This window comes from Hahella sp. HN01 (assembly GCF_018986435.1).
Taxonomy (GTDB): Bacteria; Pseudomonadota; Gammaproteobacteria; order Pseudomonadales; family Oleiphilaceae; genus Hahella.
Genome location: NZ_JAHMIN010000002.1, coordinates 57,672 through 288,357, shown reverse-complemented (window position 1 = coordinate 288,357; position 230,686 = coordinate 57,672). Strand labels below are relative to the sequence as shown.

The following is a 230,686-nucleotide window of genomic DNA, read 5'->3' as shown; positions in this document are numbered from 1 at the left end:
TAGCGGCGAAACGGTCTATAGGCATATATACGCATAGAGAGATAGACCGATCAGAGCAGTCCTTCCAACTCCTCATTAAGCTCCAGCCAGATTTCTTCCGCCTCAGTCAGACGTTGGCGGTTCACCCGCTGGGATTCCAGAAGCGCTTTCAGTTGTTCCTTGTTTTGATCCTCGTAAAGATCTCCTTCTCCTAATTGCGCTTCAATTTCCTGCAGTTTGCCCTGCAACTTTTCTATCTCAGCTTCCAGTGTAGCTATTTTTTTCCGCAACGGGCTTAAACGCTGTCTTTTTTCCGCTTCGTCACGCTTTCGACGCTTACGGTCTTCCGCGCTTTCCTGCATTTCGGCGTCGGCGGAGTCATCGCTTTTCGCCGCTTCCGGCTGATTCGCGCGCAACCGGCTCAACAACTCTTTTTCGTAGTCTTCCAGGGAGCCGTTATAGGGCTCCATACGGCCGCCATGCACCCAGACGAACTGGTCCGCCATCGCCCGCAGCAGGTGGCGATCGTGCGAAACGACGATGACCGCGCCAGGGTATTCCTGCAGCGCCATGTTCAGAGCGTGGCGCATATCCAGATCAAGGTGGTTGGTGGGTTCGTCGAGCAATAGCAGGTTGGGTTTGTTCCAGGCGATCAACGCCAGCGCCAGACGCGCCCGTTCACCGCCGGAAAAATTCTTGATGTCGCCCGCCGCTTGCTCTCCGGGGAAACCGAATCCGCCCAGGAAATTACGAATTTCCTGCTCCGACGCCTGCGGCCTGACTTTTTGCAGATGCTGCATCGGCGTTGCGCCTGGGTCCAACGCTTCCAATTGATGCTGCGCGAAGTAACCAATCCTTAAATGTTCACCGCCTGTTCTGCGGCCGGAAATCAACGGCAACTGTCCCGCCAGCGTTTTGATCAGGGTCGATTTACCTTCGCCGTTAGCGCCAAGGACGCCTAATCGAGCGCCGGGCAACAGCGTCAGATTTACATGCTGCAATACGGGCTCAGCGCCATATCCCAAGCCCCCGTCATCCACTACCAGCAACGGACTGGAAATCTTATCGCTGCAAGGTAGAGAAAAGCTGAACGGCGAATCCACGTGCGCCGCTGCAATCAGCTCCATACGCTCCAGTTCTTTCAATCGACTCTGCGCTTGTTTCGCCTTGGTGGCTTTAGCGCCAAAGCGCCGCACAAAAGACTGGATCTCCGCGATACGGGTCTGCTGCTTCACATACAACGCTTGCTGTTGCGCCAGTCGCATCGCGCGCGCTTCTTCGAACTGGCTATAGCCACCGGCGTAAAGCACCAATGAACGCTGATCATAATGCAGCACATGGGTCGCCAAGTGATCAATGAAGTCACGGTCGTGGGAGATAAACAACAACGTACCCTGGTAACGCAGCAACCAATTCTCCAGCCAGACCAGAGCGTCCAAATCCAAGTGGTTGGTGGGCTCGTCCAGCAGCAACAGTTCGGACGGACACATCAGCGCCTGCGCCAGGTTCAGTCGAATCCGCCAGCCTCCGGAAAACTCTCCAACCGTACGCGAGTGCCAGTGCGTGGGAAAGCCCAGGCCTTCCAGCAGGCGGCGCGCGCGCACTTCGGCGCTGTAACCGTCGATCAGGTCCAGCTCATGGTGCAAGCGCGCAGTGACGACGCCGTCGTCCGCCTGCTCCGCCAGCGCCAGTTCGGCCTGCAATTGACGCAGTCGCTTATCGCCGTCGAGAACAAAGTCCAGCGCGGAGCAATCCAGCGCGGGCGTCTCCTGAGCCATGTGGGAGATACGGGTTCCGCCAGGAAAGGAAATGTCTCCCGAATCGGAGCCGATCTCCCCCAGAATAAGGCTGAACAAAGTGGATTTACCGCAACCGTTAGGGCCGACAATAGCGACGCGGCTGCGCGCCGTAACGGTGACAGTGGCGTTTTCCAGCAGATACTGGCCGGAACGTTGGATCGATAACTGATTTAGACTTAACATGGCGGCGGATTTTAGCACGCTTGCCATCGATTCATTAAAGAGTTTTCTATGAGCAAAAGCGCCCCTGACAGGCCTCAGCCCGAGGCCTCCAATAACCCCGCCCAAGGCGGCCCGCCCCAGTTGGACAATCCGCTTTGGGACTATGCTCTGGCGCGCTACGCACACCCGCAAACACAGACAATCTGTCTGCAATGGCAAAACCAGTTTGGCGCCGATGTGAACCTGCTGCTCGCCTGCGGCTGGCTCGCCCTGCGTCAGCGTCGCTTTAACCCCGCCAGCGATTTCAGCGCCATCGATTCCTGGCGCGCAGAGATTGTTCTGCCGCTGCGAACCGCACGTAACGCGCTGAATAAACAAGACTGCCGCCAACACGCGCTCAGACAGCGCATTCTTCAGTTGGAACTGGCGGCTGAACGCTACGAAATATCGCTTATTTATGCTTTACTATCAGGTACGGGGAAAGAGGATTTATCAGCGCCGCAGGAAGCGGTGGAGACGGTTGCTCTTTGCCGTCGCAATCTGCTTGATTACTTCTCCCGTCTCAATGACGCGCAGGAAGTGAATCAGGCGCAATTGAACTTAGTGGCCGCCAATCTGGTCATGGAGATGTAAACCTTTGAAGTGGATTTTTCGATTTCTGACATTGGCCTCGCTTGGGGTCGCCCTCGCCCTGCCCTTTTTTATTAAAGATAAGACAGGTTCGCCCATGTGGCGGCTGCCCTTACCGGAAGGAACCGAGACGCCAACGCTGATGACCATGGACAAAAAGCTGCCGGAGCAGGAAGTAGTGCGCCAGGTCTATAAATGGCGCGACGCTGACGGCGTGCTGCAGTACAGCGACGCCCCGCCCCCCGAAGGCGTCAATGTTGACGTGATCAGCGTCAGCAACAAAACCAATATTATTCAGTCGGTTCCCACGGAGAAGAAGGAAGAGCGCCAGGTCGCCACCGGATCTCCTCGCGACGGTTTGCCTCCCGAGACGCGCAAGACTCTGGAGGAGGCGGAAAACAAAGACACCCTCAGTTTCGAACGCGCGCTGAACATCATGGATGAAGCCAAGGCGGTGCGCGACCTCATGAATGAACGCAACAAGCAGTTGCAACAAGTCAACGGCGGTTAGAACTGTGAACCAGGCCCGGGATACTGCCAGATCCCGGCGTTGACATCCCCTAGCGCAGGGCGCCAAAAAGCTGTACCTTAAAGCGCTTTATACTGCCAATCCATCTAATTTTTTTTGAGGAATAATTATGAAAAAAGCGTTAGCCAGCATGAGCGGTCTGCTATGCGCTGTGGCGTTATCGTTGCCTGTCGCAGTCCATGCGGAAACGGAAAAGCTCACTAACGACGCGCAAAAAACCGGCTACAGCTTCGGTCAAATGTTCGGTCGTCGTCTGGCGGACTCCATGCCTGAGCTGGATATCGAGAGCTTCACCAAAGGCGTCGCCGACGCATACGCCGGCAAGCCTTCCATGATGACCGACGAAGAGATCTCTGCGCAGGTTCAGCAATATCAGCAGGCCATGCAGAAGAAGCAAATGGAGCAGTTCGAGAAGATGGCTGAGGAAAACGCCAAGAAAGGCGACACCTTCCTGGCCGATAACGCTAAGAAAGAAGGCATTGTCACCACTGACAGCGGCCTGCAGTACAAAGTGCTGAAAGCTGGCGAAGGCGACAGCCCCAAAGCGCAAGACACCGTTGAAGTGCATTACACCGGCAGCCTGATCAACGGCGAAGTATTCGACAGCTCCGTACAACGCGGCGAGCCTGTATCCTTCCCGGTTAACGGCGTTATTCCCGGCTGGACTGAAGCGCTGCAGCTGATGAAGCCCGGCGCCAAGTGGCAGCTTTTCATCCCCGCCAAACTGGCTTACGGCCCTGGCGGCAACGGTCGCATCGGCCCGAACGAAACCTTGTTGTTCGAAGTTGAGCTGCTGTCAGTCAAAGCTGAAAAATCCGACGGCTAATCCGCCGCTATTGTTTGCCCGCAACAATGCTATGCTTTATAGCATTGTTCAGGCAGACCGTCAGAAGGGTCATACGCCCGCATCAGCCGCCGGAACTCGCATTCCGTTCGGCTGACACTATCGCATTGACGACTGCGAACAGGACTTTCGCTGCAGGATTCTCTCCTGTGTTTTGACGGAATAAACGCCGAGCGTCGGCTGAACGCTTATGCATTCAATGTGAGTCATCTTGAACACCTTTCACCGTCTGTTTACGTTGTTGCTTTCGGGAGCCCTGGCGTGGATCTCGTCGCCCGTTCTCGCTGATGTCGACATTCACGATCTGCTCGCGGAAGACAAAGAAGTCGTCGTCGGTTACATCGAATTCCCGCCTGTTTTCTTCACCAATGACGAGGGAAAGCCGGAAGGCTATCTGATTGATCTCGCGCGCATGCTGTTGGAGAAAAAAAAGTATTCCTGGCGCGCCGTCTCCCGCCCCACCCGCCGCATGGCGATTGAGCTGGCGGACGGCAAAATCGATCTCTGGATCGGGCTCGCCACCTTGCCGGAATTTACTGGCGCCACCCTGGTCGGCGACTCTATCGTCGCCCGGATCGAACTCAACGCCTATTGGCAAGGCGACAAGAAAATCATTAACCGCGTTGAAGATCTGGTGGGAGAAAGCGTGGTCCTGCTGCATGGATTCAGTTACGGCGGCGCCATCAGCTTTCTCCGCGATCCGGTCAACCGCATCCGTGACTGCTCCGCTTTCAACCATGCCCAGGCCATTGGCATGCTCAAAGTGAAACGTTGCGATTATCTACTAAACTATGATGGACCTATGCGGCTGGAGCTGAAGAAACAGCCGGTCCAGGACCTGCATCGCAAGCGTTTGTCCTCCCTGGACGCGCGTTTCGTCGTGAGCAAGAAGCGCGATCACGCCGCCATGTTGCTCAAAGATCTGGAAGACGCGCTGCATGAGCTGGTCGCAGAGGGAAAATGGTTTCTGCCGCCGTGATGTGATTTGCAGATCAGGCCGCAGGGCGGAAACCGACTGTATCGCTCAGTCAGAAAGGGAGCCCGTCATGCTGCTGAGTTATCGCTCTTCGCTTGGTCATACTGAAACCGCCGCAACCGCCGCCACGCCTTTCGTTCTCGCCACCCATCCTGAGTTCACCTTCAACTCGCCAGTCGGTCTGGCGGTGGACCGTCACCGGCGCGTCTGGATCGCGGACACCGGCAACAATCGTCTGGTGATCATGAATCCTTACCTCAGCGAGGTGTTGGCGGTATTCGGAGGTCCGGGCAAGGAACCCGGCCGTTTCAACATGCCCTTCCGTCTGTGCCCGCATCCTACGAAAGCGCTCATGTACGTGTCGGATCTGGCCAATCGTCGCATCCAGGTCATCGCGTATCGCAAGGATCTGCAGCTGGATGTGGTCAATGTATTTGGGGATAAACAGAAAGAACCCCTGGTGGGGCCGAATGGACTGACTTTTATTGACAGTCATCTCTGTGTAGCGGATGAATTTTACGCCAACAGTGAGGGCGACAGCCGTATCGCCATTTTCACTGAAAGCGGCGAATTCAGCCACGACATCCAGCATATCGACTGCGGCGGAGAACAGTTCACGCTGCTGTGGCCGCAAGGCCTCAGCTCTGATGACGAGGGTCGCCTGTACATCGCCAACACCGGCCACGCCAACGTGCTCCGTTGCGATCTGCAGGGCAAAGGCGTTCCGTTCGCCACCAGCGGGCGCAGCGAACTGACCGGTCTTGGCGTCGCCCGGGATGTGTCAGTGGCCCATGGCCGCCTGTATATTCCCGGCAGCGGCGAATATCAGGTTGGCGTCTTTGATCGCGAAGGGCAGCCGCTGGACACCATGCACGGCTTCTTCGCCCCTATCCAGGTCACTGCCGTCCCCGGCAAAACCAATCGGCTGCTGGTGTCCGACCCCATTCTGGCGACAGTCTACCTGCTTGATCCCAAGGATCTGATTCCCGGTCTGGATACCCCCACATTCATCGCCCAGGCTGGCAACCCGCGCAGTAATCCGGGCCAGTTTTACTATGTGACCTCCGTGGCGATGGTGGACAAGCCCCGGATAACCTCGCCACAAATTGACGCCTCTTCTCCGTTCTGGCCGGCGCAGATGTCCGCGCAATGGTGGTTCCATTACTGGGACGCCTGTCAGATGTGGTGGCGTTCCGCTCTCAATGTGCGGGAAGACCCGGATGTGGGCGTTTGGATGATGAACGCAGTGCCGCGCACGGTGCTGCATTCGGACCTCAATGAACAAGTGGAAATTCCCGAGCAGATCAGTTACGCCATGTTCGCCGGCATGCTGGGCGTAGATATTTACCAGCCGCCACAACCCCTGCCCGGGCAAATCGACGCAGACGCTCCCCTGCTGCTGCTCGGCAACTACTTGAGCGGCTTTATCTCCGTCCTGCAATACAACCCTTTCATCAACGACCTGACGCTTTATACCTTCTTCGGCGGACCCGGCGACGATCCCTGGGAATTGTCGAAGCCAATGGGCATGGCGGTATCGCCGCAGGGAGACATTTATATTGCGGATTCCGGCAATCATCGGATTTCACAATGGCGCATCGATAGTCACGGCATTGTCGGTCATGTTCGCACTTTCGGCCGCCTTGGCGCCGGACCAGGAGAGTTTCATTCCCCCAGCGACGTGACCCTGGATGAACAAGGACGCGTCTACGTCAGCGACCAATTCAACAACCGCATTCAGATTTTCGAGGCGGACGGAACTTACGTCGGCGCGTTTGGCCAGGCTGGATACGGCGAGACCGGCGATCACTTTCTGTTGCCTACGGGCGTGCATTACGTCAATGGCCATCTGGTGGTGAACGATCTGGTCAACCGCGCCCTCAAGGTGTTTACCCCGGACGGCCAGTTTATCTGCAGCTATGCGGGCCTGGGGGCCGAACCCGGCACTGGACAGTTATGGATGCCTTTTCTTCTCCATGGCGCCGGCAATTTCATCGCCGTACCCGATTGCGCGTTGAATGTGGTGCACCTGTATGAACTGGACGACCGCAAACCCGCGCCCGCCCTCAATGGTGAGCGCCAGGTGCGACTGCGCCGCGCGCCAGCGCCGCATCTGCATGCCATGCACCCGGAAACCAAGGCGACCGCGGAGGAAATTAAAGAGCATTTGTTGGTGCTGGCCAGTCAGTCTGATGAGCAACAGCAGCCGGAGCTGAGGGAGACGCATCTGGACCGTTTGCAGGAGGCCCACGCGCGCCTGCGCGCGAAGCATCCGCCGCCAACCATGTTCCTTTAGTGGCCTGAAATAACGAACTTTCGCGCAGGCTCTATACTTAAGTTTATGCAAATAAACTTGGTAGTCTGCCCTTGGCGTCATTTCGTACACAGATCAAAGACTTAACCTAGTCACTCTGTTAACGGACAATGCCAGGGGCGGCCGCCGCAAAAAGGCCATGCGAAGGGGTTACATATGATACGGGTCGGCATCAACGGTTTCGGTCGCATTGGACGCAATGTACTACGCGCTATCTATGAGTCCGGATATCGGGACATGATCCAGGTGGTGGCGATCAACGATCTGGCGGACCGGGAGACCTGCGCCCACCTGCTGCGCTACGACTCCATTCATGGCAAATTCAATCAGGAAGTGCGGCTCAGTGGCGAACTGTTGCGCGTCGCCGGCGACGACATCGCCATGCTGCAACACGGCGACCCTCTGGAATTACCCTGGGCGGTGGCCAATGTGGATCTGGTGCTGGAATGCACCGGCAAATTCACCAAACGGGAAAAGGCCGAGGCCCATATCATGGCCGGCGCCTCGAAAGTGCTGATCTCGGCCCCTTCCGAAGACGCCGACGCCACGGTGGTGTACGGCGTCAATGAACATGTGCTTGAAGCCCGTCACACCATCGTCTCCAACGCCTCCTGCACCACCAACTGCCTGGCGCCGGTGGCGATGGTGCTGCATGAGAATCTGGGCATCGAACAAGGCGTGCTGACCACCATTCACAGCTATACCAACGACCAGCATCTGCTGGACCTGGCGCATAAGAAAGATCTGTTCCGCGCCAGAGCCGCCGGGCTGTCCATGATCCCCACCCGCACCGGAGCCGCGCGCGCCATTGGCAAGGTGCTGCCGGGGCTGGAGGGGCGTTTGACCGGCATGGCGGTGCGGGTGCCCACCGCCAATGTGTCCCTGCTGGACTTGTCTTTAAAGGTGGCGCGCCATGTCAGCGCCGAGGAGATCAACGCCATGATGCTGGCGGCCAGCCGGGAGACGCCGATCCTGGAGTACAACGACCAGCCGCTGGTCTCCATCGACTTCACTCATTCCACCGCCTCCGCCATCTTCGACGCCAACCATACCCAGTCTCATGAAGGCATGGTCAAGGTGCTGGCCTGGTATGACAACGAATGGGGTTTTTCTCATCGTATGCTGGACACTGCGCTGACAATGATGAGCGCCTGAAACGGACGAACGCGCAGCGCTAGGCGTCTTCGCGGAAATACTGCGCCGGATCAAAGGCATGCATCCATTCGGTGAAGGCGTCGCGGGGAATGGGTTTGCAAAAATAATAGCCCTGCGCCTGCTCACAGCCCATCGCGGCCAGACGATGCAACGAGGCGGCGTCCTCCACGCCCTCCGCCACCACCTGCATGCCGAAGATGTGCGCCAGCCGGATCATCAGACCCACCATGTCGCCGTCCGCAGGATGGTCCAGCATGCGAAAGACGAACGCCTTATCGATCTTTAATTGGTTGGCGGGCAGATCTTTGAAATATTCCAGCGATGAGTAACCGGTGCCGAAGTCGTCAATCGCGACGGACACGCCGGTCACTCTCAGCGACTCCAGATTATCGATGCTGCGGTTGCGCTCCCATAACAGCACCGTTTCCGTCAGCTCCAGCACCAGGTTTTCCGGCTCAGCGTCCCATATGCCGAGCGCTCCGAGCACCAGATTGCTCAGTTCAGGATTGGAGACAAACTCCGGCGAGATATTCACCGCCAGGGCAAAGTCAGGATAGCGGTCCAGCCAGTCGCGTCCCAGGCGCAAGGCGGTATTGAGCACCCACTTCTGCAGTTCATAGGAAAGACCGGCGTTTTCGATATAGGGGATAAACAGTTCCGGCGACACATATCCTCGGGTCGGACTGCGCCACCGCAATAACGCTTCAGCGCCGGCGACGGTCTGCGAGGGAATATGGATTTTGGGCTGGAAATACAGCTCCAGGGAGTTCTGCTCAATCGCCTGAATGACTTCCTTTTCAATATTCCAGTCTCCCAGCCGATGGCTTTCCGGCATGTCGCTGTAATCCATATAACGCACGCGCAGATACTTGGCCCCGGACAGTGCCTGCTCCGCGCAATTCAGCAAGGTCTCAGGCTTGGAGGTATGAGCGGGATAACTGGCGCCGCCACAGGTGAGGTGCACGCTGAGACGGTGACTATCGATATCCAAGGGCTGTTCCAGCATCTTTAGCATTTGCTGCGCCGCCAACTGCAATATCGCCGCGCTGACCGCCTGCACCGTGATGGCGAAGCGTCCGTCACCCACGCAAAAGACGGGACCTTTTCCTTCCCTGAGTTTATGCAGGCGCTCGCCGACGGCCTGAAACAGGTGATCGCCGACCGCGTCGCCATAGACTTCGTTGGTCCTCAGCAAACGCCGCAGATCGAAGACAATGACGCCCAGCGCGCGCCCCTCCGGCAACACTGTCGCAGCGCGCCGCAGTTCCTGCAGAAACTCACTGCGCTGCGGCGTCGTCGTGTTGAGGGCGTCGCTCATGATGACTCCATCTAGATATAGAGCGTTTCAGGATCAATGTCATAAGAGCCCGGCTCCAGGCTGCGTTCGATATGCAGCGGCCGCCCTGCGCTGGTTTCCAGACAATCCAGCAAATCGAGCTCTTTGGGGACGTCGTAGAGGTTTTTCTCGCCATCCAGCAACATCAACAAACGGGGACGCAGACGTCTGGAGCGATATTCTCCGATGACGATGCCCACTTGTCCGTCGGTCAATTCGACCAGGGTGCCGGCAGGATAGATGCCCACCGCCTGGATAAACTCTTCTACAAGTTCCGCCTGAAATTCCACGTTGCGCCATTCATACAACTTGCGCACCGCTTCCGAGGGCGGCAGAGGATGAGCATAAGGACGCTGGCTGGTGATGGCGTCATAGCAATCCGCCAGAGACGCGATGCGCGCATAGATGGGAATCGCGTTCGCCGCCATGCCCCGAGGATAACCGGAGCCATTGTGGCGCTCATGATGATTCTCCACCATGGCCAATATCGTGCGGCTGACGCCTTCGATGTTCTGCACGGTCTCCATGCCGCGCGCCACATGGCTTTTCATCAGTTCGAACTCATGATCTTCAAGGCGGCGCGCCTGCATCAACAGCTCCGCTGGCAGTTGCAGCTTGCCCACATCCAATAACAGCCCGCCAACCGCCAGCTCCTCCAGATCTTTCTGCGACAGCCCCAACTGGCGCCCCATGATGACGCACCAGACGGAAACGCTCATGGAGTGTTTGTAGGCGTAGGAGTCCTGATTCTTCATGCGGGCCATCAAGGCGCAGGCGTCCGGATTGCGGATAACGCTCTCCACCATAGGCGCCACCAGGGCCTGAAATTTCTTGAGCTGGAAGGAAGCGCCGCGACTCATTTCATCCATCAGATAGGCGACGTTGGCGCTGAAATCTTTGTAGAGCGCTTTGGCCACCGGCATCTCTTCTTCCAGCGGCGCGACATCCACATAATTGTGCAGCTTGACGCCAGGCAACAATTTGCGACGACGCTGCAGGGAGTCCTTGATGTTTACAGACAAAGGCGAAACGCCGCCCTTGGGTTTGCGCCCTTTAACCGTATCGATATAAACGTAATCGCAAAACTGTTGCAGTAATTCGATATCACGCCGGGTGCGCAGCAAAAAGCCTTGTAACGGAAACGGCGTATCCAGCCAGGGACGATCCAGCTGGCTGACGAACATACCCACCTCAAGCTTGCCGCAGGGAAGTTCGATCGTCTTAATTTCGTGTTTCATGCGTACCCGATTCAGTTAAGCGCAGATGGAGATTTTCGTCATTTCCATCGACGCTGTTTCGGTTCGTGCGCCTTGGGCGCTTGCCGGCGGGATGTTTCGTGAGTTTCAGCTATGCGTTTACCGTTAACGATTTATGTAAGCTTTTCGTCGCGCGCGCCGCAGGCGCCTTTTCCGTATGGCTGATTTATTAATCCGTTTCTTATAGCTTAATTTATATATGGATGACATGCAGAAATTTGTAGCTGATTGTGTGTATTCCTCTCAGCGGCTGACTCACGCCAGCATCCGCCATCCTGTTGCGCCAACCCGCCCGGAAGCGTAAAAGAAAAAGAGAACAGATTTTCTTGCGTTACGCGCACCAAAATAAGGCGCCCTGGCGCTTGCGCCCCTTTGGCGCCCGCTTTTAGGGCGCATCCAACGCACTAATCGGGATTCTCCGCACCGTCATGCCATACCAGACCAGATCGAATAAGGAACGAAAGCGAGAAACATACATGCTGCCGGGAAGCTGGTATCGGATTTGCAGAAACACCGTCACAACGACATCAACCGGACGATAGTCCCAGTGGGAACGATATGAGCCAGCTAATTATCTACACCGACCTGGACGGCACCTTGCTCGATCACCACACCTACGCTGCGGATTCAGCATTACCCACGTTGGCCAAGTTAAAGCAATGGCGCATTCCCTGCGTCTGGAACACCAGTAAAACTTACGCCGAACTGCGCGCATTACGCCAAAGACTGCATCATCAAGACCCGTTCATCGTTGAGAACGGCGCCGCGGTGTATCTGCCCAAGTCCCAGTTCCAGGAGCCCTTCTGCGGCGCGCATGTCAGCGAAGAGTTTTACGCCAAGAGCTTCGGTCCCAGCCGTCAGCATATTCTGGATGTTCTGCAGGAGTTTAAAGGCTCCTACGGATTCAAGAGCTTTTACGAAATGGACGCCGAAACGGTGGCGTCGCTCACTGGTTTATCCAAAGCCGATGCGGCCCTCGCCAAGCAACGCGAGTTCACGGAGCCGCTGGTCTGGGAGGACAGTCCGACGGCGTTGAAACAGTTTACCGCTGAACTCAATGACACTGGTTTGCAAATTTTACGCGGCGGCCGCTTCCTGCATGTGATGGGGCAGTTCAATAAAGCCACCGCCATGCAGTGGCTGACGGAGCTTTACGCCGAACGTTGCGGCGAAACGCCGGTCAGCATGGCCCTGGGCGACAGCCATAATGACATCGCCATGCTCAACGCCGCGGATATTGCGGTGGTAGTGCGTTCTCCCTCGCATCTGCCGCCCTCCCTGGAGCGCAAGGAGCGCATCCTGACCAAGAAGTTCGGTCCCGAAGGCTGGGCCGAAGCCGTAGAACAGGTGCTTGCGTCGCAACAGTCGCTGAACGCGCCATCCATGCGTTCGTAACCTGCGCCGGAATGCTGCGGCGTTCCGGCTTCATTCAGGGGACGCACGCCGACAATAAAGAGGATCAAGCATGGGCGATTTTTATCAAAACGGCATAGTAACCACCCTGCATAACCTGTCCCGTCGTCCACTGGAGGATATCGAGCGGGAACTGGTCGCATTTTCTCAACACAGACCCCTGGCGCTGGTGCTTCCCTGCCTGTATTCAGAGCTGCAGGGCGAAGCCATGCCGCGCATCCTGGAACACTTATGCAAAGTGCCTTATCTGGAGGAAATTATCATTGGTCTGGACCGGGCGGATGAAGGGCAGTACCGGGAAGCTCTGCAGTTCTTCTCCGCATTGCCGCAGCGCCATCGGGTGCTGTGGAACGACGGTCCCCGACTGCGCGCCATCGACGCGGAACTGAAGCAGGAGTCGCTGTCGCCGCGGGAACCGGGCAAGGGGCGCAACGTCTGGTTCTGCCTCGGCTATGTGCTGGCCTCCGGGGCCTGCGAATCCGTCGCCCTGCATGACTGCGATATCGTCACTTATGACCGCGAGTTACTGGCGCGCCTGATTTATCCCGTGGCCAATCCCAACTTCAACTATGAATTCTGCAAAGGCTATTACGCCCGCGTGGCCAACGGCAAAATTAACGGCCGCGTGAGCCGTCTGCTGGTGACGCCGCTATTGCGGGCGCTGAAGAAAGTACTCGGCCACCTGGATTTCCTCGACTATCTGGACAGCTACCGCTATCCCCTGGCCGGCGAGTTCTCATTCCGCAAAGACGTGATCAACGACATTCGCATCCCCAGCGACTGGGGCCTGGAGATCGGCGTCCTCAGCGAAATGAAGCGCAACTACTCCACCAACCGTTTGTGTCAGGTGGACATCGCCGACGTTTACGACCACAAGCACCAGGACCTGTCCGCAGACAACGACGACACCGGGCTGTCGAAAATGTCCATCGACATCACCAAAGCCCTGTTCCGCAAGCTGGCCACCCAGGGCATCGTCTTCAATCAGGAAACCTTCCGCACCATCAAGGCCTGCTATTTCCGCATTGCGCTGGATTTTGTGGAGACCTATCGCAACGACGCCGAAATCAATGGTCTGGCCCTCGACGTGCACCATGAAGAACAAGCCGTAGAGCTGTTCGCCAAGAATATCATGAAGGCGGGCGAGTACTTTCTGGAGCATCCGATGGAAGCGCCGTTCATCCCGTCATGGAACCGGGTCATCAGCGCCTTCCCCAGCGTGCTGACGCGCCTTTATGACGCCGTTGACGCCGACATGCGGGAGTTCGCCGTCCAGTAAAGTCCACTGGGGTTTCGGCGTCGCCATGGAGACGCCCGAACCATCCAGTCACAGACTATGCTGTAGGTGACGCCTTGGGATAACCCTCTTTTCCGACCAGGAGAACTGCAAAATTATGGAGCACGCCTCGCTCACTCAATTGGAGCAGCGCCTGATGGAGCACATCAAAACGCTGTATCCGGACGTCAACGCGCTTAATTTCGTCAAAGAGTGTCTGGACACATTCGGACTGGAGCCCAACGCGCCGCCTCCCCAGCCTCACCGCAACCCCTGGTCTCAAGAAGACGCCGTACTGATCACTTACGGCGATACGCTACGCAGCGATAACGAGCCGCCACTACAGACCCTGCATGAGTTTTTACGCCGCCAGCTGAGGCACTGCATCAGCATCGTGCATATTCTGCCGTTTTTTCCTTATAGCTCCGACGACGGATTCAGCGTGATGGATTACACCACCGTGAATCCCGCCCTCGGCGATTGGGAGGATATCGCCGCCTTCACCCGTGAGTTCAAGGTGATGGGAGATCTGGTCATCAACCATTGCTCCAGCCGTTCGCTCTGGTTCGAGAACTACAAAGCGGGACAGACGCCCGGCGCCGATTACTTTGTAGAGGCAGCCCCCGACACGGATTTAACTCAGGTGGTGCGGCCGCGCACCTCACCGCTGCTGCGGGAAGTCGCCACGGCTGACGGCGTCCGTCATGTCTGGTGCACCTTCAGCCATGACCAGATCGACCTGAACTTCCGTAATCCACAGGTGTTACTGGAGTTTTTGCGCATACTGCGCCTGTATCTGGACAAAGGCGTGCGCTGGTTCCGGCTGGATGCGGTGGCGTTTCTCTGGAAAGTCCCCGGAACCTCCTGCATCAACCTGCTGGAGACGCATGAGATGATCCGGCTGTTGCGCCTGCTGATCGAGCATCGCGCCCATGACGCGGTCATCATTACCGAGACCAATATTCCCAACCACGAAAACCTGACCTATTTCGGCAACGCCAACGAAGCCCATCTGATCTACAACTTCTCCCTGCCGCCATTACTAATCAACAGTCTGGTCACCGGCAGTTGCGAGTACCTGAAGAAGTGGCTGATGAGCATGCCGCCGGCGCAACAGGGAACCACTTATCTGAACTTCATCGCCTCCCATGACGGCGTGGGATTGCGCCCGACCGAGGGTTTGCTGAGCGAGTGGGAGCTGGATGCGCTGGTGTCCACCATGCAGAAGTTCGGCGGCAAGGCCAGCGCCCGCACCGGTCCCGATGGCCAGCCCAAGTTCTATGAGATCAACATCAGTCTGTGGAACGCGCTCAGCGGCACCGTGCAGCATGGCCCCGACCATTTGGGCTTCGCCCGTTACCTATGCGCCCACGCCATCATGCTGGCGCTGGAGGGCGTCCCCGCGTTTTATATTCACAGTCTGGTCGGAACCGAAAATGATCATGAGCGGGTGGAGCACACCGGTCAGTTCCGCTCCATCAATCGTCATATCTGGCGTCAGCAGGATCTGGAGCAGGCGCTGCAAGGGGATGGACATCATCCGAAAGTATTCGCCGCCATGCAGAAGCTGATCGCCACCCGCAAGCGCCAAAAGGCCTTTCATCCCAACGCCACGCAATACACTCTGCACACCGGAGATGCGCTGTTCTCATTCTGGCGTCAAAGCCAGGATCGCATGCAAAGCATCTTCGCCATTCATAACGTTTCGGATCAGCCGCAGACGATTAATCTGGCGGAGCTGAACCTGATCTCCACCGATCAGTGGTTCGATTTGATTTCCGAGCAGGCGTTCGAGGATCGGGTAGGCCAGATTATCCTGCGTCCCTACCAGTACATCTGGCTGACCAACGTGAGGCTGTAGGGGAAAACAAAGCGCTATGCCGGTTTGCGGCGCGATAGGGTAAAATCGTGAGCGCATTAACCCATTACTTTGAGCAGCGCCCTCACCGTGTCAGACGCTTCCGCCACAGATCAGCTTGAGCAGGACATTGAACAAACGCTCCTGCGTCACTTCACTGAAGCCCATGCCCGCGTTCCCCAGGTGTACGCGGAGCATATGTCTTCCACCAAAGCCATTCTGCGGCGCCACTGGACCCATCGCCGTGATATCCCGGCGGACCTGATGAGCCTGCCGCGGGGGCTGGTCCGCGTCGCCGGCAAGCTGATACGCCGCAATAAGGCGGCAGCGCAGGCGGAGCTGTCAGGTAAGGAGCAGGCGATGTTGCGCATCATCACAGAAGAGCTGTTGCAACTGCCCGCTTTGCAAAACCAGATTCAACGTCTTATGGAGCGCCATATTCCAGAACTGCAGGAATGCGGCGAGCTGATGCGTCAGCCGCATATGCAGGGCCATCAGCAGGAGATTCAGTCGTTTTTGAGTCAGCGTATGCAGTCTCTGAGCGGCCCCCGGGAAGGCGGACGCGATCTACTGGTATTTCTGTTGATCGGCGCGCTGGGCAAGAGTCTCGGCGGACAAGCCACCTTCGGCAGCGCCGTCGCCACCGGCAGCGCCATGGCGAGCAGCCTGTATCTGGCGCAGCAGTCCTGGTGGGGGGCGCTCTGGGTGCAATGGGCCGGCGCGCCCGCCTGGGTGACCTGGAGCGGAGCCGCCGCCGGCGTAGTCGCCGCCATAGCCATCGCGCCTCTGTTGGCGCCGATATCGGAAATCGCAGTGAACCGTCTGCGCGGAGAACGCTATCTGCATCGACTGGTGGATCAGGTGCAGGAGAATGCCCTGGCCAGCAAAGCCGACGCCCTGGACGCCGCCGGCCTGTTGGCCAGCTACGCGCAACTGGCGCCCGACCTGCTGACGCTATTGCGCAGCATCAGACCCTAGGAATCCAGGGCCCGCTCACTGTTGCTCGGTGACCAGAAAAATATCCTTGTAGGCGGCGTAGATCGAGCCAATCAGCGTCGGTCCCAGCACCAGCATTCCCAGAAAAAGAGGAATCATCGCCGGAATCATGAGTATGAGAGAAATGATTCCATACAGCAGAAACGGAATGATATTCACCAAACAGCCTTTGAAACTCGTAGTGAACGCGTCCCAGGGGCCCAGATCGTGAAATACGATCAGCGCCGGCGCAAACCAGGCGCCCATCATCAGCGGTATTAATAATCCCAGATAGATCAGAACCGCCAGCAGGAACTTGGCGTCAGGCGCGCCGCCGAACTGCGCCGCGTCCATGGAGTCCGCCACCGAGGAAAAAAACAATACGCCGCAGATGATCATAATCAATGCGGAGAATCCCAAAACGATGAGGCCGAACAGAATCAACGGCGTCGACTTTCCCTGCACGGCGGCGAACATATCGGCAAACTCAATGCGTCCCGAGGTCGCGCCTCTGCGACTGGCGATCATAAAACCCGCCATCAGCAAAGGCGCCAGAATATTCACCAGAACAATGGAGATCAAAGGCAAAATCCCCACCACAAACATGATCAGAACGTACACGATCATCATGCCCATCCAAGGCCCTGGACCGGCGCGAAATATTGCAAAGCCTTCCGCAATCCAGCTCCAGCCACAGCCAGCGGGCATGCTTTGCGGCGGACCCAGTACGCCGGGCGAATTGGATTCATCCATCACTTCTGAGGACGGCGATTGGTAAGGATTGGGGTCGGACACGTGACAGGCTCCTATTATTAATCAGGCAGGCAAATAGCTTCCTTCTATTTGTCTGCAACGACAGGGTCTGCATATGTCAGGCCCAGCCTCCCGCGGCTGGCCGCCGCGCAGGCGCATCCTTGCGCCTCTTTATTAACACGCCATTAACATACGAATATCATTGCTACGCGAATAAATGCTTGGACAGATGCAAGCATAGCAGAGCCCACCCCGAAGCGCGTCAAGGGGGCTAGAGGTAGCCCGCCCGCTTGATGGAAAAGTAGCTGTTGATAACCTGAGCGGTGAGCTTGCTGGGGGCGCAATCTACGAAAAACAGACCTTGTGCGCGCAGTTTTTCCTGTAGCTTGTCCCGCTGACGCAGATAGTCCACCACACCGGCGTAAACCACCGCCTGATCGAAATTGCGCACGTCCTCCGCAAGCGTCCGATCCAGGGTTTCCTCACGCAGATTCGCCACCAGCACCAAGTGACGCTTTTGCAGCAGCCGACAGGCGTTGATGATGTCGTCGCTGTCCTCTTCCCTCAGGTTGGTGGTGAGCACCACCAGAGAACGCTTGCGATATCGCTGCATTAACTCGCGGGCCGCCTCCAGATAATCCGGCGCGGACTTATCCGGGTAAAAGTCGTAGAAGTGGTTGATCAGACGATTGATATTGGTGGCGCCCTTGATCGGCGACGCATGCTTTACGGAAGCGCCGAAACTCATCATGCCCACCGCGTCGCCTTGACGTAAGGCGACATAGGACAACATCAGCAAACAGTTGAGACAGTGGTCGAAGTGCGTACTCACGCCATCCTGCGTCAGCATACGGCGACCGCCATCCAGCAGCAGTATGACCTGCTGATCGCGCTCGTCCTGATACTCCCGGGAAATCAATTTCTGGCGACGGGAAGTGGCTTTCCAGTCGATCTGCCGCTGCGAATCTCCCTGCCGGTATTCCCGCAACTGATGGAAATCCATGCCTTCGCCGCGACGCGGCTTGCGGCGGATGCCCATCTGGCTGGTGTGATTGTCCGTGGCCAATAACTGATAGCCTTCAATGGAGGCGAAGTCTGGAAACACCTTGGCGGAGGTTTCCACCAAATGGGTCTGGCGCAGCAACCAGAATCCCGCCACCGAACGCACGCGGACTTCCGCCCGGGTTAATTCCAGGGGGCCGCGGCGACGGGGCCGCAGTCGATACTCCACAGTCGTGCGGTGACCCGGCTCCATTGGCACAACCAAGGGCAGTCCTTCGAACTCGCAATCCACCGGAATATGGTCATGCACTTCCAGCGTGGCCGCGTAAGGAAAGTCATGAGTTATAGTGAGCTTGACGGGAATCCACTGATCCAGCGCCAGATTGTGGCGCACTTCCCGGTGAATCTGCGCCGACGGCAGACGCCAGGACACGAATAGATCCGCCGCCAGCAGCAGGACCGCCACCGTCGCCAGCCCCATCAGCACATTGAAAAAGCCCTCGCCGACCTCGCTCCCTGGCGCCGGCAGCCAATCGCCGTCGCCTGTCCACAGCTCATAGCCCTGCCAGCACAGCAGAGCAAGCGTGACGGCGAGCCCGCAGTAAAGTAACTGCGGACTGGGTTGCACCCCTCTGCGTTTCATTTACGAGGGGCCTCAATCTCTTCCAGCATACCGGCGAGGAGTTTATCGACGCTGACGCCTTCGATCTCCATGTCTGCGGATAGCAGCAAACGATGTCGCAGCACCGCTGGGGCCAGTAATTTAACGTCATCGGGCAGGATATAGGGACGCCCTTCCATCAACGCACGCGCTTTCGCTGCGCGAATCAGGTTGATGCTGCCGCGTGGACCTGCGCCGCGGGCGACGCCCGGCCATTCACGAGTGGCGCGGGTAATGCGCACGGCGTAATCCACCACCGCGTCATCCGCCAGAATCTGCCAGGCCGCCGCCTGCCAGGCGCCGACTTCTTCCGGTGTGGTCAGGGCGCTGACCCGGGCCAGATAATCCACCTTGGCGCCGCGGCTGTCATTGACCTGACGTACGATAGAGGCTTCATTTTCCGCGCTGGGGAATTCGATCAACAGCTTCATGATGAAACGGTCCAGCTCCGCTTCCGGCAGCGGATAAGTGCCTTCCTGCTCAATCGGGTTCTGGGTCGCCAGCACCATAAACGGCGTGGGCACCGGGAAAGACGTGCCATCGATAGTGACCTGATATTCCTGCATCACTTCCAGCAGCGCCGCCTGGGTTTTGGCGGGAGCGCGGTTGATCTCATCGGCCAGCAGCAGGTTGGTGAACGCCGGCCCTTTGCGGATTTTGAAGCTTTGCGTTTCCATGTGGTACATGGAGTGGCCAGTCACGTCGCTGGGCATCAGGTCGGGAGTGAACTGAATGCGTCCGAATTTTCCCTGGAAGGTTTTCGCCAGCGCCCGCACCAGCAGCGTCTTGCCCAGACCGGGAACGCCTTCGATCAGCACGTGTCCGCCGGCCACCAGGGCGATCAGGGTATGTTCGATAATGTCGGACTGCCCCACTATCGCCTTTTCCAGCTCAGACTTCAGAGTCTGCAGTTGCTGGCTGATGGATTGCAGTTGAGATTCTTCGATGTGGGCTTCACTCATAACTTATCCTTTATTCGCTTCAACGCTCGAATAATATTGACAAAACTTACCGGATCATTGGGTATCGGGCCGAACAGGGCCGCTTCCACCGCTTGTTCATTCATTTGAAAATGCTTGGCCAGCTGGGCGATCTGAACCGATTGCTCCAGCCGCGTAATATGCTGCAGCCGCTTGGAAATCGCCTGCCAGGTTTCCGCTCTGACGCTTTCCACCAGAGCCTGACCTTTATCCATACGCCACAGGAAACGGGCGCTGGCGGCGATATGCTCAAGAATCTGGCGCTGGGTTCCCGGCTCTTCATCCCGCAACGGACCGAAGCGCATGCCCCGATACCACAGCCACAAAAACAGCGTCAGCGCTCCTACCGCAATCGCCGCATAGAAGTGACGCCAGAGCACGGACCCCAGACTGGGGAAATCCCGGTTGTAATAGAAATGCATGACCCCGCTGTCTCCCGGAGCCATTTGCCACAGCATGTAGGCGTGGTCCTGGCAGCCGATAGCGAAGTTCTTCCACATATCCAGGCTGACCATGTAGGTCACCATGCCGTCGCCATATTCGTACTGCAGCATGCGCGAGGCGCCGTCCGGGCCGACAGAGGCGTAAAGATAATCGTCCTGACCATAAAGCGTATCGTTGGACAGGAAATGCACGCCAATGGTGTTTTCATCGCCCTCGAACGAGAATTCCGCCTGGGGATACAGCATGGGGCACAGATCTGCTTGCGTGATGCCGACATACCCGCCAATAGTGCTAATGGCGCCCCACAGCTCCTCGTCGAAGTCGCCCTGACCATTGCGCTCCACTTCCACACCGAACTCTTCGAAAATCGGGTCCTGGATTTTTTCCATGCCCTTAAGATAGGGATTCTTCGCCGTCACCATCAGGTGACCGCCGCGCTCCACCCACTCCAACAGCGTTTGCGCCCGTTTTTGTGACAGCGAGCCGTAAGCGTCCACCAGCACAATGGCGTCGTCTGTAGACGTTTTCAGCGCAAAATCCGGGTTATCGAAGCCGCGGAAGCTGGGATTGCTCTCCAGCTTATAGCCGCGTTTTTCAATGAATATCTGCGCCGCCAGGAAAGGCTCCCGGCGGGCTTTCTCATTCGGCCCCAGGTCGCGCTCGTACTCGATCCACTCCAGTCCCTGATACCAATAGACGCCCAATGCCACCAGCACCAATACAGCGACGGCGATACCGATAGCGGCGAAGGAATTACTGCGCTGCATGGTCGCCTCCTTCCCGCTCTACATCAAACACGTTGGTCCAGCCCCGGCATAGCTCCTGAAAATGCTCGGCAGTGGGCAGTTCGTGAGCGTAGGCCAGATGCTGCCAGACCCGGGTCAAAACCGCGAAATAGTCGCTGAGCGCGCCGCCTTGACGCCGCTTCACCATCGCCACGCAATCTCCTTCGGTGGCGCCGCGATTCAAACGCAGACCATGGCGATGCACCAAACGAGACAGGCCGCCGCGGTATAACAGACCCAGGGCATCCCGATGTCGCCCTTGCTCCCACAGCGCCCAGGCCTCGTCGGCTAATTGCGGCGGCAGGGACTCTTCACGGATATCAAGATCAAACACGTGGGTCGGCTTGCTCTTCTCCTTACGCTCGATGCGGGGCATCCATGACAACGCCAGGATGGAGTCCCGATAGCGATACAGCAGATATAAAATCAGGCCGATCAGCGTCGCCCAGATCAGCAATTTGAAGATCTGGGCGAAGGATTCGCCAAAGGAAAAGTTGGAGCCTTTGAAGTCGTCCAACTGCTTTTCGCGCTTTTCTTCCTGGCGGTCTTCCCACTCTTTCCAGAACTTGGGCGCCTCTTTCTTGACGATATTACGGAAGTCCGGTCCTTTCAGAATCTTCTCGATATCTTCCTTCGCCTTGTCCGGGGTCAGCGCTGATCTTTCCTCGTCCCAGCTTTGGCTGTCCGCCGTTTCAGCCTGTTCCGTCGCCGTCTCTGCGCGAACGGAACCAGAGGGAGGAAGCGCCAGGGCGCCCAACGCCAGGACTAAACACATTGCCTGCGTCACCCGACGCGCAGCCCCGCCTTCGCCGGGCTGAACCGATCCCTTACCATCATCCAGTCGCTGTCCCAGCTGACGGAAAATCAGCTCAAGATCCCAGCCTTCCAGGGTAATGCGGCGATTCAGGTACAAAGAGAAACCACTGGCGGCGTATATAGGGCCGACTAAGGTCATGCCAATGAAGTAACAGGCCGTGTACAGCGGCGCAGCTTCTAAAACGGTCTCCCACTCCAGTTGCACGCCTTGTGGAATGAACATAACGACCAGCCCCACGGCGGCGAGCATCAAAAAGTTCTCCAGATGCACGCCGACAATGGTGACCCAGAAGCTGACCGACGCCGCATTATCGCGATGCAGCACCGTCATACGCTGCTGACGGTTTTTGCCTTTCAGGCCTTCCAACTGAATCACAGGCAAGTCGAACGAACGGGTCGGGCTGAAGCGCCGCCAGGTCAGCGTGGCGAAACATTGCAGAAACATCAGCTTCGACGTTTGCCGCAGGGTTTCCTTAATCGTCGGGGGCGCGCCGAACACCGCGCGGCTCAAGAAATAAAGCTGCCCACGCTCAAACAGCGGCTTCACCCACCACACGGCGATACTGACGTAGTTAATGTCGTCAATCAGTAACCAGCACAACGCCACCACCGGCGTCATCGTCAACAGCCATACTGCGTAGAGCTGCTTCCACCAGCGACGTACAAACTGACACCCCAGATCCACCGCTTCGTAGTGGTCCCGGGGGCGTAAACGGAAATTGATATTAGCGGGGTTCACGCACCCTCCCGCTGAACACAAAATAACAGGTCACCAACGCCCACATCACAGCGCCTACGCTATATTTCACCGCCACTGGCATGGTGTGATCCGACGACCAGAACGCTTCAATAAAAGCGGCGATCAATAGCATGCCCACCATGCCAAACAGAATGGGCGTGCACGCTTTGGCCGACCGCTTCAGTGACTCCAGGCGGGAGAGATTGCCGGGAGATAACAGAGAAAAGCCCAGCTTAATGCCCGCCGCCCCGGAAAACACTATCGCCGTGAGCTCAAAGGCGCCATGGGCGATAACGAAGGTCCAGAACGGCTCGGTGTAACCAATCTCCGTCAAGTGTCCGGCGACGGCGCCCATATGGATGCCGTTGTAAATCAAAAAGAACAGGCTGCCCAGGGTATACAGAATGCCGGTGGCGAAGGTGCGGAATGCGATACCGATGTTGTTATAGATGTAAAAACCGAACATCTGCACGTCGGTAGACGCTTCTCGCGGCCGCCCCAAGCGTTCTGAGGTGGGATCGTACATCGCTTCGTAGGAAGCGACATCATGCGGGTCCAGCACCAGATTCACCAGATCCGGCTGCAGTTTGATGGCGATGATCAGCACGATGAACGGCAGGTACAACAGAGCGCTGGCCAACCAGACATATTGCTGATTGGCGCGCACCGCCTGGGGAAAGTCATAGCGGATAAACCCCAGAAAACTCAGCCAGAAATGACTGGGGCGACGATACAACATCTGATGTCCGCGCAGCATCAGATCATTCAAATAGGAAATCAGGTGCGGCGAATAGCTGCGATGACGCGCGACGGACAAGTGCTGACACAGTCGCCGGTAGGAACTGGCGAAATTGCGATAGCCTGTTGTATCGCCTGTCTCCAGCCTTTGCAGTAATACTGCGTACTCGCTCCAAAAATGCTGCTGTTGGCGCTCAAATACGTCCTGCTTCACTGCCGCTCCTCAGGTGGTTGCGCGATGGATGATGACGGCTCCGGTGCGAAAGGCTCCCGCACAGGCTCGGGTCCCGGCGTTTTACCCAGCAGATAGTTCGCCATCTGATTGAGATTAACGACCGCCGCCTCGTCTTTTTCGTGATGTAACGGCTCCAGAATGTTGGCCAGCTCCTGGCGACGCGCCTGGGACAGCACGCCCGCCCGTTGCGCAAACTGCACGATGGCCTTCTGCTCTTCCGGTTTGAGGGGAACGCTCGGCGCCCGCACGCCCGGCTCCGCCAGCGCCGTCAGGGTCTCCGGGCGACGCGCCCTGACCACCACCGTGCCGGCGGCGATGTCGCCCAGACGCTTGAATTGTTTGTTGCACATCATGGACACCAGCCCCAACGCGTAAAACACGGGCAGAATGTCCGCCGTGCGCAGGAGATTGCGCAACAACGAGGAAGAAAAGGTAATGGGCGCGCCGTCATCGTGTACGACGATAAGGTTCATCCACTTTTTGCCCGGCGTCGCGGCCCGGTAGACCTCAAACAACACCGGGTAAAACCACTCCAGCACGAAGTAAATAATCAGCGAGATGCCGACGCCGGCTTCTCCAAAAATAGACAGGACAATCATACAGGCCAGGACAACACCCAGCCGAATGAGGAAGTCGGCCATGTACGCCAGCGCGCGGGAAAGCGGCCCGGCGGGAGTGAGATCGAAGTCCACGCCTTCCGGCGTTTCTATTGCGATGGAAGTATCCAGCATCCCGGCTTAATCACCTTACTAAGGAGTACATCAAAAAGGGCCCCGTATTTTACAGTAGTTGGCGGACTTGCATAGCCCAATGGGCGTTTCGCACAGCCCAAAGGGCGTCTCGCGCAGTCCAACAGGCGTTTCCAGGCGTTGTGCTCGGTGCGAATGGCCTGCTCAGGAGCCTGCCGCGCCTGAATCCAGCAACTCTCTCTCACGGTTGCGGCCACGGTTGAAATTCAGCTGCGAAACTATCATGCCGGCCAGCATAAGACCACATCCGTAAATGGCTTTTTCATCCAGGACTTCCTGCAGCATCAGCCACCCTCCAAGCACCGCGAAAACCGTCTCCAGACTGATGATGATGGCGACCCGCGTCGCTGGCGCATGCTGCTGGCCGATCACTTGCAAAGTATAGGCGATTCCCACGGACATGAAGCCCGCGTAGGCGATTGACCAGGACGCGCCCCACAGCCCGTTCCAGGTGGGCGTTTCAATGGCGAACGCTACGGCCCAGCTCACCAGGCCGCAGACCAGAAACTGCACGATGGAAATATGCAAAGGGTTAAAACGGGGAGACAGCCATCCGATCATCAATACATGTCCCGCCCAGAAACCGGCGCCGATCAGTTGCAAGGAGTCGCCATAGGAGACGGTAAAGTCTTCGCGCACGCTGAGGTAGAACAGGCCAATGACGCACAGCACGGCGCCAAACCATATTTTGGCCTCGGCGCGCTGTCCCCAGCATAACGCGATCAGTGGCACCAGAATGATATACAACCCGGTTATGAAACCCGCCTTACCGGCGGTGGTGTACTGCAGCCCCACCTGTTGCAGCGAGGCGCCGGCGAACAGAAAGAAGCCCGCCAGACAGCTTCCCAGCAACAGCCCTTTAGCCTTGGGTTTGGCCGGAGCCACCCGCTGCAAACGCGGCAAAATAATGAGCAGTGGAATCAGTGACAGACCGCCGAGCACAAAGCGGGCGGCGTTGAAAGTAAAGGGGCCTACGTGCTCCATGCCCGCCACCTGGGCGACAAAGGCGAATCCCCAAATCGCCGCCGCGACAATCAACATCGCTTCCGAACGATACGCGCCGACTCTCATCAACTACCTCCGTAATCCCCAGGGAAAATATAAAAGTCCAAAGGCCGCAAACAAACCGCCGATTGTATCACAACCGCCTTAAATGGCAGACTTGCCGTTAACAGGCTCAGGCCAAAAAACAAGGGACTTCCATGCAACTTTTTTCCAACGAAGCCAAAAAACCCAGAGTGCTGGTCACCGGCGCCAGCGGCTTTTTAGGCGCGCATATCTGCCGGGCGCTGAATCAGGATTACGAAGTGCTGGCGCAGAGCCACCATTTGACGCTGCCAGAGGATCTGGCGCCGTTTCGAGTGCGCCAGGATCTGTGCGACGCAGAGCTGACGCAGGCCATGTTCCGCAATCTGACGCCGGACGCCGTGATCCACGCCGCCGCCCTGTCCGATCCCAATACCTGCCAGCAGCAACCGGAACGCTCTCTGCAGGTGAATGTGGAGGCGACGCGCCTGCTCGCCACCTTGTGCGCGGAGAGAAATATACCGCTGCTGTTCACCTCCACCGATCTGGTGTTCGACGGCCGCCAGGGCGTATACCGGGAAAGCGATCCGGTGAGCCCCATCAATCGCTATGGCGAGCACAAGGTGTTGGCGGAAGAGTCGATCCGCGAACGCCATCCCCTCGCCACCATCGTGCGTCTGCCCTGGATGTTCGGGCTGGGTCTGCTCAAGCCAAGCGGCGTGACGCAATGGCTGGAGCGCCTGCGTCAGGGCGACGCGCTCACCGGCTTTGTCGACGAATATCGCTCCGCCGTGGATTACGCCACCGCCGCCCAGGGCATCGTGCGCTTTTTCCAGATGCAACAGGGCCTGACTCTGCATCTGGGCGGTATTGAAACTGTCTCCCGTCATCACTTTCTCAAGGCGCTGGCGCGCACGTTTGAACTTGATGAAGACCTGGTTCAAGAGCAAAAACAAAGGGATGTCATCATGCCGGCCAAGCGCCCCCGCGACGTCAGTCTGGACAGCCGCCGCGCCAGGGGACTTGGCTATAAGACCCCGTTCATGGATGAAATGCTGGCGGAATTGCGCAACATTTAGTCACTTTTAAACGCAAATCTGCACAGAGTTCTCACCTTCCGTACAAGTCCGGTTGCAAAACCGTTACGGAATTCCCCTGTTGCGCCGGTCATACTGAGCGACAGGGGGGACCTTTAATGATCGCGAAGAATTGCCAAGCCTGGGTCGACTTTCTGAGCCGAATCGAATTGCCCGTACTTTCTGAAACCATGCGGGAAATCAACGAGCTCACCGCTACCGGCGACTGTTCCGTACAGCAGCTGGCGGACGTCGTTTTGAAAGACGCCGACCTGACTTCGCAAGTCATTCGTCAGTCCAACACCGCCTTTTATAATCCATCCTGTCAGCCGGTGAGCACCATCAGTCGCTCCATTATGCTGCTGGGATTCGAAACCGTTCGCTCAATCGCCGTGTCATCCCTGGTGATTGACGCGCTGTTAAGCAAATCGCCGCGCATCCACTTACAGAAAAGTCTGGCCCGTGCGCTGCATGCGGCGGTGCAGGCCAAGCGTCTGCTGGGCAAATTTACGCCCTCGCGCAGTGAAGAGATTTTTATCGCCGCGTTGCTCAGCAATATCGGCGAACTGGCGTTCTGGTCCTGCCGCACGCCGCAGGCGGACGCCCTTGACGAACTGCTGGTGCGGGAAGAGCCGGTCACCGCCCAGAAACAGGTTCTCGGCGCCACCTTCCCCGCCATCACCCGCGGTCTGGTGGACTGCTGGAAACTGGGACCGCTGCTGCAGGCGGTGGTCAGTGGCAACAAAGCGGACAACCAGATGGTGACGCTGATCCGCAGTATCGTTGGACTGGTGGAAGAGGCCGAACAGGGCTGGAATTCCCCCACATTGCGGCAGTCCATCAACCATGTCGCCTCGCAGTTGAACGAGCAGCCGGACAACCTGGAGCAGCGCCTGAAAACCAATGCCCAGGAGGCGGCCAAAATCGCTGCGGCCATCGGCATGAAACAGATCGTCAATCACATCCCCGGTCATAACGCCCGCTACGCTGGCGAGCAAACGCCGCCGCAACCTGCGGACCCAACGTTACAGTTGCAGATTCTGCGCGACCTGTCGGTGATGCTGACGGAAAAACCCGACATCAACTTGATACTGATGACGGTGGTGGAAGGCCTGCATCGCGCCGTCGGCCTGACCCGCGTGGCGCTGCTGATGACCGACCGCAGCCAGAAGCAACTGGTTCCGAAGAAGGTGCTGGGACCGCATACCGATCACTGGAAGGAAAACTTCTGCGTCAACCTGGAATCCGACAGCCTGCTCGCCGCCATGGCGAAAGCGCTGCAAAGCGGTTGTTTCACCAATGCGGACGATCCCGCCTGGCGGATTCTGCGGGGGCCGGACTTTGACCGCCTGATCGGGCGCACGCCGAGCATGTTCACCCCGCTGCGCGTAGGTCCGCGCATTGTCGGACTGATATACGCCGATAACGCAGACTGTCGCACGCGTCCGTCCCCGGAGCAGTTTTTTTCCTTCTGCCACTTCACCCAGCAGGCCCAGCTTGGCTTGTTGCAGTTAACCGAGCAGACGCAAAACCCTAGTTCTTAAAACGGGTCACCAGTTCATACAAATTAGCGGCCACGCCCCGCAGTTGCTCAATACTGGCGGTGGACTCTCCCGCAGCGGTGGAGCTCGCCTCCGCCAGATCGGAGATGTTCACCACCTGGCGGTTGACCTCCTCCGCCGCCTGCGCCTGCTGCTCCGCCGTCGCCGCCATTTGGATCGCCATGCCGGCGATAGCGCTTACAGCGTCGGCGATGCCGCTCAACATGGTTTCCGCTTCGATCATCTTCTCCAGACCTGAGCCCGCGCTGGCCTTGCCCCTCTCCGCCACCGCGACGGAACGCTGCGCCAATGCCGTGAGCGTTTCAATAATCTGATGGATTTCTTTGGTCGATTCCTGCGTACGCTGGGCCAGATGCCGCACTTCGTCGGCCACCACAGAAAAGCCGCGTCCCTGCTCTCCCGCCCGCGCCGCTTCAATGGCCGCATTCAAGGCCAGCAGATTGGTCTGCTCCGCCACCTGATTGATCATCTGCGCCACCTGGGCGATCTGTTTCGACTGCGACGCCAGCTCCAGCACAGAACCGCCGATTTCCTCCACGACGCCGTGTAATTCTTCGATCGCCCGACGCGTTCCCACCGCCACTTCACGGCCATTTTTGGCCAGCTCGGAAGACTCTTCCGCTTTGTCCGCGGTTTCCTGCACATGCTCTGAAACGGAGCTGATCGCACTGGTCATTTGCTGCATGGCCGCCGCCACTTCCTGGGTTTCCCGTTGTTGGTCGCGCAGACGTTCTCTGGCCATTTCCGCCCTATGCAGCCCCTCTCCCGAGCGTTCGAACATCCGGGCGGACTCCGCCTCGATACGGGTCAATACCGCGTCCAGACGCGCTTTCAAACTCATGATGGCCACCGCCAACGCGCCCTCTTCCGGGTCGCCGTCGGTATAGGAAAGCACCGCCAGGGGATGACTGAATGAGCGCTCCAGCAGTTTTTGCAGCGTAGCGACCAGATGTTTGCGTCGATAGGCGGCCATGCCGGCGCAGAGCAACATCACCGCCAGCAACGCCGGTCCCGCCCAGCCGGACACGGCGCCCATTATCCAGGCGATCAGATACGCCAGGGTCGCGGCCACAGGCGCCACGTACTCCAACGGCGGCGGACGCCACCCCCGCGCTTTGCCTCCTTGATTGATCTTGCGATACAAGGCTTCCGCACGTTCAACATCTTTGCGGGCGGGGCACGTGCGCACCGACTCATAGCCGACCACCCGGTTATTCTCGGTCACCGGGGTGACGTAGGCGTTCACCCAGTAATAATCACCGCTCTTGGCCCGGTTTTTCACCAGCCCCATCCAGGGCTTTCCCGCTTGCAGACACTCCCACATGACCTTGAACGCCGCAGGCGGCATATCCGGGTGACGGATCAGATTATGGGGCTTGCCGATCAATTCTTCTCTGGTGTATCCGCTGATCGTCACAAACACATCGTTGCAATGGGTGATGACGCCTTTCAGGTCCGTGGCGGACACCAGCTTTTGCTCCGGTGTGAATTTGATTTCTTTCATTGTGACAGGAAGGTTCTTTCGCATAGTCGCACCTTCGGTTGCTTGTATTTCTCAAACGTTTTGCAAGGCAAAACTGTTTTTCAAAATACAACTATAGCAACTGACTTTAATCAGGCAGGTTGGAAGCGCGCGCGGTATTCCGTCATGGTCAGGCCGGTGGCGAGTTTGAAAAGCTTGCGAAAGGAGCTGGGGTCTTCATAGCCGACATCCCAGATGATGCGCTCCACGGGGGTGACGCTGGTCTCCAGCAGTTCTCTGGCGCGCTGGATGCGAAGTTGCTGCACGTACTGTAACGGAGACATCCCCAGGGCTTTGCGAAAACGTCGCTGCAGAGTGCGCTCGCCGACGCGGGCCACGGCGGCCATGTCTTCGAGGGCCACCTCCTCCGCCATGTGCTCCTGCAGCCACAATTGTAATTTGCGCACCGCGCCATCGCCGTGCGAGAAGTCCGGGGCGAACAATTGATAATACTGCTGGCGGCGAGGGCCGGTATCCACCAGGAAGAACTTGCCCAGATTCATGGTCAGAGAGGCGGACGTCACCCGTTGAATCATGCGCAGGCCCAAATCCATCCAGGCGCTGACGCCGCCTGCGGTGACAATGTCGCCCTGATCCACCAGCAGCTCATCCTCCACCAGCTCCACCAGGGGAAACATAGCCTGAAAATCCTTCGCCAGCCGCCAGTGGGTGGTGGCTTTGCGGCCATCCAGTAAACCGGCCCCCGCCAGCGCGAAGCTGCCTGCGCAGGCGGAGGTCATGATGGTTCCCTGCTCATGCAACGCCTGCAATCCGGTCGTCAGCGCCGGTTGGCGCCAGTCCACCGCCAGGGCGTCAAAACAGGGTGGTACGATCAGCACATCCGGCGCCGTCTGCAGCGCCTCATGTAAAGGACGGGAGGCCAATCCCGGCTGGCTGGCGTCTTCTCCCGTGCGCCAGAAACTGATCTGCAACTCGGGCCAATGCGGCGAGGCCGCCTGACGTCGATATTCTTCCGCCACGGATAACAAGTCTTTCAGTCCAAACACCGCCGACTGCATGGAAGTGGGATAAAGCAGCACGCCCACCTCGTAACGTTTGATGCCTGATTGGGTTTGCGCCATGTCGTAATCCACCCCGCATTTGTCGTTTACGACATCAGCATACCTCGCGCCCAGTCCCTAAGATAGTCCTCAACCTGATCAGCCAGCCGAATCCCCATCAACAATGCGGCGGCGCAGGCTACCTGAACCCTAATTGAAGATGAAAGGAGACGAATATGACTGCGACCAATCTGCCCGCGATCAACCTACCCAATACGGCATTACTGTTAATCGACATCCAGAACGACTACTTCCCCGGCGGCGCCATGGAGCTGCATCAATCCGAACAGGCTGCAGCGAAAGCCGCCAGCGTGTTGCGCGGATTCCGCCGCGCCGGCTTGCCGGTGATCCACGTCCAGCATGAAATGGTTGGCGACCGCGGCTTTTTTCTTCCCGGCACGGAAGGGCAAAAGATTCACGCCTCCGTCACGCCAGAAGCGGATGAAACCGTCGTCGTGAAAAACTACCCCAGCAGCTTCCTTCGCACTGAACTGGATCAACTCTTGGAGAAGCAGGGCGTCAAACATCTGGTGATCGTCGGCATGATGACTCACATGTGCGTCAACACCACGGTGCGCGCCGCGGCTGAGCATGGCTACGGCGTCACCCTGATCGGCGACGCCACCGCCACCCGCGACCTTATTCTCGACGGAGAAAGCGTTCCGGCGGAGCATGTGCAAAAAGCCATGCTCGCCAGCGTTATCGGTTTCTTCGCCGAGGTCACGACAGCGGATAGCTTTCTGCAACAACATAATCTGATCTAACTCCCTACCCTGTAAGAAAAAACAGAAAACCGGGCTGTCTGTCACATTCAGGCGGCCCGGCCGCATTTTCCGATTGCATTGCCGCCGCTTTTCATTACCTTTGCCGCCTGATGGAGAGAGTCGCCGCACATGACCGGCGTTTTACAGTATGGACAGTTCATGGACTGCCTGCAGATTACTTTCCCGAATGAAATTCCCCAAAAGCCGTAAGTCTTTTCCCCGTTTCCCCTTTAGCGTGGGGAGGTAGCCGCACAAAGCGCGCAAACCTGGCCGGACCGACTCTTTTCCTGTTGGAGCGTCGGCGGCGGGTACGGACGCCGGCCCGAATTGCACTTGCAGTTTGTCCGGAATGCAGGGAGGCAGGCGGGGAAAAGCGCCAGGGCTCGCCGCAGTGCGGGCGTTGCACGTTAAACGATTAAGAGGCCGGGCCGAAAGGCTGCGGCGTTGGGCGTCGTTTCGGAAATCAGCAGCGTGGCTCTATTGAACTGCAGTTTAAGTTCGCACGAGGAGAAAACCCATGAATAAGAAAACGATCCTTCTCTCATTGGCGCTATGCTGGCAAAGTCAGGCCGCAACGGCCGGCGAAGTCGAGGTGCTGCACTACTGGACCTCCGGAGGGGAAGCCGCCGCCATCGACGTGCTGAAGGATCTGGTGAAAAAACGCGGACATACCTGGCGCGACTTCGTGGTGCCGGGCGGCGGCGGCGAGAGCGCTAACGCCGAACTGAAAAAACGCGTGATCCAGGGCGAACCGCCCGCCTCCGCCATGGTCAAGGGCCCGGATATCGAACGCTGGGCCAGATTGGGTTTTCTGCAGAATCTGGATGAATTGGCGAAAAAGCAGCACTGGGATGAAAAGCTTCCCCCCGTGATTGCGGACGTCGCGAAGTTTCGCGGCCATTACGTCTCCACGCCCGTGAACGTGCACCGGGTCAACTGGATGTGGATCAACAAACGTATTCTCGATGACGTCGGCGTCGCCGTTCCCACCACCTGGGAAGAATTCGAAGCTGCGGCGAAAAAAATTCAGGCCAAAGGCTACCCGGTCATCGCCCATGGCGATCAATCCTGGCAGGACGCCACCGTGTTTGAGTCCGTCGCGCTGGCGGTGGGCGGCGAAGAGTTCTACCGTCTGGCCTTTGTAGAAAACGACTATGGCGTTATCAAAAGCGACACCATGACTAAAGTGCTGGCGCAGTTTCGTCGCTTGCAGCCCTATTTCAAGACCGACTTGAAGAGCCAGGATTGGAACGTCGCCACCCAGGCGGTCATCAATGGTCAGGCCGCGTTCCAGTTCATGGGCGACTGGGCCAAAGGCGAGTTTGAAAAAGCCGGCCAGAAAGCCGGTAAAGATTTCGTCTGCGCGCCCATGCCGGGCACGTCCAACCAGTTTCTCTACAACATCGACACGCTGGTGATGTTCCAGCTCAAATCCGCAGACGCTCAAGCCGCCCAGCAGGATCTGGCTGACGCGATCATGAGCGAGACTTTCCAGAATGTTTTCAATCTGAAAAAAGGCTCCATCCCTGCGCGCATGGACGTCAGCCTGGATCAGTTCGACGACTGCGCCCGCCTGAGCCGCGCGGATTTTCTGGCGGCGGAGAAAAGCGGCGGCCTACTGCCCAGCATCGCCCATGGCATGGCCACTACCGCGCGGGTGCAGGAAGAGTTCTACGCCGTGTTGCATGAATTCCTGCACGATCCCGGCATGAGCCCGGAAAAAGCCACTGTCACTCTGGCCAAGCGAATGCGCTACGGCTCCTACGCCATCAACTGACGCCCGCGACGGCGACACTGCCTACCAACGCCTCCGGGGGATGACCCCGGGGGCGTATTTTCATCTTTTTTACGCCGACCTGCGCCGCCAGCAAGGAGGATAAGCCTGCGCCATCTCCTCCAGGGGGGATTTTAGGGGGGAATTTCACTGTCTGGATTTAAACGCCTTCCGTAGAAACTACGTAACCCATTGATTAACAAATACAATATGACGCCAGCACGGCTTGGACGGCAGCTTGGTGGGTGTCGCGTATTGCCTATAGCATAGCTCCACCACACGCACTCAAAGCAACAACAAATATAATCGGAAAGGCGTACCTCTATGAAACGTTGTTTTACATGGAACTGCAGGCAAGGCGTCAGCGCTTTGCTGGCGTTAACACTTCTGGCCCTGATCGGTTGCTCCAACGGGGGCGGCGACAAGGGCGACGGCTCCTCGAACGGCGACGATGGCCTCTACACTCCCACCGCCTCCCAGGCCGTTATTTACTACAAACGCGAAGACAATAACTACGAAGGCTGGGGATTGCACCTGTGGAACGCCTCCGGCGCCGCTTTCGTCTCCAGCGACTATATCAGCGGCGGCGAAACCAGCTGGTCCAAGCCGTTGCCCGCCACGGGCGTGAGCACTAAATACGGAGCCTATTACGTGGTGGATTTCGACAGCGCCGCCTGGTCCTCATTCAATCTGATCATGCACAACGGCGACGACAAGGATCTTGGCGGACAGGACCACACCTACAGCAAAGCGACGCTGGGCGACGACGCCTTTTCTTTCAGCGGCGTGGCCGTGCTCTACCCTGACCCGCTGGAGAGCCCTCCCGTCGCATTGGAAGGCGCGAAAGCCCATTGGCTGGACGCCAACCTCATCGCCTATAACGGTTCCGGCAGCGTGCGTCTGTATCACTCCGCCAGCGCCGCAATCACTGTGAACGCCACTACTGGTGAGCTGAGTGGCGGCGACGCCATAGAACTGACCTCCGCCAGCCTGAGCGATCAGGTCAAAGCCCGCTTTCCACATCTGGCCTCCTACAGCGCCTGGGCTTTGCCCGACTCCGCCGACGCCAAAGCGTTGCTGAAAGAACAACTGATCGTGGCGCAATTCAGCGCCGGCGGCGAATTACGCGGCGCCACGCAAGTGCAGACCCGCGGCGCGTTGGACGCGCTGTATGCGGACGCCGCAGCGGACGCGCAACTGGGCGCAGTCACCGCCGGAAACACCACCTATAAAATCTGGGCGCCCACCGCGCAAAGCGTCAAAGTAAAACGCTACGACGCGGATAAGAACCTGCTTTCCGCCGACGCCATGGCCGCAGACCCAAGCAGCGGCGTCTGGACCTTCGCCAGCGATCAGAACGACAACGGCCGCTACTACCGCTATGAGGTGAAGGTCTACCACTACCAGACCGGCGCCGTGGAAACCTTCGATGTTACCGACCCCTACTCCCTCAGTCTCTCCACCAACAGCGAATACAGTCAGGTGGCGGATTTGAGCGACGTCGCCCTGCAACCGGGCGGCTGGAGCACAGACGCCGACACCTCCGCTTACGCCGTGTCAGCGCCGGAGGACATCATCATTTACGAAACCCATGTACGCGATTTCAGCGGTGCGGATAAGAACGGCACAGCCGCCTACAATGGCAAGTTCCTGGCCTACACCGAGCCTGGCCGTGAAAGCATGACGCACTTGCAGGCGCTGAAAGACGCCGGCTTGACCCATGTCCACCTGTTGCCGGTCTTCGACATCGCCACCGTTGATGAGCGCAGCGGCTCCCGCGCCGATCTGGACAGCACCAAAGCGGAGTTCTGCGCCCTCAACAGTGCGGCCGCTCTGTGCGGCGACGGAACCGTAGCGGACTCCGTCACGCTGCGCAGCGTACTGGAAGCCTGTGATCCCGCCACCGGTTGCGCCCAGGCCTTGATGAACGATCTGCGGGCGCTGGACAGTTTCAACTGGGGCTACGATCCATATCATTACACTGCGCCGGAAGGCGGCTACGCCAATGATCCGGAAGGAACGTCGCGCATTCTGGAGTTCCGTCGCATGGTGAAAGCGCTGCATGACATGGGACTGAATGTGGTGATGGATGTGGTGTACAACCACACCAACGCCGCCGGCGCGGCGGAAAAATCAGTGTTGGATAAAATCGTTCCCGGCTATTACCAGCGTCTGAATCCTGAATCCGGCGCGGTGGAGAACTCCACCTGCTGCTCCAATACCGCCACCGAAGCCGCCATGTTCCAGAAGCTGATGGAAGACTCGCTGGTGGTGTGGGCTCGTGACTATCACATTGACTCTTTCCGCTTCGACCTGATGGGTCACCATCCCAAGGCCGGCATCGAGTCCGCCCTCGCCAAAGTGCGCGCCGTGCGCAGCAACGTCTACTTCTATGGCGAAGGCTGGAACTTCGGCGAAGTGCAAAACGACGCCCGTTTCGTCCAGGCCACGCAGCTCAATCTCGGCGGCAGCCAGATCGGCACTTTCACCGACCGCCTGCGGGATGCGGTTCGCGGCGGCGGCCCCTTCGATTCCGCCGACAGCCTGCGCGCCAACCAGGGCTTCGCCAACGGGCTGTATAACCTGCCCAACGAACTTAACAGCGGTTCCGAGGCGGAGAAATCGTCCTTGCTGCACCTGAGCGATAACATCCGCGTCGGCATGGCCGGCAACCTCACCGACTTCGTACTGGTAGACGCGTCCGACGCCACCAATGTCGGCTCCAACCTGGATTACAACGGGCAGCCCACCGCCTATGCGAAAGATCCCGCCGACACCATCAACTATGTCTCCAAACATGACAACCAGACCCTGTGGGATAACAACCAATACAAGGCCGCTTCGGACGTCAGCGCCCAGGATCGCGTGCGCATGCAAATGCTCGCGCTCAGCATTCCATTGCTCAGTCAGGGCGTGCCGTTCCTGCACATGGGATCGGACATCCTGCGCTCCAAATCCATGCAGCGCGACAGTTACGACTCCGGCGACTGGTTCAATAAAGTGGACTTCAGCTACACCGACAATAACTGGAACGTCGGTCTGCCCAGGGAAGACAAAGACGGCGCCAACTGGCCGCTGATCCAGAATGTGATCGCCAACGTCAATGCACAGGCGTCCACCGCACAGATCACTGACGCCGCCGCCGTATTCCGCGACTTCCTGCGCGTCCGTAGCGGCAGCAAACTGTTCCGTCTGGAAAGCTCCGCCGATATCAAAGCACGGGTGGATTTCCATAATGTGGGTTCAAGCCAGATTCCCGGTCTGATCGCCATGTCCATCGACGATGGAACCGGCCTGACCGACCTGGACCCCAACCATGACGCCATCGTGGTCATCATCAACGCCAGCGGCGCGCAGCAAACCATCGCCGTCCCCGGCGCCAGCGGTTTCCAACTGATCGACGCGCAGGCGTCCGGCGCCGATCCTGTGGCGGCGAGCGCAACAAGCAGCGGCGACAGCTTCACCGCCCCAGCCCTCACCAGCGCGGTCTTCGTCAAACCCCAGGGCGCGTCGCAAGGCGCCGGCCTGCCGGTGAATTACGACAACAAAGATCCCTCTGCGATTCCACCGTATGGCCCGACCACCCTGTATCTGCGCGGCGACATGAACGGCTGGAGCACTGAAACGCCCCTGACCTTCAGCAGCAATGGCGACTATGTCGCCACTCTGACCCTTGCGGCGGGGAGCTACGGCTTGAAAAWCGCCGATGCGGACTGGGCCGCCATCAACTTCGGCGGAGGCCTGACGCTGACGCCGGGGGAAACCGCCGCACTTACCGCCGGCGGCGATAACCTCAGCCTGACCCTGACGGAAGAAAGCCAAGTCACCTTCCGCTTCAACGCATCCGACAAAGATGCGACCACACTGACCCTGACCACTGCCACTGTGGCTGAAATGAAGTAACCTCTTCAGACAAGCCATTCATTCCATCCGACGCTTGGCGCCAGCAATGGCTCAAGCGTCGGTTTGTTTTCCTCGCAGGCCAACCACTTCTTTTCTCAGTCTTTTATCCTCGCCCCTTCTTCGCCTACGTATGCGTTATGCCTTTTAGTCCATTGAAGGCGACGGCTTTCTCCGAAATACTGCACGTCACCCTGACTCGATACCCAAAGCCAATGAATAAATTGCCCATCTGCCTCTTGCTGACCGCCATGTCGCCTATTGCCGCCTGCGGAGAAAAAGCGGCGTCGCCAGAACCAGAAATCTATCTATTGCCTGATAATTTTGTGGGTAAGTTTTATATCCTGTTTAACACGCCTGCTGGAGAGCCTCTCAGACATGAGAAGGGAAGACGGGTTTATGAGATTCCTCCATCAGGCGTTTTGCTAACCCAAGGGGAACTTAACGAAGGTTGGATAGCCGCAGAAGACGTAAAATATTACTACGTCGGGGAAGACGGCCAGCGCGTAGAAATTAAAGGCAGATGGACAACGAGCCTGGATGATACGCCAGAAAACAGAAACGATCCTGAGCTAACAATTTTTGGCGGCGGCGCAGGAGTTTATTCAGATCCAAGCATTCCCTGCGATGTGACATATCAGTATTACTATGTCGGGATGAAAGCAGACGCGCTGGAAGGAAAAAATCAGTTCGGATTAGAAGAGTATTTGCATAAGCACTCATTCCAGTGCCCGATGAAATAACTTCATCAGGCAAGCCTTTCACGCTTGACGCCAACAACGGCCAAGCGGCGGCTTGCTTTTAGTCCATTGAAGACGACCACCTTCTCCAAAATACTGCATGTCACCCAGTATCGATACCCAAAGCTAATGAATAAATTACCTCTCTGTCTCTTGCTGACTGCCATGTCGCTTATTGCCGCCTGCGGAGAAAAAGCGGCTCCGCCAGAACCAGAAATCTATCTACTGCCTGATAAATTTGTGGGTAAGTTTTATATCCTGTTTAACACGCCTGCTGGAGAGCCTGTCAGGCATGAGAAAGAGAGTCGGGTTTATGAAATTCCCCCATCAGGCGTTTTGCTAAGCCAAGGGGAACTTAACGAAGGTTGGATAGCCGCAGAAGACATAAAATATTACTACGTCGAGGAAGACGGCCAGCGCGTAGAAATTAAAGGAAGATGGACAGCGAGCCTGCATGATACGCCCGAAAATAGAAACGATCCTGAGCTTACAATTTTTGGCGGCGGCGTTGGGGTTATTTCAGACGCAAGCATTCCCTGCAGCGTGACATACCAGTCTTACTATGTCGGGTTAAAAGTAGACGCGCTGGAAGGGAAAAATCAGTTCGGATTAGAAGAGTATTTGGATAAACACCCATTCCAGTGCCCATAGTATTTTCTTCTTTCAATGCGATCTGGGAAACCAGGGTCTTAGAGAAACGTAGGTTGGATAAGCAACGCGCCATCCAACGCCCCGTTTTTCACAACCGCCAACTTAATACTGACTTGGAAACGGATCAGTGGCTATTCAGCAGCGTTGGAAGGCGCTTCGCTTTTCCAACCTACATTTTTTCGAGCTACTCCTTTTTCCCGACCGACTTAAGAAAGCGCCGCGCCTCTAATCGGCCCCTTCAGAGGGTCGTTTCATCTTGCCTAATCCGTCTTAAAAAAGTAACAAGCTGTCTTGCAACCCATTGAATATTAGTAAAATTTAACAAAAGCTTTATATTTTTACTTTATTTAATCCAGGTCATTTTCTGGTACAGTAACCGCCTTTTGCAGTACCCATCCCCAGTTACGTTCCGAAACCAGGGATTAATTTATACATTCACAGCGAGGTGAAAACGTGAAAGCAAAATGGTTATTGGCGGGTTTGTGTTGCATCAGCAGCTCTGTATTCGCAAGCTGGCAGCTGAACAACGAAGAATCTAAGTTAAGCTTTGTCTCCATCAAGGCCACCGACGTGGCGGAAGTGCACCACTTCGGTCAGTTGAGCGGCAGCATCAGCGACGCGGGCGACGCCGTACTGGAAATCGACCTGAACAGCGTGGCCACCAGCATCGACATCCGTAATGAGCGGATGAAGAAAGAGCTTTTCCAGACCGGACAGTTCCCGAAAGCGACCTACAGCGTAAAACTCGATCCTGAGCTGCTGAAAAAAGTCACTCCCGGCGCGTCTATCATCACCAGCATTGACGGTTCTCTGGAACTGCACGATGTGAAGAAAGAAGTGAAAGCCGAAGTCGTGATCAATCGCGTCTCCGACAAGCAGGTCGTGGTTTCCACGCTGCAGCCGCTGGTTATCAACGCGGCGGATTTTGCTCTGAAAGACGGCGTCATGAAGCTGAAGGATCTCGCCAAGTTGCCTTCCATCAGCATTTCCGTTCCCGTCACCTTCAATTTGACGTTTGACGCCAAATAAGGCGGCCGCATCCCCCGCCCAGGCGGGGGATCACGCTTTCTGCGTTTATTCGGCCACGCCGTAACACCCCTTCCTAATTCAGATTCTTAAAGTCGATTTTGATTTTATCGTCATCGGAGCCTCCACAACCGTCGGAAAAGTACCAGACGTCGCCTTTGCGCCGGTTCATTTCCCCTGCCACCAGTTCAAAGCAACCGCCTCCCTGCACTTTAACGAAACGGCGCCCGGCGCTGTCCTGAAAGCTCTCCACGGCGTCAGGCGGGTATTCCCCCTCCTGGTTATAGATTTTGGCGTCCGTGAGCGCCTGATCCAGACGGCGGTTAAAACGTTTTGGCGTCGCCTCATCGTCATCAGCCGTCGCATTGTCGCGGACGTATCCCAGGGCGCTATCCAGCAGCCTTTTCTTTGGTGGTTCTTCGGCTGGGACGTCCTGCACTCTCAGGGTCGTCACGACAGGCTTCTTTTGCTGTGTGTCCGGTGTCGGCGGCGTCTCAGGTTCAGTGGTGGGCGTTGGCGCTTTAGCGACGCTCTGCTTAGGCTCGGCGGGCTTCGTTGGCGGCGGTTTAGGGCTTGGCGGAGGCGCGGTCGCTGGCGGCGCGGGCTCGGATTCCGCCAGCGGCGTATCGTTCGSGGGAGTCTCCGGCTCAGCCAAGGGCTCTACAGGGGCCTGCGGACGACTTGTGGAAAAATTCAGCTGGACGCTGATTGTGGAGGTTTGCGCTCGCGGAGCCGGTGATTTTTCCAGCGAAGGTAATAACAAAAACCCCAAATGCGCCAGTGCGGAACTCAGCGTCGCCGCCCAAAACAGCCTGCTGCGCCGGTTTTCTGATCGATTAGGGCATGCTTCCGCATCCGCGTTGTTGAAGTTTGCAATTTCCACTTAAGCGTCGCGATCTCACCTGATATCCTTCCGCCGCGCATTTAAGCACTTTTTCGGGGCGCGACTCAATTGCGCGCAACGCCCTTTTATTCCCGACCGAAGGATAAGTTGGAACCAACGCATTTTATGATCACGAATAATCCTAAAATCAAAGCCTTGCTGAATATCGGCCCTCCCAAAGATTTCGACTGGCCGGACTACGTGGCGCAGTACGGTTTTAACCAGGATGACATCCCCGAACTTATCCAGGTTTTGACGGATGAGAGCCTTAATCTCGAAGACGAAAACAGCAGCCTGTCATGGGCTCCGTTGCACGCCTGTCGTACGCTGGGGCAGTTACAGGCGGAACGCGCCGTTATGCCTTTGCTGCACAGTTTCGACTTTCTCTACATTCAGGACTGGGCCCTGTCGGAAATTCATCGCGCCTTCGCCATGATCGGTCCCGTGGCCATCGCGCCGCTGGCGAGGAAGCTGCAGGAGCCCGCCGAAGACGAGTTGATTCCCGCACTGGCGATCAAGGCGCTGGCGGCTATCGCCGTCGCGCAACCGGCGCACAAAGATCAGGTGGTGGAGATTTTCCGCGAATACATGGAGTTTCCGAACCGAGCCGCCAAAGTCCTCAACGGCATATTGGTAGCGCGCCTGCTGGAGCTGAACGCCACTCAAGCCATCGACGGCATCCGCCGGTTATATGCGCACAACTGCGTGGACCTGATCTGCGGCGGCGATCTGGAGGATGCGGAAATCAGCCTGGGCTTCCGCAAAGAGCGATCCACGCCCCGACTCAGCATCGAAGAGCTGCTGGACCTGGAAGAATATGGCGCGCAACGCCAACAGGAAGAGCCCGAACCGCCACCGCTTCCCATCAATCGCAAAATCGGCCGCAATGATCCCTGCGTATGCGGCAGCGGCCATAAATACAAAAAGTGTTGTGGGGTGAGTTAAGCAATTCTCTTGCTATCGGCCTGACTGATCATAGATGTCAGGCCGTCATACGCTCCGCCACGCACAGCTCCATAATGCGCCACTGCACTTTCTCGATGTGCTCGTAGAAGTCTTCGATCTCATCACCCGACAAGGTTTCTGAATGGAACAGGTCAACCGTTTTTTCCTGAGGAAAGCCGAGCAGGTTATACACTCCGCTTTCATGAATTGTCTCAGCCATAAATCGCGATAAACGCCTGCGGTCCCAGCCCTCAAAGTCTTCCTCCAGCTCCAGATCCTCCGTCGCCTCCTCGCATTCATAGAGAAAATCATCCCAAAACCTGACGCCTTCCTCGCTCATCACAGACTTCATCAACGCCAGCTTCTCCTGTAGCGCCGCTTTATTGCTGGAGACGGACGCCATATCACAGGCGTTCATAGCGCTTATTTCCGCTGCGGTTTTTAAAAAAACATCTTTATCGTTCATCACTTTATCTCTCTGCAATACATCCACGAGCATGAGCTGGCCAAAACCTAGAGGGTTATCTCAAGTGCTCCTTCGGCCATTGTTCCTCCAGACCTATCTCAATCACTTTGCTCGGCGTGCAAGCGTTAAAAGCCAGCAGGACATACAAGCTTGCGCTGCAGGAGGCGCAAGTGCTGTAACAGCATTCGAGATCCCGATGGTCATCCCCTATGGCGGTGCGGCCAGCATTCCATTCGCTAAACCTGGGGTCGGAGGCGGACCACCACGCCATTCTTTGCCCAACTTGATAGGTCCGATCGCAAAAGCGCCCTGACTCGTCCCCATCAAAGTCGGAGCACATGTGGGTTTGAGCATGAATTTTCGTTACCTGCTGGCAAGCGGGACAGCGCTCTTGCAGTTCTATCCAATTAAAAGCACCCATAGACACCCAAGTTAATTGATCACTATTAAATTTATTTAACGCTTATTTTTCATTCGCTTAGGAACTTCCTCAGAAACCCCAAGTCGAAGTTTTGCGCGCTGAGTGACGCCGTCAGGCTGACTCCACGCGCATCGTCTTTTTTTGAGTAGTAGAGGTAGTCATGATTATCAGAAGGATAGCGGAGTTTGACCAGACGGTGGCCATGTCGGGACTGACGGGACGATCTCAGGCCGCTTCGGAGGGCGCTTGCCATAACTTCACCATCAACTGGCTGAGCCTGATGTTTCAGGACAACGGCGACATTACGCGCGCCAAGCAGCGGATGGCGAAGTTAGGAGTGCGTTCCGGCGCCGGTAACCCGGTGCTGCAGAAGGCCTTTGGGGATCGCTGGGGAGAAGGCGGCAATTCCTACAAGATGGCGGACAAACTGATGATACAGATACGCGGCCTGAAAGAAGTCGCGCTTCTAAAAGACTACTCTCACTTCAGTCAGCGCTGGCTGGAAAGCGCGCTGATGACGCCGCAATACGCCGGTTACATCTATTCTTTCTGGTTTCCGATGAAGGTAGTCGGCGCCGACGGCGCGCACACGATTGGCTTCTTCCGCTCCGTTTCCGGTCGCCAGGGACAGCTCGTTCCCAATGACGCCACTATCGTCGTGTTCGATCCCAACTACGGTGAGTTTCACGTGCCGGAAGCGGAATTCCATAAGTGGTTCCGTAAATTCAGAACGTACTACGGCGGAACCGTCACCTCGCATATGGTGAAGTGCGTGGCGCCGATTTGATTTACTCGTCGACGGTCGGATCGTCGTCTTCCTGGCGGCGTCCATCCGGCCTCTTGCCGCCCCAGCGCCCGGCGACAAACCGGGTTCCCCCCTGCACCAGCTTCCCACCTAATTTCAGCGAACCGTATACAACGCCGGCGACGCCTTTGTGGGTCTCATCCACCACTCTCGCCACGGGCCGCACAATGGGTATTCTGGCCAGCACCTCATGAGGATCGCGAGCGATGGCCCGGTGCATGGATTCCACCGCGCCCACCGTTTGCAAATATCCATCCGCCAGTAAATCCACCACGCCCGCCGCCAGCCGCCCGTCTCGCCACACCGCCGCCTCAGGTGCCGCAACCGGCGTCAGTGAAATGGTTTGTCGCAACGGCTGCGCGCTTCCTTGGGACGCGTCTTCTTCACACCATTGCTGAATCTGGCGGTATACGCGATTGCAGTGCGCCAGGGGAATATGCGGCACGCCCTCGAAATGAGCGAAGCGGCTGTCCGCCGGCGCTGCGCGGGGATGGGCGCTGGTCTGGGTGACCAGACTGTCGCCGACCAGTTTGTTAATGAGACTGCCGTTTTTCGGGGACACCGAACCACTGATAAAGCAGTGTCTGGCGCCGGGATAAAAGCCGCGTCCCGGCGTCGCCGACGGCGCCGGGTCCAGCCCCTCGCGCAGGTCGCGGATGCCCTCGCTGCGGCCGTCGATCCAATCCGCCCACTGACTGATGTAATCCCGGGGAAACTCGCGCACCAATGCGCTGAAACGATGCCCCATCTGTTCAAAAGGCGAGCCCTCATGCGGAGATCCAATGTAGAAACAGCGCTTGAGTCTCGGCAACCAGGGTGCGTCGGACAGATCCGCCGATTTCTGCGCACTGCGCATCACCAGTCCGCCCATGCTGAAACCGATCAGAATGATTTCGTCAATCTCCAGCGGATAAACGGCGAACAAACGCGTCATCAACTGGGAAAAGCGCAGTCCGTTCTCCTGCACCGGCAGCCCGCTGTTGTAGCGCAAAAACAGGGGGGTGTATCCGAAGTCACGTTGCAGCCTCAAGCCATAATTATCCGGCTTGGGCTCCATAACCGCCTCGGCCTGCCGGGGTTTGATATCCCAGATGCTTTCCAGGTTGGTGAGCCCATGCAGTAGGACGACGATTTTGTTGGAAAGCACCAGCCCGGAGCGTAACGCCAGCGTCTCATCCAACGGCAATGGCCGTCGCTGATGATAGAAGTCCATCTCAATCGCCAACGGATTGCCCCGTCGCGCCAGATAATCGCCGAAGACGCCGTTCAGAGCCGCCTGCCCGAGGCCGCCCCAACGTCGCCAATCCAGAGGTTTTGTCTCTCTGTCCGCCATCGCTCTCTCCCGCCCTTCGGCATTGCGACCGCTACACGTCGGTCAAAGTCGCTCGTCCCTCGAAGTCGTCATCGTTGCCGACGCGTGCGCGAAATAATCGCACACCGCCGCCGCATCCCCACGAAAACAAATACGCTCCGCACGCTTGTTTAGTTGATAGGCGTACATAGGATCATAATAGTCTTCCAATAAACGTCTGATCCAATCCCGATGCGAAGCGGGGTCTCCCCGCCGATGCCGCGCCAGCGCCGCCTCCAGCATCTCGCTCAGTTGTTGATAGCGCAGCCCGCCCAAACGCGCGCGGATGTTGAACATTGATTGACGCAGATCGTCGGCGAAACGCTCAAAGCCTTCCTCCTCGCCCTGGCTGCGTCGCCACTCGTGCAATTTATGCAGAATATAGTTACGAAAACTGTGCTCCACTCGTTGTTCCAGCGCGACTTCAACCACCACCAGCGGCGCTTGCGCCATGGCCCGCCGCAGACACTGCGGCAATGCGCAGCGACCAATCAGATGACTTTCGTCCTCCAGCAAGAGCGGCGCGTCCGCAAAGCCGTGACGCTGGCGCAATACCGCCACCGCCAGGGCGTTTTCAAAGTCGATTTGTGAGGGCTGCCCTTCAGCACGACGGCCAAAGGCGCTACCGCGATGATGGGCCAGACGCTCCAGATCCACCGCTCCCTGAAGGCGCATAAGCAAGTCAGTCTTGCCGCCGCCGGTATGTCCCGCCAGCAGAACGAACCGGGCTTCCTGACAAATCCTTTCCAGTGACTCAATCAGAAAGCGTCGCATAGCCTTGTATCCACCCAGAATACGAGGGTACGCCACGCCGCTTTCGGCCAGCCACTGCTGACAAATACTGGAACGCAGACCACCGCGAAAACAATACAGATATCCCTGCGGATGTCGCTGCGCGAACTCCCGCCAGCCCTGCACCCGCGCCTCTTTCACCTCGCCATGCACCAGCCGGTGTCCCAACGTTATCGCCGCCTGCTGGCCATGACGCTTATAACAGCTTCCCACCTGCGCCCGCTCGTCATCGGTCATCAGCGGCAGATTAACGGCGTCGGGAAAAGCGCCTTTGTGAAACTCCACCGGAGCGCGGGTGTCGAGCAGCGGCGCGCCGGACAGGAACACATTGAGGTAGTCGTCCGTATCCTGTCTGTCACCTGATTCGGTCATTCACGCCACCTCGATGCGCGGCCCGTCGCGATAGGCCTGCAAAGTCCCTATCAGCGCAGGCGCGATGCCGGCGTCCTTCAATATGCGCTCCAGCGCGTCTCTGCCTTCAGGGGCGACAGCGATCAGCAGTCCTCCGCTGGTCTGGGGATCGCAGAGCAACAGACGTTGTTCCTCCGTCATCTCTCCCAGACGCGCGCCGTAACTATCGAAATTACGTCGCGCGCCGCCGGGAACGCAGCCTTGCTGAATGTAGTCCAACACTGGCGGCAAGCGGGGAATAGCGGCGTAATTCAATTGCGCTTTCAGTCCGGAACCTTCGCACATCTCCAGCAGGTGCCCCATCAGCCCGAACCCTGTCACGTCAGTCATCGCGCAGACTTCCGTCAAGCGCGCCGCCTCCGCGCCGACCCGGTTCAACGCGCACATTTGCTCAAGGGCCAAGTGAGCGTGTTGCGGCTGAAGTTTCTTTTGCTTTTGCGCGGTGGTCAGCACGCCGACGCCCAGTGGCTTGGTGAGATAGAGCAGACTGCCGGGGACAGCGGCGTCGTTGCGTTTGAGGTGTGCAGGTGTGGTGGAGCCGGTGACCGCCAGCCCGAAAATGGGCTCCGGCGCGTCGATGCTGTGCCCGCCCGCCAGCATGATTCCCGCTTCATGGCAGGTGTGGCGTCCGCCTTCCACCACGCGCTGGGCGATCTCCGCTGGCAGGGTATTCACCGGCCAACCGAGGATGGCCACCGCCATCAAAGGCTCGCCGCCCATGGCGTAGATATCGCTGATGGCGTTGGCGGCGGCGATGCGTCCAAAGTCGAACGGATCGTCGACGATGGGCATGAAAAAATCCGTGGTGCTGAGAATGATGCGCCCGTCGCCCAGATCATAGGCGGCGGCGTCATCTTTCGACGCATTGCCCACCAGCAGCCGGGGATCGTTGATGGGCGGCAATTGGGAAAGAAGAATACGGTCGAGAATTGCAGGAGAAATCTTACAGCCGCAGCCAGCGCCGTGACTGAATTCCGTGAGCTTGATCGATGCGTCTTGCATACGCCCCTCCGTTGACGATGGAAGGACGTATGATAGGTCTTCGCAGGCGCCTTGTCACAGCGCTGAGCGCTGCTATGCTGACTGCGTCGCGACTTCCCTGGAGACGGCGCGGGAAAGCAAAAACACACACCACCAGAAGGGCGCAATGACCAGAGCGGTGGAAAGGATATCGGCGACGCTATGATACTCCTGATACAGCATCAGCAATGCGTATCCCAGCAACCCGATCAAGGCGGCAACACGCAATCGCGGCGCGGCGGCGATCAGGCTGAGAGAGATGACGATCGCCACAGCAGAGTGCGTGCTGTAATCCATACCCAGCGCGGGCCATATATCCAGGGTGTGATCAACCCACCGCACCGTGTAGGCGATAGCCAGGCCGCCAAACAGCGTCAGCGACAATCGGCCTGCCGCCGCCCAGCGACGACGCCACAGGGTGTAACCCAACAGCATCAGCGTCACCAGACCAAGCAACGGGTTATAACTGTCGGCGATAGCGTCGAGAATTTCGTACACGAAAAAATCACTCCTTGAAGGCTGAAGGGTAAAAGGCGCATGGGTGCCTGCCCGGCGACTAGGCTATCACAGTCGCGCATCGGCAGAGTAAGTTCTGATACAGCCGGGACGTATTTACGTCAAATTTTTCCAGGTTAGTCAAAAGTCTGTATTGATCAAACAGTTACAACGAGCGATGCTGATCACAGTCGATCGCCGTCGCGGTTCTCCCCCAAGGCGGCGCCTATTCCGGTTCAAGGAGCTGAACAATGGATTACAGACATTTTGCCGTGCTGGCGGCTCTGCTGGCGCTGACAGGCTGCGACTCCGCCGCGAGCGAACACTGGCAGGGGTATGTCGAAGGCGATTCAATATTCATCGCAGCGCCCTCCGCTGGCGCGCTCACTGAGATTGCAGTGGAGGAAGGCGATCAAGTCAGCGCCGACGCCCACCTGTTCAGTATTGACGATGAGCCTCAGCGCGCAGCGGAGCAACAGGCCGAAGCGCAATTACAGCGCGCCCGCGCCGAACTGGCGGACTTGGAGAAGGGCAAACGGCCACAGGAACTGGCGGTGATCGAAGCCCAATACGAACAAGCCCAGGCCGCCGCCGAACTCTCCTCCAAACAGCTGCTGCGCACGCGCGATCTATACGCCAACAAACTGGCCAGCCGCTCCAGCCTGGACGAAGCGGAGACCGCCCACACACGTAATCTCCGCCAGATTCAGGAAATTGAAGCGCAACTGAATTCCGCCCGTCTCGCCGCCCGTTCCGACCAGTTGGAGGCGGCCAAGGCGCAAGTGGCGGCGGCGCAGGCCAGCCTGCGGGAAGCGCGCTGGAGTCTGCAGCAAAAACAACAGGCGGCGCCGACGCAGGCGCTGGTGCGGCAGGTGCTATATCGCCCGGGTGAATTTGTGCCCGCCGGACAGCCCGTGGTGGAGCTATTGCCGCCGGAGCGGATCAACGTGCGCTTTTTCGTCCCGGAAACGGCGCTGCATGCAATAAAAACCGGTGATCAGGTCAGCGTCCATTGTGACGGCTGCGGCGCGCCGTTTATGGCCACCGTGCGCTATATCAGCCCCAACGCGGAATTCACGCCACCCTATATCTACAGCAAAGACAGCCGGGACAAGTTTGTGTATCTGGTGAAAGCTTGGCCCGCCGCAGACCGGTCGCCGCAACTGCATCCGGGGCAACCCGTGGACGTAGCGCCGCCCGGGCTGAATGCGCATGAATAACCGCGAGGAGATTATCAAGGTCAAGGACATGTCGAAGTCCTTCGGCGGTAAGGTGGCGGTGGATAAGGTCAGCCTCAGTGTATACAAGGGCGATATTTTCGGCTTTCTGGGCCCCAACGGCAGCGGCAAAACCACCACCATTCGCCTGCTGTGCGGATTGCTCACGCCGGATGAGGGAGAAGGCCGCTGTCTCGGATACGACATTATCAAGGAAGCCCGTCATATCAAGCGCCAGGTCGGCTACATGACCCAGCGCTTCAGCTTTTATGAAGACCTCAGCGTGCGGGAGAATCTGGAGTTCGTCGCCCGCATGTACCATTTGCAGGAGCGCCGCAAAGCGGTGGACGAAGCGCTGGATAATCTGGGGATGAAAAGCCGCCAGACGCAACTGGCGGGGGAATTGTCCGGCGGCTGGAAACAACGACTGGCGCTGACCGCCTGTATGCTGCACAAGCCCAAGCTGTTGCTGCTGGACGAGCCTACGTCCGGGGTTGATCCGGAAGCGCGGCGGGATTTCTGGGAGGAGATCCATCGCCTGGCGGATGAAGGCGTCACCGTGCTGGTGTCCACGCACTACATGGACGAAGCCGAGCGCTGCAATCGCCTCGCTTATATTGCTTACGGCCACCTGGTGGGCGAAGGGTCGCCCCAGTCTCTGATCGCCGATTCCGGACTGGCCACCTGGCGCATTGAAAGCGCCGACATTCATCAGGTGGCGGAAAAGCTCAAGCGTATCAACGCGGTGGAACAGGTGGCGCCATTTGGAACCCGTTTGTTTGTGTCCGGCACGGACGCCCAGCAACTGGAGCAGGACCTGAGCGCGTTCGCAGAGCAGGAAGGCGTCAATCCTGAGCGCACCCAGCCACGGCTGGAAGATGTGTTTATTCAGCTGATGCGCAGCTCGGAGGAAAAGAGATGGTGACGCTCCTTTCTCCCATCCGTTTGTGGGCGGTGGTCGCCAAGGAGTTTATTCAGTTGCGCCGCGACCGGCTGACTTTCGCTATGATCATTGGCATTCCCCTGATTCAGCTCGCCCTGTTCGGTTTCGCCATCAACTCGGACCCCAAGGAGTTGCCCATGGCGGTGCGCAGTGCGGAAAGCAGCGCCTATACCCGCAGCATCATCCAGGCCATCGTCAACACCCGTTACTTCAATGTCACCGAGATTACCGACTCCGAGCAAACCGCCAACGAAATACTGGCCCGCGGCGCCGCCCAGTTCGTTATCAACATTCCCGCCGACTTTACCCGTCGCCTGTTGCGCGGAGAACGCCCAAGCCTGCTGCTGGAAGCGGACGCCACCGACCCCGCCGCTACCTCCAACGCCCTGGCGGCGATCAAACAGATTCCCAACACCGCCCTGGCTCATGACCTCAACGGTCCGCTGGCCTCCTTGCAGAGCGCAGGCGCGCCGTTTTCCATCGATATCCATCGCCGCTATAACCCTGAGGGCGTCACCCAGTACAACATCGTGCCCGGCCTGATGGGGGTGATTCTGACCATGACGATGATCATGATGACCTCCCTGGCCATCACCCGCGAGCACGAACGCGGCACCATGGAAAATCTGCTGGCCATGCCGGTGCAGCCGCTGGAGGTCATGGTCGGCAAGATCACGCCCTATATCCTGATCGGCTACATTCAGGTGCTCGTTATTCTCGCCGCAGCCCTGTGGGTGTTTCATGTGCCAATGCTGGGCTCGGCTTTACTGCTGATGCTCGGCGTGTTGCTGTTCATCCTCGCCAACCTCACCGTCGGCATCACCATTTCCAGCGTTGCGCGTAATCAGGCTCAGGCCATGCAGATGTCGTTCTTCTTTTTCATGCCGTCCATCCTGCTGTCCGGCTTTATGTTTCCGTTTCGCGGCATGCCGCAATGGGCCCAAGTTATTGGCGAAGCGCTGCCGCTGACGCATTTCCTGCGTTTTATTCGCGGCTTATTGTTGAAAGGCAATGAATGGATGGCCGCCTGGGAGCACTTATGGCCATTACTGGCCTTCACCGCAGTGATGATGGCGATTGGCTTACGCCGGTACCGGCGCACTCTGGATTAGAGATGGCGGATGCTTCCACATACCCCTTACCCGGAATTGCATTTTCGTCAGGGTGGATTATGATCGTCGGGCTCGCACCAGACCTTCAGCCCAACCAGCGCGTGGAATGCACATGTCCGAAGTAGTTTTAACCAACCTCAATCTATTCACCGTCCTGTTCGTGATCTTCTTCGCCAGCGCGAGTTTCATGTTCATGCAGATCTTTTTTCATGACGCCAAAATGGGGCTGGTTTTCCTCGCAGGACTGGTGATCGCCGGCACCGCCTCCGTCATGTTCAAGCCGTTGGCGATTCCCGCCCTGTCACTGGCCTTGATCGCCTTCGTCGCGCTGATTCTTATCAACCTGTACAAGCACTATAAAAAACCGCAGTTTTACGCTCCCGCCCTGGGCATGCTTATCAGCCTGGCGGTCGGCGGCGGAATGATTCTGGCCTTGCAACAATAAACCCGCAAAGTTGATCCGTCAGCGCGTTACGCCAAGGTGTAACGCACTTGTCGAGGTACTTTTTAACGCCCTCGCTGCGACATATTCCCACGCACAGTCTCCTTCCCAGGTCTAAGCTTGCTGTGTTCCGGCGCCACGCGCCGGAGCCCGCCCGGCGGCCGGACACGCCGCCCCTAAAAAACGGAGACAGCAAATATGGAACGAGTCAGCGGATCTCTCAGCCATTTAATTCAGTGGCTACGCCCATCACAGAAACTGACGACTTTGTTGCAAGCCAGCGCTTTCACATTCGCGACCGGTTTTGTTGGCGCGGCCTGGGCGGCTTCGCCGTGGACGGCGGTCGGCTCCACCGGGATTGTCGACGAGGCGGATGCGGCGGAGGTTAACTTTTCCAGCGGCGTCGCCCAGATCAATGGCGCTGCGCCGGCATCCAGCAGCGTTACTTTACGGTATAACGTCACCGCCATCGCCGATCTCGATAATGGCGGCGTCAACAAGCGCCTCAGCGCCCGTTTCCGCGATAACGGAAGCGACGCCAGAGTCGTGCTGTCTCTCCGCCAGTACAACTACAACACCGGCGTCACCACCACACTATTGACCCTGGACAGCAACACCCGTCCCGCCAACGCGGCCTACCAGACCCACAGCGTCAGCGACGGCTGTTGGACCACCAGCTTCGACTTCACGCAAAACGCTTACTACATCGAAGCCATCCTCAGCCGAACCAGCACCGCCGGCAGCCCCGGCCTGGCGATTCTAAGAGTGGAGGATGCGGATCTTTGTTGAGGTACAGGGAAAATTACGGGACTAAAAGCGATGAGTCTCGCCAAGGAGGGCGGGATTCAATATGACAAGAGTAAAGGATCTTATGCTTACTATTTCCTAACTTTCCCTTCAAATATCAGCGGTGGTGAAAGCAAGCGCCACCGGACTGACAATACATCTACTCCAGAGCAAAATTCAGAACATGCAGATATTTCTGACTTTCAAATACGATCACAGAATAGAAAATAAATATCAGTGACTTAACCACATATTCAACATTCTCATTTTTAAAAAATTCGCCTTTTAACAGCAACATGACAGTTACCGCCATTAAGGCATACACAAACATATCATGGCTAAGCGCGTACCCCACTATGGCAGTGATTAAGCTATATTGGCCCGCTACCCTATCAAGCTGATCAGGGGAGTATGCGGTTTCAAACCCGGGCTTTACGCCTGAGATAAAAAACGGAACAAATACACATAAAAAGTACAGAAGAACCCAGGCTATCCCTAACATGCCCGATAGCTTCTTATAATCTACATAAAATACCTTGTTCAAAATAAAAACTATCGAGAAGCTAATCAGTCCAACTATTGCAAAGCCTATTAAGAAGCAAGATACATCAGAGACAGTCACTGCAACTCCTTCCATACACCCATCAACCACATTGATTTTGAAGGCGAAGTATACCCTTTAAAGCATCGTCAAAAAGCAATCTTGCGCTATACAGATAACTCTCAGGACCGAGAGTGTTGAGGCTACACCTCTATCTGCGTTCCCAGTACTCGCAGGACTTCGTAGGTGGTGGTGAGGCCGTTGTGGACGCGGGATTTGGCGTCGTCGACGAGGGTGACGAGACCGTTGGCGACGGCGATATCGTGGAGTTCTTTACTGGAAGCGCCGCCAGCGATGTGGTGGCGCAGTTCTTCTGTCATGGTGAGGACTTCATACAGGCCAATGCGTCCTTTATAGCCGTGGTTGCATTTGTGGCAGCCGCGGCCGTGAAAGGTTTTCAGTTGCGGATCGTCGAAGAGCGGCCCCAGCAGGTAAATCTCCTCCTCATTGGGGGTGACTTCTTCCCGGCAGTGGTCGCAGATGCGCCGCACTAACCGCTGCGCAATGATGCATTCCAACGCCTGCGCCGCGACGAAAGGTTTGATGCCCAGGTCCAGCAAGCGGGCGATGGTGCCGATAGAGGAATTGGTGTGCAGGGTGGAAAACACCAGGTGTCCGGTCAGCGCCGCATGCAGCGCGACTTCCGCCGTCTCGAAGTCACGAATCTCTCCCAGCAGAATGATATCCGGGTCCTGACGTAAAATGGCGCGCAAAATAGAGGCGAAACTCAAGCCGATTTTCTCCCGCACCGACACCTGCCCGGCCATATCCAGATAAAACTCCACCGGGTCTTCAATGGTGACGTAATTCTTCTCCGTCGTGGCGTTATGCTGCAGCAGCGCATAGAGCGACGTGCTTTTGCCGCTGCCGGTGGGCCCCGTGGCGAGAATCATGCCCTGAGGTTTATTGATGGCGGCTTCCATGCGTTTGGCGTTGAGTTCCGACAGTCCCAGGTGTGTCAGGTTTTTCACGGAGGAGTTACGCTCCAGCACCCGCATTACCACTTTTTCCCCGTTCAACGTGGGCAGGGTGGAAATACGCAAATCCACCACCCGCATCGGCGTTTTCACTGTGATGCGCCCATCCTGGGGACGGCGACGTTCGGTGATGTCCAACTCAGACATCACCTTGATGCGGGAGACCAGGGACATATGCATGTTGTGCGGGATACGGATCTTGTCCTCCAGCACGCCGTCTATGCGATAACGCACAATGACCTGATTGGTGCGGGGATGGATATGGATATCGCTGGCGCCCAGACGCAACGCCTCAATGATAATCGCATTAACCAGACGCACCGCCGGCGGCTGTTCGGTCTGACTGAGCAGGTCTTCCAGCGAATCGTCATCATCGTCTTCGATGACCACTTCGATGCCTTCGAAAGGATCAACCCCCATCACCACGCTTTCCAGCTCTTTGATGGAGGTTTCCTCTTCCGCGAACAACTCGGAGAGCTTCATTTCCATTGCGCTCACCGTGGCGACTACGGGGTCAATCTGCATGCCCGTGGTAAAGCCCAGTTCATCAATCAGCTCCACGTTGAGGGGGTCCGCCATGGCCAATAACAGGCGCTTGCCGCTGACCCGGAGAGGGATGATAAGTTGCTTCTGACATAGTGACGTGGGGATCAGCGACAAAGTCGCCGGCTCAATCTGAAACTCCGCCAGCGACACCTCTTCAAAAAACATTTCCTTCTTCAGGAGCTGCACCAGCTTGCGTTCCTCAATCCATTGCTTTTCCAGCAGCAGTTTGATCACCGTCTCCTTACGGCTTTGCTGCAGCTTAAACACCTCCTGCACCTGCTGCTTGTTCAGCAGATTATGTTTATGCAGCATAATCGCCAGCTGGCTGCGATTTTGCTGCGCCAGCTTGCTGAACGCCTGCAGATCTTTTTGCTGTTTGGCGTTGGTTTTCTCAAGCTCTTTGTTCTTTTGAATGAGATCGTACTGTTCCAGCGCCAGGGCGACGGTGACGCGCAAATCATCGTCATTCCAGGGCTTGAGAATAAAGCGATAGACCGCGCCCTCGTTGATGGCGGCCATCACCGCAGTAGTGTCCGCCTGCCCGGTCAGCATGATGCGGATGGTGTCAGGAGATTGTTCCTTCACCTTGCGCAGAAGATCCGCTCCGGTCATTCCCGGCATCATATAGTCGGAAATCAATAAATGAATACGACGCTGGCTGATGATCTCCAGGGCTTCCATCGCATTTTTGGCGGTGAGAATGTCGTAGCTCTCCTTACGGAAAACCCGGCTCAACGCACTCAGTACGGCAGGCTCATCGTCCACCAGCAAAACGCTGTAGGACACTTTGGGCTTGCCTTTGTCCTCATCCTGATCGGAAGCAGAGTTATTGACGAATAGAGAAGCGAATTTCGACATAAATGAATTATCCGGGAGCCTCCTCCGTCACGGGCAGCTCAATGCAAAAGCGGCTGCCCTTGCCCGGTTCGCTGGCGACCTGAATCTCGCCCCCATGAGCGCGGATAATGTCCCGGCATAAGGTCATGCCCAGTCCGGTGCCGGAGCCCACCGGTTTGGTGGTGAAAAACGGTTCGAAAATACGATTCTGAGTCTCCGCGTCCATACCGCAGCCGGTGTCTTCAATCACAATGCGCACCCCGCTTGCGCCGGGACCGCACTGCACCAGCACCTCACCGCGTTCGCCAATGGCCTGCACCGCATTCAGCATGATCGCGTACACCGCCTGACAGAACGCCGAATAATCCAACCACACCGGCGGCGTCGGCTCATACTCCTTGCGCAGACGAATGTGGCCGCCCATCAATGGTTTGGCGAGGTTGCAGACGCTCTCCATCAGCTCCTCCATGGCCACTTTCTGCCTGGAGCCGCCATCCGTGCCGGCAAAGCCTTTCAGATCCTTGACGATTTTGGCGACCCGCGCCACGCCATCCAAAGTGTCGCCCATCAGGATATGCAGATCCTTGATAACAAAGTCCAATTCATAGCGACTGAAAATCGCCTTCACATCGTGGCCGCGCGACATTTCCGTCAGCGCATCGCTGATATCCTGCAGGTAGCCTTTACCTGAGTTCAGATTGGACTGGATAAATCCGAGGGGATTATTAATCTCATGGGCGACGCCGGCGCCGAGCTGCCCCAATGCGCTCAGTTTTTCCGCTTCATAGACCTGCTTGCGACGCAGCTCGATCTGCGCCACCTGCTCCTCCACCCTGCGTTCAAGCTGCTCCGCCAGTTCCCGATATCGGGCTTCCGATTCCTGCAGAGCCTGATGCTTTAGCTGCAGCTCCTCATAATCCTGCTCCACGACATGATGATGCAGAGAAGCCGCCAGCCGGTAGCGGGCGGCCTGATGCAGTATGGCCTCCACCAGCTTGCAGGCGGCTTCGGCTTTTTCTTTGGGAGCGGAGCCGACTAAGTAGGCGACCGTGCGAATCTGATAGCGGATAGGCCAGGCGTCAGCCTCCGGCTTATCCTGTACAGGGACGATGCTGACGGACGTCTCCAACAGCGGCGGCAATCGATTTTGCAGCGACTCAATGTCTTTCGGCGTCAGTAAATCGGCAAGCGTGAATTCCGGATCAATGTCCTTCACGACGATGCAGCCCCCCTGCTTCCGTTATTTCCCCAACAAGCCAGCGACGAACGCCTCCCGGCTCAACTGATGCGCGGAGCTCAGCTTGTATTCTTCATCCAGCTCTGGATATACCCGTTGCAGCAACAGTTCCAGCGTCTCCAGCACGCCCTGATTCTGCAAAGCGCTGGCGAACACCACCGGCCACCAGGGACTGGGCTCCCAGCGTTCGCGAATCTCTTGCTCGCTCAGGATATTTTTCAAATCGCGCTTATTGAATTGCACCACCAGCGGCAGGCGTTCGAAGTCTATGCCCACGCGGCCGGCGTTGGCGGCGAGATTCTCAAACGCCTCAAGGTTGGTATGGCTTTGGTTATGCTGGGAATCGGCGATAAAGGCGACGCCATCGGCGCGGGATAAAACCGCTTTGCGGGTGCTGTCATGCTGCACCTGCCCCGGAACGGTATAGAGTTTGAGTTGAATCAACAGACCGCTGGGCGCTTCAAAACCCAGCGGGAACAGATCAAAAAAAAGCGTGCGGTCTTTTTGCGTCTCCAGCACCATCATCTCGCCTTTCAACTCCGGCGAAGACAGTTCGTGCAGCGCGCCCAGATTCGTGGTTTTCCCACTCAGCGCCGGGCCATAATAGACCAGCTTTAAGGTCAGTCGATTCGTCTGTTCATCCAGCTCCGCCATAATGCTCCTTCCCGGCAAGACTTCTCCGGCTGGGATAGTCCTATCCCCTCAGTATAGAAGACTTCCTCGGAGGCGCCGCATTTAATGGCGGCGAGCCAAACAGACGCGTCAGTCCGTCTCCGTCAGGTACAGACGCATGCCGCGGGCCTGATAGTTGGCCAGCGCGCCAGGGTGATCCAACGTACAGGTGTGCACCCAAACCCGCTCCGCTCCCCAGCTCCACGCTTCGCGAATGCATTGGGTGAGCAGATAGCCGCCGAGCCCTTGGCCAATAAATTTGGGGGCCAGTCCGAAGTAGGAAATTTCTACTTGTCGTTCAGGCTGTTTCTGCAGTTCAAAGTAACCCGCTGGCGAGCCTTTGACGTAAGCGACCCAGGTGCGCAGGTTCTCGTTCTCCGCATAATCCCGCCACTGATCGTCGCTCCAGGACAACTTGTCCGTCCATCCCCAGGCGCCGCCTACCAACGTGTAGAGAAAGCGGCTGTATTCAAACTGCCGGATTGCGCATTCCATGATCTGCAACTCTCCCACCGGGCTTTTCGCCTGTAGATCAGAAGGAGAGGTCATTTCCAAATAGTAAGTGGAGACTGTCTGCATTGTTCCCTTTCCTGAAGTCATTTCCCTGCCTGAAAAAGGAGACGAATCCCAAGACGTCGGTGCGTCTTCAGGTCGTTCGGATTCGTCTCCGAAATTCAGCGCCGCGTCATTCGGCGCATAGACGGCGGCTAGATTTTGTAGGTCAGGTTGAAGTAATGGCCAACGCCAGTGGTGTCCTGCGGCCCATTAAACCCTTCTGCACCATCCTCGAACTGAGTCATGTTGCGGTATACCTTGGCGCCATATCCGACCGCCCATTGCTTGGAATGGTACCAGATGCCCAGGTAGGACTGGAATGAGTCGGAGGAACGGCCCGGTTCATCGCCCAGATCAGAGGCGAACTCGTAATCTGTATATCCCTGGAACGCAATGAAATCATCGCCGATGTGGTAAAAAGGCTTGAACCAGTTGATGTGGGCGACATAGCCGTCCCAACTGCCTTCATTCTTGGCGCCATAGTTCTCACCCACATAACGAGCGTAGACAGCAATGCCGGTTTTACCCAACCAGGGTAGCTCCGTATCTGTGCCGATACCCGACCACAATACCTGCAGGCCGCCAAATTCGCCTGCATCGGCCATCAATAGGTCAAAGGCGAAATACCATTCTTTAACCGGGCCGACAGACAGATCCGTTCCGGTCAGGTAGTCGATGGAAAGACGGGGCTCGATATCCGCGAAGAAGTTATCGCCGCGATTTTTATCGGAATTGCCTGAGTCGCCTAAAATATCCAGAAAATCCACGTAGCCGAAAAAGTCCAGGGCGCCGGAACGGCCGCCGAACTCGATTTCGAAATAGGTGTCGTCGAACTTGTAGGGTCCGCCACGTTGATCAATCCCTCGATACAGATGCCAGTTCATCCAATGATAGTCCGCGGCGTGAATATCTTCCGGAACTTCTACAGCACTCGCAGCTGAAGAAAAAAGCAGACCGGCGACCAACGCGCCGCTTGCTGCGGCCAGGGCCGACTGTTTCTTGAGAGTCATGAATACTCCTACTTCTGTGTTTGCTTTGTTTTGATTGTTTTCCTGCAAATACATCACCGCGCGGGGGAAGCGACCGCCCCCCTGCGACGCAGCCGGACTTTTCCGACCCATCGCCCCACATATGCAGTCGTCTCCCCGCGCTGTGTGTATTTATTGACAGGGAGCAGAAGAGCAATATGCGCGCCAACGACAATGATGACCGGCAAATATTGACCTTTTAGTCAACAATTTGCAATTTAAATGCACAATTTGAATGATTTACGCGCAGCCAAATATCACATTCATGCCTGAAAACAGGGCGCAAAAACTAACTTGACCCCAAATCGGCGCAGCGCATAAAAGGCGGCGAAGGATATAGACGAAAGTCGAGGTCTGCAAGAAAGTGAGGATAAAAAAGGGGCGCCGGCGAATGCAGGCGCCCCTCTCTAGGAGTGGAAAGGTCTGAAATTACAGACCGAAGTAACTCATTGAACGCTCAATCAGCTTAACGCGGTTTTCGTAACCATCGACGCCTTCCAGACCGAAGCCCATATAAATGGTGTCTTCGTCACGGATGACGGGACCGTCAACGAAGCCTGCGCCTTCGATGTTATCCCAATTATTGATGTTGAACGCGCCATCGGGAGCGCCTGGCTGCCACAGACCGAAGCCGTCTTCGAAATCTTCTGCGTCATTTTCTCCGACTTTCACATCGTCGACGAAAACGCCCAGTCCCTGAGTACCCCAGTCGGAGGCATAGGAAATGTAGATTTCAACGGTTTTGCCAGCGTAGGCGGACAGGTCAAACAACATGGTGCGGAAACCAGCGCTGCTGCCGCTCATGGCGTTCCACTGACCGGTGGTTCCAGTAGGATTACAGCTGGCGTCCATGTAATGGGCCAATGTCGGATGCAGGTCAACCCAGCCGGATTTACAGCTTTCGCCGGTATCCTGACTGGTCAAACCATTGGCTTCCGGCAGAGTGGTCCAGTTATCGCTGCCCTGTTCGGCGATTTCCACAAACACGAAGTCCCAATCCGCTTCAGTTTCATGGGCCATGTTGAAGGTGATGTATGGCGCATCCGCCGGCACTTCGATGGTTCCACCCAGACGTTTGAAGCTCTGATCCGCTTGCTGGCTGTACACATAGTGCGTGCCGGAAGTGGGGTTGAAGCCGCCGCCAGGGCGATCGTAGGTCGCCGCCAGAGTCTGGTGATACTCGTCCACAAAGCTGCTGGTGACCAGGAAGCTGTCAGGAGTGTGCTGGTTGTTGGCGCTGTCGCCGCCGTTCAGGGAGAAACGCAGACCCGCCATGATGGGATCGTCATCCTGCCCGACTACGTCCAGCGCGTTGCCATCTTTGCCCAGACCGGATGTCTCCAGATGCAAGAAGGCGCCCATGTAGTACTGGAAGAAGTCATCGTTGAACTGTGCGTAGACAGTAGACGCTTCAGACAGGCCCTGGCCGGTGGCCATGACTTTGCCGTCCCAGTAGTTGATGTATTCACGCGCCTGCAGCTTCATCTGTTCATGCGCCTGGAAGCCTTCCAGAACGGTCGACACAAAGTCGTCGCCGGTATACCAGATCACCGCGTCGTAATGGCTCATGACTTCACGAGCTGGCGGCACGGCGCCTCTGGCGTCAACATCCCACACGTCGTAGGAGTAACCGGCGCCGTCCAGGGCGTCAGTGTAGAAAGAGAGGTAGTTAGGAGCGGTGTTGTTCTCATACACAGGGTATTCGCCAGTGTAATCTTCCGCCGCAACCACCAGCACTTTGGCGCCGCTGGCTTTTTCTACGGTGTAGCTGTAGGGACCGAACTCCTCGCCTTTGACGGTTTTGATCCAATAGGTGACGGTGCTGCCGGCGGCCTGACCGCGAATCTTTGCCTCGTAGCGATTGAAGTACGTTCCCTGCTCCGTGTTGTAACGGTCGCCGAACTTTCTGCGGAAGCGAGTCAGCTTGGGCGAACCGCCGTCCACTTGATACACCAGGAAGCTGCGGTCGCCGATGCGACGCTTGGCCAGCATGTCCACAGACTGAGTCGCGCCCCAGGAAGTGGTCAGCGGCTCGTGATAGACGTCTTCTGTTTCGATGCCTACGGCGGAAACAGGATCATCCGGTCTTCTCGCGCTTTCCGCGATGGTCAGTGCGAACTCCAGGTTGTCGTTGAAAACCGCCTGCAGCATTTTTTCATCGTCCGGGAATTCAAAGCCGTAAGCGTTGCCGTCTTTGTCCTGACCGGAAGTCAGCTCCACCGTGTAGGAAGGAATGCCCAACGCGCCGTATGACCAATCGGTGAAATCACCATTGGTGGTGTACAGGTCTGCGCTCACGCCGGGATCATATCCCGCTTCGATAATGCTGTCGTAGATAGCAGGATTATCGTCAGTACCCGCCTGCGCCACGAAGATCGGATTATCGAAGCTGGGGGTCTGCACCTGCCATCCGAAAGGATACAGAATCAGGTTGCTGTAGGTGTGATAAGACAGCGTAAAACGGAAGTCATGGGCTTGGATAAAGCTAGTCAGCGCCACGGTTTCCGGCTCGCTTCCCGCTGAAGGTCCGCGATAGGTCTGATCGGACATCACCGGGCTGGAGCCCTCGTCGTCCAGGCCCCAATGCTCGCCGAAGTTACGGTTCAGGTCGACACCGTCCTGCAGCGTGATCTGGCCGTCGCCATCGTTATCGCGCAGGTTTTTCCGCCACAGACGCTCGTTGGTGAAGGTGTACTCGTAGCCGTCCGGGTTAGCCACCGGCATGATCCACAGCTCGTTATGATTCAGCAGCTTGGTGATGCGCTCAATCTTGCCGTAGTTCTCGGTGAGGTAGTCCATGTAACGCATGGCCATTTGCGTCGCCACCCATTCGCGGGCGTGATGCGTGGCCACGTAGAATACCTCAGGCTTTTTACGACCGGGAGGCTGATGACTGACGCCATAGCCGTCCTTCAGGTCGCCGCCGCGATCGAACCAGCGATCCCACCAGGTTTTACGAGACAGTTTGGCGACGATCAAAGGGCGTCCCTGATGGGATTCGCCGATCTTATACAGCGTCACCAGCGCGGGGTATTTTTCCGCCAGAGCGTACAGACGGTCTTCGATACCCAGTTCAGGTTCGTCAAAGCTGTGATAAGCAGTTTCGCCGCTGGCGGAGAAAGCCGAGCGGAACTGCGAAGGCATCTGCATAGGCTCCCACTTGATACCGGCTTTATTCAGCTTTTCCTTATCAATGGGAGACAGCACCGCTTCCACCGTAAAGGATTCCCCTTTTACGCCAGCGGTCAGATTTTTCAGTTTGTGGTAGTGGACGATGTCGAGGCCAAGCTTCTTGGCCGATTTCAATTCATCGCCGCTGTTGAGGGTGATTCGCGCCATGCTAAGTTGCCCGGCCAGCGCGACCCCCGGCAGTATCGTGCAAATCAAGGCTAGCCATCTAACTAATTTCATGATGTTTTCCTTATTCATGGTTATCGTTAACGGAAAGTTAGTTCGGACTACTGCTAGACTACGGCCAAGGGGGTGAGGGGGAGCCCTAAGCACTCGATCCATGTGCCGTTACAGGCCTTTTGCGGAGAGGTTTCCGGCTGGGTCAACGTCGCTATTCCAGTGATATGGGGTAACCGGCGGGAGCGGCGTTTTTTGGGAAAACCTAACAGCAGGCGCTAACGGACTGCACTTACCTCTATATGTGATAGGAACTCAGCTTGATATAGCGGTTTTCCACTATATCCTTATAACAAAATTAAATATAAGGACGGACATCTAACGACGACGCTGAGACGGCGTACGCCGCGGGTTTGACCGATTGACCAGGAAAATGATTTATCCATGCAGCCATCCTTGGATTTCCTTATACTCCTAGCGAAAATGATAAATAGCTCACACACAATTTCACTGTCACCGTTTACGCCTCCTTCATGCTGAAAATCTACTACAGCAACCGTCAGGAACAGCTGCTCGCACTGCTCGCCGACGCCTTGGCGCGTCCCAAGGCGAACCCGTTGCAAAGCGACATATTAATTGTGCAAAGCCAAGGCATGAGCCGCTGGCTGAGCCAGCAACTGGCGGAACTCAACGGCGTCGCCGCCAACCTGGAGTTTCAACTGCCGGCGCAATTGATCTGGCGGCTGGCGCGACTGTGCCGGGACGACTTGCCGGAGCTGCACCCCTTCGACAAATCCATTCTGACCTGGCGTTTGATGCAGCTCGCGCCTACGCTTCCAGACAGCGGCGAATTCGACGCCCTGCATCGTTATCTCCACACCGGCCCGGATCGCAAGTCGCCGGATCTGCTGCGTAATTATCAGCTGAGCCAACGCATCGCCGATGTCTTTGACCACTATCTGATGTATCGCCCGGACTGGTTATCCGAATGGGAGCAAGGCCTGCCCACTGAAGCCAGCGCCAGCGAACACGCCTGGCAGATTGAGCTGTGGCGCGGCCTGACCCGTGACAGCGAGGCGCCCCACCGCGCCCGCGTATTGCAGGAGCTGGCGGAGCAGCTGCCGCAGCATGTGGATAAGCTGCCGCCGCGCCTGTTTGTCTTTGGCGTTCCCTATATGGCCCCGGCGTATCTGGACGTGCTGCAGAACACCGCACGCCATATAGAAGTGCATATGTATCAATGGAACCCCACGGAGCATTACTGGGGCGACATCGCCTCCCGCAAGGACATCAGCCGCATTCGCACCCGCGATGGCGCGGAAGTCTCCGGGCTGTACGACGAAGGCCATCGACTGCTGGCCTCCTGGGGCAAACCGCTGCGGGATTATCTGGATGTGCTGCAGGACGTGTCCGTCACGGAAGCCGACTGCTACGTCCCCCCCGCGCCGCCGCAAACCTTGCTGCAACGCCTGCAGGCGGACGTTTTCGACCTGCGTCAGGAGCCATGGCCAGAAAGCGCCGCTGACGACCGCTCTCTGCAAGTGCATCTATGCCACAGCGCCTTACGCGAAGTGGAGGTGCTGTACGATCAACTGATGGATCTGCTGCAAACCGATCACAGCCTGTCCCCCCGGGATATCGTGGTGATGACGCCGGATATCGGACAGTACGCGCCGCTGGTTGAAGCCGTATTCGGCGCGCAGGAAGGTCCGCGCCGCATTCCCTGGTCGCTCGCCGACCTGAGCCGCTACAGCGACTTCAATCTGGTGCAGTCGGTACTGCAATTGTTCGACTTATTGCCGGGCCGTTTCACCGCCTCGGAAGTGCTCGGCCTGCTGGAAATTCCCGCCGTGGGACGCCGCTTCGGGCTGGATGAAGAATTATTATCGCGCCTGCGCCAATGGCTGCATGAGGCGTCCATTCGCTGGGGACTGGACGGCGAATCGCAGCAGGCCTACGGCGTCGACTGCGCCGATCAGTTCAGTTGGAAAGCCGGCATCAAACGCCTGCTGCTGGGCTTCGCCCTGCCCGACGCGATGCAGATGTATCAGGATGTCGCCCCCTATCCTCATATCCAGGGCGGCGATGCGGACAGCCTGGGCGCGCTGTCGCAACTGATCGATACCCTGGCGCGCTGGCGCGCGCAGATCTCCCGTGGCCAGACGCCGCAGCAATGGGCGGACCTCCTGCACAGTTGGATGAACGATCTGTTCGACCCTGATCGGGATGAAGAGCAGGCGCTGCAGGTCGCCCGCGAGGCGGTGCAGGAGTGGCTGCAGGAAACCCAGACCGCTGGCTTCGATCAACCCTTGCCGCTGGCGGTGGTGAAACAGGATCTGCGTCGGCGTCTGGACAGCCCGTTACGGCGTCAGAGTTTCCTCACCGGCGCAGTGACCTTCTGCGCCATGGTGCCTATGCGCAGTATTCCCTTTCGGGTGGTCGCCGTTCTGGGGTTGAACCATGATCAGTTCCCGCGCCGCCAGACGCAGCCGGGCTTCGATTTGATCGCCGCGTATCCTCGCAAAGGCGACCGCGCCCGTCGCGAAGAAGACCGCTTCCTGTTTCTGGAAGCCCTACTGGCCGCCCGCGACGTGTTTTATCTGAGTTATGTCGGGCGCAGCATCCGCGACAACAGCGAGTGCGCGCCCTCGGTCATTCTCAGCGAGCTGCTGGATACGATTCAGGAACAAGGCGGTGAGGCGGCCATGGAGCGCATTCTGACCGAACATCCACTGCAACCCTTCAGCCCGCATTACTTTACTGCCGACGGCGGCCACTTCAGCTATCAGTCAGAATGGCTGCCCGCCCTGCACGGTCGCCACAGCAAGCAGGAGTATCAGGCGTTCTGCCCGGAAGCGCTGCCGTCCCGGGAACGGGAGCCGTTTTCCGCAGAGCATCCGGTTGAGCTGGACAGTCTGCGACGTTTTCTACGCAACCCCACCCGCTACTTCGTACAGCAGCGGCTCAATATATTGCTGGACGCCAGTGATCTGACTCAGGACCGGGAACCTTTCGACCTGGGCGGTCTGCATGGCTTTCAGGTGAAAGAGCTTTGGCTGCAGGAACTGATGAACGCGGCGACGGACGAAGAGGCGGAAAGCTATCTGGAGGCCAAGGGGCTGCTGCCCGGCGGCGCTGTCGGCGCCATCAGCCGCAAGCAGACGCGGCAACAACTGGAAGCGCTGCGCGAGCAGGCCCGTGAACTCTATGGCAAGGACCGTATTGAAATTACCCCGGAAAAATCAGGACTGCCGTTGCGCGGTGCAGTGGCCGGTATTGGCCCGCGCGGCCTGCTGCATCTGACTACCGCCGGCTGCAACGCTTCCCGCATGCTGTTGTTATGGCTGGAGCATCTGGCGCTATGCAGCGTCACTGCCGACCCTCTGGCCCGACCCAGTTTTCTGGTGTGCCGCCAAGGCGTTGGCCATTATCGTCAGGTCGCGCAAGATCAGGCCAGAAAATTACTGGCGGAGCTTATGGATCTGCTGTCGCAGAGTGAGAATGAACCGGTGCGCTTCTTCCCGAAGACCTCTTTAAAGTATGTGGAAACCAAGAATAATCCGCGCAGTCGCAGCGAGCCCATCAACGCCGCGCAGCAATGCTGGCTGGGCAACGAATGGCAACCGGGCGAACTGGCGGACGCGCACCATTTTCTGGTGTGGCGCTTTGAAGCGGAAACCTTGAACGAGCGCTTCGTGGCGCTGGCGGAAAGCATCTGGGAGCCCGCGCTGGAGCATTGGGAGGCGCCCGCATGAGGCCGCTGGACCCGATCGCCATTCCCCTGCAGGGCGTGCAGCTCATCGAAGCCAGCGCCGGCACCGGGAAAACCTACACCATCACCACCTTGTATCTGCGTCTGCTGCTGGAGCGCCAGCTCGACGTCAGGCAGATTCTGGTGGTTACCTTTACTCGCGCCGCCACGGAAGAGCTGCGCACGCGGATTCGTCAGCGTATCCGCGAAGTCATGCAGACCTTGCAGGCGCCGCAGGAAGCGGAAGCACCAGAATGGCTGGCGCCCTGGCGCGATCCGGAACGCAACGAGGACGCTCTCGCCCTGTTGCAGCAGGCGCTGTTAAACATGGACGAGGCGTCCATTTTCACCATTCACGGTTTCTGCCAGCGCGCCCTGCAGGACAACGCATTCGAAAGCGGACTCCTGTTTGATCTGCGTCTGCAGGAAGACCTGGGCCCGTTGTTGCAACAAGCGGCGGAGGACACCTGGCGCAAGCTGTTCTATCCCGACCGGTTGCTGGCGGAGCTGGCGCAAGCCAAGTGGGGCGAGCCGGCGGAGATGCTGAATGGACTGCGCAGTTATCTGGCGCAAAGCGATCTGGAACTGATCCACCCGGATGTGGAGCCAGAAACCCTCAGCAATCTGGCCGTCGAACTCAAAGCCCAATGGCGCCAACAAGGCGACGAACTCATCACTGCTGTACGGGAAGCGGCGGAGAACAAAATTCTCGGTCGCGCGGAGAAAACTTACCGGGAAGACAAACTGAACGATGCGGCTCTCAGCCTCACTATCTGGAGTCGCACGGAAGAACAATTGACGCTGCCGCCCGCCGCAGCTCTGTTCAGCCAGAGCGTCCTTGACGCATCCGTGCTGAAAAAAGCGGCGGACAAAGGTCTTGGCGCGCCACAGCATGTCTTCTTCACCGCCCTGGACCAGTTTCTGAGCCAACAGGCGCAGTTGGACGCCTGGCTGGTGGGCGCTACGCTGACCACCTTCAGAGATGTTTTACGACGCCTGAAAACCCAGGCGGAAATACTGGGCTTCGATGACCTGATCGGCAGTCTCAAAGACGCCCTCGAAGCCGCCACCGGTCCCCAGTTGCGCCTGGCGCTGCAACGCCGCTATCCGGTCGCCCTGATTGACGAATTCCAGGATACCGACCCGTCCCAGTATCGTATCTTTTCCTCCTTATATGACGCCGCCGACAATAACGCCACCCTGTTTATGATCGGCGACCCCAAGCAGGCGATTTACAGCTTCCGGGGCGCGGATATTTACGCCTACCTGCAAGCCAAACAGCGCACGCCTCAGGATAACCGCTACACCATGGACACCAACTGGCGCTCCCGTAAAGAGCTGGTGGCGGCGGTCAATGGATTATTCGAACAGTGCGCCAATCCGTTTCTGTTCGCCGGCGATATCGAATTCATTCCCGTGCAGGCCGCCGGCGCCGCTGACGCCTCCGTCCTGACCCTGGACGGCGTCCCTGTGACACCATTGCAGGCCTGGCTGCTCGGCCGGGAAGACGGCGGCAAAGCCATCAGTAAAGATCAGGCGCGCCCTCAGCTGGCGCAAATTACCGCCAGTGAAATCGCCAACTGGCTCAACCTGGGAGAATGCGGACGCGCCCGTCTGGGCGAGCGCCCGCTCAGCGCCGGCGATATCGCAGTACTGGTGCGGGATAACAATCAGGCCCGCATCATGTCGGAAAAGCTGTCCGCCGTCGGCGTCAGCAGCGTGTTTCTGACTCGGGAAAGCGTCTATCAAAGCGAAGAGGCCACCGATCTGCTTCGCCTGTTGCGCGCCTTACTGGAGCCTAATGACGAACGCCGCCTGCGCGCAGCGCTGGTGACCCTGAGCTGGGGATGGACTGCGGCGGAGCTGGAGACGCTGGCGCGGGACGAACAGCGCTGGGAAAACATGCTGACCTCATTGCACCAGTTGCGAGAGGAGTGGCAGGACGCCGGCTTCATGCCCATGTTTCAGAAATGGCTGCAAACCTTTAGCGTCGCCGCCAGACTACTGGGCCTGCCGGAAGGCGAGCGCCGCCTCACCAACCTGTTGCAGCTGGCGGAGCTGTTGCAACAGGCCGGACGCGACTACCCCACGCCCGAACGCCTGCTGGCCTGGTATCAAGGACAATTGGAACAGGCGGACGGGCGCGGCGATGACCATCAGTTACGCCTGGAAAGCGACGAGGCGCTGGTGAAAATCGTCACCATCCACAGTTCCAAAGGCCTCGAATACCCATTGGTGTTTCTGCCTTTTCTGGGATTCGGCCGCAGCGGCAAAGACGATTATCTGATGTGTCATGACCCCGAGCGGGAGCACCGACTGGTGCTCGATCTCAGCGGCGGCGACCGCTTACAGGAGCAGGCGGAGCGGGAGCGTTTGGCGGAAGATCTGCGTCTGCTTTACGTCGCGCTGACCCGGGCCAAACAACTGTGCGTCTGGGCCTGGGGCGCCGTGAATGAGTTCCAGTACGCCGCTATGGCGTGGCTGCTTTATGGCGACGCGACGGACAATCTGACCGACTGGCTGACGTCCCTGAAAAACCTGGACGATACACAACTTGCCGAGCCTCTGACTCGCCTTGCCGCGCAGACGGACTTCTGCTGGAGCCCCGCTCCTGAGCCAGTGCATCAGCGCCATCATCCCGGCGAAGGCGCCGGTCAGTGGCGGGCGCGCTCCGCCCAGCGCACAATCGAACAAAACTGGCGTCTCTCCAGTTATTCGCAGCTGGCCGCCGGTGGCGGCGGCCGCCATCACGAAGAACCTTTGGACGAGGCTGCGCCTTTGCAGGAAGTACAACCCCGCCTGCAGCCGGACGTCAGCGATATTTTTCAGTTTCCCAAAGGCGCCTGGGCGGGTCAGTGTTTCCACCATATTCTGGAGAATATGCCGTTTCAGGCGGAAAACGCCGAGGTGTTGCATGAACTCACCAGCCACAGCCTGCAACAACACGGCTTTGGCGAAGAGTGGGTGGCCTGCGTGGCGGAACAGTTATGGCAGGTGGTGAACACCCCGCTCAGCATAACCGGCGCCGAGCCCTTTGCGCTGTCGCAACTGGACAAGGCCAATATGCAGGTGGAAATGGAGTTCTTGTTCCCCGTGACGCTGATTCAGCAAACGCGGCTTGCGCGCTTCCTCGCGGACTACTCCGCCTCAGAAACGCCGGTTAATCTGAACGTCGCCTCGAATGAGGGGCTGATGCACGGCTTTATCGACCTCACCTTCCAGCATGAAGGACGCTTCTATATCGTCGATTACAAAGGCAGTTGGCTGGGAGAAAAACGCGAGAGCTACGCCCCGGAAAATCTACACAACGAAATACTCGCGCACCGCTATGATCTGCAGTACCTGATCTATACGCTGGCGCTGCATCGCTACCTGCAACGCAGCTTGCCCAACTACGATTACGACACCCACTTTGGCGGCGTGTATTACTTGTTTTTGCGGGGCATGCACAGTCAGAACCAACCAGAATTAGGCGTATTTTTCGATCGTCCCTCCCAGGCGGCGGTGACAGCGTTTGCTGAGATTCTGCAGGGGGAACCGACATGAGCATCGCCCATCTGATTGACGCCGCCCGCCAAAGTAACCTGCTGCGGCCACTGGACTATTATCTTGGCCATCAGTTTGCCGATATGGCGATGTCGGCGACAGAAGAACAACGGGAGCTGCTGGCGCTGACCGTAGCGCTGACCTCCAACGCCCTGGCCAATGGCCACACCTGTCTGGACCTGTCGCAATACGCCGGCCGCTCGTTATGGCCGGACTCCGCGGAAGAGGACATACGCGCCTTTATCGCTCCATCCCTCACATTATGGCGCGAAGCGCTGCTTGCCAGCGGCCTGACCCAGGCGGACGCAGAAGTCGGCGAGGCGGGCCCGATCAGCCCGTGCGTGCTTGACGACCGTAACTGCTTCTATCTGGCCCGCTACTTCGAATATGAGCGCCAGCTCGCGGATCGGCTGCAACAACGCATCCTGAATCACGTCTCTTTTCCACCAGAAAAAGTACGCCAGGCGTTGCTGCGCTTTTTTCCTTCCGTTGAAGCAGAGGATCGCCAGGCTATCGCCGCAGCCGTGGCCTGCCGTCAGGGCTTTACCGCCATTGTCGGTGGTCCCGGCACCGGCAAAACCACCACCGTGGCCAAACTGCTGGGCATGTTGGGAGAACTCGCCGACCCGCCTCTGCGCATCGCCCTGGCGGCGCCGACGGGCAAAGCCGCCGCACGCCTGATGGAGTCTATCCGCAACGCCAAATTGCAGTTGGCGGAACGCCTGCCTCGTCCCGAGCGTATTCCAGATACCGCCTACACCTTGCATCGCTTGCTCAAAGTACGGGGCGACGGCAAAGGCTTCGTGCATCACGCCGGCCACCCGCTGCCTGTGGATTTACTATTGATAGATGAAGTGTCGATGGTGGATCTGGCGATGATGCTGCGCACCGTGGAGGCGCTGCCTCCCCATGCCCGCCTGATGTTGCTGGGCGACAGCGAACAGCTCGCCTCCGTGGAAGCCGGCAGCGTCATTGGCGACATCTGCTCGCAACGAAGCGCCGCCGGCGTCAGCCCGGATATGGCGGACTACCTGAGCCAGCTTGGCCTGACGCCGCCCTACCCGGCTGACAAGGAAGCCGCGCCAGTGGCGGACTGCGTCATCCGTCTGGAAGTGAGTCATCGTTTTCACGCCCGTAGCGGCATCGGCCGACTGGCGCAGGCGATCAACGCCGGCGATCCGGAAGCGGCTCTGCAGGTATTCAAACAGCCGGAATTCGAAGACGCGGACTGGGAAAACCTGCCGCCGTCGCAACTGCAGGCAATCATCCAGCAAACCGCCGCCAACGCCTACGAGCCTTGCTTCAAAGCCGATTCGGTGGAAACCGCCCTGGACGCCATGAATCGCTTCCGCATTCTCTGCGCCGTGAAGGAAGGCCATGGCGGCGTGCAGGAAATCAATCAGTGGGTGGAGTCCGCGCTGCAGCGCAAAGGCCTGGCTCCGCGTTACCAACTGCACTACCACGGCCGCCCCATCATGGTGACCCGCAACGATTATAGTCTGGGCTTGTTTAACGGCGATGTGGGCCTGATCTGGCGTGATCCGGCGTCGGGGCAACTGCGCGCCTGGTTCCCGGACGCTGACGGCCCCCTGCGCAGCATTCCTTTATACCGCCTGCCCGCGCATGAAACGGTCTACGCCATGACGATACACAAAAGTCAGGGATCTGAATTCGACCATTGCGTGGTGGCGCTGCCTGAAACCGATCAACCGGTGCTGACGCGGGAGTTGCTATACACGGGCGTCACTCGCGCCAGGAAAAGGATCAGCGTATGGGGGCCGCGTCACCTGTTGATCAAGTCCATCAAGCGCCCCACACAGAGGATGTCCGGACTCGCCCGCAGAATCTGGGGCGATTCGGCGCCGAACGAACCCAACGCGGATAATCCACCGGACGCAGCCTCCGGCGATGGCGTGCAACTGGATTTGTGGTAGGCCTCGCAGACGGCGATTAGAACGCTCCCGTCACGCCAACGCTGAAGGTATTGAAGCGCACTTCATTATGCTCGAAGTGCGTTACTTCCGTTTTCAGGTAAACACCTTTCTCAATACGAAAATCCACGCCACCGCCGTACGCAAAGCCGCTGTGCGTTTCATGGTTTTTCTCGCAGCCGCCGGCCAAAGCATAACAATTCTGCACACTGACGCTGGCGCCTTGCCAACCCAGCAGCGCATAGGGCCTTATTGCATTACTAAGCGGCAGAGTGAAACGGTTGTACCCCGCCACGTAGGCGTCCATGAAAGCGCCGGAGTCATCCAGAGGGTCGTCATCGAATATCAGAGAGAAGAAATCAACGCCCAGGCGTCCTTCTAATCCCCAAAAATCCGTAAGACTCCAACCTAATGTTCCGTTCAACATCAGATTGTCATGCAGATTTTCTGAAGAGGCGTGCATGTAATCCAGCCCCAGTGCGCCATAGCCTCCTGCTGATGCGTTACCTGCCATGGCCAAACTCAAGCAGACACCTAAACCCAGTCTTTTCATTACCACTTTCACCCTCTCATTACGGAATATTCTTTAAACAATATTCGGGCTATCTCCATAGCGCGCCGAAGCATACACTAGGGGTTGTCTGTGTAACAGCGTCAGCGCCGCAAAGCTCCATACGCCGAGGCTGGCTATACTTCCTGGAACAACGTTGAAATATCGCCAAGCCCTGGGTAGCGGCGGGTTTGACTCGCATCAAGCCATACCGACGCCGGTTCCATTACCTTAAAGCTTACGCAATTGGAGGTAAGCATGATCCTGATGAAAGATGTAATGAGCCACCCCGTGCATACGTTGAGCACTGAGAACAGCCTGGCCGATGCGCGCAAAATGATGCAGGAACAGGGCATCCGCCACATCCCGGTCGTCAACGCCAAAAACAAACTGGAAGGGCTCGTCACCCAGCGCGACGTCTTCGCCGCCATGGACTCCTCCGTGTATGACATGCCCCCGGAGTTGATGGAGGCCCATGAATCCGAAATTCCCGTCACCCAAGTGATGCGGACCAAAGTCGCCACCGCCAGCCTGGACACGCCGATCCGTAAAGCGGCGGAATTTCTGCAAACCAAGAAATACGGCTGTCTGCCCGTGGTGGAAAATGGTCATGTCGTGGGTATTCTGACGGGAGGCGACTTTATCAAGATCGCGATTAATCTGCTGGATCTGGTGGAAGTGGAGCCAGAAGAAGAGCCCAGCTGAGGGAGAAGCGCGACAGGCATGCGAAACCCATGAAGTAACGCAGCCTGTCGTCGGGCGCCAGTATCGGCGCCCGCTATGTCATTGCCTGCGTCAGGCGGGTTTGGCCAGATGCGCCAGCGCCGCTTCCAGAAATTTCCAGAAATTCGCTACGCTCGGCGCGTGCACCGCCTCATCCGGCGAGTGCGCGCCGCGAATGGTCGGCCCGAAAGAAATCATGTCCCAGTGGGGATAGTTAGCGCCCAGAATACCGCACTCCAGACCTGCATGAATCACCTGGATTTTGGGAACAACGCCCACGACTTCCTCATGCAGACGTGTCAGGTTATCCAGCAGTCGAGAGTTCTTGTCCGGCGCCCATCCGGGGTAAGAGTTACCCACCGAAGTTTCCGCCCCCGCCAGTTCAAAAACGCTCGCCAGAGATTGCGCCGCGTCATCCCGCAAAGAGTCCACCAGACTGCGCGCCAGGCAGTGCACTTCGATATGGCCGTTATCCATCACCACCCGCGCCAGATTGTTGGAGGTTTCCGTCACGCCGGGAAAATCCGCGCTCATGCGGAATACGCCGTGATGGCAGGCGAAAATCACCCGCTGTAAGCGGTCCACCATATCCTCCGGCAACAAATCGGCGGCTTCCGTTTCACTGATGGTCAGATGCAAATGCGGCTCGACCGATTTCAGCTCCTGCATGAACAATTGCTGCAGCTCGCTGATGCGGCGGGCGATCGCTTCGCCCTGCTCCGCCGGCGCCGCAACCACGGCGAAGGCTTCGCGCGGAATGGCGTTACGCAGGGTGCCGCCAGTCAGAGACGCCACGCGCAAGGCGGGAAACTGTTTGCGTAACTGATCCAGGGCGCGATTCACCAGCTTCAACGCGTTGCCGCGTCCAGAATGGATATCCAGCCCGGAGTGACCGCCGCGCAATCCTTTTAGGGCAATGCGCCAATACTGACGGCGGTCGTCCCGGGGCTCCGCCTGATAGGTGAAGCGTCCGCCGATATCCACACCGCCGGCGCACCCGATATACAGTTCGTTTTCTTCTTCCGTATCCAGGTTCAGCAGCAAAGAGCCCTGCAGTACGCCGCCCTGCAATCCTTTCGCGCCGGTCATCCCGGCCTCTTCGTCCACCGTCAACAAGCCTTCCAGCGGCCCATGGATCATGTCTTTGGACGTCAGAACGGACAGAATGGCCGCCACGCCGATGCCGTTATCCGCGCCCAATGTGGTGCCGCGGGCGCGCACCCAGTCGCCGTCGATATAGGGTTGAATCGGGTCTTTGCTGAAATCGTGGGTAGAACCTTCATTCTTCTGCGGCACCATATCCAGGTGGCTCTGCATCACTACGCCGGGCGCGTCTTCGTAGCCGGGCGTCGCAGGTTTGCGGATTATCAGATTACCGACCTGATCCTCGATGATTTCCAGCTCATATTCGGCCAGGGCTTCTCTGATGCGGGACTTGAGCAACTGCTCTTGTTTGGAGGGCCGCGGGGTGTCGCACAATAGCTGGAAAAAACGCCACAAGGGCTGCGGGTTCAGATCGCTTAAACTCATAATGTCGCCAAATTGTTGTTGATTGTTCTGGAGTTCCTCAAGGCGCTGCGCCAAGAGGCCTATTCAGGAAATCTGGTCCATTCGCGTCCCCGTCGCAATAGCTGATTTCCCAGATAAAGCGTGGCGGGACCTTGCCTGTCCATATCGCCGTAGACCAGATACAGCGGGACCTCTCTATCGCCGCCTTCCTGCAGCGGCAGCGCCTTCAGGGCGCCGCTTTGAATATCCGCATCCACCCAGGAAACCGGCAGCCAGGTGAAGCCCAGTCCGCGCTTCACCATGTTCACCGAGGTGCTCATGTGCGTCACCGTCCAGCGTTGCTCCGCGCCCAGCCAACCGGAATTACGACGCACGGCGCCGGAGTCGCGAATGACGATTTGCCGATGTCGGGCCAGGTCATCTTTATTCAGGGTGCGATTGAGCTGATGCAAAGGATGCTCCGGATTCGCCACCGGGGTAAACGGAATATTGGTAATCAGATCGCCGATGAATCCCTGCGGTACGAATGGAGTTATAACCAAGTCGCATACCCCCTGCTTGAGCAGGTCTTCAGCGCCGGACAACACGGTTTCGATAATTTCGATGCGAGTATTGGGATACTGCTCGGAAAACTCCGCCAGCGCGCAATACAGGGCTTCCTGGGGATAGATAATCTCCACCGCGATCTGGATGTGCGCTTCAATGCCCTGGGCCAGACCGGAGGCCACGGACTCCAGCTGCTCCGCCTGTTGCAGCAGGTTTTCCGAACGCCTCAACAGCAGTTTTCCCGCCTCGGTCAGCGTCGCTTTGCGCCCCTGCACCTGCAGAATCTGTACGCCCAGCATTTCCTCAAGCTTATGTACGGCATGATGCACCGTGGACTGGCTTTTGTGCACCATCTCCGCCGCCTGGGCGAAGCCGCCGTGGGCGACCACGGCGTGCAGCATACGCCATTGTTCCAACGTTGATTTAGGCATGAATTCTAATTTATCGAAATTTAGACACGAATAATTGCAATTTATTTTCGAATTTTACGATGCATAATGCAACAATGAGAAGACTGCTTGCAGGATATGCAAATCATGCAATGGAGTGGGAGGACACCACCATGGCTGTACGAGAACTCAAGCGCATCATTAACGCCAGCCCGGCGACCGACGGCGCGGGAGTCAGGATTTCCCGGATCGCAGGATTTTCCGCTACCGATCTGGAACCTTTCTTAATGATTGATGAAATCCGTTCCGACGAACGGGACGATTTTATCGCTGGCTTTCCCGAACATCCCCATCGCGGCCTGGAAACTCTGACCTATATGAAAGAAGGCGGCTTCGAACACCGCGACCATATGGGCAACCAGGGAGCTATCAAAAGCGGCGGCGCGCAGTGGATGTCCGCCGGCAAAGGCGTCATCCATTCGGAAATGCCGATACCGGAAGCCGCACGCATGCACGGCTTTCAAATCTGGATCAACCTTCCCCGTACGCAGAAAATGAAGCAGCCGGAGTGGCGCGACGCGCAGCCGGAAGAACTGCCCTCTATTATTCTGAGTTGCGGCGAGATTCGGGTCATCGCCGGCTCCTGGCGCATTCAGGATAATTTCAGCACTTCACCCTTGAATCGACTGGCGCAATCCGCCGGCCTGCTCGATATATCCCTGCTGCCCAACGGCAAGCTGGATCTGCCGCTGGAGCAAGACCGACAGGCGGCGATCTACGTCTATAACGGCCGCGTGCACATGGGCTCAGTGTTGCAGGCGGGCCAGCTCGGCATTCTTGGTCCAGGCGAACGCCTGCAACTGAGCGCAGATAAAGGCGGCGCGGACTTCCTGTTACTTGCGGGAGAAGCCTTACATGAGCCGGTGGCGCATTACGGTCCTTTCGTCATGAATACCCACGACGAAATTCTCACTGCGGTGAAGGATTATCAGGAAGGGAAGCTGACGGCATAGCAAAACGGCCTCCATAGAGGCCGTTTTCATGTGGGCGCCGCCGCTAAAACAACGTATAGATGAAGGGCGCCACCGCCGATCCCTGGGTGATCACAATCAGGCCGCCCAACGTCACCAGGGTTAATACCAGTGGAAACAGCCACACTTTTTTCCTTTGTCGCATAAACGCCCAAAGGTCTTTTAGAAATTCCCACATCAGAATGGTCGCTCCATGGACTCAGGGGTAATAGGTTCGTCGCGTACAGTTCGATAAGAAGTCGCCTGCGGATCGATGCGCTTTTGCAGTTGCAGCTTGTGCGCAAGCCGCAGCGCCCATCCCAGCGGCGCCACCAGAACAACGAATACGGCGCCGAGAATGATAGCGCTGTTTATCTTGCCCAGCCTTAAAGCGAAATGCATCCACAGGACATATACCTGACGCAACAGCCCCGGTTTCACCATCGCCAGGGCGGCGAACACCGCCGCAACCGGATAAGGCCATCGGGGCAGGCTCAAAGCAAACACCCAAGGCAAAAACAATCCAAACACCAGAATAAGAAAGGCGGCCATAACCAGGCCGAACTTTCTCAGTTCCCCTTCCGGGGCGGAGGCAAAGTTCTGTTGCACTGAGTTAGTCAAGTTCAAACTCCCGAGACCAATCTTTATTCACTAACGCCTCCGGCTGCATGGCCTTGCGCAGTACGCAGCGCCCCAAGACCAATACATCCATCTCCGTCGCCATAAAACACCGAAACGCATCGTCCGGCGAACAAACCGGCGGTTCGCCACGAACGTTAAAGGACGTGTTGATCAACACCGGATGGCCGCTATGTTTGGCGAACTCTTTTATTAGACGATGAAACTCAGGATTAGTTTCCTGATGCACCGTCTGCACCCGCGCCGAATAGTCGACATGAGTGATGGCGGGCAAATCCGAGCGAATCTGGCGCAGACGCTCCAGCCCCTCATGGCCCGGTTCGGCGGATTTGCGCCACAGTTGCTGAACATCCGCCACCAGCAGCATGTAGGGGCTGGGCTTGTCCAAATCGAAATAATCACGGCAATGCTCCGCCGCCACCGCAGGAGCGAAGGGACGAAAGGATTCACGGAATTTGATTTTGAGATTCATCTTGGTCTGCATGGCCGGGTCCATCGGATTGCCCAGAATGGACCTCGCCCCCAGAGCGCGGGGTCCAAATTCCATGCGCCCCTGAAACCAGCCTACTACCTGACCGTCGGCCAGATCACTGGCGATGTTCGCGTACAACGCATCATCTTCCAGCACCGCAAAGGTCGCACCGGCTTCCGTCAAATAGCGCTGAATTTCTTCGTCACTGTATTGCGGTCCCAGATAAGCGCCCTGCATGGCGTCCAGTTCTCCTGTCGCCAGGGGACGCGTTCTGGGTTCACCTTGATAATGATGCCAGGCCAGCAAGGCGGCGCCGAGAGAACCGCCCGCATCGCCGGAGGCCGGTTGAATCCAGATATCGTCAAACGGGCCTTCTTGCAGCAGGCGGCCATTGGCGACGCAATTCAGCGCCACGCCCCCGGCCAGGCATAAATGACGCTGCCCCGTCTCCTCGGCGATCGTCCGCCCGAGGCGCAACACAATCTCCTCCGTCACCGCCTGGACCGAACGCGCCAGATCCATATACGCCTGCGTCAACGGCGCTTCCGGCTCCCGCCGGGGCAGACCGAACAGTTCTGCGAAGCGCTGGTTGGTCATACGCAGACCGGTCATGAAATCGAAGTAACGCAAGTGCAAACGGAAAGTGCCGTCGGCTTTGACATCGATGAGATGCTGCATGATCAAGTCGACGTATTTCGGCTCCCCGTAGGGCGCCAGTCCCATCAACTTGTATTCGCCGGCATTGACCTTGAAGCCGCAAAAGTAGGTAAAAGCGGAGTACAGCAGACCCAGAGAATGGGGAAACTCGATTTCCCACAACGGGCGCAAAGCAGCGCCCTCGCCCACCCACACGGAACTGGTCGCCCATTCCCCCACCCCATCCAGACACAGAACCGCCGCGTTGGCGAACGGACTGGGGTAGAAGGCGGAGGCCGCATGAGACTGGTGATGCTCCGCGAACAACAGCTGCGGCAGCACGGCCTTGGGGTCCCGCAACAGGCCCCTCAACGCCTTCTTCAACTCACTTTTGAGGAATAGCTTATCCTTGAGCCACACCGGCATCGCCGTGGCGAAAGAACGGAAACCTCGCGGCGCGAACGCCAGATAGGTCTCCAGCAGCCGCTCAAACTTCAATAGCGGCTTATCGTAGAAAACCACCCTATCCACTTCGTCCAGGGCGACGCCGCCGGCGTCGAGAACGTATTCAATGGCGTGGCGGGGGAAATCCGCATCGTGTTTCTTGCGGGTAAATCGCTCTTCCTGGGCGGCGGCCAGAATCACGCCGTCCTTTACCAGCGTCGCCGCAGCGTCATGGTAATAAGCGGAAATGCCTAAAATCGTGGTCATTGAAAGGGAAGCCAATCCGTTATGCGTAGTATGAGGTATGACCTGCCGGGAAGGGGCCGTCTTTGCTATCGCTATAGTTTTCTTAAGACTACTGATGCCATAAAATGCGCGCAACCATTTTTTCCGGAGACACCCATATGCCGCGGGCCAGTGAGATTAAGAAAGGCGAAGTCGTTGATTTAAACGGGCAATTGCTGATTGTTAAAGACATCGAAGTGCACAGCCCCAGCGCCAGAGGCGCCGCCACCCTGTACAAAATGCGCTTCAGCAATGTGCGCACCGGTCTCAAATATGAAGAAAGTTTCAAAGGCGACGACATGCTGAGCACCACTCAGCTGGAGCGTCGTCAGGTCGCTTTCTCTTATATCGACGCCGACGATTACGTCTTCATGGACAACGAAGACTTCTCTCAATACATGCTGAAAAAGAACGACATCGAAGACCAGTTGCTGTTCCTGACCGAAGAAACCCAGGGACTGCAAGTGCTGATGGTGGATGGTCAGGTTATCTCACTGGAGCTGCCGCAAACAGTGGAAATGGAAGTCATCGAAACCACTCCCGCCATGAAAGCGGCTTCCGCCAGCGCCCGCACCAAACCCGCCAAATTCGTCACTGGTCTGACGATTCAGGTTCCCGAATATCTGGAGCAGGGCGAGCGCGTCAAAATTCATACCGCAGAGAAGCGTTTCATGGGTCGCGCGGACTAAATTGCGCCACCTTTGATCGCCGTTGCAGCGACGCGCCGTCGTCGCTGCGTTCTCCCCTGACGCCCCTCTCCGCGCTAAAAGCGCATCCCTGGATTTGCGGCTACACTGAGTGAATGAATTCTAACTTGGTCCGGCCGGAAACGATGCTCTATAAGTTGTCCTGCAAAGGCGCGCTTTGGCTGCTTTTTTGGCTGTTGGCGTCCCCGCTGGCGTATGCCGCCCCCGCCCCGTCCATGACGCCGGCGATGCATGTGGTGTTTTTCAATCCGCAAAGCAGTGACGACACCTTCTGGTCCGAGGTGATTCGCTTCGCACGCGCCGCCGCGGAAGATCTCAATATCCGTCTGGATGTATTCAGCGCCAATCACGACCGCCTGCTCATGCGCCAGCAGATCAAGCATATTCTCTCCAGCGACCCGCCAGACTTCATCATGTACAAGAATTTCAAAGGCAACGCCCCGGAGTTGCTGGCGCTGGCGGAGGAGGCCAAGGTGCGCTCCTTCATCTTTAACTCCGGTCTCAATGTGGAGCAGGAACGACGATACGGACACCCGCGGGAGCGCTTCAAACAATGGGTCGGGCAAATGCTGCCCAACGATGAAAACGCCGGCTACGCCCTCGCCAATATGCTGTTCGCCTCCGCCGCCTCTCGTGAGCTGCTGCGCGGCGGTCAGGTGCTGCCCATTCTCGCGATAGGCGGTACGCCCACGGACAACGCCGCCATCGAACGGGAAATGGGGTTGCATCGCTCCCTGTCGGAACGCCCGGAAGTGGAGCTGCAACAGTTGGTGTCCGCCCGCTGGGACGAGGAGCTGGCGTATAAGCAGGCGGTCGGCCTGTTGAAACGCTACCCTCGCACCCGGGTGATCTGGGCCGCCAACGACTCCATCGCCGTCGGCTCCCTGCGAGGCGCGCAGAGCCTCGGCTATAAACCCGGGGAAAACCTGCTTATCGCCGGCATCGACTGGAGCCCTTCCGCGTTGGAATATATTCGAGAGGGCAAGCTTACCGGTTCTTTCGGCGGCCATTTCATGCAGGGCGCCTGGAGCCTCGTGCTGATGTACGACTACCACCATGGTCGGGATTTCGCGGATGACGTCGGTGTGTCCATTCACTCCAACATGGGGCTGCTCACGCCGGAAAACGTCGACAGATATTTAAAGTTCATTGTCGGCGTCAATTGGAGTGAAATTGACTTCACCCGCTTTTCAAAAGCGTTGAATCCTCAACTCAAGCAGTATGACTTTTCATTAGAGCGGCTGCTTCAGCAGCAGTGAACTCATTTTTGGCGAGACGTGACGACATAATGCTTCCAGATCAGTCCATCAACGAAGAGCCCTCCAAGGATCGGAAACAAAAACGTCATCCACACAGCGCCTACCTGCGTCGCCGGTTGATGACGCTGACCTCCATCATCATCGTTTCCATGTTCGCGCTGGAGGCGGCGGTGACCGCCTGGTACGACTACCGGGCGCAACTCGCCAACCTGGAGAAGGAAGCCTATCTGCTGGCGGACGCGCAACGGTCGGTGCTGGCCGCCGCCGTCTGGAACTTTGATTTCGACATTATCAACAACGCCGTCAACAACCTGTTCTCCATGCCGGAAATCATGCAGGTCGCTATTCGCTATCCAGATGGCGAGGTTATCGCCTCCGCCGGCAAGCTGTCGGACGGCGCCGCGCAGATGCGCATCACCCGACCGCTGCTTTGGGATCAAGCCGGAGAAAAGGAGATCGGCACGCTCAACATTGTGATCGATATCAGCCAGGTGGAAAGCTCCATGCTGGTCAAGCTGACGGAACGCTCCGTCACCCTCAGCGCCACGCTGATTATCTGCCTGGTCGCCATTTACCTCGCCTGCCGCTGGATGACGCAGCCGCTGGAGGAGCTGACCGCCGCCATCACCCGGCTGGCGGACGGCGATCTGGAACAGCGCATTCCCCACACTCAGCGCAACGATGAAATCGGCAATGTGGCGCGGGCGCTGGTGAAATTCTCGGATAACAGTCGACTTCTATACGACCTGCAAAACTCCCTCACCTTCAATGTGGCGGAGAAGACCCGTCAGTTAAAACAAGTGCGGGAAGACAGCGCTCATGACAATACGGTGCGCGCCCGCCTGCTCGCCATGGTGTCGCAGGAAATTCGCTCCCCCATGACCGCGATTCAGGGTGCGGTCATGCTGTGCAAAAACGGTCTGACGGGAGAGATACAGGAGAAGACCTTGCACATGCTGCATGTTGCGGAGCGTAACTGCGAACGTATGCAAAAATTGATTGAGGTGCTGTTCGATATCTACCAGATTCAGAACCACTCTCTCTCGCTGAATTTAAGCCCGGTCAATCTGCTCAAGCTGACGCGGACGCAAACGGAAATCTGGCGTAACAAGGCCTATCAAACCAGCAAAAATCTGCACTTCGAAAGCGGGGTGGCGGAAGCCTGGGTGCGCGGTGACGAAAAGCGCCTGCAGCAGATTATCGATATTCTGCTCAGCAACGCCGTCAGGCATTCCGGTAAAGGCGGCGAGATCAGCGTTCATCTACGCCGGGAGGGCGCTTTGATCAGCTTGTCGGTCAGCGACAACGGCCCCGGCATTCCCAAGAAAATCCGCCCCTATCTGTTCGAAGGACTGGCGCGCAGTGACGAGGCCAGTAGCGACTCCCTGGGCTCCGGCTTCAGCCTGACGTTGGCGAAAGGGTTGGTGGAGTTGCAGGGCGGGCAGATTTACTTCGAATCCATCGCCAAGGAAATTTCCAGCAACTCCACTCTGCCGACCGGCGCCACCTTCTATCTGGAGCTGCCCTACATGCCTGCGCCGGACGCGGCGGATTAATGCATGGAGTGTCGCGGAAAGTAGCGCGCGCCGTCGTAACGGTCAAAATAAGCGCCCAAAAGCGGATGGTCGATCTGGGTCGTATCCAGACTGACTCGTAGATTGCGTTCCGCCACGTAGGTCATATGGTCGCTCTCATGCACCAGCACATGATACCAGGGCTGATCCTTCGGCGGACGCGACTTGGCGACGCTCTCATACCAGGCGTCGGTATGGTTAAACGTCGGATCGACGCCGATCACCACGCCGCGATAACCAAATAAATTATGTTCAACCAACTGGCCGACAAAAAAGTGTGCTTGCGCCATATCCCCTCCTGTCCCTAATTATAGTCGGGCTTGGCGGGACGCGCTGACGCAGTGTCGAGTCGCGGGAGAGTCGCTTACACCCGCCGCGACTTACGGTAATCGCAGGGGGACTGGCTAAAGCTGCGGGCAAATACTTCGTAAAAACGGGTGATGGAGGAAAATCCGCTTTCAAATGCGATCTGGCTGGCGCGTAGGGATGTCGTGGTCAACAAGCGGGCGGCGTGATTCACTCGCAGCTGGGTCAGGTATTCCAGAATGGTCATATCCAGCACCTGCTTGAACAATCCCATGGCGAAGTTTTTGTGCAGTCGCACATGCGCGGCGACATCCGCGACGGAGATGGACTCGCAATAGCGCTCGTTCATGTACTCCACCATCTTGTGCACATGACGACAGGAACCCGTGGGTTCAGCCGCAGGCCTGGCGACGCAGGCGTCCGGCCCCAAGGCGTCTTTGAACAGACGCCGCAGCAACAAGGCTATTTCGTCCCAGACCAGATCTTTCAAATAGTCATCCTGACAGGCCAGCTCTTCCGCCCAACGCGCAACGGTTTCCGATTCCAGCGCCTTAGCGGCGTCCGCCACGCAGATCTCACCGTGCAGCAGCTTCTGTTTCACCCGGTGCGGGATGCAGAGCTCCGCCAGAAAGGACAAGGGCAACCACAAACGTAATCCCCAGGCTTCCGCATCGCTGTGCAGTTGCTTGGCGCCGTGCAGCGAAGAAAAACACACCAGACTGAATGGTTGCAGCACCAGGCGCCGGCGGGCGTCCCACAGCACTGCGCCGCCGGCGCAACAAATGGCGACTTCAAAATGAGCGGCGTCCGTCAGACTGGGAGAGTCCGCCAGCGCGCCGAAATAATGGTGCGGAGAGCCGCCCCTGGGAGCGGCCGCCGCCGATGCATTTGCTGTTTTCATGAGATAACGTTTGTTGTTGTTTTAATCTCTGACTTAACGTCAGGCTGAGCGGCGCAACGAAGCGTCCAGCGGCTTGCCTTGAGCATCGAACAGATGAAGATGTTGCGAGGGCGCATGCAAGTACAGCTCACACCCCGGCTCCAGCTCCATTTCCCCCACGATGCGCGCCGTCATTTCGCCAACGCCTGCGACGTCGACATACACGTAGGTGTCGCTGCCCAGATGCTCCGCCATGCGCAACACGCCTTTCCAGTCGCCGGCTTCGCCCTGAATGCGCACCTGCAGATGTTCTGGACGAATGCCCAGGGTGGCGGCGCCGAAATCTTCCGCCGCCTTGCCCTTGAGCATATTCATGCGAGGCGAGCCGATAAAAGTGGCTACGAACTCAGACGCAGGCTGGTTGTACAGTTCCAGCGGCGTGCCTACCTGCTCTATGCGTCCCTGATTCATTACTACGATTTTGTCCGCCAGGGTCATGGCCTCAACCTGATCGTGGGTGACGTAAATCATGGTGGAACCGAGACGTTCATGCAGCTTGGCGATTTCCAACCGGGTCTGCACGCGCAGGGACGCGTCCAGGTTAGACAGCGGCTCGTCGAACAGAAACACCTTGGGCTCGCGCACGATAGCGCGTCCAATGGCCACCCGCTGACGCTGACCGCCGGATAACGCCGCCGGCTTACGCTTGAGCAACGCGCCCAACTGCAGGGTTTGCGCAACCGCTTCCACTTTGCTGCGAATTTCATCCGGTCCCGCGCCGTCGAGCTTCAATCCGAACGCCATGTTTTCATACACCGTCATGTGCGGGTAAAGCGCATAAGACTGGAACACCATGCCCACCCCGCGCTTGGCTGGCGCCACATCGTTGACCAGCGCGCCGCCGATATAAAGCTCGCCGGAAGTGATGTCCTCCAGACCCGCGATGGTGCGCAGCAATGTGGACTTGCCGCAGCCGGAGGGGCCGACAAACACGACAAATTCGCCGTCTGCGATTTGCAAGTTGACGTCGTGCAGCACATGGGTCTGCTGAAAAACTTTATTGACGTTGCGTAATCTAAGCTCAGCCATAACATCTCGTCTCTTGTATTTGTTGTGCCGAAAGGCGCGTCCACGCGCCTTGTATTTCAGCTATTTGTCTCAGCTATTTCAGCTCGCCGAAAAACGCCTGATACGGCGGCAATACGATATCTTCGCCTTCCAGCACGCCGCTGTATCCATGTCCGCTCATCGCCGTCACATTGGCCATGCGACAGGGAATGCGAATGGTTTCCGCGGTCATGTTCAGGGCGACGACGATACGCTGCTCTTCATCGCTGCGTTCAAACAGCAAGCCGCCTTCCGGCGCGTCCAGCATGCGAATCGCGCCAGCCTTCAGTGCGGACTGCTGCTTGCGCCAGTGAATAAAGCCGCGATAGAAGTTGAGCACGGAATCCGGATCTTTCTCCTGTACATCCGGCGCCAGCCCTAGATGCTCCTCGGACACCGGCAGCCAGGGATCGATGGAGGAGAAGCCGCCGTAGGGCTTGTCGCTTTCCCAGACCATCGGCGTACGGCAGCCGTCGCGGCCTTTGTATTCCGGCCAGAACGGCAGGGCGTAGGGGTCCTGCAGGCGCTCATAAGGAACATCCGCCTCCGGCAGTCCCAACTCTTCGCCTTGATAGATGCAGGCGCTACCGCGCAGAGACAGTAGCAGACCCAGCAACAGCTTGGCGAAAGGCGCGCGATCGCGGCCATTGGCCCAGCGTGTGGCGCAACGCACTACATCGTGGTTGGACAGCGCCCAACAGGCCCAGCCGTCGCCAATCTGATTCTCCAGACGCTCCACCACTTCACGAATATAGGTGGGCTCATGGAACACATTCAGCAGATCGAAGGTGTACGCCATGTGCAACTTGTCGCTGCCGGCGGTGTAGTCCGCCATGATTTTCAGCGGCTCATCGGCGCCGATCTCGCCGACCGTGGTGATGCCTTCGTACTGATCCAGCAACTCACGCAGACGCTTGAGGAAGCCAATGTTGTCCGGGCGGCTGATGTCGTAGACATGCAGCTGCAACGAATACGGGTTCTGTTCCGGCGCGCCAAGAGTCTTCTTGGCGTCTTTCGGCAGTGGCGGGTTGTCGCGCAGCTGCTTGTCGTGGAAGTAGTAGTTGACGGTGTCCAGACGGAAGCCGTCTACGCCCAGGTCCAGCCAGAAACGGACTTCCTCCAGCATCTGATCCTGTACTTCCGCATTGTGGTAGTTGAGGTCCGGCTGGCTGCTCAGGAAGTTGTGCATATAGTACTGACGGCGCTTGGCGCACCATGCCCAGGCGGAGCCGCCGAACATGGCCAGCCAGTTATTCGGCGGCGTGCCGTCCGGCTTGGGGTCGGCCCAGACGTACCAGTCCGCTTTGGGATTGGTGCGATCCTGCGAGCTTTCCTGGAACCAGAGGTGCTGATCCGAGGTGTGGCTCATCACCAGGTCGATCATGACCTTCATGCCCAGGGCATGAGACTTTTCCACCAAACGCTTGAAGTCGTCCAGGTCCCCGAAAATAGGGTCGACGCTGCGGTAGTCGGATACGTCATAGCCAAAGTCTTTCATCGGCGACGTAAAGAATGGGGACAACCAGATCGCGTCCACGCCCAGACCGGCGATGTAATCCAGTTTGCTGACGATGCCCGGCAAATCGCCGATGCCGTCCTGGTTGGAATCCAGATAGCTACGCGGATAAATCTGATAAATGGTGCAGCCGCGCCACCAATCCCGCTCAACCTTCGACATGAGAGAAACTCCTAAAACAATCTATAACTGCAGGCGTCGCCACGCGGCGCCCGTTTAACCTTTGACTGCGCCAGCGGTGAGGCCGGACACAATGCGACGTTGAAACACCAATACCAGCGCCACCAGCGGCACGGTCACGATGACCGATGCGGCCATGATCACGCCCCAGGGCAGCTCATGCTGGCTGCTGCCGCTGATCAGCGCGACGGCCACCGGCACAGTGCGCTGCGCGTCGGTGAGCGTGAACGTCAGGGCGAACAGAAACTCATTCCAGGCGGCGATGAACGCCAGCAGTCCGGTAGTAACCAGCGCGGGCCACATCATCGGCAGGAATACCCGGAAAATAATGGTCAGGTTGGACGCGCCATCCAGAATCGCCGCTTCTTCCACTTCCTTCGGCATCTGCTTCATGAAAGTAGTGAGCACCCACACCGTGAACGGCAGCGTGAAAATCAGGTACGCCAGCACCAGACCCAGCAGGTTGTTGTACAGACCCAGACCGCGAATCACTTCGAACAGGCCGGACAGCACCGCCACTTGTGGGAACATGGATACCGACAGAATCGCAATCAGCATCAGTCCGCGACCGCGGAAATCGATCCGCGCCAGGGCGAAAGCGGCGGTCAGACCCAGCATCAGCGACACCAGCACCACCGCGCTCGACACCATCACCGAGTTGAGGATGTTTTCCCCAAAAGCCGTGCCTTTGAATACGGAGATATAGTTCCCCCATTGCACCGAGGTCGGCCAGTAGTCCACCACGAACAATTCGCTGCCGGATTTGAATGACGTCAGAATTGCGTAATAAAAGGGGAACACGGAAAACACCACGATCACCGCCACCAGCAGGTAAAAAGCGGTTTTACGCAGCAACTGTTTTGCATCGACAGTCTGGCTCATGTCAGTCCCCCACGCGCATGTACTTGCGCCCCAGATACAGATAGGCCAACGTCAGCAATGCGATCACCAGGAACAACGCCGTCGAGGCGGCGGAGCCGTATCCCACATCCTGGAAGTCCACCAGTTGCTGGCGGGCGAAAACGGACATGGACATGGTGTCTTCACTGTTGGAAGTCAGCACATAAATCAAATCGAAGATCCGCAGCGCGTCCAAAGCCCTGAACACCACCGCCACCAGGACGGCCGGCATAATCAGCGGCAGCGTCACTCTGAAGAAAACCCTTACCGGGTGAATGCCATCCACTTTCGCCGCTTCATAACAATCCTTGGGCAGCATCTGCAGCGCGGCGAGCATCAATAGCGCCATGAAAGGCGTGGTCTTCCAGACATCGACCATGATCACCGCCACCATCGACAGGTCCGCATCCGCGGTCCAGGCCAGCGGCGCTGAGATCAGACCGATTCCCATCAGCATGTCGTTGAGAATCCCAAACTGGTCGTGCAGCATCCAGCTCCACATCTTGGCCGAGACAATGGTGGGAATCGCCCAGGGAATCAGCACCGCTGCGCGCACCAGACCGCGACCGGCAAAGTTCACGTTCAGGGCCAGCGCCACGATCATGCCCAGCACCAGTTCCACCGACACGGAAATCAGTGTGAACGTCAAGGTGTTCCATACTGACTTCCACCATACGGCGTCGGCCAGGAGGCCGTACCACTCGCCATCTTCCTTGTATAAATAGTTCCCCCAGCCGATGAACTCGGCTGCGTTGAGATCTGTCAGACTGGCGTCAGTAAAACTGAACCAGATCGTGCGTAATAGCGGCCAACCGGCGACCAACAGCAGCGTACAGATCATCGGGGCCAGGAACAGCCAGGCGCTGCGGGCGCGCTGGCGTTGTCGGGACGACTGGGACATCTTGTCGCTTACCTCAGGCCGGGGAGGCGCTGCAGATGCAGCGCCGGATTGAGAGAGTTTCATTTCCATTTTCCGTTACGGGCGAATCGACGCAGTTGGCCTTCCAACTGAGCCAGACTGGCTTCGGCTTTTTCCTTGCCGGATACAACGCTGTGCACGGCGTTGAAGAAAGCGGTGCTGACCTGGTTGTACTTACTCTTGGTCACACTGGAGGGACGCGGCACGCCGCTGACGAAAGTTTCATACAGACTGCCGAAGAAAGGCGTCGCCGCCAGCACGTCCTTGTCTTTGTACAGGGCGTTGATGGTGGGGTTATAGGACGCTTTGATAGCGCGGCGCTTCTGCTCTTCATAGCTGGTCAGATACATGACCAGATCCGCGGACAATTTCGGGTTTTTGGCGTACTTGGACACCGCCAGTTGCCAGCCGCCCAACGTAGCGCTGTGGCGACCATCTTCACCGCCTTTCGGCAGAGCCACTACGCCCACTTTGCCTTTGATGGCGCTGTCTTCCGCCTGCGCCAGCGACCAGGCGTAAGGCCAGTTACGCATAAACACGGCGTTGCCGGACTGAAACACGCCACGGGATTCTTCTTCCGCGTAGTTGGTCACACCCTGCGGACTGATGGTTCCAATCCAGCCGGCGGCGGTGTTCAGGGCCTTGGCGGCCTGCGGGTTGTTGATGGTGATCTTGCCTTTCTCGTCCACCACTGTGCCGCCGTTGAAGCTGGCCACCCACTCCGTCGCATTACAGGTCAGCCCTTCATAAGCCCGCCCCTGCCAGACGAAGCCCCACATTTTGTCATTGCCGGCCTTGCGCTCGCCGTCCTGCACCATTTTCGCGGAGGCTTCCAGTTGCGCCCAGGTTTCCGGGGGCTGCTGGTTGTATTTTTCCAGCAGGTCTTTGCGGTAATACAGCACGCCGGCGTCCGTGAACCAGGGCATGGCCACCAGTTTGCCGTCGACAGTGTTGTTGTTGACGATGGATTCGAAGTGATCTTTCTCAGCGCCATTGCTGAAAGGTTTGAGGTCGACGAAGTATTGGCCCAGCATACCCGGCCACACCACGTCGATCTGGAAAATGTCGATATCCTGACTGCCCGCGGCCAGCAATTGCTGGTACAGCGCCAGACGTTCGGATGAGGAGTTGGGAGTGGACACCACTTTCACCTCATTGCCGGTTTTCTCCGCCCAGGCCTTGACGCCCTCTTTACACAATTCCAGTTCCGCGCCGACAGCGCCGCAGGAAATGGTCAGCGTTTCCGCATGCGCTTGCAGGCTGAAAGCGGCGGACAGAAATACACCCGTACCAATAGCGTTAATTATGGTTTTTTTCATCATGGATTCCTCCGAGTTATTGTTATATGGAGCACATTACGTGGATTGCGAGAATGAAAATAAAGATACACCGTATGCGGAGCGACCGTGAGGACGCCGCCGGCATCAAACCCTCGTCAGATCAAAGACCAGGCGCTGGGAGATACGACTACGGAATGGATTGAACCCTCGCGACGCCCCTCATGGCCGGCGACGCCGGAGCCAATACTGCGTCGTGCGATGCGCCAACTGTATGGCACCGCATGAGCGAAAGATTCTGCGAACAGGGAAATGTGCTTTCCGAAAGGATTTACGACTACGCTGGCGCGATTCGTTGTTTGAGGTTTCTGCGGCTGCTGACGCGCTGAGGAGAGATCTTTGGCGCGGTTTAGAACATCAAACCAGGAACGGAATCCATGTTCCACAGCAACAAGATCCAACGCCTGGGCGTGGGAGATTCCTTGGCTGCGTTTGATTTTCTTGGCGTCACGCTTGAAATTCTTCAGCGTGGTTTCTGATACGTGTCTGCAGGTCGCATGATTCATAGCAATGTCTCGCTACAACGGCAATGACGCGGCCCACTCACATCTTGTCTCATGAGTCACTAAACCTATAACACTCATAGATTTGTAGATAATGTCGTACTCGACTTTGCCTGTGTGGGCGGCAGGCGTATATCAACACCTGTGAGGATCGAAGTTAACAAAAAGTTTTCTGCAACACAAGCGTCGACTTTTACATAGCCCAAATTTCCACGACTCCGGGTTACGTGGACAAGCCTCTGTCGCGCACGTACACTGGGCGCTACGGGCGTCAGACATATAATCCGAACAGCAAGATTCGGCGCCAGGAATCCGGCAACGCGAGCGCTTTATGAAATCATCCGATCCGCAACTCCAGGGAAAGTGGAACAATCAGCGGCCACAGACGCAACGACCTGCAGACACACAGGATGACTGGTGGAAATACGGCGTTATTTATCAGGTCAATGTGCGCAGCTTTTTCGACGCCAATAATGATGGCGTCGGCGATATCAAAGGCCTGACCGCAAAACTGGACTATTTCGTCGAACTGGGCGTCGCCGCCATCGCTCTGACGCCAGTGTTTACCTCGCCCATGAGCGACTTCGGCTTTGATGTCAGCGACTACTACAGCCTTGATCCCGCTTTCGGCGATCTGGACGATTTCGATGCGCTGATCTGCGAAGCGAATAAACGCGGCCTGCGCGTGTTGCTCGACATCGTCATCAGCCATACTTCCGTGCAGCATCCCTGGTTTCTGGAAAGCAAACAGGATCGCAATAATCCGAAAGCGGACTGGTATGTATGGGCGGACGCCCAAGCGGACGGCACGGTTCCCAACAACTGGCAGACGACCTTTGGCCACCCAGCCTGGTCATGGAGCTCCACCCGCGGACAGTACTACCTGCATAACGCCACCAGCCGACAGGCGGACCTCAACTTCCATAACAGCGAAGTCATCGCCGAAGTGCTCAATATTCTGCAATTCTGGCTGGAGCGCGGAGTCGCCGGCTTCCGCCTGGACTGCCCGAACCTGTATACCCATGATAAAAAGCTGCGCAATAACCCGGCGCGGCGCAATATGGCGGCGATTCCTGAAGAAGCGCTGATCAACCCGTTCGAATATCAGTTGCAGATCTATAACCAGAACCGCCCCGAAACCCTGCCGACGCTGGCCCGCATCCGCCGCCTGTGTGATCGTTATGAAGCCGCTTTGCTGGGCAGCGTCACCAGCAGCGCCACCTTTGAAATGCTAAACATTTACAGCGGCTCGCAGGAAGGCCTGCAGATGGCGAATATTTACGAGGCTCTGCCCAGCGTCTGCAACCTGCCCGGTCTGGTGGAGGTCGTGCGAACCTTCGAGGAGAACTGCGATCAGGTTTGGCCCTATTGGATGCTGAACAACCATGACGTCGCCCGGCTGGTGTCACGCTGGGAAGGCGATCATGACGCGCCCCGCCTGGCCGCTATTGTGCTGGCTCTGCATCTGTCGCTGAGGGGAACGCCGGTCCTGTTTCAAGGGGACGAACTGGGTCTGGAGGAAGCCTACATTCCTTTCGATAACCTGTGCGACCCTTACGGCAAGCTGTCCTGGCCACAGTACATGGGACGCGACGGTTGTCGTACGCCGTTGCCCTGGGACGACGACCTGCCCCAAGCGGGTTTCTCCACCCATAAGCCCTGGCTGCCTATCGATCCGCGGCACTTGTCCCACGCCATTAATGTGCAGCAAAAAGACCCTGAATCCGTCTTGCGTCGGGTTCAGCGATTCATTCAGTGGCGAGAAGAGCAGCCGGAGATTCTTTTGGGCTCCATGTCGATCATTCACGCAGACGCGTCGGTATTGCTGTTGCTGCGCAAACATAAAGGAGGGCGGTTGCTGGCCGCCTTCAATGTATCCTATGAACCGGCGGAGATTGAGCTTAACCTGCCGCAACCTCCAGAAGTTCTAAACGGTCATGGCTTCGCCGGCGAGCTACGGGACAATCGGATTTATCTACCGCCCTACGAAGCGTTCTTTGGCCGTTTGCCCTGAGCAAACGGCGCAGGCGGCTTAGAAGCCTGACCCAGGCTCCTTTAAAAACGCCAGCTCTTCCGGCGTGGATTCACGCCCCAAAATCCCGTTGCGATGGGGATAACGCCCAAAACGTTTGATAATCGCCAAGTGCTTGTACTCAAAATCCAGGTTGTTCTCCAGTCCGGGCTGACTGAACAAGCGCACAGCCTGTTCATGGACCACAGCGGACTCGCTATGCATGTAGGGCATGTACAGAAAACTCTTCTCTTCTTGCCGCAGTTCCCCGTCCGCTCCCGCCCGCACGGCTTCCTGAGCCAACGCCAGCGCCATATTGTCCGCCGCGAAGGATTCAGCCTGATCGCGATAGATATTGCGGGAAAACTGGTCCAGTACGATCACCTCCGCCAGACGACCGCGAGGCTCGTCGCGCCAGTGCGCCAGCTCACCTGATCTCGCTGCGGTAAGTAAAGCGCTGAAGCGTTCGGCGATGCGTCGATCCAGCGCGTCGCTTTTGCGAAACCAGTCCGCGGGGCTCAATTCTTCAAACCAGAATCGCAGCACCTCATCGGCGGTCAGCGACGGCGCATTTTGCAAACCTGACTCTTTCGTCATGTCCATCCCTCTGCACTTTGTCTAAAATTAATAACATAAGGCAGTTTACACGCTGACCGTCATCGCCACTAATCGGACGCCTGTGACGTAACTCGTCAGGGGTCCTGCAAGCAAAGGTGTCTCATGTCTTCCGACTCCCAGGATCTTAATAACTCCCGCGATCTTCAGCGCCGCCTCAAAAAGCTGAGCAAAAGCGAGCTGACTCAATTATTGCTGGAGTTGCACGGCAGACATGAAGAGGTGGACGCCTTTATTGATTTGTTCCTGCTCCGGCGTTCTCCCGCCGCCTTGTCCGCCAACCTGAGCGAGCGTATCCAGGCGATTGGGCAAAGTCGGCAGTTTATCCGCTATGGCGAAACCTTTGGTTATGCGGCGCAGTTACAGCAATTGTTGCAGGATATCGATGCGAGCCTGATGGAGGAATATCCGTTACAGGCCTGCGACATACTGGCGGAGTTCATCACCACTCACGAAAAAGTCTTCGTGCGCAGCGACGACTCCGCCGGAGCCATCAGCGATGTTTATCGAGAGGCGGTCGCCATGATGGCCAGAGCCATTGCGTCAGCGCGGCGGCGTCAGCGCTTTCCCGAAGGCTATTGGTTAAGCCGTTTCGCCGAATGGCGCAATAAGGACGCCTGTAATCTCCTGCTTGGCTTATTGGCCTCAGATAAAGCCTGTTTTACGGACAGCGAATTGAGTCAGTTGGCCTGGCGTTATGAACGTCAGCTACGTCAGGCGGTGAAAAAAGGACTGGCGCCCCAGGACGATTACTTTCGCGAAGCCTTGGCCGGATTACAGGGAACAGCCCAGGCGATGAACGACCCGGATCTGTACGCCCAGGCGGTAAAGCTGGCCTATCCCGAACTGAGCGATTTTTTGAAGATCGAACTGGCGGAAAATTATCTGAAAGCGTCCGAGCCGGACAAAGCGTTGGCCTGTCTGGATGCGCCCGAAGCAGAGAATCCAGATCTGCTGAAAATGCGCCTGCTGGCTTATGAACAGCTCGGCGATCGCGCCAGCAAACGCGAGGCTTTGCAACGCCTGTTCAATCTGGAGCCCACGCCGGAGCACCTGCAGGCGCTGCTGCAACTGGCTCCGCGCGAGGAGCGCGAAGACATCATCGACGACGCCATCCAAAGCGCGGAGCAAGCCGGCGACGGCGCCTTGGCGGCCAGCTTGCTGCTGGAGCTGCAACAGCCGCAAAGGGCGCTGGCGTTGTTGCAGCAACAAGGCGCAGCGCTACAGCAGTACTATCATGGCGACCTGCTGGCGTTGGCGGAGCGATTCAAAGAGCATCGCATTGGTTTAGGGGCCATTCTTTGTTATCGCGCCCTGCTGGAGGATATTCTCAATCGCAGTTACGCCAAGGCTTACGCTTACGCCGCCGATTACATGAAAGAGCTGGCGGAGCTGGACGTCGCGGCGCCTGACTATAAAACTGCGCCTGACCACGGCGCGTTTCTGGCGGAGCTGCGTCGCGCGCACCCGGATAAAGCCGGATTCTGGAGCCGGGTGGACGGCTCCGTATTGTTGCGCAGCGTCTGATTGCAGCTTGCACATATGCTTTTCAAAGTGCTTAGCGCAATGCGCGACGCGTCTGGCGCGACATCATAAGTATCTGTTTTAGAAGAGGCTTATTAGTGGCCTGAGTCTTGCCCATTATTGGTAAAGCTTTAATGGAGCAACCCTTTATGACTCATGCCCGACTTACAGCGCTTACTTTAACGCTGACGATCTCATCCTTGTTTATGCAGGGATGCGGCGGTGGCGGCGGCGCCAGCGGTTCGTCTACGACCGACAGCGCCCCTGCCCCGCAGACGACAGATTCCAGCGCAACCTCTACCCTCTCAGCCATTATCAACGACAGCGGGACTTCACTGGACGCCTACGTTAACAAACTGGCGGTCGTCACCATTCCCGACTCGCTGCTCGTCGAGTCCCGCCTGTTTCTGAAACTCTACGATAATCCCAACGCGCCGCTTTTTCTGGGAGAAATTATCCCGGTCCAGAACGGGCTGCTCTACGAATACCGCTTGGAAGTCAGTCTGCTACAAGGCCAAAGTCAGCTTCATTACGACCTCTTTGGCGTCAGCGGAGCCGTTGCCACTGTGACAGGAGATATTACGCTATGAGAGGTTACAACCGCCTTGTTTTATGCCTGTCGCTGTTGGCGATCCACGCGTCGGTCTCAGCAGCCACCGTCTCCAAACGCCTGAATGATGTGATTGAGTCACGAGGAATAGGCAATATTAATGTCATGGACATTGCTGGCAGCCAGCCAGATCTGACAGGCGCCGAGCTGGAGGCGTTCCGCCTGGACAATGGCGGCCGCCTGGTCTTCGCCATCGATGTCAATGAAGCCGCTAACGGCACGGAAAAAGCGTCCTCACAGGGCGTCGCCATCGAAAATCTGGAGTTGATCGTGGAGTCTGCGGGCGTCACCCATGTCTTCACTGACTTCTGGAGCCAAAGCCAAAGCATGCTGGCGCCCAAAGGCGAGCAACAGCGTCAGTTGCGCTACACCCTGATTGGCGACACCGGCTCCAGCCGCATTACCCCCAATACGGACAGCGATATCTATGGCTCGGACTTCGACGCCACCGTCTATGTCCCGGTCGATATTGATCTGACCGGAGCAGCCACGATCACACTCAATATCCAATTCATGGATACGCAAGTGCAACTGGGCGACCCGGAGGCATTCTACGACTACTCCAATGGCTATGAAGACATCGCCATCATCTCCGCCGAAGACGCTGCGTTTTTGGATCAATTGCAGGCCGGGTGGCTGGAGGCGCCATTGGTGATCAGGCCCGGCGATTCTGACCTGACGATGGCGAGCGCGCAGTATTTTCCCAGCGCCAATCAGTACTACATCGTCGCCTTTGAGGATTGTTATCCGGACCGGGGCGACTATGACTTCAATGATTTGGTGGTCGCTTATCGCGTCAATGTGGGTTTCAACAAATACGGTAAAGCGGTGCAGATATTTGGCGAAGGTTTTCTGATCGCCAAAGGCGCGGAGTATGACCTGGATTGGGGGCTGTCTTTCAATTTAGGGGCTATCAGCGGCGCCGCCACGACACAGGTGCTATCTCCTGAGACCGGTTTAGCCATAGAGGAAGAGAGCCTTGCAACGACGGTGTCCGGCCAGACTGACCTGCCGTTATTCACGGCAATAAAAAGTTTATGGAGCCCGATCGCTGGCGCGCAATTTATCAATACCGAACCGGCTCACCCCATCATTCAAGGGCCAGGCTTCACCTTTACGATTGCACTGGATACGCCCATGGAGGCATTCTCTCCCGACGCATTCCGCCCCTATCTTTATGTGCGCCCTAACTTCCAGACCGTCTACGCCGGCATGGATTTCGTGAACGATCAGGGTTACCCCTTCGGCCTGATCCTACCGGACACCTGGTCGCCCCCAACGGAGCGCACCGACATGGGACTGGCCTATACGGATCTGATTGACTATATCGAGTCCGATGGCGCCGCCGCTCTGAATTGGCACGCCAACAAGAATTCCGCTCAGGTAATGACGATTCCGCGCTCAAGCTGGCAATGGCGGTAGTTCCGCTATAGCGAGGCGGGGTTTTTGCCCGACCCATTGAGAAATCGCCTGGGGTTTCTCAGGGTCCACGCCCTCAAAATAATGCACTTCATCCCAGGCGCAGAACTCCCGTCGCAATTCGCCGGGCTGCAATAGAAAGTCAGGATTAGAGGGACGGCCGTACTGCGGCTGCTCCCATGTGAAAGTTTCATAGAAGAGATAGCCGCCAGGGGCCAGGGCGCGTCTCAACAGGGGAAATAGCGGACGATGCAGGTAGCGGAACACCAGAATCGCGGAAAAACTATCGTCGTCCAGGTCCGGCAGGCGCGTCTCCAGGTCGATGCACCAGATACGTCCCGGCAACCCTTCCTGCGACAACACCTCGGCGATGCCGTCCAGGGCTTCGGCGTCCCGGTCGGCGAAGACCACGTCCCGCCCCCGGCGCGCCAGCCACAACCCATTACGGCCATGTCCGCAGGCAAGATCAAGCACCGGCGCTACCGGCGCATCACGAAACGCATCTTGCCAACTGACCAGTAAAGGCGACGGTTCTTCATCATGACAATACATCTGTCATCCTTTCATATCCGAGAGTGAACGCATCACGCGCCGATGTAATAAAGAATAGTATCTAATTGAACCCGGGGCATGGGAAATTACCACGGAAGCCACGATGATCGCGGTCAGCAGCCAGCGATCCGCGGAGGGATATACGCCCAGCATAGAGAACAGGACGAACTTGGAGAGAATCACCGCGCCGCGAACCTGCACCAGCCATAGCCAGTTGGAGAGCAAATCGAGGAGCAGCATCGCCAGGCCGCTGGCCAGGGCGAACATCCAGAAGCCGCGCCATTCTTCCTGCCCATGGCCAAACCAGATGCCGCCGCACACGCCGGCGACGCTGAGAATATGCAGCGTACGCAGCGCTATCTTCAACCAGCGTTTGCCGGGAAAATCGCCGATTACGCCAGAGGAAGGGGCGTCACTCATTGGGATTGGGCTGATCTGTTCTGGAATGTTCCTGAAAGTATTCGTTATACAGCGAGGTTACACGATCCAGGTAATGATCTAAACATTTGTCTTTTTGGGTCTCGAAAGTCTCTTGCGCGGCCCTGAGCTCCAGCAGACGGTCCAGTCGAAACTCGCGATATTCCTTCCTGAGACGACACCAGGCGACCAGGGTCCAGGTGCGTCCCCAGAAAAACATGCCTAACGGCTCCAGCCAGCGTTCGCTTTCAACCCCATCGACCCGTTTGTAGCGCACCCAGATCAAGGTTTTTTGCCTGATTGCAGCGCGCAGCTCCTCGCCAAACTGGGCGGTTTTGGCGTCGACAAAAAATTGCGGAGAATATATCTGGGTCTGCTCGCCCATGCGTTTCAGGTGCGAGGGAAGCTCCGCCAGAATCTTCTGCAAGGCGTGAGTGGCGGCGCGGCCCATGGCGCGGTCGCTCCAGGCCTGCACCATACGCATGCCCAGCAACAGCGCTTCCAGTTCATCTTCTTGGAAGTTGAGCGGCGGCAAGGTGAAGCCCCTCATCAACCGATATCCCACGCCGGCTTCGCTCTCGATGGGCACGCCGGACACCATCAGCGCCTGGATATCGCGATAGACAGTGCGCTCCGACACTTCTAACTGCTCCGCGATAATCCTGGCGGTGGTGGCCCCACGCCGGCTGCGCAGAATGGTCACGATTTGGAAAAGACGATCAGCTCTGCGCATCCGGGAAAGGATTCCTCACGACATGGGAGATTTCGGTTCTCAGGCGGTCGCTGAACAACCGGAATCGTTCGCCACCTGCAGATGCCGCATTGTAACGGAAGTCGGATCAATATAGCTCATAAAGCCGCGGGTCAGCTCGGAGGTCATGAACATTTCCCCCGCTTGTTTAGCAGCGTCCATGTCCTGCCAGTACACAATGTCAGTCCAGCTGTTTTCCTGAGGGTTCTCGCACAGGCTGCGATACAGGAAGCCGTCACGGTCTCTGACGAATGCGTTGACGCCCTCGCTGGCTGCGGCGAATGCGCCTTTGTCCGCGTCAGGCAGTAGTTTAAACGTTACAAGTTCTACGATCTGGCTCATGCTTAGTCTCCTTGATGGAAGTGATATTAAGAACACGGAGACAGCATAAAAAAGAGCTCCTGACAGCATACTGTCAGGAGAAATGGGGGTTGAGGATAAAAACGTTGCGCGTCGCAGTGGCCGCGCTGAGTCAAACCGGAACGTCGCTGAGGTTGGCGGCGATCATCGGCATAATGGAGGCTACCAGGAGAAACGACATAGTCAGGTTAAACACGCGCTGTTGTTTGGGTTGAGTCAGCACTTTTTGCAGAATGGCGCCGCACAGCATCCACACTCCGACACAGGGAAAGCTGACAGAGAGAAACGCCAGGGCGATCACCGCCACCTGCGCGCTCATATCGCCACTGACCGTAGTGAAAGCCGCCACTGCGCCAATCGCCATAATCCAGGCTTTGGGGTTCACCCATTGAAACACCGCCGCCTGCCAGAACGTCATAGGCTTGACGTCTTTATCTGCGCGGATGGACGTATCCGTCGTGGCGATTTTCCAGGCCAGATACAACATATAAGTCACGCCCACTGCTTTAACGATGATATGCAGGGCCGGCGCCTGGGCGAATACGGTTCCCAGACCCAGCCCAACGGCGGCGACCATGGAGGGAAAGCCCAGACAAATACCGAGGAAGTGCGGCAGGGTGCGGCGCACGCCGAAGTTAACGCCGGAGGCCATCACCATGATGTTATTCGGTCCGGGGGTGACAGTGGTGGAAACAGCAAACAACAGTACGGCGAAAAATAATTCCATGATGACGACTCCCCGCCGAAGCGGAATAACTGCAACTACCGGGATGCGCGAGTTAATAGAAACCCGAAGCGCGTAGGGATTTGCAAAACTGTAAGGGTTAAAAAAGCCTCCGGACGTGGCGTCCGGAGGCGAAAAATACGAGGGTAAACTCGTATGGGAAGACAAAAATGCTTAACGATCTCGCCTCAGTGCGACCTTAGTCGCGCCAGAAGGGCTTCCTGGCTTCTGCTTCCGCCGCTTCGCGGGTCAGACCGATGTCATCCAGCATACTGTCTGACATCAATGACAGTTGGTGCCGGGTATCGATATTGCGGCGCCATTTGCCAATCAAATCTCTCAAACCATGTCTTGCGGCGTCATGTGCGCCATGACTGTCGGAAGGCGTCGCATTCCGACCGAATTTTCCAAAATGTGCTACGGCCATGCTTCATCTCCTCTGCTCGGACGCGATCCGGACAAATCTGTACTCCTGGTCGCGCCTTAATTTTCGCCACCAATCTAGGATGCATACTTTATCGCCCTTTTTTGAGCCGTTACAGATTCAAAAACCAAACATGTTGACCATAACAGATTTCCTAATTACCCTTCTGTTATGGTGTTAACCGGCTAAATCTGTACTGCTTATGGAAATGAATCTTTATGCGCGTCTGGCCGACCAGTTGGCGGATCAGATTCGCGAAGGCGTGTTCCGCGTCGGCGACAAACTCCCTTCCGTACGTCAAATGGCGAAGAAACAACAAGTCAGCATCTCCACCGTCAACACCGCGTACGGCGTTCTGGAGGATCGCGGCTGGATAGAGGCGCGTCCCAAGTCCGGCTACTACGTGCGCAAGCGCAAGGAGGACCGGCTCGCCACCCCGACCCAGACTCGCCACACGCCCAAACCCCGTCCGGCGAATACCTCACAGTTGGTCATGGAAGTGCAGCGCGACGCCGCCGCCCGCAAAGGGGTGAGCATGAGCGCGGCGATTCCCGCCCTGGACTTCCCTATTCTCAAGCAAGTACAGCGCACCTTCGCGCAGATGGCGCGCAGCAAGACGTTTCTGGGCATTGGCTACGACTCGCCGGAAGGCGTGCGTGAGTTTCGTCATCAGATCGCCCGTCGCGCCGTGGATGCAGGGGTTTTTATCTCCCCGGAATGCATCATCACCAGCGCCGGCTGCCAGAACGCCATGGCGTTATGCCTGCGCGTGCTGACCCAACCCGGCGATATCGTGGCGGTGGAATCCCCCTGCTACTACGGTCTGCTGCAGATGATCGAGACCTTCGGCCTCAAAGCGCTGGAGATTCCCGCTCACCCGCAAACCGGCCTGAGCCTGGAGGCGCTGCAACTGGCGCTGGAGAAATGGCCGATCAAAGTCGTGCTGACCGTCGCTACCTTCTCCAACCCCATTGGCTCGCTGATGCCCGATGAGCGCAAAGCGGAACTGGTGAAAATTCTAGGCCGCTACGATATTCCGCTGATTGAGGACGATGTCTATGGCGACCTCTATTTCGGCGATCACCGGCCCAAGGCGGTCAAAGCCTTTGACCCGGACGGACGGGTGCTGCTGTGTTCTTCGCTGTCGAAGACCATCGACCCGCAGTTGCGTCTCGGCTGGGTGATGCCGGGCCGCTATTTCGAAGCGGTCAGTCATCGCAAATTCATCAACAGCATCGCACTGCCGACCTTGCCGCAGATGGTGATGGCGGAGGTGCTCTCCCAGGGTATGTATGACCGCCACCTGAGACAGGCGCGGGAGTGCTATCGGCAACGCTTCGCGCGGCTGTTGGACCTGGTCAACGAACACTTTCCCGAGGGCACCCGCATCTCCCGTCCCCAGGGCGGACTGGTGGCCTGGTTCGAACTGCCGCGCAAGATCGACACCACGCAACTGTATCACCGCGCCCATGCGGAAGGCGTCATGCTGGCGCCCGGCGAACTGTTCTCTATTTCGGGCCAGTACCGCCACTGCTTCCGCCTGAATTACGCCCAGGGCTGGTCGCCGGAGCGGGAGCTGGCGGTGCGTAAGATCGGCCAGTGGGTGAAAGAGGAACTACAGTCGTCCTGACCCTACCCCTGCGCAAGTCTCAGAGACGGGAGCGTTCGCAGGATTTATACTGGACGCTCTCAAGACCACTCTGCAGCAGGGTATCGCCGCCATGAACGACGCCACAGACGACCGCCATAGTGAAGAAACCGCCGAATGGAAACCCCAGTTCGGCCTGCGCAACCGGCACGTTCAGTCGCTGTTCGCGTCGGTGAAACTGCGACGTCCCATGATGGCGAAACGCGCTCAGGAGGTATTGGATCGCGCCCAGCCTTACATCTTTGACTGCGCTGAAGGAGGCAAAATTCATGGCCTGCTCAGTTGTCGGGAAGACAAGCCGCGCAAGCTGGCCGTATTGATTCATGGCTGGGAAGGCTGCGCCGATTCGCTGTATATACTCTCCCTCGCAGCGCACCTGTATAACGCCGGTTACGATATCTTCCGTCTGCATCTGCGCGATCACGGTCCCACCCATCATTTGACTGAAGAGCTGTTCCACGCCAACCGCCTGGACGAAGTCTGTGAAGCTCTCAATAAAATGCAGACGCAATTGGAGCCGGAACAGTGGTATCTGGCCGGTTTTTCTCTGGGGGGCAATTTCGCTCTAAGAGTGGCGACGAAAGTTCAGGAGTTTGGGCTTAAACTGAGCAAAGTGGCGGCGATCTCCCCCGTTCTGGAGCCGATGCACACCTTATGGGCTCTGGAGCATGGTCTGCCGATCTATCGCAGTTATTTCCGCAAGAAATGGTTACGTTCGTTGCGCAAAAAAGCGGACAACCATCCTGGGTTGATTGACTACGACGCCTTCTATGATCGTAAAAGTCTGACGGAAATGAGCGACTACTTTGTCGGCGCCCATACGCCCTACGCCAACTCCGAAGTATACTTCAAAGGCTACGCCGTCACCGGCGAGCGTATGCGCGAGATTCAGGTGGAAACCCGTCTGGTGCTGGCCGAAGACGATCCAGTGATCCCCGCGCGGGACCTGGACCACCTCAACGGCAACCCGCTACTGAAAATAGTGCGCTCTCCCTACGGCGGCCACTGCGGATTTATCGAAAATTTCAAAATGGAAAGCTGGGCGGACCGTTATATCGCCGACTTCCTGAGGGAAGATGCGCAACGCTGATCCCTCTCGCTGAATACATGATTTTGAACAGGCACGAATTACCTATGTCGAAGAAAAGCGCAAAAAACTCCGGACTGGTTTACTCCACAGAGTTTGGTCGGATGTGTCCGGATTGCGGCAAACCCGTGGACGCCTGCGTTTGCGGTCAAACCGCCGTCCCCCAGGGTGATGGCGTGGTGCGGGTCAGCCGCGAAACCGCAGGTAGAAAAGGCAAAGGCGTCACCGTTGTGAAAGGCGTGCTGCTGGCGGGCGAAGAATTAAAGAATCTCGCCAAGCATCTGAAACAGAAATGCGGCGTTGGCGGCACGGTCAAAGACGGAGTAATTGAAATTCAAGGCGATCATCGCGACCTGATCGTGGAAGAGCTGAAAAAGAAAGGGTTTACCGCCAAAAAAGCAGGAGGCTGATGGGCGTCAAAGTATGGCGACGCGCTAATCACAGCTTGATCGCATTTTGCGATTACGTCTATAATTTGTTCATTATCGACACTCAAGTTGTTGGAGCCCGCCATGCCCCAGTCCGTCCGAATCGACGACCTTCTCATTGACAGCGCCAGGCGTGAAGCCAAAGGCGCGCACCGCTCCGTCCAGGGCCAGATTGAACATTGGGCCAAAATTGGCCAGATGGTGGAGCGTTCCGGCGTTTTATCTTACGAGCGCATCCGAAGCTTCCTGTCCGGCGAGATGCCGATAGACAACCTGAACAACGACGAGCGACTGATGGCGTCCCGCACGCTGTTCGACCAGTTTATCGACGACGACTTCAGCTCGGTGACGGACGAACTGAAAAACCGCGATGACAGTTATTACGGCAGCGAGGACGGCGAATCAATCAAGCGTTATGAGCCCTGACTGACCCGAAAGTCATTCATCATACGGAAACACAACAATAAGGACGGAGAGTGAGACGTAAACCGGTTTTATGGGTCCTCGTCGGCGGCAACGGCGCAGGCAAAAGCACTTTTTACAAGCACAAACTCGCACACCTGGACATCCCTTTCGTCAACGCCGACGAGATCGCCAAAGGTTACGCCCAGACCATTGATGACGAAGTCACCTTAAGGGCCGCGCAAGAAGCGCAAGCGCTACGCGAACAGCTCCTGCGCGAGCGACGCTCCTTCTGCATGGAAACCGTATTTTCCCACCCTTCCAAAGTGGATCTGTTGCTGTCTGCCAAGCGCCATGGCTATGAAATCACGCTGGTTTACATTCATTTGCAGCTGGAAGATCTGCACGTCAACAGAGTCTCCCAGCGCGTGCGCGCTGGCGGCCACGACGTGCCGGAAGAGCGTTTACGCCGCCGGCTGCCGAGGCTACGGGAAAACGTCAGCGCCGCCATCAATTTCGTCGACTTCGCATATTTCTTCGATAACACCAGCGCGGAAGCGCCCTATCAGTTTATCGTCAAACTGGAGCATGGCCGTCCAGTACAGTGGGGAGAGACCACGCCAGACTGGGCGCTGCGTATGATTGCGGACTAGCGTCAGCGCTAGAGCGTTACTCTAAGTCCTGCAAAGGCGCGTCCGGCTTGGCGTAACTCAACCGGGCCAGACGCTGGCTGCGGTGATAGCTGTCGAGACCCGACAGCGCCACAGTTTCGGCTTTTTCGATATCCACAAAACCATCCTGCATCAGACACTCTGACGGCAACTGCACCTGCAGAATTTCGCCAATCACCAGTTCGGTTCCATTAATGCTGAGATGGTGGTGCTCCCGCAACGCCATCCCCAACGAAATTTTGCTTTCTTTCACATAGGGCGCGACGAAGTCATCCCGCCATTCCTCAGTCAGTCCAACGGCGGTAAATTCCGAAACCTCTTTGGGGTAGCGGGCGGAAGTCTGGTGAGAGGGCCGGTAAATGCCCGCATGCACCTGATTCAGCGTGTAATGCCCTGTTGCAAGAATATTTTCCAGCGTATGCCGTTCAACCGAATGGGGTCGAATGATCATAGCCACCAATGGCGGATGCGCCCCGATATGCGTACAGGAACTGACAATAGAGAGGTTGGTGCGCCCCTCCCGATCCACACTGCCCACAAGATTAGCGCTCTTGAACCCGGACAGGGAGTTGATAAAGGCCACCCGATACAAGTGCGGCATCGCTTCGATATCTTCACGGTTGATCAGCATACGACTCCCATTCTGCAAATAATGACGGCGAACCCGACACTATACGCGCATTTTCCGCTTCAGGTTCACTTCAGCCCACTGCTACAGGGGCCCCTCTAGCTTACCCGCTCCCATAGACATCAGGGCATCTAAAGCCGCTATCTTCCGGTGTTATTGAATAATGAAATAATAGTAACTATTATCATTTACATTCTTAGTATTATTCACCAATAGGAACCGATCCCATGATGCGCCCTTGCAAACTCGCCGCAGCTCTCGCTGTTCCGCTGTTTATGTCCGCCTGCGCCGGGCAGCAGACTTCCAGCACCAGCCAAGTTGTTGAACCGAAACAAGTTGTCGATCACTTCGCTAACATGGCTCACGCCATGTATGAAGATTCTCTGCTGGCGGCGACGCAGTTGAACAAGTCCATCGACGTATTCCTGGCCAACCCCACCCAGGCCAATCTGGATGCAGCCAAAGCCGCCTACGCACAGGCTCGGGTTCCTTATCAGCAAAGTGAAGTTCTGCGTTTTGACGTAGAGAACGGCCATGTGACGGAAGGCCTGGACGCAGATGGCGGCCTCGCCAGCATCGACGCATGGGAAGGTCAGGTTAACGCATGGCCGCTGGACGAAGCCCTGATCGACTACGTTTCCGGCTCCTATGAAGGCGAATACAACTCACCCAAGAACATCATCAACAGCACTGGCGTCTTCACCGTAGGCGGCCAGAGCGTTGACATCTCGACCATCACTCCGGAACTGATCGCGGGCATGAATGAAATTGGCGGCGCGGAAGCCAACGTCACCAGCGGCGTGCATGCAATTGAATTCCTGCTGTGGGGCCAGGATCTTAACGGTACTGGACCTGGCGCCGGCGCACGTCCCGTCAGCGATTACTTCACCAAGTCCAGCCAGGGCGCCTGCACCAGCGGCGACAAAAAATCCGACTACAAGATCTGCCAGCGTCGCGCGCAGTACCTGAAAGCCGCAGCAGACCTGCTGGTTAACGATTTACAGGCCATGGAGGCGGAGTGGACGCCTGCCGCCGGCGCGCAAAAAGGCACCCTGCGTAACGACTTCCTGACCCGTGGCGACGGCCTGCAGCGCATTCTGGACTCCATGGGCGATCTGGCTATCGGAGAACTGGCCAGCGAGCGCATGAAAGTCGCCATCCTGTTCGGCAGCACTGAAGACGAACACGACTGCTTCAGCGATCTGACTCACATCGCTATCTACAACAACGCGATGGGCGTCGTGGACGCTTACCGCGGCAGCTATACCCGCCTTGACGGCAGCGTGGTCAGCGGACCCAGTCTGGCGGATCTGGTGGCGCATCAAAACCCTGTGCTCAAACAGCAAATGGATGAGCACATGAATCTGATCGAGAGCCGCATGCGCGCTATCGTAGACAAAGCGGAAGCGAAGTCCGGCGGGAAGAAGTTCGACCAGTTGGTCGGCGGCAGCGCAGAAGACAAAAAACTGGTGCTGGACGCCGCTGCGGCGCTGGTCAGCCTGGAAGAACCTTTGAGCGAAGGCGTTTCCAAAGTGCTGGCTCTGAGCCTGCAGGAATTCGACGCCGGCACCTGTCCAACTGAAAACGTGGGCGACTGCGAATCCTGATCCTGATATAAATCACGGCGGTCGGGCRAAAATCGGGTAAAATCCCTGGCCGACCGCCGTAATCTCTGAATAATTAGCTGTGATGAAATAATGAAAAAATCGGGACCAACACCCTTTTACCCACATCCATTATCTAAACTCCCCGGGAAGCGCCAAGGCGCTTTTTTTGCGTTTATACAGGGCGCTTTTTTGATCACTGTGTCCTCCTGCGCCTTAGCGGTGGATTACGATCTCGCCACCCAGAAACAGTCCGGCGGAGACACGACCGTTCCGGCGACGCACGCCGGAGCATTCAGTTTGAACTCCGCCAACATGAGCTCCCGCCGCAAAGGCGACTTCCTGATTGGCAACGACTTTTTTGAAGACCCCTGGGTCATCGCGCCGGCGACTACCGATTTGCGCGACGGTCTGGGACCGCTGTTTAACGTCAGCGCCTGCCAAAGCTGTCACTTCAATGACGGTCGCGGCCATGCTCCCGCCAACGCTGCGGATGACGCAGATAGCCTGTTGATCCGTTTGAGCCGACCGGCGCGTAACGCTGAAGAGCAGGCGTTATTGGACAAACCCGACGTGGCCAATCTGGGCGATCCGGTTTACGGCGGTCAGTTGCAGGACCGAGCCATTCCAGGAGTGTCGCCGGAAGCCCATATTGAAGTCAGCTACAACGAAGAGACCGTCAGCTTCGCTGACGGCTTCAAGGTCAGTCTGCGACGGCCAGAATGGCGTCTGCGCAACTGGGCCTATGGCGATCCTGCGGACGACCTGACTCTGTCTTTGCGAGTGGCGCCGCCGGTAATCGGTCTGGGCCTGCTGGAAGCTATTCCCCAGGCGGATATCGAAGCTCTGGCGGACCCACAGGACAGCAACCATGACGGCGTATCCGGGCGCACCAATCAGGTTTGGGACGTAGAGCAAAAAGCGCAAACGCTTGGCCGCTTCGGCTGGAAAGCCGGACAACCCACCGTCAAACAGCAGACGGCCGGCGCCTTCAATGGCGACATGGGCCTCACGTCCTCCCTGTTTACCACAGACCATTGCACAGACGCCCAAAGCGCGTGCAAAAAGGCGCCCAATGGCGCGGATGAAAACGGCATTGAAATTCGCGACGACATCCTCGATTTCGTCGCCTTTTACGGCCGCAATCTGGCGGTTCCCGCACGTCGTAACATTGAGGACAGCGTCGTACAAACAGGCCACCGTCTGTTTCGAGAGGCCGGCTGCAACGCCTGTCACAACGAGTCTTTCGTCACCGCGAAGCTGGGCAAAGATCATATCGAACAATCCGAGCAGACTATTTTCCCTTACACGGACATGCTGCTCCACGATATGGGCCCGGATCTGGCGGATCTGAAACTGAACGGTTCTCCCGCGCCTGCGGACGAAGTGGTGGAGCATGACGCCACCGCAACGGAATGGCGCACGCCGCCGCTTTGGGGCATAGGGTTGAGCCAGGTCGTCAATCCACAGGCGACATATCTACATGACGGGCGCGCGCGCAGCTTGCTGGAAGCCGTGCTTTGGCACGGCGGCGAGGCGCAGCAATCACGGGATAAAGTGCTGGCGTTTAAAGCGGATGATCGTGATGCGCTGGTGAAGTTTTTGGAATCTCTGTAGAGGAGTCCGCTTTTGAATTCTAAATCGACAAGTCTATTCAGACTGTTCCGCGCTGGCGTCCTGGCGGCGTCCGCGCTGTCGCTGTCCTCAGTGGCCGCGGGAGAAAGCTTTGAGAAGGAATACCTGCAGATTCTAAAGCAGGCCAGAAACAATATGATCGTTCCCGCCCACCAAGAGCTCAGCGCCAGAGTCCAGACGCTCAAAACCAAAGCGTCCGCTCTGTGCGAGGCGACGAACGCGCAGTCTCTTGAGCAAGCGCAACAGGCATGGCGCGACGTCATGCAAACCTGGATGAGCGTATCGCTCATCCAGTTCGGTCCACTCCAGGAGCAGGACCGCCGCCTGCGTATGCAAAGCTGGCCAATCCGGGAAAAACTGCTGGAGCGCGCTGTAGAAGGACTTGCGTCTGGATCAGACCCGCTGCAGGACGCCATCAACAACGGCAGTATCGCTATCCAGGGATTGCCTGCAGTTGAATACCTGCTGTTCGGCAAAGACGCCTTGAATAAACTGCAGTCCGCCGATCACGGCGCGCGCCGCTGTCAGGCCCTGACGGCGATCGCCGACCACAGCGTTACGCTGGCGACGGAGCTGGAAAAGGAATGGACCGATGGCTTCGGCGACAATTTCGAAAATCCCTTTGAAGCCGATGGCGATCTCAGCGTGCCTCAGGAGGGCGTCGATGAATACCTGAACGGGCTCATGACCGGCATCCAGCAAATCACCGCCAACAAAGTGGCGGCGCCGCTGGGTCTGGAAGGTCGCGCCGCCAAATTGAAAGCGCTGGAGTCCTTCCACAGTCGCAACTCCATCGCCAATATCCGCCACAATCTCAGTGCGCTGAGACGCTTTTATATGGGCTGCGAGGGTTATGGCTTTGACGACTTCCTGCTCTCCCGCGATAACGCAGCCATGCATAAAAAAGTCACCGGACTGCTGGATGAGGTTGATGCGCAACTGGCGCAGATCGACTTCGCTCTGGAAGACGCCGTGAATGACGCGGAAAAAACCGCCAAGGTTAAAAAGCTGCATGAAGCCCTCCGCCAATTGCAGGCGACCGTGGAAAAAGAACTGTTTCCTGCTATCGGCGTCACCCGGGATTTCAACAGCGAGGATGGGGACTGATATGCGCACCAAACCCAATCACCACTCCCAACTTACCTTGACCCGTCGGCAACTGGCTCGCGGACTGGCGCTCGGCGGACTGGCTATGGCTGTCCCTGGCTGGGCCTTCGCCGCCAAACAGTCGACCAGTGGCAGCGCCGCTGCAGGCGCGCTGTTTTCATCCGTGAATGGCGCTGGCGGCGACTCCCATCTGATATTGTGGAGTCTGCAAGGCGACGTCCTTATGGAGCACGCCCTACCCGGACGCGGGCACGGCGTGGCGCGCCATCCCTCCGGCGAGGAGTTCGTCCTGGTCGGCCGTCGTCCCGCCCGCTTTGCGGCGGTAGTCCGCCGTCAGGCGAATGGCGAACCCAGCTATGAAGAGTTCTCCAGCGCGGAAGGCAGACATTTCTTCGGTCACGCCTGCTACTCCCGCGATGGCCGCTATCTCTACACCACGGAAAACGATTACGCCAGCGGCCGCGGCGTCATTGGCGTTCGCGACGCCCAGGACGGCTACCGTCAGGTGGGTGAGTGGTCCAGCGGCGGCGTCGGACCGCACGAGCTGCGTTTATCCGCGGACGGCAAAGCGCTGGTGGTGGCCAATGGCGGCATCCTGACCCACCCGGATAATCCGCGGGAAAAAATGAATCCTGACGCCATGGAGCCTTCCCTGGCTTATATCGACATCGTCAGCGGAGCGTTATTGGAACGCTGGGAGCTGGAAGATAAAAAGCTCAGCATTCGCCATTTGGATGTGGCCGATGACGGCACAGTCTGTTTCGGCTGCCAGTACGAAGGCCCTCCCACGGATACGCCGCCGCTGGTCTACATGCACAAGTCCGGTTCGCCAATTCAGGCCGCGTCGGCTGAATACAGCCTGTGGCGCAGCCTGAAGAATTACACCGGCAGCGTGGTGATCAATTCACAGCTGCGCGTGGCGGGCATCACCTCTCCCAGAGGGGACTCCATCACCTTATGGAGCTTGGACGCACATAAGTGCGTTGGGAAGATCAACCTGCCGGATGTCTGCGGACTCTCGTTGACGCCTGACGGCAAAGAATTCCTGGCCAGCAGCGGCGAAGGGGAAGTCATCCGCGTCGACCCGACAACGATGAAAGTTGAACAGCACTGGTCTGTCGCCGGCACCCGCTGGGATAACCACATGACGCTGGCGGGCTAGCCCCGCAAGCCGTCAGCGCTTTTATTCCGCCAGGGTCAGCACGACCCTGGCGCGCTCAAGCAGGGCCCAATCTTCCTCCTCTCTCGACGTCACCCTGTGACAGGGCTATTATTTGGGTCCGCTGTCTCCCCGGAAGGATTGTTATGCCGCAGACCATCGCTTTGATCGACACTCTCAAACGCACCCTCAAAGCCCAAGGGAAAACCTACGCTGACGTCGCCGCCGCGTTGGAGTTATCGGAGGCCAGCGTCAAGCGCTTATTCTCCGAACGCAGCTTTTCGCTGCAGCGGCTGGACCGGGTTTGCGAGTTCCTCGGTATCGAAATATCCGATCTGGTGCGCAGTATGGAAAACAGTTCTGGAGAAATTACGGAACTGACGGAGGAGCAGGAAAAGGACCTGGCCGGAGATATCAATCTGTTGCTCACCGCGCAACTACTGCTGAATAAATGGACCTTCAGGGAAATCATCAGCACCTATCAAATCGAAGAACTGGAAGGCGTGCGTCTACTGGCCAAGCTGGACCGTATGAAGCTGATTGAATTATTGCCAGGCAACCGGGTGAAATTGAAAATCTCCCGACATTTCTCCTGGCGCCCTCATGGCCCCATCCAGCAATTCTTTGAGCAACAAGTGCAAAACGAATTTCTGCAATCGCGCTTCAACAAGAATGGAGAAAGCCGCCTTTTCCTGAGTGGAATGCTGTCGCGACGTTCGAACGCGGAAATTCAGCGTCGCATGCAACGTCTGGCGGCGGAGTTTCACGCCTTGGTGGCGGAGGATGAAGCCATCCCGCTGAACGATAAATTTGGCACCGCCTTCGTCATGGCGATTCGACCCTGGGAGCCGCAGTCTTTCACCAGGTTGCGTCGCGAGCCTTCTACGAAGAAGTTCTGATCAATAATGAAGAAGGGACTAACGACTCCTTGCCGCCAGTCCCTGTCTCTCACGAGCACATACTCGAATCCTTTGTCCACCTGAGAAGGAGATCATAGGGAACAAAGGCTATTTTCAGTCGTTTCCGACTTGTTCCCATTTGCGTTGGTGGGCATTAGGATATTCGCTGCTCCTTCTGTTTTCATAGCGCATGCTACGCATGTCTTGAGATTGAGGACCCGCGGCGGTTGCTTCACCTTTCTCGATATAATACTCCGCGATCATCTCGTCCATATTTTGAACTTCAAGATTTTCCGCTCTGGTGTTAGCGATGCTTCCATCACTGGCCAGAACAAAAGAGCTGGACACCGCTAGCGCTAAACCAGCGATAAAGCCTACTGATTGTTTAGTACTCATACGTCACCTCCTCAGTTTTTTGGGAGTATTGTTGTTCCTGCTGCGCCAAAAATTACGGTCTCTTTCTCAGTTTGGACCATAAATTCCGCTAGTTGGCGCCCGCAAACTGGTTAATTTTTGTTCACAAAAAAGCGGCGGCCTGCGTACGTATTTGTAACAATGTGTGGCATAGCGGATGCATAGTCATACACACCAAATACCGCTCAATTTGTGACCCGCCAAGCATTTCAAGCCCATTGCATTGGAAGAAAATAGAACACTTTGTAACCTTATCTTTGTATCCGCACAGTTAAGCCTGTACCCGAGTTGTAACCTGAGCTGGATATAAAAAGCCCCTGGCAAAATAACGATAAGATAGGGATACCTCTCATGAAAAAACTCGCATACGCCGCAGTGATTGCGGCGGTCGCGTCTTCGGTCTGCGCCAACGAGATTGAAGACTTCCGCAACAGCTGGACTTACCGCGCCCTAACGCATCAACGCACCCTGGACCTGGGAGAACCACTGGGCCGCGCTAACTTTCCTTATACGCATAACAGTTATAACTCCTCCGCCTACGCCAACCTGGGCAGCTACTGGGACCCCAACCACATTTACAGTCTGGTGGATCAGCTGGATATGGGCATCCGCGCTCTGGAGCTGGACGTTCATTACACCTACGGCGACCTGAAGCTATGTCACGGAACCAATGAACATACTGGCTGCTCCGCTTTTGACCGCCGTTTTGAGGACGGTCTGAAAGAGGTCGCCACCTGGTTGCGACAGGACGGGAATCGCGGTGAAGTGTTGATCATCTATCTCGAAGAACATGTGGACGGCCGCTACGATGACGCCGTGGCGGCGCTGAACCGGCAGATGGGGGATTTGCTATACAAGCCGGGCAATTGCGCCACGCTGCCCATGAACATCAGCAAAGCGGACATTCTCAACAGCGGCGGGCAGGTGCTGCTGATCGGCGGTAATTGCGGCTCGGACGCCTGGGCGCAAACGGTCTACAACTATGGCTTTCCCACCGATAATGACCATTTCCATCCCTACCCGGAGTGCCGCACAGACAAATACGATGTGAATTTCGTTCAGAATAATCTGGTTCGCATCTTTGAGGACAGCACCCGTCTATCCGACGTATTCGGCGATCCACCGCAGCCGATCACGCCTGAGTTGATGGCACAGGCCGCGCGCTGCAGCCTGGGCATCGTCGGTCTAGATCAGCTGAAAGCCTTTGACGAACGCATGACCGCCGCAGTATGGAGTTGGGACCAGAATGAGCCCAACAACGCCAATAACAACGAGCATTGCGCCGAGCAATGGGGCAACGGTCGCTTCAATGACGCCGCCTGCAGCAACGTGCGTCCTTTCGCCTGTTACAGCAAAACCAGCGACGCCTGGGCGGTTACGCAGAGCAATGCAATCTGGGAACAGGGCGAGTTCTTCTGCCAACAGGAGTTCGGCGGCGATTATCGCTTCGCCACACCGAAAAACGGCTACCAGAACCAAATGCTGCAGAACGCCAAGGCTGCAATGGGCTACGCCAATGTGTGGCTGAATTATTCTGACTTAGCGCAAGAAGGGACCTGGTCGCCGGGCGACCAGCCTGCGGTCACCCTGCCGGGAGACGATGGCGCCGTAGTGTGGCGCAAGCTGCGCAATGACAAAGGCAAATGCCTGGACCTCGAAGGCCGCGAAACCCATAACGGCGTGGAGATCCATCAATGGTCCTGTCACGGCGCCGATAGTCAGCTATGGTGGCGGGATCAATACGGCATGATCCACGCCAAATCGGCGCCGGACAAGTGCATCGACGTGTCCGGCGCCGGTACTGAGAAAGGAACCCGCATCGTGCTGTGGAGTTGCCACGGCGGGTCCAATCAGGTTTGGCTGCGAGGGCCCAGCAACAGCTTCCGCATCTCCAACGCCACAAACATGGCGCTGGACATCAAAGACCCGTTCTGGGGCGATGGCCAACGCGCGCATTTGTGGGAGTATCACGGCGGCAAGTCACAGCGCTGGAGCTGGGACTGACCTCAGGCCTCTTCCAGATCCCGTTCAGGGGCGTAGCGCCGGGCGTTGATCCCGGTGGCGTCCCTGACGTCGATATTAATCACTAACGCACCCACCTCCGCATAAGGTTGATAGGCCACACAAGCGCCGTCAGGCGCAATTAACGTGGTGGCGGAGCCCTGAAAGTCCATGGCGTAATTGACGCTGGCGAAAAAAACCGTGTTTTCGATAGCGCGACATTGCATCGCCCGCTCGTAGAACGGGTTTTCCAGCTTTCCCCATTGCGTCAGCTTCACTCCTTTGAAATGACTGCCCGTAAAATGGGGATGAAAGACGATCTTGGCGCCGCGACTGGCCGCCCATCGCACCGTTTCCGGACAACGCCACCCTTCATGGCTGATCACAATGCCGAACTTTACGCCATCCGCGTCAAACAGCTGGCGCCGGGACCCCGGGATGAAATAGGCCTCTTCCCCCTGCTCAAGGTGATTCTTCGTCTGCCGTCCCAACAGCACGCCGCGGCGATCCACGACAAAGGCGACATTGCGACGCCCTTCTGGGGTTGGCCATTCCATGGGAAGTATGATGTTTGTGGAGGTTTTACGCGCCAGATCGCAAATTCGGTCCAGCGCTGACTGCATTTTCCTTGGCGAGCAGTTTTCAACTTTGAAGTCCATGCCTCGAATTCCCGGCACATAAGCTTCTGGAAAACATATCAGGTCCACCTTCGACAGGGTCGCCTCCGTGACCAGACGGTCCACCCACTGCAGCGCATTATCGACAGACTTCGGGATCGGCGGAGATGCCAATGCAATTTTCATATATCAATCCTTTTGTATGCGTACGTCCTTTTTTATAAACCCGTCGACGCGCATCCACGCACGTCACGAGCTGTGTACAGCTTGGCGGTGTAAATCAACTGCGAAGGTTACTGCAACGGCTTTAAAACTACATTAAAGACGCCGACCTGAATGCCTTTCCGATCAAGCGAGAAGTCCAACCAGCGACAGCGATCCGGAGTACGATCAACTGAATCCGTTAACGCCTGGGCGCCGCCCTGATCCTCACGCCAATAGCTTTGCGTCGTCAGGGTGCGGTATCCCGGCGCACTGAACTTCCAATGGAGATGCCTGCGACGTCCCCCATAGGTTCCCGGGACGATACTGTGGAACGCATAGCGGCCCATGGCGTCGGTATAACCCACGCCACGCAGGTTCACTGCATCCAGAGAATACTCACTGACGTCGCCGTCGCCCGCAGGGTGATAACGACCATCGCCGTCAGCGTGCCAGATCTCGACACGCGCCTCCGGCAAAGGAAGATCGCCCAGTGGGCCTCCTAGCACTTCTCCCTCTACTCTCATCAAGCGACCAGGAAGGTTGCGGTAGTTGATATAAGCGGTTTCTCTCGCGTTGCGCACATAAAAGGGACCTTCCGGCGCCGCCTGCGTGACGCTGCAAGAATCGCTATCAAGATCATCTGCACGCGCTCCACGCAAGGGCCACAACGACGCTCCCAGCACAAGCTTGAGAAAGACGCGTCTGTACAGCGTAGTCCCGGCGTTCATGTGACGTCCTCCATGGCCGCAAGTGAAAGGCAAGTTGGATAAAGGTCGTCTTATCCGTTCAACCAGCAGTTAGTCCAAGTATAGTTCGCGACGACGCGCAAATGCGAAAGGAGAGTTTAAAACAAGCCCCCGTCAGGCGGCGGCTTCATGGTTCTTGGAGGCGGCGACGCGATTGCGCCCGCCTTTTATGGCCCGATACAGGGCGTGGGTGGCCCGTTTGATGGTGTCATGCAGGTCTTCATTGCGAATGAGTTGAGCGCAGCCGATGCTGACGCTATAGCGCACGTCGTAGCTGGTGGGTTTGCATTGCTCAAACAGTTGCCGGATGCGCTCCGCGACCACCACCGCGCCATTGAGGTCGGTAGAAGGCAACCCAATCACAAACTTTTCGCCGCCGTAGCGTCCCAGAATATCCACCTCACGAATTACGTTCTTGATGGTTTCCGCCAGGAATATCAACGCTTCATCCCCCGCTTCTGGCCCGAAGTTGTCGTTGATCCAGATAAAGTGGTCGCCATCCAGCACTAGAAAACTGAACTCCTCCTTGTAGCGACGACAGTGCTTCACCATCTGCGTGCAGCGCTCTTCCGCAAATCGCCAGTTCAATACTTTGGTGACGGGGTCGTACATAATCAGCTCTTTCACCCGTTCCGCGAAAATACGGGTTTTCCAGATGTAATATCCGAGCACCACAAGACTGGCCAGTAACAGCAATACCGGGATAGTGCGCAGAATCGCCGTCAAGACGAACGTGGACGCGGGATTGCGGCGAGCCAGCCAGAGTTGGCCGCCCGGCAAGGGCGTAACGTAGACGACATCGCCATCAAATGTGCGGTGTTGCGGCTCGGTAGTGAAGATATCCGGCGGCAGTCCCTGAGGTTGCGAAGGAGACACCAGCGTCTGCGCATCTGGATCGGGATTCAGTCCCAGCCATTCAACTTCCGCTGAGCGCCGATGATACCAATACGCCAGTATGGTCAGAATCGTCAACGCCAGGACGACGCCTCCCACAGCGAGCTTGTTGAGTTGCCTCTTGTTATTGCTATCTGTTTGCACCCACCGTTTCTCAACTGCTAAATGGCTCAGATTTAAAGAGAATTCTGATGAAAGTATAGCCGAAATGCGCGCTGCGCCAATGCTTCGCAGTCACAGAACAGTGTGTGGAGGGAAAGGCCGGAAAACTCCGGCCCTGATTGTAGAGGCTAAGCGGCGTTTAGCATCTGCATGAAAAATCGATCCATGGTTTCAAGATCGAGCTTGTCCGCAGGTTCAAAACGCACTGTCTCCAGCGCCTCAAACTGAGCATCCGCAAAGCAGTCTATCGCTAAGGCAGGTCTGATAACTTCCTTTTCATTCCCCATCGCCTTGCGCTCCAGCAATGCATCCACTTCCGTCACTATCGGACCGCCGCCCAGCATGCGCGCCTTCAATTCATAGAAGCGCACTGGTGGAGGCGTCCGATGTTCCGCCACCCACATCGCCGCCAGCAACGTGCGCAGCATATAGGCATAACGCTTGGCGTTGACCTCGCCCGCCGCCAGCCTCTCGCGCTCATTACGCGCCATGGAGAAGTAGTGATAAAACAAGGATGCTGGACGCGCGGACAGCGACGCCAGATACTTCATTTGCGCAAGGAACACTACATCCCGACTATACACAATTGGCGAGTTAAGCCATTCCTGCAGCGTCGCTGAACCGCTGCGTAACAGCGTCAAAGCCTTGCTGATATCCCAGCCGCTGACATCCAGTTCATCATCTATCGGGAGTTCAATCACATCCCGCCGCTTGCCTAACGATAAATAGTGGGACAGTGAGCGCTGATAGATAAATCTAACGTCATAATCACTATCCCGGGAAGCGAATCCCCAGGCCCGGCTGCCTGATTCGCAAGCGTAAAGCACCTTTACATCGTGCTCCCACTCGATCCGCTCCAGGGTTTCCTGTATCCGCTTTTCCATTGTCGCCACTCCTCTTGTTACTTCTAATATGGTGGACGCGGTGGGACTCGAACCCACAATAACCAATACTTCAGGCATTACTCCGAAGCGGTATTGACCTATAACGCGCACCAGTCGCGAACCCCACAACGAGCCCGGACCTGCATCCTCAAATTTCGTCAATACGCCAAATGGTCTCGGTATTACCCTTCACCGGCCGCCTTAATCGTTTGCCGGCGGCTCGCCTTTTCGCCTTCGCGCCCTTTCTTCTCGCCCTTCACGTAACAAAGTTCGCGCCAATATTTTTTAGAGCGACGAATATTTTTTTATGTTCATGTTTTAAAAGAACTTATCTGAATTTTATTGCACGCGAAGCATGTAAGAGATCAATCCCAAAGTGAGAATATGTTATCAAAGTAAATAGCTAGTTATCTTTTTTGATCAGGTTGTTTATTGCACAACTCGGCGACCTAAACGCCAAATTCTCCATGCACAACTATGGGAATTACTTATGCAGATTTATATACGGTTGTTATTTAATGGCGCAGCCTGCGCGACCAGCGAGCCGCGCAGCGAAGTCAAAGCGAGACAACAAGGACAATAAATGCGTGTAATTATCCTGGGCAGCGGCGTCATCGGCGTTTCCACCGCATATCATCTGGCTCAGCTGGGTCATGAAGTAACTGTTGTCGACCGTCAAACCGGTCCTGCATTGGAAACCAGTTACGGCAACGCAGGCGAGATTTCCCCCGGCTGCTCTGCGCCCTGGGCGGCGCCAGGGATTGCGTTAAAGGCGATCAAGTGGCTGTGTATGAAGCATCGTCCACTGGTAGTTCGCCCCAGTCTGAACCCCGACCTTTGGCGCTGGACAGCGCAATTCCTGGCTAACGCAAACTCTCACCGCTACCACCAGAATAAATCACGCATGTTGCGACTGGCCGAATACAGCCGCGACGTACTCAAACAGCTGCGCGCCGACACCGGCCTCAGTTACGACGAACGCAGCCGCGGCACCATTCAATTATTCCGCAAGCAACAGCAGGTCGACGCCGCTTTGGCGGACACCCAAATTCTGGAATCCTTTGGCGTTCCTTATGAGTTGCTGGACCGCGACGGCTGCATCAAGTACGAACCAGGACTCGCCTCTGTCAGAGACAAGATCAGCGGCGGACTGCGTCTGCCCGGCGACGAGACTGGGGACTGCTTCAAATTCACGCAAGCTTTAGCCGCATTAGCGGAAGAAAAAGGCGTCGTATTTAAACAAGGCGTGGTCATCCGTGGGCTGGAGAAAAACGGCGATGCAATCGTATCTGTGCAAACGGATCAAGGCCCGTTGCAGGCGGACGCTTATATCGTCGCGCTCGGCAGCTACACTCCCCTGTTGCTGAAGCCCCTGGGACTCAGAGCCCCCATCATTCCGGTGAAAGGCTATTCGATTACTCTGCCGGTGAAAAACCCAGAACGGGCGCCCGAGTCGACGCTGTTGGACGAAACCTACAAAGTAGCCGTCACCCGCCTGGGCGACCGTATCCGGGTCGGAGGAACGGCGGAGCTGGCGGGCTACGACCTGCGCCTGCATCAAGCCAGGAAGAACACATTGGAGTTTGTGGCGGACAATCTGTTCGGAACCGGCTACGCCAATGGCGAAGCCGAATTCTGGACCGGACTGCGCCCCATGACTCCGGACGGAACCCCTATCGTTGGGGCGACGCCCATCAACAAACTTTATGTCGCCAGCGGCCACGGCACCTTGGGCTGGACCATGGCGGCGGGAACGGGACGCGTCATGGCGGATATTGTATCTGGACGCAAACCCGAGATTGACACTGAGGGACTGGGAATAGACCGCTACTGATAACCACTGCTATTTGAGGGACCGTCGCTGGCGGATGGAGCTCCGCTTCGCCGCCGTTCTCAATGAGGACGGCGAACCATTGGACGCACGCTTGATCCATATCCTGTGTCTGGCGCACGTCGGGAGCTGTGACCCGACGCGACGCCGCGTCTTTCAAAAAAACGTATGGGAAGCAGCGCAGCGCCCTCCACAGCGCCGCCTGATAAATAAAGAGAGGAGAAAATCCCTTGGAAACTATTCATAAGCTGGTATCCGACCTGAATGATTTCGTATGGGGCCCCCCCATGCTTATTCTTATTCTGGGCGTAGGGCTGTTTTTACAATGCCGTTTGAAGTTCATGCCCTTATTTACGCTCAAGCTGGGCCTGCAACTGGTATGGAGAGGTCGTAAGCCGGATACTCGGGACCCTGGGGAAATCAGCCCTTTCGCCGCACTGATGACCGCCCTGGCTGCGACAGTGGGCACCGGAAACATTGCCGGCGTCGCCACGGCGCTGGCGCTCGGCGGGCCGGGCGCGCTGTTCTGGATGTGGGCCACCGCTCTGGTGGGCATGGCGACCAAATATGCGGAAGTCGTACTGGCGGTGCGCTTTCGTGAAAAAGACGAGAACGGTGAATATGTTGGCGGCCCCATGTACGCCATCAAAAACGGCCTGGGTCCCAAATGGGCCTGGCTGGGCGGCGCCTTCGCCTTGTTCGGCGGTCTGGCGGGATTCGGCGCCGGCAACATGGTGCAATCCAACAGCATCGCGGAAGTAATGCAAACCTCCTTCCGCATCCCCGCCGCCGCCTCTGGCGTCGTCATGACCGTGCTGATCGGCTTTGTATTGCTCGGCGGCATCAAACGCATTGGCGCCGTGGCGCAGGCGCTGGTTCCAACCATGTGCATCTCCTATATTCTCTGCGCCTTTTATATCCTGTTCACGTTCTCTGATCGTATCCCTCACGCTTTCGACCTGATCTTCACCCACGCTTTCTCTCCCACCGCCGCTACAGGCGGATTCGCCGGCGCTGCAGTGATGATGGCGATTCGCTACGGCGTCGCCCGAGGCATTTTCTCCAACGAAGCCGGCCTTGGCACCGCAGGTATCGCGCAGGCGGCGGGGAAAACCTCTGACCCGGTGACCTCGGGTCTTATCGGCATGATGGGTACTTTCATCGACACCATTATTGTCTGCACCCTGACCGGCCTGGCGCTGATCACCAGCGGCGTCTGGGAAAGCGGCGTGTCCGGCGCGGCGCTCACCGCCAGCGCGTTTGCGGCGGCGATGCCGGGGTTCGGCGAATATCTGCTGGCGATCCAGTTGATCGTTTTCGCCTTCACCACCATCCTCGGTTGGGCTTATTACGGCGAGAAATGCTGGGAGTACTTGATGGGCTCCGCCGCGATTATTCCTTACCGTCTGCTAAGCACCCTGTGCGTCATGATCGGCGCGCTGGCGCAGCTGGAATTCGTCTGGTTGGTCGGCGATGTCTTCAACGCTTTCATGGCCATCCCCAACCTGTTGTCGCTATTGCTGTTGTCGCCCATTCTGGTCAAGTTGACCAATGAGCACTTCGCCACCGTCAAAATGGCGGCGGTTAGAACTTAACGATCTCATAAACCCCTGTGGCCGCCTTTGCGCGGCCTTTTTTTCCTACCCTCTCATCAATTTCCCGCCTTTCCTCTCTTAACTCATTTAAACAAACGCCCCAGCTATCAAGTTGCCTTCCTCGCGGCCTTCGGAGAATATGATCGCTATCTGTATCCATTTATCGAAAAAGATCATATGAAAAACGTAGTCATCGGCCTGCTGGGCACTACCATGGATAAACGCGGCAAGGGGCCTGCGCGCTGGGAAACCTGGCGGCCGACCGTTGGCATATTCATGCAGCAGGACCTGCTGATCGATCGCATAGAGCTGCTGCATGACGCCAGAGACTCACGCCTGGCCAATAACGTGGGCGCGGATATCGAGACTGTATCGCCGGATACAGAAGTGAGCCTGCGCCAGGTCAGTTTCAGCGATCCCTGGGACTTCGAACAGGTTTACAGCACGCTGCTGGATTTCGCCGAAAACTATCCTTTCAAGCCAGATGAAGAGCGTTATCTACTGCATATCACCACCGGCACCCATGTTGCGCAGATTTGCTGGTTCCTGCTGTGTGAGGCGAATTACATTCCCGCGCAGATTTTGCAGACCTCTCCAGACCGGGGCGAACGCGTCGCCGCTGGGAAATATCATCTGATTGATCTCGACCTCTCCAAATACGACGCCATCAGTTCTCGCTTCAAGCGCCAGCAGTTGGAAGGGACAGAGTTTCTCAAGTCAGGCATAGCGACCCGCAACGCCCGCTTCAACGCCATGATCCAGCAGATCGAGCGAGTGGCGATTCGCTCCCAGGCGCCAATTCTGATCACCGGCCCCACTGGTGCGGGCAAATCCCAACTCGCCGGCAAAATTTTTGAGCTGAAGAAAATCCGCGGTTCCGTCAAAGGTGAATTTGTGTCAGTCAACTGCGCCACGCTACGTGGCGACAGCGCTATGTCGGCGCTGTTCGGCCATAACAAGGGCGCATTCACCGGCGCACAAACTGCTCGCAAGGGCCTGCTCGCCAAAGCCGATCAGGGATTGCTGTTCTTGGATGAAATCGGCGAACTGGGCCTGGATGAACAGGCGATGTTGTTACACGCCATCGAAGAGAAGCGCTTCTACCCCGTCGGTTCAGACAACCCTGCGCACAGCGACTTCCAGCTTATTGCCGGCACCAATCGCGATCTGCAGAAACAGGTCGACAACGGCAGCTTTCGGGAGGACCTGTTAGCCCGCATCAATTTGTGGAGTTATGAACTCCCCGGATTAAAAGACCGTCGCGAAGACATAGAGCCTAACCTGGAGTATGAGCTACAAAAAGCCGAGCAGCAGTTAGGTCATAAGGTCAGCTTCAATAAAGCCGCCCGGACGAGATTTCTGCATTTCGCCCAACAACCGGATTCCTTATGGCAGGGCAATTTCCGCGACCTGAACGCCTGTGTACAGCGCATGGCCACACTCTCTGAAGGCGGCCGCATCAACGAAACGCTGGTGGATGAAGAGTGCGACCGTCTACGGCGATTCTGGCGACGCAGCAGCGCTCAGGAGTCTCTGCCGCCATTGGAAGACTACCTGTCCCCTGAACAGGTGGCGGAAATTGACGCCTTCGACCAATATCAGTTACGCAGTGTGATTGCGCTCTGCCGTGATAGCCGCTCCTTGTCGGAGGCGGGGCGCCAGCTCTTCAACCGCTCAAGATTACGTAAAAGCTCCAGTAACGACTCTCATCGTCTACGGCAGTATCTGAGTAAGTTCGATCTGGAATTCGATAATCTAAAAACATAAATCTCTATCTAAATAGATATATCTCTTCAACGACATATTTCGACAATATTCTATATATTCTTATTTTTCATACAGTTAAGTATATGAGAAAAGTTGGCCCAGCTTTTGTAATAGTAATGGTATCGAGATGAACCTGCTGCAAGGCGATTCATCCAAATACAGTTGCTCCGGGACAAGCGAGTCCCACCAAAAAGGTTTGAGAATGATGCAAAACACAAAACCCCAAATGCCCTACGAAGTAACTAACGTAGAAAAAGGCGTTCCGATCAAAAGCTGGACCAACGGCGTTCCATTCGAGCCGGAAGCGCGCAAGCAATTAAGAAACATTGCGTCCCTGCCGTTCATTCATAAGTGGGTGGCGGCGATGCCGGACGTACACTTAGGTAAAGGCGCGACCATCGGCTCTGTTATTCCCACTTCCGGCGCCATTATTCCCGCTGCGGTGGGAGTGGATATCGGTTGCGGAATGATGGCGGTGAAAACCGACGTGCATGCAACGCAGTTGCCGGACTCTCTGGGAGCGCTGCGTAGCGCGATAGAAGCGGCGATACCCCATGGCCGTCAGCCAGGACGACGCGACCGGGGTTCCTGGCATGATATTCCAGAGGATGTAGGCGCTCGTTGGACTCATGAGTTGGCGGATCGTTTTAAAATCCTGTGCGAAAAGCACCCGGTTTTGAAAAACACCAACAACGTGAACCACCTGGGAACCCTGGGTACCGGTAACCACTTCATCGAAGTGTGTCTGGATGAGAACAACGACGTATGGATCATGCTGCACTCCGGTTCCCGCGGCGTTGGGAATCGTATCGGCGAGCATTTCATCAAGCTGGCGAAGAAGGAAATGGAGCGTTTCTTCGTAAACCTGCCGGATAAAGATCTGGCCTATCTGGCGGAAGGAACCGATTACTTCAACGACTATGTGCAAGCCGTTGGTTGGGCGCAGGATTTCGCGCGCATCAACCGTCAGGCGATGATGCAACGGGCGCTGAACGCCTTGGCGGTTACGTTGAACAAGCCGGTAATCGCCGAGCTGGAAGCGGTGAACTGTCACCATAACTATGTGCAGAAGGAAAACCACTACGGGAAAAACGTGTGGTTGACCCGAAAAGGCGCAGTAAGCGCACAGGAAGGCCAGCTGGGAATTATCCCAGGCAGCATGGGAGCCCGCTCCTACATCGTGCGCGGAAAAGGCAACGCGGAAAGCTTCTGTAGCTGTAGCCATGGCGCAGGAAGAGTGATGTCCCGCACCGAGGCGAAAAAGCGCGTATCTGTAGAAGAGCACGCCCGCGCCACAGCGCATGTGGAATGCCGAAAAGACGCGGCGGTAGTGGACGAAACGCCTTCCGCTTACAAAGACATCGACGCCGTGATGGCGGCGCAGTCCGACCTGGTTGAAGTCGTGCATACGTTGAGACAGGTGGTTTGCGTAAAAGGTTGAAGAGAGGCGGCGTCATGCCGCTGACGCAATAAGTTGTACGGTATTTAAGATGGATAAAATAGTAATAGACGGACGCATGGGCGAAGGCGGAGGACAGATTCTGAGATCCTCCCTGACCCTGGCCATGCTGTACGGCAAAGAAATAGAAATTAACCATATTCGCGGCAAGCGCCCCAAACCAGGCCTGATGCGTCAGCATCTGACCTGCGTTAAGGCCGCCCAGGCGATATGCGGCGCCAAAGTAGACGGGGCGGAACTGGGCTCCTCCCGGCTGACATTCAAACCCGGCCCGATAAAGGGCGGCGATTACAAATTCGATGTGGGTAGCGCAGGCAGCACGGCGCTGGTGTTCCAAACCGTATTACTGCCTCTGTTACAGGCGGAAGGAGCCTCTACCGTGGAATTCGGCGGCGGCACCCATAACCCGTTCGCACCGCCTCTTACGGAAATTGAACGCTCCTTCCTGCCACTGTTGCGGGATATGGGGGCTAAAATCGAGGTGGAAACAGAGCGTTGGGGCTTTATGCCCGCTGGCGGCGGTAAATGGCGCATTCGCATACAGCCGGAAGCTTTGCAGCCGATTGAGCGGCTAGAGCGCGGCGAGCTGAACCACAGCCGCCTGACCGCCTACTGCTATAACATTCCCGGCAAAGTGGGCGAGCGGGAAGTACAGGCGTACTTATCGTTGCGCGAACACCCGGTGCATGAGTCACAGCAACGCAAGCCGGAAGCAGGCTGCGCCGGCAACCTGCTGGCGGTGGACCTGCAATTCGACGGCCACCGTATCTGTCTTTCCGAACTGGGCCAGGTGCGAAGACGGGCGGAGCTAGTGTCCAAGTTGCTCAGCCAGAAGGTGAAAACCTACCTGGACAGCAACGCGGTATTGGATGAGCACCTCACGGATCAGATGATGCTGCCCATGCTGGTGGCGGGAGGCGGCAGGTTCTCCATTTCAGAATGGTCTCTGCACGCCCAGACCAATGCGGAAGTCATCGAACTGTTCACGTCACGCAAAATAGAATGTGACGGGGCCATCATGTGGATGGTGTGATGAAGGGACTATTCATGGAAATACTAAAGGAGAGGAGCCCCGCCTCTCCTTATTTTGATTGCAGCTTTCTATTGATAAGACCCTTCTTGATATTGCTCTCGGGAAGCCTGTTTCCATTCATCAATAAAGCCCGTTTTGGTTAGATAGCCATAGACCTGATTAAACAGCTTATACATCCAGAATTGCATATCGTCGATGCCGTCGACTGTGCGCTCCGCATTATCGTCTTCAACCGCCAGATCGGTCATTTCCCAAAAGCAGGCCGCCACCCGTAAGGCCTCCTCAGACGTGGTGATCCCCGCCTGCGAAGACATGACCGCCACCACGTAGTCGTCTCCCAACCTGCGCGCATAATGCAGCGCCAGAGCTTGTGCGTTCCGATTATGTTCGGAAAACTCAATCATTTAAGAGCGCCACTCACGTACGCAAAGTATTCCTGCGCAATGTCCTCATCCACCACTACTCCGTCATTGCCACCATACAAACGGTCACTACGGTCCTTTCTTGGACCAGAAATCCAATATTCGTCACCGCTTTCAATATCATAAAAATTTGATTTGTAGCCCCGCCCTTTAAGGCTTTGAAACGTTTTTCCACGATAATAGAGCGTCTTCCCACTCTTGGAAAAATAAACACGTCCAATGCGGGCTGAGCCTTCAAGACCAAGAGACTTGTCTTCGATATACATGATTCTGGATCGCGCCTCTCTCATCTCTTGCGGCGGCGTGTTGTTCTGATCCAATCTCAGCTTTTGGTATTCGATTCGTCTATCCAACTCAGATCTCATGATCAACCCGTAAATTCCTGCTTGGCCAGCTTGAGCCACTTTTTGTGGTATGAGTGGTAATGTCTGCCGGAGACCTTCGCTTTTTCCAGAATTTTCTTGAACTGCTCCTGCGATTCTCTTTCCCTGCCCTGGGCTTTCAGGAACATCCCAAACCAATAACTGGCTTCGGGGCCAGGAAAGTAGGATTCCAGCGCTTCAAACTCGTGCTTCGCTGCAGCAGTTTCGTTGAGTTCCATTAGCGCACGGGCGTATAAAAGATGCGCTTCCGCGTTTTTGAAATCAGGATTGTGGCGGATCAGATCGTCCATCACAGAACGGACTGCGCCATAGTTGTTCAGGCCAAATTCCGCCTTAGCGAGACCATACATGATGTGAGGGTCAGTCTGGTGAATACCCTTCAGGGACTTTTCATACATCGCCTTGGCTTCCCCGAACATCCCTTTCGCCAACCACTCCTCCGCCAGCCGCATGGAGGTCTCCACGCTGTCCGTAACGGAGTAGTTGAAGGCCGCCTGTTTGACCGCCTTGTCGGGATTAACGATAGACTGCATTTTGCGCTGCGCGTTTCTGCCGGTCCGGCTTCCCGCTAGCTCCGGCAGCATTTCCATCAGAAAATAAGCGACAGAACCTGCGAAGGGCAACATGACCACAATCCAGATCCAGGTTGTACTACGCCCCGTCTTCACTATGTGCATGACCAGAGCAACTTGAAAAATAATGGAAATTGCGAAAATAGGCATTTCTAACTTCTTACTCTATAACATCAGGTAAATAGAAGTGCTCAGTTTTGCGGCCCCGAATAAACGAGAGCTTAGACCGGCGCTTGCATCATCAAATGCAGGGGATACATGGCATACACCAGACCGCCTGCAAACAACAGGGAAACTCCAGCCGCCATACCCAGCAGACATTGCGCCCGCCGGTTAGTGATAGCCAGGATCAACAGCGCTACGCAGACCAATGGGGGCCACCAGGAGCTCTGCTTGAAGCCGAACGCCCATTCCGACCAAGCTGGCGCGTAACCGTAAAGGGATGTGAAAAAGTCCAAAAATTGCTGCGGCGCTTCCGTATTCATCCAATACCAGGAGACGAACGCCTGTATGAGAATGCCGGCAGCGGCCAAAAAGACGAACAGAAATGAGGTGAGTTTTTGCATAAGCCAACGCTTTGATATCTAAATCCTATAAACGCCGTTAGCAAGCAATGCGATTGACCGGCGCTCTCCCTGAATATGAGGGGCGAAAAAAAATTCTGCGCATTCTAACCGATATTTAATAAAAGAGTTCGTAATTACTTCAAAATTACGGTGAGCAGTCTGTGACGTCGTTCATTAAAAGTGAAAAAGCATAGGCATGCTTAGAGAGGCGTTGCGAACGAAGAGGAAAAGCGAAAGTCGGGATCTAAGTACTAAAGTGAAGGCGAGGACATATAGATTAGCGCCGCAACCATATCAGCTGCGGCGCGGTGGTCTATATCTTCGTCAATTCAGGTATCGGAAGAGGCGTCTCCGCCCTTTCACGGGCAGGACGCTTACGTTCGATAGTGGACTCTGGGTTCACCATTGGCTGCAGGCCTTTTCCGCTGATTCGCTCCATTCCAATATCTCTCAGCAAGTGGTCGCTCATACCATACAGGCCTTCGATACGTGGAGTTCCAACAAAAATACGACGTGCTGCAGTGTTAATGCGAACGAAAAACTTTTTCATCGTGTATTCCTCGGTTATCGCCGGGAACACATCGGGAAGGAAGGGTATCTATAGGGTACTTCAGGCGCATATCCAACCAGCCGCGATGAGTTCCGCGGCTGATAGATAGTATTTAGTGGTTCGTCAGCACACGGAAAGCTAAGGAGACAGAGCAACCTTGAGTAGATCGCAGATCCTTGGCTCTTTTTAGATGAGTTGATTGAGTCATCATGTGGCTCCTCCCTTGCATTTCTTGCGTGTACTGAGCGGCTATCAGACTCCATTTGGTTGCGCCATGTCAACCACTTATATGTGTAGTCTCGGTTTTCGCATACTGGATCTCACAAACTACCAATCCCACTCCGCATTACCGGGCCAAGGTTGAATCAAGACGCGCCATGGGGGACACTGCTGCCTCCCGGCAGGAAAAAGTGGACGCATCAAACGAATAAGATCCTCATGCCGCTTCCCTGATTGAATTACCGACCTGACCGACAGGAGACATATCGTGAACCGCAAGAGCAGACTTGGACGACTTGCCGCCGCCCTCGTACTGGGCCTGTCCATCGCCACTCACGTCGCGGCCAAAGACAAGATTGTCGTCGCTTCTAAAATCGACACGGAAGGCTCCGTGCTCGGCAACATGATCCTGCTTCGGCTGGAAAAAGCCGGCTATGAAGTAGAAGATCGCATCCAACTTGGCGCCACCAAAATCGTCCGCACCGCGCTGATCAACGGCCAGATAGACGTTTACCCGGAATACACGGGAAATGCGGCGTTTTTCTTCGACATGGCGGACAGCCCTGTCTGGAAGGACTCGGCCAAAGCCTACGCCACAGCAAAAGAAAAAGATCTCGCCGCCAATAATCTAGTCTGGCTGCATCCCGCTGACGCAAACAACACCTGGGCGATTAGCGTACGCGGCGATTTGGCGCGAGAGCAAAAACTGACGACCCTGGATGACCTTTCCCGTTTTCTCAAAGATGGTGGAGAAATAAAGCTCGCCGCCAGCGCCGAGTTTGTGGAGTCGGATTTCGCCCTGCCCGCCTTTCAGAAAGCCTATGAATTTGAACTGGCCGCCGATCAGCTGCTGGTGTTGTCGGGCGGCAACACCGCTGCGACCATTCGCGCCGCCGCCTTACGCACCAACGGCGTCAATGCGGCGATGGCGTATGGCACCGACGGCGGCCTGAGCGCACTGGATATGGTGGTGCTGCAGGACCCGCGCAACGTGCAGCCGGTCTATGAGCCGGCGGCGGTAATACGCGGCGAGATATTGAAAGCGAATCCGGATATAGGTCCGATGATCGACGCTATATTCGAAAAGCTCGACTTGACCACGCTGCAACGTCTCAACGCAGATGTCGCCGTTAACGGTCTTGACCCCAAAGAAGTGGCCCGGGAGTTCTTAAAATCCGCCGGACTGCTCTAACCCATATATTGCCGGCGGGAGACCGCAGCGCGCTGCAAGGCGCAAATCGCGTGACGCTTTCAATGTCCGTCCTGGCCATCGCGGCGCTGCTGTTTCTAGATTTTGCTTCCTTTCAACCGAACCGCATACTGCCTGGGGAGGGCGTTGCCTTACTGGACGCTCTTTCCCTTCGATGGACCCTGCCGGTTTTCGCCGGCGCGCTCGCTATCGCTTTGTTATCCTGGCGCCCGGACCGCCATGCCTATCTTGCCATATTGCTGACGGCGACCACCCTGGTCGCCTTCTTGCCTGTGCTGGCGGGCGTATTTGGACTAGAGCGCGCAATCGAAGGGCTGCAACATGGCCGTGCGGCGCTGGGTAGCGGCTTTTGGCTGGCGGGCTTCTTCATGGCGCTGATCATGATTGAAGCCTGCCACAAGCTACAGGCCGGAATCTGGCTGAAACTCGCCAGCGTCACCGTCGTCGTCGCGGGCATCGCAATCGCCTACTCCTATGGCGTACTGGAGAAGTTATCCCTGGCGCAAGAGTTTCATGTCAGGCAACGCCAGTTTGTGACGGAGATGGGCGCGCATTTCAACCTCGTTTTCTGGTCAATGCTGCCCAGCGCGGTGATGGGCATGGCGCTCGCTATCTGGGCGACGCGCTCGGAAAAGGCCCGACGGGGGCTGTTTGGGGTGCTTAGCGTGGTGCAGACGATTCCCAGCCTGGCGCTTTTTGGCCTACTGATCGCACCTCTGAGTTACCTCGCCAACGAGTTTGGGTGGCTGCGCGCTATCGGCGTTCAGGGGATCGGCTTCACCCCCGCGTTGATCGCCCTGATTGGCTACAGTTTACTGCCCATGACCCGTAACGCTTACGTCGCTCTCACCGGAACCCCTGAACCGGTTCTGGAGGCCGCTCGCGGCATGGGAATGAATGAAAGCCAGGTATTCCTGCAGGTGCGCCTGCCATTGGCGGCTCCCGTGATTCTGGAAGGACTGCGCATCATGACCGTGCAAACCATCGGCCTAACCGCCGTCGCCGCGCTAATCGGCGCCGGAGGTATGGGAACCTTCATCTTTCAGGGCCTGGGTCAGGCGGCGATGGATCTGGTGCTTTTGGGCGCCATTCCCACAATCCTGTTCGCCCTCGCCGCAGACGCCCTGTTCGCATTCTTGACCGCCACAACCCGAGGCGCCCCATGATCCGACTGGACAACGTTTCCATGAAATACGGCGAGCAATACGCCGTACGCAACCTCTCTTTGGACATCGCCAGCGGCGACTTTTGCGTGCTGGTAGGCACCTCCGGCTGCGGCAAATCCACCACGTTAAAAATGATCAACCGACTGGTGGAGCACAATGAAGGGCGCATTCTGATCAATAATCAGGAAATCGCCAGCTTTGAGATCAACGCGCTGCGTCGGCGTATTGGCTACGCCATTCAAAACATCGGTTTGTTTCCTCACTGGAGCGTGGCGAAAAATATCGCGGTGGTTCCTCGCCTGCTCAAGTGGGATGCGCAACGCATACACAATCGGGTCAATGAGTTACTGGAGCTGTTCGCGCTCGATCCCGCCATTTTTGCTGACAAAATGCCCCATGAATTATCTGGTGGACAGGCCCAACGCGTTGGTGTGGCGCGTGCGCTGGCGGCGGACCCGGATATTTTGCTCATGGACGAACCCTTTGGGGCTCTCGATCCCATCACCCGGGAAAGCCTGCAGGAAGAGATGCTGCGGATTCAGTCGCAGATCAAGAAAACCATCGTATTCGTTACTCACGACATTGAAGAAGCATTGAAGCTCGCCACTCGCATGGTGGTGATGGACGCCGGTCAGATCATCCAATACGACACGCCGGAAAACATTCTGCACCGCCCAGCGAATCACTTCGTCGAGAATATTATCGGCAGCCAGGACCGGGGTCTCAAAGCGGCGTCATGCAAGCAGGTGCGCGACATCATGCGCCCCGATCCACCGCGAGTACAGGGCGCCGCGCCTCCATGCAGGGGCTCGGGAAGACTGTGGGCGGTTGATGGCGCGAATGCGCCGGTGCGATTACTGCAGGCAACTGTGGATGGCGACGCCAGCTATCGTTGGCGGGAAATAGACGTCACGCCGGACATGGGCCTGCAGGCGGAAGACAGCGTCAAGCTGGCGATCTCCAAAATGCTGTGGCGCAAGGTCGCTGCGTTGCCAGTTTTATCTTCTGATGGAACCTTGCTGGCGGAAGTGCGCATGGCGGATTTGGTAGGAGGCTGCGCCTGATGTGGCGAGCCTCTATTCGTCGCGCGCCCTGGAGGGCATTGACGTCCGCGCTGCTGTTAATTCTATGCGCCAGCTTGTTTCCCCATATGGAAACGCTCTTTCGCTGGCTGCAGCCTGACGCCTCACAGGTAGTTTATGACCGCGACAGCTTTTGGCGCCTGTTACTGAGCCACGCGGGTCTGGTGCTGCTATCCGGATTTATCGCCACGGTAGTTGGCGTGGTTTCCGGCATATTGGTGACCCGGGAATCCGGACGGGATTTCCTTCCTCTGGTGAATAACATCGCTTCCATTGGTCAGACGTTTCCTCCCGTCGCCGTGCTCGCGCTGGCGGTTCCCATGACCGGCTTTGGCGGCGCGCCCACCGTGGTCGCACTGACGCTTTACGGTCTGCTGCCTGTGGTGCGTAACACAATTGCTGGTTTGGAAGGCGTCTCCGGCGCAGTGCTGGAGGCGGCGCGCGGCATGGGAATGTCGCCGTCGCAGGTGTTATGGAAGGTGGAGCTGCCTCTCGCCTTCAAAGTGATCATGGCGGGCGTGCGCACTTCTGTGACCATTAATATCGCCACCGCCGCCATCGGCTCCACCATCGGAGCCAAGACCCTCGGCGACCCTATCGTGGCGGGCTTGATCAACGGCAATACCGCCTATGTGCTACAGGGAGCCATCCTGGTGGCTTTGCTCGCGGTGGCGGCGGACGCTATTTTCGAACGCATAGAAAGCGCATCCGCCTGACAGGCTCAGGTGTTGCGGACAATTTCCATGAAGTCCTCGCCGTAGCGCTCCAGCTTGCTCTTGCCGACGCCGTTGAGAGCCAGAAACTCCATGTCGTTCTGAGGACGATGACGCAAGATTTCCATCAGTGTGGCGTCATGGAAAATCATGTAAGGCGCCACACCCTGTTCCTCCGCCAACTCCTTACGGCGGATACGCAACGCATCCCATAATGGCTGATCTTCTTCACGCAGGGATTCGCCACTGCGTCGCGGCGCTTTCGACACCACTTCTTTTACGTCGCGCCGTAACCGCACTTCCTGTTCGCCGCGCAAAATGGGTCGGCAGGATTCCGTCAACTTCAAAGCCCCGAAGCCATCCAGGTCCACATTCAACAGTCCCCGCGCGGTTAGCTGGCGCAATACCGAACGCCATTGCGCCGCATCCATATCCTCGCCAACGCCAAAAGTGGGCAGACGCTCATGACCAAATTGCTTCACCTTGTCGGTCAGCTCGCCTCGCACGACATCAATAAGATGATTGACGCCAAAGCGCTGCCCTGTGCGATAAATACAGGACAAAGCCTTCTGCGCCGCTACCGTCGCATCCCAGGTTTCCGCCGGGTTCAGACAGGCGTCGCAGTTACCGCATTGCTCTGGCGCCGTCTCTCCAAAATAGCGCAACAGCGCGCGACGGCGACAGCTGACAATTTCACACAGTCCCAGCATGGCGTCGAGTTTCTGTCTCTCCGCCCGTTTGAATTGTTCTGCGCCGGGAGAGCCTTCCATCATCTGCCGCAGTTTGATCACATCCTGCAGCCCGTATGCCATCCAGGCGGTGGAAGGCAGTCCGTCACGACCCGCGCGGCCGGTTTCCTGATAATAAGACTCAATGCTTTTGGGGAGATCCAGGTGAGCGACAAAACGCACATCCGGCTTATCAATCCCCATCCCGAAAGCGATGGTGGCCACTACGATAACGCCGTCTTCCCTTAAAAAACGCTGCTGATGCTCCTGCCTTACGTCCGCCGGCAATCCAGCGTGATACGGCAACGCATTGAAGCCTTCCTTACACAACCATTCCGCCACTTGCTCAACTTTATTGCGGGATAAACAGTAAACAATGCCTGCGTCACTGGCGTGTTCAGCACGTAAAAAGCGCAATAACTGCTGCCGCGCGTTTTGTTTCTGGGTAATGCGATATTGGATATTGGGACGATCGAAACCGCTGATGAAATGCTGCGCCTCCGTCAGTCCCAGGCGTTCGGCGATTTCCTTTCTGGTGCGCTCGTCGGCGGTGGCGGTCAGCGCCACCCTGGGCACGTGAGGGAATCGCTCCTGCAACAAGTTAAGCTGCAGATAGTCAGCGCGGAAATCGTGGCCCCATTGCGACACACAGTGGGCTTCATCGATGGCGAACAGGGAGATAGGCGTGCGTTGCAGCAGTTCCAGCGTACGCTCCTGAGTCAAACGCTCTGGCGCGATATAGAGCATATCCAGCTCCTGGTCCAGCAAGGCACGTTCCATATCCCGCAACTCCGCCAGACTGAGGCTGGAATTCAGGAAACCCGCATTAACGCCGACCTGTCGCAGAGCGTCCACCTGGTCCTGCATCAATGCGATCAAAGGAGAAATCACCACTCCTACGCCATTACGCAAGATAGCGGGAATTTGATAGCAAAGTGATTTACCGCCGCCGGTAGGCATCAAAACCAGGGCGTCCCGGCCAGCCATCAGTTCCCCGATGACGGCTTCCTGCGGGCCGCGAAATGCCTCGTACCCGAATAAGGTCTGCAAAGCCTGCAGTGGCGATTGAAGAGAAGATGATATGCGATTCATAGCCGCGCATTATACAGGTTGCAGCCAGGGCTCACAGTAGAGATAACCCTGGCGGATGACCGTCAGGGTCTACGCGACGAATTGTCTCCGAAACTCATCCATTGAGCGTGGTCATAAAGACGGAACGATAAAAGACAAAAGTTTGGAAAGGTGAGTCGACAAAGACTCACTCGCCCCACAGCCAAAGCTGATTGGCGCCGCCGTGAAACATCCACTGACCAACCATAGCGCCATCCTCCGAGCCATATGCGTCGACGACAATCGCCGCGTCCGACGTCGTTTTGATAGCGCCGTCAGCGAAATCAAATGTCTGATTCGCGGACGTAGAACAAGTCTCCACGAATAAGGTCGCGCCGTTGTAGTTCTCGCTATGGTGGCTTAGACAGTCTCCCGCCGCGTTGTACAACGTTCGAGCCACACTATCGTAGAACCAGAGCTGTTGCGAGGCGTCTCCACATGCCTGCAACTCAGGAGATGCACTCCCTGCTTGCACACCCAGACACAGTCCGCTGCGCGCACTTTTTAACGGACGGAAATGGGAAGCGGCGACGCCGTTGACGCGTTCTTCCTGCCCCCACTGAGCGAACTGTTTCTCCGTGTTTTCTTTCAGGCTTTTCAGCTGGGCGTAATCAAGCCAATTGAAGATATCTTTCTCATAGGTGACAAACAGGGAGTCACTGCGCTTGTTGCGCATACGGCCATCTTCAAAAATCCACTCCTGGTTGTCGCCTCCATGACATCCCCAAAGCGCCAGATTGACGCCTGGCGTAACGCCAAGGCCATCCATACATAACTTGGCGTTGGCTTTGGGATGCACTGCGCCATTAGTGTCCCACCACCATTTCTGCTTATCGCCGCCATTGCAGGCAACCGGACGAATCATCGCGAGATGACCGACATAATCAGGTTGCAAACAACGGCCGGCGATTTTCAATTCGCGCCAGCGGGGGCGTGCGTTGGCTTCCGCTACCGTGTAGCCGCCATCGGAATCATCTTCGTTAGCAGCGAGACCTTTCAGCAAGTCCACCAGCTCTCCAGAAAGGTTATCGCGCAGGATGTCGTCTCCGCTGACCAGCTTGCCTTGCATGGCGTCGCCAATGACGCCAATCACTCGGCCTGCGCTCGGCGGCGCCAGACCGTCATACTCCGAGGAAGCAATCAAGCCTTCATAGCCAATCAGGTTGGATTCGTGAATCTTGAACAACGTCTTATCGAACACTTCCACCCGGAAGGAAGCCCCGGCCTGAGCGCCCGCCCACAACTCATAGTTGGATTTGGCGGGATTGATGGCGTCTACATCAGCATTCATGCGGGAAAAGACGTAAATATTGGCACCAGGACCAGCGACGCCGTAGAACATGAACTCCATTTCTGGACCGGCGTACACGCGCGCATTGGCGGAGCCATCGCCCTGAGGCAAAGGCATATCGAATTTCTGTTGGCTCTCGTTGACGGTAGACCAGCGATTATCTGCGTACAGCAAGCCCACCTGAGCGCTTAACTCGTGGCTGGCGCTGATGTCCACGTTGACGTCGACTTTACCGTCCACACCCATGACCAGCACGATTTCCGGTACAATCACCACCGGTATTGGCCCAATCTGGAAATTGATCGGGTCCACATCAAAACGCGCCAATTCAGTCTTCTGATTAATGCTGGCCAGCTCGACATCAGATTTCAACGCCAAAGCGCTACCGATTTTGCTGTCTACGACGAACTCCGCACGCGTCGCCTGGAAGTGCTCAATTTCCAGATCAAAAATGAAGTTGCTACTGAAACCCACACACCCTGTGACGGTGACATAAGGCGCCGCCTCGGTGGCCTCGAAAGCGATGCGGAAATCTTTGTCCGCACAGGCGTCAGGCAGGTCCGCCGATTCTCCAGGAGCATATACGGTGATGCCCCGCGCGGATAAATCCAGTCCCTTGGCGGCCAAACGCGGCCTTGGAGACGCGCTGGGATTCAAGGCGCCGCTCAGTGAAACGTCAGCCTCTTCCACGACATCAGTCAGCTGCGCGTCTTCCACCGACAAGACCGTGGAGCCATCGACTTCAGACTTGCTCTTGACCCGCTTTAAGAAACCATAAGGCGCATTGTCCGAAGCGCCGGACACAATCACCGAACCGGGCTTCACGTCCGCAACAGCCTTCTCCGACTCAAACACCATCTCAGAGGAGCCCACCGTTTCTGGTCGCAACGCGCCAGCGTCTTCGATCACCTTGGCGTCCTGCGACACCTTAGGTCCATCGCTACAGGCGGCGAGCAGGGTTGTAAGCAGAGTTAGCGTAAGCGTCCTTCTGAGCGTGGTCATCGCGGTCATCCCGGAATTAAGTATTTGGCAAGTATGAAAAAACCTTAATTTTAGGTGAAGAAACAACCTCGCGAAACGACAATAGGGCCTAGTCTCTTAAGCCTCGGGCTAACAAATACGGCCTGTTTCCGGGGGCCAACGCTGTCCCCCGCGTCATCATTCCTTAACATAACTCCGTCTTAATGCTCCCCGGTTGGCCTGTCGTGACGAGTTATCCATAACGTACCATTTTCAGACTGAATCGCTGAAAAATTGATCTGGATAAAAAAGATGCTATTTATATGTTGCGACAATGGCCGCCCTTGAATTTCCTGCAAGCGACGCTAATTAATCCGCCGCTTGCGTTTTGCGGAAGCAACGAATGCTAAAACTCCAGTTGGAGTTATTTTCCGGGTCGCTCCAAGCGGCCCTTTTTTTGTTTAAAAGGCTGTTTTTAGGGTTGAAAATCGGGCTCTAATTTTTAGTTTTTTTGTTTAAAATCATATAATTAATTGACACATCAAACTTTTTTAATAAAAACCTGAATAAAATGCATACAACCTTAAAGATTACTGCTAGACTGCTTTCTGTTGGCTTAATCAGCTAATGGCGACTCCGCGAATTTGTGCGTTTGCTTGCGGTGTCACTTTATTTGTGGAAAACGCATAAATCACACGAGATCGATATGAATATTTACGTTGGAAATCTGGCCTACGGCGTCACTGAAGAAGAATTGAGAGAAGCTTTTTCCTCTTTTGGAGAAGTTACCAGCGCTAACCTGATCATTGACCGTAATACCGGCCAGTCCAAAGGTTTCGCGTTTGTCGAGATGTCGAACAACTCTGAAGCGGACGCCGCTATCAAGGGTCTGAACGACACAGCGTTGAAAGGCCGCAATATCAAAGTAAACCAAGCTAAGCCACGTGAAGAGCGTCCAGCTCGCAGACCACGTTACTAAGCAGTTTACTGCGGTCTGCGCAGTTTCGGCAGACTGACAAGGCGGGCGCTTCGGCGCCCGTTTTGTTTTTTAGGCTTTTGAATTCCCCTCCCCCACTTTTCTCTCTTTCTAATCTCCTCGTCGCTTAGCTTAACCCTCTCAACTCTGCTCTCTCTTAAAGCCCGTTAGCGCCTATCTATCAATGCGCCCCTTTCGATAGCAATTAGTAATTGAATTGATATTTTTTTATAAATTTATTCAATCGCCCATCTCTGCGACACTGCTCCTCGTCTTAAAGATTAAGCACTTAGCTACCAGCTCAAGTGAATGAAAAACGAAATATAGAGGATCAATAAATGTTACAGAGTAGAGAAGGACAAACCGTACCCAGCGTTACTTTCAATCTGCGTGAAGGAGAAAAATGGGTTCAGGTGACCACCGACGATCTGTTCAAAGGCAAAAACGTTATCGTATTCGCACTGCCGGGCGCCTTCACCCCCACTTGCTCAAGCACGCATTTGCCGCGCTACAACGAGCTGGCGCCCGTGTTCAAACAAAACGGCATCGACGCGATTATCTGTTTGTCCGTTAACGATACTTTCGTCATGAACTCCTGGAAGGCGGACCAGAAAGCAGAAAATATTTTCTTCCTCGCGGACGGCAACGGTGAGTTTTCCGAAGGCATGGGCATGTTGGTGGAAAAAAGCGAGTTGGGCTTCGGCAAACGTTCCTGGCGTTACAGCATGCTGGTGCGGGACGGCGTGATTGAGAAAATGTTCATCGAGCCTGAACTGCCGGGCGACCCTTTCAAGGTAAGCGACGGCGACACCATGCTCAACTACATTAATAAAGAAGCGGTGCTACCCAGCCGGGTCACCGTATTCAGCAAGCCAGGGTGCCCACACTGCGCCCGCGCCCACCAGCTGTTGAACGATCGCGGCATCAGCTTTGAGAACATCGTTCTGGGCGCAAACGGTCTTAGCTACAGCACACTGCAGGCTGTGACGGGCCAAGGCACCACGCCGCAGATTTACATTGACGGACAGCGCATCGGCGGCGCTGATGATCTGGAAGCCCACTTCGGCGTGTAACGCACGCAAGCCAACGTCGGTCCGGCGTATAACCAGACCGGACCGACTAACCAGGAATACAGCAAGCAGGGGAGATAACCCAGTGCAAACACGCAAAGTGGACGTAGCAATTATTGGAGCCGGCACTGCAGGCTTGGGCGCATACCGCGCCGCGCGCGAGCACACGCAAAATGTGCTATTGATTGAAAGCGGACCCTACGGCACCACTTGCGCCCGCGTCGGATGCATGCCCAGCAAGCTGTTAATCGCCGCAGCGGAAGCCGCCCATCACCATCGTCATTCTGATCTGTTCGGCGTTGCTTCCAACAACCCTCATATCGACGGCCGCAAAGTCATGGAGCGAGTGCGCAATGAGCGAGACCGTTTCGCCGGATTCGTCGTCGATTCCGTGGAAGGATTTCCCGCCGAACATAAGGTTCGCGGTAAAGCTAAATTTATTTCACCACATCGATTACAGGTGGATGACGACCTTATCGTTGAGGCGCAGCGCATCGTCATCGCCACCGGGTCACGCCCCAATGTGCCGCCCTTTTTGAAAAACGCAGGCGACCGTCTGATTATCAATGACGATCTGTTTGAATGGCGCGATCTGCCCTCCAGCGTCGCGGTGTTCGGCCCCGGCGTCATTGGCCTCGAATTGGGTCAGGCTTTAAGTCGCCTTGGTGTACGAGTGCGCATGTTTGGCGTCGGCGGGGCCATTGGACCGATTCAGGACCCGGAGATTCGCGACTACGCGGAGAAAGTATTTAACCATGAGTTTCCTCTGGACCCCGACGCCAAAGTCAGCAGCGTGAAGCGCACCGACCAGGGCGTGGCGATCACCTTCCTGGATAAGGAACAGGGAGAGATCACGGAAACGTTCGAATATGTGCTCGCCGCGACCGGACGCCGTCCCAACGTCGACAATGTGGACATTGAAAAGGCGGAGTTGCAAATGGACGCCAGAGGCATGCCGGTGTTTGATCGTTACACCATGCAGTGCGGCGACAGCGCCATCTTCATCGCCGGCGACGCCAACAATGATCTGCCTCTATTGCATGAGGCCGCTGATGAAGGCCGCATCGCTGGTGACAACGCCGGCCGCTATCCTGATATTCGCGCCGGCAAACGACGGACGCCCATTGGCGTGGTGTTCAGCGATCCACAGATCGCGTCTTTGGGGCTGAATATCAATCAGGTGAAAGAACGCTGTCGCAGTTGCTATGCTGAAGGTGTAGTGTCTTTCGAAGATCAAGGACGCAGTCGGGTGATGGGTAAAAACCTCGGCCTGCTGAAAGTGTACGGCGAACAAGGCACGGGCCTGTTTCTGGGGGCGGAAATGTTTGGCCCCGCAGCGGAGCATATCGCCCACCTGCTCAGCTGGTGCGTGCAGCAGCGCCTGACGGTCAGTCAGATTCTGGAGATGCCCTTTTACCACCCGGTGATAGAAGAAGGCGTGCGCACGGCGCTACGCGATCTGAACAGCAAACTCCATTTGGGGCCTGACGTCATCGAGCGTTGTCTTGATTGCGGACCCGGCGCCTAAGCAAATCACTAACAGGAGGAAAGCTATGAACGCAGATATCAAAATCAGCGACTTTATGGACACGCAGCCCGCGTTCGTCGCCGCCGACGCCTCCATTATTGAGGCGGTGGACATCCTTCTGAAAAAAGGGATATCCGGCGCGCCGGTGGTGAATGAACACAAACATGTGATCGGCTTCATATCCGAGAAGGACTGCATCAAGAAACTACTGCTAAGCAGCTACCATTGCGACGCCCCCGCCACTGTGGGCGAGGTCATGCACAAGGCCACCGTGACGGTGGACCCCGAGGCGAGCATCGTCGACCTGGCTAACTACATGGACGACCATCGTCCCAAAGTCTATCCGGTGGTGGACGATGGCAAGCTGGTCGGGGTCATCAGCCGCACTCACGTACTGATGGCGCTCAAGCAAAAGCAGTTACAGTGCAGTCAACACTCCTGACGCATCCCTGCGTCATCGCTCAACCCGACGCTGGCGCAAGGCCATGGGCTTCCATGGCTTTGCGGTGCGCTTCGACGAATTCTTTCGGCATTCGCGTCGGCTTGCCACTCTTCATATCTATGCAGGCGTAATAGCTGTTGGCGCGGACAATGGTTTTGCCGTCCGCAGGGCGAAATATCTGAAAGTGACGGCTGGACTGTATGCGTCCGTCGCACGCCGTAATCCAGGTGCCGATATACAACTCATCGTCGGCATGGGAAGCGGCAAGGTAATCCACTTCCGTACGGGTGATCGCCATGGCTTTACCCAATTTCTCATGGGCGGCCCAACTCATTCCGAGCGGGTCGATATGGCGCCAGCTGACTTCCTCCATCCAATTGAGGTAAGTCGTGTTGTTGGTGTGTCCCAGCCGGTCTGTGTGCGGCTCAAGGACTTTGATGGGCATGATGAAGGGGTTAAGCATGTCCCAACTGATTGCATCGACATAGGTCATTTCACGTTTTTTCCGTTTCTTGTTGGTTTACAGGCTGTCGCCGCCGGCTATGGGGAACCGGTAGCAGCCCTTTTAGATTAACGCAAACCGGATTTATGTGAACTCATCCAACAAGATTACGTTTTTCAGATTTTTGAAGCAAAAACACAACGGAAATAGGGACTTGCCGCTGTCTACACTGCATAGTGACTCAGGATCTTTTGCAATCCTGGGATGACATCAACCCGAGTTTATTTGCAGGAACGCTCCCGGCGGCTAAGGGAGTCCGGGACAGTAAAGAACTCAACTGCGGGCGCTGAGCCGCCCGATACAAGGAGCGGGCAATGTTATACACCAACGAAATGTTTAATATTCTGAAGACCCTGCGTCGCCGTTTCAAAGAAGAGAACCTGGGAACCTTGCGTCTCACTGATCCCGATGTTCTGCAGAACGTCGTCGAATTCGCCAAACTCTCCGATGTCAGCACGACCAAGGATATGGCGCACACTTTGTTGAAAATGACGGGTACCTCTGTCAGCCGGGTGGAGCTGGAAGGGCGCGACAATCACCCCGCCGCGCACCTGCCTGCGAATTTTCACGGTGAATCCATTCGCGGCCGCATAGAGGCCAGTCAGGAAGCTCATTTGAAAGTCTTGCCGGGGCGCGCCACCGCGTGAGCCTTATCTCCGTCCGCCGGGTGACAATAGGAATTGTCCCTTCAGCGCATGCTTGCAGCTGGCCCGGCAGAGCGAAATCCCATCCGTTCCCTCACCTCGTCGCTTCCAACCGCCTGATCCTGATATCAGCCCTTGTCGCCCAAGGTCGCGATAAAAGACTCCGCTTCGGCGATGGATTTCTCCATATCCGCAACCAGCCTGGACACATTGCTCTCGACTGAGCGCAGCTCCCCTTTCAAGCCATCGATCGCAGACGCGTTAAGATTGTGCTTGAGATACAACACCTGATCACGCAGTGCGTTAAGCACCGGCTGCATGCGGTTTTCCGCCGCCCGCATGGCGGTGATGAGGCGCTGATATTTCTTCTTGGTGGCGGCCAGTTTGGCGGCGCTGTCCTGTTTCAGCTTGGGACTGGTGTAAAGCTCCAGCTCCTCTTCCCATTCCTCGAACAAGGCTTCGGATACGTCCTCCACGGCATCGATGCGTTTGCTCACCTCTTCCGCCGCGTCTTCGCTGTCTTCAAACGCCGCGCTGAGCTGATCATATTGCTTCTGCAACGTGGAATCCTTTTTGCCGAACATGCTTTGGAAACGATCCAGCGCCGACTTGAACTCCTCTTTGGCCTCCTCCTGAGCGTCACGGGCCGCGCCGACGCGATCCACCATAATGTCGCGCTTATGCACGCCCACTTTTTCCATGGCGCTGTAATAGGCGCTCTGACACGCGGACAGTCCCAGCAACAGACAGATCAGCAGTGGTAGACGGACTAACAGAGAAGACATGGCAAGTTCCTTATCCTGATTTCATAACAGTGCGCCCGGGGATTGTAGGCCCTGACCTCTGGCGCTGCAAATCAGCCGCCTACCGCGGAAGCCCGCGCTCTGCGGCCTAAACTATTTATACCCACCCTGACGGGGAAAACGATATTATGTCGCTTCGGAGTAAAGCCCGCGCGTTAACGCGCGACACAAAGAAGATCGGCCACGCATTTATAACCATAACCAGGCCGGCGACAGTTTCTGCAACAACCTCAACCATACATAATGGAGATAATCCGTGAAAATTCGTCATTTACTTTCCGTATCCTTGCTTGGCCTCAGCAGCGTTGCAATGGCCGCAGGCCTTCCCAAAACCGCCAACCCTGAAAACGCCAAAGCCTATATTATCTCGCCAACCGACGGCGAAACCGTATCCAGCAAATTCGTGGTGCGCTTCGGTCTGGAAGGCATGGGCGTGGCGCCGGCTGGCGTTGAGCGCGAAAACACCGGACATCATCACCTGCTCATCGACGGCGAAAAGATGCCGGACATGAATATGCCCCTGGGCGCGGACGTCAAACACTTTGGCGGCGGCCAGACTGAAACCACACTGGAACTGCCGCCTGGACAGCACACCCTGCAATTGATCCTGGGCGATCATTTGCACCAGCCCCACGCGCATCCTGTGGTGTCTGACAAAGTCACCATCACCGTAAAGTAAGGGCGTAACCGTTATTTAGAAAATGAAGCGGTAGCCCTGCGGCTATCATCTTTTCTTAATAATGCGTCTCTATAACTGGAGACGACGCCCCTTAGAAACGAACGCCGGCCTGCCATTCGAGCTGTAAGCAGGCCCGGCGGCTCTTTGACATTGGTTGTCTTCCCGCAACGGCTCGATTCCAACCCCGCTCTCATCTGGCAAGACCAGAGTGCGACGCGCCGTTCACATTTCGTACATGTCAAATATTGCTGCATAAAGAGGATTATCATGAATGCGTCCAAACTGCTTGGGACAGCAGCCCGCTTTTTATTGGGCGGCGCACTGGCGGCTCATCCCTTCCTGGCTTCCGCTGAATCTCATTGGCGTGACCGTCACGCCACGGAAACAGTGAGATTCGCCACGTTCAATGCTTCGTTGAACCGTTCCGCGCCGGGAGAGCTCATCGCAGATCTGAACAGCGGCGACAACGCCCAGATACAGGCGGTGGCGGAGATTATTCAGCGCACTCAGCCGGACGTGCTGCTGATCAATGAATTTGACTACGACGCCGCGGGAGAAGCCGCTCGTCTGTTCCAGCAGAATTACCTGTCGATCAGCCAGAATGGCGCTGCGCCGGCAATCTACCCTTACGTTTACTCTGCGCCATCCAACACCGGCGTGGCGTCCGGTTTTGACCTCAATAACGACGGCGTCGTCGGCGAGTCTGGATTCGAGCTGGCCAACGACGCTTTCGGCTTTGGCGTCTTCGAAGGCCAGTACGGGATGTTGCTGTTATCCAAATACCCCATTCAGGAGCAACGGGCACGCACGTTTCAGCATTTTCTCTGGCGGGACATGCCCAACGCCTTGCTGCCGGACAATCCCGACACAGACGCGCCTGCGGACTGGTTCAGTCCCGAGGAGCTGGAAGTGGTGCGCTTGTCTTCCAAGAGTCATTGGGACGCGCCGATCAATATTCGTGGACGTCGTATTCACGCGCTGGTCAGCCACCCCACGCCTCCTGTTTTCGATGGTCCGGAAGACCGCAACGGAACCCGCAATCATGATGAAATCCGTTTTTGGGCGGACTACATTTCCGGTCGTCGCATCAGCCGTTACATTGTGGATGACGAAGGTCGACGCGGCGGGCTGAGCGATAGGGAAAGCTTTGTGATCATGGGCGACGAAAACGCAGACCCGTTTGACGGCGACGCCACCCAGAATCCCATGGCGCAATTGCTGGAGCACCCACGGGTGAATGTTAAACATACGCCTCTAAGCGCGGGCTCGGCGGACGCCGCGTTCAGGCAGGGAGAGGCCAACGCCCTGCAGATCGGCAACCGCGCGCAGGACACCGGAGACTTTACCGACGCCAATCCGGGCAACCTGCGCACGGACTATGTATTGCCCTCCACCGACCTGACGATCGTCAACTCCGGCGTATTCTGGCCCAGTACTGACGATGAGCTGTATCGTCTGGTTGGCGAAGGCGGCGCCGTCAGCTCCGATCACCGCCTGGTCTGGGTGGATATCCGTCTGCGCTGAGCAGGCGCCCTCTCCTGATTTCTCTCTGATTTTCTTCTTAAAAGCGCAGTTACACTCAGTAACTGCGTTTGACATTGTTTAACCTACATTTAAATAACTAACGCGTACAATTGCCGCCAGTTTTATAACGTGACTTTCTAACTGCTTTTGTAAAGGTAACGCATGTCAAAGTTGTACGCCGCAATCTGTTCGCTTCTGCTGACCGCTTTCCTGAGCAGCGCCGCTCAGGCGACGCCTGTTGTTTTAAACGCTTATGACTCCGGCTGGTATAAGTCCAACGGTTATCATTCGCCAAGCAACACCAACTATTACACGGACAAGAAGCACAACAACTTCTTCGCCTTTGACATGAGCGAAGTGGAAGGCTCCATCGTGTCCGCCACTTTGAGCATTTTCAACCCATGCAACGGTTACGAATCCAACGATTATTCCGAGTGGTTCGCCCTGTTTGACGTGAACACCGATATCAGCACCTTGCTGTCCGGCTTTGGCGGCGTTAACGCATACAATGACCTGGGTTCCGGTGAGTTGTTCGGCGCTACCCGCGTATCCTGGAGCAGCAACTACAGCTACATCGACATCGTACTGAACGGCGCTGCGCTGACTGCATTGAACGCAGCCAACGACCTGTTCGCTCTGGGCGGTAGCCTGATCACCGCCAATGACGGCATTGACTTCCTGTTCGGCTACTCCAACAAGGGCTATAACGGCGGCAACATCAAACTGAAGCTGGAAACTGAGTCCGTACCGGTCAGCGAACCCGGCGTACCAGCGCTGCTGGCGATTGCTTTCTGCGCCTTCTTACTGAACCGCAAAAGCGCAACCAACAAAGCCTGATCCCTACCGCGGCGTACGAAAACCGGAGCATGGTCTCCGGTTTTTTTTCGTCCTGAATATGCCCTCCGGCGTTAAGCGCCATCTTCTTGTCTTCATTAGAATAATTACCACTTGCATTTACGCCGGCACAGGATAGGCTGATGAGTCTGTCGCGCCGCGCGCGGCGCGTCCCTTCCAGTCTGTACACAAGGAATCCTATGGCCTCGCAATCCCAGTCCAGCTTTCAGGCGCTGCTGAGCCTGCTGCGCTACGCTCGTGGCTACCGGCGACGCATCATCGCCGCCGGTTCGTGTTCAATCATCAACAAGCTCTTCGACATCGCTCCAGAAATCCTCATCGGTATCGCCATCGACGTCGTGGTGAACAAAGAGCAGAGTTTCGTCGCCGCGATGGGATTCAACACCCCACAGCAGCAAATTCTTGCGTTAGGGGTTTTGACGTTTTTCATTTGGGCCGGCGAGTCCATTTTCGAATACCTCCACTTGATCATGTGGCGTAACCTGGGTCAGGTATTGCAGGCGGATCTCAGACAGGACGCCTATGACCATGTCCAGCGTCTGGATATGGCGTTCTTCGAGTCGCGCAGCTCCGGGCAGCTCGTCTCCATCATCAATGACGACGTCAACCAGTTGGAGCGCTTCCTCGATGGCGGCGCCAATAACCTGATTCAGGTTTTCGTCACGGTAGTGGCCGTCGGCGGCGTCTTCCTGGCGATATCTCCCTTTATCGCCATGCTGGCCTTTACCCCGATTCCTATCATTATCTGGGGCGCCTTCTTCTTCCTGAAACGGGCCAATCCTCTGTACGCGGACGTGCGTGAAAAAGTGGGCGGGCTGGCGTCCCGTCTGGCTAATAACATTGGCGGCATCGCCACGATCAAGAGTTTTACCGCGGAAGCGCAGGAATCCGAACGCCTGCGCGAAGCCAGCGACGCCTATGTTCAGGCCAACCGCAAGGCGATCGCAGTCAGCTCCGCTTTCATTCCGGTTATTCGGATGGCGATTCTGGCGGGCTTTCTCGCCACCTTCACCGTGGGCGGTATGCAGGCCCTTTCCGGTGAACTCAACGCCGGTGCTTATGGCGTGCTGGTGTTTCTGACCCAGCGTCTGCTGTGGCCGTTGACCAATCTGGCGCAAACCGTGGATCTGTTTGAACGCGCCATGGCCAGCACCCGACGCATCCTGGGCGTGATTGAAACCCCCATCGACGTACGCGATGAAGGTTCGCGCTCCTTGCCGCAGCCTGTGCGCGGCGAAGTGGACTTCCAGAATGTCAGCTTCGAATACTCCGCTGGCGCGGGCGGCGTGGAAAACGTCAACTTGCAGGTCAAAGCCGGGGCCACCCTGGCGTTGGTCGGCGCCACCGGGTCCGGCAAGTCAACGCTGATCAAATTGTTGCTGCGCTTTTACAGACCCAAGCAGGGCTCGATTCTGGTGGACGGCGTGCCTATCGAACAGCTGCCTCTCAAGGAGCTTCGCGGCGCCATTGGCCTGGTCAGTCAGGATGTGTTCCTGTTCGAAGGCAGCATTCGCGACAACATCGCCTATGGCCGTCCTACCGCCAGCGAAGAGGAGATCATCTCCGCAGCCAAAACGGCGGAAGCCTGGGAGTTCATCGCGCGTCTGCCTGAAGGTCTGGATACGCCTGTCGGCGAACGCGGCGTCAAACTGTCCGGCGGCCAACGCCAGCGCTTGTCTTTGGCGCGCGCGCTGTTGAAAGATCCACCGATTCTGGTGCTTGATGAGGCCACCAGCGCCGTTGATAACGAGACCGAAGCGGCGATTCAGCGCTCGCTGAAACACATCGCCCATGGCCGCACGGTGGTGATGATCGCTCACCGTCTTTCAACGATTGTCCACGCGGACAATATCGTAGTGGTCGATCACGGCAAGGTGGTGGAGCAAGGCGGCCATCGCCAGTTGCTGGAGCGCAAGGGTATGTACTGGTCGCAATGGCAAGTGCAGACCGGCGGCGAAGCAGAAGTGGAGACGGTGTTTTCCTGAGGGAAGCCGCAAAAAGCTAAGGCGTCCATGCTGAGACGCCTTAGCTTCCCTCCAGATAGCGATTAACGATAGCGTCGAATTCGCCGCTCTGTTGCAAGCTCTGCAATGCCTGATTCAGGTTTTCCATGGTTTTCGGCGATACCGAAGCCTTACTCCCCATGATGTAAAACGTGTCGGAAACCAGACCCAGAGGGTGCACCGCAATCTCGTCTTTCCTGCCGATATCTCTGGCCAGACTGTAGATCACGATGGGGTCGGCGAAGATGCCGTCCACCCGCCTGGCCAGCAGCTTCATCAAGTTCAGTTCGTCAGACACCACGTCTTCGACATGTAGCGGTCCATCGTCTTTCTCGATGTACTTGTTGACGTCATCGCCGTAGAAATAACCCCGCGTCACGCCCAGCCTGAAACGGCTCTGAGTCATTTCCTTGAAGGATTTGAAGTGGTAACGGTCGGCGTCTTCGCGGCGGATAATCAGATTGGAGGCGGAGGTGCGATAGGTCTTTGAGAACCATGCATATTCTTCACGCGCCGCCGTCTTCTGCACCGAGGTGGCGAGATCAATTTTACCCTGACGTAATTGCAGCAGATGCCGCTTGAAGGGGATTTCGGAAAACTCCAGCTGACACCCCATTCGATCCGCCACCGCCTGAATCAGCTCAATGTCCAGACCGCTCAGGCGCCCTTCCTCGTTCTTGTACATGTAGGGACGCCAGGACTCCCAGCCAACGGATAGTGGACGATCACAATCAGCGAGCGCCGCACTGGTGAGCGCCAAGCATAGCAGTATACCCAGAACGCCAGTTCTCCGACTGTATTCGCCGCTAGAAAGGGTCATTGCATTGATCCCGAATACTGTGATTTTCCATTTCAGGCGTTTTTAGTATTGACCCTGAACACAAATTGTTCAATTTATCTCCCGACGACCTCCGCATTTTCATTGTGGATCATGCTCCGTGGTGGCGATCAGACGGGAGTCAGCCAACGCGGCGGTGCGGTGAATGACGCAGGCTTGATAGTCAGGCATGGACAACATGCGGCGAAATGCCTGGATGGAGGGATAACGCACCAACAGAACCTCATCCCATGTCTCTCCCGCTGGCGCGATCACAGACGCCTGGGCCCGTCCCATCCACAGCAACTCGCCGCCGACTTCGCGCACTTTCTGCAGCGCGGTTTGTGAGTAGGTGGCGTAGGCTTCTCTACCACTGCAATGGACGGAGGCGTCCGCATAGGCGGCGACCTCATGAAACTTCAGCAGGTTCAGCATTACAACGGGCTGATCCGCTGGCATCCGGGCTATCAATTCGGCAAGTTCTTCCCAGTCAGGATTAATCGAGGCCATCGTTTTTTCTCCATTAAATCATAGGCTTCCATCGACCTGTGTCGCACTGGGTCAGCATAATGCCGCGTTATTCCGCTCCTTTCAAAAGTTTGCGGTTCAGGTTCGCCACGGCTTCACGAAAATCCTGCGCCTGGGTAATCGCGGACACTACCGCTACAGAGCTGACGCCGGTGCTCAGGACCGCTTCGATATTACCAAGATTTATGCCGCCGATGGCGGTGAGTGGATAGTGATGGTTGAGTAACCTAACCCAGCGGGACAGCTTCTCCAGACCGACAATGCGCACTTCCTTGGTTTGCGTCGGAAAGATCGCTCCTATGGCGATGTAGCTGGGCTTTATCGACGCCGCGCGGGCCCACTCGAAGTCGCCATGCGTACTCACGCCCAGGCGCAAACCGGCACCGCGGATAGCGTCCAGATCAGCGTCAGCAATATCCTCCTGGCCCAAGTGTACGCCATATGCGCCATGTTTGATCGCAAGACGCCAGTGGTCGTTGATAAACAGGCGACAGCTATATTGCCGACCTAGTTCCGCCGCGTCCTTGATAGCCGTATCCAACAACCTCAGGTCATCGCTTTTAATGCGCAACTGACAGGTATCAATCCCTAGCGGCAATAACTTACGCAGCCACTCCACCGAGTCCACCACCGGATACAATCCCAAAGGCGATTCGCCGCAATCGGGAAAAGCGGAATAGTCCAGCCAATCCAGGCGATCGACAATTCTGGGAAAGTCCGTCATCTGTGTCGGCCAGCCCAGGCGCGCAATGGGGCCAGGTCCAGGGCCGATAGCGTATCCCTGACGCAGCCCCTGTCTCACATAAGCGCTGGCCAGCGCCGCCGCATCCAGCAGGCTTTCTCCTCTGGCGACAAAAGCCGCCAGCGCGCTGGCGAGCGTGCAGCCCGTACCGCGGCTATGACGCACAGACAGGCGCGGTTGCGCAAACCAGCAGGGTTGCTCCGACAGCCACACCAAATCCAGACAGGGTCCGTCTTGCGCCGAATGACCGCCTTTGAGCCAGACGCCTTTAGCGCCCAGCTCACGCAGCCGACCAGCGGCGGACAGCATATCCGGCGGCCCGCTGATGCGCATATCCACTAACTGCTCCGCCTCGGGAATATTCGGCGTCACCACATCGACATGAGGAAGCAGCGTTTTCAAGGCCGCCACCGCAAGGCCGAAATGGGAGCCTGTCGTGCTGCTTAACACCGGGTCAAGCACCACCAACCCGGAGAAGTCGCACAAAAACTCCTGTAGAACCTCTACCTGCTCCGCATCGGCCAGCAGCCCCACCTTAATCGCCGCCGCATCTCCGTCCGCACGCAGGGCCTGCAACTGGTCCCGTAACGCTGACGCGGAAATCGGATTAATGCTGACAACCTCCTGCGAATTTTGTGCGGTAACGGCGGTGATTGCAGCGCCGCCATGGACATCCAGTCCGTGTAAGGTGGCGAGATCCGCCTGCACTCCGGAGGCGCCCGCACTGTCTGAAGCGGCGATGATCCATACTTTCGACTTCGGGTCAGTCATAGTGGCGGTTATCTCTCAAAGCGATCAAGCAAAAGTGGCGTAAGGGAAGGCTCATTGCGACTGCCGCCGCCAAAAAGGCATGCCTATGGTGGGCGTGCTGGGGCTGGCGGTCTGCCGCGCCAGCATCAGGCCGGCGTTGTAGCCGGCGCGGCCAGCTTCCACCGCCATTTTGAATGCGCCGCCCATAGCAACTGGGTCATGGGCTTTAGCGACCGCCGTGTTCAGCAGCACGGCGTCAAAGCCCATCTCCATCGCTTCCGCCGCATGGGAGGGCGCACCCAGACCCGCATCGATAATCATCGGGGTATCCGGCAAACGTTCCCGCAACATGCGCAGGTTGTATTTGTTCAGCAATCCCTGACCGGTGCCTATCGGCGCGCCCCAGGGCATCAGCGCCTCACAGCCTGCATCCAGCAAGCGGCGACACAACACCAGATCTTCCGTGCAGTAGGGCAGCACTTTGAAGCCCCGTTTGCTCAATTCTTTCGCGGCGTCCACCAGTCCATAAGGGTCCGGCTGCAGGCTGTAATCGTCGCCAATAACCTCCAGTTTCAGCCAGTCCGTCTGAAAGATTTCCCGGGACATTTCCGCCAGCGTCACCGCCTCTTTCGCCGACTTACAGCCTGCGGTATTGGGCAGCAGTTTACAGCCGCTGGAGCGGATGTAGTCCCAAATGACTTTGCCGTCCTGGTGCGCCGGATTCTGTCGCCGCAGGGACAATGTAATGATCTCGGCGCCGCTGGCGCGCACCGCCTCCAGCATGATGGCCGGCGACGGGTACAACGCCGAACCGATCAGCAGACGACTCGCAAAAGTTTCTCCATACAGAGACAGCTTATCCACGATTTACCTCCGGTGGCGATGGCCACCTGTACTTGTTTCAAGGCGCGTCAGCCACCCGCCACCGGGGCCACCACATCCACCAGATCCCCTGCGCTCACTTTGGTTTGCGCGTAAGCGGAGCGCGGCACGAACTCGCCATTGATGGCGACGGCGAAACCTACGCCCGCGTAGCCGCATGCCTGTAGCACTTCAGATAGGGCGTCGTCGCGCACCTGGGTAGGTTCGCCATTCAACGTAATTTCGATTTCAGGCGGCATATTGTTTCTCGCTGTGAAATTGGTCCAGCACCTGCCCGACCACCACCGGCCCCAACAGATAGCCATGGCGATACAAACCGTTGGCGCAGATCAGTCCCGGCTCTCGCTTCACCCTGGGCAGGTTATCCGGCAACGCCGGACGACAGTTGACGCTGGTCTCCACTACCCTCGCCTCCGCGAATGCCGGATTCAGCGCATACAGAGCGCTGCTCAGCTCCAGTGTGGATTGCAAACTGATCGGCGACATATCCGCGCTTTCAATTTCCGTGGCGCCGATAATGATCTGACCGTTCAAGCGTGGGACCGCATATAACTTGTAGCGGGGATGCATCAGACGAACAGGGCGATTCAGTCTAACTTCGGAGGTTTCAATGATCATGACCTCACCGCGCACGCCGCGCAGTCCCGTCATATTGCGACTGGCGCCTAGGCCGCGTACGTCGATGACCCAGTCAAAACGCTCGCTGCCGCTGCTCCAATGCATACGGTGGGCGGAGCACTCCACCAGCGTGTTAGAAATCAGGCGAACGCCGCCTTGTCGCAGCGCGGCGAGCAGCGCGTTGAGCAACAGGCGACTGTTTACGTCGGCTTCCGAAGGCAGGTAAAGGCCCTGCTCAAAATGATCCGCCAGCCCCGGCTCCAACCTGGCGACGCCCTCTCGATCCAGCCATTGCAAGGCTTCGTCGGCGGGAAGTTTGGCGTTGAGGTCACGCTGAAACTGCGCTAGCTCCGCCTTATCCAGCGGGTGCGCCACCACCACCGAGCCCGCCTGACGATAGCTGGCCGACATACCGGTCTGACGCTCCAGCTCGGCGATCCATCGGGGCCAGATATCCAGGCTGCGCATGCCCATGTGGTACACCTCTGGCTCTGCGGACACCAGCTCGCTCAGAGGAGAAATCATGCCCGCCGCGGTCCAGCAGGCGCCGCCGGGCCGCTCGAAGTCTCCAGCGTCAAACAGAGTGACCTCATGGTTCATCAGCGCCAGCCGCCAGGCGCACAAGCGCCCGAGCAGACCGCCGCCAGCGATGCCGATACGCAGCTTAGATTTCATGATACAGACGCCGCCCCGCGTCTTTGTACTTCTGCGACATCTCCTGCATGCCCTGCTCCGCTTCCTGCTGCGACGCGCCCTCAGCCTGCGCCTTCTCCGCCTCCAGTTTGGCGGAATAATCGCGTACATCCTGAGTGATTTTCATGGAGCAGAATTTGGGTCCGCACATGGAGCAGAAGTGCGCCAGTTTATGACCTTCTTTGGGTAGGGTTTCGTCGTGATACGCACGGGCGGTGTCCGGGTCCAGAGCGATATTGAACTGATCTTCCCAGCGAAATTCGAAACGCGCCTTGGACATGGCGTTATCCCGCAGCTGCGACCCCGGGTGGCCTTTCGCCAGGTCCGCCGCATGGGCGGCGATCTTGTAGGCGATCAGCCCTTGTTTGACGTCGTCCTTGTTGGGCAGCCCCAGATGCTCTTTGGGAGTCACGTAACACAGCATGGCGCAACCGTACCAGCCGATCATGGCGGCACCGATGCCGGAGCTGAAGTGGTCGTAACCCGGAGAAATATCCGTGATCAGCGGCCCCAGTGTGTAGAAGGGCGCTTCTTTGCAGTGCTTGAGCTGCTCTTCCATGTTTTCCTTGATCATGTGCATGGGCACATGGCCGGGGCCTTCAATGATGGTCTGCACGTCGTGCTTCCAGGCGATCTCGGTGAGTTCGCCCAATGTGCGCAGCTCACTGAATTGCGCCTCGTCATTGGCGTCGGCGATACAGCCGGGACGCAGTCCGTCTCCCAGCGAAAAGCTGACGTCATAGGCTTTCATGATCTCGCAGATTTCCTCGAAATGGGTGTAGAGGAAATTTTCCTTGTGATGCGCCAGACACCACTTCGCCATGATGGAGCCGCCGCGCGAGACGATGCCGGTCAGACGCTTGGCGGTCATGGGCACATAACGCAACAGCACGCCGGCGTGAATGGTGAAGTAATCCACCCCCTGCTCCGCCTGCTCAATCAGGGTGTCGCGGAACACTTCCCAATTGAGGTCTTCAGCGACGCCGTCGACTTTCTCCAGCGCCTGATAAATCGGCACTGTGCCGATAGGAACCGGGCTGTTGCGGATGATCCACTCACGAGTTTCGTGAATATTTTTACCCGTGGATAAATCCATCACCGTATCCGCGCCCCAACGGGTCGCCCACACCAGCTTCTCCACCTCTTCTTCGATAGACGAGGTCACAGCAGAATTGCCGATATTGGCGTTTACTTTCACATGAAAATTGCGGCCGATGATCATCGGCTCCGCTTCCGGGTGATTGATGTTACAGGGAATCACCGCCCGTCCCGCCGCCACTTCCTGACGTACGAACTCCGGGGTGATGTAACGGGGCGTGTTGGCGCCAAAGTTCATGCCGGGATGCTGGCTGCGCATGGCGTTCTCGATTTCCGCCTGCTCCAGAGCCAGATTTTCACGGATGGCGATGTATTCCATCTCCGGCGTAATAATGCCTTTACGGGCGTAATGCAGCTGGCTGACGTTGCCTCCGGCGCGCGCCTTACGGGGAGCGTGACGATGTTCGAAACGCAGATTGTCCAGGGACAGATTTTGCTCCCGGCTTTTGGCGTAAAACGAAGACGAGCCATGAAGATGTTCCGTGTCGCCGCGCTCATTGATCCAAGCTTCGCGCATGCGTGGCAAACCGCGTCGCACGTCGATCTCGACAGCGGGGTCCGTGTAGGGACCGGAAGTATCATATACCCGCAGCGGTGGGTTCTGTTCCGTAGCGCCATCCTGCAAAGGCGTCGGCGTCAGCGTGATTTCGCGCATCGCCACCCGGATGTCGGGACGACTGCCTTCAGCATAGATTTTTTGGGAAGCGGGAAACGGTTGCGTGGACAGCGCATCCACCTGCGCCGACTCACTGAGTTTGCTGATTTTATTGATATCGATTGTGCCGCCCACAGTACTCTCCTAGTTGGTTGTATGGGGTAGCACCAGGGAGGAGAGAGGGCATCAACGTCTTGGTCTGCAATCGGGCCCGCGTCACAATGATGGAGCGCCGCTAAGAACTTTTGATGAACTACTTGTTTCCTACGCTGGTACTAACCAGATCAGGTTCTACGGGCCCCACTGTTGTGGTCTCAGCCTGTTACTCCAGGCACCCCGACAAGATGTGCCGATTAGTTTAGGCTTGGTGGCGGGTGGATGGCAAGTGGACGTGACCCAACACGCGTTAGGGAGAGAAGTCGTTCCATCGACTAAAAATAATATTTAAATACGGCTTCTACGCCATCACTGGAATAAGAACTGCTCCAACGCCGCTCATAGTCAAGAATGATTGCATAGTCATCGCCAATGAACTTTGACTGCTTCAGATTGAAAGAGTGGTAGGCCTCGCCTGAGTCAAGCTGATTCCATACTGTCTGATAAGAGATGATGGATTTCATGTCGTATACTTCATTGATGATCATTCCTGCTTCTGGATTGAGGTACAAATAAGAAGTTCCATCTCCAAACCCGTACCCGCCCATCGCAAGGAAGTAAACGCTCATATCTCTGTCTAAGGCAAAGGTCATTCCGAGACCTCCGCTGATATTGGCTGCGCTATGTCGACGTATATGTTCGTCATAATGCTGCTCCAGCCCAACTTCCAGGCGGCCAGACAGGCCTCCCGTGAAGCTATCCCAAGGGATCAGAGATGAGACTGAATATAACTGAAACCTATCCAGTTTAACTTTCCCATCTTCAGGCGAGACCAGGAAAGAAAGATCCCCGAGCTTCAGTTCATTTTCACTGAAAAACTGCCGATTATCGTCTTCGATGCCATGAGATGCAGGCAAAAAGCCTACTCTAATGAATGCCTCATCATCGATTAACGCTAAACCGCTATACAACTGGCTGTCCTTTGGCGTTTTTACAGGGTTCTTATATTCCGAAATATCTATTTCGTAGACTTCCTCTTGCCTCGCTTTTCTCTGCTCCACTTTATCCGTTAGATTACGCCAAGAGCGCGCATCAATTAGGTCTGTTTCATGCAGGTAATCAGTGTAATAACCAGCAAGCTGAAGCATAAGAAAATCTTGCTCTGGGTTATCCGAATCAGGAAGGTCATTAATTTCATTATGCTCAACTGACTTCTTGACGCTATCGGCCACGCTACGAGGAAGACTCTCCTCCAGCATGCGAATTTTCCATCGGTTTGACGGCAATACTGAAACGTGGTCAATAATTCCCGCCTGATGCGCCTGCTTCACTACATCAAGCGGCGTCATCCATAGACCATCCATGTTCAATACGCTGGGATCAATAAAAGAAACCATAAAACTGGTTAGCGTTGCGCAGTTATAGTCGTGAAAAAAGTAATCCAGTTTTGTCTGCTTTAATTCCCATATGTGGTACTGAATTAATTTCCTTTGGAACTCAGTTGAATCCAGGCGATACTCCCAGACATTTCTCTGTTCACGCCTGAGATACTGATCCAGCTTGTCAGAGTATGGCGTCAGCGCAAAATAACCAGGTTTACCCACCACCAGGCTATCAAACATTATTTTAGGAACGTTAACGCCTTTCACTTCAGTAAAAAAGGAAACGCCATGCTCGACTATGCGCCCTTCTTCATTCTTTCCGGAAATCTTTAGCAATATATGTCCCATCATACTTGATGGCTGCGACAGATTTTCAGATGAATAGACCAGATCTATATCATCAATTGGAGCGCGACTAATATATTCTTTCAGGTCAAAACAATTTTCTAAATTAGCAGTATCTATCGACAGTTTCTCGCCAAGCCAATAGTAGCGAGCAGGAAAGCGGCATATTGCCTGACTATCTCCTGAACTATTCAATAAATAGTTTATTGTAAGTACAAGCTCGTTCTTAGGATTAAAGTCTGATCCAGACAAGATGAAAGATTGATCATGAACTTTCGTATTATCATCTTGAAAGTGGATTAGCGACTTCCAGGCAGGGTCCTGATAAAGCTCTTTTTCTAAGGCGAGGTCAACCACCTCTTTAACAGACGCGGCGAATACAGATGATGCTAAAAAAAGGGAAGCGATTAAGCCTCCCTTAAAAGTATTTTTCATCGCGAAAAATAATTATTTACAGCTAACAGTGATTGAGTCTTGGTATTTCCACATTTTCTCAGTTGAGTAGTCAGTGGTGGAACCAAAAGCGCCGCCAGACAGAACATTCACGAAAAATACCGGATCTACACTTTTAGTCATCACGGTTTCTTTGGCGCAATCAGATGAGTCCACAACGATGACTTTGTCTCTGTTCGCACGCTTTACTTCAACAACGCCAGGACCTTCAAAAGGAACGCCGTCGATAGTACCGGAGAACTTCTCTCCGCTCGTGGACAATACATTAACTTTCTGAGTGTCTTCGTTCAGGATAGATGCGCAACCTGCTGAGAAAACCATTGAGGTAAGAGCGATTGCCTTTACTGCCTTAACTAACATTTTAATTCCTCTAAAACTTTTCTTTTTCCTAACCCCATTTAAAAGGGGCGGGCAGTATACATAACTTGCTTTTTGGGGAATAGGTTAAGTTCTCACCTTTAAGCATCAGCTTTGTATATGTTTAGTTAATTCATTGATTTAAAGATGCATTTTATCGGCCAATCAGGCTTACCAAGCCCGCTTTTCGGCATTTCCGGTTAGTCGCTTTTCCTTAAACCAAAACACCGATTCTCTTGTGCTTTTTCCTGCTTTATTTTCTTAAAAGCAATGTTTATTGCCAATAAAAATTGAATTTAACAGGCTTTTGAGGAAACATGAGATGAATCCGACGCGGGCTGAGTTGAAAATTTCTGTCGCCAAATTGATTGAAACGGCTTATTCGACGGACAAGGGACTGACGGCGAAGATTGTGCGCAGTCAGGGGCCGTTCAAGCTGGCGGTGGATCAGGATGGCAAGGCGACGCTGTCTGGTTCGGCGGGAGTGTTAACCTTCAGCGGAGACCCAGCATTGAAGGCGATTGGCGCCAAGGTGAAATGGGTGAGCATTGCGTTCGCCAATGGCGAAGGGAATCTGATCAAGTACAACGCCACATTCTCGATAGGACTTATCAGTATCACCGTAGGCGGCAGTTTTGACCTTGAGGCGTTAATTACTTCCTGCTCAGGTCTGTTGTGCCGCGCCGCCAAAGCCATGCAGCAACGTAATCACGCCTACGACGAACAACTACGGAACATCATGGGGAACTGAGCATGAAAATCTGGGGACTGATTCTATGTCTGCTGGCAACAGGATGCGCATCCGTTGGTGAGCTCGATCCCTTGTATCCGAATTATCGCCTGTACGCGGAGGCCGTCGACGCCAACGCGCTGAGCGCAGACTATCCGCTGTACTTTTCCCGGCGGGTCGTGGACCAGGTGGCGGGCGATCAGGCGGCGTTCGCACAGTTAGGATTCAAAGCCTACATGCTGCGGGAGCACTCCCATTCCGCCGCGGTTGGAGAGGATAGCGGCTGCCTGACGGTCAATGGCTACGGCATCGGCGGAGAGCCGTTAACGTTTTATCTGGCTTATGTGCAGGAAGGCGCCGAGTGGCTGATTGATGACGTGAATGTGGTGTTTCTTGAGCCGGAACAGGCATTCGGCGCTACCGCCAAATGCCCTGAGGAAACCCGCGTTAATGTGAAGAAATAGTCTGTTTTTATCGCCTGACTAACGGCCTCTCTCGTTTTTAAAACGGAGAGGCCAGTCGCAGCTCCGTATTCTATTCAGAGCGCATTGGCGAAAAAGACATTACCGTACCGCCAAAATGAATTGACATATAACGCGGCAACTCCAGGCGGTACTGGCCTCTCTTGAGTACGCCAAGTAAATCTTCGTTGTAATAATACGAGGAGCTGGGCATGATCAACCGACCCACTTTATTCCATGCGCCCGCTTCATCCAAATCATAAACTTTAAGATCGTAAATATACTCGGGACTATCGGCGATCAATACTTCCTCTTCACCATCGTCGTCCAGGTCCACAGTTAAGGCGAAACACAATTGTTCCCGGCACAACTCTGGCTCTATGCTACGCTCAAACGCCGCCTTATCGGCTACGCCTTCGTTAAGCCATTCCACACCAGCCTGCTTCGAGTAAAGTTCCGCCAGGCGCTGTTTTTGCTCCCAGTCATAGTAATACTGGGCGCTCTCAAGCACGTCCAACCGTTGCGCCAAGACTGTCGCTTCCGCCTCTGACAACGCCCCTTCCTTTTCCGTCAACGCCCTGATTTGCGCCAGCTTCTCTTCGCCTGATCGGCCCAGATGATAGCGAAACAATCCAAGATCGATGTCTTCCACAGAGATTTCACCGGCTTTCAGTCTGGCGAACTGATTGCTGGCGCTCACTTCCTGAGGGTTCAGCCAGGGCGTCAGCGTAAGCAGCGCCACCCACACTGCGGAGAGAATGATCGGGGTATTCACCGAGTTCAGCATCGCCCGCCAGGAGGTGCGTTTCGCCAAAAAGATAACGCTATAACTTAGCGTCAGGGCCAAAGCGAACACCACAAACAACGCGGAATAGTAACGGTCTGGAGTCAGACCATATTGTTCGATACGCTGATAGAGCGAGTACCCGGCCAACAGCGCGAATATAGGCAACAAGCCCACCAATACATAAATCCCCGCCCGTAGCCATTGTGGATACGGATTACGTTCACCGCCGCAGAGCGCCGCTCCATTCAATGACACCACCGCCACCAGAATCATCGCCAGCAGCATGGGTGTGGAACGGCCAGTACTCCAGATCAACTCCAGACCCACAATCGGCAGGGTGACAGCGAAGGCGATCATGAACGCCGCCACTGGCGGCAGAATCGCGCGACATACGGTGGCGATCAGCCCGCTCAGCATGCTCAATAAATTTGGGTAGCGACACCCCAGACTGATGCCCAAGGCGAAAATGATCGCCGAGGCGGTCCATCCCACTGGAGGAGACTCAACAAAGCGGCCCGGCCCCCTAATTCCCAGGATATCGAACAAAGAAGCGCCCAGCATTGCAACCAACCAGTAGATGCCCACCAATAGCCCAGCAAACGCCAGAATAAACAGGTTTTCCCAATACTTGCGATACAGCTCCACACTGAGAATATCGCTCATAAAGCTCTGATTCTTCTGAAAATCACATTGAACAAAGGGCAGCAGCGCAAATAGCAGCGGCACGATTGTCACCCACCATGAGGTCACCAAACCTGAGGAGCCCTCGTAGCTACCGCCCTCTGGTTTGAAGGTGTTGGCGATTAACCAGATTGCGGACAACCCGATAGCGACAGCAATGCCCGCCGCCAGCGCCCAATTCGGGGCGCTCCTGCGTGTTCTGGCGGTAAACAAAAATGCGCCGGCGAAGACAAAAACGAAGGTTATCGCGACAGCCACGGCCTTCTGGGCCATAAGACCGTCCGGCCAATGCTCGGCGCCCAGCCAGGCGGCCACGCCCGTCGCTATACCAGCGAACAAAGTGGAGTAAAAGGGAAAACGAGTTTCTTGAGGGGTCATAATGTCCACGGCCAAATAAAATCTGAATCAGGATAAAGCGCCAGCATACACAGCAATACTGACTTTCGAGAGGTGGGATTATGGCGAATTATGGCGCCGCTACTTCATCCTCGGGGAGACGAATCGGAATTCGACGCCCTGTTAAAGTTTAAGGCATAAAGGCGCGTAGCAAAGCGGGCTTCATTTCTTCCTTAAAGCGCTTATTAAGCTTCAAATCTGATGTGATAATCCGCATGAAACGCCCATATTTTTCTTCCACTTTCGCACCGTAATAAAACACGACCAAAGGCGCGTCATCCTCGTCATTGTATGCATTGTAGTAGGAATAGACCGTGTCTCTATCGTTACCCCACTCTCCTTCCATAACAGGCTTGCCCAAATAGGTGAAATTCTGACTGACCGCCTCTTTGAACCAATCTTCTATCGCGGCGCCTTCTAGCTCCACCATGGGCGAGAAGACCACTCTGAAGATTTCACCCTCTTTTAGTTCCTTCGGAACATAGTAACGCTCTTCGTTGAGACTGATCTGCATACGCCATTCATAGGGTAACTTCTCCGCCGGGCCTGATTTACGCATCGGAAACAGCGTTCCCCCCAAGAAAGGCTGCGTGCGGTCGTCATAACAAAAGCCGAAAAGGCTTCTGTTCGTTTCGCCATTATCGTAGGTCAGTTCCATGGCGTACCCATTCAAGCTGTATCGACCACGGTTATTGGAACCATCATTGCGTTTTTTCTGAGATGTGACGCCAACGCCAGGAGAGTTGCCACTGACAATTGAACTATCTCCGGTGTCGTCACTGTATGATGCGGCGTAAACACTGGTTCCTGTCGTCATGGAAGACATCATCCCGCTTGAGAACAGACTGGAGTAACCTTTCGAGAAGCCGCCGGCGCCGAGAAAAGTCCAACTGTTGGTATAGGAGCTACCTCCCCCAATCATGCCCATATTCACCATCGTGGTTTTCGAAATATAGCGATTCAGACGTTCGCCCATTCGCGCCGGCGCCAAATGTCGCCCCTTAGATAATGAACTCCACTCCTTCTTGCTGGCGGGAATTTTCACTTTATAGCTCTCTCCGCCGTCATCCTTCCAAATCCCCCAGCTATTGGAGTATTCCTCGCGAGACTTGGCGACGTCCAGATCTTCCGGCGGCACGGTCAGCCCTTTATAGGCAGTGCCATCTTTGAGTAACAGAATCACGTAGTCGTCGTAGGTGTCATCAATTCTGTTTTCAGTGAAGTCGCATACCAACGCCTCATATTTGTCAGGCAGCGAATACTCTGGCGCGGCGGCGTTATCGATGCGTTTTATTTCCGGTGGGGCGGCTTGGGTAGCGGGTTTGGCTGGAGGAGCCATGGGGGTTACACCAGATGTTGTTGTTTCAACCGGCGCGTTAGGCGCCGCCTGCGAGATCGCAACGCCCTTCAGGCGCTGCGGCAGCGTCTCTTTGATTACCTGCTGCATACCACTGGCGTAACGGGACACCAGCGTCGTCACGTCTGAAGATAAGATGCGCAGATACACTGCTTTGCCTTGTCCAAAGAACCCCATGTAATGCGCATAACGGAGTACGCCATCCTGCCTTTGCAGCGCATAGGTCGCCGTCAATACGCCGCCATTATTCCGCCTGGGTTCCGGCGCCGCCAATACTTCGCCCCACTTGCTGGCGTCCAGATCGATGCGCTTTTTGAACCACTGCGGATATTCGCTTTGTGGGAGCGTTTCCGCCAGGGCGACAAACATCCGGTAGTCTTCCTCAGCAGTTAAATCACCGGGTATAAATATCTCTTCCCCGTCTTCGACCAGGACAGACCAACCGTCTGGAGCGGCATGGCCGATAGATGCGAGAGGCATGAACGACAGCGCAAAGACAAACACCAGCAACCTACGTACAGTTTCGACGAAGCATGATGATTGCAATTTTCTAACCTCTGGCGACTATTGGCGAAAAGCTTCCTTGAGAGCTGGCTGCAGTTCCTTGGCATAACGTTCCGCCATGGCGGCGTCAGAGACTACGAGGCGGACGAAACGCCCGAATCGACTGCGAGTCTTCATGCCGTAATACAACACATAAAGATCTCCGCCATTTTCCTTAAACGCGTTGTAGTACTGGTGAAGTCCCTGTTGGCTTTTCCAATTAGACGCGAGTAGCGGATCACCGAGATACGAGAGGTTTTCCGTCACGGTCTCTTTGAACCAGTCCTCCATCGAGCGCCCGTTTAATTCCACTTTCGGAGAGATCACCAGACGGAAAACTTCTCCTTCCTTGAGATCGCCGGGGACATAAAACTGGTCCTCATTTTCAGTGATCACCATTTTCCAGTCGACTGGCAAATCACGCTCGGCTTCAGACTCCTTCATCCAATACATCGTCCCCCCCAGGAACGGATCGGTACGGTCGCCGTGGCAAAATCCAAACAGCATGCGTTGTTTTTCGCCGTTATCGAAACTCAGATTCATGGCGTAGCCGTTCAGTTGATAGGCGCCCCGGTTTTTAGCGCCGTCTTTGTTGCCTCTGGTTGTAGAAGTCACCATCCCCAGCGCGATCCCGCCGGCCACAGAGCTATCGCCATGCTCGTCGCTTTTGCTGGAGGCGTATACACTCGTGCCGGTCAAGGCTGACGCCGCTCCCCCCCGAGCCATGCAGGCTGGATGAACCTTTGGTGAAGCGCCCTGAGCCGTGAAAGGTCCAACTGTTGGTGTACACGCTGCTGGTGGGGGAGATACCCGCCATACCATGCGCGTTCATGATGTAGATGTAACGGTTCAGTCGTTCCCCAATCCGCGCCGGCTCCAGAAGAGCGCTGCGCTTAAGCTCGCGCCAGTCGCCGCCGACCTTAACCTTGTAACCATCGCCGCTCTTCTTCCATACGCCCCAGTTTTTCGGATCTTCTTTGCGCGCTTTGGCGACGCCGAAATCTTCCGGTGGAACCGTCAAACGCTTGTAAGCGCTACCATCCTTAAATAACAGATAAACAAAGTTATCCACTTTGTAGTTGGAGTTGGAGATGCCCGTTGTGTAATCACACACCAGCGCCTCGTAGGTATTGGGCAAAGAGTAGCGAGGCAACGCGCCGTTATCGACTTTTTGAATATTCGTTTTTGGGGTTACATCCGTACTTTTAGTTGATGCAGGAAGGCTCTGGGCAGACTTCTGCGTGGTCACAGGCTGAGCCGGAGTCGCAGCGCCTGACTGACTGGCGACGCCCTTGAGCCGTAGCGGCAGATTTTCCTTCATTACCTGCTGCATGCCTGCGCTGTAGCGGGAAACTAATTTAGCGCCGTCTGAAGCGAAAATGCGCATGTATACCGCCTTCCCCTTACCGTAAAACGCCATATAGTGGACGAATCGCGCCTTACCCTCAGTCTGCATCATCACGGTAGAGCTAAGTACGCCGCCTTTACTTTCTTTGACCGCCAACGTGTCGATAACCTCGCCCAGCTTGCCGCCGTCTTCTTTCAGCACACGTTCGAACCAACCCCGATATTTACTTTGCGGCACATCTTCCGCCACGGAAATAAACAGGCGGTATTCTTCGTCCGCTTTCAGATCGCCAGGAATGAACAGCTCTTCGCCGTTTTCCACTAGCACGTTCCATCCATCCGGCGCCGCCAGAGCGGAAAGGGAGAGCAGGAATGCGAGCATTACGGCGCTGCGTCTGGCGATGCGCAATATCCATCGCGGGAGGAGTCGAGGTTTCATTAGATGGGCGTCCTCAGTAGCGGTTATTGGGTGCTTTATTGAAGCATAATAAGTACTTACAAACTTCTGGGGGAAACCCTTGGTGGCGGGGCGTAAAGGGCGTCGCAGTGGGTTTGTCCGCGGCGGGGTGCTATGATCCAGCAACATCGCGTGACAGTTTTATAAGGACCCAGCAGATATGAAGACCGTTCTGAGCGTAAACCTCAACAAGATCGCCCTGATCCGCAATTCCAGAGGGCGCGATTATCCCAGCGTGAAGGCGTTCGGACGCCGCGCGTTGCAGGCGGGCGCCGGTGGGGTCACCATTCATCCACGACCGGATCAACGTCACGCCCGCTACAGCGATATCGCTGAACTGAGCGAGCTGGTGAAGGAGTTCGGAGAAGCAGAACTGAACATTGAAGGTTACCCGGAAGAAGAGCTGATTGAGTATGTGCTGCGCTACAAGCCGCACCAATTTACCTTAGTCCCGGACAAGCCTGATCAAATCACTTCCGATCACGGCTGGGATCTGCGCCAGGACAATGCGTTTGTCACGGATATCGTTAACAGAGTGCAGGCGGCCGGCGTACGCGTCAGCCTCTTCATGGACCCTGACGAAGAGCAGATCAAACTGGCCCACGCCACCGGCGCCAAGCGCATTGAGCTATACACCGAAGAATACGCCCACGCTTATGGCGCGCCGCAATTCGAAGCCGTCGCCGCCAAGTATCTGGCCTGCGCTCAGTACGCCGTGTCACTGGGGCTGACGGTGAACGCCGGACATGACCTTAATCTGGAAAATCTGGCGCCGCTGGTGGCGCAAGGCACGATTGCGGAGGTGTCCATCGGCCATGCGTTAACGGTGGAAGCGCTGGAAATGGGCTTTGATCAGGTTATTCAGAAATACGTCGATATTCTTTCCTAACCCCACAGGTCTGGCGTCCATGGATAAAGCGTTGAAGTCGAAAAGCAAATTCCTCAGCTTGGTGTTGCGGCATCAGCCGGAACTGATCCAGCTTCCTCTGGACGCCAATGGCTGGGCGGATATAGCGGTTTTACTGGCGGGCGCCGCCCGTCAGGGCGTGCATATCAGTTTTCAGGACGTGCTGGAAATCGTCGTCACCAATGACAAACAGCGCTTCGCCCTGTCCGAGGACAAACGACGCATTCGCGCCAGTCAGGGGCATTCCATCGACGTGGATTTGCAGTTGACGCCCGTGGCGCCGCCGGATGTGTTGTATCACGGCTCCGCCACGCGATTCGCAGACGCTATCCTGGCGACGGGATTACAGCCCGGCCAGCGTCGTCATGTGCATTTGAGCGCAGACGTGGAGACAGCACATAAAGTGGGAAGCCGACACGGCAAACCCGTGATTTTTCGCATCGACGCCAGAGCGTTGTCTCAGGCGGGGCATGGGTTCTACCTCTCCGCCAACCAAGTCTGGCTCACCGACGCAGTGCCGCCACAGTTTCTGAGCCTGCTCAACGCTTCACCGCAAGGCTAATCCGGCTCTTTACCCGCCTGCTCCAACACTCTGTCGAACAGCTCCGACATATAGGGGTCGAACCACTCGCGGATGTCTTCCAGATTATCTTCGATGATGATGGGAATCACGGTGCTGAACAGATCCAGCAGAATTACGGCGTTCACGGAAGAATCCGCTTCCGACGCAGCACGCAGGCGTTTGGATATGCATAGATTCAATTGGTGCAGATTGCGGTAAATTGTCTTCAGTCCGCGCAGAGTCAAATCCACATCCCGACCTTCCGCAGACCGGAAATACTGCGCCAGCAGATACATGCCCGCGGCGCGAAACACGGTGTCCTGCTCCGTCGCCATCGGCAGATGCAGGCGCGCCATGGGTCGGAAGAAGTCCAGATGCGGACAGCCGCTGGTGGACATCAGCAGGCCAATCAGAGCGCTCAAGCCTTTCTGCGCCGAGGTATGCTGGCTGATTTTCTTGTCCCCTATCGCCACCTCAAGATCCACCTGCTCGTAAGACATAATATCCTGGCAGCGCTGCACCACCTCCACTAGGCTTAAAGCCGCCGGACAGTGAGGATGGTACATGGAGTCGAGTGGACAATGGGGGCATTTATGACAATCCAGTTGAGTCCACTCTGGAAAGTCTTTTATATTTCGATCAAGAACTTCTACATTGTTCTCATCGAGCGTGATTTCAAAATTTTCGCTGCGCGACTTATCGAGCTTGAACCGATATCCGATTTTGATGGGTTCCATTTCCGGCCGCCTTTAATTGCCGTCAGACCCTCTCAGTATAGTTGCCCTGCCTGGGGTGAGCGCGACAACAGGACGGAAAAAACGAAGCAACCACAGATAAACGCTGGCGCGCTATAGATAACAAGGAGAATAAAGCATGACGGAATACCTGATATTCCTGGCCATTGTCGCCACCGCTATCGCCAGCCCTGGGCCGGCGGTATTTCTGGCGGTGAAAAACGGCGCCAAATACGGCCTTAAAGGCGCCAGCGTCAGCATCACTGGCAACGTCACCGCCGTATTGTTGCTGGCGGCGGTCTCCGCCCTGGGGCTGGGGTCCGCGATACTGGCTTCCGCCACCCTGTTCACTATCATCAAGGTTCTCGGCGGACTCTATTTGATCTACCTTGGCGTAAAAGCCTGGCGCAGCACAGGCGCTTTGCCCATCGACGCGGACGGCGAAGTCTCAACCCTGACATACAGCCGCTGGGAGCTGTATCGAGAAGGCTTTTTGACAGGCATCAGCAATCCCAAGGCCATCGCATTTTTCACCGCGCTGTTTCCCCAATTCATTGATGTATCCAAGCCCTTTATTCAACAGTTCCCGCCCCTGGCGCTGACTTTCGCCGTGTGTTCATTCGGTTTCCTGTCTTTTTACGCCGCCTTATCCACCCGGCTCCGCGCCTATTTGCGCAAAGAAAAAATCATGAATCGCTTCAACAAAATCACCGGTGGCGTATTCATCAGTTTCGGCCTGGTGATGGCTGGCTCCAGCCGCTAAAGCCAGCCAATCCTTATCAATTAAAGAGGTAACCGACGATGGAATTTGGTTTGCAGGACAAGACCGTCATGGTGGCCGCCGCCAGCTCCGGCCTGGGCTTCGCGATCGCCATGGAATGCGCGCGTCAGGGCGCTCGCTTATCCATTATGAGTCGATCACAGGAAGGCATAGACGCGGCGGCGGAAAAAATCCGCGCCGCCACCGGCGCCAAGGTGCTGGCGATGTCCGTGAACGCCAAAGATGCCTCCGCCATCAGCGCCTGGGCGCAACGCACCGCCGATGAACTGGGAGCCCCACAGGGATTGGTGGTAAACGCCGGCGGCCCGCCGGCGGGGCAATTCGACGATTTTGACGACGTCGCCTGGAGCGACGCTTTTGAACTGACCCTGATGAGCAGCGTGCGTATGGTGCGCGCGGTTCTGCCCGCCATGCGCGGACAGGGCAAAGGCAGCATTCTCAGCATCACCTCATCTTCAGTGAAAGAGCCCATCGACATGCTGTTGTTGTCCAACGTCATGCGCTCCGGGGTGACCAGCCTGATGAAGAGTTTATCCCGTAGCCTCGCGAGCGAAGGCATTCGCGTCAATAATCTGATTCCCGGCCGCATCGATACGCCTCGGGTGCAATCCCTGGACGCCACCGCCGCGGCGAAAAAAGGCGTATCGGTGGAACAACAGCGCGACGCTTCCGCCTCCAGCATCCCCCTGGGCCGTTACGGCAGCCCGGAGGAATTCGCCAATGCAGCGGTATTTCTGCTGTCCGACGCCGCCAGCTACATCACCGGGGCGTCATTGGTCGTGGACGGTGGAACCATGAAGACGCTGTTCTAGCGTCTCTCATGAAGCGGCGGCTAGAACTGCACGTTCATCGCGCCGCATAAAAACTCCACCAAAGGTCCCGCCGCCGCAAAACCGGCGGCGACCTGTTTATGGAAGTCTTTCTCCATAGCCGCATCCACAGGGCATTGCGTCATGGCGAAAAAGCTCTTGCGCTTGATGTCCTCAATATGGGGAGCGTCGGCGTCAAAGCCTTTCGGCGGCCGCGTGAGCCCATCTCCGGTTACGCCGCCATGCACTTTCTTCAGTTTCTTGTCCGCCAACACCTTTTCCCAGGCGCTCGGCTTATCGCGAATACGCTCGCGAATCTTCAACAGCTCCTGCGACTCCGGCATCCAGATACCGCCGCCGAAGAAAATTTCGTCTGTCGCCAGATGCACATAAAAACCAGGCGTATGCACATTCTTGTATTGTTGATGCCGGAATTGCGCAGCGGCGTGGGTTTTGTAGGGCGTCTTGTCTTTGGAGAAACGGGTGTCCCGGTAGATACGAAAGATCGAGCCGCCGTTCAATCGCGGGTCCGCTACAAAATAGGGAGAGACTTTCATCAACTCCGGCGCCATGGCCTCAATAAAGCGCACTAGCGGCTGCTGCACCTCCTGTTTGAAGCGCGCTTTGTTCTCTTCAAACCATTCCTTGTTGTTATTTGCCTGCAACTGCTGAAAAAACTTAAAAAAGTCCGGTGAAAATCCAGAAAATTCCGCCATGGTAACGCCGCCTCCTTCTTTGCGAGTGCTCGCCTGAATTCGAAGTACAAAAGCATAAACCCATGTTTATAGCAGGAAAGTTCCCGCTTCGACTATGACGAATATAGCAAGTGGATAAATCGCCGCGATCCCCACGACCGCGGCGCGCCTTTACACTTTTGATAAGCGTTACTGGCAAGAAGCCGCGTAGATTTCCTGCGCCCATCCCGGGTTATCAATGAACGGGTTGCGGTTGCCCTGGCGTTCATAAATACGCTGGTTGCGGCGTTTCTCCCAGGCGTCCACCGGGTCCTGGTTGTGCCATTGCAACAGCTGACACAGCTTGCCCAGTTTGGGATCGTTGGTCCCCGTACCAGAATAATTGACGAGCTGCAGATTCGGCGTACCGCTCTCATCACCACCTTCATAACGCACGTCCATGTAGAAAATCATGCGCGCCACATCGCCTTTTACTGCATCTCTGGGCTCAAAGCTGTCGGCGTCGGTCTTGTTCTCCGGGGCTTCGCCAATCGCGCTGCCTCCCAGGTCAAAGTCTTTGTTGCCGCGTGCGCTGTTTATGGAAACATCCGCCGGCCGCAGATGATGGATGTCCGTATGCGCGTATTGGCTACTGCTGCTGAAACCATGACTCTTCGGCCATACGTGCTCCCGATTCCAGGCGTCGCCGGAATTGGACTGGCCGGCATTGTCGTCCTTGTCGATGGAGCGACCGGAATAGAGCAGCATGACATGGCTGCTGTCGTCAGGGTCTTCATCGGTGTACTTAAGAGCGTCCCAAACCTGGGAGTAACTCATCGCCGTATGGTTACGCAAAATCCCATTAAGCGCGGATTTCAGCGCCGCCCCGGTTTTCCCCATCGCGGAAGAGTAATAACCGTCGACATCGTCATTTCCATCATCGCCACCGCTGTCGGCGCTGTAGCTCATACGCAGGCTGAGCCCGCTGTAATCACTGTAACCGCTCACCATCACGTGATAATCCCCTGCGGCGGGGCCTTTGAATTCACAGGTTTCGTTGTTGCCGCCCGCATAGGGGCGACAGTCATAAACGGAGGAGGTCGGCGCCGCGCCGAAACGCACGAACAAATCCGCATCGCCTTTACCGCCGGACTGTTCGAATTTGAGGCTGACGGCGCCGGCGGGAACGCTGCCGACATAGAACGTCTTCGAGCCCGCCGCGCCCGCCAGTCCTGTTTTAGCCACGCCATTGACGAGCGTCCCAGTCGAGGAAGAGTCATCGCCGGGGCCTTGATCAGATCCATCGCATCCGGCGTCAAGATCGCCCACGCCCGGGGCGCCCACTGTGGCCGCGGCGACCCAGTCCTGCTGAGTGTCCGTGTCAGCGCTGGCGAAACGCATCAGAGACACATTCTGCGCATTCAAATACCACTGGGACACCGCCCCTTCCCAGGCCACCATGTCCACTTCCTGGGAGCCTTTCATCAGTTTGACGAAGTCCCCGGAATTGCCCAGGCTCAGAGACATCCCGGAAAGCGTCGGATTCATCCCGAACAGGCCCTGGAATCCAGTAGAGTTCTTCGCCACGCTGACGTAGGCGCCGGCGCCAATCACGCCACTCAACGGATAAGCGCCGCCGTTGTCCTGCAAGCTGTAGTCCGCCAGATTGACGTTCTGGCAGGACGGATTGAATATCTCCACCCACTCTTGCGACGCATCATTATCAGGCGCGTCGTACAACACTTCACTGATCAACAATTCCCCATGAGAAGACGGGCAAATCATTTGCCCCATCGCCCCCAGCAGGATCATCCATACGTTCTTATTCATTTAACTGGCTCCAGGTTAGTAATGCCGGGCGTACAACTGGAATACCCTACGTGGCCGCTATGACAGCTTATGGTTATTTTTGTGACGATATTGATAGCCGGTTTCTGGGCAGCAAAGAATAGGCCGTACAGGTGAAATGGTAGACGTTATATGGACTAAGACTGCTAAGACAGAGAGTTACGGACAGCTTACGCGCACGCAAAAAGCGCGCAGGGGTGCGCTAAACCAGAAAAAACAAAAAAGGCAGAAAAGTCGGATATGAAGGAAAGAGAGAGTTAGGCGGAAGCCGCTTTACGGATGATCTCAGGATAACCGACGACCAATGCTTCGGGCTTATCCTGATAGAAGCCGCGCTCACGCAGCATCTGATGCATGCGAGGCAGGTTATAACCAGGGACAGTGGGCAACGCGTGATGCTCGCAGTGATAATTCACATAATGCGGCGCAAACAAGAGACGCTCCCACCAACGCGCCAGCGTGGTGCGCGTGGTGTCGCGCACATCATCGGAGGACAACGCCGGCATGGCCCCATGCTCGGCGACCTGACGCACGCGAATGATAAAGGGGTACGTGAATATATAGGCGACCCACCACAGCAGATAGACTTCCCAATGGCCCAACGCCACACACAAGCCCAAGAAGCCGCCGTGAACCAATAGCAGATGACTGAAATTACGCAGCGTGGTGCGACGCACCTCCGCCTTATCCGCCTGACGTGTCTGCACGCCCATGGATACCGCATTGCCGGGTCTGCCGGTATTCACATACAACAACAGCGCCAATGCATTCTTCAGCCCGGACTGCCCAGTGAAGTCACGAAAAATCTTACGTCGCATACTGGTTTTTGTGACCGGATAGCTGCGGATATTGCCTACGTCCGGATCATCATCCGTTCCGGTCTTAACGTGATGGATAAAGTGATATTTACGATAGAAAGGCAATGGCACCAGCACCGGCGCGCCAGCCAGCCAATGGCCCAACTGATCATTCAGCCACTGACTGCGAAACCAGGATCGGTGCGAACAATCATGCAGCAGAATGCCCAGCGCCAATTGCCGGTTGGCGAGCACGACAAGCGCCAGAATCAGAGTGAAAACATTAGGATAGAGGGCAAAAAGCGCGCTCACACCGACGATCAGCCCCCAAGTAGTCACGAAGCCCATCATGCCCCGAAAATTGGAGCCCTGTCTTAATTCTTGTTGTTCTTGTTTGGTGAGATAGCTGTCGAGTTTCATAGCTGTCGTCTAAAGTGTGAACGCAGATTCATACTATTAAGATTACCGACGCCGGAGAATGGCGTAATCTTCCAAACCATTGGCGAAAACGCTCAATAAATACTCATCCATAAAAAAACCGGCGCTGTTTCCAGCGCCGGTTTTCTCATTACTTTCAGATGATGTGATCGATGCGTCAGCTACCGATGCGGCCGCCGCCGGACTTATTGATCGCCACCACGGAAGGACGCGGCGGAAGATCGTTGCGGAAGTCAGGCCAACGGGTGGTGGGCTGATCGTAAGTACCTTCTTCCCCGGGGTGTTGCACCGAACAGAAGAAAGACTGATTGTCTGGAGTGAAGAACGGCCCGCACAGCTCCGCCTGTAAGGGCGTACGCAGGAAGTGTTTGGTCAGCGCGCGCGCTTCGCCGGACACCGCACAGGCCCATACGCCGTCAGCGACGCCGTCTTTGTAGGCGCCGTCAGTGGCGATCCAAAGGTTGCCGTGATTGTCGAAAGCGCAGTTGTCCGGGTCGGCGAACCAGCCGTTGGCGGAAATATCCGGGTGATATTTAGCGCCTTCCGTCTGCGGATTGCCCGCGACAATGAACATATCCCACATAAAGCGATCAGCAGTATGGTCGCCGTCCGGCGGCGTCATTTCGATGATATGGCCGGACTGGTTCTTGGCGCGCGGATTGGCGGCGTTGGTGTCGCCTTCCTTACGCTTGCTATTGTTGGTCAGCATGACGAACACCGAGCCTGTCTGCGGATTCACTTCCACATCTTCAGGGCGGTCCATGCGCGTCGCGCCGAGTAAATCCGCCGCCTTACGCATATCGATCAACACGTCGCCCTGATTACGGAAACCGTTGGCTGCCGTCAGCGGGCCCTGGCCGAACACCAGCGGACGCCAGGTCACCAGACCGCCGTCGGTGAACTCCGCCACGTAAAGGGTTCCTTCCTCCAGCAGGCGCATATTGGCGGCGCGATTGCTGGGGTCGTATTTGTTCTTACTCACAAACTTGTAGACATACTCGAAGCGTTGATCGTCGCCGGTGTAGGCCACCACTCGATTGTCCTTGTTCACAAAGACATTGCAGCCTTCATGTTTGCAACGGCCCAAAGCGGTGCGCTTTTGCGGCTTGGAGTCAGGATCGAACGGATCGATCTCCACCACCCAGCCCACATGCAGCGGCTCGTTGGGGCTTTTGGCCAGATTCCAGCGATCATAAAAGTTAGCCCAGGCGTATTCATGTTCGCCGGACAGGCCGAATCGCTTGTAGTTTTCCGCTTCTTTGGTTTTGGTCGGATCGCCTTTGAAATAGTTCTGCACGTTTTCTTCGGCGGTCAATACCGTGCCCCATGGCGTCACGCCCCCAGCGCAGTTGCCGTAGGTGCCCAGGGTTCTCGCGCCATCCTGGGAAATCGCGGTGCGCAAACGGTCGCTGCCGGCGGCGGGACCTGTCATACGCATTTCCGTTACCGGAGTAATGCGACGGTTGTATTTTGAGCCTTGAACCACCGCCCACTTGCCGTCGGTTTTCTTGATTTCAATGATGCTGAGGCCATGCGCCATCATGTCGATATCCGCCTGCGCCTTGCTCATCTGGTCGATCTTCGGCGAGCCGGGGAACATTAGCTCAGAAATAGTATATTCGTGGTTCACAGCCAGCAGGCCGTGATCCGAATTGTCGGAACCCAACGGCAATGACAGGAAACCAACGAAGTCGTTGTTGTAACCAAACTGCTTGGATTGCGCTTGCGCGCTCTGGTTACGGGGATCAAACGCCGGCGCATCCGCTAACACTTTATCGCCCCAGCTGATCAGGACGTCGTGTTCATAACCGGGCGCCACATGGAATGTTTCGTCCTGTCCGTGAGGCAGCTCTGTGAAAGTCAGCTCACCCTTGTCCGAGCCGGCCATGATTGCGCTGCAACCAGTCAGAGAAACGCCTGAAGCCGCCGCGCCTGCAGCGAAACCGCGCAGTACGCTACGACGGGAAGTCCGAGCCTGCAGGATGTCAAAGAAGCTCCGACCCTGCTCAGGACTGGAGGGAATGTCATCAGAGTCTTTTATTTCCCAACCATATTGAGGATGTTGTACAGTCATTTTTTATACCTTAACAGCGTTGATCCGACAGCACTTTTACTGCAAGTAAATGACAGTTTCGTGAACCACGCCTGTTCCGGCTAAAGATTTTCGTTAGGAAAGCAGTACCCAAAAACACGCATGCGCCTGCGCGGCGACAAGTCGCGGATCAACAGCTGATCAACAAGAAAAGGAGCTTTCCATGGAACAAAAGTTCATCCAGCTTTACGACGAATACACGCACTCCACCATGAGCCGCAGAACCTTCATTGACCGTCTGACCAGACTGGCTGGCGGAACCACTGCGGCCATGGCGCTTCTGCCCCTGCTGGAAAACAACTACGCGCGAGCGGAAACTATCGCCAAAGACGACGCGCGCATCAGCAGCGAATATGTCGAATACCCAGGCGGCGCCAGCGCAATCCGCGCTTATCTCGCCAAGCCCAACACCTCATCCGGACCGCTGCCCGGCGTAGTCATCATCCATGAGAATAAAGGCCTGCATCCGCATATCGAAGATGTGGCCAGACGCGCGGCTCTGGCGGGTTTCGTCGCCCTGGCCCCAGACGCCTTAACCCCGTTGGGCGGCACGCCGGACGATCAGGAAAAGGCCCGAGGTATGATCGCGCAGCTGGATGGAGAAAAAACCCGTATGGATTTCGAGGCGGCAGTGGCTTACGTCAAAAAGCACAAGGATTGTAACGGTAAGGTCGGCTGCATCGGTTTCTGCTGGGGCGGCGCTTTGGCCAACCAGTTGGCGGCTCACTCTCAGGATCTCGGCGCCGCCGTCGCCTTTTACGGCAGGCAGGTGAGCGCCGCTGACGCCGCCAGGATCAAAATCCCGCTGCAACTGCATTATGCGGGTCTGGATGACCGTATTAACCAGGGCATTCCCGACTATCGTGAAGCCCTGGACGCCGCTGGCGCGCGCTATGAGCTGCACATGTACGAGGGCGTCAATCATGCCTTTCATAATGACGCCAACGCCGCCCGCTATGACGCAAAAGCCGCTCAGTTAGCCTGGGAGCGCACCATCGCTTTCCTTAAACAGGCATTAGCCTGACGCTTACTCCACGCCACTTTCCGCTTCCGACGCAGGCGCTTTCTCAGCGCCTTCCCGAGGCGGAACCGGAGCGAAATAGCCCACCAGCAACAACACTACGCCAACGCTGATAAAGGCGACGATACGGGCCACGGTGCCCGTGCCGGAAAGATCAAACAGGAACAGTTTGGCGACTACCGCCACCATCAAGCCGCCGCCGACCATCCACACCGAGCGATGCGCCCTGCGCGCGCCGACCAGCATGCACAGCATGCCCGCAATGCTCCACAGCAGACTCATGCCGCTCTGCACCACAATGGACGACACCATATCATCGAAGCGGTAAGGTATCGCCAGACTGAAATGGAAAGCGCGGAACAGGGCCGCATTGAGCCACAGGAAGCAAAACGCCGCCACCACGCCATAAGCAGCCACTCTCTGTTGCAACGCATTCAGCGCGCCATAGCGGCGCACTTCCGACCAGAGCACCCACAACGCCAGCAGGTTGACCAGATCAAGCGGATTCAACAACGCCAGGCCCTTGTTCGCCGGCGCAACCATATTGCTCCACAGCAGCCACAAACCAACACTCGCCAGCAAGGCGCGTGGCAGCCATTGCAACAGCTCACGCGGATAGCGCGCGAAGGGCCAGATAGCGGTCAATGCGCGCCGCAAAAGCAACAGCGCAAGGGCCGGAATCAATCCCCACACCGCCTGCCCGGCCATGGTTTCAGGGTCAAATGCGCCAGTGATTTCAAAATGAATCTGCCAGGTGACCGCAAACACCAGAGCGAATAGCATCACGCAGTGAAAGAGGCCAATTGGCGCGTGGACACGATCCTGCATCAAACGCAGATATCCGAAATGCGCCGCCCAGGCCACTGGGAACGCCAGCCAACCGACATTGGCGTACAGCGCCTGGTATTCCACCACGTAGACGAACAAAACATACAGTATCGCCGGCGCCAGCAGTAACGCCGGATACGCCGCCATCGCCCATTTAAAACGCATGAAAGAAAGCGCAAAAACGCCGATGAAAAGCGTATAGAACAGCAGAAACGCCGCAGGCTCCAGCGCTGACGGATATTGCTCAATGGCCTCGGTTCCGCCCGCCAGCGACCCTAACGCCACCGCCACGCCCAACACCAGCGCATTGACCATTTCCGCCGGCGCAAAATACCGGCTCTGCTCCCCGCGCCAGGCGAATATCCCCGCCCATAACGCATACGCCACCAACGCCATGGGCGCCAGGAAGTCCGCGTTCAGCCACGCGATAGCGCGTGCGTCTACTTGATAGTGAGTAAAGAGATAAACCACGCCAATGACAAAACTCGCCATCGCCAACCAGGGCAAATGCGGCGAACGCCATCTTCCCGCAAAAAACTGACAGGCCATCGCCGTCAACACCGTGAACAGACTGCCAGCTATCGGCAGGTGCGTATCAGCGATGTGGCGATGAATCTCAAATAAACCGCCCGCCATCCACCATGCATAAGCCCACAGAGACAGAATAATCGGCGCCCACTGCACTTCCTGACGCAACAGACGATCCTGATAACGCGTCGCGATGCGGGCGGCGAGACCGCCTGCGATGGTCACCAGCAGAGTACCAATAAAGTCAGCGTTCAACGCAAACCACTGTGGTTCCTGGGATGGCGGCTCAGTGAGATACATCGCGCCGCCAAACAGCATCAATCCCAGTCCGGAAAAGCGCGGCAACAGCCGCTGCTGGCGCGCCCCCACCCAAAACAGGGCCACACCCTCTACCGCCCACAGCGCAGACGTAACGCGCCCGTCAAAGGCGAGTGGAATCGCCAGAGTGAGAAACGCAATCGTCAACGCCAGGTAGCATTCATACAACAAGCGCATCTGAGGACGCACGCGCACCAGCAAACTCAAGGCCAGATAAAAAATACCCACGCCTGCGCTGCTCCAGGCCATGGCGTATTGCGTGTCTTTAACCATCAACGATTGCAGGGCGATAAATACCGTAGGCGTACCGAACACCAGGGTTCCATCCACCAGCCCCTTCAAATTGGGGGGCTGACGCGAGGCGAACAGCAGGGCGATCAAGCTATACATCACCGCAAAAGCGATCAGGAAAGGCTCGGTGGAATGGAAGAACATAGGGGTGTAATACTGCGCCCCCCACACCATGCCAATGCCGAAGGTGAAAACAAACCCCAGCCAGTTCAACGTGCGCCAGGACTTAAACCAGGCGATGGCGGTAACGCCCAGATTGAGAAGCAAATAGTAAGTAAACAGCTCCACATGCGAGCCCTGCCCGGTGGAAGCAAGAATAGGCGCCGCGAAACCGCCAATGACGCTGACCGCCGCCAGCGCCGGCGCGTTTTGCAAGACGGCGATCAATACGCCGCAACAAACTACCGCCACCATCAAAGAAAAGCTGGTCAGCGAAGACAGTAAGCCATGCAGGCGGAAAGCGGCGAAGATAGTGATGTACAAAAGGCCAATCGCGCCGCCTTGCATAATGAGGCCATAGCCCTGATTTTTGCGGCGCAAACGCCAGCCGATGGCGAACATGGCGGCGGCTCCCGCCGCCACGCCCAGATAACGCAGCTCCAGAGGAATAACCACTTTTTGCGACGCATACTTCAATAGAAAGGCCACGCCGAAAAACAGAATAATGACGCCCACCCGCACGACAATATTGCCGCCGGTGAAATAGTTAGTCACCCAGGCAACCAGCTTATCCGCCACATTGGGAGGCGCCGGCTCAGAAGGTGTGGGGCGTAGACGTTCAGGTTGAGCAACTGCAACGGGCGGCTCTGACGCGACGACAGGTTCTTCCGACGCCGATTCTGTCTCAGTCACTGGTGAAGAGGTAACGGACGCCTGCTCCATCGCGACTGCCGGGGTTGGAGACGGTTCTAAATCCAGTTGCAGGTCGCTGATATCAAGGGAAACATCTTCCTCTTTTTCTTTGGCCTCATCCAACGTCTTCACGTTTTGCGTCACAGTGGTCGAGGCCGTCGCCACAGGCTGCGATAAGACCGCTGTTTCCATGTTTGAGGCAAGAGGGACATCCACCGTTGGCGGCGGTGCGGCGATAGACTCTGAACGCGCCTTTTCAAATGCGCTGACTTTTTTCTCCAGCTTTTGCACTTTCATCTGCAGGCGATGAAAGCTGGCCGCCAAAGCGCCCAACGCAGCGCCCATCAACGCGCCGCCGAAGGATTGCAAAGCGGCTCCACCGACCACCGCGCCGACTATCAGAAGAATAAGAATGTCCATGCTGACCACGCACCTTGAATAGTTTTACGAGCAAAGCTGAAATCGCCTATTTGAACTCACCATCCGCGCGCCGCATCTACGCCGGCAAATAGCGCAAAGCAACGTTTTTTTCTTTTACATCAATTATTAACGGTAGAGCTGATTTCAGCCATCTCTCAACATGTAGGAGCGTTGAAAAAAGCGGAAGCTGAAACCGGAAAGTGTCGGAATCCGCCATGCGAGGTATCGGGTTTCAATACCTACATGGCGATACAATCTGACTGGATCGCGCTTTAGCGAACCTGATAGGAAGGGAGTCGTAGTGGCTCTTCGTTTAACGCCGCAAGTTGCTCACGCAGCTCCAGTATATGATCTCCCCAATAACGCGCGGAATTGAACCAGGGAAAGTTGCGCGGAAACGCGGGATCGCTCCAACGGCTGGCCAGCCAGGCGCAGTAGTTCAACATGCGCAGCGTCCGCAACGCTTCAACCAGTCTCAGTTCAGAAGGACGGAAATCATAGAATTCGTTATACCCTTCAATGATTTCCACCAGCTGCGCCGTCCGGTTGGCGCGATCGCCAGACAGCAACATCCATAGATCCTGTATGGCCGGCGCCATGCGGGTGTCGTCGAAATCCACGAAATGAGCGGCGTCATCGCGCCACAGCATGTTGCCTACGTGGCAGTCGCCATGAGTGCGGATATAAACATAGTCGCCGCCATCACCAATGATTTCTTCCAGCGCCTGCAATAAATCACGCGTCAATGAATCATAGGAAGCGCGTAATTCACTGGGAACGAATTGTTCCTGCACCAACGCCACCGCATCGCGGCCAAAACTTTGCGTATCGATGCGCGGACGGTGCTGGAAGGGCTTGACCGCCCCCACCGCGTGAATACGGGCCAACAGGCGGCCCAAGGTCAGCAGGCTGTCGAAATTATCCAATTCCGGCGCATGGCCGCCTTTGCGGGGAAACAGAGAGAAGTGAAACTCTCCCGCCTGCGGCAGCGTTCCGCCATCGTCCAGGCGTAGCGGCGCCACCACGGGCAGCTCCGCCTCCACCAGTTCATAACAGAACTCATGTTCTTCGAGGATTTGTTCCCGGCTCCAGCGATTCGGCCGGTAGAACTTAGCGATCAGGGGATCGGCGCCTTCTACGCCTACCTGATAAACGCGGTTTTCGTAGCTATTGAGGGCGAAGATACGTCCGTCGCATAAATAGCCCTGGCTCTCGACGGCGTCCATGATAAATTCGGGGGTTAAAGCATCGAAAGGATGTGTGTTCGGCGCAGTCATGTTGAGATCCTGTATCCAAGTGCGCCCAACATATCAGATCTGAACCGGTTCAGCGATAGTGAACCTTACCCACATGGAATCGCGTTAGCGCCTCTAGCGAACGGGTCCGGAGGTGAGCCGGAGGTGATGCGCCAAGCGCTTTTCCGCGATGTAGGGAAAGCCATTATTAAAGTCCACGGACCAGGCCAGCGTCCTCGCCTTTTCCACTTCCGTCGAGGTCCAGTAATTGCCGGAGATGGTGTTGGGAAAGAAGTCCGTATCGATATCCGGATAATAACGGGTGGGGTGCTCCAAGGTCCGCAGCTCCGCCGCCTCAGGCAGACGCCAGTTGGAAGCGCCGCACAGACTTATTTCCCGCACCTCCCTCACATAGGCGGCGGTATCGCATTCAGAATACAGGCACAGGCCGCGATTATAGACGCTGCCTCCCGGCGGCGGCGCGTCTGGCTCCGCATCCGCGTCCGGCAAGTCGCCTTCCCGCGCCCACGAGTAGGTGTGCTCAGCGTCCTGCAGACCACCGTCAGTCCGCTTAACTTCCCACAAAAGCCCGGTACTGCGATCAAATACACAGGACCACTCCCCCGCCTCTGGCGACAGCTCTGCGCCGCCGGCGTCTATTTTAACGAATCGAGGACCCTCATCCGCGCCAGCAGGAGTCTGCTCCTGTTCGCCCGAACCATTTACAGTATTGGGTAGTTCCGGATTTTTCTGATCAAGCGCCACCGCCGCATCCTGCAGAGAGGCTTCAGGGGTGTTGAAGATATACAACAACGCGGCGATCAGCGCCGCCAACAGCAGAATCGCGCACACCACTTCCAGGAACGTGGCCCAAGCAACAGATCGACGCATATCAGGCTCAACTCATATTCAGCAAGCAGGAGATTCGTCCCTGAGCATAACCTATACCCAAATTAGTATGGACTCTCAGAGAAAGTACGCTTGTTACCCAACATATTTTATTCATTTATTTGAACTATACTTCGTCATACATGCATGACGAAGCTGAAACAATGCGGCCTCCTAATCGGAACCTTTTGTTACAGTTCTGTCATATTTCTGTCATAAATACTTAATAGCATCAACGCTCCTTTCCAACCTGACACACTGTTCTTTTCAAATGAGAGATATAAAAATTGTGCGCGCACGTCGGTTCACCGCTTTCATAAGCCTGGCGCTAATCTTCGCCAGCCTGCGTGTCTATGCGTTAACCCCATTCAGTCAGGAAGACGTTCCCACAAAAGGATATTTATTCGAAGTTCATGGCTCCAACACCATTGGCGCCGCTCTGGCCCCAGCTCTGATAAAACGCTACTTAGAGGAGCGCGGGGCGCAGAATGTCACTGTGAAAAGCGCCGGCAAAGAAAATGAAGCCGTCGTAAGCGGAACCGTGCAAGGCAAATCCATCGCCGTCAGAGTCGCAGCTCATGGCTCCAGCACCGGTTATAAAGCATTAAAATCCGGAGAAGCAGACGTGTGGGCCTCATCCCGCCCTGTCAGAGACTCCGAAGCGAAAGAGCATCAGAAACGCGCTGACCTGAAGGCGCTGGATTCAGAGCACGTCATCGCCGTTGATGGTCTGGCCATACTGGTGCATCCGCGCAATCCGGTGAAGTCCCTAACCACCACTCAGGTAGCGGAGCTGTTTTCCGGCAAAATCAACAACTGGAAGCAGGTCGGCGGCCCGGATATGGCGGTGACCGTTTACGCCCGAGACGAAAGCTCAGGCACCTGGGATACCTTCTCCAGTTTAGTGCTCGGCGATGCCTATAAACTGGTGAAAACCGCCAAACGTTATGAATCCAACGATCAGTTGTCCGACGATGTAAGCAAAGACCGCGGCGCTATTGGTTTCAGCGGCTTCGCTTCTGTGCGCAGCAGCAAAGCATTGGCCATCGCCGAGGCGAACAGCCCCGCCATTGCGCCGGATCAACTCAGTCTGGCGACGGAAGACTATCCCCTGGCGCGTCGCTTGTTCTTCTACACCAGCGGGCGCCCGGATAAAGCCGCCATTGACGGGTTTATCCACTTCACACACTCCGCCATGGGCCAGGACATTGTCGCGGACAGCGGCTTTGTTTCTCAGAATATTGTGGAAGTCGATCCCAAACTGGATAACAGCGTCCCGGAATCTTTCCGCCAGCTAACCCGCAATTACAATCGCCTGACGGTGAACTTCCGCTTCGCCGCCGGACGCAGCAAGCTTGATAACAAAGCCCAACGCGATCTGGAGCGTTTGTTGGAGTACTTACGCGAAAGCGGTCGCTCGTCAACGGATCTGATGCTGATTGGTTTCGCAGACAAAAGCGGAGATGAGCTACGCTCGCAAATGGTGTCCGAGCTGCGCGCCAATGCAGTCAACCGTGCATTGAAAGAGCGCGGCGCAGAGGTCAAGGCGGTAACCGGCTATGGCCAGTACATGTCTGTCGGCGCCAGCGGCGGCGAGCATGGCGCAAGCCGTAACGGACGAGTGGAAGTCTGGGTGCGCAAAGACGCGAAGTAATAGCCAATCGCCGCTGGATTCCCTAGCGGCGATCCTGCCCTTTTAGATTCTTTTTAGATCGATTTACGCGCCTTGGAGATAAACTGGGTGCGTTCCGATTCATCTGGAATGCTGTTGGCCAAGTCCTTGAACAGCGTTTCCATATCCGATGAGCTTTTCACCGATTTACGCACCAGCCGCGAAGCCAGTGGGCCGACATGATGCGCCAATAACTGGGTTAGCTTCTGCAAAGTTTCTCCACTTAACGTCAACGGGCCAGACTGTCCTGGCCTGATGGACGAACGCGTACCAATGGTGGTGATGCGCGATGCGCCACTGCCAGTGGTTTCGCTGGGCATGGAGCGAATCCCTGTGCGATTCAACGTGTTGAGGAAATTACGCCGCTCGACTTCATTGGGAATATGACGGGAAAGTTTCTCGATCATCTCCTGCAGGGTCGTCGAGGAGGCGGCGGCATTGCGAATCATATGGTGCGCCACCGGCCCCAGGAACGGCGCCAGCGTCTGGCTCAATATCAGGGACACTTCCGGCGACAGCGCGATCTGGGAACTTGACGCGGAGCTGTAGGTGGAAGGTTGATCCGTCTGACGACCAGCGAAAGTAACCTTGCTTTGAATCACCGTCGCGGCGAGATCGTTGAGATCCGGCACATACACCTGATTAGGCGCCAGCAGCGTCTTCAAGGCGATGGCGAATTCCTGTCCGGTTTCATAACGGTCTTTCGGTTCTGCGGTCAATGCCTTCGCCAATAGACCAGAGAAGGCGCGATCCAATTGCACCGGCAGCGTGGGGCTGTCGGCGATGAATTGCAGAATTTCTTTCTCCGTCCAGGGCAAGCCGCCCTTTTGCGGACGTTTACCGGCGATCAACTCCAGCAATACGATGCCGGCGGAAAACAGGTCGCTACGTCCATCAACCCGGTCGCCGCGCAGCGCTTCCGGGGACATGTAACTGGGCGTGCCGATCACGTCGCCGACATTGGTCAGCTCGGAGGTATCCAGTTTTGCGACGCCGAAATCCGTCACTTTCACATGACCGGATTCCAGCAAAAGAATATTGGCGGGTTTAACGTCGCGGTGCACCACCCCTTTCAGGTGAGCGTAATCCAGAGCTTCCAGCACCTGAATGACCAAGTCGCCAATCTGACGTACGGAAAGCTGCATGTTTTCCCGCAGGAAAGAACGCAGATCGATGCCGTCGACGAACTCCATCACCATATAGGGCGAGTTCTTGAAGACGCCGAAATCAAAGACGGTAACGATATTAGTGTGCAGACAGCGGGCCGCCGCCTGGGCTTCCTGACGGAAACGGGCCAGCAGGCCTCCGTCAGTCTGGTCCACCATCAGGTGGGCGTGCAGCATCTTGATAGCGACCGGGCGATCGATGTCCGGGTCATGGCCTTTGTACACCACGCCCATTGCGCCCTGGCCGATGGTGGACTCAACGCTATATTTTCCGATTACGTCAAATGGTGGTTTCGTCGACATAGTTCTTACGTACTGAGCAAAGCAAACCGCCACGCCGCTAAGCGGGCGCCGACAGCCGTCTTCCGTGTAACATCCGATTTAACCCGCCTGCGCACAGAGCAGTGCGGCGTATCCCCAAAAGTCCTTCAGTATAGGTAAGCTTACTCTACGCTTACTTGAACCATACAAACCAATTCGTTGATTTTTGTAAGTTTGAGAAGAGGTCCCGGACTTGACTTACAATGCGGCCAATATAGCGCGAACCTTCACGTCATCGCCATAGCGGCCACTTAAAAGGTTGTAATGCAGACGCGCCCGACATGGTCGGCGGGCGCATCGACGTCTCGCGCAAACTGGCTAATTTATGCTCAAGGCTCGCCAGTTTCGTCCAACAATCTGACAGCGTTAGCCAAACTGCGGTGCATACGGTTAAAGGACTGAGTCAGAGAGGAAATCTCATCGTTGCCTTTCACCGGCATTTCCTCCGCTTCCAACGCGCCCAGGCTGACTTCATTAGCTTTATCGGACAATTTCTTGACCGGACGGATAACCACAAAGTCCAGCATGACGTTGAGCAGCACCGCAATCACCAGGAAAACGCCTACCAGCAAGCCGATAAACAGTTTGAAGGTTTCATCCGCCCGTTGCAGCGGCAGCGACATAGGCACCGATACGATCTGGGCGCCGACCACTTCATCCTGCTTCCAACCGAAACCGTTAGAGCTGCCGTACATGTCGATCATGGTCTGCGGCGCCGCGCTGGGGGTGCTGTGACAGGCCAGACATTTCGGGTCAGTGATCTTGATTGGGCGGCTCATATAGAGAGAGGGACCTGTCGGCGTTTCCCGGGTGCCGACCAGTTCCGGCGCGCCATCGTTGTTGCGGAAATGGTTGATAATGTCCGCTTCCCAATCTGAAGCGCGGTCCGCTGGATTGGTTGGATTCAGCGTGGCTTCCCGGTAGCTGTATTCAGGATATTCCTTCTGCAGCTTGCCAATATAGCGGTGCGCCGCATAAGCCGGCACGGTCTGCGGTAAAAACTGGCGCTTCTGCTGCAACGCCAGCAATGGACGCACTTCATCAACGGTGTAACCGCGTACGGCGAACGCGCTCTGCATCATGATCCGGGCGCTGTCGAGCACCTCTTCCCGCGCGTTTTTCTGCAACAGTTCATAAACCAGAAAGGCCGCCAGAGCGATGCCGGCGCAAGAAGCCAAACCCAATACAAGGTTAAATTTAAGTCTTAAGGTCATCCCCGAAACATCCTTCAGCTATGATTTACTTTTTTCGTTCGGCTGGGCGGTCGTAACAATTACCTTTGACGCCGCCGCCATTCGTTCCGTGTCTAATGCGTGATTACAGGTTTTTGCAGTTGAGAAAAACCGGTATCGCCTGCTTCAACACCGTCGCCGGTATCACCGCCTGCTGGGTCTGAGTTTGCGGCCAGCTGGGCCAGAAACCTAATTTAACCGTCAGTTTGTTGGCGTTTTGCAGCGCGCGGCTATGGTCTCCTTTTATCCGCGCGTTTGTCTCCTGAAACACTTCATTAAAGTCCAGAACGGTTTGTTCCGCTAATTGCAGGCCGACGCCGGGATAGGTCAGGTCAAGGTTCGATCTGGTGTATACGTTGATCTCCTTGGCCAACACCTCAATCCATACATTGGAATTTTCATAGCCGTCGAATATCGGATGACGCTCCGAACGCAGTCGACATACGCCGATGTGCGCGCTATCCCAATCCTTCTCCAGCATCCAGCCGCCGAAATCATAGGGCAGCATGCTACCGGTAATCTGTAGTCCTGATGTTTCTTTTGGTTGCGACAGCATAGCGGTCTCAACGACAGGTTTTGTCTCTGCGCTGGTATCCGCTGTCTCTTTTTTCGCAGTGTCTTTCTTTACGCTTTCTTTAGTCGCCGCCGGCTTGGTTTGCGACTTCTCCGCTTCTTTCTTTTTCGCAGAAGCGCCGTTTGAGGAGCTGGCGGTTTTCTTGGTCGCCGTTTTTTCCTTTACGGTCTTTTTAGCGGCGGGCGTATTGGCTTTCTGTTTTGCAGTCGATGTGGTCTTCTGCGTCGTCTTGCCAGCGTTTGTCTGATCAGCGCCATCGGCGCTTTCCATCGTCGCAGATCCCGCTTCCGAGGTTGCGTCCGTCATGCCTGGCGTGGTTGACGTCGCCGCTTCTTGCGAAGTCGTCGCATTTGTCGTTTCAGTAGTAGAGGGAGTGGCGTACTGCTTGTCTTCCGTCTTGGCGCCGGAGTCCGTCGAGGGTTTGATTGAAGACATGTTACAACCGCTGAGAGCAACCGCCCCCACCAGCAGCAGATTACGCGGTATAGAGAAGCACAAGTCCTTCGCAGACAACTTATTTTTCATTTCTAGCCCTAGCACATTCATCCAGATAGTTGTTCGAGATTCCATAATTGGCGCATCCGACCGCGATAAGCGGCGCAGGCCGAGCTGCTAATCATGGCAATTGCCCGCGTTGGCTTCAATGCCTATTTTGTATAGTCATGAGAGTTTGTTGCGAAACGCCCTCCTCATTTCACCCACTCCCAAAGAAAGGACTCTCCCTGATAGAACACGCGGCGCGCGTTCACCAGGTTACAGGGACGCGCGATAGGTTAAGGAGCGACAGTATAGCGCGGCGGGAATATGAATGCTTTCAAGTAATTATCAGCACAATCCGCATACTCAGGCAGCGTAGGCGGCGTTCAGATACTTGAGAATTTCCGCGGATTCAAACAGTCCTGCGCCTTCACCGCGATTCGGGTCGACCAGAAACGGCGCCTGTACGCGTCCATGCTCCTTGAGAAAAGCCTCTCTTTTACTTCCCGGCAAAGGTTTGTATTCGCCCAAATGCAGCCGTTGCGCCGCCGGCCCCAAGTCCGCCAACTGTTGTTTACTCAGGTTGACGAGAAGATAGGGTATTTCCAATTCGCATAAGCGTTCACGCACCAGCCGCGAGAAGGGACTGGATTCAAAACTGTACAGCGCCAACGGTTTCTTCGGCGCATTGGAGGGCGCCGCCTTCAGGCCTTTCCCTCCACGCACCAATGTCGCCAGCCTGGAGCCCATCAGATTGATGAAGGATTCCCTCAACGCCGCAGGCGGCTGTTTGGCGCGATACTGGCGAAACAGGTAAGTGATGATAGCCTGCGCGCCCGCGATTTTTTCATTCGTATTTGGATCGTACAGAAATGGGACCGCGTCGCCACCGGAAAGTTCCTGCAAACGCTGACCATGCCTCACGCCGCCTTGCGGAACCGGATAAATCATGGCGTCGAGGTTCAACTCCGTCAGCGCTTCCCGCACCAGACGGCAATGCGGACAGCCTTCGCGATCAAAAAGTTCTGGCGCTTTTTCGGGTTGCGCCGTTTTGCGGCTACCCATCGTGCCCCGCCAACGTCGCAGGGTGGACGCCAACGTGGAGCCAAGCACATCAAAATTGTGGGAGTTGAACATGGCTAACGCCTCATAATGACCAAAGGTCAATTATTCTAGGCCGGCTTTTTTCACCGGTTCAAGTGGCGCGAGCAAACAACTCGCAATCTATAGTAAGACCGGCTCCGTATTTATTGAGGACGGCTACCTGCGCGCACTCGGTCATCATAGACTTTCGCCAGCGCCCTGCCGCACAATCAGTCAGTACTGACTAACAAGGAAAACGGTCATGCCCAGATTCATCAAAACAGCCTTACTAAGCCTTTTACTGTGTCAAAGCGCGTCAGCGCTGGCGGCCTGTCCCGCCTTGCTGGACGGCGACGTCAAAAAGCTGCACTCCAGTCAATCCATCAATTTATGCGAACGCTTCGCCGGCAAGCCGCTGGTGATCGTTAATACGGCGAGCTACTGCGGTTTTACCCCTCAGTTCAAAGGGCTGGAGGCGATGTATAAGCGCTATCGGGAACAAGGCCTGGAAGTCATCGGCATGCCCTCGGACGATTTTAATCAGGAAGACAGCGATGCAGGAAAAACTGCGGCAGTGTGTTTCGTTAATTACGGCGTTACCTTCACCATGACAGAGGCCCACCCCGTCAAAGGACCCAACGCGCATCCCTTGTTCCGTAATCTGGCGGAGCAGACCGGGAAGCCTCCGCAATGGAACTTTCATAAATATGTGGTAGACAAAGAAGGCCGCGTTGTCGCCGCATTTCCCAGTCGCACTACGCCGGAAGACCCGGACTTCATCGCCGCCGTGGAGAGCGTTCTCTAAGCCCGATTCGTCCGAGCTTTACCCCGGCGCCGCGCCGGGCTATGTTTAGCCTTGTTGGGCCGCTTAACGTCAGCGGTCCTGTTCGGGCCGGCGTACATGCCGGCGAATGCACAGCTAATCATACTCTGAGGAAAGTTCGTGGCTCATATCGTCGTGCTCAGCGGCGCTGGCATAAGCGCCGAAAGCGGCCTGCCTACGTTCCGGGACGTGGGCGGACTATGGAAACAATACAGCGTACATGATCTGGCGTCCCCCGGCGGTTGGGAACGCGACCCGCAATTGGTGCTGGAGTTTTACAACACCCGTCGCCAACAGGCCCGGGAAGCCCAGCCCAATGCCGCGCACATGGCCCTCGCCGCGCTGGAACCGCAACATCGCGTCACCATCATTACGCAAAACATCGACGACTTGCACGAGCGCGCAGGGTCCAGCAACGTCGTCCACCTGCACGGTGAAATCATGAAAGCGCGCAGCAGTGTTGATGAACGTTATCTGGTTGATCTGGATGACCGGGATATTGCGCTGGGCGATCTATGTCCTCAAGGCAAACAAATGCGACCGCATGTGGTCTGGTTCGGAGAAATGGTCCCGATGCTGGAGGCCGCTGCGGATATCGTCGCCACGGCGGACGTTCTATTGGTGGTGGGCACCTCTCTGCAGGTCTATCCCGCCGCAGGATTGGCATACGCCGCGCCGCCCAGTTGTCCAATAACGGTGATCGATCCCGGCGAAGATGTGAAAGTCAAAGGCGCCACGATTATCCGTAAAACCGCCTGCGCCGGTGTGCCTGAATGGATCACATCTCTTAAGCTATAGATTTTTCAGGGAAAAACAGACGCACGTCAAAATACCTTCCCTGACTGACGATACTATGGAATACGCTGGGCGGTGATGTGACCTGCATTCGCCGCCCAGCGTCATCAACCCAATCGGGAAATCTCGCACGCGCCGACGGGACGAAGCATGGATAACGATAACGCAACTCTCATCAAGCAAGCCTGCGCCGACTATGACAACGATCCGCGCCGGATGATGGACATCCTGTGGCAGGTGCAGGATAAGCTGCGCTGCATCGATGGCGAGGCGATGTCGCTGATCGCCTCGCTTACCGGAACCTATCGGGTTGAAGTGGAAGGCGTCGTCAGTTTCTATGCCTTTTTTTCCGACAAACGCAAAGGCGATATCACGATTCGCTTGTGCGATGACATCATTGACCGTCATGCCGGCGCGCAGGCGGTGGCCGAGGCGTTTTCCGGCGCTCTCGGAATCCAGCCGGGCGAAACCAGCACCGATGGCGCATTTTCCCTGGAGTTCACGCCCTGCATCGGCATGTGCGATCAGGCCCCTGCAGCATTGATCAATGATGTGGTCGTCACCCGTCTGACGCCAGCCAAAGTCAAAAGCATCCTGCGAACTCTGCGCAAGACCAAAGACCCGCAAACGCTGATCGGTAAGACCGGCGATGGCGCTAACAGCGACCCTTTGGTCCAGGCCATGGTGCGCAATAATATTCGCCAGCCCGGGCCGGTCCTCTTGACCGACGTCGATCCAGAACAGGGTCTGCGCGCCGCTTTGCAGTTATCGCCGCAAGAGGTGATCTCCCACATCGAAGAGTCGCTGCTGCGCGGACGCGGCGGCGCCGGGTTTCCTACTGGCAGAAAATGGCGGCTGGCGGCGAACACTCCCGCCGAAGAGCGTTATGTCATCTGTAACGCGGATGAAGGCGAACCCGGCACGTTCAAGGATCGCGTGTTGCTGACCGAAAAACCTGATTTGCTGTTCTCCGGCATGACAATCGCCGCCTACGCGGTAGGCGCCCGCCACGGCATTCTCTATCTGCGCGGCGAATACCGCTATCTGCGCGCCTATCTGGAAGAAACACTGCAACGTCGCCGGGAACAGAATTTACTGGGCTCGGGCATTCTCGGACGAAAGGATTTTGCTTTCGATATTCGGATTCAGATGGGCGCCGGCGCGTATATTTGCGGGGAAGAAAGCTCGCTGATCAGCTCCTGCGAAGGCAAGCGCGGCGAACCCAAAAATCGCCCGCCGTTTCCCGTGCAATCTGGGTATCTGGGCTATCCCACCGTGGTCAATAATGTGGAAACCCTGAGCTGCGTTCCACGCATCATGGCGCAAGGCGCAACCTGGTTTCGCGGCATGGGAACCACAGGCAGTTCCGGAACCAAATTGCTCAGCGTCAGCGGAGACTGTGCGCGTCCCGGCATCTATGAAGTCGCCTTTGGCGTCACTCTCGCAGAGATTCTGGAGCAGGCCGGCGCCCAGGACGCCGCCGCTATCGTTGTGGGCGGCGCCAGCGGCCAGATAGTGGGGCGCACCGAATTTCACCGCCGCCTGTGTTTTGAAGATCTCGCCTCCGCCGGCGCCATTGTCTGCTTCAACAGCTCCCGCAACATTCTTGAAGCCGCCGCCTACTACATGGACTTTTTCATCGAGGAAAGCTGCGGCTACTGTACGCCTTGTCGCGTGGGCAACGTTTTCCTGAAAAAGGGTCTGGAAAAAATCATGCACGGAGAGGGCGAACCGGAGGATCTCGATTATCTGCGCAACCTGAGCGACACCATCATCGCCACCAGCAGATGTGGACTCGGGCACACCTCCCCTAACCCCATTCTCTCCACCATGGAATATTTCCCCCTGGTCTATTCCGCCATGGTGAAAGAGCGACCCGGAGGCATGCAGGCGGGTTTCAATATTCAAAAGGCGCTGGACGAGGCCAGAATCATCGCCAAGCGGCGCTCGCTCATCTATGACCCGGCTTATGGAGACAGGGAATGAGCACAGAGTTCGAATTCACCGTAGATGGAGAAACCGTCGTCGCCAAGCCCGGCCAGACCATCATGGACGCCTGCGACGACGCCGGCGTTTACATTCCCCGTCTGTGCGACGTGGAGGGACTGGTTCCGCAAGGCAGTTGTCGCGTCTGTACCGTGAAGGTCAACGGCCGCACTGCCGCCGCCTGCACACAGCCTGCGGAACCTGGCGTTGTGGTGGAAAACGATACGCCGCAAGTCCAGGGTTACCGCCGCGATCTGGTGCGCATGCTGTTTCACGAAGGCAATCATCTGTGTCCGATCTGCGAGGCCAGCGGTCGCTGCGAGCTACAGGCCATGGCTTATCGCCTGGGCATTTCCCAGGACAGCCTGTATCCCTATCTGCAACCGGTGCGCCCGGTGGACGCCTCCCACCCGGATATCGCCCTGGACACCAACCGCTGCATCTTATGCGGGCGCTGTATTCGCGCCTCCCGGGATGTGGACGGCAAGAATATCTTTGAATATGTGGGGCGCGGCATTCATAAGCGAATTGGCGTCAATGCGGAGAACCTGGCCGCCAGCGACGCCTCCATTGACGACTACGCCATGTCTCTGGAGGTCTGTCCGGTCGGCTGCATCATCCGTAAAAGAGAGGGTTTTTTCGCCCCGATAGGCCAACGCCAGTTCGACAACAAACCCATCGGCTGGGAAATTGAAGCCCGCCATAAAAACCGTATCGCCGTGCATCAGATAGATCCGTCCGAGGAACAGTCATGAAACGTAAAAAGCGCATCGCCACGGTTTCTCTGGCGGGCTGTTTCGGGTGCCATATGTCCTTATTGGACATGGACGAGCACATCCTGGAATTGATGGAGCTGGCGGAATTTGACCGTTCCCCGCTGACCGACTTCAAAACCTTTTCCCGCCGCTGCGATATCGGCGTAATCGAGGGCGGTTGCTGCAATGAAGAAAACGTCCACACCCTGCAGGAGTTCCGCAAGCACTGCGACGTGCTGGTGGCGGTGGGGCAATGCGCCATCATGGGCGGCCTGCCGGTGATGCGCAACGCCATCATGCATTCGGAAGACCCATTGCGGGAATGCCTGGAAGAAGCCTATTCCAGCAGCGCCAAGGTATATAACCCCAACAATCAGATTCCCAATGACGCAGCGCTGCCGTTGTTGCTGGACAAGGTATACACCTGCGCGGAAGTCGTCAAAATCGACTACCAGATTCCCGGCTGCCCGCCGACTGGAGAAGTGCTTTGGGCCACATTGGCGGCGCTAATCAAAGGCGAGCCGGCGCCGCAGGAATACCACATGATCAAATACGATTAGGACTGGCGCTGATGAATATTGATAAGCCCAAAACCCGCATTGTGGAAATAGAACCTGTCACCCGCGTGGAAGGTCACGGCAAGGTCACCATTCATCTGGATGACGATAACAATGTGGCGGAGGCCCGCCTACATATTGTGGAGTTTCGCGGTTTTGAGCGTTTCATTCGCGGACGCCTGTTATGGGAGGCGCCGGTGATTGTACAGCGTCTCTGCGGCATCTGCCCGGTCAGCCACCACATCGCCGCCGCCAAGGCGATGGATGTGATCGTCGGCGCCGACGTACTGCCGCCGACAGCGGAGAAAATGCGTCGTTTGATGCACTACGGTCAGGTGATGCAAAGCAACGTGCTGCATTTCTTTCACCTGAGTTCGCCGGATCTGTTATTTGGTTTCGACGCGCCTCGCGGCAAGCGTAATATCTTCAACGTCATCAAAGAGTTTCCCGATCTGGCCAAACAGGGCGTGCTGATGCGCAAATACGGCCAAGAGGTGATTCTGCATACCGCCGGCAAGAAAATTCACGGCACCGGCGCAATCCCCGGCGGCATCAATAAAAATCTGTCTCTGCAGGAAAGAGATCTGTTGTTGCAGGACATTGAGCAGATGAAAGTCTGGGCCAAAGGCGCGGTGGACGTCGCCAAACGGTACACGCTTGAACACCTATCTCAGGTGGAGCAGTTCGCCAACTTTAACTCCAGTCATTTGTCCCTGGTGCGCGAAGACGGCGCGCTGGACCTGTATCACGGCGGCCTGCGCGCCACTGACGCCGCTGGCAATATTATTTTCGATCACGTGAATTATCAGGACTTTAATGACTACATCATGGAGGAAGTGCGGCCCTGGTCGTACATGAAATTTCCCTTCATAAAAAGTCGCGGCGCGCTGGATGGCTGGTATCGCGTCGGCCCTTTGTCCCGCCTGAATAATGTCGCCTTTATCGATACGCCCATGGCGAACGCGGAGCATAAGGAATTCCGGGCGTTGACCCACAATAAGCCCAACCATATGAGCCTGGCCTATCACTGGGCGCGGATGATCGAAGTGCTGCACTGCGTGGAGAAGATTCACGAGCTGCTGCTGGACCCGGACCTGCAAGGCGCTGATCTCCGAGTCACTGGAGAACGCCGGGAAGAGGGCGTCGGCGTTATCGAAGCGCCGCGCGGCTCTTTATTCCACCACTACAAAGTCGACAAAAACGATCAGATCACTTACTGCAACCTGATTGTTTCCACTACTCACAACAACAACGGCATGAACCGGGCCGTTACGGATGTAGCGAAAAAATATCTGAGCGGTAAGAAACGCATCACGGAGGGCATGCTGAACCATGTGGAAGTCGCCGTACGCGCCTATGACCCCTGCCTGTCCTGCGCCACCCACGCTCTGGGGCAAATGCCCCTGACCGTGGAGCTGTTCGATGCTGACGGAACGCTCGTTCACAGCAACAGCCAGCATATGGGACAGGGCATTCCCCCGGACTGAGTTCAAAGGAGCCCAACAATGATGACCAAGGACATCAATCTATCCACCCTGGTGATTGGTTACGGCAATCCTGGCCGCCAGGATGACGGGCTCGGACCCGCCTGCGCGGACCGCATTGCGGAACTTAATCTTGCTGGCGTGACGGTGGAAACCAACTACCAGCTCACGGTGGAAGACGCTTTGGAACTAAGTCGTTATCAGCAGGTCGTCTTTATCGACGCCAGCCTGCGCGGCGGCAAACCTTTTTTTCTTCAGCAAATAGAAGCCGACGACGAGTGCCCCATGAGCAGCCATGTGTTGTCGCCGCAAGCAGTAGTGACCTTGTCCCGCACCTTGTTTAGCGCCGACACGGAAGCTTTCCTGATGGGCATTCGCGGGTATGCTTTCGATCGCTTCGAAGAAGCGCTGTCGCCAGAAGCGCAACACAACCTCAATCAGGCTTTCGACTATCTGGCGAGCTGGTTGCAGAGCAAAGAGAAACATCCCGGTCATGCATGAGTTGTCGATCATGGAGAACGTCGTGCAACTGATTGAGGACAGCGCGGCAAAGGAAGGCTTTCAGCGGGCCGTCAAAATCGTGCTGGAAATCGGCGAACTATCGCACGTCGAGACCAGCGCCATGGACTTCTGCTTCAGCGCCGTCGCCAAAGGCACGGTTGTTGAAAACGCCACACTGGAATACCTCTCTATACCCGGCGCAGGCCAATGCCCGCACTGCCGCCAAGCCACCCCACTCCACCAACTCTACGATCCCTGCGTTCATTGCGGGAAGTTTGGCGTACAAGTCACCGCCGGCATGGAAGTACGCGTGCGTGGCGTAGAGGTGGAATAAGCCTGAATCCGGCGTTGTACGGGCGCCGTCATGGCGCGTTATTGCGACGCTGGGCGTGCGTCTCCGGATTAAAGTTCGTCGACAGGTACTCCAGAATCAGACTGCGTAATTCCGCATTGAGTTCTGGCATTCCCTGTTCTTCCTGCATCCAGGTAAGCACTTCATCCCAGCTTTCTTTGCTGAGCCCCTGCTGTTTCACCAGCGCCAGGGAATGACAGGCGCCGCACAACGCGCCGGCTTCCTGCGATCCAGGGCCTTCCGGCCAGTCGGCGCCGAATGGGGACTCCGCGCCGCTTGTAAAAGTCGTCAGGCTCAATGCGCTGGCGAACACGAGAGGAGTCAGAGTTTTTATTGTCATGGTTTTTCCTCTTTTTAAGGGAGGATTAAAGACGTAAATATCTGGGTTAGCCAGGGTTACACAAGCACGCCGCTGGCTCTTCTTTCCAATGAGAGAAAAGCCAGGGCGCTTCCGTCAGCATCCCAACATGATTGGGCGCTAACCACTATCCCGGATCAAGCGTCCACGATCACCGCAATACGGTGCATGCTGTTGTTCAGGTACCCTTTTGGATTCCAGTTCACAGCGAAAGGCTGCATGTTGCCTTTGTCATCCGTGGCTCTGGCCCAGATTTCATAGTAGCCGCGAGTGGGGAAAGTCACTTCCGCATACCACTCCTGCCAGGAGTAAGGATTGGGTGGCGCTTTCAGATCCGCCTGCACCCAGGTGACGCCGAAGTCATAAGAGATATCCATGCGCTTGACCACGTTATCCCCCGCCCAGGCATGGCCGTGCACTTTCAGAGTGCGCGTCTTGATGGTCTGGTTTGTCTGTGGCGTGGTGATCAGGGACTTGACCGGCATGGACTCAATGATTTTGTAGTCCTCGTCCGCAACATGCGTTCCGGGCGCCACCGGGAATTTGGGCACGCGATAGGAAGATCCAGTCATTTTGGGGCCGTCATGCACCACATCCCGCAACTGAATTCGGCTCAGCCATTTTTGCGAGGTGGAGCCCGGCCAACCCGGACAGATGGTGCGCACTGGAAAGCCATGCAGCGCCGGCAGAGGCTCGCCGTTCATCGCATAGGCGATAATGGAGTGAGGGTCCATCGCCTTGGAAATAGGCACGCCTCTGGAGATCGGGGTTTTGCTGGGATCGCCGGACAAGTGTCCGTCCAGACTGTGATGCGCAGTATAAATCGCTGACGGTTTGACGCCCGCCGCCTTCAATAAATCCGCGTAACGCACCCCTGTCCACTCGGCGTTGCCGATAGCGCCCACTGTCCACTGATTGCCCTTCGCCGGAGGATTGAACGCCGCGCGTCCATTACCGCCACACTCCAACTGCAGCTTCAGCGTGACCGGTTTGAACTTGGACTTGAGTTCATCCAACGACAGCTCCAGCACTTTCTCAACTTCACCGTCGATGGTCAGCTTCCAGTCAGACGCATCCATGCGATGCGCGATCTCCGGCACAACGCCGTTATTACGGACGAAATGCCGGCTGGTGGGAGTGACAGCGTCATCAAGCAGGTGAGCGGGGGTTTCCGCGTTGATAGGACGGTCGTTCAGCAAGGTCAGTCCGTCTTTACCGCCAAATAAGGCGATTTCCGTGTCTTCCGCCATCGCAGCCGGTATCAGACCGGAGGGGAAATTGCGATGAAAAGGAATCGCCATTCCCAGCATCGCCCCCATGGCGCCCAGGCCGGCGCCTTTCAGAAAGCCGCGTCGATCAGAGTGGGCGCGGCGCCCAAACACCAGATAGTCCGCGCGCTCTGGATCATCCGCGTACAACTCATACAGCCCCCGTTCTTTCTTATCATCCGTCATGGTGGTTCCTCACTTTTTTATGTCCCTTGCCTAGGGTGGTTTTATAAATTGGAAACGACGCTCATTTACGCTCAGGCGGCGCGGAAAGCGCCTGACAGGCTTTTCCGCACGGCCGGTCTGGTCCGCCTAAAGCGTTTTATAGTATTCGTCGATTCCTCCGGCCATGAAGTAGTAGGAAGATACGTTCTGCTTCTCCAGATAGTACTGCAGCCATCGGATCTGCTTGCCCGCTTGATCGTAGATCAACAAAGGCACGTTGCGTTTCTTCGCCTGATTGATGTAACGGTCGATCAAATCCGGACGATCCAAAGGCGCGCGTTTTTCACGCATGAAAAAGATGGCGATGCCTTCTCTTTGCTGTTTGTCGCGCACATCCAGAACAATGCCATCGGTTTTGACGATTTTATCTTCAAACTCCGCCACCGTAATCGTGTGCGCCTTGAGTTTGTCCTTGCCGATGAGGCGAGCGGGATCGCCCAGGATTTCGCCAAACAGGTTGGTGTCTTGCGGGTACGCTTTGGCGTAATCAAACACTCCTGCGTCGTAGACGATGACGTTCTCAATGCCGTATTTACGGCATTTGCTGGCGGCTTTATAGGATTTGAGACAGGTTTTACCGTTGCAATACAACGCCAGCTTCTTGCCGGGATGCTGCTTCTGCAACGCCTGCATTTCCTCCGCGAAGTTATGGGATGTGTATGAGACGTTGAAAGCGCCCTTTATGTGCAGCGTGTTGTACTCATAGTCCGTCCTTACGTCGACGGCGACAATTTCGCCAGCAGCCAGCTGCTGATAAAACTCCTGGAGTTCAATGAAATCTACGGCCGGATATTGGCGACGACCGGGAAACTCGTCTTCTTCCGCATGGGCCGAGAGGGTGAAAAGAAGAAATACAATATATGCCAGATTGCGTGGCGAACATGTAAACATCTTATGACGTCCTTTGTTATAAAGCTGTTTATACCGAACTTATGTTTGCAAACATCAAGCGCGAACAGGCGAATCGTCAGGCTTGCTTTCCTCAAAGCGTTGGTGCGGCGCACATGCGTAGCAATACCCGCGCAGACTCTGCGTCTGCACAGCAAAAACGCCGAAAATTATCCGAACCGCAGTGAGTCCAAGACAGCCTTACGGACTAAATGGTCAATTTGGAGAAGCTTGAGTGAGCGAAACAGGTCAGGGGCAAGGTCGAGAGTATTCTGTCCATGGGCAAATCCATCTATATCCTCGTTTTCCATTAATAAAAAGCGCGCCGCTCACAGAGCTGCACGCGTCCGTTATGATTGCAGAGAAGCGAAGCCGCGTCATCTAACGTGATACTTCGTGGCGAACATTAATAAAACAATTGATGCGTGCAGATCAACTGAAATAACAGAATTTATTGAGATTAACGCTGTTAAGTAACATTTAAATCAATTCTGAAACATTTCTTTACATTACTGCCTGTTTTTCATCAATTTCCCACTTTATTCCCAACAATAAAAAAGCGCCTCTGACGCAGGCTAACCCCCAACATCAGAGGCGATTTTGTTTATGTATGGCTAACGCTGATTATCGCCGTCGATGATTAAAAATAAATGTCATTGAGATAATTACACCGCGTATTTGCGCATATTATTGACTAGAAGTTTCCTTTTCATATATCTCAGCTTCAACATCGCTCGAACAATCAAATTCGATAACTGTATTTGGAGTGATATTGTAAGGGAGTTCAATTGAATGATAATTATGGCCATTTACGCCCCAAATCGTTGTTATTTGGCCCAGGGTGGCGGGACATGCGAGCAAGAGTTCTAGTCTTGAGCTAGGCCAATACTTAAAAGATGCGGAGTTACTGGAGGCCAAGAAGCCATATAGACCAGAGAACAAGGAATCTGGCAGGAATATTGACCCTGTTCATGACAGTTCAGGAGCAACGCATTAAACTAGGCGGGTCTGACCACATTTGGATATTTCCTGCATGTCTCCCATTTTTATTGGCATCACCGGAGCCTCCGCATCCGGCAAGAGCCTTTTATCCGTCACAATCTATGACGAACTGAAAGAAGAAGTTGGCGCCCACCATATCGGCATTATCAAAGAAGACTCTTACTACAAGGACCAAACTCACCTTTCCATGGAGGAAAGGCTGAAGACCAATTACGATCATCCCTCCGCATTCGACCACGGTCTGTTGGTGCGTCACATGGACCAGCTCAAGGAAAAGCGCGCCATTGATGTACCGGTCTATGACTACAAAGAGCACAACAGAGCCAAAGACTCGATCTCCATGGAGCCGCGTCGGGTCATCATCATTGAAGGCATTCTGCTGCTGTCGGATAAAAATATCCGCAGTCGCCTGGACACCAGTATTTTCGTCGACACGCCCCTGGATATCTGTCTGCTGAGACGTTTACAGCGTGATATAGAAGAGCGTGGCAGAACCATGGAATCGGTCATCAAACAGTACAAATCCACTGTCCGCCCCATGTTTCTCGAGTTTGTAGAGCCCACCAAACAATACGCTGACATCATCGTCCCCAAAGGCGGCAAAAACCGCGTCGCCATCGAGATGCTGAAGGCCCGCATCAAGCAGCTACTCGCCTGATTTTCAAAGACCCGTTGTTGCATTGACGATGACAACGGGTCCTAACGCCAAACTTGTCTTCCTCTCGCAAGTCTCAAACGTGAGTATTTCACAATTCCTTTGCGCCACATTGCGCTGCTCAGTCATCTCTCTGGATTTAAGCTCTGTCTTCAGGGGTTGTTAAACGGGAATTTCCGTTTTTCGCCCGACCCCGCCAGACAACACAACCGCAAAGGAGAGACACGATGTCCGACACAACTAACGACGTATCCGCAAGCACTCGTCCACAAGCCAGCGAAAGCGATCGCCGCACCTTTCTTCGTAACGCCGCGTTGGTAACTGGCGCAGCCTCTATCACCAGTCTTTCCGGCGTCGCTTCCGCCGCGGACGACAGTGGCGTATCCCGCGACCGTAAAACTGTCAGCGCTTCATTCGATCCGCAGTACGAAGTCAGCATCTGGGACTTGCAGAATATTCTGGAACAGATTCTGAACCAGTCAGGCTGCCCTACCTGCGGGTTGGTCGGTCTCGATCTGCGCCTGGGACTGGACCCTGTTGTCAAAATCCAGTCCAAGATTCCTGTCAACGTCACTCTTTACGGCGGATAAGCGCCAATTAACTCAACCGGTCCGGTCTGCCGGACCGGCGGGACAGCAGCCGGAGCCTTTGCCATGAACGCTTTACCTTCCTTGCCCAAGTTGGGCGTCGGCATTAACTATCAGCCGGAGTTTATTCCTCTTCTACGCGGCTGTGAGGACGTGATCGACTTTATTGAAGTCAGTCCGGACATTCTGTGCCAGGAGTACTGGGACGGCGCGCAACGGCGCACTGGCTTCAGCCCTGATCGGCTCAGCGCAGCCATCGAGTGGTGTCGACTGTATCCTGTCGTCGTGCATGGCCTCGGTCTGTCGATAGGCTCCGCCAGCGGTTGGAACCAAGACTACATCCGTATTCTGGATGACTTTGCGGACGTGCAGCCATTTCACTGGCACAGCGAACACCTGGGATTTCTGCAAATACGCACCGCTGAAGGCGCAGGCTTACACGCTGGCGTGCAATTACCCGTGCCGTTCACGGAGGAAGCATTGAATATCATTTGTCCGCGAATAGAAGCGATACAGCAGCGTTATCAGGTCCCGTTTCTATTGGAGAACACGACTTATTACCTCCCGAATATGCCCCATGACGCCGGCATGGACGAGATTGAATTCCTTAATCGCATCACTGAACGAACCTCCTGCGGTCTCTTGCTGGATCTCTACAACCTTTACTGCAACGCGATCAATTTTGGGTTTGATGTCTATGAAGCATTAAGTCGCCTGGACATGAGCCGGGTGGTCGAGATTCACGTAGCGGGCGGCGCTGTCCATGAGGGCCTGCAACTGGACGTACACAGTGACAAAACGCCGCAGCCAGTGTGGGAGTTGCTGGACTGGACTCTGCCGCGTGCGCCTAACGCCAATGCAATCACTTACGAGTTGCTGGAGCAGGCGTTGGATATCGTCAGCGAACGAGGCGTTCAGCAACAACTGCAAACAGCCCGGGAAATCTGGTTGCGTCATCGCCAGCCTGTAAAAGAGGAGCGCCGCTATGCCGTTACATGATCTGCAAATTGCAATGGTGGAGATGATTCATTCCCACACTTCCGCATGCTCTGGCGAGGTCGATCTAAGTCATCTGAACTTAAATGAGGCGGAACGCGTCTGGCTGCATGAACTCAGTCTGTCCAAAGGGTTTCGGGTAACCTGCGATGTACAAAAATGGTGGCGTAAAGCCAGACTGCAAATCGCAGCGCCACTGACCTTACGTCTGCTGGAACGTTTACAGTTACAAGCGCTGGTGGAGGAATATATGCGGGCGACGCCCTGCCGTTCGCTCTATTTTGTACCGGAGGCGATGTCGTTCAAAACTTTCATCTGCGAGCATACGGCGGATCCCCTGCTCCAGGCCCTGGCCACGTTCGAGAGCGCACTGAAGGCGATTCACGAGTATCGACTTTCCCCCGTCAGCACGATGGAGCCGAACAGTAATCGCTGTCGTAATTTTTCCGTGGTCATTGCGCCTATGTCGCAATTAATCGAGTTTCCCGCAGCGCCGGAAAAACTACTCTGCGCCCTGATGTTGAACCAGCCTCTGCCCGCCGCAGAAGGAAGCCATCCAGTACTGGTGGCCCCCGGCGTCAGAAAGTACTGGCGAGCCGCTACCGCAACGGAAAGAGACGTTCTACAACAATGCGCAGCGCCACAGCCTCTTGATCGCCTGTTAGAGAATGGCCCACATAAAATTCGTGTGGTGGAAAGGCTGGTCTCCGAGCGGGCCTTGCGTCTGGTTTAAATGAAAACGCCGGCGCGAGGCCGGCGTTTCTTGAACATGACAATCCTTTGGATTACATGGGCGTGGGTTCGCCTTCTGACAGGTAGGAGAAAGCGCCTCGCACTACACGACGCCAATCCAATGCATCTACTGAGCGCCAAGTGCCGACACGAGAGGAAAAGCTAAGAGAATCAACAGTCCCACCGAATATCCATAAATGCCCTCCGAAAGGTAGTGACTGATGCCCATATCTTGCATCAAAGTCGGATGCCTTGGGGTCAGACACCCATGTCTTGCCGTCCGTAGATGTCCAGACGTCGTTAAAGATGACCCCAGACCCACTACCTCCAATCACCCAGAGTTTTCCATCATAGGCAAACAATGTGTGGGAAATTCGGCCTCCGAACGCCGTTTCACCTTCCGGCAAAACTTGCGTCCAATTAACGCCGTCGGGAGTCTCCCAAACATCGCTTTTGAGAACACTGCCCTCCGCAGCGTCCGCTACCATCCAGATCTTGTCATTCATCACGGCAAGCTTGTAATCTCCCCGTAATGACATGCCCTCCAAATCGGCCTGATTGAGCCAGTTTATGCCGTCAATACTTTTCCATATGGAAGGGAAATCATCTCCAGAAGCATGACCGACACTCCAAACCGCGCCCTGAAACACCACATATCCCTGATCTTTTCTAACTCCATACTCCGCATCAGTATCGCGCTTATTCCATGTCACGCCATCTGTGGAGAACCATATATTGGCGTTGTTGTAGACGATGATCTGGTCGTTAAAAACTACCACATCGTGCTCGCTTAGGCCTTCCGATCCAATCGTCGCCACTTTACTCCAGTAAACGCCATCAGAAGAGTTCCAAACATCATTTTGAGGCTCGCTGACCTCCCCTGCTGGTTGCATCCCACCAATCAGCCATAGTTTGTTTTTGAACTCGACAATTTGATGATTAAATCGTTGAGGAAGAACACTATTCACCGTTTCAAATTCACTCGCGGTTTCGCCTTCACCCTGAGCAATTTTTACGCTGGAGCTGGGGCTCGTTCCATTCATTAACCAGTAATACGCAGTCCTATCAAGTCTGGCGACCGGCTCTGTGATACTAACGCCAGCGATAGAAGTCGTTGTTGCGTTTTCACATAAACTAGGATTAGTAATATCGCATCCAGCTTCAGTCGAGCTAAAGAGGGAGAGTTCACCAATGGAAGCGTCAAGGACATCAGAGCTCACTCTTACTTCCGTTTCCACTTCGCCTAAAAATGCTACGAATTTCACCGTGCCGCTTATTGCGGAGACAGAGTACTTCAGCGAGACGGGATTATGATTAGCGTCACCAGCTTTGGTCGCGGTTACTACAGCCTCTCCCATTCCCACCACGTTATAGACGCCAGCGGTGGAGCCAGGTTCGAGTACGCTGGGCTTATCCACGCTGTATGTAATAACTCCCACGCCCCCCTCAACTGTGCCAGCGGGGTTATTTATCGCATCACCAACAATCGTGTAGATTGGCCCTGGGTTTTCAAACGTAATAACCTGGTCCTTCTTAGCCACGGTAATCGTATAGCTGGCGGTGGCGGCTTCATAGGTCGCGTCCGCTTCCTTCGTGGCGGTGATCGTCGCCGTACCAACACCTACCAATTGCACCACAGCCGTTTCGCTATTTACCGTCGCGACGCTGGTATTGTTGGAAGCGTAGAGAAGAGCGCCGGTTCCTGGCGCGCCTTCTGTAATGGCGTTGGTCAGCGTATCGCCATAAACGCCGTCCAGAGGGCCTGGCTGCGTGAAGACGATAGTTTGCGTTTTCTTGCTGACATTCAGCGAATATTTGGCGCTGGCGGCGTTGTGATTCGTATCTCCCGCCTGTGTCGCCATAATAGAGGTGCTTCCAACACCTAGCGCCGTCACAAGACCGCTTTCCGCATCGACTGACGCAATGGCGGAATCACCAACGCTATAGGTCACTGCACCAGTAGACGTACTGGTGGCTGCATTGGTCAGGGTCTCTCCGATAGTCAGGCTCAATGGACCTGCGCTGCCAAAAGTAAGGGCAGGCGTCTTCTTCGCCACATTGATGGTGTAGCTGGCCTCTGCGCTTTCATAATTCGCATCCGCCGCCTTGGTGGCGGTAATTACTACACTGCCGACGCCGACCATTGTCACTTCGCCGGTAGCGCTGTTTATTGTCGCAATGCCTTCATTGCTGGAAGCATAAGTCAAAGCGCCAGACCCTGGGGCCCCGCTGGTAATGACGTTAGTGTAGGTGTCGCCAAAGGTGGACGCGACAGGGCCTGGCGTCGTAAAGGCGATGGTCTGCACGCCTTTGCCAACGATGACCTTATAGCTAACGGAAGCCGCGTTATAGTTAGCGTCGCCGGCTTTGGTGACGGTGATCTGGGCTTCGCCTACGCTGACGGCGTGCACTTCACCGGTTTCCCTGTCCAGTTCAATAGCCGTTTCCGCATCAGCGCTATAGGACAAGGCGCCGGAGCCGCCCTCAACAACAGTCACGCCATTGGTCACGATGTTGCCAACATTGGTTTCGATAGGCCCTGGGTTTCTTAACGAAAGCGTCTGAGCCTTCTTGTTGACAGTCAGGGTGTACTTGGCGATTGCGCTGCTGTAGACGGAATCGCCCGCCTTTTCCGCCGTGATCACAGCGGAGCCTGCGCCAACGAGTCGTACGACGCCGCTTTCAACATTAACGGACGCCACAGAGGTATTGCTGGAGGAATAGGTTACGGAGCCGCTGCCGGGAGCGCCTTCCTCGATGGGGTTACTAACCGTTTCCCCATAAACGCCTTCCACTGGCCCGGGATTTACAAAGGCAATACTCTGGATTTTTCTACCTACAGAAACAGAGTAAGTAGCCGTGGACGCTTTGTAGAGGCCGTCGTCCGCTCTGATTACCGAAATATGCGTATTGCCCTCGCCAACGAAGGATACAAGGCCGGTCTCAGCGTTCACGGTCGCGACCTCGGTATTGTTGCTGAGATAGCTCAGCGCTCCAGAGCCTTTATTACCCAACAAAGTGTTGGTATAGGTTCCGCCAATGACGCCCGCTACAGGGCCAACATCTTTGAAAGACAGGCTCAGGTTTTTTCTGTCCGCTTCGATAGCGTAGGTGGCGGTCGCCTCCAGATAGACGTCATCCGCCAGCTGCGTGGAGGTAATGACGGCGCTGCCCACGCCCACAATCGTCACAACGCCGCCAGAGGTGACGCTGGCGACGGACGGATTGCTGGAAGCATAGCGTACTTCGCCAGAGCCAATACCTGTAGCGATATTGGTGAAGGTATCCTCATAGGCGACGGCGTATGGCCCAGATGTCGCGAAAGTGACCTCTCCAGGGCGCTTTTCCACGACAACGGTATAAGTCGCCTGCGCGGCTTTGTATTCAGAATCCGCCGCCTTGACGGCGGTAATCACGGTGGAGCCTGCGGACTTTAGTTGCACCACGCCAGAGGAAATATCCACGGTCGCGATACTTTCGTCAGCGGTCGCATAAGAAACGGCGCCCGAACCTGGCGCCGCCTCCTCGTCGATCACATTAGTGAGGCTGCCGCCAACCAAACCGTTCAAGGGGCCGGCGGTAACAAAGGCGATATTCTGCTCTTTCAGTTCCGGCGCGGTATCCATTCCATTACGAATGACCACTGTGCCCACGGCTGAGGCGACCACGCCGTTTTCCGTTGCGGTAATACGAACGGTAAAGGGCTCGTCCGCTTCTTCATCTTCGTCATCAATGATTTCAATGGCGATCGTCTTCTCGGTTTCGCCGGGCTCAAAGGTGACCGAGCCGGAAGCGGCGACATAGTCCTCGCCACTGGTGGCGGCGCCATCCTGGGTCATGTATTGCACCGTGACCGGCGCATTGGAGGCTCGGTTCAGGATCAGTTTCAAAGTCGCCTGACCCGCCGCCTCATCAACGCTGGAGCCAGTCACTCGCACGAAACTGGCGAGCGGCTCCACCACAATACTGGCGGTATCCGAACTTTCTTTGCCCTTGGTGTCTTTTGCTGTCAGCTTAAAGCTCAAGGTCTGGGTTTTAGTGACGTCAGGGGCCAGAATCATATTGCTCAGGCTGCCAGGCGTAGACAGATAAACCGTCGGCCCGGACACCTGAGTCCAGGTAGTGCTTACGATTTCAGCGCCTTCCAGCGCTTCCGCCGTTCCCGCGAGAGACAGCACGACATTGGGGTCGGCATACTGGTTGCCGCCGGCGCTGACTTTAGGCGCTGCGCCCGAATCGCCGCCCGGTGTGGGCGAGCCGGGATCAGTAGGGTCTGTCGGTTCTGTCGGCGTCGCGCCGCCATCCGTCGTCGCCGGCGCGTCGTCCGTCGAGCTGGAAGAGCCGCCGCAGGCGGACAGCGACAGCAGTAATATCAATAATGAGAAAAAGGATAGGCATTTCTTAAGCATGACTGACTCCCTGTTATAGCTCGTATCTCACGCCGGTCTGCACCTGATAGGCGGTGAGATGCTCGTATCCGAATATCTGCTGATATTCCAAAAACACTGACAGGCCATGAGGCAACACAGCAGTGGTTCCTACGCCGGCCTGATAAAACAGCGACTCCTCAGAGTCCGCTTGCAGATCAAAGCGATTGTTCGGATCTGGGTCGTAGGAAAAACGTCCCGTCACCGCATCGCGATCAGAATGAATTTCACTCAGAGCGCTAAGCTGGAAAGAAGGAATCAATACACCCCAGTCACGGCTGATGGCGTAGGTTCCCTGTACACCCGCCGCCAGCGTCAACTGATCAATGCGTTGCTCGCTGAGGGTCATATTGAGACCGCCTGCGCCATTCTCGCCGTAACCGTCGATATTGCTGTTCAGATAATCTAAACGCACATAGGGGCTCAGGGTCAGCGCATTGCGCGACCACTGCCATTCCGCGCGGGTATTGAAGAGGAACTGGTCGCCGCTGGTGTCGCCAACAGCAGTGACGTCTACATCGCCGGTAGGATCGGTGTAGGCGATGCGACGTTTGGAGTCAAAACGGGTCTCGCCGTACCCCATCTGCACGTCAAAACTGAAATCGCCTACAAAATAGCTGGCGTAGCCAAGGAAGGTATAGATGTCCGTGTCAAGTTCGCCGCCCTGGTTGGCGTAATCGACGCCAGTGTGAGTCCAACCGAAAGCGCCGCCGACAAACAGATCACGACGCAACGCGTAGTCGGCGCCCAGAGTCAGCACCACGCCGGAATAGTCGTAACCGCTTTCCAGGCCAGTTTTATCGTATTCACCGCCTTCTCTTTGGATGTTGGCGAAGACGCCCACTCGCGACCAGGGGCTGGATTCTTCACCCGCTGCGCCGCCGCTGGCGGCGCCATTCCAGGCAACCCCGTTTAAAGAGAAGCCTGTAGCGCCATTCTGCAGCAATTTTTGACGCTGGCTGACTGCGCTGCTTTGCGAACGGCTGGAGGATGCGGAGTTCCGCATTTGCGAAGAGGTCTCTTCCGGCGCGATCTTATTCAGCGCTTCCGCCACCAATTCAGGGTTATTGATGCCTAACTGGGAAAGCCCTTCACAACGGGCCAACAACAGGCTGCCGCCAGCGGAAATTTCATCATCCGTCTGGGAGTTCAAGCTGCCACAGGCGCTCTCAAAGGCTTGCGCGACCTTGCGATCGTTGTCTCCATCCGCCAGCGGCGTCACGGAGCTGTCGACGACGGTGACGGTAACAGTGGCGGTAGAGCGGGTAGCGGGCTCCGCGTCGTCTTCAATGACATATGTGAAAGTATCAGAGCCGATAAAGCCTGAATTGGGGATATAACGCACGCTGCCGTCCGCATTGGCGGTGGTGGAGCCGTTATCTGGCGAACCAACGCTGACCAGTCTAATAGCGTCGCCATCGGAGTCAAAGTCATTCGCCATTACATTGATGGTGAGCCTGCTGTCAGAGGCCATAGTGCGTGAGTCATCCACCGCGCTGGGAGGAGTCGCCCACAATGACTGCGACACAATGCATGAGCCCACGAGAATGGCGCTTCTGGAAGTCAAACCGGCATGCAAAACACGAGATACGAATCTGATCATCTGACACCCTGATCTAAAACTATTTGTGGTGGCGGCGCGCGCCCGMAGAAAAACCCGCCATGATTGGCGCAGCCTCGTCTTGCAGGGTGGAAAGTGAGTGTGAACTGAAATTGTGATTATTTTGAGGGCGATAAAGTGATTAACCCTTCAACTTCCGTATTGTCACCACACTCCGTAACCGATTGCTTAAACCGGCTATAGCAACCGCCACTTTTGAATTAGTGGCTTTATCAATCACCTATAGCGAGGGATTGTATGCAAAGGCGTCAAAAAAGTTAACGAAAATTTACATTAACTCTACAGAAGGAAGATTAAAAATGACAGGAATGGGAAGCCGTTCTCTCAGAGCTGATGAATACGAGCTTAGCGAAAGGTTGAAACGTGACAGGAAAAAGACGCCCGAGCCGGGCTGAAATAAAAAACGCGGCTTCCGTGCCGCGCTTCCGCATCAAATGCTTCCCTTGCCGTTCCTTATGGCTCGTTATTCATCCTTGTTGCTTCCCTGCATCGTGTCCTTACGTCTGGTGTGTGTCCCTACGCTTTCTATATTAGTCAGCAGCCCTGGATCGCAACAGGCTACATATCCGCTACCTGTTGTGAGACATTCACTCATCGCCTTGAGATATGTCTCACCATTACCGGCGCCATATCTCACACTGCAACCGTAAGCTCCTGTTTTTTATCTATAACGCGAACGTCTGAGGGGCGGGCTCAAGATAAAACAGCTTCCTCAACGGTCCCCCTACCGGTCCGTCAAAGGGGTAGCAGGTCGTCAGCACCAGTCGCGGCGGCATCGCCGACGATGCGGCGTCCGCTCCGGGTAGCGCCAGCATGACTTCATCCGCATTAACTACTTGGGCCCCGGTCACGCTGAACTCCAGCCATTGGCCCGCAGGCGTCTGCCAGCGCACCACATCGCCCTCACGGAGATCGCGCAGGGCCAGAAAGTGAGTGTCGCGGTGACCGCTGACTACCGCCATGCCTGGCTCCCCTACGACTGCGCTGGCTTCCATATGGGCCGGACCAAAGGCCAGATTACGTCCGCTGGCGCCTTCCAGCACCACCCAGCGCGCCGCCAACCGGGGCGCCTCCATAAGTCCCACTGGGTAGGTGTCCGCCCAGGGCCAGGGTTTGTAAACCACGGCTTCCTCACCTGAGAAAGCGCGTGCCGCCAGGGTATCCCGCCATGCCTGCTCCAGGAGTATCTGAGCCAGCCAGGCCTTGGCCTGGATATATCCGCCACCGCCCAGACTCACCGCGCCGACAAGAAGAAATATCAACGCGGCGGCGCGCTTTGGCAAAGTCATACGCGCCTCCCGAGACGATGCTTACGATTTCTCAGCTCCCGTATATCCCTCCAGCCCAGCAGACCCGCCACCGTCAGGCAGAATACGCCCACGTGAATCATCAGAGGCGAAGCGGACGCGGTTCTGGGCATACGCGCCATATTCGGAGACAGGCCCTGTGGCGCCAAGTTAGGAACGGCGCTGCTCTCCAGCTCACTGTCTCTGGGACGCGCTGGCGTCTCTTCCACCGCCACAAAGCTGGTATAGGGGCTCATCAAGGCGAAATCCAAGGCCAGCGGCAGCACGGTGTCTCGCACACTTTCTTCCGTTTCACCCATGCTTTTGCGATCCAGCCAGTGGTCAATCTTATGACGCGCCCAGGCCCGCGCTACGCCTTGACTTGGCGCAGCCTGTTGCAGATCCAGGCTGCGTAGCCACAAAGGCTGTTCGTCTTGCAACAATCCCACGCCGAATCCTTGAATGGAGGCGGGCAGCTCCGACATCCCTGCGCCGTCTTCCACCTTGAACAACAACTGCACCGGCTCACCGCGATACAAGTCAGGAATCGCCACAGGATAGACTTCAGCGTTCGGCGTGACAGGGGTCTCCAGGCGCACGTCCCGCAACGCCGGTTGTCGCAAGGCGTCGCTCAGCTCCGCGATCTTGGCGCTGACTTCCGACGTATCGTTGATGTGGCTATACGCGCCACGGCCGAATTGCGCCGCCTTACGCATGAAAAAGCGATTGGGCGATGGACCAATGCCCACAGTAAACAAACGCGAGTCCCCAAGCTGCTGGTCAATCTGCTTGAACAACGCCATTTCATTACCAACGCTGCCGTCGGTCAGAAACACAACCTGACGCACATAGCCTTCCGGCGCTGCATCGCTTAGAGCGCGGTCCAGCGCCTCGGCGATTTCCGTGCCGCCGTCAGCCTTGAGGCTGCGCACAAAGCGGCGCGCCTGTTGCAGTGCGCGTTCCTGAGCGGGGACCGCTTGTGGAAACAGTTTGCGGGCGCTGGAGTTGAATTCAATCACATTGAAACGATCTCGCGGCGTCAGCGTATCCAGCGCCTGCAGCAACGCCTCACGCGCCTGCTGGATAGACACGCCTTCCATGGAGCCGGAAGTATCAATCACCCAGATCAGCTCTCGCGGCAGACTCAAGCCTTCATCGGAAAACTGCGGCGGCATCAACAATAATTGCGCGTAAACATCATCGCCCACCACTTCTTTAAATAACGCCGCCTCCGGCTCCGCTCCCTGCCTAACGCGCCAGATCAATGTGAAATCCCGGTCCATGAGGATGTCTTTGTTAGACTCCAAAGAAACCTCGTAGCCGTTGGTTTGTTGCACCCATTGAATACGATGCGTGGCGCTCTCAATCGACTCCAGAGGCAAACCGGGATTCAGGTGTACGCGGATGTGCGCTTGATGGGAAGGCGTCGCCAAATCCTCCGCCATAATTGTTGGCGGCGTGATTTCTGGTGCATCGGCTACCTGATCCGTCGCCGGCGCCCAGCCGCTGTCGTTAATCAACGTGCGCTCATGAGAACGCAACTCGTTGCGCAGACGGTTTTTATCTTCTTCAGACCAGGCAGGCGCTGCTGACGACCCGGGGATGTAACGCGGCGTCACCGTTAAGGGCAGAGCCAACGAGAATGCGCCAGCGCGGTAGCGGATATTCTGCTGATACCGCAAAGTGAGTGTGATCATCTCTCCAGGACCGATGTTGGCGACCTTATGGGTGAACAGGTTCGGACGCTGCTGATGCACAACCGCCGCTCTTTTGCCTTCTGCTTTCGCCTGCTGATACACCTTTTCGGCTTTCTGCTTTTCTTCGATCTTGCCGACAATCAGCCGGTCTCCCACCTGCATGTCCATGCTGAATACCGCAGCGTCCTCCGGTAATGGGAACACATAAACCGCCTCCCGCCACTGCTGAGAGTCATTACGGAATGTCTGCGTCATCTCCGTCGTGGCGATCAGGCCCGCCACATTGGCGTCGTAGCTGGTGGACAAAGTGACGGCGGGAAGATAGTTCGGTGAGGAGGCGTCGTTTTCCAGGAAAAATAACTCTCCAGAACCGACATCCGACCAGTCGCCATTCACCGCGCGGGCGAGACTGGTCCAACAAAGCGTCGATAAGAGCAAGGCGAAAACCCCCCATCCCCTAAACAGGGAGGCATGGATATAGGTTGCGTTTAGCATGCAGGCGTTCCTTTTTTTCTTTTAGAGCGAAGCGTGCCTGCAGTATGTGGCTCACAAAAGGCGGCCACCGGGCCAATTAAGGCAGGTGAAAGGATGAATTATGACGAAATGTGGCGAAGAGAATATTGGCTGGGGTAAAACTTCAAATGGATGTTTTTAAACGCAAAAAGAAAAGGCGCAGCTCCTTGCCGCGCCTTTTGATTTTGATGCCTTCCTGATCCATTCCTTTTGACTAAGATCTTCCTTGTCGCCTCCTTGCTGCGTTTCCTTACTTTGGCATCCGTGTCCCTACGCTTTCTATACTAGTCATCTCGCCGTTTGGGAGATAGCCGACTTGTCTGCAAAGCGTGTGAGATATCTCTCAAGCGCCACCCATAAAACCTAACCCAAAGTGGCTATTGCGGGATTCGAGACCTGGGTCTAGGATTTTTACTGTTAAAGCCCTTCGATTCGGGCATTTTTTTGAAATTAATTTGAAAACGTTTTCATATAGACAAGTGTCTAACTAAAGCGCCTCGCATTGCTTAGGCAAATAGTCAGATACCACTGCAATACCAATCAATCTCATGACTCAGGATAGCCTTCCGACAAGACAGGGAAATCGCATAAAGCGCAGATAATTCATGAGATTTTTTTGAAAACATTTTCATATACGCCACTCCGATCGATATCTCCATTGAGCAGTGGCGACCAGGAAATGAGGAATCTTGTATGAAAGGAAAGCTAATTAAGAGACTAACCCGCTGTAAACCACGCCGATTACTGATGGGCTGTCTGACGGCGACGCTCGCTTCGCCGGGCGCTTACGCCGGTTTCCAGGTGCACGAAGGACAGTTGTTGGATGGCTTCAACAAGCCTTTCGTCATGCGCGGGATCAATCATCCTCATGTCTGGTACGCCTATCGTACGGAGCAAGCGTTAAACGACATCGCCGCCGCAGGCGCCAACGCTGTACGCATCGTCCTAGGCTCCGGCCACCAATGGCCCAGCACTTCCGCCGAGGAAGTCGCGCGCATCATCGCCAAATGCAAAGCCAGAAAAATGATCGCCGTACTGGAGGTGCATGACGTCACCGGTTATGGCGAAAAGCCGGAAGCGGCGCCGTTGTCCGCCGCCGTGGATTACTGGCTGAGCATTCAAGACAGGCTCATGGGCCAGGAAGATTACGTCATCATCAACATTGGCAACGAGCCCCTGGGCAACAATGTTCCCACCACCGCCTGGGCGCAGATTCATAATGAAGCGATACAGCGTCTGCGCGATGCGGGCTTCACCCACACGCTAATGGTGGACGCTCCCACATGGGGACAGGACTGGCGGGAAACCATGCTGCAGCAGGCGCCGGAGGTCTTCGCCACAGATCCGTTGCAAAACCTGGTGTTCAGCGTGCACATGTATCAGGTGTACGCCGAGCGCAGCAAAATCGACAACTACCTGTCTACCTTCGTCAATGTCCACAAGTTGCCATTGGTGGTGGGAGAGTTTGGCGCCGATCATCAAGGGGAAGAGGTGGATGCAGCCGCCATCATGGAGTTGGCGGATTTCTATCGCATCGGTTACCTGGGCTGGTCCTGGTCGGGCAACAGCGGCGGGACGGAATCACTGGACATTACCCATGATTTTGACGCCAACCGCCTGACGCCCTGGGGAGATTTCCTCATCAACAGCGCTTACGGCATCCGCGCCACCGCCAGGCCAGCCAGTGTATTCACCGGCGGAGAAACCGGACCCCAGCCGCCTAAAACGCTCCCTCAGTCCTTACAGGTCACCCAAGGGCGCTCTCTAGACATAGTGCTGTTCGGCAGCGACGCGGACGGGGCTGTCGCCTCCTTCCAGATTGACGCCCAGCCCCGCCACGGCGTGCTCGTCGGCGCAGACCGTTTCTGGACCTACACTCCCGCGCCCGACTTTGTCGGCGAGGATAGCTTCACCTATGTCGCCTTGGACAATGACGGCCTGAGCTCAACTCCCGCGCGCGTGAACGTACGCGTAGAAGCGTCAACCGACGCCAAAGTCAGCTGCGACTACAGACTCGTCAATGAGTGGGGCGCCGAGTGGGACGCCGAGTGGGGCGCCGGTTTTATCGCATCCATGCGCATCACCAATACAAGTACAACGCCCTTGCATGGCTGGGAAGCAGACTGGGCCTACGAAGACGCAACCCGCATCGTCAACGTGTGGAACGGCGAGTTATCCGGCGAGAACCCTTATCACGTCTCCAGTATGAGCTGGAATGCGGAGATCCCTCCCGGCGCCAGCGTGGAATTCGGCATGCAGGGCGTCAAAGGGAACGCCGCCAGCACACCCCGCTTTATCCAGTGCGGAGCGAACTGAGGCGTGCGCATTTTTCTGGTTTCTGTTTACTGCGGCGAGTTCAGCGGTATCGCCGCCGCCCATTGCGCCCTGTGGCGCTTTTCTGGCGCACCGCGCCCCTGACGACAAAGCGAAAAGCTTGAATATCGGACTGACTTATTTCTCCAAAAAGGGAACGCCAATGAAACTTTCAATGAAATCGGGATACGGCCTTGCCGCCGCTCTTTCCCTGGGATTCGCCGCCGTGCAGAGTCCTCTCGCACAAGCCGCCAAGTGCGAATATGTGGTGCAGAATGAGTGGAACAGCGGCTTCGTGGCGCTGATTAAGATCACGAACACCGGCGCCAGCGAAATCAACGGCTGGGACGTCGCCTGGCGTTATGACGACGGCTCGCTGCTAAGCAACTCCTGGAGCGCCCAGTTATCCGGCTCCAATCCTTATCGGGCCGCCAATATGAGCTGGAACGGGCGTATCGCTCCCGGCCAGACCATCGAGTTCGGCATGCAGGGCGCTAAAGGCGCCGCAGCCGCCCCGGTTCCCATCGTCACTGGAGATGTTTGCGATGATAATGGCGCGCCGGATAACCATCCCCCTGTCGCCGCCTTCACCGCCTCCGTCAGCGTTGGCGACGCGCCATTGCCAGTGGTTTTCGACGCTTCCACCTCCAGCGATCCGGACAACGATGCGCTCAGTTATCAGTGGGACTTCGGCGACGGCTCCAGCGCGACGGGCGTCAAGGTTTCCCACGACTACGTAAATCCTGGCGACTACAACGTCACTCTGACTATCAGCGATGGCGCAGCGTCCGTCACTGCCTCCCAGAGCATTCGCGTGAAACAGCCGGATACGGCGGACCCGGTCACCGCCAGCTTCACCAGCAGCGTGGTGGATAAAACCGTCAGCGTGAACGCCGCCGCGTCAACCGGCGACAATCTCACCTATATCTGGGACTTCGGCGACGGCGCCACGGCCTCTGGCGTCAGCGCCAGCCATACCTATGCGGAAGCGGGAACCTACAGCATCCAGCTCACCGTCAGCGACGGCGAACAAAGCGATAGAACCAGCAAAAGCGTCACCGTGGAGGAAGGCGATACCGATCCCGGCGACGATCCGGCGCACGTCAGCAATCCCTTCGCCGGCGCCAAGGCCTATATCAACCCGGATTATGCGAAGCAGGTGGACGCTTCCATGGCTAAAGTAGACGCCTCTCTGGCCGCGAAAATGGCGACATTGAAAGACACCCCCACCTCAGTATGGCTGGACCGTATCGACGCCATCTACGGCGGCGACGTCAACGGCGGTCGTCTGAGCCTTGAACAGCATCTGGAAGCGGCGCTGGCGCAAAAAGACGGCGATGAGCCCATCACCGCCACCTTTGTGGTGTACAACCTGCCGGATCGGGACTGCGCCGCATTGGCTTCCAACGGCACGCTGCATTCAGACCAGAATGGCCTGGCGATTTACAAGTCTGACTATATTGACGTGATCTATGACGTCATGTCCGATCCCCGCTTCCGCGATATCCGCATCGTCACGGTGATTGAGCCGGACTCGTTGCCGAACCTGGTCACCAACCGCGATATTCCCGAGTGCGCCAAGGTGGCGCAAAACGGCGTTTACGTCGACGGCGTACAGTACGCCATCAGTCGTCTGTCGCAACTGCCTAATGTCTATCTCTATCTGGATATCGCCCATTCCGGCTGGCTGGGTTGGGAAAGTAACTTCGGCCCCGCCGTGCAGTTATTTACGCAAGTGGTCAAAGGGGCTTCCGGCGGCGATTTGAGCGTCATTGACGGATTCGTTTCCAACGTCGCCAACTACACGCCAACAGAGGAAGTCTATCTGCCTGATCCGAGCCTGCGCATCAACGGGCAAGAAGTTCGCTCTTCCAAGTTCTATGAGTGGAACCCTCAATTCGACGAAAAAGGCTTTGCCAAAAACCTGCATCAAGCCTTCGTCAACGCCGGCTTCCCCAGCGATCTCGGCCTGCTGATCGACACCAGCCGCAACGGCTGGGGTGGAGACGAACGCCCCACGGGACCGGACGCCTCCGCCAGCACGGTGGACAACTATGTTACCGCCGCCCGCCTGGATCGTCGTTTCCATCGCGGCAACTGGTGTAACGCCGACGGCGCCGGGGTGGGCGAACGCCCCCGCGCTGCGCCATTCGGCGCCGACGCGCCCGTGGATGCGTTCGTCTGGATCAAGCCCCCCGGCGAGTCTGACGGCACCAGCGATCCATCTCAAACCACTCCGGATGACGAAGGCAAGAGCTTCGACCCCATGTGCAGCCCCGATTACGTCGGCAAATCCGGGTACCCCACCGGCGCCAAAGCGGGCGCGCCCGCAGCGGGACACTGGTTCCACGAGCAGTTCCGCATGCTGGTGGAGAACGCTTATCCACCGATTGAATAAATCGCATTAAACGCCGGACCGGTGATTCGGTCCGCTTGCACGAACCTGAAACAGGGCGATCAGGGAGGATCGCCTGAGGACCAACAAAAAACCTGAAAAGGAGACGCTGATTATGCGCACGCCAATGTTTTTATTAAGTTCTATAAGTTTGGCCCTGGCCGCCGCCATGACCCCGATCCAGGCTTATTCCGCCGACGGCAACCCTCGCGTCAACCAGCGCGGTTATCTGCCGGAAGCGCCCAAAGTCGCTGTATACGCCACCTCTAATGACGCCGCGCAAACCTGGGAATTATGGCGCAATGGCGCCCTGGTTGCGTCCGGCATGACCACCCCCAAAGGCGCCGACGCCGCTTCCGGCGAGCGCCTGCACCAGATCGATTTTTCCAATGTGGATATCGAAGGAGAAGGCTATGAACTGAAGGTCGGCGGCGACCGCAGTTATCCCTTCGCCATTGACGAGCAGGTCTTTTCCGGCCCGTTGTACGACGCCATCCGCTACTACTATCACAACCGCAGCGGCATTGAGATCGAACCCCAGTTTACCGGCGGCGGACGCAGCAGCTATGCGCCGGACGCCAAGCTGGCGCGTCCGGCGGGACACATCGGCGTAGCGCCCAACCTGGGGGATTACAACGTCCCCTGCTGGCCGGGAACCTGCAATTACTCCCTGGACGTTTCCAAGGGCTGGTATGACGCCGGCGACCACGGCAAATACGTCGTCAACGGCGGCATTTCCGTTTGGAAGCTGTTGAACGCCTATGAACGCAATCAATACTTCGGCAAGCATAAAGAGGCGTTCGCCGACGGAACCCTGAATATTCCCGAAAGCGGCAACGGCGTCCCCGACCTGCTGGACGAAGCCCGCTGGCAGATGGAATTCCTGCTGGCGATGCAGGTTCCAGAAGGCGAAGCCCTGGCAGGCATGGTTCATCACAAAATGCATGATGAAAACTGGACCGGCCTGCCGCTGGCGCCTCATGAAGACCCGCGTCAGCGCTATCTGGTTCCCCCCTCCACCGCCGCCACCCTGAATCTGGCCGCCACGGCGGCGCAAAGCGCGCGGATATGGAAAGACATCGACCCGGATTTCGCAGCCCGCTGTCTGACGGCTGCGCAACGGGCCTGGCAAGCCGCCAAGCAGCACCCTGACGTCATCTACAAAGACGACTTCAACAATGGCGGCGGCGGATACGGGGATCAGGACGTTAGCGATGAATTCGTGTGGGCGGCGGCGGAGCTGTTCGTCACCACCGGCGACGCCAGCTACAAGAACGACATTCAATGGGATGAGGATCTGGCGCCCGACTGGGCCTGGCCGCAAACCCGCATTCCCGCTCTGATGTCCCTGGCCATGGTTCCCGGCGATCACAGCGCGGCCTTGCGCGAGCAGGCCCGAGGTACGCTGGTGTCACTGGCGGACAAACTGGTCGCAGTCATTGATTCGCAAGGGTACCTGCTGCCATTGGGGAACGAGGAATATTACTGGGGCTCCAACAATGTATTGGCCAACAAACTGGCTATCACCGCCCTGGCCTATGATTTCACCGGCGAGGACAAATACGCTCAGGCTACGCTGAAATCCGTGGATTACCTGTTCGGCCGCAACGCCCTGTCCCTGTCCTATGTCACCGGGCATGGCGCGCATGCAGTCAAACAGCCTCATCATCGTTTTTGGGCCGGCGTTCTCAATAGTAGTTATCCCTGGGCGCCCCCCGGCGCACTGGCGGGAGGACCTAACCCCGGGTTAGAGGATGATGTGGCGAAAGCGGCGTTATCCGGCTGCGAAAGCAAACCGCAAACCTGCTTCATTGACGACATCGGCTCCTGGTCCACCAATGAAATCACCATCAACTGGAACGGCGCGCTGGTGTGGACCCTGGCGTTCGTCAACGATCTCGCAGAAGGCGGCGATAACCCCGATCCAGACCCCAACCATGATCCCGTGGCGGCGTTTTCGATCAACGCCTCCGGCCTGACGCTGAACCTGGACGCCAGCGCCTCCAGCGACCCCGATGGCGACGCGCTGACTTACCAATGGGACTTTGGCGACGGCGCCGTCGGCTCAGGCAGGACCGCCAGCCATGATTACGCGGAGCCGGGGGTCTATAACGTCACCCTCAAGATCGCCGACGGCCGCGGCGGCGCAAGCAGTGCGACGCAACAGGCGACATTGACGGACGCGCCTTCGCAAGGCTCATGCGAATACATTGTGCAGAACGAATGGAACAGCGGTTTCGTCGCGCTGATCCGCATTCACAATCAGGGGTCGGCGCCGGTTGAAGGATGGGAAGTCAGCTGGAAATACAGCGATGGAACCCAGATCAACAATCAGTGGAACGCCAATTTCTCCGGGCAAAATCCCTACAAGGCGAGCCCTCTGGGTTGGAATAAAACCATCCAGCCCGGCGCTTACGTGGAGTTCGGCATGGTAGGTCAGAAAGGGTCCGCTACGGTGCAAACACCCACCGTGACAGGCGACGTCTGCCAATAGCGCGACGACACCTCCGCCATCTCGACATACAGGGGTGGCGGAGCGCGTTGGCTACGACATAACTACGCTGGCTACAGCTTAAACCCGGCGACGATGCCGTTGAGGTCCTGGGCCAGATCCGCCAGCTCATGGCTCGCCGCCGAGGTTTTCTGCGCGCCTTCCGCGGTGTGGTCCGCCACATCGCGGATATTCACCAGATTGCGATCCACTTCCCGGGCCACATGCGCCTGCTCCTCCGACGCGCTGGCGATGCTCAGATTCATCTCATTGATGCGCCCCACCATACGCATAATTTCCTCCAACGCGCCATCCGCCGCTTCCGCCAGCGACAAGGTTTTATGCGTGTGCTCATTGCTGGCGGTCATGGAGCTCACCGCGTTGCGGGTGACGCTTTGAATATTGTCGATCATCTGGGTGATTTCACGGGTGGATTCCTGCGTGCGATGGGCCAGTGCGCGCACTTCGTCCGCCACCACCGAGAAGCCGCGTCCCTGCTCTCCCGCCCGCGCCGCTTCAATGGCGGCGTTAAGCGCCAGCAGGTTGGTCTGGTCGGCGATGGAGCCAATCACGTCGAGCACGCGGCTGATTTCTCCCACCTGGGTGGCCAACGCCTGAATTTCTTCTCCCGTGCTGGTGACGGAATTGGTCAACTCTTCCAGAGACTGCTTGGTTTCGCCCACCTGCTTGCGACCGCTGGTGGACGCGGATTCCGCCGCTTGCGAGGCCTCCGACGCGTCGTTGGCGTGCTTGGCCACATCGTCCACGGCAGTGGACATTTCCGTGACGGCGGTGGCGGCCATCTGAATTTCGCTGTTTTGCATATTCAGGGCGTTGGTGGCGTCCTCCGTCAGCGAGTTCAAATTCTCCGACGCGGAGGCCACCTGAGAGGCGGCCGAGGTGACTTTCTGCAGGGTTTTACGCAATCGATCCTGCATTTCCGCGAGGGCTTTCTGCAGGTCGGAAATCTCATCCTGGCCTTCCACTTCGATTGTCTGGGTCAGGTCGTTGCGGGCGATGCGCCGGGCGGCGGACAGTACGGATTTCAGCGGTTTGTTGATACTGCGGGTCAGCACCAGCGCGAAGGTGAAAGTGATCACCGCCGCTAGCGCGATAGCGATTATCATCAGTTCCTTGGTCGCGGCGTACAGTTCGCTGGCGCGGCCTTTGGCGGAGTCGGCGCCGGACGCCACATAGTCGGACAGATCCACATAAACCTTGCGCAGCTGCTCCAGTCTTTCATTGCTGGGCCCGGTCATCATCTCGCGCGCTTCTTCCTTAAATTTTACCCGGGATAAACCTATCATTTCGTCGTGGGTTTCCAGATAGCTCTTCCAGGAGGCGGTCAGGGTTTCAAACAGGTTTTTCTCCTGGTCGGAATCCAGCATTTTCTTGTAGTCCGCCATCAATCCTTCCAGTTTATCCTGGGCGGCTTTCATGCGTTCATCGGCGTCGATGATTTCCTGATTGAACTCCGCCATTACGTGCAGCAGCTCCTGAGTGCGGAAAAAATTCAGGGACGACTGGATCTCTCCCAATACCCGCTGGCGCGGCAACCAGTCCTCCGCAATTTCAGCGGAAGATTGCGCGATCGCCGACATCTGCTTCAATGAGAACAAGCCCAGACCGAGAATAAAGGCGAGAGCGACCACAAACCCGGCGGCGGTGCGATGACCGATTTTGAAACGTCTAAAGTGCATGTTCACAACCCCGGAAAAAGATATGAGCGTTTTCTCTAAGTCTAGACAGGGATTTGGTTTCTTAAAGCCGAATTTGCTGGAAAAACAAATATCTCTTGCGGAAAAGCACAACGCCATGGGAGGTTATTGTCCGGCGCGCCTATAGTCCCGTAGTGTAGTGGAGACCTGGCGCCGGTTTCTGCTAGTATCCGCTAACGCTCCCATGCGCGGGCGCACAAAATGTCAACAAACCTCAGAAAAAACGCTCTACAACCGCCTCATGGAATAAGCGCAACAACGTGAATCTACCTCTGCAATCTCATCCCGCACTGTACGCTGCTTTCGATGTTTATCCTTCCGCCAAAGGCGCCGCCACGCACATTCAACAGGCCGCGCAGACATTGTTTGACGCCGCAGGCGGCGGACTGCTCTATGTGCTGGGAAATGAGCGCCTCCCTCGCTTTCAACGGGAAGGCGCTGTGGAAATCCTGCGCTTCGGACGCTTGCTGGATAACTATCTGCATCGCGCGCTGGCCTATAGCGCCGAATTGCAGGGCGTGCTGGAAGGCGGAATACGGGACAGTCTGCAAATCGCCCAGTTCCGCGATCCATGGAGCGGTATCCCATTGGTTCGCCACGCCACAGGACGCTATCGCACCGTTTACGAGGTCAACGGCCTGCCTTCCGTGGAATTGCCCATGGCCTACCCCAATGTCGGGGCCGCCACCCTGGGGAAAATCCGCGCGCTGGAGGACGAGTGTCTGACCCGTGCGGACCACATTGTGGTCCCCTCCGGCGTCATCCGCGACAACCTGGCGCGACGCGGCGTGGCGCCGGAACGCGTCAGCGTGATTTCTAATGGTACGGACCTTAACCCTGGCCATGCACGCCCCGAAGACGCGCCAAAGCGCTATATTTTATATTTTGGGGCGGTGCAGCCGTGGCAGGGACTGGATGTTTTGTTACGGGCGCTGCAACGACTGCAGGATATCCCGGACCTGCATCTGGTGATCTGTTGTTCGGTGAAGTCCCGACGCGCGAAAGGGTATCAAAAACTGGCGGAAAAACTGGGCGTGGCGGAGCGGATCACCTGGCTGCACCGTCTAAACAAAGAAGAACTCGCGCCCTGGGTCAGCAACGCCTACGTCAGCGTGGCGCCGCTCACAGAGTGCGCCCGCAATATCGATCAAGGATGTTGCCCGCTGAAGATCCTGGAATCCATGGGAGCGGGGGTGCCGGTAATCGCTTCCGATCTCCCCGTGGTGCGGGAGCTGGTGGAGCACCGTGAGAACGGTTATCTGGTGGCGCCGGAACGGCCAGCGGAATTGGCCCGAGCACTGCGGGTACTGTTGGACTATCCGGACACCGTGGCGCAAATGGGCGCGGCGGCGCAGCGCAAAATTGCGGAGGGGCTGCAGTGGTCTCACGCCAATGCGGCGCTGCAAAAAATTCATGTGGAACTGATATCGGGGAAGTAGATGGCTAAAACAAAGCAACAAAGGGCGCCAGCGCCCACCCCAGAGTTAAAAAAATACCTTCGTGAAACCATGCGTACGAAAAAGCTCGAAGGGGAATTCAGCATCGACGAATGGCTCAAGCGCTTACGCTTCATAGCCGCTCGCGACAAAAGCGGGGATAGCGTCAGGAAATGGGTGGGTATCTCCATCGCCCTATGGGTGGTGGGCTTTATCGGCTCGCTCATCGCCGAGTTTCCTCCCGCCGCCGCCGGTTTTGCGGTCGCCTTCGTCTTTAGTCTCATCGCCTTCTTTTCCTTAAAAGGCAAGGATATTCCTAATCGATTGCGCGACTCCGTGTTGCCCTTGCTGACGATTCTGCGCCAGGACGCCGATGCGGAAACGCCGTTGAAGCTGAAAGTGGATCTTTTGGGACCAGAATTACTGTCAAAGCGCATTAACTTTGTCAAAGCCGGGAATAAATATCCCAAAGTGGAGGAATCCATGTTCAGCGATCCCTGGTTTCAGGGCAGCCTCAGCCTCGCCGACGGCAGCGTATTGAACTGGGAAGTGCTGGATATGGTGCGTCGCCGCAATATTCGCAAGCGCAACCCGCGCGGCAAAATCAAAATGAAAACCAAGTACAAGATCAAGACCCGCATGGACGTCAGCCTGAGCTACAAGAACGACCGTTATCAGGCTCAGGTCAGCCGGGGCGCCGCGGCGCCGCAGGTTAAGAAAGAAGGAGAGCGCAGAAGCGTGCTCAGATGTCGCCGCCAGGCGCCGGGAGGCTCCAGCCCTGGCCAGAAAATGGCTCTCAAAGAGCTACTGATCGGCGTGTCCATGATTTATAAAAGCTTAAGACCGGTAGGGTGATGCAATGGCAAAATGTGAAGTAAAAGCTGGATTTTTCGTACTGCGCCCCTGTGAAGCGCTCGCAGCTCTGCAATGTTCGATTTGCGAGCGCCCGGTGTGCGCCCTGCACACCATGCCCGTTGAAGGCGAGATGCTGTGCACCGAATGCGGCGCCGTGCAGGGCGAAAGCGATACGGGCGATGATGAGATGTACATGGACGACGGCGGTAATTCCACACGCTGGTTTTACTACTACCGCCAGCACTACTACACCGAAACCGGCGACGCCGACATGCTGACGGAAGACCACGGATTCGGCGCGGACGAAGCCGCCGCTTTCGTCGGCGCCGATATGCTGGACATGCAGGACGACCTGAGCGGCGACGATGATTCCGCCGACCTGTTCGACAGCTAAAGGCGCGCCTATGACCGGAACCTTACTCTGGCTGACCCAGAACCATTTCCCGCAACAGGGCGGCATGGCGCAAAGCTGTGACCGCATCGTGTCTGAATTGCGCCGTCGCGGCTGGCGTATCGATCTGGTTCATTTCAGCAGCAAATGGCGCGACCTGGATGCGCAGCGCAAGCTGGGCGGGGTCAATATCCGATGCCCACTGGAAGCCGACGTCAGCCATACCCTGAACCGACTTTGGTGCGCCCTGCCTCATCTGGGCGCGGAAAGCTATGATGGCGTAGTCGCCTTCGGCGGTTATGTGCCGATGCTGGCGGGTCCGGTATACGCCGCCTGGCTGCAGAAACCGCTGTCGGTGCTGATTCGCGGCAACGACTTTGACGCCGCCGTGTTCGACCCCAAACGCTCCGCCGTGCTAGACAAAGCGATTCGCGCCTGCGCCCGAGTGGCGGCGGTAAGCCGTGATAAGGTCGCCAAGATTCAGCATCTATGGCCGGGCGCCGCCGTGGAATGGGTCGCCAACGGCATTGATCTCGCCTCCTGGAGCCCGATTCAGTCCGACTACGACCAGGCGCAGGCGCTGCGTCAGGAGCGCATCGGCGCAGAGGCGCGTTTGACCTTGGGCATGTTCGGTCACATCAAACGTAAAAAAGGCGGCGACTACTTCATCGACGCGCTATTGCGGTCAGGTCTGGCGGACAAGGCGCACCTCTTGGTGGTGGGCGATATGGAGCCGATGCTGCAAGAGCAACTCGATAACGCGCCAGAGCTGGATTACAGCCACGTTCCCTTCGCCGACCGTTACACGTTGCTGCCCTACTATCTCGCCTGCGATTACGTATGCATCCCGTCCTACTACGACGGTATGCCCAACGTCATGCTGGAGGCGGCCGCCCTTGGCGTTCCCATGCTGGCGTCCCGCGCCGGCGGCATGGCTGATGTGCTGGAGGACAACCAGCATGGCTTCTTGTTTGAACCTGGCCAGACTGACGCCTGCGTCGCCGCGATCAAGCGCGCATTCGCCGCTGCGCCGGCGCATCAGGAAAAGATGGCCGACGCCTGCCGCGAACTGGCTGCGCAACGCCTGAATCTGGATGCGGAAATCAGCCGTTATGAAACCCTGTTCCGCGAGGTCATCGCCCTGGAACAGAAAGTCAGTCACCTGCACAGTCTTTGAGGAATATCTGTATGTCTCATCCGCTTTTCCAACCCTGGCGCATGCTATGGCTGGTGTTGCTGACCGCCCTCTGGACTCATCAAGCGGCCGCCCAGGCGCTCACGGTCGAAGACGACCGCGGCGATCTGGTGGTGGAATTCACGCTGAACTATGACGACCTCTCCATCCGCTATCGGGATCACGGCGTCATGACTCGCCTCAGTTCCAGGCTGAAGGACGACAAACGGAAATATTACGGCCCAAATGGCGCGCTGGTGGCGGAAGTCAAAAGCAAAGGCGACGACTTCAAGCTGCGGGCGGACGGCCTCAATGGCGAGATCAAAGTCAAAGGGGACATCGAAAAGCTGAAGATCGTCGTCAACGGCGACGAAAAACGCCCGGTAAAAATCAAGACGAAAGACGACAAGCTCAAGGTGTATCGCGTGTCAGGGGAGACCGAGATTTTTATCGGTCAGGCGCAACTGAGTCAGGACAGGAAAGAGATCAAAGTCAAAGACGCGGACAAGGACGAGCGTTACAGGATCAATGATTTCCGCCTGTCGTCCGCCTACGGCCTGCTGTTGGACGAACGCATCCTGCCGGAGTATCGCTATATCCTGATGGCGGAAATCCTGATGCGGCAGTAGCCATGATCTTCTTCTACGCGCTGGGGGGCGGTCTGGGTCATATCACCCGCGCCCAGGCGCTGATTCACACCCTCGGCTTCGATGAGCCCGTCACGCTCGCGATGAGCTCCTCCTGGAACCAGACGGAGCCGCCTTTATCCTCACAATTCCACCCGCTGCGGGCGCCTCGGGAAATCAGCAGAGATCCCGCAGAGGTGCGCCGTTGGCTGTCCGCTGCGCTGGCGCAAAAAACCTACCGCCGAATCATCATTGACGCCTTTCCTGGGGGCCTGCTGGGAGAGTTGTGCGACTTCCCGTTTCCTCCTGACGCGGAGCTGATCCATTGCGCCCGACTGCTGCATTGGGATCGCTACAGCGCGCTGCTGCACGGCGCCTTGCCCCGTTATCGACAGGGCTTTCGCCTGGAGCCGCTCCGCGATGATCATATGACGGCGTTAAGCGCCTGCTGCGACAGTATCGACTCTCTGCGCCTGAATGATCCGCCTTTCGATCCCCCTGCGCCGCATTCAGTACAGATCGACTCATCGGAGCCGCCGCTGTGGCTGATTGTGCATGCTGGCTCGACCGAGGAAATTCTGGAGCTGGCAGCGTTGGCCCAGGACAGCGCCGCTTTGGAAAAAACGTCCCCAAAGCTGATGCTGCTGTCGCCGCAGCGCCCAGATGAACTGCCCGCCGAGATCGATCATCGCTGCGAGTATCCCGCCACGCCCTGGTTCGCCAAAGCACAACGCATCTTCAGCGCCTGCGGCTTCAACATCGTGCGCCAGTTGCAGCCATACCGGCATAAACACCGCTTCCTGCCCTTTCCCCGCCGCTTCGACGACCAACTCGCCCGCGCCGCCGCCCTGCGTGCAGGAAGCTGGGATCAATCCTGAAAAAACCTTCGACTGTACTAAACTGACAACAGGTCGCGACTAACACCAAGGGAGGCTTTCGGGGGATGAAGGCGCAGCATAATTTCAAACCGTTAAGCTGTTCGGAGTGCGCTCATGGAGTGGGTTTGAACTTCGATTTTTCCATGGCGTTCCAGCCTATCGTCAATCTCCATGAGCGCAATGTGTTCGCGCAAGAAGCCCTGGTGCGGGGCCTCAATAATGAAAGCGCCGCGTCCATTCTGGGACAGATCGATTACCAAAACCGCTACCGCTTCGATCAGGCCTGTCGGGTCAAAGCCATCGAACTGACCGCCAAGCTGAATCTGAATACGCGGGTCAGCATCAATTTCATGCCCAACGCAGTGTATCGCGCCGAACTCTGCATTCGCACCACCCTGGAGTGCGCCCGGGTTCACAACATCCCCACTTCACACATCATTTTTGAATTCACCGAAGGCGAACAAATCAAGGATTTACCCCATGTCAGCGAAATCGTGGACGAATACAAAAAACAGGGATTCCTGGTCGCCATTGACGATTTCGGCTCCGGCTATTCCGGCTTGAATTTGCTGGCGGAATTGGAGACCGACATCATCAAGCTGGATATGCAACTGGTGCGTGAGCTGCATCATCACAAGACGCGCCAGGCCATTATCAAAGCCATTACAGAAGTGTGCCGGGAGCTGGACATCACCGTCATCGCCGAAGGCGTGGAGACGTTGGATGAGGCCAAGGCGCTGCTGGATCTGGGCATTCATCTGCAGCAGGGCTATTACTTTTCCAAACCGCAGTTTCAGTCACTGTTTCATCCGCCGGCGGATATCTTCGCCGGCCTCTGAACTCCGCCGTCATGGCGCGGTGCTTGATCTGAGGCAAGATGCGGCCAGATGCGCGCCCCAATTTCTTCAATAGCGGGTACAATGTGACGCCAACCGCCCAGTAAAGGGCTAGCGAGAGGGAGACCAACATGTGCGGCGTTTGCGGATGCGGCGATGAACACACCAGCCTCAACGGCCGTCCTCTGGCGCCGGCTCACAGTCACGCGCCCGGGGTGAGTCAGACACGCATGGTGCTGATCGAGCAGGACGTCATGAACAAGAACAACCAGTTCGCCATGGCCAATCGCGACAGCCTGGGCGCCCATCAGGTCCTGGCGCTCAATCTGGTGTCTAGCCCCGGCGCCGGCAAAACGACCCTGCTGACCCGCACCATCGCCGAGCTTGAGGACAGGCTTCATATCGCCGTCATCGAAGGCGATCAGCAGACGGAGTTCGACGCCGAACGCATCCGCGCCACCGGCGTTGAAGCCGTACAAATCAACACAGGCAAAGGCTGTCATCTGGACGCTCACATGGTGGGCCACGCCCTGGAGCGACTGCCATTGCCGGATCTTGACCTGCTGTTTATTGAGAACGTCGGCAACCTGGTCTGTCCCGCCGGTTTCGACTTGGGAGAGGCCGCCAAGGTGGCGATTTTGTCCGTCACCGAGGGAGAAGACAAACCGCTCAAGTACCCGGATATTTTCCACGCCTCCCAGCTCATGCTGATCAACAAAATCGATCTAGCGCCCTACGTCGACTTCGATGTGGAAAAGGCGCAGGCGTTTGCGCGGCGGGTCAATCCCGAAATCGAGATCATTCTTCTGTCCGCTAAAACCGGCGCCGGAATGGAGCAGTGGCGACAATGGCTGCAACAGCGTCTGCCCGGGAAATCCTGACCCTCAGCGGCGTGGTGCAGGGCGTTGGATTTCGCCCTCACGCCCATCGTCTCGCCACCACGCTGGGCGTCGTCGGCAAAGTGTGGAATCAGGGCGGCGATCTGCTCATCGATATCCAGGGATCGCCCAGCCAAATACAGGCCTACAAAACACAACTGTTAGCGCACCAACCCATGCAGGCGCAGGTGCGCGCCTTGCATGCTCAGCCAGCGCCAATCCTTCCTCATCAGCACGGCTTCGCCATCGCCGCTTCCCAACCCGGCGGCATGCATGGCGCGCTCCCTACTGACCAGCGCTTGTGCGCTCAATGCCTTGCTGAATTATTTGATCCCCAGAACCGTCGCTACCGGTATGCCTTCATGACCTGCGCGGAATGCGGGCCTCGTTACAGCCTGATGCGCCATGCGCCATTCGATCGCGTCCGCACCAGCATGCGCGCTTTCCAGCAATGCCCGGATTGCCTGCAGGAGTATGGCGATCCGACGCATCGTCGCTATCACGCGCAAACCAACAGTTGCGCCGCCTGCGGCCCGACCTTGCAGTGGCATGACGCTAGCGGGGAGCTACAGCATAACGTCGATCCTGTGGCCGAAGCCTGGCGGGCGCTACGTCAGGGACAAATTATCGCCGTCAAAGGCGTAGGCGGAATCCACCTGGTGTGCGACGCAAGTTCCGCTCAAGCGGTGGCGACCTTACGGCAGCGCAAGCAGCGGCCCCATAAGCCGTTCGCAGTGATGGTTTTGAATCGCGCTTCGTTGGCGGGACTGGCGGACATGGATGACCACACGGAACACCTGCTGCAGAGCCCCGCTGCGCCTATCGCGTTAACGCCCAAAGGCCCAGATTGTGACAGCCGTTTACCTGGTCTCGCGCCGCAATGCGCAGAGGTGGGGATCATGACCCCTTATGCGCCAGCGCACTATCTGCTGTTTCATGAAGCCCTGAACCGTCCTGCGGACGCAGGCTGGCTGGAACAGGCGCACCCTCTGACCCTGGTGGTCACCAGCGCCAATATCAGCGGCGAGCCGCTGATCACCGACAACGCACAATGCCTGGGGGATTTGCAGGGGGTCGCTGACGGTTTCCTGCTGCACAACAGAGATATCCTTGCGCGCAGCGACGATTCCGTCCTGCAGAACTCACAACCCGTCGTTTATGTCAGACGGGGTCGCGGACTGGCGCCCCACATCATTGAACTGGCCCAGAAAGGGCCTTCAGTGCTGGCGTTTGGCGGATTTCTTAAAAACACACTTTGCTTCAGCCAGGGCGATCGCACTTATGTTTCGCCTTATATCGGCGACCTGGATCGCGCCGCCGCCTGCCGCGATCTGGATCTCGCCGCGAAACGCTTACTGGAGACCCTGGCCATTCAACCTGATGTGATCGCCTGCGATCTGCATCCCGATTTCTACAGCACCCAGGCCGCCCGCCGTATGAGCCAACAACTGGGCGTTCCGCTGTTGCAGGTGCAGCATCACCACGCCCATTGTCTGGCGACGATGGCGGAGGCGGGATTGCGGGGCCCCGTGCTGGGACTGGCGCTGGACGGACTGGGTCTGGGCGACGATGGCGGACTCTGGGGCGGCGAATTATTGCTGGTGGAAGGCGCAGGTTATCAGCGACTCGGCTGCCTGCGCCCGCTGCCGCTTCCTGGCGGCGACAGCGCCGTACGCGAGCCCTGGCGTCTCGGCGTCGCCGTCTTGCTGTCACAGGGCCGTGAGCAGGACGCAGAGCGCCTGTTCGGCGCGTATCCGGGTTATACGGTCCTGCGTCAGATGCTGGCGAAGAACGTCAACTGCCCCCTCACCAGCAGCGCCGGACGGTACTTCGACGCCGCGGCGGCGATCCTCGGCGTACGCCATCACACGGACTACGAAGCCCATTCGGCGATCGCACTGGAAGCCTTATGCCGACAAACACCGCCAACGCCAGAGACGCCGCCCTTGTATGAGATTACCTCTCAAGGCGCTCTGGATCTTTATCCTCTACTGGAGGCTCTGATTGACTGCACCCCGCACGCCGGCGCGCGTCTGTTCCACGACGTACTGGTGCGCGGACTGCTGGCCTGGGTGGACAACGCACGCGCCATGACGGGTATAGATATCATTGTGCTGGGGGGCGGCTGTTTTCTTAATCGCGTCCTGCGTGAATCGCTCATGGCCGAATTGCGCTCGCGAGGCATGCAGGTTCACGTCCCCCGCCAACTGCCGCCCAACGACAGCGGGATCAGCCTGGGGCAGGTCTGGTATGCTTACCTCAACGCCCATGCGCCCCAAACCCACTCTATTGTTCAGACAGAAACGGACTCCTCCCCATGTGTCTAGCTATACCGGTGCAGGTGGAAAGCCTGCTGGACAACGACGAAGCCCTCGTGGACATCGGCGGCCTGAAAAAACGCATTTCCCTGGCGCTGGTGGAAGACGTACGTGTCGGCGATTATGTCATTCTTCACGTGGGTTACGCGCTCAGTAAAATCGACGAGGACGAAGCATTACGCACCCTCGCGCTTTTTGACGAGATGCAGGCGCTGCAAGAAGAGCTGGGCGCGAGTCTGGAGTCCGACGAGGGCGACCACCAATGAAATACATCGACGAGTTCCGTAACGGCGATTACGCCGCCGAAGTGGCGCGCCGCATTCACGCAGAAGCCTATCCGGGACGGCGCTATCGCTTCATGGAGTTTTGCGGCGGCCACACTCACACGTTGTTCCGTTATGGCATACCGGATCTGCTGCCCGCCAATGTGAACATGATTCACGGACCCGGCTGTCCGGTTTGCGTGCTACCCATGGCGCGCATTGACGCCGCCATCGAGCTGGCCGTGCGTCATCAGGTTATTCTGTGCAGTTACGGAGATATGCTGCGGGTTCCCGGCGCCCATCGCACCAGCCTGTTAAAAGCGAAAGCCCAAGGCGCCGACGTGCGTATGCTGTACTCCCCGGCGGACGCATTGCGCATCGCCCAGGAAAATCCGCAACGCCAGGTGGTGTTTTTCGCTATCGGTTTTGAAACTACTACGCCGCCCACCGCCGCCGTGCTGCTGAAAGCGCGCCAACTGGCGCTGAAGAATTTTTCCGTCTTCTGCAACCATGTCCTGACGCCCCCGGCGATCACCGGCATCCTGGAGCCGGCGCAGCAGGCTGGCGAGCGCATCATTGAGGGGCTGGTCGGCCCCGGCCACGTCAGCGTGATCACCGGCGGCGCAGCTTATGAATCCCTGGCCAGACGCTACCGCACGCCGATTGTCATCGCCGGTTTTGAGCCGCTCGACGTCCTCCACGCGATCCTGTTGCTGGTGCGCCAATGCAACGAAAACCGCTATGACGTGGAAAACCAATATTCGAGAGCGGTCACCGCTTGCGGCAACGCCAAAGCCCAATCCATGGTGGCGCAAACCATGACCTTGCGCGACCGTTTCGAATGGCGCGGCCTGGGCTGGATGCCGCACAGCGCCTTGCGGATCATGCCGGAATTCGCGGATTTCGACGCTGAAGCGCGATTCGAGCTGAGCCCCAGCGACGCCAGGGAAAACAAAGCCTGCGAATGTCCGGCGGTGCTGCGCGGCGCCAAATCGCCGACGGACTGCAAACTGTTCGCCACCGTATGCACCCCCGACAATCCCATCGGCGCCTGCATGGTGTCTTCCGAAGGCGCTTGCGCCGCCCATTACAGCTACGGACATGCCCGCTGATGAGCCTGGATACCGACTTCGCCCACGACTGCGTGGAAATGATTCACGGCGGCGGCGGACGCGCCATGCGCCGTCTGATTGACGATCTGTTCCTGCAGGCCTTCGATAATCCTCTGCTGCGCGCTGGCGATGATCAGGCCTGTTTTCAGGTCGCTCCGGGACGCATGGTCATGACCACCGACAGCCACGTGATCTCCCCTTTGTTCTTCCCCGGCGGCGATATCGGCGCCCTGGCGGTGCACGGTACGGTGAACGACGTTTGCATGTCCGGCGCGACGCCGTTGTATCTGTCCGCCGCCTTCATCCTGGAAGAAGGTTTCCCTCTGCGTGATTTGCGCCGCATCGTTTTATCTATGGCCGCCGCAGCCCGGGAGGCGGGCGTCGCCATCGTGACCGGCGACACCAAAGTGGTGGAGCGGGGTAAAGGCGATGGCGTTTTCATCACCACTACCGGCGTCGGACGCCTGCCGGATCAGGTTCATTGCAGCGCGGCGCGGGTGGCGGCGGGGGACAAAATTCTGGTTAACGGTTTCCTTGGCGATCATGGCGTAGCGATTCTGTCACAGCGGGAAAATCTGACCTTTGAAGCCAATCTGCGCTCCGACAGTCAAAGCCTGCATGATCTGGTGGCGACGATGGTCGCCGTTGCCCCGGATTTGCATTGCATGCGCGATCCCACCCGCGGCGGTCTGGCGGCGACCCTAAATGAAATATCGCAGCAGGCGAATGTCGGCATGCGTTTACATGAGAAAGCCATTCCCGTTCGGCAGGAAGTGCGCGCCGCCTGCGAATTCCTGGGACTGGACCCTCTATACGTCGCCAACGAAGGCAAATTAGTCGCGTTCTGTGCGCCGGAACGGGCGGACGCCCTGCTTCAGGCGATGCGGTCGCACCCGAAAGGCCGCGACGCCGCCATCATCGGTGAAGTTATCGAGGACGAGCGCCGCCTGGTGCGTCTGCGCACCGGGTTCGGCGGAGAAAGAGTGGTGGACTGGCGCAGCGGCGACCCGCTGCCACGCATTTGTTAGCGCCCGGCGGCGTCTCGGCGACAAAGGTTAGTAGTGCTTCTGCCGCGCTCGCTCCAACGCCGTCTGAGTGCGTTCAATATCCCGCACCACCATAAATTCGGTGAAAATTTTTACTGCTTCGTCCGCCATCGCTTTAGGGGAGTCGCGATCAAAAAACTGCGAAATGCCTGCAGCGGATTGTAGTAATTCCGCCCCCGCGCGAATGAAGTAATCGTCGCCATGGGTAGCGCGCAGATTAGTGGAAATTTTACCGACCTTATTATTCAAGGCCGCCTGCACGTCCGCCCTGCCGATAAACGCCAGGAACTTCTTCGCCGGTTCTTTATTGACGGAATTCACCGGCAACAGAAAGACATCCGTCGGCGCCTCTTCGTAACGAGGGATGTCAGGATTAATGACCGGGAACGGCGCAAAGCGGAAGTCCGCCGCCAGATCTTCCGGCAACGTGCTGCTGAAAAAGTTGCCCATCAACAACATGCCAGCTTGCCCGCGGTAGAGTTGAGGCAATGACTGTTTCCAGTCCCATTCCCGATGCAGTTTGTGGTCGATGAAACAGTTTTTGTCCAACAGGGTCTTCCAATGCTCGAACACATCGCGCACGCGCGGGTCCATATAGGAAGCGAGTCCGCCGGTCAGCTCCCGGTGAAAGGCCAAGCCGTTGATGCGCAAGTTGAGGTAATCAAACCAGGCGGCGGCGGTCCAGTGATAATGAGTGCCGATCGTGAAGGGAGCGACGCCGGCTTTGCGCATGTCGCCGCACATATTCAGCAAGCTGTCCCAGTCTTGCGGCGGTTGCAGACCCAGACGGCGAAACAGGGACACGCGGTAATAAAGTCCCCATTGATAGTAAGAATAGGGAACCGCATAAATACGGCCGCGCCAGGAGACCGTGTCTTTGATCGCCTCGGTGTAATCCGCGTCAAAGTTTTGCGCCCGCCACAGATCGTCAATGGGCTCCACAAACCCTTGACGCACATATTGCAGCAACCGCTCTCCCGCCTGCCAATACAGCACGTCTGCAGGCTCGTTCTTGCTCAGCCAGCGCTCAATGCCGCCTTTATAGGCGTCCTCGTCGTAGGCCAGCCAGCGTACGTTGATATCGGGGTTTTCCTTCTCGAACTGCCGGGACAATTCGTTGAACGCCGCCCGCTGATCGCCGCTGAACACCATCAGCGCCACTTTGAGTTCCTGCGCCTGCGCTGTATGAATCTGAATCGACATTCCAAACGCCAGCCACAGGAACGCGAATAACCACCTTCTATCCTTGCCGCCTAACATAGCGCCGTTTCGCCCTCCAGGCGACGCAGTGGATTCGTGCGCCGCTCCGTATTATTTCAGGTAACCGCTAATAGCCTAGACCCTGTCGGCGCATCCAGCCACCCGACGCCTTACGCCATCACCCGCACTGGTCCGCGGTCATGCGGTCCGTTCAACACGCACTCCGGTCCCACAGGAACGATGCGCGTGGGGTTGATGGTGACGTGGCTGTAGTAGTAATGGCGCTTGATATGCGCCAGATCGACGGTCTCCGCCACTTGCTCATGCTGATACAGCTGACGCATGTACTGGCTGAGATTGGGGAAGTCGGCGATCCGCCGCAGGTTGCATTTGAAATGACCGTAGTAAACGGTGTCGAAACGGATCAGCGTAGTGAATAAACGCCAGTCCGCCTCCGTCAAAAACTCCCCCGCCAGGAAAAGCTGCCGCGCCAGAATCTCCTCCACTCTGTCGAGGGCGGCGAAGAGTCCGCTGAACGCCTCTTCGTAGGCTTCCTGGGTGGTGGCGAAGCCGCAGCGGTACACGCCGTTGTTGATCTGGGCGTATACCCACTCGTTCACAGCGTCGATACGCTCACGCAGCGGTTCGGGGTAAAAGTCGGCGTGATTGCCGGTCAGATCGTTAAAGGCCTCATTGAACATGCGGATGATCTCTGCAGACTCGTTATTGACGATCGTCTGCGACTGCTTGTCCCATAACACCGGCACGGTGACGCGGCCGCTGTATTGCGCATGCGCCTTCAGGTAAAGCTGATACATGAAATCAACGCCGTACAGGTGATCCGGCAGCCCTTTGGCGGCGTCAAACTCCCACCCGTTGTCCATCATGTCCGGAGATACGACGGAAACGCTGATATGAGGCTCCAGTCCTTTCAACTTGCGGAAAATCAGCGTGCGATGGGCCCAGGGGCAAGCCAGACTGACATACAGATGATAACGACCCGACTCCGCCGGAAATTCATCGTCCGCCGCCGCGCTGACGCGACGACGAAAGCGGGACGCCTCACGCTCGAACCTGCCTCCGCTCTTGGCCGTGTCATACCATTGATCACGCCAGACTCCGTCGACCAGCAACCCCATAATCCCCTCCCTCCAATAAACCTGTCAAAAACTCACCTTAGAAGCTATGCCATTGAATAAAAAGCTTAAAAATTGCGTTAAAAGGTTCGAA

General features: G+C 56.6%; 200 protein-coding genes and 1 riboswitch. Of the genes, 102 read left to right on the top strand and 98 right to left on the bottom strand.

The window, feature by feature from the left end:
- Positions 1-50: 50 nt before the first annotated feature.
- Positions 51-1,961 (bottom strand): ATP-binding cassette domain-containing protein, encoded by a 1,911-nt coding sequence (locus tag KP814_RS03610; RefSeq protein ID WP_216735470.1) that lies wholly within the window; start codon positions 1,959-1,961, stop codon positions 51-53.
- A 48-nt stretch (positions 1,962-2,009) separates the two neighbouring features.
- On the opposite strand from KP814_RS03610, the gene KP814_RS03605 reads away from it, so the two are divergent.
- The 6 genes from KP814_RS03605 to gap all read left to right on the top strand — a co-directional run bounded on the left by KP814_RS03605 (position 2,010) and on the right by gap (position 8,388).
- Positions 2,010-2,573: a TIGR02444 family protein gene (locus KP814_RS03605; protein ID WP_216735469.1), complete on the top strand. Its 564-nt coding sequence runs from the start codon at positions 2,010-2,012 to the stop codon at positions 2,571-2,573.
- Between the two features lie 4 nt (positions 2,574-2,577).
- The gene (locus KP814_RS03600; protein WP_241566945.1) at positions 2,578-3,081 is read left to right on the top strand and encodes a DUF4124 domain-containing protein; all 504 of its coding nucleotides are present in this window, start codon (positions 2,578-2,580) and stop codon (positions 3,079-3,081) included.
- Between the two features lie 127 nt (positions 3,082-3,208).
- Positions 3,209-3,925 carry an FKBP-type peptidyl-prolyl cis-trans isomerase gene (locus KP814_RS03595; RefSeq protein ID WP_127968006.1) on the top strand — a complete coding sequence of 239 codons (717 nt, stop codon included), beginning with the start codon at positions 3,209-3,211 and terminating at the stop codon, positions 3,923-3,925.
- A 229-nt stretch (positions 3,926-4,154) separates the two neighbouring features.
- On the top strand, positions 4,155-4,922 hold the full coding sequence (locus tag KP814_RS03590; protein WP_216735468.1) for an ABC transporter substrate-binding protein: 768 nt from the start codon (positions 4,155-4,157) through the stop codon (positions 4,920-4,922).
- A gap of 67 nt (positions 4,923-4,989) precedes the next feature.
- Entirely contained in the window at positions 4,990-7,215 is a 2,226-nt protein-coding gene (locus tag KP814_RS03585; RefSeq protein ID WP_216735467.1) for an NHL repeat-containing protein, read from the top strand.
- Between the two features lie 174 nt (positions 7,216-7,389).
- Positions 7,390-8,388 (top strand): type I glyceraldehyde-3-phosphate dehydrogenase, encoded by a 999-nt coding sequence (gene gap / locus KP814_RS03580; protein ID WP_216735466.1) that lies wholly within the window; start codon positions 7,390-7,392, stop codon positions 8,386-8,388.
- 19 nt (positions 8,389-8,407) lie between these two features.
- On the opposite strand, the gene KP814_RS03575 is transcribed toward gap, so the two are convergent.
- Both KP814_RS03575 and KP814_RS03570 read right to left on the bottom strand, forming a co-directional pair.
- Entirely contained in the window at positions 8,408-9,706 is a 1,299-nt protein-coding gene (locus tag KP814_RS03575; RefSeq protein ID WP_216735465.1) for a bifunctional diguanylate cyclase/phosphodiesterase, read from the bottom strand.
- Between the two features lie 11 nt (positions 9,707-9,717).
- Entirely contained in the window at positions 9,718-10,962 is a 1,245-nt protein-coding gene (locus tag KP814_RS03570) for an HD-GYP domain-containing protein (protein WP_216735464.1), read from the bottom strand.
- A 576-nt stretch (positions 10,963-11,538) separates the two neighbouring features.
- On the opposite strand from KP814_RS03570, the gene KP814_RS03565 reads away from it, so the two are divergent.
- The 4 genes from KP814_RS03565 to KP814_RS03550 all read left to right on the top strand — a co-directional run bounded on the left by KP814_RS03565 (position 11,539) and on the right by KP814_RS03550 (position 16,505).
- A complete protein-coding gene (locus KP814_RS03565) occupies positions 11,539-12,375 on the top strand; it encodes a mannosyl-3-phosphoglycerate phosphatase (RefSeq protein ID WP_216735463.1) in 837 nt (278 codons plus the stop codon).
- 70 nt (positions 12,376-12,445) lie between these two features.
- Positions 12,446-13,672: a glycosyl transferase gene (locus KP814_RS03560; protein ID WP_216735462.1), complete on the top strand. Its 1,227-nt coding sequence runs from the start codon at positions 12,446-12,448 to the stop codon at positions 13,670-13,672.
- Between the two features lie 115 nt (positions 13,673-13,787).
- The gene (locus tag KP814_RS03555) at positions 13,788-15,530 is read left to right on the top strand and encodes a sugar phosphorylase (RefSeq protein ID WP_216735461.1); all 1,743 of its coding nucleotides are present in this window, start codon (positions 13,788-13,790) and stop codon (positions 15,528-15,530) included.
- A gap of 87 nt (positions 15,531-15,617) precedes the next feature.
- Positions 15,618-16,505, top strand: a complete 888-nt coding sequence (locus KP814_RS03550; protein ID WP_216735460.1) for a hypothetical protein — start codon at positions 15,618-15,620, stop codon at positions 16,503-16,505.
- Between the two features lie 15 nt (positions 16,506-16,520).
- On the opposite strand, the gene KP814_RS03545 is transcribed toward KP814_RS03550, so the two are convergent.
- The 8 genes from KP814_RS03545 to KP814_RS03510 all read right to left on the bottom strand — a co-directional run bounded on the left by KP814_RS03545 (position 16,521) and on the right by KP814_RS03510 (position 25,475).
- On the bottom strand, positions 16,521-17,297 hold the full coding sequence (locus KP814_RS03545; protein ID WP_216735459.1) for a BPSS1780 family membrane protein: 777 nt from the start codon (positions 17,295-17,297) through the stop codon (positions 16,521-16,523).
- A gap of 229 nt (positions 17,298-17,526) precedes the next feature.
- Positions 17,527-18,900, bottom strand: a complete 1,374-nt coding sequence (locus KP814_RS03540) for a DUF58 domain-containing protein (protein WP_216735458.1) — start codon at positions 18,898-18,900, stop codon at positions 17,527-17,529.
- Entirely contained in the window at positions 18,897-19,880 is a 984-nt protein-coding gene (locus KP814_RS03535; RefSeq protein ID WP_216735457.1) for a MoxR family ATPase, read from the bottom strand. The genes KP814_RS03540 and KP814_RS03535 overlap by 4 nt, the downstream gene beginning before the upstream one ends.
- On the bottom strand, positions 19,877-21,109 hold the full coding sequence (locus KP814_RS03530) for a DUF4350 domain-containing protein (protein WP_216735456.1): 1,233 nt from the start codon (positions 21,107-21,109) through the stop codon (positions 19,877-19,879). Before KP814_RS03530 ends, KP814_RS03535 begins: the two co-directional genes overlap by 4 nt.
- The gene (locus KP814_RS33310; protein ID WP_216735455.1) at positions 21,096-22,682 is read right to left on the bottom strand and encodes a DUF4129 domain-containing protein; all 1,587 of its coding nucleotides are present in this window, start codon (positions 22,680-22,682) and stop codon (positions 21,096-21,098) included. The genes KP814_RS03530 and KP814_RS33310 overlap by 14 nt, the downstream gene beginning before the upstream one ends.
- Entirely contained in the window at positions 22,669-23,634 is a 966-nt protein-coding gene (locus tag KP814_RS03520; RefSeq protein WP_216735454.1) for a stage II sporulation protein M, read from the bottom strand. Before KP814_RS03520 ends, KP814_RS33310 begins: the two co-directional genes overlap by 14 nt.
- Positions 23,631-24,386 carry an RDD family protein gene (locus KP814_RS03515; RefSeq protein ID WP_216735453.1) on the bottom strand — a complete coding sequence of 252 codons (756 nt, stop codon included), beginning with the start codon at positions 24,384-24,386 and terminating at the stop codon, positions 23,631-23,633. The genes KP814_RS03520 and KP814_RS03515 overlap by 4 nt, the downstream gene beginning before the upstream one ends.
- Positions 24,387-24,548: 162 nt before the next feature.
- Entirely contained in the window at positions 24,549-25,475 is a 927-nt protein-coding gene (locus KP814_RS03510) for a DMT family transporter (protein WP_216735452.1), read from the bottom strand.
- 131 nt (positions 25,476-25,606) lie between these two features.
- Between KP814_RS03510 and KP814_RS03505 the strand changes: the two genes are divergently transcribed.
- Both KP814_RS03505 and KP814_RS03500 read left to right on the top strand, forming a co-directional pair.
- Positions 25,607-26,509: an SDR family oxidoreductase gene (locus tag KP814_RS03505; RefSeq protein ID WP_216735451.1), complete on the top strand. Its 903-nt coding sequence runs from the start codon at positions 25,607-25,609 to the stop codon at positions 26,507-26,509.
- A 116-nt stretch (positions 26,510-26,625) separates the two neighbouring features.
- Positions 26,626-28,050, top strand: coding sequence for an HDOD domain-containing protein (locus KP814_RS03500; protein WP_216735450.1), 1,425 nt, complete (start codon positions 26,626-26,628; stop codon positions 28,048-28,050).
- Here the strand turns inward: KP814_RS03500 and KP814_RS03495 are convergent.
- Together KP814_RS03495 and KP814_RS03490 are read right to left on the bottom strand one after the other, a co-directional pair.
- Entirely contained in the window at positions 28,040-29,596 is a 1,557-nt protein-coding gene (locus tag KP814_RS03495) for a PAS domain-containing methyl-accepting chemotaxis protein (RefSeq protein WP_216735449.1), read from the bottom strand. The genes KP814_RS03500 and KP814_RS03495 overlap by 11 nt on opposite strands.
- Before the next feature lie 86 nt (positions 29,597-29,682).
- Positions 29,683-30,672 (bottom strand): GlxA family transcriptional regulator, encoded by a 990-nt coding sequence (locus KP814_RS03490; protein WP_216735448.1) that lies wholly within the window; start codon positions 30,670-30,672, stop codon positions 29,683-29,685.
- A gap of 155 nt (positions 30,673-30,827) precedes the next feature.
- On the opposite strand from KP814_RS03490, the gene KP814_RS03485 reads away from it, so the two are divergent.
- From KP814_RS03485 to KP814_RS03460, 6 genes are all read left to right on the top strand, one after another.
- Positions 30,828-31,415 (top strand): cysteine hydrolase family protein, encoded by a 588-nt coding sequence (locus KP814_RS03485; protein WP_216735447.1) that lies wholly within the window; start codon positions 30,828-30,830, stop codon positions 31,413-31,415.
- A gap of 517 nt (positions 31,416-31,932) precedes the next feature.
- The gene (locus KP814_RS03480; protein WP_216735446.1) at positions 31,933-33,192 is read left to right on the top strand and encodes an ABC transporter substrate-binding protein; all 1,260 of its coding nucleotides are present in this window, start codon (positions 31,933-31,935) and stop codon (positions 33,190-33,192) included.
- Positions 33,193-33,513: 321 nt separating this feature from the next.
- Positions 33,514-37,092, top strand: a complete 3,579-nt coding sequence (gene pulA, locus KP814_RS03475) for a pullulanase-type alpha-1,6-glucosidase (RefSeq protein ID WP_216735445.1) — start codon at positions 33,514-33,516, stop codon at positions 37,090-37,092.
- A gap of 212 nt (positions 37,093-37,304) precedes the next feature.
- Positions 37,305-37,832, top strand: coding sequence for a hypothetical protein (locus tag KP814_RS03470; RefSeq protein WP_216735444.1), 528 nt, complete (start codon positions 37,305-37,307; stop codon positions 37,830-37,832).
- Positions 37,833-37,856: 24 nt separating this feature from the next.
- Entirely contained in the window at positions 37,857-38,480 is a 624-nt protein-coding gene (locus KP814_RS03465; protein ID WP_253938125.1) for a hypothetical protein, read from the top strand.
- Between the two features lie 453 nt (positions 38,481-38,933).
- Positions 38,934-39,509: a YceI family protein gene (locus KP814_RS03460; protein ID WP_216735443.1), complete on the top strand. Its 576-nt coding sequence runs from the start codon at positions 38,934-38,936 to the stop codon at positions 39,507-39,509.
- Positions 39,510-39,582: 73 nt separating this feature from the next.
- On the opposite strand, the gene KP814_RS03455 is transcribed toward KP814_RS03460, so the two are convergent.
- Positions 39,583-39,960 (bottom strand): hypothetical protein, encoded by a 378-nt coding sequence (locus KP814_RS03455; protein ID WP_216735442.1) that lies wholly within the window; start codon positions 39,958-39,960, stop codon positions 39,583-39,585.
- 19 nt (positions 39,961-39,979) lie between these two features.
- On the opposite strand from KP814_RS03455, the gene KP814_RS03450 reads away from it, so the two are divergent.
- Both KP814_RS03450 and KP814_RS03445 read left to right on the top strand, forming a co-directional pair.
- Positions 39,980-40,393: a hypothetical protein gene (locus KP814_RS03450; RefSeq protein WP_216735441.1), complete on the top strand. Its 414-nt coding sequence runs from the start codon at positions 39,980-39,982 to the stop codon at positions 40,391-40,393.
- Positions 40,394-40,515: 122 nt separating this feature from the next.
- On the top strand, positions 40,516-41,334 hold the full coding sequence (locus KP814_RS03445) for a DUF1186 domain-containing protein (RefSeq protein WP_216735440.1): 819 nt from the start codon (positions 40,516-40,518) through the stop codon (positions 41,332-41,334).
- 37 nt (positions 41,335-41,371) lie between these two features.
- Here the strand turns inward: KP814_RS03445 and KP814_RS03440 are convergent, their stop codons facing one another.
- Both KP814_RS03440 and KP814_RS03435 read right to left on the bottom strand, forming a co-directional pair.
- The gene (locus KP814_RS03440) at positions 41,372-41,800 is read right to left on the bottom strand and encodes a hypothetical protein (RefSeq protein WP_216735439.1); all 429 of its coding nucleotides are present in this window, start codon (positions 41,798-41,800) and stop codon (positions 41,372-41,374) included.
- A gap of 55 nt (positions 41,801-41,855) precedes the next feature.
- Positions 41,856-42,071 carry a hypothetical protein gene (locus KP814_RS03435; RefSeq protein ID WP_216735438.1) on the bottom strand — a complete coding sequence of 72 codons (216 nt, stop codon included), beginning with the start codon at positions 42,069-42,071 and terminating at the stop codon, positions 41,856-41,858.
- A gap of 310 nt (positions 42,072-42,381) precedes the next feature.
- On the opposite strand from KP814_RS03435, the gene KP814_RS03430 reads away from it, so the two are divergent.
- Positions 42,382-43,008, top strand: coding sequence for a YopT-type cysteine protease domain-containing protein (locus tag KP814_RS03430; protein ID WP_216735437.1), 627 nt, complete (start codon positions 42,382-42,384; stop codon positions 43,006-43,008).
- 1 nt (position 43,009) lies between these two features.
- On the opposite strand, the gene KP814_RS03425 is transcribed toward KP814_RS03430, so the two are convergent.
- The 4 genes from KP814_RS03425 to KP814_RS03410 form a co-directional block, all read right to left on the bottom strand.
- Positions 43,010-44,359, bottom strand: coding sequence for a triacylglycerol lipase (locus KP814_RS03425; RefSeq protein ID WP_216735436.1), 1,350 nt, complete (start codon positions 44,357-44,359; stop codon positions 43,010-43,012).
- A 42-nt stretch (positions 44,360-44,401) separates the two neighbouring features.
- Entirely contained in the window at positions 44,402-45,541 is a 1,140-nt protein-coding gene (gene mnmH / locus KP814_RS03420) for a tRNA 2-selenouridine(34) synthase MnmH (RefSeq protein ID WP_216735435.1), read from the bottom strand.
- Positions 45,542-46,582, bottom strand: a complete 1,041-nt coding sequence (gene selD, locus KP814_RS03415) for a selenide, water dikinase SelD (RefSeq protein WP_216735434.1) — start codon at positions 46,580-46,582, stop codon at positions 45,542-45,544.
- A 72-nt stretch (positions 46,583-46,654) separates the two neighbouring features.
- Positions 46,655-47,098: a hypothetical protein gene (locus KP814_RS03410; RefSeq protein WP_216735433.1), complete on the bottom strand. Its 444-nt coding sequence runs from the start codon at positions 47,096-47,098 to the stop codon at positions 46,655-46,657.
- Between the two features lie 248 nt (positions 47,099-47,346).
- Here KP814_RS03410 and KP814_RS03405 point away from each other — a divergent pair, with 248 nt between their 5' ends.
- The 5 genes from KP814_RS03405 to KP814_RS03385 all read left to right on the top strand — a co-directional run bounded on the left by KP814_RS03405 (position 47,347) and on the right by KP814_RS03385 (position 51,598).
- Positions 47,347-48,315, top strand: a complete 969-nt coding sequence (locus KP814_RS03405) for an HlyD family secretion protein (protein WP_216735432.1) — start codon at positions 47,347-47,349, stop codon at positions 48,313-48,315.
- Complete coding sequence (locus tag KP814_RS03400; protein ID WP_216735431.1) at positions 48,308-49,237, top strand: ABC transporter ATP-binding protein; 930 nt, start codon at positions 48,308-48,310, stop codon at positions 49,235-49,237. The genes KP814_RS03405 and KP814_RS03400 overlap by 8 nt, the downstream gene beginning before the upstream one ends.
- Positions 49,231-50,367: an ABC transporter permease gene (locus KP814_RS03395; protein ID WP_216735430.1), complete on the top strand. Its 1,137-nt coding sequence runs from the start codon at positions 49,231-49,233 to the stop codon at positions 50,365-50,367. The genes KP814_RS03400 and KP814_RS03395 overlap by 7 nt, the downstream gene beginning before the upstream one ends.
- Positions 50,368-50,479: 112 nt before the next feature.
- Positions 50,480-50,812, top strand: a complete 333-nt coding sequence (locus KP814_RS03390) for a hypothetical protein (protein WP_216735429.1) — start codon at positions 50,480-50,482, stop codon at positions 50,810-50,812.
- 195 nt (positions 50,813-51,007) lie between these two features.
- Complete coding sequence (locus KP814_RS03385; protein WP_216735428.1) at positions 51,008-51,598, top strand: hypothetical protein; 591 nt, start codon at positions 51,008-51,010, stop codon at positions 51,596-51,598.
- Positions 51,599-51,755: 157 nt separating this feature from the next.
- On the opposite strand, the gene KP814_RS03380 is transcribed toward KP814_RS03385, so the two are convergent.
- The 7 genes from KP814_RS03380 to KP814_RS03350 form a co-directional block, all read right to left on the bottom strand.
- Positions 51,756-52,217: a hypothetical protein gene (locus KP814_RS03380; RefSeq protein ID WP_216735427.1), complete on the bottom strand. Its 462-nt coding sequence runs from the start codon at positions 52,215-52,217 to the stop codon at positions 51,756-51,758.
- A gap of 122 nt (positions 52,218-52,339) precedes the next feature.
- On the bottom strand, positions 52,340-54,577 hold the full coding sequence (locus tag KP814_RS03375; protein WP_216735426.1) for an ATPase, T2SS/T4P/T4SS family: 2,238 nt from the start codon (positions 54,575-54,577) through the stop codon (positions 52,340-52,342).
- Positions 54,578-54,584: 7 nt separating this feature from the next.
- Positions 54,585-55,772: an ATP-binding protein gene (locus tag KP814_RS03370; protein WP_216735425.1), complete on the bottom strand. Its 1,188-nt coding sequence runs from the start codon at positions 55,770-55,772 to the stop codon at positions 54,585-54,587.
- Positions 55,773-55,796: 24 nt separating this feature from the next.
- Positions 55,797-56,447 carry an ATP/GTP-binding protein gene (locus KP814_RS03365; RefSeq protein ID WP_216735424.1) on the bottom strand — a complete coding sequence of 217 codons (651 nt, stop codon included), beginning with the start codon at positions 56,445-56,447 and terminating at the stop codon, positions 55,797-55,799.
- A 108-nt stretch (positions 56,448-56,555) separates the two neighbouring features.
- Positions 56,556-57,044 carry a GNAT family N-acetyltransferase gene (locus KP814_RS03360; RefSeq protein ID WP_216735423.1) on the bottom strand — a complete coding sequence of 163 codons (489 nt, stop codon included), beginning with the start codon at positions 57,042-57,044 and terminating at the stop codon, positions 56,556-56,558.
- Positions 57,045-57,172: 128 nt separating this feature from the next.
- Positions 57,173-58,030 carry an outer membrane protein OmpK gene (locus KP814_RS03355; RefSeq protein WP_216735422.1) on the bottom strand — a complete coding sequence of 286 codons (858 nt, stop codon included), beginning with the start codon at positions 58,028-58,030 and terminating at the stop codon, positions 57,173-57,175.
- A gap of 447 nt (positions 58,031-58,477) precedes the next feature.
- Positions 58,478-61,459, bottom strand: coding sequence for a M14 family metallopeptidase (locus KP814_RS03350; protein ID WP_216735421.1), 2,982 nt, complete (start codon positions 61,457-61,459; stop codon positions 58,478-58,480).
- Positions 61,460-61,929: 470 nt separating this feature from the next.
- On the opposite strand from KP814_RS03350, the gene recC reads away from it, so the two are divergent.
- The 3 genes from recC to recD are packed head-to-tail and all read left to right on the top strand — an operon-like array spanning position 61,930 to position 70,627.
- Entirely contained in the window at positions 61,930-65,151 is a 3,222-nt protein-coding gene (gene recC, locus KP814_RS03345; protein ID WP_216735420.1) for an exodeoxyribonuclease V subunit gamma, read from the top strand.
- The gene (gene recB / locus KP814_RS03340) at positions 65,148-68,693 is read left to right on the top strand and encodes an exodeoxyribonuclease V subunit beta (RefSeq protein WP_216735419.1); all 3,546 of its coding nucleotides are present in this window, start codon (positions 65,148-65,150) and stop codon (positions 68,691-68,693) included. Before recC ends, recB begins: the two co-directional genes overlap by 4 nt.
- Positions 68,690-70,627, top strand: a complete 1,938-nt coding sequence (recD, locus tag KP814_RS03335) for an exodeoxyribonuclease V subunit alpha (RefSeq protein ID WP_216735418.1) — start codon at positions 68,690-68,692, stop codon at positions 70,625-70,627. The genes recB and recD overlap by 4 nt, the downstream gene beginning before the upstream one ends.
- 16 nt (positions 70,628-70,643) lie before the next feature.
- Here the strand turns inward: recD and KP814_RS03330 are convergent, their stop codons facing one another.
- A complete protein-coding gene (locus KP814_RS03330; RefSeq protein WP_256445946.1) occupies positions 70,644-71,177 on the bottom strand; it encodes an outer membrane beta-barrel protein in 534 nt (177 codons plus the stop codon).
- Between the two features lie 255 nt (positions 71,178-71,432).
- Here KP814_RS03330 and KP814_RS03325 point away from each other — a divergent pair, with 255 nt between their 5' ends.
- Positions 71,433-71,879 (top strand): CBS domain-containing protein, encoded by a 447-nt coding sequence (locus KP814_RS03325; protein ID WP_011394211.1) that lies wholly within the window; start codon positions 71,433-71,435, stop codon positions 71,877-71,879.
- Positions 71,880-71,969: 90 nt separating this feature from the next.
- Here KP814_RS03325 and KP814_RS03320 read toward each other — a convergent pair whose 3' ends face one another.
- Positions 71,970-73,427: an aminoacyl-histidine dipeptidase gene (locus KP814_RS03320; RefSeq protein ID WP_216735416.1), complete on the bottom strand. Its 1,458-nt coding sequence runs from the start codon at positions 73,425-73,427 to the stop codon at positions 71,970-71,972.
- 59 nt (positions 73,428-73,486) lie between these two features.
- A complete protein-coding gene (locus KP814_RS03315) occupies positions 73,487-74,383 on the bottom strand; it encodes a LysR family transcriptional regulator (RefSeq protein ID WP_216735415.1) in 897 nt (298 codons plus the stop codon).
- Between the two features lie 131 nt (positions 74,384-74,514).
- Between KP814_RS03315 and KP814_RS03310 the strand changes: the two genes are divergently transcribed.
- On the top strand, positions 74,515-75,354 hold the full coding sequence (locus KP814_RS03310) for a pirin family protein (protein ID WP_216735414.1): 840 nt from the start codon (positions 74,515-74,517) through the stop codon (positions 75,352-75,354).
- 43 nt (positions 75,355-75,397) lie between these two features.
- On the opposite strand, the gene KP814_RS03305 is transcribed toward KP814_RS03310, so the two are convergent.
- Genes KP814_RS03305 through KP814_RS03295 form a run of 3 tightly spaced genes read right to left on the bottom strand, consistent with a single transcriptional unit; the run spans position 75,398 to position 77,809 of the window.
- Positions 75,398-75,550 carry a DUF5989 family protein gene (locus KP814_RS03305; RefSeq protein ID WP_216735413.1) on the bottom strand — a complete coding sequence of 51 codons (153 nt, stop codon included), beginning with the start codon at positions 75,548-75,550 and terminating at the stop codon, positions 75,398-75,400.
- Entirely contained in the window at positions 75,550-75,972 is a 423-nt protein-coding gene (locus KP814_RS03300; protein WP_216735412.1) for an SxtJ family membrane protein, read from the bottom strand. Before KP814_RS03300 ends, KP814_RS03305 begins: the two co-directional genes overlap by 1 nt.
- A complete protein-coding gene (locus tag KP814_RS03295; RefSeq protein WP_216735411.1) occupies positions 75,965-77,809 on the bottom strand; it encodes a carbamoyltransferase in 1,845 nt (614 codons plus the stop codon). The genes KP814_RS03300 and KP814_RS03295 overlap by 8 nt, the downstream gene beginning before the upstream one ends.
- A gap of 137 nt (positions 77,810-77,946) precedes the next feature.
- Between KP814_RS03295 and yeiP the strand changes: the two genes are divergently transcribed.
- The 3 genes from yeiP to KP814_RS03280 all read left to right on the top strand — a co-directional run bounded on the left by yeiP (position 77,947) and on the right by KP814_RS03280 (position 81,349).
- Entirely contained in the window at positions 77,947-78,516 is a 570-nt protein-coding gene (gene yeiP / locus KP814_RS03290) for an elongation factor P-like protein YeiP (RefSeq protein ID WP_127967951.1), read from the top strand.
- Between the two features lie 113 nt (positions 78,517-78,629).
- Complete coding sequence (locus tag KP814_RS03285; protein WP_216735410.1) at positions 78,630-79,793, top strand: ABC transporter substrate-binding protein; 1,164 nt, start codon at positions 78,630-78,632, stop codon at positions 79,791-79,793.
- A gap of 29 nt (positions 79,794-79,822) precedes the next feature.
- Positions 79,823-81,349 (top strand): ATP-binding protein, encoded by a 1,527-nt coding sequence (locus tag KP814_RS03280; protein WP_216735409.1) that lies wholly within the window; start codon positions 79,823-79,825, stop codon positions 81,347-81,349.
- On the opposite strand, the gene hspQ is transcribed toward KP814_RS03280, so the two are convergent.
- From hspQ to KP814_RS03240, 8 genes are all read right to left on the bottom strand, one after another.
- Complete coding sequence (hspQ, locus tag KP814_RS03275; RefSeq protein ID WP_127967948.1) at positions 81,346-81,657, bottom strand: heat shock protein HspQ; 312 nt, start codon at positions 81,655-81,657, stop codon at positions 81,346-81,348. The two genes, KP814_RS03280 and hspQ, sit on opposite strands and share 4 nt — an antisense overlap.
- 74 nt (positions 81,658-81,731) lie before the next feature.
- The gene (locus tag KP814_RS03270; protein WP_216735408.1) at positions 81,732-82,574 is read right to left on the bottom strand and encodes a helix-turn-helix domain-containing protein; all 843 of its coding nucleotides are present in this window, start codon (positions 82,572-82,574) and stop codon (positions 81,732-81,734) included.
- A gap of 39 nt (positions 82,575-82,613) precedes the next feature.
- Positions 82,614-83,642 carry an ABC transporter ATP-binding protein gene (locus KP814_RS03265; RefSeq protein ID WP_216735407.1) on the bottom strand — a complete coding sequence of 343 codons (1,029 nt, stop codon included), beginning with the start codon at positions 83,640-83,642 and terminating at the stop codon, positions 82,614-82,616.
- Positions 83,643-83,715: 73 nt separating this feature from the next.
- Positions 83,716-85,338 (bottom strand): alpha-glucosidase, encoded by a 1,623-nt coding sequence (locus tag KP814_RS03260; RefSeq protein ID WP_216735406.1) that lies wholly within the window; start codon positions 85,336-85,338, stop codon positions 83,716-83,718.
- 54 nt (positions 85,339-85,392) lie between these two features.
- Positions 85,393-86,238, bottom strand: coding sequence for a carbohydrate ABC transporter permease (locus KP814_RS03255; RefSeq protein WP_216735405.1), 846 nt, complete (start codon positions 86,236-86,238; stop codon positions 85,393-85,395).
- A 1-nt stretch (position 86,239) separates the two neighbouring features.
- The gene (locus KP814_RS03250) at positions 86,240-87,157 is read right to left on the bottom strand and encodes a carbohydrate ABC transporter permease (protein ID WP_127974392.1); all 918 of its coding nucleotides are present in this window, start codon (positions 87,155-87,157) and stop codon (positions 86,240-86,242) included.
- Between the two features lie 59 nt (positions 87,158-87,216).
- Positions 87,217-88,494, bottom strand: coding sequence for an ABC transporter substrate-binding protein (locus KP814_RS03245; RefSeq protein WP_216735404.1), 1,278 nt, complete (start codon positions 88,492-88,494; stop codon positions 87,217-87,219).
- Positions 88,495-88,610: 116 nt separating this feature from the next.
- Positions 88,611-89,018, bottom strand: a complete 408-nt coding sequence (locus tag KP814_RS03240; RefSeq protein WP_216735403.1) for a glyoxalase superfamily protein — start codon at positions 89,016-89,018, stop codon at positions 88,611-88,613.
- A 328-nt stretch (positions 89,019-89,346) separates the two neighbouring features.
- On the opposite strand from KP814_RS03240, the gene KP814_RS03235 reads away from it, so the two are divergent.
- Positions 89,347-91,029: an alpha-glucosidase gene (locus KP814_RS03235; RefSeq protein ID WP_216735402.1), complete on the top strand. Its 1,683-nt coding sequence runs from the start codon at positions 89,347-89,349 to the stop codon at positions 91,027-91,029.
- Between the two features lie 18 nt (positions 91,030-91,047).
- Here the strand turns inward: KP814_RS03235 and KP814_RS03230 are convergent, their stop codons facing one another.
- Complete coding sequence (locus tag KP814_RS03230) at positions 91,048-91,623, bottom strand: DUF924 family protein (protein WP_216735401.1); 576 nt, start codon at positions 91,621-91,623, stop codon at positions 91,048-91,050.
- Positions 91,624-91,746: 123 nt separating this feature from the next.
- On the opposite strand from KP814_RS03230, the gene KP814_RS03225 reads away from it, so the two are divergent.
- The 3 genes from KP814_RS03225 (at position 91,747) to KP814_RS03215 (ending at position 95,197) form a co-directional block, all read left to right on the top strand.
- Positions 91,747-93,168 carry a DUF6880 family protein gene (locus KP814_RS03225; RefSeq protein ID WP_216735400.1) on the top strand — a complete coding sequence of 474 codons (1,422 nt, stop codon included), beginning with the start codon at positions 91,747-91,749 and terminating at the stop codon, positions 93,166-93,168.
- 146 nt (positions 93,169-93,314) lie between these two features.
- Positions 93,315-93,755, top strand: coding sequence for a hypothetical protein (locus KP814_RS03220; protein WP_216735399.1), 441 nt, complete (start codon positions 93,315-93,317; stop codon positions 93,753-93,755).
- Positions 93,752-95,197, top strand: a complete 1,446-nt coding sequence (locus KP814_RS03215) for an LruC domain-containing protein (RefSeq protein WP_216735398.1) — start codon at positions 93,752-93,754, stop codon at positions 95,195-95,197. Before KP814_RS03220 ends, KP814_RS03215 begins: the two co-directional genes overlap by 4 nt.
- On the opposite strand, the gene KP814_RS03210 is transcribed toward KP814_RS03215, so the two are convergent.
- From KP814_RS03210 to KP814_RS03185, 6 genes are all read right to left on the bottom strand, one after another.
- Positions 95,177-95,746 carry a class I SAM-dependent methyltransferase gene (locus KP814_RS03210; protein WP_216735397.1) on the bottom strand — a complete coding sequence of 190 codons (570 nt, stop codon included), beginning with the start codon at positions 95,744-95,746 and terminating at the stop codon, positions 95,177-95,179. The two genes, KP814_RS03215 and KP814_RS03210, sit on opposite strands and share 21 nt — an antisense overlap.
- A gap of 3 nt (positions 95,747-95,749) precedes the next feature.
- Positions 95,750-96,166, bottom strand: coding sequence for a hypothetical protein (locus KP814_RS03205; RefSeq protein WP_127967935.1), 417 nt, complete (start codon positions 96,164-96,166; stop codon positions 95,750-95,752).
- Positions 96,159-96,896, bottom strand: coding sequence for a YafY family protein (locus KP814_RS03200; protein WP_216735396.1), 738 nt, complete (start codon positions 96,894-96,896; stop codon positions 96,159-96,161). Before KP814_RS03200 ends, KP814_RS03205 begins: the two co-directional genes overlap by 8 nt.
- Before the next feature lie 39 nt (positions 96,897-96,935).
- Positions 96,936-97,256, bottom strand: a complete 321-nt coding sequence (locus KP814_RS03195; RefSeq protein ID WP_216735395.1) for a hypothetical protein — start codon at positions 97,254-97,256, stop codon at positions 96,936-96,938.
- Between the two features lie 130 nt (positions 97,257-97,386).
- On the bottom strand, positions 97,387-98,001 hold the full coding sequence (locus tag KP814_RS03190; RefSeq protein ID WP_216735394.1) for a LysE family translocator: 615 nt from the start codon (positions 97,999-98,001) through the stop codon (positions 97,387-97,389).
- Between the two features lie 196 nt (positions 98,002-98,197).
- Entirely contained in the window at positions 98,198-98,425 is a 228-nt protein-coding gene (locus KP814_RS03185) for a DUF1127 domain-containing protein (protein WP_216735393.1), read from the bottom strand.
- A 199-nt stretch (positions 98,426-98,624) separates the two neighbouring features.
- Here KP814_RS03185 and KP814_RS03180 point away from each other — a divergent pair, with 199 nt between their 5' ends.
- From KP814_RS03180 to KP814_RS03160, 5 genes are all read left to right on the top strand, one after another.
- Positions 98,625-100,052, top strand: coding sequence for a PLP-dependent aminotransferase family protein (locus KP814_RS03180; RefSeq protein ID WP_127967930.1), 1,428 nt, complete (start codon positions 98,625-98,627; stop codon positions 100,050-100,052).
- A 91-nt stretch (positions 100,053-100,143) separates the two neighbouring features.
- Positions 100,144-101,160, top strand: a complete 1,017-nt coding sequence (locus KP814_RS03175) for a YheT family hydrolase (protein ID WP_216735392.1) — start codon at positions 100,144-100,146, stop codon at positions 101,158-101,160.
- Positions 101,161-101,204: 44 nt separating this feature from the next.
- Positions 101,205-101,567, top strand: a complete 363-nt coding sequence (locus KP814_RS03170) for a translation initiation factor Sui1 (RefSeq protein ID WP_216735391.1) — start codon at positions 101,205-101,207, stop codon at positions 101,565-101,567.
- Between the two features lie 102 nt (positions 101,568-101,669).
- Positions 101,670-102,011, top strand: a complete 342-nt coding sequence (locus KP814_RS03165; RefSeq protein ID WP_216735390.1) for a ParD-like family protein — start codon at positions 101,670-101,672, stop codon at positions 102,009-102,011.
- A gap of 50 nt (positions 102,012-102,061) precedes the next feature.
- A complete protein-coding gene (locus KP814_RS03160) occupies positions 102,062-102,640 on the top strand; it encodes an AAA family ATPase (RefSeq protein ID WP_127967926.1) in 579 nt (192 codons plus the stop codon).
- Positions 102,641-102,656: 16 nt separating this feature from the next.
- On the opposite strand, the gene KP814_RS03155 is transcribed toward KP814_RS03160, so the two are convergent.
- Positions 102,657-103,289 (bottom strand): flavin reductase family protein, encoded by a 633-nt coding sequence (locus KP814_RS03155; RefSeq protein ID WP_216735389.1) that lies wholly within the window; start codon positions 103,287-103,289, stop codon positions 102,657-102,659.
- 224 nt (positions 103,290-103,513) lie between these two features.
- On the opposite strand from KP814_RS03155, the gene KP814_RS03150 reads away from it, so the two are divergent.
- The 5 genes from KP814_RS03150 (at position 103,514) to KP814_RS03130 (ending at position 109,690) form a co-directional block, all read left to right on the top strand.
- A complete protein-coding gene (locus KP814_RS03150; RefSeq protein ID WP_216735388.1) occupies positions 103,514-104,893 on the top strand; it encodes an imelysin family protein in 1,380 nt (459 codons plus the stop codon).
- A 198-nt stretch (positions 104,894-105,091) separates the two neighbouring features.
- Positions 105,092-106,507, top strand: a complete 1,416-nt coding sequence (locus KP814_RS03145; protein WP_371824028.1) for a di-heme oxidoredictase family protein — start codon at positions 105,092-105,094, stop codon at positions 106,505-106,507.
- A gap of 12 nt (positions 106,508-106,519) precedes the next feature.
- On the top strand, positions 106,520-107,632 hold the full coding sequence (locus tag KP814_RS03140) for an imelysin family protein (protein ID WP_216735386.1): 1,113 nt from the start codon (positions 106,520-106,522) through the stop codon (positions 107,630-107,632).
- Between the two features lies 1 nt (position 107,633).
- On the top strand, positions 107,634-108,794 hold the full coding sequence (locus KP814_RS03135) for a DUF1513 domain-containing protein (RefSeq protein ID WP_216735385.1): 1,161 nt from the start codon (positions 107,634-107,636) through the stop codon (positions 108,792-108,794).
- 143 nt (positions 108,795-108,937) lie between these two features.
- Entirely contained in the window at positions 108,938-109,690 is a 753-nt protein-coding gene (locus KP814_RS03130) for a helix-turn-helix transcriptional regulator (RefSeq protein ID WP_216735384.1), read from the top strand.
- A 114-nt stretch (positions 109,691-109,804) separates the two neighbouring features.
- On the opposite strand, the gene KP814_RS03125 is transcribed toward KP814_RS03130, so the two are convergent.
- On the bottom strand, positions 109,805-110,086 hold the full coding sequence (locus KP814_RS03125) for a hypothetical protein (RefSeq protein WP_216735383.1): 282 nt from the start codon (positions 110,084-110,086) through the stop codon (positions 109,805-109,807).
- Between the two features lie 369 nt (positions 110,087-110,455).
- Here KP814_RS03125 and KP814_RS03120 point away from each other — a divergent pair, with 369 nt between their 5' ends.
- Entirely contained in the window at positions 110,456-112,108 is a 1,653-nt protein-coding gene (locus KP814_RS03120) for a phosphatidylinositol-specific phospholipase C domain-containing protein (protein ID WP_216735382.1), read from the top strand.
- A gap of 2 nt (positions 112,109-112,110) precedes the next feature.
- On the opposite strand, the gene KP814_RS03115 is transcribed toward KP814_RS03120, so the two are convergent.
- The 4 genes from KP814_RS03115 to KP814_RS03100 all read right to left on the bottom strand — a co-directional run bounded on the left by KP814_RS03115 (position 112,111) and on the right by KP814_RS03100 (position 115,612).
- Positions 112,111-112,908 carry a carbon-nitrogen hydrolase family protein gene (locus KP814_RS03115; protein WP_216735381.1) on the bottom strand — a complete coding sequence of 266 codons (798 nt, stop codon included), beginning with the start codon at positions 112,906-112,908 and terminating at the stop codon, positions 112,111-112,113.
- A gap of 107 nt (positions 112,909-113,015) precedes the next feature.
- The gene (locus KP814_RS03110; protein ID WP_216735380.1) at positions 113,016-113,654 is read right to left on the bottom strand and encodes a hypothetical protein; all 639 of its coding nucleotides are present in this window, start codon (positions 113,652-113,654) and stop codon (positions 113,016-113,018) included.
- A gap of 132 nt (positions 113,655-113,786) precedes the next feature.
- Positions 113,787-114,710, bottom strand: a complete 924-nt coding sequence (locus KP814_RS33305) for a GGDEF domain-containing protein (RefSeq protein WP_216735379.1) — start codon at positions 114,708-114,710, stop codon at positions 113,787-113,789.
- A gap of 146 nt (positions 114,711-114,856) precedes the next feature.
- Entirely contained in the window at positions 114,857-115,612 is a 756-nt protein-coding gene (locus KP814_RS03100) for a nucleotidyltransferase domain-containing protein (protein WP_216735378.1), read from the bottom strand.
- Between the two features lie 583 nt (positions 115,613-116,195).
- Here KP814_RS03100 and KP814_RS03095 point away from each other — a divergent pair.
- The 5 genes from KP814_RS03095 to rtcA all read left to right on the top strand — a co-directional run bounded on the left by KP814_RS03095 (position 116,196) and on the right by rtcA (position 123,297).
- The gene (locus KP814_RS03095; protein WP_216735377.1) at positions 116,196-117,446 is read left to right on the top strand and encodes a D-amino acid dehydrogenase; all 1,251 of its coding nucleotides are present in this window, start codon (positions 116,196-116,198) and stop codon (positions 117,444-117,446) included.
- A 227-nt stretch (positions 117,447-117,673) separates the two neighbouring features.
- On the top strand, positions 117,674-119,038 hold the full coding sequence (locus KP814_RS03090) for a sodium:alanine symporter family protein (protein WP_216735376.1): 1,365 nt from the start codon (positions 117,674-117,676) through the stop codon (positions 119,036-119,038).
- A 177-nt stretch (positions 119,039-119,215) separates the two neighbouring features.
- Positions 119,216-120,805: an RNA repair transcriptional activator RtcR gene (gene rtcR, locus KP814_RS03085; RefSeq protein ID WP_216735375.1), complete on the top strand. Its 1,590-nt coding sequence runs from the start codon at positions 119,216-119,218 to the stop codon at positions 120,803-120,805.
- 202 nt (positions 120,806-121,007) lie between these two features.
- On the top strand, positions 121,008-122,246 hold the full coding sequence (locus KP814_RS03080) for an RtcB family protein (RefSeq protein WP_305858117.1): 1,239 nt from the start codon (positions 121,008-121,010) through the stop codon (positions 122,244-122,246).
- Between the two features lie 49 nt (positions 122,247-122,295).
- Positions 122,296-123,297 (top strand): RNA 3'-terminal phosphate cyclase, encoded by a 1,002-nt coding sequence (rtcA, locus tag KP814_RS03075; protein WP_216735374.1) that lies wholly within the window; start codon positions 122,296-122,298, stop codon positions 123,295-123,297.
- Positions 123,298-123,365: 68 nt separating this feature from the next.
- On the opposite strand, the gene KP814_RS03070 is transcribed toward rtcA, so the two are convergent.
- The 5 genes from KP814_RS03070 to KP814_RS03050 form a co-directional block, all read right to left on the bottom strand.
- Positions 123,366-123,701 carry a hypothetical protein gene (locus tag KP814_RS03070; protein ID WP_216735373.1) on the bottom strand — a complete coding sequence of 112 codons (336 nt, stop codon included), beginning with the start codon at positions 123,699-123,701 and terminating at the stop codon, positions 123,366-123,368.
- Complete coding sequence (locus KP814_RS03065) at positions 123,698-124,072, bottom strand: 1-deoxy-D-xylulose-5-phosphate synthase (RefSeq protein ID WP_253938123.1); 375 nt, start codon at positions 124,070-124,072, stop codon at positions 123,698-123,700. Before KP814_RS03065 ends, KP814_RS03070 begins: the two co-directional genes overlap by 4 nt.
- Before the next feature lie 14 nt (positions 124,073-124,086).
- Positions 124,087-124,824: a PLDc N-terminal domain-containing protein gene (locus tag KP814_RS03060; RefSeq protein ID WP_216735371.1), complete on the bottom strand. Its 738-nt coding sequence runs from the start codon at positions 124,822-124,824 to the stop codon at positions 124,087-124,089.
- Between the two features lie 71 nt (positions 124,825-124,895).
- Complete coding sequence (locus KP814_RS03055; protein WP_216735370.1) at positions 124,896-125,240, bottom strand: hypothetical protein; 345 nt, start codon at positions 125,238-125,240, stop codon at positions 124,896-124,898.
- A 313-nt stretch (positions 125,241-125,553) separates the two neighbouring features.
- The gene (locus KP814_RS03050; RefSeq protein ID WP_216735369.1) at positions 125,554-125,790 is read right to left on the bottom strand and encodes a hypothetical protein; all 237 of its coding nucleotides are present in this window, start codon (positions 125,788-125,790) and stop codon (positions 125,554-125,556) included.
- Between the two features lie 487 nt (positions 125,791-126,277).
- Between KP814_RS03050 and KP814_RS03045 the strand changes: the two genes are divergently transcribed.
- Genes KP814_RS03045 through KP814_RS03030 form a run of 4 tightly spaced genes read left to right on the top strand, consistent with a single transcriptional unit; the run spans position 126,278 to position 130,183 of the window.
- Positions 126,278-127,201, top strand: a complete 924-nt coding sequence (locus KP814_RS03045; RefSeq protein ID WP_216735368.1) for an ABC transporter substrate-binding protein — start codon at positions 126,278-126,280, stop codon at positions 127,199-127,201.
- Between the two features lie 50 nt (positions 127,202-127,251).
- The gene (locus KP814_RS33300) at positions 127,252-128,385 is read left to right on the top strand and encodes an ABC transporter permease (RefSeq protein WP_216735367.1); all 1,134 of its coding nucleotides are present in this window, start codon (positions 127,252-127,254) and stop codon (positions 128,383-128,385) included.
- Positions 128,382-129,449 carry an ABC transporter ATP-binding protein gene (locus KP814_RS03035; RefSeq protein ID WP_216735366.1) on the top strand — a complete coding sequence of 356 codons (1,068 nt, stop codon included), beginning with the start codon at positions 128,382-128,384 and terminating at the stop codon, positions 129,447-129,449. The genes KP814_RS33300 and KP814_RS03035 overlap by 4 nt, the downstream gene beginning before the upstream one ends.
- Entirely contained in the window at positions 129,449-130,183 is a 735-nt protein-coding gene (locus KP814_RS03030) for an ABC transporter permease (RefSeq protein ID WP_216735365.1), read from the top strand. The genes KP814_RS03035 and KP814_RS03030 overlap by 1 nt, the downstream gene beginning before the upstream one ends.
- Positions 130,184-130,188: 5 nt before the next feature.
- Here the strand turns inward: KP814_RS03030 and recQ are convergent, their stop codons facing one another.
- Both recQ and KP814_RS03020 read right to left on the bottom strand, forming a co-directional pair.
- Entirely contained in the window at positions 130,189-132,000 is a 1,812-nt protein-coding gene (gene recQ / locus KP814_RS03025; protein WP_216735364.1) for a DNA helicase RecQ, read from the bottom strand.
- A 166-nt stretch (positions 132,001-132,166) separates the two neighbouring features.
- Complete coding sequence (locus KP814_RS03020; protein ID WP_216735363.1) at positions 132,167-134,311, bottom strand: ricin-type beta-trefoil lectin domain protein; 2,145 nt, start codon at positions 134,309-134,311, stop codon at positions 132,167-132,169.
- A 664-nt stretch (positions 134,312-134,975) separates the two neighbouring features.
- Between KP814_RS03020 and KP814_RS03015 the strand changes: the two genes are divergently transcribed.
- The 4 genes from KP814_RS03015 (at position 134,976) to KP814_RS03000 (ending at position 138,285) form a co-directional block, all read left to right on the top strand.
- Entirely contained in the window at positions 134,976-135,248 is a 273-nt protein-coding gene (locus tag KP814_RS03015; protein ID WP_011394151.1) for an RNA-binding protein, read from the top strand.
- Between the two features lie 335 nt (positions 135,249-135,583).
- Complete coding sequence (locus KP814_RS03010) at positions 135,584-136,318, top strand: glutathione peroxidase (protein ID WP_216735362.1); 735 nt, start codon at positions 135,584-135,586, stop codon at positions 136,316-136,318.
- Positions 136,319-136,400: 82 nt separating this feature from the next.
- Complete coding sequence (locus tag KP814_RS03005) at positions 136,401-137,843, top strand: dihydrolipoyl dehydrogenase (protein ID WP_216735361.1); 1,443 nt, start codon at positions 136,401-136,403, stop codon at positions 137,841-137,843.
- 25 nt (positions 137,844-137,868) lie between these two features.
- Positions 137,869-138,285: a CBS domain-containing protein gene (locus tag KP814_RS03000; RefSeq protein WP_127967898.1), complete on the top strand. Its 417-nt coding sequence runs from the start codon at positions 137,869-137,871 to the stop codon at positions 138,283-138,285.
- A 19-nt stretch (positions 138,286-138,304) separates the two neighbouring features.
- On the opposite strand, the gene KP814_RS02995 is transcribed toward KP814_RS03000, so the two are convergent.
- Positions 138,305-138,778: a thioesterase family protein gene (locus KP814_RS02995; RefSeq protein WP_127967897.1), complete on the bottom strand. Its 474-nt coding sequence runs from the start codon at positions 138,776-138,778 to the stop codon at positions 138,305-138,307.
- A 323-nt stretch (positions 138,779-139,101) separates the two neighbouring features.
- On the opposite strand from KP814_RS02995, the gene KP814_RS02990 reads away from it, so the two are divergent.
- On the top strand, positions 139,102-139,434 hold the full coding sequence (locus KP814_RS02990; protein ID WP_216735360.1) for a hypothetical protein: 333 nt from the start codon (positions 139,102-139,104) through the stop codon (positions 139,432-139,434).
- A gap of 125 nt (positions 139,435-139,559) precedes the next feature.
- Here the strand turns inward: KP814_RS02990 and KP814_RS02985 are convergent, their stop codons facing one another.
- On the bottom strand, positions 139,560-140,216 hold the full coding sequence (locus KP814_RS02985) for a DUF2959 domain-containing protein (RefSeq protein ID WP_216735359.1): 657 nt from the start codon (positions 140,214-140,216) through the stop codon (positions 139,560-139,562).
- A gap of 274 nt (positions 140,217-140,490) precedes the next feature.
- Here KP814_RS02985 and KP814_RS02980 point away from each other — a divergent pair, with 274 nt between their 5' ends.
- The 4 genes from KP814_RS02980 (at position 140,491) to KP814_RS02965 (ending at position 145,277) form a co-directional block, all read left to right on the top strand.
- The gene (locus tag KP814_RS02980) at positions 140,491-140,913 is read left to right on the top strand and encodes a DUF4399 domain-containing protein (protein WP_216735358.1); all 423 of its coding nucleotides are present in this window, start codon (positions 140,491-140,493) and stop codon (positions 140,911-140,913) included.
- Between the two features lie 267 nt (positions 140,914-141,180).
- On the top strand, positions 141,181-142,437 hold the full coding sequence (locus KP814_RS02975; protein ID WP_216735357.1) for an endonuclease/exonuclease/phosphatase family protein: 1,257 nt from the start codon (positions 141,181-141,183) through the stop codon (positions 142,435-142,437).
- Between the two features lie 162 nt (positions 142,438-142,599).
- Entirely contained in the window at positions 142,600-143,274 is a 675-nt protein-coding gene (locus KP814_RS02970) for a hypothetical protein (RefSeq protein ID WP_216735356.1), read from the top strand.
- A gap of 197 nt (positions 143,275-143,471) precedes the next feature.
- Positions 143,472-145,277: an ABC transporter ATP-binding protein gene (locus tag KP814_RS02965; protein ID WP_216735355.1), complete on the top strand. Its 1,806-nt coding sequence runs from the start codon at positions 143,472-143,474 to the stop codon at positions 145,275-145,277.
- A 40-nt stretch (positions 145,278-145,317) separates the two neighbouring features.
- On the opposite strand, the gene KP814_RS02960 is transcribed toward KP814_RS02965, so the two are convergent.
- The 9 genes from KP814_RS02960 to KP814_RS02920 all read right to left on the bottom strand — a co-directional run bounded on the left by KP814_RS02960 (position 145,318) and on the right by KP814_RS02920 (position 154,714).
- Complete coding sequence (locus KP814_RS02960) at positions 145,318-146,115, bottom strand: ABC transporter substrate-binding protein (RefSeq protein ID WP_216735354.1); 798 nt, start codon at positions 146,113-146,115, stop codon at positions 145,318-145,320.
- Between the two features lie 99 nt (positions 146,116-146,214).
- On the bottom strand, positions 146,215-146,622 hold the full coding sequence (locus KP814_RS02955; RefSeq protein WP_216735353.1) for a DUF1330 domain-containing protein: 408 nt from the start codon (positions 146,620-146,622) through the stop codon (positions 146,215-146,217).
- A gap of 67 nt (positions 146,623-146,689) precedes the next feature.
- Positions 146,690-148,153, bottom strand: a complete 1,464-nt coding sequence (gene thiE, locus KP814_RS02950; protein ID WP_216735352.1) for a thiamine phosphate synthase — start codon at positions 148,151-148,153, stop codon at positions 146,690-146,692.
- 51 nt (positions 148,154-148,204) lie between these two features.
- Positions 148,205-148,996: a thiazole synthase gene (locus tag KP814_RS02945; protein ID WP_216735351.1), complete on the bottom strand. Its 792-nt coding sequence runs from the start codon at positions 148,994-148,996 to the stop codon at positions 148,205-148,207.
- A 47-nt stretch (positions 148,997-149,043) separates the two neighbouring features.
- On the bottom strand, positions 149,044-149,253 hold the full coding sequence (gene thiS / locus KP814_RS02940) for a sulfur carrier protein ThiS (RefSeq protein WP_216735350.1): 210 nt from the start codon (positions 149,251-149,253) through the stop codon (positions 149,044-149,046).
- Positions 149,243-150,307 carry a glycine oxidase ThiO gene (gene thiO / locus KP814_RS02935; RefSeq protein WP_216735349.1) on the bottom strand — a complete coding sequence of 355 codons (1,065 nt, stop codon included), beginning with the start codon at positions 150,305-150,307 and terminating at the stop codon, positions 149,243-149,245. Before thiO ends, thiS begins: the two co-directional genes overlap by 11 nt.
- Positions 150,297-152,213 carry a phosphomethylpyrimidine synthase ThiC gene (gene thiC, locus KP814_RS02930; protein ID WP_371824025.1) on the bottom strand — a complete coding sequence of 639 codons (1,917 nt, stop codon included), beginning with the start codon at positions 152,211-152,213 and terminating at the stop codon, positions 150,297-150,299. Before thiC ends, thiO begins: the two co-directional genes overlap by 11 nt.
- Positions 152,214-152,322: 109 nt before the next feature.
- Positions 152,323-152,427: riboswitch (TPP riboswitch) on the bottom strand.
- Positions 152,428-152,509: 82 nt separating this feature from the next.
- Positions 152,510-154,336, bottom strand: coding sequence for a DUF4105 domain-containing protein (locus KP814_RS02925; RefSeq protein ID WP_216735348.1), 1,827 nt, complete (start codon positions 154,334-154,336; stop codon positions 152,510-152,512).
- A gap of 12 nt (positions 154,337-154,348) precedes the next feature.
- Positions 154,349-154,714: a hypothetical protein gene (locus KP814_RS02920; protein WP_216735347.1), complete on the bottom strand. Its 366-nt coding sequence runs from the start codon at positions 154,712-154,714 to the stop codon at positions 154,349-154,351.
- 319 nt (positions 154,715-155,033) lie between these two features.
- Between KP814_RS02920 and KP814_RS02915 the strand changes: the two genes are divergently transcribed.
- Both KP814_RS02915 and KP814_RS02910 read left to right on the top strand, forming a co-directional pair.
- Positions 155,034-155,462, top strand: a complete 429-nt coding sequence (locus KP814_RS02915; RefSeq protein WP_216735346.1) for a hypothetical protein — start codon at positions 155,034-155,036, stop codon at positions 155,460-155,462.
- Between the two features lie 2 nt (positions 155,463-155,464).
- Entirely contained in the window at positions 155,465-155,905 is a 441-nt protein-coding gene (locus KP814_RS02910; RefSeq protein ID WP_216735345.1) for a hypothetical protein, read from the top strand.
- Between the two features lie 70 nt (positions 155,906-155,975).
- Here the strand turns inward: KP814_RS02910 and KP814_RS02905 are convergent, their stop codons facing one another.
- From KP814_RS02905 to KP814_RS02890, 4 genes are all read right to left on the bottom strand, one after another.
- A complete protein-coding gene (locus KP814_RS02905) occupies positions 155,976-157,748 on the bottom strand; it encodes a DUF4153 domain-containing protein (RefSeq protein WP_216735344.1) in 1,773 nt (590 codons plus the stop codon).
- A gap of 148 nt (positions 157,749-157,896) precedes the next feature.
- On the bottom strand, positions 157,897-159,669 hold the full coding sequence (locus KP814_RS02900) for a hypothetical protein (protein WP_216735343.1): 1,773 nt from the start codon (positions 159,667-159,669) through the stop codon (positions 157,897-157,899).
- A gap of 18 nt (positions 159,670-159,687) precedes the next feature.
- Positions 159,688-160,365 (bottom strand): hypothetical protein, encoded by a 678-nt coding sequence (locus KP814_RS02895; protein ID WP_216735342.1) that lies wholly within the window; start codon positions 160,363-160,365, stop codon positions 159,688-159,690.
- Positions 160,313-161,452, bottom strand: a complete 1,140-nt coding sequence (locus KP814_RS02890; RefSeq protein ID WP_216735341.1) for a hypothetical protein — start codon at positions 161,450-161,452, stop codon at positions 160,313-160,315. Before KP814_RS02890 ends, KP814_RS02895 begins: the two co-directional genes overlap by 53 nt.
- Positions 161,453-161,630: 178 nt before the next feature.
- On the opposite strand from KP814_RS02890, the gene KP814_RS02885 reads away from it, so the two are divergent.
- Positions 161,631-162,359 (top strand): pyridoxine 5'-phosphate synthase, encoded by a 729-nt coding sequence (locus KP814_RS02885; protein ID WP_216735340.1) that lies wholly within the window; start codon positions 161,631-161,633, stop codon positions 162,357-162,359.
- A 19-nt stretch (positions 162,360-162,378) separates the two neighbouring features.
- Positions 162,379-162,939: an RNA 2'-phosphotransferase gene (locus KP814_RS02880; RefSeq protein WP_216735339.1), complete on the top strand. Its 561-nt coding sequence runs from the start codon at positions 162,379-162,381 to the stop codon at positions 162,937-162,939.
- Here KP814_RS02880 and KP814_RS02875 read toward each other — a convergent pair.
- On the bottom strand, positions 162,936-163,676 hold the full coding sequence (locus KP814_RS02875) for a hypothetical protein (RefSeq protein WP_216735338.1): 741 nt from the start codon (positions 163,674-163,676) through the stop codon (positions 162,936-162,938). The genes KP814_RS02880 and KP814_RS02875 overlap by 4 nt on opposite strands.
- A gap of 136 nt (positions 163,677-163,812) precedes the next feature.
- Between KP814_RS02875 and KP814_RS02870 the strand changes: the two genes are divergently transcribed.
- Together KP814_RS02870 and KP814_RS02865 are read left to right on the top strand one after the other, a co-directional pair.
- Positions 163,813-164,436, top strand: coding sequence for a LysE family translocator (locus KP814_RS02870; RefSeq protein ID WP_216735337.1), 624 nt, complete (start codon positions 163,813-163,815; stop codon positions 164,434-164,436).
- 38 nt (positions 164,437-164,474) lie between these two features.
- Entirely contained in the window at positions 164,475-165,266 is a 792-nt protein-coding gene (locus KP814_RS02865) for an SDR family oxidoreductase (protein ID WP_216735336.1), read from the top strand.
- Between the two features lie 20 nt (positions 165,267-165,286).
- On the opposite strand, the gene KP814_RS02860 is transcribed toward KP814_RS02865, so the two are convergent.
- The 4 genes from KP814_RS02860 to KP814_RS02845 form a co-directional block, all read right to left on the bottom strand.
- Entirely contained in the window at positions 165,287-165,979 is a 693-nt protein-coding gene (locus tag KP814_RS02860; RefSeq protein WP_216735335.1) for a DUF2461 domain-containing protein, read from the bottom strand.
- 168 nt (positions 165,980-166,147) lie between these two features.
- Positions 166,148-167,767, bottom strand: a complete 1,620-nt coding sequence (locus KP814_RS02855; RefSeq protein WP_216735334.1) for an endonuclease — start codon at positions 167,765-167,767, stop codon at positions 166,148-166,150.
- Positions 167,768-168,042: 275 nt separating this feature from the next.
- Complete coding sequence (locus KP814_RS02850; protein WP_216735333.1) at positions 168,043-169,002, bottom strand: fatty acid desaturase family protein; 960 nt, start codon at positions 169,000-169,002, stop codon at positions 168,043-168,045.
- A gap of 175 nt (positions 169,003-169,177) precedes the next feature.
- Positions 169,178-171,094, bottom strand: coding sequence for a PhoX family phosphatase (locus KP814_RS02845; protein WP_216735332.1), 1,917 nt, complete (start codon positions 171,092-171,094; stop codon positions 169,178-169,180).
- A 181-nt stretch (positions 171,095-171,275) separates the two neighbouring features.
- Here KP814_RS02845 and KP814_RS02840 point away from each other — a divergent pair, with 181 nt between their 5' ends.
- Positions 171,276-172,136 (top strand): dienelactone hydrolase family protein, encoded by an 861-nt coding sequence (locus KP814_RS02840; protein WP_216735331.1) that lies wholly within the window; start codon positions 171,276-171,278, stop codon positions 172,134-172,136.
- A 3-nt stretch (positions 172,137-172,139) separates the two neighbouring features.
- Here the strand turns inward: KP814_RS02840 and KP814_RS02835 are convergent, their stop codons facing one another.
- The 3 genes from KP814_RS02835 to KP814_RS02825 form a co-directional block, all read right to left on the bottom strand.
- The gene (locus KP814_RS02835) at positions 172,140-175,370 is read right to left on the bottom strand and encodes a DUF2339 domain-containing protein (RefSeq protein ID WP_216735330.1); all 3,231 of its coding nucleotides are present in this window, start codon (positions 175,368-175,370) and stop codon (positions 172,140-172,142) included.
- A 272-nt stretch (positions 175,371-175,642) separates the two neighbouring features.
- Positions 175,643-176,647 (bottom strand): serine/threonine protein kinase, encoded by a 1,005-nt coding sequence (locus KP814_RS02830; RefSeq protein ID WP_216735329.1) that lies wholly within the window; start codon positions 176,645-176,647, stop codon positions 175,643-175,645.
- 93 nt (positions 176,648-176,740) lie between these two features.
- Positions 176,741-177,496: a DUF1566 domain-containing protein gene (locus KP814_RS02825; RefSeq protein ID WP_216735328.1), complete on the bottom strand. Its 756-nt coding sequence runs from the start codon at positions 177,494-177,496 to the stop codon at positions 176,741-176,743.
- Between the two features lie 286 nt (positions 177,497-177,782).
- Between KP814_RS02825 and KP814_RS02820 the strand changes: the two genes are divergently transcribed.
- Complete coding sequence (locus KP814_RS02820; protein WP_371824024.1) at positions 177,783-179,147, top strand: substrate-binding domain-containing protein; 1,365 nt, start codon at positions 177,783-177,785, stop codon at positions 179,145-179,147.
- A gap of 53 nt (positions 179,148-179,200) precedes the next feature.
- On the opposite strand, the gene KP814_RS02815 is transcribed toward KP814_RS02820, so the two are convergent.
- The 4 genes from KP814_RS02815 to KP814_RS02800 form a co-directional block, all read right to left on the bottom strand.
- Positions 179,201-180,634, bottom strand: coding sequence for a serine/threonine-protein kinase (locus KP814_RS02815; RefSeq protein WP_216735326.1), 1,434 nt, complete (start codon positions 180,632-180,634; stop codon positions 179,201-179,203).
- 347 nt (positions 180,635-180,981) lie between these two features.
- On the bottom strand, positions 180,982-181,866 hold the full coding sequence (locus tag KP814_RS02810) for a DUF3365 domain-containing protein (RefSeq protein WP_216735325.1): 885 nt from the start codon (positions 181,864-181,866) through the stop codon (positions 180,982-180,984).
- A 103-nt stretch (positions 181,867-181,969) separates the two neighbouring features.
- A complete protein-coding gene (locus KP814_RS02805) occupies positions 181,970-182,983 on the bottom strand; it encodes a hypothetical protein (RefSeq protein ID WP_216735324.1) in 1,014 nt (337 codons plus the stop codon).
- Between the two features lie 318 nt (positions 182,984-183,301).
- Positions 183,302-184,072 (bottom strand): glutathione S-transferase N-terminal domain-containing protein, encoded by a 771-nt coding sequence (locus KP814_RS02800; protein ID WP_216735323.1) that lies wholly within the window; start codon positions 184,070-184,072, stop codon positions 183,302-183,304.
- A gap of 208 nt (positions 184,073-184,280) precedes the next feature.
- Between KP814_RS02800 and KP814_RS02795 the strand changes: the two genes are divergently transcribed.
- The 8 genes from KP814_RS02795 (at position 184,281) to hypA (ending at position 191,253) form a co-directional block, all read left to right on the top strand.
- Positions 184,281-184,823: a glutathione peroxidase gene (locus KP814_RS02795; protein WP_216735322.1), complete on the top strand. Its 543-nt coding sequence runs from the start codon at positions 184,281-184,283 to the stop codon at positions 184,821-184,823.
- A 138-nt stretch (positions 184,824-184,961) separates the two neighbouring features.
- Positions 184,962-185,639, top strand: coding sequence for an NAD-dependent deacylase (locus KP814_RS02790; protein ID WP_216735321.1), 678 nt, complete (start codon positions 184,962-184,964; stop codon positions 185,637-185,639).
- Positions 185,640-185,786: 147 nt separating this feature from the next.
- Complete coding sequence (locus KP814_RS02785) at positions 185,787-187,622, top strand: NAD(P)H-dependent oxidoreductase subunit E (RefSeq protein ID WP_216735320.1); 1,836 nt, start codon at positions 185,787-185,789, stop codon at positions 187,620-187,622.
- Entirely contained in the window at positions 187,619-188,377 is a 759-nt protein-coding gene (locus KP814_RS02780) for a 2Fe-2S iron-sulfur cluster-binding protein (RefSeq protein ID WP_216735319.1), read from the top strand. The genes KP814_RS02785 and KP814_RS02780 overlap by 4 nt, the downstream gene beginning before the upstream one ends.
- The gene (locus tag KP814_RS02775) at positions 188,374-188,937 is read left to right on the top strand and encodes an NADP oxidoreductase (protein ID WP_216735318.1); all 564 of its coding nucleotides are present in this window, start codon (positions 188,374-188,376) and stop codon (positions 188,935-188,937) included. Before KP814_RS02780 ends, KP814_RS02775 begins: the two co-directional genes overlap by 4 nt.
- An 11-nt stretch (positions 188,938-188,948) precedes the next feature.
- The gene (locus tag KP814_RS02770) at positions 188,949-190,421 is read left to right on the top strand and encodes a Ni/Fe hydrogenase subunit alpha (protein ID WP_216735317.1); all 1,473 of its coding nucleotides are present in this window, start codon (positions 188,949-188,951) and stop codon (positions 190,419-190,421) included.
- Positions 190,422-190,439: 18 nt separating this feature from the next.
- A complete protein-coding gene (locus tag KP814_RS02765; RefSeq protein WP_216735316.1) occupies positions 190,440-190,919 on the top strand; it encodes a hydrogenase maturation protease in 480 nt (159 codons plus the stop codon).
- Positions 190,912-191,253 (top strand): hydrogenase maturation nickel metallochaperone HypA, encoded by a 342-nt coding sequence (hypA, locus tag KP814_RS02760; protein ID WP_216735315.1) that lies wholly within the window; start codon positions 190,912-190,914, stop codon positions 191,251-191,253. Before KP814_RS02765 ends, hypA begins: the two co-directional genes overlap by 8 nt.
- A gap of 28 nt (positions 191,254-191,281) precedes the next feature.
- Here the strand turns inward: hypA and KP814_RS02755 are convergent, their stop codons facing one another.
- The 3 genes from KP814_RS02755 to KP814_RS02745 all read right to left on the bottom strand — a co-directional run bounded on the left by KP814_RS02755 (position 191,282) and on the right by KP814_RS02745 (position 194,013).
- Positions 191,282-191,611: a hypothetical protein gene (locus KP814_RS02755; RefSeq protein ID WP_216735314.1), complete on the bottom strand. Its 330-nt coding sequence runs from the start codon at positions 191,609-191,611 to the stop codon at positions 191,282-191,284.
- A 155-nt stretch (positions 191,612-191,766) separates the two neighbouring features.
- On the bottom strand, positions 191,767-193,083 hold the full coding sequence (locus KP814_RS02750; protein WP_216735313.1) for a sulfite oxidase: 1,317 nt from the start codon (positions 193,081-193,083) through the stop codon (positions 191,767-191,769).
- 126 nt (positions 193,084-193,209) lie between these two features.
- On the bottom strand, positions 193,210-194,013 hold the full coding sequence (locus KP814_RS02745; RefSeq protein WP_216735312.1) for a rhodanese-like domain-containing protein: 804 nt from the start codon (positions 194,011-194,013) through the stop codon (positions 193,210-193,212).
- A 1,030-nt stretch (positions 194,014-195,043) separates the two neighbouring features.
- On the opposite strand from KP814_RS02745, the gene udk reads away from it, so the two are divergent.
- The 4 genes from udk to KP814_RS02725 all read left to right on the top strand — a co-directional run bounded on the left by udk (position 195,044) and on the right by KP814_RS02725 (position 197,983).
- A complete protein-coding gene (udk, locus tag KP814_RS02740) occupies positions 195,044-195,670 on the top strand; it encodes a uridine kinase (RefSeq protein ID WP_011394096.1) in 627 nt (208 codons plus the stop codon).
- A 224-nt stretch (positions 195,671-195,894) separates the two neighbouring features.
- Positions 195,895-196,257 (top strand): hypothetical protein, encoded by a 363-nt coding sequence (locus KP814_RS02735; protein WP_216735311.1) that lies wholly within the window; start codon positions 195,895-195,897, stop codon positions 196,255-196,257.
- A gap of 63 nt (positions 196,258-196,320) precedes the next feature.
- Positions 196,321-197,253, top strand: coding sequence for a DUF692 family multinuclear iron-containing protein (locus KP814_RS02730; RefSeq protein ID WP_216735310.1), 933 nt, complete (start codon positions 196,321-196,323; stop codon positions 197,251-197,253).
- Positions 197,240-197,983, top strand: coding sequence for a hypothetical protein (locus tag KP814_RS02725; protein WP_216735309.1), 744 nt, complete (start codon positions 197,240-197,242; stop codon positions 197,981-197,983). The genes KP814_RS02730 and KP814_RS02725 overlap by 14 nt, the downstream gene beginning before the upstream one ends.
- 52 nt (positions 197,984-198,035) lie before the next feature.
- On the opposite strand, the gene KP814_RS02720 is transcribed toward KP814_RS02725, so the two are convergent.
- The 4 genes from KP814_RS02720 to KP814_RS02705 form a co-directional block, all read right to left on the bottom strand.
- Positions 198,036-202,391 (bottom strand): Calx-beta domain-containing protein, encoded by a 4,356-nt coding sequence (locus KP814_RS02720; protein WP_216735308.1) that lies wholly within the window; start codon positions 202,389-202,391, stop codon positions 198,036-198,038.
- A 13-nt stretch (positions 202,392-202,404) separates the two neighbouring features.
- Positions 202,405-204,012: an autotransporter domain-containing protein gene (locus tag KP814_RS02715; RefSeq protein WP_216735307.1), complete on the bottom strand. Its 1,608-nt coding sequence runs from the start codon at positions 204,010-204,012 to the stop codon at positions 202,405-202,407.
- Between the two features lie 683 nt (positions 204,013-204,695).
- A complete protein-coding gene (locus KP814_RS02710; RefSeq protein ID WP_216735306.1) occupies positions 204,696-205,319 on the bottom strand; it encodes a class GN sortase in 624 nt (207 codons plus the stop codon).
- The gene (locus KP814_RS02705; RefSeq protein ID WP_216735305.1) at positions 205,316-207,508 is read right to left on the bottom strand and encodes a marine proteobacterial sortase target protein; all 2,193 of its coding nucleotides are present in this window, start codon (positions 207,506-207,508) and stop codon (positions 205,316-205,318) included. Before KP814_RS02705 ends, KP814_RS02710 begins: the two co-directional genes overlap by 4 nt.
- 711 nt (positions 207,509-208,219) lie before the next feature.
- Here KP814_RS02705 and KP814_RS02700 point away from each other — a divergent pair.
- The 3 genes from KP814_RS02700 to KP814_RS02690 all read left to right on the top strand — a co-directional run bounded on the left by KP814_RS02700 (position 208,220) and on the right by KP814_RS02690 (position 214,728).
- Positions 208,220-209,842: a cellulase family glycosylhydrolase gene (locus KP814_RS02700; protein ID WP_216735304.1), complete on the top strand. Its 1,623-nt coding sequence runs from the start codon at positions 208,220-208,222 to the stop codon at positions 209,840-209,842.
- A 160-nt stretch (positions 209,843-210,002) separates the two neighbouring features.
- Positions 210,003-212,237 (top strand): glycoside hydrolase family 6 protein, encoded by a 2,235-nt coding sequence (locus KP814_RS02695; RefSeq protein WP_216735303.1) that lies wholly within the window; start codon positions 210,003-210,005, stop codon positions 212,235-212,237.
- A gap of 112 nt (positions 212,238-212,349) precedes the next feature.
- Complete coding sequence (locus KP814_RS02690; RefSeq protein WP_216735302.1) at positions 212,350-214,728, top strand: glycoside hydrolase family 9 protein; 2,379 nt, start codon at positions 212,350-212,352, stop codon at positions 214,726-214,728.
- Between the two features lie 71 nt (positions 214,729-214,799).
- Here the strand turns inward: KP814_RS02690 and KP814_RS02685 are convergent, their stop codons facing one another.
- Positions 214,800-216,425: a methyl-accepting chemotaxis protein gene (locus tag KP814_RS02685; RefSeq protein ID WP_216735301.1), complete on the bottom strand. Its 1,626-nt coding sequence runs from the start codon at positions 216,423-216,425 to the stop codon at positions 214,800-214,802.
- A gap of 278 nt (positions 216,426-216,703) precedes the next feature.
- Between KP814_RS02685 and KP814_RS02680 the strand changes: the two genes are divergently transcribed.
- The 12 genes from KP814_RS02680 (at position 216,704) to hypE (ending at position 228,238) form a co-directional block, all read left to right on the top strand.
- Entirely contained in the window at positions 216,704-217,882 is a 1,179-nt protein-coding gene (locus KP814_RS02680; protein WP_371824023.1) for a glycosyltransferase, read from the top strand.
- The gene (locus KP814_RS02675; RefSeq protein WP_216735300.1) at positions 217,883-218,734 is read left to right on the top strand and encodes a hypothetical protein; all 852 of its coding nucleotides are present in this window, start codon (positions 217,883-217,885) and stop codon (positions 218,732-218,734) included. It begins immediately after the preceding gene.
- Between the two features lie 4 nt (positions 218,735-218,738).
- Entirely contained in the window at positions 218,739-219,128 is a 390-nt protein-coding gene (locus KP814_RS02670; protein WP_216735299.1) for a hypothetical protein, read from the top strand.
- Between the two features lie 10 nt (positions 219,129-219,138).
- Complete coding sequence (locus KP814_RS02665) at positions 219,139-220,302, top strand: glycosyltransferase family 4 protein (protein WP_216735298.1); 1,164 nt, start codon at positions 219,139-219,141, stop codon at positions 220,300-220,302.
- An 11-nt stretch (positions 220,303-220,313) separates the two neighbouring features.
- A complete protein-coding gene (locus KP814_RS02660; protein WP_216735297.1) occupies positions 220,314-220,928 on the top strand; it encodes a hypothetical protein in 615 nt (204 codons plus the stop codon).
- 2 nt (positions 220,929-220,930) lie between these two features.
- A complete protein-coding gene (locus KP814_RS02655; RefSeq protein ID WP_216735296.1) occupies positions 220,931-221,803 on the top strand; it encodes a hypothetical protein in 873 nt (290 codons plus the stop codon).
- A 119-nt stretch (positions 221,804-221,922) separates the two neighbouring features.
- Complete coding sequence (locus tag KP814_RS02650; protein ID WP_371824027.1) at positions 221,923-222,642, top strand: EAL domain-containing protein; 720 nt, start codon at positions 221,923-221,925, stop codon at positions 222,640-222,642.
- Between the two features lie 128 nt (positions 222,643-222,770).
- Positions 222,771-223,520: a hydrogenase nickel incorporation protein HypB gene (hypB, locus tag KP814_RS02645; RefSeq protein WP_216735294.1), complete on the top strand. Its 750-nt coding sequence runs from the start codon at positions 222,771-222,773 to the stop codon at positions 223,518-223,520.
- A complete protein-coding gene (gene hypF / locus KP814_RS02640; RefSeq protein WP_216735293.1) occupies positions 223,487-225,844 on the top strand; it encodes a carbamoyltransferase HypF in 2,358 nt (785 codons plus the stop codon). Before hypB ends, hypF begins: the two co-directional genes overlap by 34 nt.
- Positions 225,835-226,101: a HypC/HybG/HupF family hydrogenase formation chaperone gene (locus KP814_RS02635; RefSeq protein WP_216735292.1), complete on the top strand. Its 267-nt coding sequence runs from the start codon at positions 225,835-225,837 to the stop codon at positions 226,099-226,101. The genes hypF and KP814_RS02635 overlap by 10 nt, the downstream gene beginning before the upstream one ends.
- On the top strand, positions 226,098-227,210 hold the full coding sequence (gene hypD / locus KP814_RS02630; protein WP_216735291.1) for a hydrogenase formation protein HypD: 1,113 nt from the start codon (positions 226,098-226,100) through the stop codon (positions 227,208-227,210). The genes KP814_RS02635 and hypD overlap by 4 nt, the downstream gene beginning before the upstream one ends.
- Entirely contained in the window at positions 227,210-228,238 is a 1,029-nt protein-coding gene (hypE, locus tag KP814_RS02625; RefSeq protein WP_216735290.1) for a hydrogenase expression/formation protein HypE, read from the top strand. The genes hypD and hypE overlap by 1 nt, the downstream gene beginning before the upstream one ends.
- Positions 228,239-228,265: 27 nt before the next feature.
- Here the strand turns inward: hypE and KP814_RS02620 are convergent, their stop codons facing one another.
- A complete protein-coding gene (locus KP814_RS02620) occupies positions 228,266-229,459 on the bottom strand; it encodes an ABC transporter substrate-binding protein (RefSeq protein WP_216735289.1) in 1,194 nt (397 codons plus the stop codon).
- Between the two features lie 167 nt (positions 229,460-229,626).
- Positions 229,627-230,595: a glutathione S-transferase family protein gene (locus KP814_RS02615; RefSeq protein ID WP_216735288.1), complete on the bottom strand. Its 969-nt coding sequence runs from the start codon at positions 230,593-230,595 to the stop codon at positions 229,627-229,629.
- Between the last annotated feature and the right edge of the window lie 91 nt (positions 230,596-230,686).

Excerpts from the sequence above, each read along its gene's own strand:
- KP814_RS03610 (WP_216735470.1), bottom strand. The coding sequence starts at position 1,961 with ATGTTAAGTCTAAATCAGTTATCGATCCAACGTTCCGGCCAGTATCTG.
- KP814_RS03605 (WP_216735469.1), top strand. The coding sequence starts at position 2,010 with ATGAGCAAAAGCGCCCCTGACAGGCCTCAGCCCGAGGCCTCCAATAAC.
- KP814_RS03595 (WP_127968006.1), top strand. The coding sequence starts at position 3,209 with ATGAAAAAAGCGTTAGCCAGCATGAGCGGTCTGCTATGCGCTGTGGCG.
- KP814_RS03585 (WP_216735467.1), top strand. The coding sequence starts at position 4,990 with ATGCTGCTGAGTTATCGCTCTTCGCTTGGTCATACTGAAACCGCCGCA.
- gap (WP_216735466.1), top strand. The coding sequence starts at position 7,390 with ATGATACGGGTCGGCATCAACGGTTTCGGTCGCATTGGACGCAATGTA.
- KP814_RS03575 (WP_216735465.1), bottom strand. The coding sequence starts at position 9,706 with ATGAGCGACGCCCTCAACACGACGACGCCGCAGCGCAGTGAGTTTCTG.
- KP814_RS03570 (WP_216735464.1), bottom strand. The coding sequence starts at position 10,962 with ATGAAACACGAAATTAAGACGATCGAACTTCCCTGCGGCAAGCTTGAG.
- KP814_RS03565 (WP_216735463.1), top strand. The coding sequence starts at position 11,539 with ATGAGCCAGCTAATTATCTACACCGACCTGGACGGCACCTTGCTCGAT.
- KP814_RS03560 (WP_216735462.1), top strand. The coding sequence starts at position 12,446 with ATGGGCGATTTTTATCAAAACGGCATAGTAACCACCCTGCATAACCTG.
- KP814_RS03555 (WP_216735461.1), top strand. The coding sequence starts at position 13,788 with ATGGAGCACGCCTCGCTCACTCAATTGGAGCAGCGCCTGATGGAGCAC.
- KP814_RS03540 (WP_216735458.1), bottom strand. The coding sequence starts at position 18,900 with ATGAAACGCAGAGGGGTGCAACCCAGTCCGCAGTTACTTTACTGCGGG.
- KP814_RS03535 (WP_216735457.1), bottom strand. The coding sequence starts at position 19,880 with ATGAGTGAAGCCCACATCGAAGAATCTCAACTGCAATCCATCAGCCAG.
- KP814_RS03530 (WP_216735456.1), bottom strand. The coding sequence starts at position 21,109 with ATGCAGCGCAGTAATTCCTTCGCCGCTATCGGTATCGCCGTCGCTGTA.
- KP814_RS03515 (WP_216735453.1), bottom strand. The coding sequence starts at position 24,386 with ATGCTGGATACTTCCATCGCAATAGAAACGCCGGAAGGCGTGGACTTC.
- KP814_RS03510 (WP_216735452.1), bottom strand. The coding sequence starts at position 25,475 with ATGAGAGTCGGCGCGTATCGTTCGGAAGCGATGTTGATTGTCGCGGCG.
- KP814_RS03505 (WP_216735451.1), top strand. The coding sequence starts at position 25,607 with ATGCAACTTTTTTCCAACGAAGCCAAAAAACCCAGAGTGCTGGTCACC.
- KP814_RS03500 (WP_216735450.1), top strand. The coding sequence starts at position 26,626 with ATGATCGCGAAGAATTGCCAAGCCTGGGTCGACTTTCTGAGCCGAATC.
- KP814_RS03495 (WP_216735449.1), bottom strand. The coding sequence starts at position 29,596 with ATGCGAAAGAACCTTCCTGTCACAATGAAAGAAATCAAATTCACACCG.
- KP814_RS03490 (WP_216735448.1), bottom strand. The coding sequence starts at position 30,672 with ATGGCGCAAACCCAATCAGGCATCAAACGTTACGAGGTGGGCGTGCTG.
- KP814_RS03485 (WP_216735447.1), top strand. The coding sequence starts at position 30,828 with ATGACTGCGACCAATCTGCCCGCGATCAACCTACCCAATACGGCATTA.
- KP814_RS03480 (WP_216735446.1), top strand. The coding sequence starts at position 31,933 with ATGAATAAGAAAACGATCCTTCTCTCATTGGCGCTATGCTGGCAAAGT.
- KP814_RS03470 (WP_216735444.1), top strand. The coding sequence starts at position 37,305 with ATGAATAAATTGCCCATCTGCCTCTTGCTGACCGCCATGTCGCCTATT.
- KP814_RS03445 (WP_216735440.1), top strand. The coding sequence starts at position 40,516 with ATGATCACGAATAATCCTAAAATCAAAGCCTTGCTGAATATCGGCCCT.
- KP814_RS03440 (WP_216735439.1), bottom strand. The coding sequence starts at position 41,800 with ATGAACGATAAAGATGTTTTTTTAAAAACCGCAGCGGAAATAAGCGCT.
- KP814_RS03435 (WP_216735438.1), bottom strand. The coding sequence starts at position 42,071 with ATGGCGTGGTGGTCCGCCTCCGACCCCAGGTTTAGCGAATGGAATGCT.
- KP814_RS03430 (WP_216735437.1), top strand. The coding sequence starts at position 42,382 with ATGATTATCAGAAGGATAGCGGAGTTTGACCAGACGGTGGCCATGTCG.
- KP814_RS03425 (WP_216735436.1), bottom strand. The coding sequence starts at position 44,359 with ATGGCGGACAGAGAGACAAAACCTCTGGATTGGCGACGTTGGGGCGGC.
- mnmH (WP_216735435.1), bottom strand. The coding sequence starts at position 45,541 with ATGACCGAATCAGGTGACAGACAGGATACGGACGACTACCTCAATGTG.
- selD (WP_216735434.1), bottom strand. The coding sequence starts at position 46,582 with ATGCAAGACGCATCGATCAAGCTCACGGAATTCAGTCACGGCGCTGGC.
- KP814_RS03405 (WP_216735432.1), top strand. The coding sequence starts at position 47,347 with ATGGATTACAGACATTTTGCCGTGCTGGCGGCTCTGCTGGCGCTGACA.
- KP814_RS03400 (WP_216735431.1), top strand. The coding sequence starts at position 48,308 with ATGAATAACCGCGAGGAGATTATCAAGGTCAAGGACATGTCGAAGTCC.
- KP814_RS03395 (WP_216735430.1), top strand. The coding sequence starts at position 49,231 with ATGGTGACGCTCCTTTCTCCCATCCGTTTGTGGGCGGTGGTCGCCAAG.
- KP814_RS03390 (WP_216735429.1), top strand. The coding sequence starts at position 50,480 with ATGTCCGAAGTAGTTTTAACCAACCTCAATCTATTCACCGTCCTGTTC.
- KP814_RS03385 (WP_216735428.1), top strand. The coding sequence starts at position 51,008 with ATGGAACGAGTCAGCGGATCTCTCAGCCATTTAATTCAGTGGCTACGC.
- KP814_RS03375 (WP_216735426.1), bottom strand. The coding sequence starts at position 54,577 with ATGTCGAAATTCGCTTCTCTATTCGTCAATAACTCTGCTTCCGATCAG.
- KP814_RS03365 (WP_216735424.1), bottom strand. The coding sequence starts at position 56,447 with ATGGCGGAGCTGGATGAACAGACGAATCGACTGACCTTAAAGCTGGTC.
- KP814_RS03360 (WP_216735423.1), bottom strand. The coding sequence starts at position 57,044 with ATGCAGACAGTCTCCACTTACTATTTGGAAATGACCTCTCCTTCTGAT.
- KP814_RS03355 (WP_216735422.1), bottom strand. The coding sequence starts at position 58,030 with ATGACTCTCAAGAAACAGTCGGCCCTGGCCGCAGCAAGCGGCGCGTTG.
- KP814_RS03350 (WP_216735421.1), bottom strand. The coding sequence starts at position 61,459 with ATGAAATTAGTTAGATGGCTAGCCTTGATTTGCACGATACTGCCGGGG.
- recC (WP_216735420.1), top strand. The coding sequence starts at position 61,930 with ATGCTGAAAATCTACTACAGCAACCGTCAGGAACAGCTGCTCGCACTG.
- recB (WP_216735419.1), top strand. The coding sequence starts at position 65,148 with ATGAGGCCGCTGGACCCGATCGCCATTCCCCTGCAGGGCGTGCAGCTC.
- recD (WP_216735418.1), top strand. The coding sequence starts at position 68,690 with ATGAGCATCGCCCATCTGATTGACGCCGCCCGCCAAAGTAACCTGCTG.
- KP814_RS03330 (WP_256445946.1), bottom strand. The coding sequence starts at position 71,177 with ATGAAAAGACTGGGTTTAGGTGTCTGCTTGAGTTTGGCCATGGCAGGT.
- KP814_RS03325 (WP_011394211.1), top strand. The coding sequence starts at position 71,433 with ATGATCCTGATGAAAGATGTAATGAGCCACCCCGTGCATACGTTGAGC.
- KP814_RS03320 (WP_216735416.1), bottom strand. The coding sequence starts at position 73,427 with ATGAGTTTAAGCGATCTGAACCCGCAGCCCTTGTGGCGTTTTTTCCAG.
- KP814_RS03315 (WP_216735415.1), bottom strand. The coding sequence starts at position 74,383 with ATGCCTAAATCAACGTTGGAACAATGGCGTATGCTGCACGCCGTGGTC.
- KP814_RS03310 (WP_216735414.1), top strand. The coding sequence starts at position 74,515 with ATGGCTGTACGAGAACTCAAGCGCATCATTAACGCCAGCCCGGCGACC.
- KP814_RS03305 (WP_216735413.1), bottom strand. The coding sequence starts at position 75,550 with ATGTGGGAATTTCTAAAAGACCTTTGGGCGTTTATGCGACAAAGGAAA.
- KP814_RS03295 (WP_216735411.1), bottom strand. The coding sequence starts at position 77,809 with ATGACCACGATTTTAGGCATTTCCGCTTATTACCATGACGCTGCGGCG.
- yeiP (WP_127967951.1), top strand. The coding sequence starts at position 77,947 with ATGCCGCGGGCCAGTGAGATTAAGAAAGGCGAAGTCGTTGATTTAAAC.
- KP814_RS03285 (WP_216735410.1), top strand. The coding sequence starts at position 78,630 with ATGAATTCTAACTTGGTCCGGCCGGAAACGATGCTCTATAAGTTGTCC.
- KP814_RS03280 (WP_216735409.1), top strand. The coding sequence starts at position 79,823 with ATGCTTCCAGATCAGTCCATCAACGAAGAGCCCTCCAAGGATCGGAAA.
- hspQ (WP_127967948.1), bottom strand. The coding sequence starts at position 81,657 with ATGGCGCAAGCACACTTTTTTGTCGGCCAGTTGGTTGAACATAATTTA.
- KP814_RS03270 (WP_216735408.1), bottom strand. The coding sequence starts at position 82,574 with ATGAAAACAGCAAATGCATCGGCGGCGGCCGCTCCCAGGGGCGGCTCT.
- KP814_RS03265 (WP_216735407.1), bottom strand. The coding sequence starts at position 83,642 with ATGGCTGAGCTTAGATTACGCAACGTCAATAAAGTTTTTCAGCAGACC.
- KP814_RS03260 (WP_216735406.1), bottom strand. The coding sequence starts at position 85,338 with ATGTCGAAGGTTGAGCGGGATTGGTGGCGCGGCTGCACCATTTATCAG.
- KP814_RS03255 (WP_216735405.1), bottom strand. The coding sequence starts at position 86,238 with ATGAGCCAGACTGTCGATGCAAAACAGTTGCTGCGTAAAACCGCTTTT.
- KP814_RS03250 (WP_127974392.1), bottom strand. The coding sequence starts at position 87,157 with ATGTCCCAGTCGTCCCGACAACGCCAGCGCGCCCGCAGCGCCTGGCTG.
- KP814_RS03245 (WP_216735404.1), bottom strand. The coding sequence starts at position 88,494 with ATGAAAAAAACCATAATTAACGCTATTGGTACGGGTGTATTTCTGTCC.
- KP814_RS03240 (WP_216735403.1), bottom strand. The coding sequence starts at position 89,018 with ATGAATCATGCGACCTGCAGACACGTATCAGAAACCACGCTGAAGAAT.
- KP814_RS03235 (WP_216735402.1), top strand. The coding sequence starts at position 89,347 with ATGAAATCATCCGATCCGCAACTCCAGGGAAAGTGGAACAATCAGCGG.
- KP814_RS03230 (WP_216735401.1), bottom strand. The coding sequence starts at position 91,623 with ATGACGAAAGAGTCAGGTTTGCAAAATGCGCCGTCGCTGACCGCCGAT.
- KP814_RS03225 (WP_216735400.1), top strand. The coding sequence starts at position 91,747 with ATGTCTTCCGACTCCCAGGATCTTAATAACTCCCGCGATCTTCAGCGC.
- KP814_RS03220 (WP_216735399.1), top strand. The coding sequence starts at position 93,315 with ATGACTCATGCCCGACTTACAGCGCTTACTTTAACGCTGACGATCTCA.
- KP814_RS03215 (WP_216735398.1), top strand. The coding sequence starts at position 93,752 with ATGAGAGGTTACAACCGCCTTGTTTTATGCCTGTCGCTGTTGGCGATC.
- KP814_RS03210 (WP_216735397.1), bottom strand. The coding sequence starts at position 95,746 with ATGTATTGTCATGATGAAGAACCGTCGCCTTTACTGGTCAGTTGGCAA.
- KP814_RS03205 (WP_127967935.1), bottom strand. The coding sequence starts at position 96,166 with ATGAGTGACGCCCCTTCCTCTGGCGTAATCGGCGATTTTCCCGGCAAA.
- KP814_RS03200 (WP_216735396.1), bottom strand. The coding sequence starts at position 96,896 with ATGCGCAGAGCTGATCGTCTTTTCCAAATCGTGACCATTCTGCGCAGC.
- KP814_RS03195 (WP_216735395.1), bottom strand. The coding sequence starts at position 97,256 with ATGAGCCAGATCGTAGAACTTGTAACGTTTAAACTACTGCCTGACGCG.
- KP814_RS03190 (WP_216735394.1), bottom strand. The coding sequence starts at position 98,001 with ATGGAATTATTTTTCGCCGTACTGTTGTTTGCTGTTTCCACCACTGTC.
- KP814_RS03185 (WP_216735393.1), bottom strand. The coding sequence starts at position 98,425 with ATGGCCGTAGCACATTTTGGAAAATTCGGTCGGAATGCGACGCCTTCC.
- KP814_RS03180 (WP_127967930.1), top strand. The coding sequence starts at position 98,625 with ATGGAAATGAATCTTTATGCGCGTCTGGCCGACCAGTTGGCGGATCAG.
- KP814_RS03175 (WP_216735392.1), top strand. The coding sequence starts at position 100,144 with ATGAACGACGCCACAGACGACCGCCATAGTGAAGAAACCGCCGAATGG.
- KP814_RS03170 (WP_216735391.1), top strand. The coding sequence starts at position 101,205 with ATGTCGAAGAAAAGCGCAAAAAACTCCGGACTGGTTTACTCCACAGAG.
- KP814_RS03165 (WP_216735390.1), top strand. The coding sequence starts at position 101,670 with ATGCCCCAGTCCGTCCGAATCGACGACCTTCTCATTGACAGCGCCAGG.
- KP814_RS03155 (WP_216735389.1), bottom strand. The coding sequence starts at position 103,289 with ATGCTGATCAACCGTGAAGATATCGAAGCGATGCCGCACTTGTATCGG.
- KP814_RS03150 (WP_216735388.1), top strand. The coding sequence starts at position 103,514 with ATGATGCGCCCTTGCAAACTCGCCGCAGCTCTCGCTGTTCCGCTGTTT.
- KP814_RS03135 (WP_216735385.1), top strand. The coding sequence starts at position 107,634 with ATGCGCACCAAACCCAATCACCACTCCCAACTTACCTTGACCCGTCGG.
- KP814_RS03130 (WP_216735384.1), top strand. The coding sequence starts at position 108,938 with ATGCCGCAGACCATCGCTTTGATCGACACTCTCAAACGCACCCTCAAA.
- KP814_RS03125 (WP_216735383.1), bottom strand. The coding sequence starts at position 110,086 with ATGAGTACTAAACAATCAGTAGGCTTTATCGCTGGTTTAGCGCTAGCG.
- KP814_RS03120 (WP_216735382.1), top strand. The coding sequence starts at position 110,456 with ATGAAAAAACTCGCATACGCCGCAGTGATTGCGGCGGTCGCGTCTTCG.
- KP814_RS03115 (WP_216735381.1), bottom strand. The coding sequence starts at position 112,908 with ATGAAAATTGCATTGGCATCTCCGCCGATCCCGAAGTCTGTCGATAAT.
- KP814_RS03110 (WP_216735380.1), bottom strand. The coding sequence starts at position 113,654 with ATGAACGCCGGGACTACGCTGTACAGACGCGTCTTTCTCAAGCTTGTG.
- KP814_RS03100 (WP_216735378.1), bottom strand. The coding sequence starts at position 115,612 with ATGGAAAAGCGGATACAGGAAACCCTGGAGCGGATCGAGTGGGAGCAC.
- KP814_RS03095 (WP_216735377.1), top strand. The coding sequence starts at position 116,196 with ATGCGTGTAATTATCCTGGGCAGCGGCGTCATCGGCGTTTCCACCGCA.
- rtcR (WP_216735375.1), top strand. The coding sequence starts at position 119,216 with ATGAAAAACGTAGTCATCGGCCTGCTGGGCACTACCATGGATAAACGC.
- KP814_RS03080 (WP_305858117.1), top strand. The coding sequence starts at position 121,008 with ATGATGCAAAACACAAAACCCCAAATGCCCTACGAAGTAACTAACGTA.
- rtcA (WP_216735374.1), top strand. The coding sequence starts at position 122,296 with ATGGATAAAATAGTAATAGACGGACGCATGGGCGAAGGCGGAGGACAG.
- KP814_RS03070 (WP_216735373.1), bottom strand. The coding sequence starts at position 123,701 with ATGATTGAGTTTTCCGAACATAATCGGAACGCACAAGCTCTGGCGCTG.
- KP814_RS03060 (WP_216735371.1), bottom strand. The coding sequence starts at position 124,824 with ATGCCTATTTTCGCAATTTCCATTATTTTTCAAGTTGCTCTGGTCATG.
- KP814_RS03055 (WP_216735370.1), bottom strand. The coding sequence starts at position 125,240 with ATGCAAAAACTCACCTCATTTCTGTTCGTCTTTTTGGCCGCTGCCGGC.
- KP814_RS03050 (WP_216735369.1), bottom strand. The coding sequence starts at position 125,790 with ATGAAAAAGTTTTTCGTTCGCATTAACACTGCAGCACGTCGTATTTTT.
- KP814_RS03035 (WP_216735366.1), top strand. The coding sequence starts at position 128,382 with ATGATCCGACTGGACAACGTTTCCATGAAATACGGCGAGCAATACGCC.
- KP814_RS03030 (WP_216735365.1), top strand. The coding sequence starts at position 129,449 with ATGTGGCGAGCCTCTATTCGTCGCGCGCCCTGGAGGGCATTGACGTCC.
- recQ (WP_216735364.1), bottom strand. The coding sequence starts at position 132,000 with ATGAATCGCATATCATCTTCTCTTCAATCGCCACTGCAGGCTTTGCAG.
- KP814_RS03020 (WP_216735363.1), bottom strand. The coding sequence starts at position 134,311 with ATGACCACGCTCAGAAGGACGCTTACGCTAACTCTGCTTACAACCCTG.
- KP814_RS03015 (WP_011394151.1), top strand. The coding sequence starts at position 134,976 with ATGAATATTTACGTTGGAAATCTGGCCTACGGCGTCACTGAAGAAGAA.
- KP814_RS03010 (WP_216735362.1), top strand. The coding sequence starts at position 135,584 with ATGTTACAGAGTAGAGAAGGACAAACCGTACCCAGCGTTACTTTCAAT.
- KP814_RS03000 (WP_127967898.1), top strand. The coding sequence starts at position 137,869 with ATGAACGCAGATATCAAAATCAGCGACTTTATGGACACGCAGCCCGCG.
- KP814_RS02995 (WP_127967897.1), bottom strand. The coding sequence starts at position 138,778 with ATGACCTATGTCGATGCAATCAGTTGGGACATGCTTAACCCCTTCATC.
- KP814_RS02990 (WP_216735360.1), top strand. The coding sequence starts at position 139,102 with ATGTTATACACCAACGAAATGTTTAATATTCTGAAGACCCTGCGTCGC.
- KP814_RS02985 (WP_216735359.1), bottom strand. The coding sequence starts at position 140,216 with ATGTCTTCTCTGTTAGTCCGTCTACCACTGCTGATCTGTCTGTTGCTG.
- KP814_RS02975 (WP_216735357.1), top strand. The coding sequence starts at position 141,181 with ATGAATGCGTCCAAACTGCTTGGGACAGCAGCCCGCTTTTTATTGGGC.
- KP814_RS02970 (WP_216735356.1), top strand. The coding sequence starts at position 142,600 with ATGTCAAAGTTGTACGCCGCAATCTGTTCGCTTCTGCTGACCGCTTTC.
- KP814_RS02965 (WP_216735355.1), top strand. The coding sequence starts at position 143,472 with ATGGCCTCGCAATCCCAGTCCAGCTTTCAGGCGCTGCTGAGCCTGCTG.
- KP814_RS02960 (WP_216735354.1), bottom strand. The coding sequence starts at position 146,115 with ATGACCCTTTCTAGCGGCGAATACAGTCGGAGAACTGGCGTTCTGGGT.
- KP814_RS02955 (WP_216735353.1), bottom strand. The coding sequence starts at position 146,622 with ATGGCCTCGATTAATCCTGACTGGGAAGAACTTGCCGAATTGATAGCC.
- thiE (WP_216735352.1), bottom strand. The coding sequence starts at position 148,153 with ATGACTGACCCGAAGTCGAAAGTATGGATCATCGCCGCTTCAGACAGT.
- thiS (WP_216735350.1), bottom strand. The coding sequence starts at position 149,253 with ATGCCGCCTGAAATCGAAATTACGTTGAATGGCGAACCTACCCAGGTG.
- thiO (WP_216735349.1), bottom strand. The coding sequence starts at position 150,307 with ATGAAATCTAAGCTGCGTATCGGCATCGCTGGCGGCGGTCTGCTCGGG.
- KP814_RS02925 (WP_216735348.1), bottom strand. The coding sequence starts at position 154,336 with ATGAAAAATACTTTTAAGGGAGGCTTAATCGCTTCCCTTTTTTTAGCA.
- KP814_RS02920 (WP_216735347.1), bottom strand. The coding sequence starts at position 154,714 with ATGTTAGTTAAGGCAGTAAAGGCAATCGCTCTTACCTCAATGGTTTTC.
- KP814_RS02915 (WP_216735346.1), top strand. The coding sequence starts at position 155,034 with ATGAATCCGACGCGGGCTGAGTTGAAAATTTCTGTCGCCAAATTGATT.
- KP814_RS02910 (WP_216735345.1), top strand. The coding sequence starts at position 155,465 with ATGAAAATCTGGGGACTGATTCTATGTCTGCTGGCAACAGGATGCGCA.
- KP814_RS02905 (WP_216735344.1), bottom strand. The coding sequence starts at position 157,748 with ATGACCCCTCAAGAAACTCGTTTTCCCTTTTACTCCACTTTGTTCGCT.
- KP814_RS02890 (WP_216735341.1), bottom strand. The coding sequence starts at position 161,452 with ATGAAACCTCGACTCCTCCCGCGATGGATATTGCGCATCGCCAGACGC.
- KP814_RS02885 (WP_216735340.1), top strand. The coding sequence starts at position 161,631 with ATGAAGACCGTTCTGAGCGTAAACCTCAACAAGATCGCCCTGATCCGC.
- KP814_RS02880 (WP_216735339.1), top strand. The coding sequence starts at position 162,379 with ATGGATAAAGCGTTGAAGTCGAAAAGCAAATTCCTCAGCTTGGTGTTG.
- KP814_RS02875 (WP_216735338.1), bottom strand. The coding sequence starts at position 163,676 with ATGGAACCCATCAAAATCGGATATCGGTTCAAGCTCGATAAGTCGCGC.
- KP814_RS02870 (WP_216735337.1), top strand. The coding sequence starts at position 163,813 with ATGACGGAATACCTGATATTCCTGGCCATTGTCGCCACCGCTATCGCC.
- KP814_RS02865 (WP_216735336.1), top strand. The coding sequence starts at position 164,475 with ATGGAATTTGGTTTGCAGGACAAGACCGTCATGGTGGCCGCCGCCAGC.
- KP814_RS02860 (WP_216735335.1), bottom strand. The coding sequence starts at position 165,979 with ATGGCGGAATTTTCTGGATTTTCACCGGACTTTTTTAAGTTTTTTCAG.
- KP814_RS02855 (WP_216735334.1), bottom strand. The coding sequence starts at position 167,767 with ATGAATAAGAACGTATGGATGATCCTGCTGGGGGCGATGGGGCAAATG.
- KP814_RS02850 (WP_216735333.1), bottom strand. The coding sequence starts at position 169,002 with ATGAAACTCGACAGCTATCTCACCAAACAAGAACAACAAGAATTAAGA.
- KP814_RS02845 (WP_216735332.1), bottom strand. The coding sequence starts at position 171,094 with ATGACTGTACAACATCCTCAATATGGTTGGGAAATAAAAGACTCTGAT.
- KP814_RS02840 (WP_216735331.1), top strand. The coding sequence starts at position 171,276 with ATGGAACAAAAGTTCATCCAGCTTTACGACGAATACACGCACTCCACC.
- KP814_RS02835 (WP_216735330.1), bottom strand. The coding sequence starts at position 175,370 with ATGGACATTCTTATTCTTCTGATAGTCGGCGCGGTGGTCGGTGGAGCC.
- KP814_RS02830 (WP_216735329.1), bottom strand. The coding sequence starts at position 176,647 with ATGACTGCGCCGAACACACATCCTTTCGATGCTTTAACCCCCGAATTT.
- KP814_RS02825 (WP_216735328.1), bottom strand. The coding sequence starts at position 177,496 with ATGCGTCGATCTGTTGCTTGGGCCACGTTCCTGGAAGTGGTGTGCGCG.
- KP814_RS02815 (WP_216735326.1), bottom strand. The coding sequence starts at position 180,634 with ATGTCGACGAAACCACCATTTGACGTAATCGGAAAATATAGCGTTGAG.
- KP814_RS02810 (WP_216735325.1), bottom strand. The coding sequence starts at position 181,866 with ATGACCTTAAGACTTAAATTTAACCTTGTATTGGGTTTGGCTTCTTGC.
- KP814_RS02805 (WP_216735324.1), bottom strand. The coding sequence starts at position 182,983 with ATGAAAAATAAGTTGTCTGCGAAGGACTTGTGCTTCTCTATACCGCGT.
- KP814_RS02800 (WP_216735323.1), bottom strand. The coding sequence starts at position 184,072 with ATGTTCAACTCCCACAATTTTGATGTGCTTGGCTCCACGTTGGCGTCC.
- KP814_RS02795 (WP_216735322.1), top strand. The coding sequence starts at position 184,281 with ATGCCCAGATTCATCAAAACAGCCTTACTAAGCCTTTTACTGTGTCAA.
- KP814_RS02785 (WP_216735320.1), top strand. The coding sequence starts at position 185,787 with ATGGATAACGATAACGCAACTCTCATCAAGCAAGCCTGCGCCGACTAT.
- KP814_RS02780 (WP_216735319.1), top strand. The coding sequence starts at position 187,619 with ATGAGCACAGAGTTCGAATTCACCGTAGATGGAGAAACCGTCGTCGCC.
- KP814_RS02775 (WP_216735318.1), top strand. The coding sequence starts at position 188,374 with ATGAAACGTAAAAAGCGCATCGCCACGGTTTCTCTGGCGGGCTGTTTC.
- KP814_RS02770 (WP_216735317.1), top strand. The coding sequence starts at position 188,949 with ATGAATATTGATAAGCCCAAAACCCGCATTGTGGAAATAGAACCTGTC.
- KP814_RS02765 (WP_216735316.1), top strand. The coding sequence starts at position 190,440 with ATGATGACCAAGGACATCAATCTATCCACCCTGGTGATTGGTTACGGC.
- hypA (WP_216735315.1), top strand. The coding sequence starts at position 190,912 with ATGCATGAGTTGTCGATCATGGAGAACGTCGTGCAACTGATTGAGGAC.
- KP814_RS02755 (WP_216735314.1), bottom strand. The coding sequence starts at position 191,611 with ATGACAATAAAAACTCTGACTCCTCTCGTGTTCGCCAGCGCATTGAGC.
- KP814_RS02750 (WP_216735313.1), bottom strand. The coding sequence starts at position 193,083 with ATGACGGATGATAAGAAAGAACGGGGGCTGTATGAGTTGTACGCGGAT.
- KP814_RS02745 (WP_216735312.1), bottom strand. The coding sequence starts at position 194,013 with ATGTTTACATGTTCGCCACGCAATCTGGCATATATTGTATTTCTTCTT.
- udk (WP_011394096.1), top strand. The coding sequence starts at position 195,044 with ATGTCTCCCATTTTTATTGGCATCACCGGAGCCTCCGCATCCGGCAAG.
- KP814_RS02735 (WP_216735311.1), top strand. The coding sequence starts at position 195,895 with ATGTCCGACACAACTAACGACGTATCCGCAAGCACTCGTCCACAAGCC.
- KP814_RS02730 (WP_216735310.1), top strand. The coding sequence starts at position 196,321 with ATGAACGCTTTACCTTCCTTGCCCAAGTTGGGCGTCGGCATTAACTAT.
- KP814_RS02725 (WP_216735309.1), top strand. The coding sequence starts at position 197,240 with ATGCCGTTACATGATCTGCAAATTGCAATGGTGGAGATGATTCATTCC.
- KP814_RS02720 (WP_216735308.1), bottom strand. The coding sequence starts at position 202,391 with ATGCTTAAGAAATGCCTATCCTTTTTCTCATTATTGATATTACTGCTG.
- KP814_RS02715 (WP_216735307.1), bottom strand. The coding sequence starts at position 204,012 with ATGATCAGATTCGTATCTCGTGTTTTGCATGCCGGTTTGACTTCCAGA.
- KP814_RS02710 (WP_216735306.1), bottom strand. The coding sequence starts at position 205,319 with ATGACTTTGCCAAAGCGCGCCGCCGCGTTGATATTTCTTCTTGTCGGC.
- KP814_RS02705 (WP_216735305.1), bottom strand. The coding sequence starts at position 207,508 with ATGCTAAACGCAACCTATATCCATGCCTCCCTGTTTAGGGGATGGGGG.
- KP814_RS02700 (WP_216735304.1), top strand. The coding sequence starts at position 208,220 with ATGAAAGGAAAGCTAATTAAGAGACTAACCCGCTGTAAACCACGCCGA.
- KP814_RS02695 (WP_216735303.1), top strand. The coding sequence starts at position 210,003 with ATGAAACTTTCAATGAAATCGGGATACGGCCTTGCCGCCGCTCTTTCC.
- KP814_RS02690 (WP_216735302.1), top strand. The coding sequence starts at position 212,350 with ATGCGCACGCCAATGTTTTTATTAAGTTCTATAAGTTTGGCCCTGGCC.
- KP814_RS02685 (WP_216735301.1), bottom strand. The coding sequence starts at position 216,425 with ATGCACTTTAGACGTTTCAAAATCGGTCATCGCACCGCCGCCGGGTTT.
- KP814_RS02675 (WP_216735300.1), top strand. The coding sequence starts at position 217,883 with ATGGCTAAAACAAAGCAACAAAGGGCGCCAGCGCCCACCCCAGAGTTA.
- KP814_RS02670 (WP_216735299.1), top strand. The coding sequence starts at position 218,739 with ATGGCAAAATGTGAAGTAAAAGCTGGATTTTTCGTACTGCGCCCCTGT.
- KP814_RS02665 (WP_216735298.1), top strand. The coding sequence starts at position 219,139 with ATGACCGGAACCTTACTCTGGCTGACCCAGAACCATTTCCCGCAACAG.
- KP814_RS02660 (WP_216735297.1), top strand. The coding sequence starts at position 220,314 with ATGTCTCATCCGCTTTTCCAACCCTGGCGCATGCTATGGCTGGTGTTG.
- KP814_RS02655 (WP_216735296.1), top strand. The coding sequence starts at position 220,931 with ATGATCTTCTTCTACGCGCTGGGGGGCGGTCTGGGTCATATCACCCGC.
- hypB (WP_216735294.1), top strand. The coding sequence starts at position 222,771 with ATGTGCGGCGTTTGCGGATGCGGCGATGAACACACCAGCCTCAACGGC.
- hypF (WP_216735293.1), top strand. The coding sequence starts at position 223,487 with ATGGCTGCAACAGCGTCTGCCCGGGAAATCCTGACCCTCAGCGGCGTG.
- KP814_RS02635 (WP_216735292.1), top strand. The coding sequence starts at position 225,835 with ATGTGTCTAGCTATACCGGTGCAGGTGGAAAGCCTGCTGGACAACGAC.
- hypD (WP_216735291.1), top strand. The coding sequence starts at position 226,098 with ATGAAATACATCGACGAGTTCCGTAACGGCGATTACGCCGCCGAAGTG.
- hypE (WP_216735290.1), top strand. The coding sequence starts at position 227,210 with ATGAGCCTGGATACCGACTTCGCCCACGACTGCGTGGAAATGATTCAC.
- KP814_RS02620 (WP_216735289.1), bottom strand. The coding sequence starts at position 229,459 with ATGTCGATTCAGATTCATACAGCGCAGGCGCAGGAACTCAAAGTGGCG.
- KP814_RS02615 (WP_216735288.1), bottom strand. The coding sequence starts at position 230,595 with ATGGGGTTGCTGGTCGACGGAGTCTGGCGTGATCAATGGTATGACACG.